The 230,686-nt window shown below is 58.3% G+C and carries 212 protein-coding genes, 7 tRNA genes, 3 rRNA genes, 3 pseudogenes and 1 riboswitch (1 of these 226 only partly in view); of the genes and pseudogenes, 98 read left to right on the top strand and 127 right to left on the bottom strand.

Annotation, left to right across the window (positions count from 1 at the left end; all coding sequences use genetic code 11):
• Positions 1–19 precede the first annotated feature (19 nt).
• Positions 20–1,261 carry a TIGR03862 family flavoprotein gene (locus BLL42_RS17425; RefSeq protein WP_174553334.1) on the top strand — a complete coding sequence of 414 codons (1,242 nt, stop codon included), beginning with the start codon at positions 20–22 and terminating at the stop codon, positions 1,259–1,261.
• A gap of 41 nt (positions 1,262–1,302) precedes the next feature.
• Here the strand turns inward: BLL42_RS17425 and rhlE1 are convergent, their stop codons facing one another.
• From rhlE1 to BLL42_RS17400, 5 genes are all read right to left on the bottom strand, one after another.
• Complete coding sequence (gene rhlE1, locus BLL42_RS17420; protein ID WP_071553188.1) at positions 1,303–2,637, bottom strand: RNA helicase RhlE1; 1,335 nt, start codon at positions 2,635–2,637, stop codon at positions 1,303–1,305.
• A gap of 52 nt (positions 2,638–2,689) precedes the next feature.
• Positions 2,690–3,616, bottom strand: a complete 927-nt coding sequence (yedA, locus tag BLL42_RS17415) for a drug/metabolite exporter YedA (protein WP_071553187.1) — start codon at positions 3,614–3,616, stop codon at positions 2,690–2,692.
• A 216-nt stretch (positions 3,617–3,832) separates the two neighbouring features.
• Positions 3,833–4,444, bottom strand: coding sequence for a 3'-5' exonuclease (locus tag BLL42_RS17410; protein ID WP_071553186.1), 612 nt, complete (start codon positions 4,442–4,444; stop codon positions 3,833–3,835).
• A 22-nt stretch (positions 4,445–4,466) separates the two neighbouring features.
• Positions 4,467–4,946 (bottom strand): LabA-like NYN domain-containing protein, encoded by a 480-nt coding sequence (locus BLL42_RS17405; protein WP_071553185.1) that lies wholly within the window; start codon positions 4,944–4,946, stop codon positions 4,467–4,469.
• Between the two features lie 137 nt (positions 4,947–5,083).
• Positions 5,084–5,878, bottom strand: a complete 795-nt coding sequence (locus BLL42_RS17400) for a DUF2076 domain-containing protein (protein ID WP_071553184.1) — start codon at positions 5,876–5,878, stop codon at positions 5,084–5,086.
• A 177-nt stretch (positions 5,879–6,055) separates the two neighbouring features.
• Between BLL42_RS17400 and BLL42_RS17395 the strand changes: the two genes are divergently transcribed.
• Complete coding sequence (locus BLL42_RS17395) at positions 6,056–6,730, top strand: YciC family protein (RefSeq protein ID WP_071553183.1); 675 nt, start codon at positions 6,056–6,058, stop codon at positions 6,728–6,730.
• Positions 6,731–6,803: 73 nt separating this feature from the next.
• Positions 6,804–7,883 carry an endonuclease/exonuclease/phosphatase family protein gene (locus BLL42_RS17390; protein WP_071553182.1) on the top strand — a complete coding sequence of 360 codons (1,080 nt, stop codon included), beginning with the start codon at positions 6,804–6,806 and terminating at the stop codon, positions 7,881–7,883.
• 91 nt (positions 7,884–7,974) lie between these two features.
• Here BLL42_RS17390 and hrpB read toward each other — a convergent pair whose 3' ends face one another.
• A complete protein-coding gene (gene hrpB, locus BLL42_RS17385) occupies positions 7,975–10,509 on the bottom strand; it encodes an ATP-dependent helicase HrpB (RefSeq protein ID WP_071553181.1) in 2,535 nt (844 codons plus the stop codon).
• Positions 10,510–10,618: 109 nt separating this feature from the next.
• Between hrpB and pmcY the strand changes: the two genes are divergently transcribed.
• Complete coding sequence (gene pmcY / locus BLL42_RS17380) at positions 10,619–11,038, top strand: periplasmic Zn2+ metallochaperone PmcY (protein ID WP_071553180.1); 420 nt, start codon at positions 10,619–10,621, stop codon at positions 11,036–11,038.
• Positions 11,039–11,054: 16 nt separating this feature from the next.
• Positions 11,055–11,951, top strand: a complete 897-nt coding sequence (locus BLL42_RS17375; RefSeq protein WP_071553179.1) for a cation diffusion facilitator family transporter — start codon at positions 11,055–11,057, stop codon at positions 11,949–11,951.
• Here the strand turns inward: BLL42_RS17375 and BLL42_RS17370 are convergent.
• Complete coding sequence (locus BLL42_RS17370; RefSeq protein ID WP_071553178.1) at positions 11,945–13,039, bottom strand: DUF6515 family protein; 1,095 nt, start codon at positions 13,037–13,039, stop codon at positions 11,945–11,947. The genes BLL42_RS17375 and BLL42_RS17370 overlap by 7 nt on opposite strands.
• Before the next feature lie 436 nt (positions 13,040–13,475).
• Between BLL42_RS17370 and BLL42_RS17360 the strand changes: the two genes are divergently transcribed.
• Together BLL42_RS17360 and trxA are read left to right on the top strand one after the other, a co-directional pair.
• Positions 13,476–13,955 carry an Lrp/AsnC family transcriptional regulator gene (locus BLL42_RS17360; RefSeq protein ID WP_007894448.1) on the top strand — a complete coding sequence of 160 codons (480 nt, stop codon included), beginning with the start codon at positions 13,476–13,478 and terminating at the stop codon, positions 13,953–13,955.
• Positions 13,956–14,055: 100 nt separating this feature from the next.
• On the top strand, positions 14,056–14,928 hold the full coding sequence (trxA, locus tag BLL42_RS17355) for a thioredoxin (RefSeq protein ID WP_071553176.1): 873 nt from the start codon (positions 14,056–14,058) through the stop codon (positions 14,926–14,928).
• A 109-nt stretch (positions 14,929–15,037) separates the two neighbouring features.
• On the opposite strand, the gene BLL42_RS17350 is transcribed toward trxA, so the two are convergent.
• On the bottom strand, positions 15,038–15,391 hold the full coding sequence (locus BLL42_RS17350; RefSeq protein WP_071553175.1) for a hypothetical protein: 354 nt from the start codon (positions 15,389–15,391) through the stop codon (positions 15,038–15,040).
• Positions 15,392–15,524: 133 nt separating this feature from the next.
• Here BLL42_RS17350 and BLL42_RS17345 point away from each other — a divergent pair, with 133 nt between their 5' ends.
• The 5 genes from BLL42_RS17345 (at position 15,525) to BLL42_RS17325 (ending at position 19,667) form a co-directional block, all read left to right on the top strand.
• Complete coding sequence (locus tag BLL42_RS17345; protein WP_071553174.1) at positions 15,525–16,136, top strand: DUF2796 domain-containing protein; 612 nt, start codon at positions 15,525–15,527, stop codon at positions 16,134–16,136.
• A gap of 120 nt (positions 16,137–16,256) precedes the next feature.
• Positions 16,257–16,967: an ABC transporter ATP-binding protein gene (locus tag BLL42_RS17340; RefSeq protein ID WP_071553173.1), complete on the top strand. Its 711-nt coding sequence runs from the start codon at positions 16,257–16,259 to the stop codon at positions 16,965–16,967.
• A gap of 1 nt (position 16,968) precedes the next feature.
• The gene (locus BLL42_RS17335; protein ID WP_071553172.1) at positions 16,969–18,234 is read left to right on the top strand and encodes an ABC transporter permease; all 1,266 of its coding nucleotides are present in this window, start codon (positions 16,969–16,971) and stop codon (positions 18,232–18,234) included.
• 11 nt (positions 18,235–18,245) lie between these two features.
• The gene (locus BLL42_RS17330; protein WP_071553171.1) at positions 18,246–18,764 is read left to right on the top strand and encodes a DUF3299 domain-containing protein; all 519 of its coding nucleotides are present in this window, start codon (positions 18,246–18,248) and stop codon (positions 18,762–18,764) included.
• Between the two features lie 204 nt (positions 18,765–18,968).
• Positions 18,969–19,667 carry an OmpW/AlkL family protein gene (locus tag BLL42_RS17325; RefSeq protein ID WP_071553170.1) on the top strand — a complete coding sequence of 233 codons (699 nt, stop codon included), beginning with the start codon at positions 18,969–18,971 and terminating at the stop codon, positions 19,665–19,667.
• 59 nt (positions 19,668–19,726) lie between these two features.
• Here BLL42_RS17325 and pgnE read toward each other — a convergent pair whose 3' ends face one another.
• On the bottom strand, positions 19,727–20,656 hold the full coding sequence (pgnE, locus tag BLL42_RS17320; protein ID WP_071553169.1) for a UDP-N-acetylglucosamine epimerase PgnE: 930 nt from the start codon (positions 20,654–20,656) through the stop codon (positions 19,727–19,729).
• Positions 20,649–21,533 (bottom strand): sugar nucleotide-binding protein, encoded by an 885-nt coding sequence (locus BLL42_RS17315; protein ID WP_071553168.1) that lies wholly within the window; start codon positions 21,531–21,533, stop codon positions 20,649–20,651. Before BLL42_RS17315 ends, pgnE begins: the two co-directional genes overlap by 8 nt.
• A 203-nt stretch (positions 21,534–21,736) precedes the next feature.
• Between BLL42_RS17315 and BLL42_RS17310 the strand changes: the two genes are divergently transcribed.
• A complete protein-coding gene (locus BLL42_RS17310) occupies positions 21,737–26,065 on the top strand; it encodes a DEAD/DEAH box helicase (protein ID WP_071553167.1) in 4,329 nt (1,442 codons plus the stop codon).
• A gap of 86 nt (positions 26,066–26,151) precedes the next feature.
• Here BLL42_RS17310 and BLL42_RS17305 read toward each other — a convergent pair whose 3' ends face one another.
• On the bottom strand, positions 26,152–27,144 hold the full coding sequence (locus BLL42_RS17305; protein ID WP_071553166.1) for a GlxA family transcriptional regulator: 993 nt from the start codon (positions 27,142–27,144) through the stop codon (positions 26,152–26,154).
• Between the two features lie 98 nt (positions 27,145–27,242).
• On the opposite strand from BLL42_RS17305, the gene BLL42_RS17300 reads away from it, so the two are divergent.
• The 9 genes and pseudogenes from BLL42_RS17300 (at position 27,243) to BLL42_RS17260 (ending at position 33,294) form a co-directional block, all read left to right on the top strand.
• Entirely contained in the window at positions 27,243–27,797 is a 555-nt protein-coding gene (locus BLL42_RS17300; protein ID WP_071553165.1) for a cysteine hydrolase family protein, read from the top strand.
• Between the two features lie 165 nt (positions 27,798–27,962).
• A complete protein-coding gene (locus BLL42_RS17295; RefSeq protein WP_071553164.1) occupies positions 27,963–28,640 on the top strand; it encodes a YjfI family protein in 678 nt (225 codons plus the stop codon).
• 18 nt (positions 28,641–28,658) lie between these two features.
• Positions 28,659–29,360, top strand: coding sequence for a PspA/IM30 family protein (locus BLL42_RS17290; protein WP_071553163.1), 702 nt, complete (start codon positions 28,659–28,661; stop codon positions 29,358–29,360).
• 69 nt (positions 29,361–29,429) lie between these two features.
• Positions 29,430–29,993 (top strand): rhomboid family intramembrane serine protease, encoded by a 564-nt coding sequence (locus BLL42_RS17285; protein ID WP_071553162.1) that lies wholly within the window; start codon positions 29,430–29,432, stop codon positions 29,991–29,993.
• 166 nt (positions 29,994–30,159) lie between these two features.
• Positions 30,160–30,297 (top strand): annotated as a pseudogene (locus BLL42_RS29715) (potassium channel protein); the annotation flags it as partial.
• Entirely contained in the window at positions 30,284–30,934 is a 651-nt protein-coding gene (locus tag BLL42_RS17275) for a DUF2491 family protein (protein WP_071553160.1), read from the top strand. The pseudogene BLL42_RS29715 and the gene BLL42_RS17275, both read left to right, overlap by 14 nt.
• A gap of 13 nt (positions 30,935–30,947) precedes the next feature.
• Positions 30,948–31,376, top strand: a complete 429-nt coding sequence (locus BLL42_RS17270) for a DUF350 domain-containing protein (protein WP_071553159.1) — start codon at positions 30,948–30,950, stop codon at positions 31,374–31,376.
• 19 nt (positions 31,377–31,395) lie between these two features.
• Complete coding sequence (locus BLL42_RS17265) at positions 31,396–32,124, top strand: DUF1190 domain-containing protein (protein ID WP_071553158.1); 729 nt, start codon at positions 31,396–31,398, stop codon at positions 32,122–32,124.
• Positions 32,125–32,136: 12 nt separating this feature from the next.
• Positions 32,137–33,294 (top strand): glutathionylspermidine synthase family protein, encoded by a 1,158-nt coding sequence (locus BLL42_RS17260; protein WP_071553157.1) that lies wholly within the window; start codon positions 32,137–32,139, stop codon positions 33,292–33,294.
• Positions 33,295–33,384: 90 nt separating this feature from the next.
• Here the strand turns inward: BLL42_RS17260 and BLL42_RS17255 are convergent, their stop codons facing one another.
• Positions 33,385–33,903, bottom strand: coding sequence for a single-stranded DNA-binding protein (locus tag BLL42_RS17255; RefSeq protein WP_071553156.1), 519 nt, complete (start codon positions 33,901–33,903; stop codon positions 33,385–33,387).
• Positions 33,904–33,912: 9 nt separating this feature from the next.
• Positions 33,913–35,310, bottom strand: a complete 1,398-nt coding sequence (locus BLL42_RS17250) for an MFS transporter (RefSeq protein ID WP_071553155.1) — start codon at positions 35,308–35,310, stop codon at positions 33,913–33,915.
• 191 nt (positions 35,311–35,501) lie between these two features.
• Here BLL42_RS17250 and uvrA point away from each other — a divergent pair, with 191 nt between their 5' ends.
• Positions 35,502–38,336 (top strand): excinuclease ABC subunit UvrA, encoded by a 2,835-nt coding sequence (uvrA, locus tag BLL42_RS17245; RefSeq protein WP_071553154.1) that lies wholly within the window; start codon positions 35,502–35,504, stop codon positions 38,334–38,336.
• A gap of 146 nt (positions 38,337–38,482) precedes the next feature.
• Here the strand turns inward: uvrA and bfr are convergent, their stop codons facing one another.
• The 56 genes from bfr to tyrS form a co-directional block, all read right to left on the bottom strand.
• Positions 38,483–38,947 carry a bacterioferritin gene (gene bfr / locus BLL42_RS17240; RefSeq protein WP_071553153.1) on the bottom strand — a complete coding sequence of 155 codons (465 nt, stop codon included), beginning with the start codon at positions 38,945–38,947 and terminating at the stop codon, positions 38,483–38,485.
• A 155-nt stretch (positions 38,948–39,102) separates the two neighbouring features.
• A complete protein-coding gene (locus tag BLL42_RS17235) occupies positions 39,103–40,551 on the bottom strand; it encodes a catalase (RefSeq protein WP_071553152.1) in 1,449 nt (482 codons plus the stop codon).
• A gap of 240 nt (positions 40,552–40,791) precedes the next feature.
• Entirely contained in the window at positions 40,792–41,178 is a 387-nt protein-coding gene (rplQ, locus tag BLL42_RS17230; protein WP_007896790.1) for a 50S ribosomal protein L17, read from the bottom strand.
• A gap of 42 nt (positions 41,179–41,220) precedes the next feature.
• Positions 41,221–42,222, bottom strand: coding sequence for a DNA-directed RNA polymerase subunit alpha (locus tag BLL42_RS17225; RefSeq protein ID WP_007924176.1), 1,002 nt, complete (start codon positions 42,220–42,222; stop codon positions 41,221–41,223).
• Between the two features lie 22 nt (positions 42,223–42,244).
• Positions 42,245–42,865: a 30S ribosomal protein S4 gene (rpsD, locus tag BLL42_RS17220; protein WP_003210056.1), complete on the bottom strand. Its 621-nt coding sequence runs from the start codon at positions 42,863–42,865 to the stop codon at positions 42,245–42,247.
• Positions 42,866–42,883: 18 nt separating this feature from the next.
• The gene (gene rpsK, locus BLL42_RS17215) at positions 42,884–43,273 is read right to left on the bottom strand and encodes a 30S ribosomal protein S11 (protein ID WP_002555466.1); all 390 of its coding nucleotides are present in this window, start codon (positions 43,271–43,273) and stop codon (positions 42,884–42,886) included.
• A 30-nt stretch (positions 43,274–43,303) separates the two neighbouring features.
• On the bottom strand, positions 43,304–43,660 hold the full coding sequence (gene rpsM / locus BLL42_RS17210) for a 30S ribosomal protein S13 (protein WP_003186020.1): 357 nt from the start codon (positions 43,658–43,660) through the stop codon (positions 43,304–43,306).
• Between the two features lie 130 nt (positions 43,661–43,790).
• Complete coding sequence (rpmJ, locus tag BLL42_RS17205) at positions 43,791–43,907, bottom strand: 50S ribosomal protein L36 (protein WP_002555468.1); 117 nt, start codon at positions 43,905–43,907, stop codon at positions 43,791–43,793.
• A 24-nt stretch (positions 43,908–43,931) separates the two neighbouring features.
• Complete coding sequence (gene secY / locus BLL42_RS17200) at positions 43,932–45,260, bottom strand: preprotein translocase subunit SecY (RefSeq protein WP_003228718.1); 1,329 nt, start codon at positions 45,258–45,260, stop codon at positions 43,932–43,934.
• On the bottom strand, positions 45,261–45,698 hold the full coding sequence (gene rplO / locus BLL42_RS17195) for a 50S ribosomal protein L15 (RefSeq protein ID WP_007896782.1): 438 nt from the start codon (positions 45,696–45,698) through the stop codon (positions 45,261–45,263).
• Positions 45,699–45,701: 3 nt separating this feature from the next.
• Complete coding sequence (gene rpmD, locus BLL42_RS17190; RefSeq protein WP_003186033.1) at positions 45,702–45,878, bottom strand: 50S ribosomal protein L30; 177 nt, start codon at positions 45,876–45,878, stop codon at positions 45,702–45,704.
• A 2-nt stretch (positions 45,879–45,880) separates the two neighbouring features.
• A complete protein-coding gene (gene rpsE, locus BLL42_RS17185; protein ID WP_003186035.1) occupies positions 45,881–46,381 on the bottom strand; it encodes a 30S ribosomal protein S5 in 501 nt (166 codons plus the stop codon).
• 3 nt (positions 46,382–46,384) lie between these two features.
• The gene (rplR, locus tag BLL42_RS17180; RefSeq protein ID WP_003186037.1) at positions 46,385–46,735 is read right to left on the bottom strand and encodes a 50S ribosomal protein L18; all 351 of its coding nucleotides are present in this window, start codon (positions 46,733–46,735) and stop codon (positions 46,385–46,387) included.
• Positions 46,736–46,745: 10 nt separating this feature from the next.
• A complete protein-coding gene (gene rplF / locus BLL42_RS17175; RefSeq protein WP_003176412.1) occupies positions 46,746–47,279 on the bottom strand; it encodes a 50S ribosomal protein L6 in 534 nt (177 codons plus the stop codon).
• Positions 47,280–47,291: 12 nt separating this feature from the next.
• Entirely contained in the window at positions 47,292–47,684 is a 393-nt protein-coding gene (gene rpsH, locus BLL42_RS17170) for a 30S ribosomal protein S8 (RefSeq protein ID WP_003186040.1), read from the bottom strand.
• A 208-nt stretch (positions 47,685–47,892) separates the two neighbouring features.
• Complete coding sequence (gene rpsN / locus BLL42_RS17165) at positions 47,893–48,198, bottom strand: 30S ribosomal protein S14 (protein ID WP_003176414.1); 306 nt, start codon at positions 48,196–48,198, stop codon at positions 47,893–47,895.
• 13 nt (positions 48,199–48,211) lie between these two features.
• Positions 48,212–48,751 (bottom strand): 50S ribosomal protein L5, encoded by a 540-nt coding sequence (gene rplE / locus BLL42_RS17160; RefSeq protein WP_003210069.1) that lies wholly within the window; start codon positions 48,749–48,751, stop codon positions 48,212–48,214.
• Positions 48,752–48,771: 20 nt separating this feature from the next.
• Positions 48,772–49,086 carry a 50S ribosomal protein L24 gene (gene rplX, locus BLL42_RS17155; protein WP_071553151.1) on the bottom strand — a complete coding sequence of 105 codons (315 nt, stop codon included), beginning with the start codon at positions 49,084–49,086 and terminating at the stop codon, positions 48,772–48,774.
• Positions 49,087–49,097: 11 nt separating this feature from the next.
• The gene (gene rplN, locus BLL42_RS17150) at positions 49,098–49,466 is read right to left on the bottom strand and encodes a 50S ribosomal protein L14 (protein ID WP_002555479.1); all 369 of its coding nucleotides are present in this window, start codon (positions 49,464–49,466) and stop codon (positions 49,098–49,100) included.
• A 23-nt stretch (positions 49,467–49,489) separates the two neighbouring features.
• Entirely contained in the window at positions 49,490–49,756 is a 267-nt protein-coding gene (rpsQ, locus tag BLL42_RS17145; RefSeq protein WP_003176419.1) for a 30S ribosomal protein S17, read from the bottom strand.
• A gap of 2 nt (positions 49,757–49,758) precedes the next feature.
• Positions 49,759–49,950, bottom strand: a complete 192-nt coding sequence (rpmC, locus tag BLL42_RS17140; RefSeq protein ID WP_008030901.1) for a 50S ribosomal protein L29 — start codon at positions 49,948–49,950, stop codon at positions 49,759–49,761.
• Positions 49,950–50,363 (bottom strand): 50S ribosomal protein L16, encoded by a 414-nt coding sequence (rplP, locus tag BLL42_RS17135; RefSeq protein ID WP_003186052.1) that lies wholly within the window; start codon positions 50,361–50,363, stop codon positions 49,950–49,952. Before rplP ends, rpmC begins: the two co-directional genes overlap by 1 nt.
• Before the next feature lie 12 nt (positions 50,364–50,375).
• Positions 50,376–51,062, bottom strand: a complete 687-nt coding sequence (rpsC, locus tag BLL42_RS17130) for a 30S ribosomal protein S3 (RefSeq protein ID WP_003176422.1) — start codon at positions 51,060–51,062, stop codon at positions 50,376–50,378.
• Positions 51,063–51,075: 13 nt separating this feature from the next.
• Positions 51,076–51,408 carry a 50S ribosomal protein L22 gene (rplV, locus tag BLL42_RS17125; protein WP_003103908.1) on the bottom strand — a complete coding sequence of 111 codons (333 nt, stop codon included), beginning with the start codon at positions 51,406–51,408 and terminating at the stop codon, positions 51,076–51,078.
• An 11-nt stretch (positions 51,409–51,419) separates the two neighbouring features.
• A complete protein-coding gene (rpsS, locus tag BLL42_RS17120; protein ID WP_002555486.1) occupies positions 51,420–51,695 on the bottom strand; it encodes a 30S ribosomal protein S19 in 276 nt (91 codons plus the stop codon).
• 16 nt (positions 51,696–51,711) lie between these two features.
• Positions 51,712–52,536, bottom strand: a complete 825-nt coding sequence (rplB, locus tag BLL42_RS17115) for a 50S ribosomal protein L2 (RefSeq protein WP_003210080.1) — start codon at positions 52,534–52,536, stop codon at positions 51,712–51,714.
• A gap of 14 nt (positions 52,537–52,550) precedes the next feature.
• Positions 52,551–52,850 carry a 50S ribosomal protein L23 gene (gene rplW / locus BLL42_RS17110; protein ID WP_002555488.1) on the bottom strand — a complete coding sequence of 100 codons (300 nt, stop codon included), beginning with the start codon at positions 52,848–52,850 and terminating at the stop codon, positions 52,551–52,553.
• The gene (gene rplD / locus BLL42_RS17105; protein WP_071553150.1) at positions 52,847–53,449 is read right to left on the bottom strand and encodes a 50S ribosomal protein L4; all 603 of its coding nucleotides are present in this window, start codon (positions 53,447–53,449) and stop codon (positions 52,847–52,849) included. Before rplD ends, rplW begins: the two co-directional genes overlap by 4 nt.
• Before the next feature lie 12 nt (positions 53,450–53,461).
• Positions 53,462–54,097: a 50S ribosomal protein L3 gene (gene rplC, locus BLL42_RS17100; protein ID WP_003186059.1), complete on the bottom strand. Its 636-nt coding sequence runs from the start codon at positions 54,095–54,097 to the stop codon at positions 53,462–53,464.
• Positions 54,098–54,177: 80 nt separating this feature from the next.
• Positions 54,178–54,489, bottom strand: a complete 312-nt coding sequence (gene rpsJ / locus BLL42_RS17095) for a 30S ribosomal protein S10 (protein ID WP_003186070.1) — start codon at positions 54,487–54,489, stop codon at positions 54,178–54,180.
• A gap of 139 nt (positions 54,490–54,628) precedes the next feature.
• The gene (tuf, locus tag BLL42_RS17090; protein ID WP_071553149.1) at positions 54,629–55,822 is read right to left on the bottom strand and encodes an elongation factor Tu; all 1,194 of its coding nucleotides are present in this window, start codon (positions 55,820–55,822) and stop codon (positions 54,629–54,631) included.
• A gap of 30 nt (positions 55,823–55,852) precedes the next feature.
• Positions 55,853–57,958 carry an elongation factor G gene (gene fusA, locus BLL42_RS17085; RefSeq protein ID WP_071553148.1) on the bottom strand — a complete coding sequence of 702 codons (2,106 nt, stop codon included), beginning with the start codon at positions 57,956–57,958 and terminating at the stop codon, positions 55,853–55,855.
• Positions 57,959–57,988: 30 nt separating this feature from the next.
• Positions 57,989–58,459, bottom strand: coding sequence for a 30S ribosomal protein S7 (gene rpsG, locus BLL42_RS17080; protein WP_002555493.1), 471 nt, complete (start codon positions 58,457–58,459; stop codon positions 57,989–57,991).
• A 119-nt stretch (positions 58,460–58,578) separates the two neighbouring features.
• Entirely contained in the window at positions 58,579–58,950 is a 372-nt protein-coding gene (gene rpsL / locus BLL42_RS17075) for a 30S ribosomal protein S12 (RefSeq protein WP_002555494.1), read from the bottom strand.
• A gap of 216 nt (positions 58,951–59,166) precedes the next feature.
• Positions 59,167–63,366, bottom strand: coding sequence for a DNA-directed RNA polymerase subunit beta' (gene rpoC, locus BLL42_RS17070; RefSeq protein WP_071553147.1), 4,200 nt, complete (start codon positions 63,364–63,366; stop codon positions 59,167–59,169).
• A gap of 63 nt (positions 63,367–63,429) precedes the next feature.
• On the bottom strand, positions 63,430–67,503 hold the full coding sequence (gene rpoB, locus BLL42_RS17065) for a DNA-directed RNA polymerase subunit beta (protein WP_071553146.1): 4,074 nt from the start codon (positions 67,501–67,503) through the stop codon (positions 63,430–63,432).
• Between the two features lie 220 nt (positions 67,504–67,723).
• Complete coding sequence (gene rplL, locus BLL42_RS17060; RefSeq protein ID WP_071553145.1) at positions 67,724–68,089, bottom strand: 50S ribosomal protein L7/L12; 366 nt, start codon at positions 68,087–68,089, stop codon at positions 67,724–67,726.
• Positions 68,090–68,166: 77 nt separating this feature from the next.
• Positions 68,167–68,667: a 50S ribosomal protein L10 gene (rplJ, locus tag BLL42_RS17055; RefSeq protein ID WP_071553144.1), complete on the bottom strand. Its 501-nt coding sequence runs from the start codon at positions 68,665–68,667 to the stop codon at positions 68,167–68,169.
• 198 nt (positions 68,668–68,865) lie between these two features.
• On the bottom strand, positions 68,866–69,561 hold the full coding sequence (gene rplA, locus BLL42_RS17050) for a 50S ribosomal protein L1 (protein WP_019693883.1): 696 nt from the start codon (positions 69,559–69,561) through the stop codon (positions 68,866–68,868).
• Entirely contained in the window at positions 69,561–69,992 is a 432-nt protein-coding gene (gene rplK, locus BLL42_RS17045; RefSeq protein ID WP_008008888.1) for a 50S ribosomal protein L11, read from the bottom strand. Before rplK ends, rplA begins: the two co-directional genes overlap by 1 nt.
• 117 nt (positions 69,993–70,109) lie before the next feature.
• Positions 70,110–70,643 carry a transcription termination/antitermination protein NusG gene (gene nusG / locus BLL42_RS17040; protein WP_003186097.1) on the bottom strand — a complete coding sequence of 178 codons (534 nt, stop codon included), beginning with the start codon at positions 70,641–70,643 and terminating at the stop codon, positions 70,110–70,112.
• A gap of 9 nt (positions 70,644–70,652) precedes the next feature.
• The gene (secE, locus tag BLL42_RS17035; RefSeq protein WP_019693884.1) at positions 70,653–71,021 is read right to left on the bottom strand and encodes a preprotein translocase subunit SecE; all 369 of its coding nucleotides are present in this window, start codon (positions 71,019–71,021) and stop codon (positions 70,653–70,655) included.
• Between the two features lie 45 nt (positions 71,022–71,066).
• Positions 71,067–71,142, bottom strand: a tRNA-Trp gene (locus tag BLL42_RS17030).
• 53 nt (positions 71,143–71,195) lie between these two features.
• Positions 71,196–72,389 (bottom strand): elongation factor Tu, encoded by a 1,194-nt coding sequence (gene tuf, locus BLL42_RS17025; protein ID WP_019693885.1) that lies wholly within the window; start codon positions 72,387–72,389, stop codon positions 71,196–71,198.
• An 84-nt stretch (positions 72,390–72,473) separates the two neighbouring features.
• Positions 72,474–72,549: transfer RNA gene (locus tag BLL42_RS17020), tRNA-Thr, on the bottom strand.
• Between the two features lie 26 nt (positions 72,550–72,575).
• Positions 72,576–72,649 (bottom strand) — tRNA-Gly (locus BLL42_RS17015).
• Positions 72,650–72,674: 25 nt separating this feature from the next.
• Positions 72,675–72,759: transfer RNA gene (locus tag BLL42_RS17010), tRNA-Tyr, on the bottom strand.
• 142 nt (positions 72,760–72,901) lie between these two features.
• Complete coding sequence (locus tag BLL42_RS17005; protein WP_071553143.1) at positions 72,902–73,348, bottom strand: hypothetical protein; 447 nt, start codon at positions 73,346–73,348, stop codon at positions 72,902–72,904.
• 7 nt (positions 73,349–73,355) lie between these two features.
• Complete coding sequence (locus BLL42_RS17000; RefSeq protein ID WP_071553142.1) at positions 73,356–74,105, bottom strand: pantothenate kinase; 750 nt, start codon at positions 74,103–74,105, stop codon at positions 73,356–73,358.
• On the bottom strand, positions 74,095–75,054 hold the full coding sequence (gene birA / locus BLL42_RS16995; RefSeq protein ID WP_071553141.1) for a bifunctional biotin--[acetyl-CoA-carboxylase] ligase/biotin operon repressor BirA: 960 nt from the start codon (positions 75,052–75,054) through the stop codon (positions 74,095–74,097). Before birA ends, BLL42_RS17000 begins: the two co-directional genes overlap by 11 nt.
• 135 nt (positions 75,055–75,189) lie before the next feature.
• Positions 75,190–75,305, bottom strand: a 5S ribosomal RNA gene (gene rrf, locus BLL42_RS16990).
• 152 nt (positions 75,306–75,457) lie between these two features.
• Positions 75,458–78,349: ribosomal RNA gene (locus BLL42_RS16985) — 23S ribosomal RNA — on the bottom strand.
• A gap of 230 nt (positions 78,350–78,579) precedes the next feature.
• Positions 78,580–78,655 (bottom strand) — tRNA-Ala (locus BLL42_RS16980).
• 5 nt (positions 78,656–78,660) lie between these two features.
• Positions 78,661–78,737, bottom strand: a tRNA-Ile gene (locus BLL42_RS16975).
• Between the two features lie 84 nt (positions 78,738–78,821).
• Positions 78,822–80,360 (bottom strand): 16S ribosomal RNA (locus BLL42_RS16970).
• Together the 16S, 23S and 5S rRNA genes with 2 tRNA genes alongside form the textbook arrangement of a ribosomal RNA operon.
• Positions 80,361–80,912: 552 nt before the next feature.
• Positions 80,913–82,112: a tyrosine--tRNA ligase gene (tyrS, locus tag BLL42_RS16960; RefSeq protein ID WP_071553140.1), complete on the bottom strand. Its 1,200-nt coding sequence runs from the start codon at positions 82,110–82,112 to the stop codon at positions 80,913–80,915.
• A gap of 209 nt (positions 82,113–82,321) precedes the next feature.
• Between tyrS and BLL42_RS16955 the strand changes: the two genes are divergently transcribed.
• Complete coding sequence (locus BLL42_RS16955; protein WP_071553139.1) at positions 82,322–83,740, top strand: peptidoglycan DD-metalloendopeptidase family protein; 1,419 nt, start codon at positions 82,322–82,324, stop codon at positions 83,738–83,740.
• A 3-nt stretch (positions 83,741–83,743) separates the two neighbouring features.
• A complete protein-coding gene (locus BLL42_RS16950) occupies positions 83,744–84,835 on the top strand; it encodes an anhydro-N-acetylmuramic acid kinase (protein WP_071553138.1) in 1,092 nt (363 codons plus the stop codon).
• A 67-nt stretch (positions 84,836–84,902) separates the two neighbouring features.
• Here the strand turns inward: BLL42_RS16950 and erpA are convergent, their stop codons facing one another.
• Entirely contained in the window at positions 84,903–85,253 is a 351-nt protein-coding gene (erpA, locus tag BLL42_RS16945; RefSeq protein ID WP_007906865.1) for an iron-sulfur cluster insertion protein ErpA, read from the bottom strand.
• 168 nt (positions 85,254–85,421) lie between these two features.
• Positions 85,422–86,456 (bottom strand): N-acetyl-gamma-glutamyl-phosphate reductase, encoded by a 1,035-nt coding sequence (gene argC, locus BLL42_RS16940; RefSeq protein WP_071553137.1) that lies wholly within the window; start codon positions 86,454–86,456, stop codon positions 85,422–85,424.
• Between the two features lie 135 nt (positions 86,457–86,591).
• On the opposite strand from argC, the gene hemJ reads away from it, so the two are divergent.
• The 6 genes from hemJ (at position 86,592) to coq7 (ending at position 91,142) form a co-directional block, all read left to right on the top strand.
• A complete protein-coding gene (gene hemJ / locus BLL42_RS16935) occupies positions 86,592–87,023 on the top strand; it encodes a protoporphyrinogen oxidase HemJ (RefSeq protein WP_071553136.1) in 432 nt (143 codons plus the stop codon).
• A 35-nt stretch (positions 87,024–87,058) separates the two neighbouring features.
• Positions 87,059–88,027 carry an NAD(P)H-dependent flavin oxidoreductase gene (locus BLL42_RS16930; RefSeq protein WP_071553135.1) on the top strand — a complete coding sequence of 323 codons (969 nt, stop codon included), beginning with the start codon at positions 87,059–87,061 and terminating at the stop codon, positions 88,025–88,027.
• 81 nt (positions 88,028–88,108) lie between these two features.
• Complete coding sequence (locus BLL42_RS16925; RefSeq protein ID WP_071553134.1) at positions 88,109–89,029, top strand: DUF805 domain-containing protein; 921 nt, start codon at positions 88,109–88,111, stop codon at positions 89,027–89,029.
• Positions 89,030–89,091: 62 nt separating this feature from the next.
• Positions 89,092–89,880, top strand: a complete 789-nt coding sequence (locus BLL42_RS16920) for an SDR family NAD(P)-dependent oxidoreductase (RefSeq protein ID WP_071553133.1) — start codon at positions 89,092–89,094, stop codon at positions 89,878–89,880.
• Between the two features lie 87 nt (positions 89,881–89,967).
• Entirely contained in the window at positions 89,968–90,306 is a 339-nt protein-coding gene (locus BLL42_RS16915) for a histidine triad nucleotide-binding protein (RefSeq protein ID WP_071553132.1), read from the top strand.
• A 188-nt stretch (positions 90,307–90,494) separates the two neighbouring features.
• Positions 90,495–91,142, top strand: coding sequence for a 2-polyprenyl-3-methyl-6-methoxy-1,4-benzoquinone monooxygenase (coq7, locus tag BLL42_RS16910; RefSeq protein WP_071553131.1), 648 nt, complete (start codon positions 90,495–90,497; stop codon positions 91,140–91,142).
• Positions 91,143–91,217: 75 nt separating this feature from the next.
• Here the strand turns inward: coq7 and speD are convergent, their stop codons facing one another.
• Both speD and BLL42_RS16900 read right to left on the bottom strand, forming a co-directional pair.
• Positions 91,218–92,012 carry an adenosylmethionine decarboxylase gene (gene speD / locus BLL42_RS16905; protein ID WP_071553130.1) on the bottom strand — a complete coding sequence of 265 codons (795 nt, stop codon included), beginning with the start codon at positions 92,010–92,012 and terminating at the stop codon, positions 91,218–91,220.
• 238 nt (positions 92,013–92,250) lie between these two features.
• Positions 92,251–92,673, bottom strand: a complete 423-nt coding sequence (locus BLL42_RS16900) for an OsmC family protein (protein WP_017138086.1) — start codon at positions 92,671–92,673, stop codon at positions 92,251–92,253.
• Positions 92,674–92,909: 236 nt separating this feature from the next.
• On the opposite strand from BLL42_RS16900, the gene crp reads away from it, so the two are divergent.
• Positions 92,910–93,554: a cAMP-activated global transcriptional regulator CRP gene (crp, locus tag BLL42_RS16895; RefSeq protein ID WP_071553129.1), complete on the top strand. Its 645-nt coding sequence runs from the start codon at positions 92,910–92,912 to the stop codon at positions 93,552–93,554.
• Here the strand turns inward: crp and BLL42_RS16890 are convergent.
• From BLL42_RS16890 to BLL42_RS16875, 4 genes are all read right to left on the bottom strand, one after another.
• On the bottom strand, positions 93,551–94,252 hold the full coding sequence (locus BLL42_RS16890) for a lipoate--protein ligase family protein (protein ID WP_071555780.1): 702 nt from the start codon (positions 94,250–94,252) through the stop codon (positions 93,551–93,553). The two genes, crp and BLL42_RS16890, sit on opposite strands and share 4 nt — an antisense overlap.
• A gap of 67 nt (positions 94,253–94,319) precedes the next feature.
• Positions 94,320–95,156, bottom strand: coding sequence for an indole-3-glycerol phosphate synthase TrpC (gene trpC / locus BLL42_RS16885; protein WP_071553128.1), 837 nt, complete (start codon positions 95,154–95,156; stop codon positions 94,320–94,322).
• The gene (gene trpD, locus BLL42_RS16880) at positions 95,153–96,202 is read right to left on the bottom strand and encodes an anthranilate phosphoribosyltransferase (protein ID WP_071553127.1); all 1,050 of its coding nucleotides are present in this window, start codon (positions 96,200–96,202) and stop codon (positions 95,153–95,155) included. Before trpD ends, trpC begins: the two co-directional genes overlap by 4 nt.
• A gap of 9 nt (positions 96,203–96,211) precedes the next feature.
• Complete coding sequence (locus BLL42_RS16875) at positions 96,212–96,805, bottom strand: aminodeoxychorismate/anthranilate synthase component II (protein WP_019693903.1); 594 nt, start codon at positions 96,803–96,805, stop codon at positions 96,212–96,214.
• A gap of 400 nt (positions 96,806–97,205) precedes the next feature.
• Here BLL42_RS16875 and estP point away from each other — a divergent pair, with 400 nt between their 5' ends.
• Positions 97,206–99,116, top strand: a complete 1,911-nt coding sequence (estP, locus tag BLL42_RS16870) for an esterase EstP (protein WP_071553126.1) — start codon at positions 97,206–97,208, stop codon at positions 99,114–99,116.
• Positions 99,117–99,225: 109 nt separating this feature from the next.
• On the opposite strand, the gene trpE is transcribed toward estP, so the two are convergent.
• The 10 genes from trpE to BLL42_RS16820 all read right to left on the bottom strand — a co-directional run bounded on the left by trpE (position 99,226) and on the right by BLL42_RS16820 (position 111,277).
• The gene (gene trpE, locus BLL42_RS16865; protein WP_071553125.1) at positions 99,226–100,707 is read right to left on the bottom strand and encodes an anthranilate synthase component I; all 1,482 of its coding nucleotides are present in this window, start codon (positions 100,705–100,707) and stop codon (positions 99,226–99,228) included.
• Positions 100,708–100,777: 70 nt separating this feature from the next.
• Complete coding sequence (locus BLL42_RS16860) at positions 100,778–101,596, bottom strand: phosphoglycolate phosphatase (RefSeq protein WP_071553124.1); 819 nt, start codon at positions 101,594–101,596, stop codon at positions 100,778–100,780.
• Positions 101,593–102,267 carry a ribulose-phosphate 3-epimerase gene (rpe, locus tag BLL42_RS16855; RefSeq protein ID WP_071553123.1) on the bottom strand — a complete coding sequence of 225 codons (675 nt, stop codon included), beginning with the start codon at positions 102,265–102,267 and terminating at the stop codon, positions 101,593–101,595. Before rpe ends, BLL42_RS16860 begins: the two co-directional genes overlap by 4 nt.
• Positions 102,268–102,359: 92 nt before the next feature.
• Positions 102,360–103,508: an iron-containing alcohol dehydrogenase gene (locus tag BLL42_RS16850; protein WP_071553122.1), complete on the bottom strand. Its 1,149-nt coding sequence runs from the start codon at positions 103,506–103,508 to the stop codon at positions 102,360–102,362.
• A gap of 193 nt (positions 103,509–103,701) precedes the next feature.
• Entirely contained in the window at positions 103,702–104,526 is an 825-nt protein-coding gene (locus BLL42_RS16845) for an ABC transporter permease (RefSeq protein WP_071553121.1), read from the bottom strand.
• 13 nt (positions 104,527–104,539) lie between these two features.
• Positions 104,540–105,787 (bottom strand): ABC transporter permease, encoded by a 1,248-nt coding sequence (locus tag BLL42_RS16840; RefSeq protein ID WP_071553120.1) that lies wholly within the window; start codon positions 105,785–105,787, stop codon positions 104,540–104,542.
• 179 nt (positions 105,788–105,966) lie between these two features.
• Complete coding sequence (locus BLL42_RS16835) at positions 105,967–107,010, bottom strand: ABC transporter substrate-binding protein (protein WP_071553119.1); 1,044 nt, start codon at positions 107,008–107,010, stop codon at positions 105,967–105,969.
• A gap of 48 nt (positions 107,011–107,058) precedes the next feature.
• Positions 107,059–108,183 (bottom strand): ABC transporter ATP-binding protein, encoded by a 1,125-nt coding sequence (locus BLL42_RS16830; RefSeq protein WP_071553118.1) that lies wholly within the window; start codon positions 108,181–108,183, stop codon positions 107,059–107,061.
• Between the two features lie 343 nt (positions 108,184–108,526).
• A complete protein-coding gene (locus BLL42_RS16825; RefSeq protein WP_071553117.1) occupies positions 108,527–109,156 on the bottom strand; it encodes a response regulator in 630 nt (209 codons plus the stop codon).
• A gap of 105 nt (positions 109,157–109,261) precedes the next feature.
• On the bottom strand, positions 109,262–111,277 hold the full coding sequence (locus tag BLL42_RS16820; protein ID WP_071555779.1) for a PAS domain-containing sensor histidine kinase: 2,016 nt from the start codon (positions 111,275–111,277) through the stop codon (positions 109,262–109,264).
• A 77-nt stretch (positions 111,278–111,354) separates the two neighbouring features.
• Here BLL42_RS16820 and BLL42_RS16815 point away from each other — a divergent pair, with 77 nt between their 5' ends.
• Positions 111,355–112,344 carry an alpha/beta hydrolase family protein gene (locus tag BLL42_RS16815; RefSeq protein WP_071553116.1) on the top strand — a complete coding sequence of 330 codons (990 nt, stop codon included), beginning with the start codon at positions 111,355–111,357 and terminating at the stop codon, positions 112,342–112,344.
• A 91-nt stretch (positions 112,345–112,435) separates the two neighbouring features.
• On the opposite strand, the gene BLL42_RS16810 is transcribed toward BLL42_RS16815, so the two are convergent.
• From BLL42_RS16810 to BLL42_RS16800, 3 genes are read right to left on the bottom strand one after another with little or no spacing between them, the layout of a single operon-like run.
• Entirely contained in the window at positions 112,436–113,203 is a 768-nt protein-coding gene (locus BLL42_RS16810) for a TerB family tellurite resistance protein (protein ID WP_071553115.1), read from the bottom strand.
• 1 nt (position 113,204) lies between these two features.
• On the bottom strand, positions 113,205–113,876 hold the full coding sequence (gene murU, locus BLL42_RS16805; protein WP_071553114.1) for an N-acetylmuramate alpha-1-phosphate uridylyltransferase MurU: 672 nt from the start codon (positions 113,874–113,876) through the stop codon (positions 113,205–113,207).
• Entirely contained in the window at positions 113,873–114,898 is a 1,026-nt protein-coding gene (locus BLL42_RS16800; protein WP_071553113.1) for an aminoglycoside phosphotransferase family protein, read from the bottom strand. The genes murU and BLL42_RS16800 overlap by 4 nt, the downstream gene beginning before the upstream one ends.
• Before the next feature lie 130 nt (positions 114,899–115,028).
• Here BLL42_RS16800 and BLL42_RS16795 point away from each other — a divergent pair, with 130 nt between their 5' ends.
• From BLL42_RS16795 to BLL42_RS16745, 11 genes are all read left to right on the top strand, one after another.
• The gene (locus BLL42_RS16795) at positions 115,029–117,833 is read left to right on the top strand and encodes an LPS-assembly protein LptD (RefSeq protein WP_071553112.1); all 2,805 of its coding nucleotides are present in this window, start codon (positions 115,029–115,031) and stop codon (positions 117,831–117,833) included.
• Positions 117,814–119,130, top strand: a complete 1,317-nt coding sequence (gene surA, locus BLL42_RS16790) for a peptidylprolyl isomerase SurA (RefSeq protein ID WP_150128046.1) — start codon at positions 117,814–117,816, stop codon at positions 119,128–119,130. The genes BLL42_RS16795 and surA overlap by 20 nt, the downstream gene beginning before the upstream one ends.
• Positions 119,127–120,116 (top strand): 4-hydroxythreonine-4-phosphate dehydrogenase PdxA, encoded by a 990-nt coding sequence (pdxA, locus tag BLL42_RS16785; RefSeq protein ID WP_071553111.1) that lies wholly within the window; start codon positions 119,127–119,129, stop codon positions 120,114–120,116. Before surA ends, pdxA begins: the two co-directional genes overlap by 4 nt.
• On the top strand, positions 120,113–120,931 hold the full coding sequence (rsmA, locus tag BLL42_RS16780; RefSeq protein ID WP_071553110.1) for a 16S rRNA (adenine(1518)-N(6)/adenine(1519)-N(6))-dimethyltransferase RsmA: 819 nt from the start codon (positions 120,113–120,115) through the stop codon (positions 120,929–120,931). Before pdxA ends, rsmA begins: the two co-directional genes overlap by 4 nt.
• 123 nt (positions 120,932–121,054) lie before the next feature.
• Positions 121,055–121,435, top strand: coding sequence for a Co2+/Mg2+ efflux facilitator ApaG/CorD (gene apaG, locus BLL42_RS16775; RefSeq protein ID WP_071553109.1), 381 nt, complete (start codon positions 121,055–121,057; stop codon positions 121,433–121,435).
• Positions 121,435–122,319 (top strand): symmetrical bis(5'-nucleosyl)-tetraphosphatase, encoded by an 885-nt coding sequence (locus BLL42_RS16770; RefSeq protein ID WP_071553108.1) that lies wholly within the window; start codon positions 121,435–121,437, stop codon positions 122,317–122,319. The genes apaG and BLL42_RS16770 overlap by 1 nt, the downstream gene beginning before the upstream one ends.
• Before the next feature lie 33 nt (positions 122,320–122,352).
• Positions 122,353–122,682 (top strand): thiosulfate sulfurtransferase GlpE, encoded by a 330-nt coding sequence (gene glpE, locus BLL42_RS16765; RefSeq protein WP_071553107.1) that lies wholly within the window; start codon positions 122,353–122,355, stop codon positions 122,680–122,682.
• Between the two features lie 284 nt (positions 122,683–122,966).
• A complete protein-coding gene (locus BLL42_RS16760) occupies positions 122,967–124,889 on the top strand; it encodes a PrkA family serine protein kinase (RefSeq protein WP_071553106.1) in 1,923 nt (640 codons plus the stop codon).
• Between the two features lie 208 nt (positions 124,890–125,097).
• Positions 125,098–126,369 carry a YeaH/YhbH family protein gene (locus BLL42_RS16755; RefSeq protein ID WP_071553105.1) on the top strand — a complete coding sequence of 424 codons (1,272 nt, stop codon included), beginning with the start codon at positions 125,098–125,100 and terminating at the stop codon, positions 126,367–126,369.
• A complete protein-coding gene (locus tag BLL42_RS16750) occupies positions 126,366–127,928 on the top strand; it encodes a SpoVR family protein (protein ID WP_071553104.1) in 1,563 nt (520 codons plus the stop codon). The genes BLL42_RS16755 and BLL42_RS16750 overlap by 4 nt, the downstream gene beginning before the upstream one ends.
• A gap of 63 nt (positions 127,929–127,991) precedes the next feature.
• A complete protein-coding gene (locus BLL42_RS16745; RefSeq protein WP_071553103.1) occupies positions 127,992–129,215 on the top strand; it encodes a multifunctional CCA addition/repair protein in 1,224 nt (407 codons plus the stop codon).
• Positions 129,216–129,326: 111 nt separating this feature from the next.
• On the opposite strand, the gene folK is transcribed toward BLL42_RS16745, so the two are convergent.
• Both folK and folB read right to left on the bottom strand, forming a co-directional pair.
• A complete protein-coding gene (gene folK, locus BLL42_RS16740) occupies positions 129,327–129,845 on the bottom strand; it encodes a 2-amino-4-hydroxy-6-hydroxymethyldihydropteridine diphosphokinase (RefSeq protein WP_071553102.1) in 519 nt (172 codons plus the stop codon).
• Positions 129,836–130,189 carry a dihydroneopterin aldolase gene (gene folB / locus BLL42_RS16735; protein WP_071553101.1) on the bottom strand — a complete coding sequence of 118 codons (354 nt, stop codon included), beginning with the start codon at positions 130,187–130,189 and terminating at the stop codon, positions 129,836–129,838. Before folB ends, folK begins: the two co-directional genes overlap by 10 nt.
• A gap of 74 nt (positions 130,190–130,263) precedes the next feature.
• Here folB and plsY point away from each other — a divergent pair, with 74 nt between their 5' ends.
• Positions 130,264–130,833 carry a glycerol-3-phosphate 1-O-acyltransferase PlsY gene (gene plsY / locus BLL42_RS16730; RefSeq protein ID WP_071553100.1) on the top strand — a complete coding sequence of 190 codons (570 nt, stop codon included), beginning with the start codon at positions 130,264–130,266 and terminating at the stop codon, positions 130,831–130,833.
• 36 nt (positions 130,834–130,869) lie between these two features.
• Here the strand turns inward: plsY and tsaD are convergent, their stop codons facing one another.
• Positions 130,870–131,895, bottom strand: coding sequence for a tRNA (adenosine(37)-N6)-threonylcarbamoyltransferase complex transferase subunit TsaD (gene tsaD / locus BLL42_RS16725; protein ID WP_071553099.1), 1,026 nt, complete (start codon positions 131,893–131,895; stop codon positions 130,870–130,872).
• Between the two features lie 199 nt (positions 131,896–132,094).
• Here tsaD and rpsU point away from each other — a divergent pair, with 199 nt between their 5' ends.
• The 16 genes from rpsU to BLL42_RS16645 all read left to right on the top strand — a co-directional run bounded on the left by rpsU (position 132,095) and on the right by BLL42_RS16645 (position 152,841).
• Positions 132,095–132,310, top strand: a complete 216-nt coding sequence (gene rpsU / locus BLL42_RS16720; protein WP_002551877.1) for a 30S ribosomal protein S21 — start codon at positions 132,095–132,097, stop codon at positions 132,308–132,310.
• Between the two features lie 488 nt (positions 132,311–132,798).
• Positions 132,799–134,760 (top strand): DNA primase, encoded by a 1,962-nt coding sequence (dnaG, locus tag BLL42_RS16715; RefSeq protein ID WP_071553098.1) that lies wholly within the window; start codon positions 132,799–132,801, stop codon positions 134,758–134,760.
• Positions 134,761–134,827: 67 nt separating this feature from the next.
• The gene (gene rpoD / locus BLL42_RS16710) at positions 134,828–136,675 is read left to right on the top strand and encodes an RNA polymerase sigma factor RpoD (protein ID WP_071553097.1); all 1,848 of its coding nucleotides are present in this window, start codon (positions 134,828–134,830) and stop codon (positions 136,673–136,675) included.
• Between the two features lie 122 nt (positions 136,676–136,797).
• Positions 136,798–140,541 (top strand): bifunctional diguanylate cyclase/phosphodiesterase, encoded by a 3,744-nt coding sequence (locus BLL42_RS16705; RefSeq protein ID WP_071553096.1) that lies wholly within the window; start codon positions 136,798–136,800, stop codon positions 140,539–140,541.
• Between the two features lie 15 nt (positions 140,542–140,556).
• Positions 140,557–140,633: transfer RNA gene (locus BLL42_RS16700), tRNA-Ile, on the top strand.
• Between the two features lie 405 nt (positions 140,634–141,038).
• Positions 141,039–141,833, top strand: a complete 795-nt coding sequence (locus BLL42_RS16695) for a WaaZ-like lipopolysaccharide core biosynthesis protein (protein WP_071555777.1) — start codon at positions 141,039–141,041, stop codon at positions 141,831–141,833.
• Between the two features lie 109 nt (positions 141,834–141,942).
• Complete coding sequence (locus BLL42_RS16690; RefSeq protein WP_008067391.1) at positions 141,943–142,404, top strand: Lrp/AsnC family transcriptional regulator; 462 nt, start codon at positions 141,943–141,945, stop codon at positions 142,402–142,404.
• A 140-nt stretch (positions 142,405–142,544) separates the two neighbouring features.
• Positions 142,545–144,227 carry a flavin monoamine oxidase family protein gene (locus BLL42_RS16685; protein WP_071553095.1) on the top strand — a complete coding sequence of 561 codons (1,683 nt, stop codon included), beginning with the start codon at positions 142,545–142,547 and terminating at the stop codon, positions 144,225–144,227.
• A gap of 12 nt (positions 144,228–144,239) precedes the next feature.
• Positions 144,240–145,034: a carbon-nitrogen hydrolase family protein gene (locus tag BLL42_RS16680; RefSeq protein WP_071553094.1), complete on the top strand. Its 795-nt coding sequence runs from the start codon at positions 144,240–144,242 to the stop codon at positions 145,032–145,034.
• Positions 145,035–145,141: 107 nt separating this feature from the next.
• A complete protein-coding gene (gene pqqF / locus BLL42_RS16675) occupies positions 145,142–147,625 on the top strand; it encodes a pyrroloquinoline quinone biosynthesis protein PqqF (RefSeq protein ID WP_071553093.1) in 2,484 nt (827 codons plus the stop codon).
• Between the two features lie 138 nt (positions 147,626–147,763).
• A complete protein-coding gene (gene pqqA, locus BLL42_RS16670; protein WP_003194766.1) occupies positions 147,764–147,838 on the top strand; it encodes a pyrroloquinoline quinone precursor peptide PqqA in 75 nt (24 codons plus the stop codon).
• 85 nt (positions 147,839–147,923) lie between these two features.
• Positions 147,924–148,835 (top strand): pyrroloquinoline quinone biosynthesis protein PqqB, encoded by a 912-nt coding sequence (gene pqqB, locus BLL42_RS16665; RefSeq protein ID WP_071553092.1) that lies wholly within the window; start codon positions 147,924–147,926, stop codon positions 148,833–148,835.
• A gap of 36 nt (positions 148,836–148,871) precedes the next feature.
• Positions 148,872–149,624, top strand: coding sequence for a pyrroloquinoline-quinone synthase PqqC (gene pqqC / locus BLL42_RS16660; protein WP_071553091.1), 753 nt, complete (start codon positions 148,872–148,874; stop codon positions 149,622–149,624).
• Positions 149,621–149,896 carry a pyrroloquinoline quinone biosynthesis peptide chaperone PqqD gene (gene pqqD / locus BLL42_RS16655; protein WP_071553090.1) on the top strand — a complete coding sequence of 92 codons (276 nt, stop codon included), beginning with the start codon at positions 149,621–149,623 and terminating at the stop codon, positions 149,894–149,896. Before pqqC ends, pqqD begins: the two co-directional genes overlap by 4 nt.
• The gene (gene pqqE, locus BLL42_RS16650; RefSeq protein WP_071553089.1) at positions 149,868–151,043 is read left to right on the top strand and encodes a pyrroloquinoline quinone biosynthesis protein PqqE; all 1,176 of its coding nucleotides are present in this window, start codon (positions 149,868–149,870) and stop codon (positions 151,041–151,043) included. The genes pqqD and pqqE overlap by 29 nt, the downstream gene beginning before the upstream one ends.
• The gene (locus BLL42_RS16645; RefSeq protein WP_071553088.1) at positions 151,009–152,841 is read left to right on the top strand and encodes an alpha/beta hydrolase family protein; all 1,833 of its coding nucleotides are present in this window, start codon (positions 151,009–151,011) and stop codon (positions 152,839–152,841) included. Before pqqE ends, BLL42_RS16645 begins: the two co-directional genes overlap by 35 nt.
• A 92-nt stretch (positions 152,842–152,933) precedes the next feature.
• Here BLL42_RS16645 and BLL42_RS16640 read toward each other — a convergent pair whose 3' ends face one another.
• Both BLL42_RS16640 and BLL42_RS16635 read right to left on the bottom strand, forming a co-directional pair.
• Positions 152,934–154,211 (bottom strand): aspartate aminotransferase family protein, encoded by a 1,278-nt coding sequence (locus BLL42_RS16640; RefSeq protein ID WP_071553087.1) that lies wholly within the window; start codon positions 154,209–154,211, stop codon positions 152,934–152,936.
• A complete protein-coding gene (locus BLL42_RS16635) occupies positions 154,208–154,906 on the bottom strand; it encodes an MOSC domain-containing protein (protein ID WP_071553086.1) in 699 nt (232 codons plus the stop codon). The genes BLL42_RS16640 and BLL42_RS16635 overlap by 4 nt, the downstream gene beginning before the upstream one ends.
• Before the next feature lie 101 nt (positions 154,907–155,007).
• Here BLL42_RS16635 and BLL42_RS16630 point away from each other — a divergent pair, with 101 nt between their 5' ends.
• Positions 155,008–155,937: a LysR family transcriptional regulator gene (locus BLL42_RS16630; protein ID WP_071553085.1), complete on the top strand. Its 930-nt coding sequence runs from the start codon at positions 155,008–155,010 to the stop codon at positions 155,935–155,937.
• Positions 155,938–156,172: 235 nt separating this feature from the next.
• On the opposite strand, the gene BLL42_RS16625 is transcribed toward BLL42_RS16630, so the two are convergent.
• From BLL42_RS16625 to bioB, 9 genes and pseudogenes are all read right to left on the bottom strand, one after another.
• The gene (locus BLL42_RS16625; RefSeq protein WP_071553084.1) at positions 156,173–157,951 is read right to left on the bottom strand and encodes an acyl-CoA dehydrogenase C-terminal domain-containing protein; all 1,779 of its coding nucleotides are present in this window, start codon (positions 157,949–157,951) and stop codon (positions 156,173–156,175) included.
• A 316-nt stretch (positions 157,952–158,267) separates the two neighbouring features.
• Complete coding sequence (locus BLL42_RS16620) at positions 158,268–159,557, bottom strand: GGDEF domain-containing protein (RefSeq protein ID WP_071553083.1); 1,290 nt, start codon at positions 159,555–159,557, stop codon at positions 158,268–158,270.
• 221 nt (positions 159,558–159,778) lie between these two features.
• Positions 159,779–161,584 carry a phenylacyl-CoA dehydrogenase gene (locus BLL42_RS16615; RefSeq protein WP_071553082.1) on the bottom strand — a complete coding sequence of 602 codons (1,806 nt, stop codon included), beginning with the start codon at positions 161,582–161,584 and terminating at the stop codon, positions 159,779–159,781.
• 276 nt (positions 161,585–161,860) lie between these two features.
• Complete coding sequence (locus tag BLL42_RS16610; RefSeq protein WP_071553081.1) at positions 161,861–162,157, bottom strand: pyrroloquinoline quinone biosynthesis protein PqqE; 297 nt, start codon at positions 162,155–162,157, stop codon at positions 161,861–161,863.
• A gap of 107 nt (positions 162,158–162,264) precedes the next feature.
• Positions 162,265–162,945: a dethiobiotin synthase gene (bioD, locus tag BLL42_RS16605; protein WP_071553080.1), complete on the bottom strand. Its 681-nt coding sequence runs from the start codon at positions 162,943–162,945 to the stop codon at positions 162,265–162,267.
• Positions 162,942–163,754 carry a malonyl-ACP O-methyltransferase BioC gene (gene bioC / locus BLL42_RS16600; protein ID WP_071553079.1) on the bottom strand — a complete coding sequence of 271 codons (813 nt, stop codon included), beginning with the start codon at positions 163,752–163,754 and terminating at the stop codon, positions 162,942–162,944. Before bioC ends, bioD begins: the two co-directional genes overlap by 4 nt.
• A pseudogene (locus tag BLL42_RS16595) lies at positions 163,747–164,477 on the bottom strand (alpha/beta fold hydrolase). The gene bioC and the pseudogene BLL42_RS16595 overlap by 8 nt, the downstream one beginning before the upstream one ends.
• Positions 164,470–165,648: an 8-amino-7-oxononanoate synthase gene (gene bioF / locus BLL42_RS16590; RefSeq protein ID WP_071553078.1), complete on the bottom strand. Its 1,179-nt coding sequence runs from the start codon at positions 165,646–165,648 to the stop codon at positions 164,470–164,472. The pseudogene BLL42_RS16595 and the gene bioF overlap by 8 nt, the downstream one beginning before the upstream one ends.
• An 82-nt stretch (positions 165,649–165,730) precedes the next feature.
• The gene (gene bioB / locus BLL42_RS16585; protein ID WP_071553077.1) at positions 165,731–166,786 is read right to left on the bottom strand and encodes a biotin synthase BioB; all 1,056 of its coding nucleotides are present in this window, start codon (positions 166,784–166,786) and stop codon (positions 165,731–165,733) included.
• Positions 166,787–166,876: 90 nt separating this feature from the next.
• Between bioB and BLL42_RS16580 the strand changes: the two genes are divergently transcribed.
• The 5 genes from BLL42_RS16580 (at position 166,877) to rarD (ending at position 172,782) form a co-directional block, all read left to right on the top strand.
• The gene (locus tag BLL42_RS16580) at positions 166,877–167,617 is read left to right on the top strand and encodes a ComFC family protein (protein WP_071553076.1); all 741 of its coding nucleotides are present in this window, start codon (positions 166,877–166,879) and stop codon (positions 167,615–167,617) included.
• Between the two features lie 60 nt (positions 167,618–167,677).
• Positions 167,678–168,442, top strand: coding sequence for a TOBE domain-containing protein (locus tag BLL42_RS16575; protein WP_071553075.1), 765 nt, complete (start codon positions 167,678–167,680; stop codon positions 168,440–168,442).
• Positions 168,443–168,682: 240 nt separating this feature from the next.
• Positions 168,683–170,584: a PhoX family protein gene (locus tag BLL42_RS16570; RefSeq protein ID WP_071553074.1), complete on the top strand. Its 1,902-nt coding sequence runs from the start codon at positions 168,683–168,685 to the stop codon at positions 170,582–170,584.
• A 181-nt stretch (positions 170,585–170,765) separates the two neighbouring features.
• Positions 170,766–171,740: a serine/threonine protein kinase gene (locus BLL42_RS16565; protein WP_071553073.1), complete on the top strand. Its 975-nt coding sequence runs from the start codon at positions 170,766–170,768 to the stop codon at positions 171,738–171,740.
• A gap of 154 nt (positions 171,741–171,894) precedes the next feature.
• A complete protein-coding gene (rarD, locus tag BLL42_RS16560; protein ID WP_071553072.1) occupies positions 171,895–172,782 on the top strand; it encodes an EamA family transporter RarD in 888 nt (295 codons plus the stop codon).
• 218 nt (positions 172,783–173,000) lie between these two features.
• Here the strand turns inward: rarD and BLL42_RS16555 are convergent, their stop codons facing one another.
• Complete coding sequence (locus tag BLL42_RS16555; protein WP_071553071.1) at positions 173,001–173,519, bottom strand: glycine cleavage system transcriptional repressor; 519 nt, start codon at positions 173,517–173,519, stop codon at positions 173,001–173,003.
• 475 nt (positions 173,520–173,994) lie between these two features.
• On the opposite strand from BLL42_RS16555, the gene BLL42_RS16550 reads away from it, so the two are divergent.
• Positions 173,995–176,187 (top strand): malate synthase G, encoded by a 2,193-nt coding sequence (locus BLL42_RS16550; RefSeq protein WP_071553070.1) that lies wholly within the window; start codon positions 173,995–173,997, stop codon positions 176,185–176,187.
• A gap of 242 nt (positions 176,188–176,429) precedes the next feature.
• Positions 176,430–177,254 carry an aspartyl/asparaginyl beta-hydroxylase domain-containing protein gene (locus BLL42_RS16545; RefSeq protein ID WP_071553069.1) on the top strand — a complete coding sequence of 275 codons (825 nt, stop codon included), beginning with the start codon at positions 176,430–176,432 and terminating at the stop codon, positions 177,252–177,254.
• A gap of 99 nt (positions 177,255–177,353) precedes the next feature.
• Here BLL42_RS16545 and fba read toward each other — a convergent pair whose 3' ends face one another.
• From fba to tkt, 6 genes are all read right to left on the bottom strand, one after another.
• Complete coding sequence (fba, locus tag BLL42_RS16540; protein ID WP_007981624.1) at positions 177,354–178,418, bottom strand: class II fructose-bisphosphate aldolase; 1,065 nt, start codon at positions 178,416–178,418, stop codon at positions 177,354–177,356.
• A gap of 129 nt (positions 178,419–178,547) precedes the next feature.
• Positions 178,548–178,880, bottom strand: coding sequence for an MliC family protein (locus BLL42_RS16535; RefSeq protein ID WP_071553068.1), 333 nt, complete (start codon positions 178,878–178,880; stop codon positions 178,548–178,550).
• Between the two features lie 59 nt (positions 178,881–178,939).
• Entirely contained in the window at positions 178,940–179,161 is a 222-nt protein-coding gene (locus tag BLL42_RS16530; protein WP_071553067.1) for a hypothetical protein, read from the bottom strand.
• A 34-nt stretch (positions 179,162–179,195) separates the two neighbouring features.
• Positions 179,196–180,359, bottom strand: coding sequence for a phosphoglycerate kinase (locus BLL42_RS16525; protein ID WP_071553066.1), 1,164 nt, complete (start codon positions 180,357–180,359; stop codon positions 179,196–179,198).
• Positions 180,360–180,384: 25 nt separating this feature from the next.
• Positions 180,385–181,440 (bottom strand): erythrose-4-phosphate dehydrogenase, encoded by a 1,056-nt coding sequence (gene epd / locus BLL42_RS16520; protein WP_071553065.1) that lies wholly within the window; start codon positions 181,438–181,440, stop codon positions 180,385–180,387.
• Positions 181,441–181,610: 170 nt separating this feature from the next.
• Positions 181,611–183,608 (bottom strand): transketolase, encoded by a 1,998-nt coding sequence (gene tkt / locus BLL42_RS16515; protein WP_071553064.1) that lies wholly within the window; start codon positions 183,606–183,608, stop codon positions 181,611–181,613.
• Positions 183,609–183,881: 273 nt separating this feature from the next.
• Here tkt and BLL42_RS16510 point away from each other — a divergent pair, with 273 nt between their 5' ends.
• From BLL42_RS16510 to BLL42_RS16495, 4 genes are all read left to right on the top strand, one after another.
• Complete coding sequence (locus tag BLL42_RS16510; protein WP_071553063.1) at positions 183,882–184,877, top strand: ArsR/SmtB family transcription factor; 996 nt, start codon at positions 183,882–183,884, stop codon at positions 184,875–184,877.
• An 18-nt stretch (positions 184,878–184,895) separates the two neighbouring features.
• The gene (gene metK / locus BLL42_RS16505) at positions 184,896–186,086 is read left to right on the top strand and encodes a methionine adenosyltransferase (protein WP_019694042.1); all 1,191 of its coding nucleotides are present in this window, start codon (positions 184,896–184,898) and stop codon (positions 186,084–186,086) included.
• A 236-nt stretch (positions 186,087–186,322) separates the two neighbouring features.
• Positions 186,323–188,005, top strand: a complete 1,683-nt coding sequence (ligB, locus tag BLL42_RS16500; protein ID WP_071553062.1) for an NAD-dependent DNA ligase LigB — start codon at positions 186,323–186,325, stop codon at positions 188,003–188,005.
• 96 nt (positions 188,006–188,101) lie between these two features.
• The gene (locus BLL42_RS16495) at positions 188,102–188,497 is read left to right on the top strand and encodes a DUF1090 domain-containing protein (protein WP_071553061.1); all 396 of its coding nucleotides are present in this window, start codon (positions 188,102–188,104) and stop codon (positions 188,495–188,497) included.
• Positions 188,498–188,595: 98 nt separating this feature from the next.
• Here BLL42_RS16495 and BLL42_RS16490 read toward each other — a convergent pair whose 3' ends face one another.
• Entirely contained in the window at positions 188,596–189,045 is a 450-nt protein-coding gene (locus BLL42_RS16490) for a c-type cytochrome (RefSeq protein ID WP_071553060.1), read from the bottom strand.
• A gap of 128 nt (positions 189,046–189,173) precedes the next feature.
• Between BLL42_RS16490 and mltA the strand changes: the two genes are divergently transcribed.
• Positions 189,174–190,346, top strand: coding sequence for a murein transglycosylase A (gene mltA, locus BLL42_RS16485; RefSeq protein WP_071553059.1), 1,173 nt, complete (start codon positions 189,174–189,176; stop codon positions 190,344–190,346).
• 84 nt (positions 190,347–190,430) lie between these two features.
• Here mltA and BLL42_RS16480 read toward each other — a convergent pair whose 3' ends face one another.
• From BLL42_RS16480 to BLL42_RS16470, 3 genes are all read right to left on the bottom strand, one after another.
• On the bottom strand, positions 190,431–190,814 hold the full coding sequence (locus BLL42_RS16480) for an MAPEG family protein (protein ID WP_071553058.1): 384 nt from the start codon (positions 190,812–190,814) through the stop codon (positions 190,431–190,433).
• 35 nt (positions 190,815–190,849) lie between these two features.
• Positions 190,850–191,683, bottom strand: a complete 834-nt coding sequence (locus BLL42_RS16475) for an EamA family transporter (RefSeq protein WP_071553057.1) — start codon at positions 191,681–191,683, stop codon at positions 190,850–190,852.
• A 120-nt stretch (positions 191,684–191,803) separates the two neighbouring features.
• A complete protein-coding gene (locus BLL42_RS16470; RefSeq protein WP_071553056.1) occupies positions 191,804–192,208 on the bottom strand; it encodes an acyl-CoA thioesterase in 405 nt (134 codons plus the stop codon).
• A gap of 198 nt (positions 192,209–192,406) precedes the next feature.
• Positions 192,407–192,509: riboswitch (S-adenosyl-L-homocysteine riboswitch) on the top strand.
• A gap of 22 nt (positions 192,510–192,531) precedes the next feature.
• On the opposite strand from BLL42_RS16470, the gene ahcY reads away from it, so the two are divergent.
• The 5 genes from ahcY to rhlE2 all read left to right on the top strand — a co-directional run bounded on the left by ahcY (position 192,532) and on the right by rhlE2 (position 199,159).
• Positions 192,532–193,941, top strand: coding sequence for an adenosylhomocysteinase (gene ahcY / locus BLL42_RS16465; RefSeq protein ID WP_071553055.1), 1,410 nt, complete (start codon positions 192,532–192,534; stop codon positions 193,939–193,941).
• 193 nt (positions 193,942–194,134) lie between these two features.
• Positions 194,135–194,980, top strand: coding sequence for a methylenetetrahydrofolate reductase [NAD(P)H] (gene metF / locus BLL42_RS16460; RefSeq protein WP_071553054.1), 846 nt, complete (start codon positions 194,135–194,137; stop codon positions 194,978–194,980).
• A gap of 86 nt (positions 194,981–195,066) precedes the next feature.
• The gene (locus BLL42_RS16455) at positions 195,067–196,149 is read left to right on the top strand and encodes a hypothetical protein (RefSeq protein WP_071553053.1); all 1,083 of its coding nucleotides are present in this window, start codon (positions 195,067–195,069) and stop codon (positions 196,147–196,149) included.
• Positions 196,150–196,260: 111 nt separating this feature from the next.
• A complete protein-coding gene (locus BLL42_RS16450) occupies positions 196,261–197,076 on the top strand; it encodes a substrate-binding periplasmic protein (RefSeq protein ID WP_071553052.1) in 816 nt (271 codons plus the stop codon).
• 226 nt (positions 197,077–197,302) lie between these two features.
• Entirely contained in the window at positions 197,303–199,159 is a 1,857-nt protein-coding gene (rhlE2, locus tag BLL42_RS16445; RefSeq protein WP_071553051.1) for an RNA helicase RhlE2, read from the top strand.
• A 66-nt stretch (positions 199,160–199,225) separates the two neighbouring features.
• On the opposite strand, the gene BLL42_RS16440 is transcribed toward rhlE2, so the two are convergent.
• Together BLL42_RS16440 and BLL42_RS16435 are read right to left on the bottom strand one after the other, a co-directional pair.
• A complete protein-coding gene (locus tag BLL42_RS16440) occupies positions 199,226–199,804 on the bottom strand; it encodes a YceI family protein (RefSeq protein ID WP_071553050.1) in 579 nt (192 codons plus the stop codon).
• Between the two features lie 32 nt (positions 199,805–199,836).
• Entirely contained in the window at positions 199,837–200,388 is a 552-nt protein-coding gene (locus BLL42_RS16435) for a cytochrome b (RefSeq protein ID WP_071553049.1), read from the bottom strand.
• 323 nt (positions 200,389–200,711) lie between these two features.
• Between BLL42_RS16435 and BLL42_RS16430 the strand changes: the two genes are divergently transcribed.
• Both BLL42_RS16430 and BLL42_RS16425 read left to right on the top strand, forming a co-directional pair.
• Entirely contained in the window at positions 200,712–202,118 is a 1,407-nt protein-coding gene (locus BLL42_RS16430) for an adenosylmethionine--8-amino-7-oxononanoate transaminase (RefSeq protein WP_071553048.1), read from the top strand.
• A gap of 55 nt (positions 202,119–202,173) precedes the next feature.
• Positions 202,174–202,893 (top strand): 16S rRNA (uracil(1498)-N(3))-methyltransferase, encoded by a 720-nt coding sequence (locus BLL42_RS16425; RefSeq protein WP_071553047.1) that lies wholly within the window; start codon positions 202,174–202,176, stop codon positions 202,891–202,893.
• Positions 202,894–202,899: 6 nt separating this feature from the next.
• Here the strand turns inward: BLL42_RS16425 and BLL42_RS16420 are convergent, their stop codons facing one another.
• Positions 202,900–203,346 (bottom strand): response regulator, encoded by a 447-nt coding sequence (locus BLL42_RS16420; RefSeq protein ID WP_071553046.1) that lies wholly within the window; start codon positions 203,344–203,346, stop codon positions 202,900–202,902.
• 245 nt (positions 203,347–203,591) lie between these two features.
• Here BLL42_RS16420 and BLL42_RS16415 point away from each other — a divergent pair, with 245 nt between their 5' ends.
• The 4 genes from BLL42_RS16415 to BLL42_RS29275 all read left to right on the top strand — a co-directional run bounded on the left by BLL42_RS16415 (position 203,592) and on the right by BLL42_RS29275 (position 208,171).
• Complete coding sequence (locus BLL42_RS16415; RefSeq protein ID WP_071555776.1) at positions 203,592–205,532, top strand: putative nucleotidyltransferase substrate binding domain-containing protein; 1,941 nt, start codon at positions 203,592–203,594, stop codon at positions 205,530–205,532.
• Positions 205,529–206,236: a 3'-5' exonuclease gene (locus tag BLL42_RS16410; protein ID WP_071553045.1), complete on the top strand. Its 708-nt coding sequence runs from the start codon at positions 205,529–205,531 to the stop codon at positions 206,234–206,236. The genes BLL42_RS16415 and BLL42_RS16410 overlap by 4 nt, the downstream gene beginning before the upstream one ends.
• A gap of 114 nt (positions 206,237–206,350) precedes the next feature.
• Entirely contained in the window at positions 206,351–206,980 is a 630-nt protein-coding gene (locus BLL42_RS16405; RefSeq protein WP_071553044.1) for a glutathione S-transferase, read from the top strand.
• A gap of 99 nt (positions 206,981–207,079) precedes the next feature.
• Positions 207,080–208,171, top strand: coding sequence for an RHS repeat-associated core domain-containing protein (locus tag BLL42_RS29275; RefSeq protein ID WP_081427312.1), 1,092 nt, complete (start codon positions 207,080–207,082; stop codon positions 208,169–208,171).
• 37 nt (positions 208,172–208,208) lie between these two features.
• Here BLL42_RS29275 and rloA2 read toward each other — a convergent pair whose 3' ends face one another.
• On the bottom strand, positions 208,209–208,712 hold the full coding sequence (gene rloA2 / locus BLL42_RS16395) for a retropepsin-like aspartic peptidase RloA2 (RefSeq protein ID WP_071553043.1): 504 nt from the start codon (positions 208,710–208,712) through the stop codon (positions 208,209–208,211).
• 278 nt (positions 208,713–208,990) lie between these two features.
• On the opposite strand from rloA2, the gene yihG reads away from it, so the two are divergent.
• Positions 208,991–209,920 carry a 1-acylglycerol-3-phosphate O-acyltransferase, YihG family gene (gene yihG, locus BLL42_RS16390; RefSeq protein ID WP_071553042.1) on the top strand — a complete coding sequence of 310 codons (930 nt, stop codon included), beginning with the start codon at positions 208,991–208,993 and terminating at the stop codon, positions 209,918–209,920.
• Here the strand turns inward: yihG and BLL42_RS16385 are convergent.
• Positions 209,879–210,442: a DUF2780 domain-containing protein gene (locus BLL42_RS16385; RefSeq protein ID WP_071553041.1), complete on the bottom strand. Its 564-nt coding sequence runs from the start codon at positions 210,440–210,442 to the stop codon at positions 209,879–209,881. The two genes, yihG and BLL42_RS16385, sit on opposite strands and share 42 nt — an antisense overlap.
• A gap of 224 nt (positions 210,443–210,666) precedes the next feature.
• Here BLL42_RS16385 and BLL42_RS16380 point away from each other — a divergent pair, with 224 nt between their 5' ends.
• The 5 genes and pseudogenes from BLL42_RS16380 to BLL42_RS30505 all read left to right on the top strand — a co-directional run.
• Positions 210,667–211,260: a fasciclin domain-containing protein gene (locus tag BLL42_RS16380; RefSeq protein WP_081427311.1), complete on the top strand. Its 594-nt coding sequence runs from the start codon at positions 210,667–210,669 to the stop codon at positions 211,258–211,260.
• 54 nt (positions 211,261–211,314) lie between these two features.
• On the top strand, positions 211,315–211,959 hold the full coding sequence (locus BLL42_RS16375; RefSeq protein ID WP_071553040.1) for a sigma-70 family RNA polymerase sigma factor: 645 nt from the start codon (positions 211,315–211,317) through the stop codon (positions 211,957–211,959).
• Positions 211,956–212,630, top strand: coding sequence for an anti-sigma factor (locus tag BLL42_RS16370; RefSeq protein ID WP_071553039.1), 675 nt, complete (start codon positions 211,956–211,958; stop codon positions 212,628–212,630). The genes BLL42_RS16375 and BLL42_RS16370 overlap by 4 nt, the downstream gene beginning before the upstream one ends.
• A gap of 387 nt (positions 212,631–213,017) precedes the next feature.
• Positions 213,018–213,200 carry a hypothetical protein gene (locus BLL42_RS16365; RefSeq protein ID WP_071553038.1) on the top strand — a complete coding sequence of 61 codons (183 nt, stop codon included), beginning with the start codon at positions 213,018–213,020 and terminating at the stop codon, positions 213,198–213,200.
• 162 nt (positions 213,201–213,362) lie between these two features.
• Positions 213,363–213,901: pseudogene (locus BLL42_RS30505) on the top strand (RHS repeat-associated core domain-containing protein); the annotation flags it as partial.
• A gap of 615 nt (positions 213,902–214,516) precedes the next feature.
• Here BLL42_RS30505 and fdhA read toward each other — a convergent pair.
• The 7 genes from fdhA to glyA all read right to left on the bottom strand — a co-directional run bounded on the left by fdhA (position 214,517) and on the right by glyA (position 223,494).
• Entirely contained in the window at positions 214,517–215,716 is a 1,200-nt protein-coding gene (gene fdhA / locus BLL42_RS16355) for a formaldehyde dehydrogenase, glutathione-independent (RefSeq protein ID WP_019693988.1), read from the bottom strand.
• Between the two features lie 157 nt (positions 215,717–215,873).
• The gene (purU, locus tag BLL42_RS16350) at positions 215,874–216,731 is read right to left on the bottom strand and encodes a formyltetrahydrofolate deformylase (RefSeq protein WP_071553037.1); all 858 of its coding nucleotides are present in this window, start codon (positions 216,729–216,731) and stop codon (positions 215,874–215,876) included.
• 191 nt (positions 216,732–216,922) lie between these two features.
• The gene (locus tag BLL42_RS16345) at positions 216,923–217,555 is read right to left on the bottom strand and encodes a sarcosine oxidase subunit gamma (protein ID WP_071553036.1); all 633 of its coding nucleotides are present in this window, start codon (positions 217,553–217,555) and stop codon (positions 216,923–216,925) included.
• 52 nt (positions 217,556–217,607) lie between these two features.
• On the bottom strand, positions 217,608–220,625 hold the full coding sequence (locus tag BLL42_RS16340) for a sarcosine oxidase subunit alpha (protein ID WP_071553035.1): 3,018 nt from the start codon (positions 220,623–220,625) through the stop codon (positions 217,608–217,610).
• Positions 220,622–220,951 (bottom strand): sarcosine oxidase subunit delta, encoded by a 330-nt coding sequence (locus BLL42_RS16335; protein ID WP_071553034.1) that lies wholly within the window; start codon positions 220,949–220,951, stop codon positions 220,622–220,624. Before BLL42_RS16335 ends, BLL42_RS16340 begins: the two co-directional genes overlap by 4 nt.
• Positions 220,952–220,966: 15 nt before the next feature.
• Entirely contained in the window at positions 220,967–222,217 is a 1,251-nt protein-coding gene (locus BLL42_RS16330; RefSeq protein ID WP_071553033.1) for a sarcosine oxidase subunit beta, read from the bottom strand.
• 23 nt (positions 222,218–222,240) lie between these two features.
• The gene (gene glyA / locus BLL42_RS16325) at positions 222,241–223,494 is read right to left on the bottom strand and encodes a serine hydroxymethyltransferase (RefSeq protein ID WP_071553032.1); all 1,254 of its coding nucleotides are present in this window, start codon (positions 223,492–223,494) and stop codon (positions 222,241–222,243) included.
• 415 nt (positions 223,495–223,909) lie between these two features.
• Here glyA and BLL42_RS16320 point away from each other — a divergent pair, with 415 nt between their 5' ends.
• From BLL42_RS16320 to BLL42_RS16295, 6 genes are all read left to right on the top strand, one after another.
• Positions 223,910–224,950 (top strand): threonine aldolase family protein, encoded by a 1,041-nt coding sequence (locus BLL42_RS16320; RefSeq protein ID WP_071553031.1) that lies wholly within the window; start codon positions 223,910–223,912, stop codon positions 224,948–224,950.
• Between the two features lie 161 nt (positions 224,951–225,111).
• Positions 225,112–225,936, top strand: coding sequence for an SDR family oxidoreductase (locus tag BLL42_RS16315; protein ID WP_071553030.1), 825 nt, complete (start codon positions 225,112–225,114; stop codon positions 225,934–225,936).
• A gap of 128 nt (positions 225,937–226,064) precedes the next feature.
• Positions 226,065–228,212: a phosphocholine-specific phospholipase C gene (locus BLL42_RS16310; protein WP_071553029.1), complete on the top strand. Its 2,148-nt coding sequence runs from the start codon at positions 226,065–226,067 to the stop codon at positions 228,210–228,212.
• Between the two features lie 195 nt (positions 228,213–228,407).
• Positions 228,408–228,893 carry an Hcp family type VI secretion system effector gene (locus BLL42_RS16305; protein ID WP_071553028.1) on the top strand — a complete coding sequence of 162 codons (486 nt, stop codon included), beginning with the start codon at positions 228,408–228,410 and terminating at the stop codon, positions 228,891–228,893.
• On the top strand, positions 228,890–230,365 hold the full coding sequence (locus BLL42_RS16300) for a hypothetical protein (RefSeq protein ID WP_071553027.1): 1,476 nt from the start codon (positions 228,890–228,892) through the stop codon (positions 230,363–230,365). Before BLL42_RS16305 ends, BLL42_RS16300 begins: the two co-directional genes overlap by 4 nt.
• Positions 230,362–230,686 carry the 5' portion of a hypothetical protein gene (locus BLL42_RS16295; protein ID WP_071553026.1) on the top strand. 62 nt of this gene lie beyond the right edge of the window, so 325 of the gene's 387 nt are visible here — the first part of the coding sequence; it begins with the start codon at positions 230,362–230,364; its stop codon lies beyond the right edge, outside the window. The genes BLL42_RS16300 and BLL42_RS16295 overlap by 4 nt, the downstream gene beginning before the upstream one ends.

Below are 230,686 nucleotides of genomic sequence, written 5' to 3'. Positions count from 1 at the left end.
CCGAACCGCAGCTCACGCCATGACCCAGTCCCCCGCCAGCCTCCCTCATCACGTCGCCATCATCGGCGGCGGCCCCGCCGGCCTGATGGCCGCCGAGGTGCTGAGCCAGGCCGGGGTCAAGGTCGATCTGTACGATGGCATGCCCTCGGTGGGCCGCAAGTTCCTGCTGGCCGGTGTCGGCGGCATGAACATCACCCATTCCGAAGCCTACCCGGCGTTTCTGTCGCGCTATGCCGAACGCGCCGCGCACATAGCTCCGTTGCTGCGCGAATTCGGCGCTGAAGCCTTGTGCCAATGGATTCATGGCTTGGGTATCGAGACCTTTATCGGCAGCTCTGGTCGCGTGTTTCCGACCGACATGAAGGCCGCCCCGCTACTGCGCGCCTGGCTCAAACGCCTGCGCGATGCCGGCGTCGTTATCCACACCCGCCACCGCTGGTTGGGCTGGAACGCTGATGGCAGCCTGCGTATCGATAGCCCCGAGGGTGAGAAGGCAATCAGCGCCGATGCGCTGTTACTGGCGCTGGGTGGCGGCAGCTGGTCCCGATTGGGCTCGGATGGCGCCTGGATGCGGCCACTTGCACAATACGGAGTTGCCCTGGCGCCGCTGCAACCGAGCAATTGTGGTTTCGAGGTGAAGGCCTGGAGCGAGCTGATGGTCAGCAAATTCGCCGGGGCCCCGCTGAAAAATATCGCCATTGGCCTCAACGATGATGTGCCGCGACTCGGCGAATGCGTGATCACTGCCACCGGCATCGAAGGCAGTTTGATTTACGCGTTGTCGGCACCGATCCGCGAGGCCATCAATCAAACCGGCTCGGCAACGGTTCACCTCGACCTGCTGCCCGGCAGGCCTGTGGATAAAATCCAGGTGGCGCTCAGCAAACCCCGCGGCTCACGCTCCGTGGCCAAACACTTGCACAGCCAACTCGGCCTTGACGGGGTCAAAGCTGCACTGTTGCGCGAGCTGACACCCGCCGAATGCTTCGCTGACCCGTTGTTACTGGCCAGCGCAATCAAGGCCTTGCCCCTGACGCTGGTCAATACCCGCCCATTGGACGAAGCCATCAGCAGCGCCGGCGGCGTGACGTTCGAGGCAATGACTGAAAACCTGATGCTCAAGCAGCTACCCGGCGTGTTCTGCGCAGGGGAAATGCTCGATTGGGAAGCGCCGACAGGTGGCTATCTACTGACTGCGTGTTTCGCCAGTGGGCGAACGGCGGGGTTGGGGATGGTGGAGTGGCTGAACCACCGACACTGATCGCTCCCACGCGGGAGCATGGGAACGATCATCGTCGGAGCTTAAGGCTTACGCTTACGCGGCCCGGTATTAAACACCGGCACTTTGCGCACAGGTTTGACCGAAGGCTCCGGCGCCGAAGCATCACCGCTTTCCACCCACTTGCCGAGGTTGCGTTTGCCGCCACCGGAGACTTTTGGCTTCTTCGGCTTTTTCGGTTTCTTGACCACTTGGCCGCTGGCATCGGTGTCCGGCACGCGGTGTTCAGGCTCGAAGTCCTGCTCCATATGGCGGGTCAAGGTCTGACGCGTCAGCATCTCGATGGCCGACAGCTGATTCACTTCATCGGCACACACCAGCGAAATCGCCTCACCAGTCGCGCCCGCACGGCCGGTCCGACCGATACGGTGGATGTAGTCCTCGGCAACGATCGGCAGGTCGAAGTTCACCACCAGTGGCAAGTCTTCGATATCCAGACCTCGGGCCGCAACGTCGGTGGCCACCAGAATCTGCACTTCGCTGGCCTTGAAACGGTCCAGTGCGCGTTGGCGAGTGGCTTGTGGTTTGTCGCCGTGGATACCGTCAGCATTCACGCCCAGGCCCTGAAGCTTCTCCACCAGCGCATCCACGCCGTTCCGGGTCTTGGCAAACACCAGCACCTGTTTCCAGCGGTTTTTGCGCAACAAGTGAATGAACAACTCGGCCTTGCGTTTCTTGTCGACCGTGACCACCCATTGCTTGACGGTGTTGGCAGCCACGTTACGCGGGCTGACTTCGATGCTCAGTGGATCATTGAGCATTTGTCCGGCCAACTCGCGAATCGCGTCGGAGAAGGTCGCGGAGAACAGCAGCGTCTGACGCTTTTTCGGCAGTGCCTTGTAAATGTTCGCCAGCTCTTCAGAGAAACCCAGATCGAGCATGCGGTCGGCTTCGTCCAGCACCAGGGTTTGCAGTTGGTTGAACTTCAGCGCGTTCTGCCGAAACAGATCCAGCAGACGACCGGGTGTGGCCACCAGCAAGTCGACACCTTTGCGCAGCTTCATCATTTGCGGGTTGATGCTGACGCCGCCGTACACCGCGTAAGTGCTCAGCGGCAGGTTTTCAGCGTACTGACGCACGCTTTCATGAACCTGCTCGGCCAGCTCGCGGGTGGGCACCAGGATCAGCGCACGTACCGAGTTACTGGTGACTTTCGGTCCTTCCATGGCCAGCAACTGCAGCAACGGCACGGCGAAGCCGGCGGTCTTGCCGGTGCCGGTCTGGGCCGCAGCCATCAGGTCACGACCGGCCAGCACCGCCGGAATGGCTTGCGTCTGCACCGGGGTCGGAGTCTGGTAACCGAGCGTCTCAAGGGCGCGCAGCAAGGGTTCGATCAGGCCAAGAGTGGCGAAAGTCATGGGAATACCGTAGGAAAAATCAGCGCGAGTGTGCAATGGCGCGCAGTTTACCCTAATTCACACGGGATTCTGTCGGCACCAAGACACCAGGCCGCTCAGGAGCACGGCGCCACTGCGGCAGACCGATCAACACCACGGCACTGATGATCACCGCCATCGCCAAAGCCTCTGCGATACCGATGCGTTCACCGGCAAAAACGATCCCCAACAACACCGCCACTGCCGGGTTGACATAGGCATAACTGGTGGCCGCCGCCGGGCGGACGTTTTTCAGCAAGTACATGTAGGCGTTAAAGGCAACGATCGAGCCGAACACCACCAGGTACATCATCGCGAGCCAACCCTCGAGCGGCGGCAGACTTTCCAAGTGTTCGCCAGTCAGCGCGCTGCCGATCAACAGCACCACGCCGCCGACAAGCATTTGCGCCGCACTGGACATCGCGCCCTGAGGCAGTGGCAAATGTTTGCTCCAAACCGAACCAAACGCCCAGGCTGCTGCCGCACCAATCAGCAATACAGCTCCCAAAGGGCTCGATTGCAGATTGGAGCCCAGATTGAGCATGGCGATACCGATCAGCCCCAGCACAATCCCCGCCCATTCCAGACGGGTATTTCGCGCCCCCCAGAAATACCCGCAGAGCAAGGTAAACAACGGCACCGTCGCCACCGCCAATGCCGCAACGCCAGAGGCCACACCCGTGTGCTCAGCCATGCTGACCGCGCCGTTGCCAAAACTGAGCAACAAAATCCCGATTATCCCCGCAGCCTTCCACTGCGGCCAGGTCGGCGCTGGCACCCCGCGCCAGCGCAGGAAGGCGTACATCAGCGTCCCGCCGACAATAAAACGAATGCCACCAAGCATCAGTGGCGGCCAGTACTGCACACCGATGCGAATCACCAGGTAGGTCGATCCCCAGATCACGTACAGCGCAAAAAAGGCACCCACCAGCGGTAATGGGAAACGGCGTAGACCTGGCATGGGACGCTCTAAGGCAGGACAGATGAGCGTTATTTTAGAAAGCCGACAGACGGAACTTAAGTTACAAATCCTGTTTATAAGGCCGGTACACTTTTCAAAGCACCACTGCGTCAGCAGTTGGGCCAGTTGGTGACGTTAAAAGATCGCAGCCTGCGGCAGCTCCTACATGGGAATGCGTTTGGCGTAGGAGCTGCCGCAGGCTGCGATCTTTTGATTTCAAAAACCGCGATGGCGCTTGAGGTGTTCGTTGATCTTCGCCGCTGGCACCTTCTGCAAGCTGCACAGCAGATCGTGGGACAACTCGCGCAAGCCGTGTTTTTGCAGCAGTTCCTGCTCCAGGTGCGCGGTAAGATTCGCCGCCATTTCGGCATCGGCCATGGCCCGGTGAGCCTGACCGGTGTGGGGCAATTGGGCGAAGGTGGTGAGGGTGCCGAGTTTGTGGTTCGGCGCGGCCGGCATCAGGCGGCGGGCGAGTAACAGCGAACAGGCAAAGTTCTGCAAGCGTGTGCGTTTGATCCGTCCCATCTCGTAATCCCAGAACTTCTGGTCGAAGGCTGCGTTGTGGGCCAGCAGAGGCGTGATACCAACGAATTCGTTGACCTCATTCATCACCTGCTCGGCGGTCGGCGCGGTACGCAGCATGGCGTTACTGATGCCCGTCAGTTGTTCGATGAAGGCCGGCACTCGCACGCCGGCGTTCATCAGGCTTTGGTAACGGTCGACAATGCGCCCCTGTTCAAGTATCACCACGGCAATTTCCGTGGCCCGGCAGCTGCTGCTCGGGGATATCCCGGTGGTTTCAAAGTCGATGACGGCTATGCGTTCCAAACCTGTTCCTTGCGTTCAATAATCAGTTTTTAAGCAGCAATGCGCCTTCGATCGGCACGTAACGGCTGGCAGCGCGAATCAGCGAGTTGGCGGTGAGCCCCGGCACGCCATAGGCGACCGCTTCGACACCGTGCTTGGCGATGATCCGCTCCAGCAACATGTCGAAATCACCGTCACCCGAGGCCAGCACCACTTCGTCGACGTGATCGGCGGCGTCCATGATGTCGAGGGTGATGCCCACGTCCCAGTCGCCCTTGGCCGAGCCGTCGCTGCGCTGGATGTAGGGCTTGAGCTTCACGATGAAGCCCAGGTTGCGCAGGATCTGCTGGAATTGCTGCTGCTTGCTGTCGCCGCGATCGATGGCGTAGGCATAGGCCTCGACGATCTGCCCGCGCTGACTGATGTCAGCCCACAGGGCGGCGTAGTTGAAATGACAACCGTAGGCCTGGCGCACGGTGTAATAGAGATTTTGGACATCGGCGAACACTGCGATCTTCTTCACCGCACATCCTCATGGCGCACACAAGCGCAGGCGATTGATCAGACCCAAGGTCCGAAAGTCGCCCAGTATGCCAGTCAGAAGGATTTTTCCGCGAATAATCAGTCCGGGGCGCTACCAGGCCCCGGACGAATGGCGTATCAGACGAAGGAGTCGTCGTCATCACCGCCGAAGAATGAGCTGTCGTCGCTGTCGCTGAGGCCGCCCTGGTCGTTATTGCTCCAGGAATCGTTGTTGGCCAGACGCTGGTCGTCATTGCCCCAGCCGCTGTTGTCATTCACTTGAGCCGGCTCTTCCTTGATGACTTCAACGATTTCCTGCGGCTGCTGATTGCTGTGGAACAGGCTGCTGATGCCCTGTGCCAGCATCACGCCACCCGCCACGCCCGCTGCGGTTTTCAAGGCACCACCGAGGAAACTGCTGCCGGCTGCCGGCGCCTGCTGCGGGGCGGCGTAGTTCTGTTGGGGTGCACCAAAGTTTTGTTGCGGGGCACCAAAGCCCTGCTGTGGCGCGCCATAGTTTTGTGGCGGTGGCGCAGAAGGTCGCGCCGGTTCACGCCAGCCGCCGCTCGACGCTGGCGCGCTCTGGGCCGGTGCAGGCTGTGGATCACGGGAGCCGCCGCCGAAGATGCTCGACAGGAAACCACCGCCGCTGTTGCTCGGCGCCGGTGCCGCGCCCTGGGCCTTGGCTTGTTGCAGTTCGGCTTGCAGTTGCTGAATTTGCTGGGTGAGCTGTTTGTTTTGCTCGTCGAGGCTCTTGATCGCCGCCTCTTGCACCAGAATCGCCTGAGTCATGAAATAGCCCGCTGCTGGCTGGCGGCTCAGGTGTTCCTTGATCCTCGCCTCGGCCAGAGCATCGCGCGGGGCTGAATCCGTCTCGGCCTGTTGCAGCCGGGAAAACAGTCCATCGATCAGGGTTTGTTCTTCGCTGTTCATGGCGACCTCATAGATTGCCGGAAAATCATGGCCCTTTTCCCTTATGGAGAAGGTGCTCACTAGTTATGGGGGTGTTACTGGTTGTTTCAATGGCCTTTACCGAACGTTTACGTTTGCTCGACTGCCGGTCGCATCGGTTACAGTGTCGACATACTTTGCAACCTGCGATAGCGACCGATGAATCCGTTAGACGTACTCCGCGACTCTTTGTACTTTTTCCAGCGCAACCTGGGCCGCATCGTGCCGCTATGTCTGCCTTTGGTGGTGCTCGAAGCCCTGCTTCAGCAACTGGTCGACCATTCTCAGGGGCCAGATGCCTTTCCCGGCTATAGCGTGATTGTCGGGTTGCTGGTGTATCCGCTGTACACCGCCGCGCTGATCCTGTTTCTCGATGCCCGCAGCCGTGGCGAATCGCCGCGCACCCTGGACCTGTTGTCGGCGTCAGTCAGCCTGTGGCCGCGCTTCGCTCTGCTGACGGCGGTCAACACCCTGCTGATTCTGGTGGGGTTGTCGCTGTATTTCCTGCCGGGCATATGGCTGATGGTGATGCTCGCCTTTGCCGAGTACCTGCTGGTGCTGCGCAATATGCAGCCGCTACAGGCCATCAGGGAAAGCATGCGTCTGGCCCGTGGCAATTTCCTGCGCATCCTGCTGTGCATTCTCTGCGTGATGGGCCCGCTGTGGATGCTGAAAGGCGCGAGCATGGCCATCTATCCGGAGCCGCAGAACCCGGCGCTGTCGCTGATCATCGAAAGTGCCCACAGCTTTCTGCAACTGTTCACCAGCGTGGTGCTGTTTCGGCTGTTCATGTTGATCAGCGACGCACCTGACAAAACCGAAGGAAGCGCCTGACCGCTCTACCCTTGGGGTCCGGGCCCGCCTCGGTTATGCTCGGGCTCAACTTTGTAACGCCATAAGCCGAGCCATGACCCGTCTACTGCGCTACACCCTGCTGGGCCTGCTGATTCTCATCGGCTTGCTGCTTTCAATGCTCTACAGCCTGACCTGGCGCCCCGATGCCAAGGAAACGCTACCCGTCAGTTGCGGCACCAGCGCCCCCACGCTGGTGCCGGGGCAGGCGCTAAAGGTGATGACCTGGAACGTCCAGTACCTGGCGGGTAAACGCTATGTGTTCTGGAATGACCAGGCCCAAGGCCCCGACGAAAGTCCGACCCCGGATGACATGGCCTTCAGTCTCGACGAAGTGGCACGGGTGATCCGCGATGAGCAGCCAGACCTGGTCCTGCTGCAGGAACTGGATGACGGCGCCAAGGCCAGCGACTACCAAAACCAGCTCAAGCTGCTGCAGGAACGCCTGGCCGACCTCTACCCTTGCAGCACTCACGCCTTCGACTGGAAGGCCGACTTCATTCCAGAGCCGCACATTTTCGGCAGCGTTGGCCGGCAATTGGCGACCTTGAGCCGCTACCAGATCGAACATGCCGAACGCCTGCAACTGCCCGAGGCACCGCTCAACTTCGTCAGCCAGCAGTTTCAACCCAAAAATGCCCTGCTGGTGAGTTACTTGCCGCTGCGCGATGGCGGGCAAATGGCGGTGCTCAACACTCATCTCGATCGGGCGATCCAGCCTGATGAGACGCAGCAAACCAAAGTGGCGGCAGTCGCCAAGGTACTCGACAAGTACGAAGGTCACGGCACGCCATGGCTGATCGGTGGCGACTTCAATCTATTGCCGCTGGGCCAGTATCAACGCCTCGCACCCGAGCAACGCAGACCCTACTCCGCCGACAGCGCGCTGCATGTGCTATGGGACAAGTACCCGATGATCCCAACCAACAACGAGGCCAGCGGTGTCGATCGGGACCAGTGGTTGACCCACTACCCTAACGACCCCGGCCTCAACGGCCCGGATCGCACCGTCGACTATTTGTTCTACAGCCCGCGGATCAAACGGCTGGAAGCCGCGGTGCGACAGGACGACACGTTGCGCATCTCCGATCACTTGCCGGTGATTGCGCGGTTTCTGCTCCCGCCCGCCCCGTAGATCTGCGGTGTTTGGAAAAAGATCGCAGCCTTCGGCAGCTCCGAATGTTCGTGATCCCAAGGAGCTGCCGCAGCCTGCGATCTTTTGATCTTCAGCTTTTACGCGGTTTGGCCCGCGCTGTGGCCTCGGCCACCAATGGGTCATCCGGCCAGTAATGTTTCGGGTAGCGTCCCTTGAGGTCCTTCTTCACCTCGGCATACGTACTGCGCCAGAAGTTCGCCAGATCCTGGGTGACCTGCACCGGTCGGCGTGCCGGTGATAACAAATGCAGTTTGACCACCTGCCGGCCGCCGGCAATGCGCGGGGTTTCGGCCAAGCCGAACAACTCCTGCAAACGCACCGCGAGAATCGGCGGCTGTTCGCTGTAATCGAGACGAATCGACGAACCGGAAGGCACGCTCAGATGATGGGGGGCTTGCTCATCGAGGCGTTGCGGCAATGGCCACCGCAGCAGGTTATGCACAAAGCTCGACACGTCCAGACTGGCGAAATGGCTGAGCCGCGAAACCCGACCCAAATACGGCATCAACCAATGTTCCAGGCTGGCCAGCAACGCCGCGTCGCTGACGTCCGGCCACTCACTCTCGTCCTGCTTGCTCAGATCCAGCTGGCGCAGCAATGCCACTCGCGCCTGCCACTGACGCAGCTCCGGCGTCCACGGCAACAGCTCCAGCCCTTTGCGGCGCACCAGATTGACCAACGCCTGGCTGCGCGCGGTTTCATCGAGGCCGGTCAGCGGCTCGCGGCTGAGCACCAGTTCGCCTACCTTGCGCTGTCGCTCGGCCCGCAGCACGCCTTCGCGTTCGTCCCAATCGAGCTGGTCGACGCAGCGCACCTGCTCCGCCAACACCGAATCGAACAGCGCCGGATCAAAATCCGCCGCCAGATAAATCCGTTCTTCGCGTTGCCCCTGACGACTGCCCAGATCGGCGATCACCAGCCAGGGTTGTTTCATCAGGCTGTCGGCCTCGGCGAACAACGCCGCACGACCGTTGGCCAGACGATACTCCGCACCACCGGCGCGGCGCTGCTGGGCAACCCGATCAGGATAGGCCAGCGCCAGCAACGCGCCGAGCCAGCGCGGATGCTCCGGATCGTTGACCGGTTCTTCGGCTTTGCCACGCAGATAACCGCGGTATTGCCGGGCCAATTGCCGCGCCCGCTGCACGCCACCTTGAGCACCCCGCGCCGCCCGTTCTTCGCCGGACAACAGCACCAGACGACTGTGCAAGTCCGCACCGGCGCCGCGCAAAATATCCCGTTCACCGAGCAACGCGGCGACATCGCAGGCCATATTCGCCAGCCCCAACGCCTGGCCACGCAGTAACAAATGCGCGATACGCGGATGGGCCGGCAGCTCGGCCATGGCCTGGCCGTGACGAGTGAGTTTCCAGTCTTCAGCGGACGAACCCTGCACAGCACCAAGGCGTTCGAGCAAGTCCTGCGCCTGTGCATAAGCCGCCGCCGGGGGTACATCGAGCCAGACCAACTGCCCAGGCAGAACACCCCAACGCCCGAGCTGCAAGGCCAGCCCGGCAAGGTCTGCCGAGAGAATTTCCGGGCTGGCATAGGCCGCCAGTTGTTCGTGCTGATCCTGCGACCACAGCCGATAACACACACCCGGTTCCAACCGTCCTGCGCGGCCGGCACGCTGGGTGGCGCTGGCGCGGGAGATGCGCTGGGTGTCGAGACGGGTCATGCCGCTGCCGGGGTCAAAACGCGGCACTCGCGCCAGCCCGGCATCGATGACCACCCGCACGCCATTGATGGTCAAACTGGTCTCGGCGATGTTAGTGGCCAGCACCACTTTGCGTTGGCCGGGTGGCGCCGGGTCAATAGCCGCGCGTTGCGCCGCCAGATCGAGCTCGCCATGCAACGGGCAGAGCAGCACCTCAGAGCGCTCGCCCAGGGCGTCGGCCAACTGCTGATGCACACGACGGATTTCGGCCTGCCCGGGAAGGAACACCAACAGGCTGCCCGCTTCATCATTCAAGGCGTCGAGAATGGTCTGCAGCAGTCGCGGCTCGATGAATTCACCCGGCTGAAACGGTCGCCCCCAACGCATCGTCACCGGGTACATGCGACCTTCGCTGCGCAGGATCGGCGCGTCATTCAGCAGACCGGCCAAGCGCTCGCCTTCAAGCGTCGCCGACATCAACAGAATCTTCAGCGGCTGCTCATCACGAAACAACTCACGCCCATTCAGGCTCAGGGCCAGCGCGAGGTCAGCATCGAGGCTACGCTCGTGGTATTCGTCAAAAATCAGCAGACCTACGCCATCCAGCGCCGGGTCCTCCTGCAAGCGACGAGTGAGGATGCCTTCGGTGACCACTTCGATGCGCGTGTTCGGTCCAACCTTACTGTCCAGACGAATCCGGTATCCGACTGTTTCACCGACTTTCTCGCCGAGCTCGCTGGCCAACCGTTCGGCCGCCGCCCGCGCTGCCAGCCGACGCGGCTCAAGCATGAGAATGGTTTGCCCGGCCAGCCATGGCTCATTCAACATCGCCAACGGCACGCGGGTGGTTTTGCCGGCGCCGGGTGGTGCTTCGAGCACGGCTTCGTGGCGTGTCGCCAAGGCTTCACGCAGCGCGGGTAAAACTTCATCAATTGGCAAAGAAATCATGCTGGCTCCAAAGCAGAGCCGCGAGTATAACGGCGAACTGCTTGAGGTTAATCACGGTCCTAATTCAGACCGACGACGTTTCGTTTCATGTTTGCTCAGGAGATTTACCATGCGTACTCCATTTCGCCTGATTGGCGGTGTATTGGTTGCGACCCTGCTGACCCAAGTGACCGCTTGCGGTTCGATTTTCTACCCGGATCGCCGTGGCCAGATCGACGGCAAGATCGACCCGGCGATTGCCGCGCTCGATGCCGTGGGCCTGCTGTTCTATATCATTCCCGGGCTGATCGCACTCGCCGTAGACTTCACCACCGGCGCGATTTATTTCGAACCGGGTAAAACCGCACAAGTGGCACCCGAGAAACTCCGGCAAGCCATCGATGCCGACGGCAAGGTCGATAACCACAAGCTGCAGGCCATTCTCGAAAGCGAACTGGGCCGCAGCGTCCCGCTGGATGACCCGCGCCTGATCCAGCACAAGGGCAGCGTTCAGCAACTGGCCATGCTCGGCCTGCAACCCGCCGCTTGAAGGAAACGCTCCACCTATGACCAGCAGCCCGGAACACGCTCGCCTGTTACGCCTCGCCACCCGCGCCTCCGTGGCGGTGGCGAGCATACTCATTGTCGCCAAGGCCATTGCCTGGTGGCTGAGCGGATCGGTGAGCATGCTTGCCGGGCTGACGGACTCGGCACTCGACGGCGTGACATCGCTGCTCAATCTGTTGGCGGTGCATTACGCGTTGCGCCCGGCCGATGACGATCACCGCTACGGGCACGGCAAGGCGGAATCCTTGTCGGGCATGGCCCAGGCACTGTTCATCGGAGGCAGCGCGGTATTGATCGCGTATCAGGCATTCGAGCGCCTGAAACACCCGGAACCGGTAGGCGCGCCGTGGATCAGCATCGGCGTGATTATTTTTTCCCTCGCCCTGACCCTGGCGCTGCTGATGCTGCAACACCGGGTAATCCGTGAAACCGGCTCCAACGCGGTGCGCGCCGACTCGCTGCATTACCGTTCCGACATGATGCTCAACGGCAGCATTCTGGTGGCGTTGGTACTGGCCGGTTTTGGCTGGCATCAAGTCGATGCCTGGTTCGGCTTGGGGATCGCCGCCTACATTCTGTGGAGTGCGATACAAATCGCCCGGGAAAGCTTTGCGGTGTTGATGGATGAAGAACTGCCGCCAGACGTCAGCCAGCACATGCTTGAACTCGCGTGCGGCGTGCCCGGTGTACTCGGCGCCCACGACTTGCGCACGCGGATCTCCGGCAGCCACTGGTTCGTGCAGTTGCATCTGGAGTTGCCGGGAGAGCTGACGCTGTCAGTCGCGCACGGCATCAGCGATCAAGCGGCGGATGCCATTCACACTGCTTACCCGCGGGCCGAAGTGCTGGTGCACGCCGACCCGCAGGAAGTGGTGAAGGCTGCCCGGGATCAGTAACTGACCTGATAACCGCGTGAGCTCAGGCAGTTGCCCTCGGCCTGGCGGTAAGTCTGTACCACTTGGGGTGCCGGCTGATAGGTCACGGTTCGTGGATCAAAGCCGCTCTGCTGGACCGCCCAGCGATAGCAATCGTAACCATCCTGAGCGACCTGCTCGGGCGACTGACCGTTGGCCGGGTACGCCGTCACGTCATAACCACTGCTGGTCGGTTGTGGTTGCGGCTGCGGCTGCGGGTTGCCTACCGGAGGCTCAATCACGACGTAATCCTGAGTGTTCTCCTCATAGGTGTAGTACGCACCTGCCGCCAGAAACATCAGCGCGCCACCGATCCAGACCTCCTGAGCGTACTCAGGCAGATACCTCACACGGATCCCGCGAGGCGGTTGAACCACCACATAACGCGGCCCCTGTGGGCGATACCAATAGCCATCGGAGTAGAAATAATCCTGCCCACGGTAGGGCACACGGTCGTGGCGTTCAGGGAAGCGGTCGATCATATAACCCGGCCGATATCGCGGACCATCGCCCCAGCCATTGCCATGTCCTTCCGGACGTCCTGGCCAGCGACGGTCATCCCGATGGTCATCATGACCACCGCCCTGCCAATGCGGGTTGTTATCGTTGCGTCGTGGAACGTCCTGATAGTAGCCACGCTGTGGCTCCTGGGTTTGGCGAACAGTGTCCGGGCGCCCCTGGATCGGCAGGTTGTTCGCCGGCGCAGGTCGGCCCTGATTCTGCCCGTTGTGTTCAAACTGCCGACTGTTGTCGCCGTGAATGACTTCATTCTGCGGACGTGGCTGATTGTTTTGGGGACGTGGCGGGTTGTACTCGACGCGAGGTTGATTGTTTTGCGGGTGCTGCTGGTTGCTTTCCACGCGAGGCGGATTGTTTTCGGGGCGCGGTTGATTGTTCCCCTGATGACCTTCGCCGCCACGCTCGTGCTGACCACCATCATTTTTGTGTTGCTGTTGCTGTTGCTCTCTATGAAGGAGCTCCTCTCCTCCCTGACCTTCTGCCAGCAATGGCGCGCTGACACTCACACACAACACTCCAACACCTGCCATACGCCAGATGCGCGACTTCATGCTATTCCTCACTGCGGGTCATGACCTGTACATAAGACTGGAAAAGCACAGGCCGGTTCAGCAACAGGTTATCAGTCACGAAACTTATTTTGCAGGCCAAAAAAAGCGTTTCGCAGGCAATAAAAAAAGGAGACCCGTCGGCCTCCCTTTGAGAACTTCGTCCGTGCTCGACGCTTTTGACGTCGGCTCACCTCACTCCGTCTTCTGGACGGTGTGTAGCCCGGGGGCCAACTCAGCTCCTGTGGGAGTGGTGGCCGCGGCGGGCCTGATTCGGCGGGCCGCTGTGGACTGTTTGTCCGGGCAGTGATTCTGGTGATAAGAATAGGCTTGGGGCGGCGACAGAGGATTGCGAAGATTGCTCAAATAAACATGACTTGCGCAATTTTTCACCCTGGATAGATAATCCACCGCAATAGTTATGATAAAGGCCTGATTCATGAGCAAACTCGACCGATACGACTTGAGCATTTTGGCGGAATTGCAGCGCGACGCGCGCATCTCCAATCAGGAGCTCGCCGAGCGCATCGGCCTGTCGCCATCGCCGTGTTCGCGGCGGGTCAAACAGCTTGAAGACGACGGCTACATCACCCGCCAGGTGGCCCTGCTCGACCGCAAGATGCTCGGCCTGAGCCTGACCGCTTATGTGTTGATCGGTATGGACCGGCACACACCCGAGCGCTTCGAAAACTTCGAAGCCGCCATCCGCACCTTGCCGCAAGTGCTCGAATGCAGCCTGGTGACCGGGATGGACGCCGACTATCAACTCAAGGTGGTGGTGCCGGACATGGACCATTACCAAAAACTGCTGCTCGGCCATCTGACCCGCATCGAAGGTGTGACCAGCGTTCGCTCAAGCTTTGTGCTGAACCAGGTACTCAACAGCACCGAGTTGCCGTTGACCCATCTGCGCAGCTGACGGATCGCTGCCGCTCTCACTTGGCAAGGAGCTGCCGAAGGCTGCGATCTTTTGCGCCAAGCCTTATAGTTGCCCCATTCACGCTTCCAAGAGATGCCCAATGAGTCAGGACACGCCGTATATCTTCGACGCCACTACTGCCGATTTCGACCAGTCGGTGATCGAGAACTCGTTCCACAAGCCGGTGCTGGTGGATTTCTGGGCTGAATGGTGCGCGCCGTGCAAGGCGCTGATGCCAATGCTGCAAACCATCGCCGAGAGCTATCAGGGCGAGTTGCTGCTGGCCAAGGTCAACTGCGACGTCGAGCCCGATATCGTTTCGCGTTTCGGCATTCGCAGCCTGCCGACGGTGGTGCTGTTCAAGGACGGTCAGCCGGTGGACGGTTTTGCCGGCGCGCAGCCCGAATCCGCCGTCCGCGCACTGCTTGAACCGCACGTACAAATGCCACCGCCGGCCGCTGCCGACCCGTTCGAACAGGCTCAGGCGCTGTTCGACGAAGGCCGTTTCGCTGATGCCGAGGCCACGCTGAAAGTGCTGCTGGGTGAGGACAACACCAACGCCCGCGCGTTGATTCTCTACGCGCGCTGCCTGACCGAACGCGGCGAGTTGGGCGAGGCCCAGGTCGTGCTCGATGCGGTGAAAAGCGATGAACACAAAGCCGCACTGGCGGGTGCCAAGGCGCAGATCAAGTTTCTCGGTCAGGCCGCTGACTTGCCGGATGTCGCTGACCTGAAATCCCGTCTGGCGCAAAACCCGCAGGATGATGAAGCCGTCTACCAACTGGCGATCCAGCAACTGGCCCGCCAACAGTACGAGCCAGCGCTGGACTCGCTGCTCAAGCTGTTCATCCGCAATCGCAATTACAGCGAAGGGTTGCCGCACAAGACCTTGCTGCAAGTGTTCGAACTGCTGGGCAACGATCACACGCTGGTGACCGTTTATCGCCGCAAGTTGTTTGCTGCGTTGTATTGAAAGATCAAAAGATCGTCCGAACGCGGCCCGAACCTTCGGCAGCTCCTTGGGAGTACGCCGAGCCGTTGAGCTGGCGCAGCCTGCGATCTTTTGATTTTGATGTTTGCGCCTATTCGATCCAGCGGTAGAGCGGCGTATCCCCGCCGCTCACTACCTTGACCTCGGCGCTATGGCGCAAGCGCACCAGCAAGCGTTTGCCGGCGACGGTGTTGCCGGTCAAACCCTCCAGCCGCTCCAGCAGATCCGGTCCCGTCAGTTGCCCGGACTGGCGCAGCAGATCCTTGGCGAGCTGCCACAGCACCTCATCCTGATTGACCGGTTTGACCACCGGATCAGCCACCGGCGCAGTTTTTTCTGGCGTGCTTACCTGCAACTGCGCGCCAAGCCGCGCCCAATCCCCATCGTCCAATTCCAGGGTCAAATCCACCGGCCAATCGCCGATGCTTCCACGAATGCGCAACATTGGGGTTTCCTCAGGTTTATGACGAACATGCTCCCACGCGTCTTGCGCAACGCCAAGCGGACAGTCAAACTCTCGCCACTCTTGTTATAAGATTACATAACAAAGTTTTCATCTTCCTTCCCGGAGACATTCCATGCGCCGTCTGCTACTCGCTTTGCCGTTTGCCCTGTTGCCGCTGGCTATCGCTCAGGCCGCTGAAGTTCATGATCACGAGCATGAACACGGCAGCCTGGGCGCCCACGAACACGGCGTCGGACGTTTGAACGCGGCGCTGGACGGTCAGACGCTGGAACTGGAGCTCGAAAGCCCGGCGATGAACCTGGTGGGCTTTGAACACGTTGCCAGCAGCGATGCAGACAAGGCTAAAGTTGCCGCCGCTCGTGCACAGTTGGAGAAACCGCTGGTGCTGTTCAGCCTGCCAAAAGCGGCCAACTGCGTCGTCAGTCAGCAAGAACTGAACAGCCCGCTGTTCGGTGACAAACCAGACACCGATGATCACGACGACGATGACGACCATGCGACCGACGGTAAAGGCTCAGCCGCCGAAGAGCATCACCACGATCACAGCGAAATCCACGCGCACTACCAATTCACCTGCGCCGCCCCTGGCGCGCTGAAGACCCTGGACCTGTCGCAAGTATTCAAGACCTTCCCTGCGACGCAGAAAATTCAGGTACAACTGATCAGCCCAAGCGGCCAGCAAGGGGTTGAAGTCACCTCGAAGGCTGCGGCACTGAATTTCTGATCCACCCCGATCCCGTAGGAGCTGCCGAAGGCTGCGATCTGTTGATCTTGATCTTCTAAAGTCAACAGATCGCAGCCTTCGGCAGCTTTACGGGACTTCAATCTCCATGAAATTGGCGCTATGACCCAAGCACTCATCGAACTGTCAGACCTGGGCTTCAACTGGCCCGGTCATCCGCCTTTACTGGATATCCCGGCGTTTCGTCTGGAGCCCGGTGAAACGCTGTTTCTCAAAGGCCCCAGCGGCAGTGGCAAAACCACCCTGCTCGGCCTGCTCGGTGGCGTGCAGAAACCCAATCGCGGGAGCATTCGCCTGCTCGGCCAAGAGCTGACCGAGCTTTCGGCCGGCGCCCGCGATCATTTTCGGGTGGACCACACGGGCTACATCTTCCAGCAGTTCAACCTGCTGCCGTTTCTCTCGGTGCGTGAGAACGTCGAACTGCCATGCCACTTCTCTAAACTGCGTGCCAGCCGCGCGATTCAGCGCCACGGCAGCATTGATCAGGCGGCTGCGACCTTACTCGCGCACTTGGGGCTCAAGGATGAAAACATGCTCGGCCGCCGTGCCGACTCACTGTCCATCGGCCAACAACAGCGGGTCGCCGCTGCCCGTGCGCTGATCGGCCAGCCGGAACTGGTGATCGCCGACGAACCAACCTCGGCGCTTGATTACGACGCCCGTGAGGCATTTATCCGTTTGCTGTTCGCCGAGTGCCGCGAAGCCGGCTCCAGCCTGCTGTTCGTCAGCCACGACCAGAGCCTGGCGCCACTGTTCGATCGTCACCTGTCGCTGGCCGAACTCAATCGCGCCGCCACGCCGCCCGAGGTCTGAAATGTACTTGTTTCGTCTAGCCATGGCCAGCCTGGCTAACCGCCGCTTCACCGCGATCCTTACCGCGTTCGCCATCGCCTTGTCGGTCTGCCTGCTGTTGGCGGTGGAACGGGTACGCACCGAAGCCAAGAGCAGTTTCGCCAGCACCATCAGCGGCACCGACCTGATTGTCGGCGCGCGCTCAGGTTCGGTGAACTTGCTGCTGTACTCGGTGTTTCGCATTGGCAACGCCACCAACAACATCCGTTGGGACAGCTTTGAGCACTTCGCCAACAACCCGAAAGTGAAATGGGCGATCCCGATTTCCCTCGGTGACTCACATCGCGGTTATCGAGTGATGGGCACCACCGATGCCTACTTCCAGCATTACCAGTACGGCCATCAGCAAAACCTGCAACTGGCCAGCGGCCGGGCGTTTGCCACGGATCCGTTCGAAGTGGTGCTGGGTGCCGAAGTGGCCGATGCGCTGCATTACAAACTCGGCGACAAACTGGTGCTGGCTCACGGTGTGGCGGTGATCAGCCTGGTCAAGCACGACGACAAGCCGTTCACCGTGGTCGGCATCCTGAAACGCACCGGCACCCCGGTTGACCGCACGTTGCACATCAGCCTCGGCGGTATGGAGGCGATTCACATCGATTGGCACAACGGCGTGCCGGCTCAGGGCAGCGGTCGTATCAGCGCCGATCAGGCGCGCAACATGGACCTCACGCCGCAAGCCATCACCGCGTTCATGCTCGGCCTCAAAAACAAGATTTCGACCTTCGCCGTGCAACGCGAGATCAATGAATTCCGTGGCGAGCCGATGCTGGCGATTCTGCCGGGCGTAGCCTTGCAGGAGCTCTGGAGCCTGATGGGCACCGCTGAAAAAGCGCTGTTCGTGGTGTCGCTGTTCGTCGTACTGACCGGGTTGATCGGCATGCTCACGGCGATTCTCACCAGCCTCAACGAACGTCGCCGCGAGATGGCGATTCTGCGTTCGGTCGGAGCCCGGCCGTGGCACATCGCAACGTTGTTGGTGCTGGAAGCCTTTGCGTTGGCGCTGTCCGGGGTGGTTTCGGGCCTGGCGTTGCTGTATGTCTGCATAGCCGCCGCACAGGACTACGTGCAATCGACCTACGGGTTATACCTGCCGCTGGCCTGGCCAAGCGAGTATGAATGGACGCTGCTCGGTGGCATCCTGATCGCCGCGCTGCTGATGGGCAGCGTGCCAGCCTGGCGCGCCTACCGCCAATCGTTGGCCGATGGTCTGTCGATCCGTTTATGAGGACATTGAAGATGCTCCGCGCTCTGCCTGCGCTGTTGATGCTGGTCGCCCTGCCCCTGTGGGCGGCCGCGCCAAAAGACCTGACCTGGTCGGAAATGATCCCGCCGGACGCTCCGGCGGAAGTGCCGAACATGAAGCCGCTGCACGACCTGTCGCAGATGAGCAGCGCGCTGTCCGCCGAGTCTGCTCCGGCGGCCAAGCAAGACATGCCCAATGCACCGGTAGTGAAAAGCCTCAACGGCCAGAACATCCGCTTGCCGGGTTACATCGTGCCGCTGGAAGTCAGCGAGGAGGGTCGCACCACCGATTTTCTGCTGGTGCCGTATTTCGGCGCATGCATCCATGTGCCACCTCCGCCCTCGAACCAGATCGTCCACGTCAAAAGCCAGGTTGGGGTGAAGCTCGACGAGCTCTATCAGCCGTACTGGATTGAAGGTGCATTGCAGGTCAAAGCGTCGACCAGCGAGTTGGCGGATGCCGGTTACCAGATGGATGCGGACAAAATCTACGTGTATGAATTGCCGGAGTGAAACCGACGGTTATTCGTATCGTTGGTACTGCCAAGATCGCAGCCTCCGGCAGCTCCTACAGATGTACACATTCCACTGTAGGAGCTGCCGGAGGCTGCGATCTTTCAGGGGCCATCACTGTTTCATTGAGCTGAGTCAAAATTGCTGTTCCTGACGCTTCGTACCATTGGACATAGAGAATTTGAATCGTCCTTTGGAGCTCCCATGCACAAGTCATTGCTTAGCGCTTCCCTCATTGCATTCGCGCTTGCAACCCCGTTCGCCCAAGCCCATGAAGCCGGTGACATCATCGTTCGGGCCGGTGCAATCACTGTTAACCCAACAGCCAGCAGTTCCAGCGTCAAGGTTGATCGCGGCCCCTTGACGGGTGCCGACCTGGGCGGCAAGGCAACCATGAACAGCAACACTCAGCTGGGCCTGAACTTCGCGTACATGCTCACCAACAATGTCGGCATCGAGCTGCTCGCCGCCTCGCCGTTCGAGCATGACGTGAACCTCAAAGGCACCTCCCTGGGCGCGGCCAACGGTAAGCTCGGCACCCTCAAACACCTGCCGCCGACCCTGAGCGTGGTTTACTACCCGCTCGACAATAAGTCTGCATTCCAGCCGTACGTGGGCGCCGGTATCAACTACACCTGGATCTACGACGAAAAGCTCAGTAACGAAGCGCAAGCCAACGGCTTCAGCAACTTCAAGACGACCAACTCCTGGGGCCTGGCCTGGCAGGTCGGGGCTGACTACATGTTGACCGACAACATCATGCTCAACGCCCAGGCACGCTACATCGACATCAACACCCGTGCGACCGTGGAAAACGACGCCGTGGCGCCGGGCACTCGGGCCAGGGTCAACGTGGATGTGGACCCGTTCGTGTACATGGTTGGCCTGGGTTACAAGTTCTAAACCACACACGCACAAAAAAAGGCGCCTCGAAAGGCGCCTTTTTCATGGCTGCGAAAAACTCAGCGCCCCAACAACCGCGCCAGCCCGACGCTCATCGGCGTCTGCTCGGGGAAGGTGAAGCGCTGCAACAGACGCTGGTTGTTCGCCCGCGAATGGCGGATGTCGCCGGAACGCGCCGGGGCGTAGGTGATCGGTGGCAACCCACCCACCACCTCGCCCAAAGCCTGGAGCATTTGCTTGAGAGTCGTCGCCTGATTCCAGCCGACATTGACCGCTCCCACTTCAAGCGCAGGCGCTTCAATGGCCTGCACCAGCAGGTCAACCAGGTCTTCGACATAAACAAAATCACGGGTCTGTTCGCCGTCACCGAACACGGTGATCGGCAGGCCTTTCTGCGCGCGCTCGCTGAAAATGCTAATCACCCCGGAGTACGGCGATGAGGGATCCTGGCGCGGTCCAAAGATATTGAAGAAACGGAAAATCGCCGGTTCCAGACCGTGCTGACGACGGTAGAAGTCGAGGTAGAACTCGCCTGCCAGCTTGTCCGAAGCATATGGCGTAAGCGGTGCCTTGGTCGTCTCTTCGTCGATCGACTCGCCTTCACCGTTATTGCCGTAGACCGCTGCGCTTGAAGCGAACAGCACTCGTTTGACCCCGGCCTGACGCATCGCTTCGCAGACATTCAAGGTGCCGATGAAATTGCTCTGGTGAGTGCGTACCGGATCATCCACCGACGCCTGAACCGACGCCACGGCGGCCAAATGCGCCACAGCGCTGCAACCGAGCATCACCTGCGCCACCCGCTTGGCATCGGCCACGTCACCTTCGATCAATTCGACCCGTGGATTATCCAGCGGCAGGTTGCTGCGCTTACCGGTGGACAGGTCGTCGAGGATGCGGACCGAATGGCCCTTGGCGAGCAACGCGTCAGCAAGGTGCGAACCAATGAAGCCCGCACCGCCAGTGATCAAAACAGGGCCATCAGCCATGACGATAAAACCTATCCAGTAAGCCCGGGAGCGCCGCGCGCCAAGCGCGTGGCTTGATCCCGAAGGTGTGCAGAATTTTCTTGCAGGCCAGTACCGCGTGTTGCGGTTCTTCGGCGGCATCCGGACGCGCGGCGTGCGCCTGCGCGGTCGGTGCTTCGACGGCCAGCGGGTGCAGATTGCGGGCCTCCGTGAGGATCGCTTGCCCCAGCGCCAGCGGCGTGGTCGCCTCATGCCCGGCGTAGTGGTAAGTGCCCCACAGTGGCGCTGCGCAATCGAGTTGCTTGAGCACTGAAATAATCACCCGCGCAGCATCGTCCACCGGTGTCGGGTTGCCACGCCGGTCGTCGGCCATCAGCAACTCTTCAGGCAGTTCGGCCCGCGCGAGGAAACGTCCGAGGGTGCCATCGACGCTATCATCGAGCAGCCAGCCAAAGCGCAGCATCACGTGTTGCGGGCAGGTCGCGCGCACACTTTGCTCGATACGCCACAGGGCCTGGCCACGCAGGCCCAGCGGCACAGGCTCATCTTTTTCGCTGTAGGCCGTCGCCCGCGAGCCATCGAATACTCGATAGCTGGAAGGCTGCAGCAGGACAATGTTGTGATGCTGGCACAGTTCGGCCAGCCGCTCGACCGCTCGTTCCTGCCCGGCCAGGCGCGCCTCGGCCACACTCTCCGCCTGAAACCAGTCGAAGTAATAGGCGAGATTGATCAGCGCATCGGGGCGCGTATCGTCGAGCAGTTGTGTCAGGCTCGCGGCGTCCCAGCCGTCTTGCGGTGGACGGGGGGCGAGGAAGCCGATGTCTTCCTCCGCACCGAGGCGAATCAGCGCCTGCCCAAGGGCATTTCCGCCACCCAGTAACATAAGGCGCATTCGCATAGAGTCAGCAGGCCCAGTCTGTTTGGAACGATGATTTTATCGACAGCGCCCGCAGGCGTTGCCGTTGAGAGTTGTCGGAATCGTTGCATTTTGCGGGTTAAAAGCGCAAACGTCACCCGTAAAGTGTAGAACCACCTGTTTGGCGCGGACCACTGCGATGAGGGAGCTTGCATCTTGCGCCCCCCAGCCGCATAAATTACCGCATGAATCTCCCCGAATCCGCCGACAGCGCCCTGAGCGGCTTTCACCCTGCCGTCAGCGCCTGGTTCAACAACACCTTCCCAGCGGTCACCGCCGCTCAAGCCGGCGCGTGGCCGTTGATCCGCCAGCGCCGCTCGACACTGGTCGCCGCACCTACTGGCTCCGGCAAAACCCTCACGGCGTTTCTTGCAGTCATCGATGACCTGGTCCAGCAAGGCCTGGCCCTGGGTGGCGCGCTGCCCGACGAAACCCTGGTGGTTTACGTCTCGCCTCTCAAAGCGCTGTCCAACGACATTCAGATCAACCTGCAAAACCCGCTGGCCGGTATCACCGAACAACTGCAGCGATTGGGCTTCCCCGAATTACCGATCAACACCGCCGTACGCACGGGCGATACCCCGCAAAAGGACCGTTCAGCGATGCGCAAAAGCGCGCCGCACATTCTGGTGACCACCCCTGAATCGCTGTACGTGCTGCTCGGTTCCGACTCTGGCCGGCGCATGCTCGCCAGCACCCGCACAGTGATTGTCGACGAAATCCACGCCATCGCCGGCAGCAAACGCGGCAGCCATTTGGCCCTGAGCCTCGAGCGCTTGCAGGCCTTATGTCGCGAGCCGCTGATGCGCATCGGCCTGTCCGCCACGCAAAAACCCATCGAAGCGGTTTCGCGTTTTCTGGTGGGCACCGACCGCCCCTGCGAGATCGTCGATATCGGCCACGCCCGCCCACGGGATCTGGGCATCGAAGTGCCGCCGGTGCCGTTGTCGGCGGTGATGGCCAACGATGTCTGGGAGCTGGTCTACGACCGTATCGCCACGCTGGCGCGCGAACACCGGACCACCCTGATTTTCGTCAACACCCGACGTTTGGCCGAGCGTTTGAGCCGTCATCTCAGTGAGCGTCTGGGCAAAGACGCGGTCGCCTCTCACCATGGCAGCCTGGCCAAGGAGTTTCGCCTCGATGCCGAACAGCGGCTCAAGCGTGGCGATTTGCAAGTGCTGATCGCCACCGCGTCGCTGGAACTGGGCATCGACATCGGCGACGTCGATCTGGTCTGCCAGATTGCCTCGCCGCGTTCGATAGCCGGGTTTCTGCAACGGGTCGGACGCTCCGGACACCAGGTCGGCGGCACACCCAAGGGCCGTCTGTTCGCCACCACCCGCGACGACCTGATCGAATGCGCCGCCCTGCTCGACTGCGTGCGCCGGGGCGAACTCGATACCTTGCTGATTCCTGTCGCGCCGCTGGACGTATTGGCGCAGCAGATCATCGCCGAGGTCAGTTGCCAGGAATGGCAGGAACAGGCACTGCTCGAAACACTGCGTCGCGCATCGCCCTACGCCGAACTCGACGACACGCACTATCAAGCGCTGCTACAGATGCTCGCCGAAGGCTATAACGGTCGCCAGGGGATCCGCAGCGCCTACCTGCACCGCGACGCGGTCACTCGCACATTGCGCGGGCGACGCGGCGCCAAGCTGACGGCGGTGACCAGCGGCGGGACGATTCCGGACAATGCCGATTACAGCGTTTTGCTGGAACCACAAGGGCTGAACATCGGCAGCGTCAACGAAGACTTCGCGGTGGAAAGCATTGCCGGCGATGTCTTTCAGTTGGGTAACACTTCGTACCGGATCCAGCGGGTCGAAACCGGCAAGATTCGCGTCGAAGATGCCCAAGGCCAGCCGCCGACCATCCCCTTCTGGCTCGGCGAAGCACCGGGGCGCAGTGCCGAACTGTCGTTCGCCGTGGCGCGCCTGCACGCACAACTCGATGCGCTACTGAGTGCTACACCCGGCGATACGCAGCCAAGCCTCGACTGGCTGACCGAGACCCTTGGCCTGAACCTCGCCAGCGCCGAACAATTGGTGGAATACCTCGCCCGCGCCCGGCTGACGCTCGGCGCCCTGCCATCTCAGGACACGCTGCTGATGGAGCGGTTTTTCGACGAGTCCGGCGGCACCCAACTGATCATTCACACGCCGTTCGGTAGCCGCATCAACCGCGCCTGGGGCCTGGCCCTGCGCAAGCGCTTTTGCCGCACCTTCAACTTCGAATTGCAGGCGGCCGCCAGCGAAGACGCGATCGTGCTGTCGCTGTCCACCAGCCACAGTTTCGAGTTGGACGAGGTCTGGCGTTATTTGCACAGCAACAGCGCCGAACAGATCCTGACTCAGGCCGTACTCGACGCCCCGCTGTTCGGTGTGCGCTGGCGCTGGAACGCCGGTGTTGCCCTGGCGTTGCCGCGTTACAGCGGCGGACGCAAAGTGCCGCCGCAGATCCAGCGGATGAAAAGCGAAGACCTGATCGCCAGCGTGTTTCCCGACCAGATCGCCTGCCTGGAAAACCTCGCCGGCGAGCGCGAAATTCCCGATCACCCGCTGGTCGAACAAACCCTCGACGATTGTCTGCACGAAGCGATGGACTGCGATGGCTGGCTGGCCCTGTTGCAGCGAATGGAACGCGGTGAGGTGCGGTTGATCAGCCGCGACTTGCCGGCGCCCTCGCCGCTGGCAGCGGAAATCCTCAGCGCTCGGCCCTACACCTTTCTCGACGATGCGCCGCTGGAAGAACGCCGCACACAGGCGGTGCTCAACCGGCGCTGGAGCGACCCGCAAACGACCGATGACCTCGGCGCGCTGGATGCCGAGGCCATTCAATCGGTGCGCGAAGAGGCTTGGCCACTGCCGACCAACGCCGATGAAATGCATGAAGCGCTGATGAGCCTGGCCGCCATCAGCGACACCGAAGCGCAGGCCAATCCGCAGTGGCTGCACTGGCTGCAAACCCTGGCTGATGGGGGGCGCGCCAGCCGTTTGCAGATCAATACAGAGCAAACGCTATGGCTGGCGCTGGAGCGCCTGACCTGCCTGCAAGCGATCTATCCACAGGCCGCGTTGCAGCCGCCGTTGCAGGCCTTGCCGGGTTTCGACGAACCCTGGGACGTCGATGAGGCGCTGGTCGAGCTGATCCGCGCGCGTCTCAGTGCATTTGGTCCGCTGCCGATTCATATGATCGCTCAACCGCTGGGACTTTCGACGGCTCACGTCACTCAAGCCCTGGCGCAACTGGAGCGCGAAGGCTACGTGTTACGCGGGCGTTTCAGTCCAGCAGCCACACAGGAAGAATGGTGCGAGCGGCATTTGCTGGCGCGCATTCATCGCTACACGGTCAAACGCCTGCGGCGGGAAATCGAGCCCGTGGCGTTGCAGGATTTCATGCGTTTTCTGTTTGACTGGCAGCATCTGTCACCGGTAACGCAAGGCCAGGGCAGCGCGATGTTGCCGGCGATTGTCAGTCAGTTCGAAGGCTACCCGGCGGCCGCGTCTGCCTGGGACAGCGATATTCTGCCGGCGCGATTCAAGGGCTATTCGTCGACGTGGCTGGATGAGTTGTGCCGCAGCGGCAAGCTGGTCTGGACCCGGCTGACCACCCGCAACAAGGCCAGTAGCGTGGCGCTGCGCAGTACGCCGATCGTGTTGTTGCCACGGGCGCAACTGGTGCTCTGGAGCAGCCTGACCGAGCCACCAGAAGTCAGTGAACTGTCGCCAAAAACCCGGAAAGTTCATCAAGCGTTGAGCCAACAGGGCGCGCTGTTTTTCGATGAGCTGCTGCACGAAACCCATCTGCTGCGCAGTGAACTGGAGATCGCCTTGCAGGAACTGGTCGGCGCCGGACGGGTCAACGCCGACAGCTTCGCCGGCCTGCGCGCATTGATTACGCCCGCCAGCAAACGCCAGGCGCGCAGCAGCCGACGTGGACGCGGTGCGTTTGTCGGCGGAATGGACGATGCCGGACGTTGGGCCTTGTTGCGACGTCAAACGCCACCAGCGGTTGTGGGTAACCGTGGCACCTCGAGCGAAACCCTCGAACACATCGCCCTGACCTTGCTCAGGCGCTATGGTGTGGTGTTCTGGCGTTTGCTGGAACGCGAGGCCGACTGGCTGCCGAGTTGGCGCGAACTGCTGCGCACCTTTCATCGACTGGAGGCACGCGGAGAGATTCGCGGCGGACGCTTTGTCAGTGGTCTGGCGGGCGAGCAATTCGCCTTGCCCGAAGCGATTCCGCTGCTGCGCGAAGTGCGCCGCCGCCCGCATGACGGCAGCCTGATTGGCGTCTGCGGTGTCGACCCGCTGAACCTCGCCGGCACCCTGCTGCCGGGCCACAAAGTCCCCGCCCTCGCCAGCAACCGGTTGGTGTACCGCGATGGCCTGCCGGCCGCTGCCGAAATCGCCGGTACGCAGCATTACTGGCTGGAACTGGACCAACAAGCCAGCGCCGATCTGCACAAGAAATTGACCCAGTACCGCCTCACTCCAGCGACCGTGTAGGAGCTGGCGGAGCCTGCGATCTTTTGATCTTGAACGACTCCCGCCGGCGTCCTGCATACCGTCAAGATCGCAGCCTTCGGCAGCTACTACAAAGTCCGCGCGGGTGCCGTCACCCCAAACCGCGCACGATAATCGCTCGGCGTCAGGCCGGTGATTTTCTTGAATGTAACGCGAAACGCACTCGGGTCCGAGTAGCCGACACTCCAGGCAATATGGTCGATGGTGCCGTTGGTAAACTCGAGCATCTCCCGGGCCTTGCCGACCCGCAGATGCTGGCAGTACTCGGTCGGTTTCAAACCGGTCGCGGCTCGAAAGCGCCGCAGGAATGTCCGCTCCTCCAGCCCCGCCTGCTGAGACATCACGCTCAGTGACACCTCCACCGCCCCGTTGGCTTGCAGCCAATGCTGAACCTTGAGGATTGCTGCATCGCCATGACCCAGAATCGGTGCGAAGTTGCTGCCGCATTCGCTCGCACTGTCGCTGTGCTCGATCACCAGAAAACGTGCGGTACTGGTGGCGATGCTCGGACCCAGCAAACGGTCGACCAGGCGCAAACCCAGCTCCGACCAGGCCATCAACCCCGCAGTGGTGATCAGGTCGCCATCGTCGACGATGGGCTTGTCGGCGTTGAGCGTGATCTTCGGGTAACGCTCGGCGAATTTTTTCGCCGAGGTCCAGTGAGTGGTGGCGCTGCGACCGTCGAGCAAACCACTTTCGGCCAACAGAATCGAGCCCACGCACACCCCACCGAGGGTCGCGCCGGCCGCATGTTGCTGGCGAATCCAGCGAATCAGCGCAGGCGGTGCCTGGCCTTCGGAAAAACCGCCAATCGATGGCGGGATCAACAGCGCTATCAGTGCGCCGTCGGGAGCAGGATGACTGTCGTAAATGCGTTTGGGCGCATGCTCGGCATCAGCCTGCCAGTGGCTGACCCGCAACAATGGCAGCTGCGCGCTCTGGTGCTCGGCGGCGATGCGATTCGCGACACCGAACAGATCCGTCAAACCATGCACCGCCGCCATCTGCGCGCCGGGATAGATCAGCACGCCCAATTCGGCGACTGCGCGTTCTATGCCCATTGTCAGTTTTCCCCCTTCTATTGTCGGTGTGGCCAATCCTCGAACGGCCGGCGAAACCCAATACTTCGTTCCACACCAACCCACCCGAGGCAACACCCATGGCCAAGCAAGCACTTATCGTAGTCGATATCCAGAATGACTACTTCCCCCAGGGCAAATGGCCGCTGGTCGGCGCCGACGCGGCGGCCGACAACGCCGCGCGGATGATCCAGGCCTTCCGTGATGCCGGCGACCAGGTGGTGCATATCCGCCACGAATTCACCTCTGACGCCGCGCCGTTTTTCACGCCGGGCTCGGAGGGCGCGCAACTGCACCCCAAAGTCGTCAACCGCAGTCATGAGCCGGTGCTGCTCAAACACTTCGTCAACGCCTTCCGCGAAACCGAACTACAGTCGATCCTCGACCACCATGGCATCAAAAATCTGGTGATCGTCGGCAGCATGAGCCACATGTGCATCGACGGCGTCACTCGAGCCGCAGCCGACTTTGGCTACAGCGTCACGGTGATCCACGACGCCTGCGCCACTCATGACCTGGAGTTCAACGGCCTTGTGGTTCCGGCCGCCCAGGTACATGCCGCCTTCATGTCGGCCCTGGGTTTTGCCTACGCTACGGTGGTGTCCACCGACGATTTCCTGGCGGCCAGTCACTGAATCTGACCCCATCAAAACCCAAAGGCCTGCAGCGCTGATACGCCGCGGGCCTTTTTTTGTGATGAAAATCAGTACGATAAAAATCTCACGCGTGAGTTGTTGAGGGCGCCTGAATTTATCTGTAGTGTTCTCACGCGTGATGCAAAAAAAAGCGGAGTCACTGCTATGAAACGTCGCTCTCCATCAGCGTCAGACACCGAATCCGCGAGCAGCCAGGGAGAGCGCTCGAAACCCTCCACAAAAAAACCATCGAGCTTCTACATGAAGCAGATGCGTGGAGGCCTTAGCGCCGCCGGCTATGTGAAACATGAAACTTGGGTGCTTCCCGAAAACCGGAGCCTGCTCAAGCAAATGGAGAAACAGCTACGCCAGCCGATCCTGGCTGGTTCATTCATGTTGGAGGATTACATGAGCGCAGGTAACAACTGGAATATCGATCGCCTCTTCAGCGCCCTGCAGGCCCTCGATGAGGTGGCATCAAAGGAAATCACCCCGACGCTGATTCAAGGCTCCGAGCAAAGCATCAAGCTTGAAATGAACGAATTTGGCGGGCTGCCGATTTACATCGCCGTCGTCGGCGAGCAAATCATCGTCGACACCGTGCTGGTCGATCTTGAATCCATCAAGGATGTGCAGCGCTTCAACGATGCCGTGCTGCGCAGCCGGGAAATGTTCCCCCTGTCGTCGATCGGCATCGAAACCATGCCCAACGGGCAGACCGTCTACAACATGTTCGGCGCACTCAGCTCCGAGTCCAGCCTGACCAACGTCGTGACCGAAATCAAAACCCTGGTCGACAACGTTCAGCGCGCCAGCGAAGCCTTCGAAAGCTTCTTCAACTAATTTTCGGGAGTACGACGCATGCAAAACCAATCGATCTGGAGCAAGTTGTTCACCGCACTGCGCGGCGGCGCCAGCGAAGTCGGCGAAGCCATCGCCGACCAACAGGCCCTGCGCATCCTCGATCAGGAAATCCGCGACGCCGACAACGCCCTGGCAAACGCCAAGCGCGAACTGGTCACCATCATGGCCAAGCACAAACTCTCGGTCGAGCGCGTGGCTCAGTACAACGCCAAGATCAAGGATCTGGAGTCCAAGGCCATGGCCGCAATCCAGGCCAACCGTGAAGACCTGGCACTGGAAGTGGCCGAAGCCATTTCGACCCTGACCAACGAACTCGATGGCGAACAGAAGCAATCCGCCGAGTTCGGCGCCTACGCCGACAAAATGCGCAAGGACATCACCAAGGCCGAAGCCCGCATCAAGAGCCTGCGCCAGCAAGTGGACATGGCCAAGGCCCGTGAAAGCGTACAGAAAGCACAGGTCAGCGCTTCCATCGCCAGCGGCGGCGCCAACGGCAAGCTGGAAACCGCGGTCAGCACCTTGAATCGCCTGCAAGCCAAGCAGGAGCAACGGGCCGCCGAGCTGGAAGCGAGTGACGAACTGGCAGACGCGTCCACCGGTAACGACCTGGAGCGCAAGCTGCGCGAAGCCGGCATCACCCCGGACCAGGGCAGCGCAAACGCGATTCTGGACCGTCTGAAAAAGCAATCGGCCGAGTAAGCGACTTACGCAAGCACTCAAAAGCAAGGGCACCGACGTGCCCTTCTTTTTGTCGACTAGAGGACAAGGATGGACAGGGTAACCGGCTTCAAGATCATCGCAGGTCTGACTCTGTTGATGGTCGCGATCCACCTGCTGAACATGCTGACAGGCTACAGCCTGACGATGTTCGGCCTGGCACCCCGAACCGCCCACGGCCTCGTCGGGATTGTGGTTTCACCGTTTCTGCACGTATCCACAGCCCACCTGATCGCCAACCTGGTGCCGTTCCTGGTGCTGGGAACCCTGGTGATCGCCGAGGGTTTCAAACGCTTTGCGGTGGTCAGCGCAATCATCATTCTGCTCGGCGGCTCGCTGGTCTGGCTGTTCGGTTTCAATGGCGTTCATGTGGGCGCCAGCGCCTGGGTCTTTGGTCTCTGGGCGTACCTTCTGGGACGCGCCTGGTTCCACCGCAGCTGGAGCAACGTGCTGATCGCCGGGACTGTCGCCCTCCTCTACGGAGGTCTGATTTTCGGCTTTATTCCGCGCCCGGGCGTTTCAGTTGAAGGGCACATTGGCGGCGCATTCGCCGGATTTATTGCAGCCGGGCTACTTCTCTCTGCGCCACGCAGCAGGTCTAATGCAGCCCGATAAACACGCTGCACCAGAAAGGTCGGCGGCGTGTTACTTCGTTAAGGACGCGTCAGCCCCAGGGAGCCAGGGACGAATGTCGATTTTCCTCTTGTTACGCGTGTACGCAGCGTCGCTCTTCCACACGCCTGGATGGGCCCGCCTTGCCATCGCCCGCCTGGGCGAGCTGGCGCGCCTCATCGGCTACCGCGCCAAGGGCTCACAACAGCCTTCAATCAACCCGCCCGGCGCCATCTGCGCCCAGGGCGGCGAACGCGTCTATATCGCCTCCACCCGCCTGAAGGAAATCACCAATGGGATGGTTTAAACAGTTGATGGGCCTTGAGGCTCCGACACCCACTGACCGTGCGCCGGTTGCCGGACCTCTCGGGCTCGGCCAGGGAAAAGCGTTGATATTCGACACCACCCTTAAACTGTTGCTCGACGAAAAAACCAGCGTCGTCATTCCCGGCACCCAGCAGATCTGGAGCGTCGGCACTGTTGACCTCGGCCAGTCGACCTGGCTTTCGCGCTACTACATGGACGACGAAGACTTCTGGCTGCAGGTTCACACCACCGGCGCCATCGCCGGCCAGGTCGAGTCGGTGATCCTGTTCAACTACCAAAGCTACGTCACCCTCAACAGCGAAGCCGAGTTGCGCAGGCTCGCGGGGCCGGACAGCCTGATCGGCCTGCCGACCTACACCCATGACGGCGTCGAATACACCCGCGAATGGGGCACCGAGGCCGGGCAGACCGAACTGGTGACTTTCACTGAGCAGGTCAGCAATCCGGATCAGTCCTACGTCGTGGAACATCGTTCGATGCTCTACGCCCGCGAGACCGGCCTGACCGACCGCCGCGAATTTCTGCTGTTCTCGGTGGAAGAAGACGCCGAAGGCAGCATCAGCTTGAGCACCTCACTGGGCATCTCGCTGTACACCACCGACCTCAATACTCTTTAAAAAGGAACAGCCAATGCTAGAAGCACTTTCCGTCTCGCTGAACAAAGCCGCCGTCCTGGGATTTGTTTCGTACATCATCGGTGCCGCCCTGCTGTTCGCGATTTTCCAGTTCATCTACACCCGCATCACGCCGCACAGAGAGTTCGAACTGATTCGCTCCGGCAACACCGCGGCCGCCATCGCCCTGTCCGGCGCCATCATCGGCTTCGCGATCCCGGCGAGCAATGTGATTGCCTACTCGGTCAACCTGCTGGACTTCGCGGTGTGGGCGCTGATTGCCGCAGCGGTGCAACTGCTGGCGTTCCTGATGACCAACCTGGTGCTCAAAGGTACCTCCGAACGCATCCGTAACGGCGAAATCGCTGCAGCCATCTACGTCGCCGCCGTCGCCATCAGCGTTGGCCTGCTCAATGCCGCGTGCATGACCCCCTCACAGAACTGATCGCGCCACGGAGGCAATGATGAAACGAAGCAAGTACGTTCAACTGTCCCTGGCAGCATCGGTCGCCATCGCAATATCAGGTTGCGGGCCGACTGAAAAAACCTACGCAGTGAATCAAAAATTCAACTTTCAATCCGTGCAGCAGTGCGTGGATCAAAAGTTTCCGGTGAATGTCTGCTCCGATGCCTACATGAGCGCCATCGCCGAACACCGTCGTCTCGCACCGCTGTACGACAGCCAGGCCGATTGCGACGCCGACTTTGTCGCCGACTGGTGCCAACAGGACTCCACCGGCAAGTTCATTCCAAAGCTCGGCGGCTTCGAGTTGGCAGCCAACGGCCAGATCACGCAGACCCAACTGGACACCGCCAGAGCACAACTGCCGGCCTCCGAAGTGAGCTCAGGCGGTTCAGGGGGAGTCGTAAACGGTCTTCTCGCCGGCATGCTCATCAGCAACATGCTGAGCAGCAACCGCGGCAGCTACAACTCCGAACCGGTTTACCGCTACCGTGATTCACGCGGTGACTTCTCATCGTCGACGCTCAGCCAGCGCATCGCCACGGGCTCGAGCTTCACCAAATCGGACCAGGCGAAATATGGCAAGGGCTACAACAGCTCTACGTTCAAGTCGAGCAGCACCAAGCCAATCTCGGTAGCGTCGTCCACTTCCCGAGGCGGCTTTGGTAGCCAGGCCAGCGCACGCAGCGGCTGGGGCGGATCGAGCAGTTTCGGTGGATCGAGCAGTTAAGGAGCCAGCGCCATGAAGAAAATCCTCTGCCAGGAACGTCACGACTGGAAGCAGACCGCCGAAAACCTCGGCTTTATGTTTCACACCATCGACGACGAACCCTACTGGGACGAGAGCGCGTATTACCAATTCACGCTCAAGCAGATCGAGAATGATCTCGAAGATCCCACCACCGAGATCCATGAAATGTGCATGGATCTGGTCGACCGGGTGGTACAGAGCGAAGAACTGCTGGAACGCCTGAGCATTCCGCCCCCCTTCTTCGACATGATTCGCACTTCATGGCGCGAAGGCCATCCGCACCTGTACGGTCGCCTGGACTTCTCCTACAACGGCAACGGCCCCGCCAAATTGCTGGAACTCAACTACGACACGCCCACCAGCCTGTACGAGGCGTCGGCGTTTCAGTGGGGCTGGCTGGAACAATGCATCGAGCGCGGCTTACTGCCCAGCCATGCCGACCAGTTCAACAGCATCGACACCAAGCTGCACCAGGCCTTTGCGCAATTGCAGATCAAACAACCTTTCTACTTCGCCTCGATGAAAGCCTCCGTCGAAGACAAGGGCACCACCGACTACTTGCGCCTTATCGCGGAAAAAGTCGGGATCGAGTCACGCCATATCGATATCGAAGACATCGGCCTCAACAGTGAAGGACGCTTCGTCGATCTCGAAGAACGCTGGATTCCTCACCTGTTCAAACTGCACGCCTGGGAATTCATTTTCCACGAGCCGTTTGGTGAAGCCATCGCCCAGAGTGACACGCAGTTTTTCGAGCCTGCCTGGAAATCGATCATCTCGAACAAAGGCATCCTCCCCCTGTTGTGGGAGCTCAACAAAGGGCACCCGAACCTGCTCGCCACCCACCTCGACACCGAGCCCACCAGAACGGTGCCTAAAGGCTGGGTGCGCAAACCGTTCTTCTCCCGCGAAGGCGCCAACATCGAACTGCACACCCCGGATGGTCTGGTCGTGAAGGAAGACGGGCCGTACACCGACGCGCCGTTCATCCTTCAGGAGTTCGCCCCTCTGCCGCAATTCGGCGACAGCTATACGCTGATCGGCTCCTGGGTAATCGGCGACCAGGCTGCCGGAATCGGCGTGCGCGAGGACAACAGCTTGATCACCAAAGACTCAAGTCGCTTCCTGCCGCACCTGATACTCGACTGAACAACTTCCCACCCCCCGGAAAGCGCCCAAAGAAAAAGGCCCGCAGCGTTAGCTACGGGCCTTTTTTCTACATCCGACAGATCTGATGATCTAGAACGGAATATCGTCATCAAAGCTGTCGAAATCCGGAGCCGGTTGCGGAGCGGCCTGCTGTTGTGGCGCTGGACGCGACTCACGCTGCGGCTGCTGCGATGGCTGTGGACGGGACTGCTGCGGACGCGGCGCCGAGTTGGACATGCCGCCCTGGCCTTGTTGGTCGCCCTGTGGACGGCCGCCCAGCAACTGCATGGTGCCTTGCATGTCGACCACGATTTCAGTGGTGTAACGCTTGATACCGTCTTTTTCCCACTCGCGGGTTTGCAGCTTGCCTTCGATGTAGACCTGCGAACCTTTACGCAGGTATTCGCCGGCGATTTCCGCAACCTTGCCGAACATCGATACACGGTGCCATTCGGTCTTTTCGACTTTCTGGCCGGTTTGCTTGTCGGTCCATTGTTCGCTGGTCGCCAGACTCAGGTTGGTCACGGCGTTACCGTTAGGCAAGTAGCGAACTTCGGGATCCTGGCCGCAAGTGCCGACCAATATGACTTTGTTAACCCCACGGGCCATAACGTTCTCCTAGGCTTCGCACGCTGTCGGGGCCGGGTTGTTGACCAGGCTCTCGAGGGTCGTGCGATCCAATAGTTCGGTGTCCAATTTGATGTAAATGGCCGCTTCATCAGCAACCACCACTGCATCTGTTACCCCAACGACGGCCAGCAGGCGCTCGACCAGACCAGCTTCGCGGATCGCTTCAGGCGATAACGGCAAGCGCAGGCTCGTCACATAGGGAGGTTCACGCATGGTAACAGCAAAGGCCAACCAGAGGGCAGCCAGTCCTGCGCACCCAAGGAACACAACCGACAGACCGCCATGCTGGAACAGCCAGCCACCCATGATCCCGCCCAGTGCCGAACCGAGGAACTGGCTGGTGGAATAAACCCCCATCGCCGTGCCCTTGCCGCCTGCCGGTGAAACCTTGCTGATCAGCGACGGCAACGAAGCTTCCAGCAGATTGAACGCGGTGAAGAACACCACTGTACCAATCACCAAAGCCCGCAAGCTGTCGCCGAACTGCCAGAAGAATAGCTCAGTGAGCATCAGCGTACTGACTGCACCGAGTAAAACTCGTTTCATTTTGCGTTTCTTCTCGCCGTAGATAATGAACGGGATCATGGCAAAGAACGAAATCAGCAGCGCGGTCAGGTACACCCACCAGTGCTGCTCCTTGGGCAGCCCGGCTTTCTCGACCAGCGCCAGCGGCAACGCAACGAAGCTCGACATCAACATCGCGTGTAACACAAAAATACCCAGGTCCAGACGGAGCAGATCCGGATGCTTGAGCGTCGGGATCAGCGCCTGACGGGCAACGCCGGATTCGCGGTGCTGCAACGGACCGGTGGCGTGCGGCACCATGAACATCACGATCACGATGCCAAACAGCGCCATGCCGCCAGTGGCGAGGAACAACCCGGACAGACCGAAGGCACGGGTCAGCAATGGCCCGACCACCATGGCGACAGCAAACGACAGACCGATGGTCATGCCGATCATGGCCATGGCCTTGGTCCGATGCTGTTCGCGGGTCAGGTCCGACAGCAAGGCCATGACCGCGGCGGAAATCGCCCCGGCGCCTTGCAGGATTCGTCCGGCGATCACGCCCCAGATCGAATCGGCATTGGCGGCCAAAACGCTGCCGAGGGCGAAGACGATCAGCCCCAGGTAGATCACCGGACGACGACCGATACGGTCGGAAATGATCCCGAACGGAATCTGAAAAATCGCCTGAGTCAGACCGTAAGCGCCAATCGCCAGACCGATCAGAGCCGGGGTCGCTCCTGCGAGATCCATTCCATAGGTCGCCAACACCGGCAACACCATAAACATGCCAAGCATACGGAAAGCGAACACCAGGGCCAGACCGCTTGCTGCGCGGGTCTCGCCACCACTCATGCGTTCGCTGTGGGGATCGTGCATGGAATAACCTCATGTGAACCGGCGGCGATTCTACCAGTCCCATCGGTTGACGGGGTATAGGGCGACGCTTTGACGCGCACGGCTGACACAGTCTTCATGTAAGGCGACGAGACCACGATTTGATAGTGTGCATCCATCCAGTGTTTGGCCGTATACTCCTACGTTTTCGACGCCCGCCAAGCGAGGCCACCTTGGACAAGATCCTGATTCGTGGGGCTCGAACCCACAACCTGAAGAACATCGACCTGACCCTGCCACGGGACAAACTGATCGTCATCACCGGTTTGTCCGGGTCCGGCAAGTCTTCCCTGGCATTCGACACGCTGTACGCCGAGGGCCAGCGACGCTATGTCGAGTCGCTGTCGGCCTACGCCCGGCAGTTCCTGTCGATGATGGAAAAACCTGACGTCGACACCATCGAAGGCCTGTCGCCAGCCATCTCCATCGAACAGAAATCGACCTCGCACAACCCGCGCTCGACAGTCGGCACCATCACCGAAATCTACGACTACCTGCGCTTGCTCTACGCTCGCGTGGGTATTCCGCGCTGTCCGGATCACGATATTCCGCTGGAAGCGCAGACCGTCAGCCAGATGGTCGACCTGGTGCTCGCCGAACCCGAAGGCAGCAAGTTGATGCTGCTGGCGCCGGTGATCCGCGAGCGCAAGGGCGAACACCTTTCGGTCTTCGAAGAACTGCGCGCCCAGGGCTTTGTCCGGGCTCGGGTCAACGGCAAGCTCTTCGAACTGGACGAGTTGCCGAAGCTGGATAAACAGAAAAAGCACTCGATCGATGTCGTGGTCGACCGCTTCAAGGTCCGCGCCGATCTGCAACAAAGGCTGGCCGAGTCGTTCGAGACCGCGCTGAAGCTGGCAGACGGGATAGCCCTGGTCGCGCCGATGGACGACGAGCCGGGGGAAGAAATGATCTTCTCCGCACGCTTCGCCTGCCCGATCTGCGGCCATGCGATCAGCGAACTGGAACCCAAGCTGTTCTCCTTCAACAACCCGGCCGGCGCCTGTCCGACCTGCGACGGCTTGGGGGTTAAACAGTTCTTCGACATCAAGCGCCTGGTCAATGGCGAACTGACCCTGGCCGAGGGCGCGATTCGCGGCTGGGACAGACGCAACGTCTATTACTTCCAGATGCTCGGCTCACTGGCCTCGCATTACGGTTTCAGCCTGGAAGTGCCGTTCAATCAACTGCCGGCCGATCAGCAAAAGGTCATCCTGCATGGCAGCGGCACGCAGAACGTCGACTTCAAGTACCTGAACGACCGTGGTGACATCGTCAAACGCTCGCACCCTTTCGAAGGCATCGTGCCGAACCTGGACCGTCGCTACCGCGAAACCGAGTCCGCTTCGGTACGAGAAGAGCTGGCCAAGTTCCTCAGCACCCAGCCTTGTCCGGATTGCCGTGGCACTCGCCTACGTCGTGAAGCGCGGCATGTGTGGGTCGGCGAGAAGACACTGCCGGCAGTGACCAACCTGCCGATTGGCGATGCGTCCGATTACTTCGGCACACTGAAACTGACCGGTCGACGCGGCGAAATTGCCGACAAGATTCTCAAGGAAATCCGCGAGCGCTTGCAGTTCCTGGTCAACGTCGGCCTCGATTACCTGTCGCTGGACCGCAGTGCCGACACGCTGTCTGGCGGTGAAGCACAACGTATTCGTCTGGCCAGCCAGATCGGCGCCGGCCTGGTGGGCGTGTTGTACATTCTCGATGAGCCGTCGATTGGCTTGCACCAGCGCGATAACGATCGACTGCTTGGGACGCTCAAGCATCTGCGCGATATCGGCAACACGGTGATCGTGGTCGAGCACGACGAAGATGCGATTCGTCTGGCCGACTATGTCGTGGACATCGGCCCGGGTGCTGGCGTACACGGCGGTCACATTGTCGCCGAAGGCACCCCGGCAGAAGTGATGGCGCACCCTGACTCGCTGACCGGCAAATATCTGTCGGGCCGGGTGAAGATCGAAGTTCCGGCCAAACGCACGCCGCGCAACAAGAAGCTCTCGCTATCGCTCAAGGGCGCTCGGGGCAACAACTTGCGGAATGTCGATCTGGACATTCCGATTGGCTTGCTGACCTGCGTGACCGGCGTGTCCGGTTCGGGCAAGTCAACGCTGATCAACAATACCCTGTTCCCGCTCAGCGCCACAGCACTGAATGGCGCGACGACCCTGGAAGCCGCAGCCCACGACAGCATCAAGGGTCTTGAGCATCTGGACAAAGTCGTCGACATCGACCAAAGCCCGATCGGCCGTACGCCACGCTCCAACCCGGCGACCTACACCGGGCTGTTCACACCGATTCGTGAATTATTTGCCGGTGTGCCGGAATCCCGTTCGCGTGGCTACGGTCCCGGGCGCTTCTCCTTCAACGTGAAGGGCGGACGCTGCGAGGCCTGTCAGGGCGATGGCCTGATCAAGGTGGAAATGCACTTCCTGCCGGACATCTACGTTCCGTGCGACGCCTGCAAGAGCAAGCGCTACAACCGCGAAACCCTGGAGATCAAGTACAAGGGCAAGAGCATCCACGAAACGCTGGAAATGACCATCGAAGAAGCCCGAGTGTTCTTCGATGCCGTTCCGGCGCTGGCGCGCAAGCTTCAAACGTTGATGGATGTAGGCCTGTCGTACATCAAGCTGGGGCAATCAGCGACCACCCTGTCGGGCGGTGAGGCGCAACGGGTCAAGCTGTCCCGCGAGCTTTCCAAGCGCGATACCGGCAAAACCCTGTACATCCTCGATGAGCCGACCACCGGCCTGCACTTCGCGGATATCCAGCAACTGCTTGATGTACTCCACCGTCTGCGCGATCACGGCAACACTGTCGTGGTGATCGAACACAACCTGGACGTGATCAAGACCGCTGACTGGCTGGTGGACCTTGGGCCGGAAGGCGGCTCCAAAGGCGGGCAGATCATTGCCGTGGGTACACCGGAGGAAGTGGCCGAGATGAAGCAGTCTCATACAGGCTACTACCTCAAGCCGCTGCTGGAGCGCGATCGGGCTTAACATCGGCGCACGAAAAAGCCCCTGTCACTTCATCAGTGACCGGGGCTTTTTCCTGTGTTGACCGTAAAAGATCACAGCCTTCGGCAGCTCCTACAGGTGTATGCATGTAGGAGCTGCCGAAGGCTGCGATCTTGGCGGTCTAAAGATCAGAACTGCGATTGCAGGTAGTTTTCCAGGCCGACCAGCTTGATCAGACCCAGCTGCTTCTCCAGCCAGTACGTGTGATCTTCTTCGGTGTCAGCCAATTGAACTCGCAGGATCTCGCGACTGACGTAATCCTTGTGCAGCTCGCAGAGCTCGATGCCCTTGCAGAGCGCGGCACGGACTTTATATTCCAGGCGCAAGTCGGCAGCGAACATCTCAGGCACTGTGGTGCCGACGTCCAGATCGTCTGGACGCATACGGGGCGTGCCTTCAAGCATCAGGATCCGACGCATCAATGCATCGGCGTGCTGGGTCTCTTCTTCCATTTCGTGATTGATGCGCTCGTAGAGCTCGGTAAAACCCCAGTCCTCATACATCCGCGAATGGACGAAGTATTGATCACGTGCTGCCAGTTCGCCCGTGAGCAACGTGTTGAGGTAATCGATTACGTCCGGGTGACCTTGCATTGCCCTACATCTCCCTGCTTGAAAGGCTGTAGTTTGAACCAAGCCGACCGATTGGTCACTCGAATAGCGCGATAAAAGCGAAGATACTCTGAGAAAAGCGGCTTAAATAACGCAAAAACCGCCCAAATGAGGGCGGTTCTGCTTATCGTTTAGACTTAGTTAAGCTGTACACCCAAGGCCTTTGCGATACCTTCTCCGTAAGCGGTATCCGCTTTGTAGAAGTGCTGCAGTTGACGCTGAACCACATCGCTGGAAACGCCCGACATTGCACCGGCAATGTTGTTGATCAGCAGGGTTTTCTGCTCATCGCTCATCAAACGGAACAAGGCACCGGCGTGGCTGTAGTAATCAGTGTCTTCACGGTGATCGTAACGATCGGCCGCGCCGCTCAGAGCCAGCGCTGGCTCTGCGTATTGTGGAGCCTGTTTCGGCGCATCGGCGTAGCTGTTTGGCTCGTAGTTCGGCGAACCGCCACCGTTGCTGCCAAACGCCATGGAGCCGTCACGCTGATAGCTGTTGACCGGGCTGCGCGGCGCATTCACCGGCAATTGCTGGTGATTGGTACCAACACGGTAGCGGTGAGCATCGGCGTAAGCAAACACCCGACCTTGCAGCATACGATCCGGTGACAGGCCCACACCTGGCACCATGTTGCTTGGACCAAACGCCGCCTGCTCGACTTCAGCGAAGTAGTTCTGCGGGTTGCGATTGAGCTCAAGCTCACCGACTTCGATCAACGGGAACTCTTTCTGCGACCAGGTTTTGGTCACATCGAACGGATTCTCGTAATGCCCCGCGGCCTGGGCCTCGGTCATGATCTGAATGCACACACGCCATTTCGGGAAGTCACCGCGCTCGATCGCACCGAACAGGTCGCGCTGAGCGTAATCGGGATCAGTACCAGCCAGGCGTGCGGCCTCGGCCGGCGCCAGGTTCTTGATGCCCTGCCTGGTTTTGTAGTGCCATTTCACCCAGTGACGCTCGCCTTTGGCGTTGATCAGGCTATAGGTATGGCTGCCAAAGCCGTGCATGTGACGGTAGCCGTCAGGGATGCCGCGATCTGAGAACAGAATGGTGACCTGGTGCAGCGCCTCAGGCGAATGCGACCAGAAGTCCCACATCATCTGCGCGCTTTTCAGGTTGCTTTGCGGCAAACGTTTTTGGGTGTGGATAAAGTCCGGAAATTTCAACGGATCACGGATGAAGAACACAGGCGTGTTGTTGCCAACAATGTCCCAGTTACCTTCCTCGGTGTAGAACTTCAGCGCAAATCCACGCGGGTCGCGTTCGGTATCTGCTGAACCGCGCTCTCCACCCACGGTGGAGAAACGCAGGAACGTCGGGGTTTGCTTGCCAACCGACTCAAACAGCTTGGCACTGGTGTATTGGGTAATGTCGCGGGTAACGGTGAACGTACCGTAAGCACCCGAGCCTTTGGCGTGTACGCGGCGCTCCGGGATGTTTTCACGGTTGAAGTGGGCAAGCTTCTCGATCAGGTGAAAGTCGTCGAGCAGCAGTGGGCCACGAGGGCCGGCGGAACGGGAATTCTGGTTGTCGGCGACAGGAGCGCCACTGGCGGTCGTAAGCGTTTTGTTTTGGCTCATGCGATCTTCTTCCTCTGTCAGTTTTGGAACTGCCGGCTAATCGGCTTGGGAGGGAGTATTGACCATCGGTCATGACATCTTCAAATTCATTAATTTGTAGATATCAATAGAAAAATACTACCAATAATCCCGTTCGCATAATGACGGCATGAACCACAGGGAAGCTTGTATAAACAGCGCGTTTCCTACAGGCACAAAAAACCGGGCACTAGGCCCGGTTTTTCGTTTCAGACTGACGTCTTACTCAGCGGATACAGCTTCACCGCCAACTGGACGATCAACCAACTCAACGTACGCCATAGGCGCGTTGTCACCAGTGCGGAAACCGCACTTGAGGATGCGCAGGTAGCCACCCTCACGGGTAGCATAACGCTTGCCCAGGTCGTTGAAGAGCTTACCAACGATAGCTTTCGAACGAGTACGGTCGAAAGCCAGACGGCGGTTAGCCAGGCTGTCTGTCTTGGCCAAAGTGATCAGCGGCTCAGCAACGCGACGCAGTTCTTTAGCTTTTGGCAGTGTAGTTTTGATCAGCTCGTGCTCGAACAGCGACACCGCCATGTTTTGAAACATGGCCTTGCGGTGCGAGCTGGTGCGGCTCAGGTGACGACCACTTTTACGATGACGCATGGTTCATTCCTTACCAAACACAACGTTCGGTGATTACGACGATCAGGCAGTCGCCTTGTCGTCCTTCTTAAGACTTGCAGGCGGCCAGTTGTCGAGGCGCATGCCGAGGGACAGACCGCGGGAGGCCAGAACGTCCTTGATTTCAGTCAAGGATTTCTTGCCCAGGTTCGGAGTCTTCAACAGTTCTACTTCGGTACGCTGAATCAGGTCGCCGATGTAGTAAATGTTTTCCGCCTTAAGGCAGTTAGCCGAACGTACAGTCAGTTCCAGATCGTCAACCGGGCGAAGCAGGATCGGATCGATCTCGTCTTCTTGCTCGATTACCACTGGCTCGCTGTCACCTTTGAGATCGACGAACGCAGCCAACTGCTGTTGCAGAATGGTTGCAGCGCGGCGAATAGCCTCTTCAGGATCCAGAGTACCGTTGGTTTCCAGATCAATAACCAGCTTGTCCAGGTTAGTACGCTGTTCGACACGGGCGTTTTCCACCACGTATGCGATACGGCGAACCGGGCTGAACGAAGAGTCAAGCTGCAAGCGACCAATGCTGCGGCTTTCGTCTTCATCGCTCTGACGCGAGTCGGCCGGTTCATAACCACGACCACGAGCTACTACTAGCTTCATGTTCAGGGCGCCGTTAGACGCCAGGTTAGCGATTACGTGATCGGGATTAACGATCTCGACATCATGATCCAGCTGAATATCGGCAGCGGTAACCACCCCCGAACCCTTCTTCGACAAGGTCAGCGTAACTTCGTCACGGCCGTGCAGCTTGATAGCCAGACCTTTAAGGTTCAACAGGATTTCAATTACGTCTTCCTGTACACCTTCGATGGCGCTGTACTCGTGGAGCACACCGTCAATCTCGGCCTCGACTACTGCACAGCCGGGCATTGAGGACAACAGGATGCGGCGCAGCGCGTTGCCCAGGGTGTGGCCAAAACCACGCTCGAGAGGCTCGAGAGTGATCTTGGCGCGGGTTGGACTGACAACCTGCACATCAATATGGCGGGGTGTCAGGAACTCATTTACCGAAATCTGCATGGATGCACCTATTTTCTAGCCCTTACTTGGAGTAGAGCTCGACAATCAGGCTTTCGTTGATGTCGGCGGACAGATCACTGCGAGCTGGAACGTTCTTGAAAACGCCCGACTTCTTCTCAGTGTCTACTTCTACCCATTCTACGCGGCCACGTTGGGCACACAGATCGAGAGCTTGGACAATGCGAAGTTGGTTCTTTGCTTTCTCGCGAATCGCGACCACGTCACCAGCACGAACCTGGTAGGACGGAACGTTTACGGTCTGACCGTTAACGCTGACGGATTTGTGCGATACCAGCTGACGGGATTCGGCACGAGTCGAACCAAAGCCCATACGGTATACAACGTTGTCCAGACGGCATTCGAGCAGCTGCAACAGGTTTTCGCCAGTTGCGCCTTTCTTGCCAGCTGCTTCTTTGTAGTAGCCGCTGAATTGACGCTCGAGAACGCCGTAGATACGACGGACCTTCTGCTTTTCACGCAGTTGGGTGCCGTAATCGGACTGGCGACCGCGGCGTTGGCCGTGGATACCAGGTGCTGCTTCAATGTTGCACTTCGATTCGATCGCGCGCACGCCGCTCTTCAGGAAGAGATCGGTGCCTTCGCGACGAGCGAGTTTGCATTTTGGACCAATGTAACGAGCCATTCTTTACAATCTCCTGGATTACACGCGGCGCTTCTTCGGCGGACGGCACCCGTTGTGCGGGATTGGCGTCACGTCGGTGATGCTGGCGATCTTATAGCCACAGCCGTTCAAAGCACGGACAGCGGACTCACGACCTGGACCTGGACCTTTGACGTTAACGTCGAGGTTTTTCAGGCCATATTCCAGCGCAGCTTGACCAGCACGTTCAGCAGCTACTTGAGCAGCAAACGGGGTGGACTTGCGGGAACCGCGGAAACCCGAACCACCGGAGGTAGCCCAGGAAAGAGCGTTACCTTGACGGTCGGTGATGGTCACGATTGTGTTGTTAAAAGACGCGTGGATGTGGGCGATGCCATCAACCACTGTCTTTTTGACTTTTTTACGAGGACGAGCAGCAGGTTTTGCCATGATTAAATTCCTGTCGATTCGCTGGGGCGATTACTTGCGGATCGGCTTACGCGGACCTTTACGGGTACGCGCGTTGGTCTTGGTACGCTGACCGCGTACTGGCAGACCACGACGATGACGCAGACCGCGATAGCAACCGAGGTCCATCAAGCGCTTGATTTTCATGTTGATTTCGCGACGCAGGTCACCTTCAGTGGTGAACTTCGCCACTTCGCCACGCAGCTGTTCAATCTGCTCGTCGCTCAGATCCTTGATCTTTGCGGCTGGGTTTACCCCAGTCACTGCACAGATCTTCTGTGCAGTTGTGCGACCAACACCATAGATGTAGGTCAGCGAGATAACAGTATGCTTGTTATCTGGAATGTTGACGCCTGCAATACGGGCCATTCAGTGGGACTCCAATTGACAGCTACCTACGCCCCGGAAGCCAAGAAATAGGGCGCGAGATAATATCGCTGTAATAACAAATAATCAACCCAGCAGCGCACTAGCTGCTGGGCTTGAAGCACAATCACACTCAGCCTTGGCGCTGTTTGTGACGCGGTTCCGCGCTGCAAATTACTCGAACAACACCTTCGCGGCGAATAATCTTGCAGTTACGGCACAGCTTTTTCACCGATGCACGAACTTTCATCACCAACTCCTCGAACCTTATGGGTCAGCGCAGCATTCCGCTGCCGTAACCCTTCAGGTTGGCTTTCTTCATCAGGGATTCGTACTGGTGCGAAACGAGGTGCGATTGTACTTGGGACATGAAGTCCATCACAACCACGACCACGATCAGCAACGAGGTCCCGCCAAGGTAGAACGGAACGTTTGCTGCAACCACCAGGAACTGGGGCAGCAAGCACACGGCCGTCATATAAAGAGCACCGAACATGGTCAAGCGAGTCAGAACGCCATCAATATAGCGCGCAGACTGCTCACCTGGACGGATACCCGGAATAAAGGCACCGGACTTCTTCAGGTTTTCCGCTACGTCTTTCGGATTGAACATCAACGCCGTATAGAAGAAGCAGAAGAAAATAATCCCTGCACTAAACAGCAGAATATTCAACGGCTGACCAGGAGCGATCGACTGCGAGATGTCCTGCAACCAGCCCATACCTTCAGACTGGCCGAACCAGGCACCCAACGAAGCCGGGAACAGCAAAATGCTGCTCGCGAAAATAGCCGGAATAACACCGGCCATGTTCACTTTCAGCGGCAAGTGGCTAGTCTGCGCAGCAAATACCTTGCGGCCCTGCTGACGCTTGGCGTAGTGAACAGCAATACGACGCTGACCACGCTCAATGAACACCACGAAACCGATAATCGCTACTGCCAGCAAACCGATGGCAACCAAGGCGAAGATGTTGATATCACCCTGACGTGCAGACTCGAAAGACTGCCCGATTGCTCTCGGAAGACCGGCGACGATACCCGAAAAAATCAACATCGAGATACCGTTGCCAACACCACGCTCAGTAATCTGCTCACCCAGCCACATCATGAACATCGCACCAGCCACAAAAGTGGATACCGCAACGAAATGGAAGCCAAAGTCACCAGTGAACGCAACGCCCTGCCCCGCCAGACCAATGGACATGCCAATAGCCTGAACGAGAGCGAGGACGACAGTGCCGTAGCGGGTGTACTGGCTGATCTTGCGACGGCCAGCTTCACCTTCCTTCTTCAACTGCTCCAGCTGCGGGCTGACGGCTGTCATCAATTGCATGATGATCGATGCCGAAATGTACGGCATGATCCCCAGTGCAAAGATGCTCATCCGCTCCAGCGCGCCGCCGGAAAACATGTTGAACAAGCTAAGAATGGTCCCCTCATTCTGTCGAAACAGGTCCGCGAGTCGGTCCGGGTTGATACCTGGAACCGGGATGTGTGCGCCTATTCGGTAGACGATAATCGCCAGGAACAGAAAACGCAGACGAGCCCAGAGTTCAGACATACCGCCTTTGCCGAGCGCAGAGAGAGCACCTTGCTTAGCCATTTATTCCTCGAACTTGCCGCCAGCTGCTTCGATAGCCGCACGCGCACCTTTGGTGGCGCCGATTCCCTTTCCGATGGTGACAGCGCGAGTAACTTCGCCGGACAGCATGATTTTCACACGCTGTACGTTGACGTTGATCACGTTGGCATCTTTCAGGGACTGCACGGTGACGATGTCGCCTTCCACTTTAGCCAACTCGGACAGACGCACTTCTGCGCGGTCCATGGCCTTCAGGGAAACGAAACCGAACTTCGGCAGACGACGATGCAGCGGCTGTTGACCGCCTTCAAAGCCTGGAGCAATGGTGCCACCGGAGCGGGAGGACTGACCTTTGTGACCACGGCCACCAGTCTTACCCAAACCACTACCGATACCACGGCCCGGACGATGCTTTTCGCGACGGGAACCCGGCGCTGGACTCAGATCATTGAGTTTCATCGATTAACCCTCGACACGCAGCATGTAGTAAGCCTTGTTGATCATCCCGCGATTCTCGGGAGTATCCAGGACTTCTACAGTGTGACCGATGCGACGCAGACCCAGACCCTTAACGCACAGTTTGTGGTTAGGGATGCGGCCGGTCATGCTTTTGATCAGCGTTACTTTAACGGTAGCCATGATCAGAAGATCTCCTTGACGCTTTTGCCACGCTTGGCGGCAATGGATTCAGGAGACTGCATTGCTTTCAAACCTTTGAAAGTGGCGTGAACCACGTTTACCGGGTTAGTCGAGCCGTAGCACTTGGCCAGAACGTTCTGAACGCCAGCAACTTCGAGGACAGCACGCATAGCGCCGCCAGCGATGATACCGGTACCTTCAGAAGCAGGCTGCATGTACACCTTCGAAGCGCCATGGGCGGACTTCATTGCGTACTGCAGAGTGGTGCCGTTCAGATCAACTTGGATCATGTTGCGACGAGCAGCTTCCATTGCCTTCTGGATCGCAGCAGGCACTTCACGCGACTTGCCACGGCCGAAGCCAACACGACCTTTACCATCACCAACCACGGTCAACGCAGTGAAAGTGAAGATACGGCCGCCTTTAACGGTTTTGGCTACGCGGTTAACTTGAACCAGCTTCTCGATGTAGCCTTCGTCGCGCTTTTGGTCGTTATTTGACATAACTTAGAACTCCAGCCCAGCTTCACGAGCAGCATCAGCCAGCGCCTTGACGCGGCCATGGTACTTGAAGCCAGAGCGGTCGAAAGCCACCTGCGAGACGCCAGCGGCTTTAGCACGCGTAGCGACCAGCTGGCCAACCTTAGTGGCCGCGTCGATGTTGCCAGTGGCGCCATCACGCAGTTCTTTATCCAAAGTCGAGGCACTTGCCAGGACTTTGTTGCCGTCGGCCGAAATGACCTGGGCGTAGATGTGCTGCGACGAGCGGAACACGCAGAGACGCACGACTTCGAGTTCGTGCATTTTCAGGCGTGCTTTGCGAGCGCGACGCAGTCGAGTAACTTTTTTGTCGGTCATTTGCTATGCCCTACTTCTTCTTGGCTTCTTTACGACGGACGACTTCGTCCGCGTAGCGCACACCTTTGCCTTTGTACGGCTCTGGTGGACGGAAGTCGCGGATCTCGGCGGCCACTTGACCTACCAGCTGCTTATCGATGCCCTTGATCAGGATATCGGTCTGGCTAGGAGTCTCAGCGGTGATGCCTTCCGGCAGTTCATAATCCACTGGGTGCGAGAAGCCAAGAGCCAGGTTCAGCACTGTGCCTTTTGCTTGCGCTTTGTAACCAACACCGACCAGCTGGAGCTTACGCTCGAAGCCTTGGCTTACGCCTTGGACCATGTTGTTTACCAACGCACGAGTGGTACCAGCCATTGCGCGAGTTTGTTGATCGCCATTGCGAGCAGCGAAACGCAGCTCACCAGCTTCTTCAACGATCTCAACGGACGAATGGATGTTCAGTTCGAGAGTGCCCTTGGCACCCTTCACCGAAAGCTGTTGGCCTGCGAATTTGACTTCGACACCGGCTGGCAGCTTAACGGGGTTCTTAGCGACGCGTGACATGCTTATCCCCCCTTAGAACACAGTGCAAAGAACTTCGCCGCCGACACCGGCAGCGCGCGCAGCACGATCCGTCATCACACCTTTGTTGGTGGAGACGATAGACACACCGAGACCGCCACGAACTTTTGGCAGATCATCGACGGACTTGTACTGACGCAGGCCTGGACGGCTAACGCGCTTCACTTCCTCGATGACCGGACGGCCTTCGAAGTACTTCAGCTCGATGGACAGCAGTGGTTTGATTTCGCTGCTGATCTGATAACCCGCAATGTAACCTTCGTCCTTCAGGACTTTGGCAACAGCTACCTTCAAAGTAGAAGATGGCATGCTTACGACGGACTTTTCAGCCATCTGGGCATTACGGATTCGAGTTAGCATGTCCGCTAACGGGTCCTGCATACTCATGGGCTAGACGCTCCTAATACAAAAAAATAAGCCTTGCGGCTACTACCTTCGCCGAGAAACTCCGCACGAAAAAAGTACGGGCTCAGGCGAGCCGGGTATTCTAGACACACCCCACAAATGAATCAAGCCCCAAAAGGGGCCTGATTCAAGTTCAAGGTCACCGATGGTCAGGATCTTACGATCCCGAGCACCGAGACTTTGACAGTGCTTACCAGCTGGCTTTAACCAGACCAGGTACGTCACCACGCATTGCCGCTTCACGCAGTTTGTTACGACCAAGGCCGAACTTGCGGTAAACGCCGTGTGGACGACCGGTCAGGCGGCAGCGGTTACGCATGCGCGAAGCGCTTGCGTCACGTGGCTGCTTCTGCAGAGCTACTGTAGCTTCCCAACGCGCTTCTGGACTTGCGTTCAGATCAACGATGATAGCTTTCAGTGCTGCACGCTTTTTGGCGTACTTGGCAACCGTGAGCTGACGCTTCAGCTCGCGGTTTTTCATGCTCATCTTGGCCATTTTCCTACTCCAATCAGTTGCGGAACGGGAATTTGAAAGCACGCAACAGGGCGCGACCTTCATCATCGTTCTTGGCAGTGGTGGTCAGGGTAATGTCCAGACCGCGGAGAGCATCGATCTTGTCGTAGTCGATTTCCGGGAAGATGATCTGCTCTTTTACGCCCATGCTGTAGTTACCACGACCATCGAAGGACTTGGCATTCAGGCCGCGGAAGTCGCGAACCCGAGGCAGGGAGATCGACAGCAGACGATCCAGGAACTCGTACATACGCTCACGGCGCAGGGTCACTTTGACGCCGATCGGCCAACCTTCACGGACTTTAAAGCCAGCGATGGATTTCCGAGCGTAGGTCACAACGACTTTCTGGCCGGTGATCTTTTCCAGGTCAGCAACAGCGTGCTCGATGACTTTTTTGTCGCCGATCGCTTCGCCCAGACCCATGTTCAGGGTGATTTTGGTAACGCGCGGAACTTCCATCACGTTCGAAAGCTTAAGTTCTTCCTTAAGTTTCGGTGCGATTTCCTTCCGGTAAATCTCTTTTAGTCGTGCCATGGTCTTCTACCTAGCAGTGTTCAAGCATCAACCGCTTTTTGGGTCGACTTGAAGACACGAATTTTCTTGCCGTCTTCTACTTTGAAACCAACGCGGTCAGCCTTGTTGGTTTCGCCGTTGAAAATGGCGACGTTGGAAGCGTGCAGTGGCGCTTCTTTTTCGACGATACCGCCTTGTACGCCCGACATCGGGTTAGGCTTGGTATGACGCTTAACCAGGTTCAGACCACCAATGACCAGACGGTCGTCAGCGAGAACCTTAAGCACCTTACCGCGCTTACCTTTGTCTTTGCCGGCGATCACGATGATCTCGTCGTCACGACGAATCTTTTGCATGTCGGATCTCCTTACAGCACTTCTGGGGCGAGCGAGACGATCTTCATGAACTTCTCAGTACGAAGTTCACGGGTCACTGGCCCAAAGATACGGGTGCCGATCGGCTCTTGCTTGTTGTTCAGAAGAACAGCAGCGTTGCCATCAAAGCGGATAATGGAGCCATCAGCACGACGAACGCCGTGACGAGTGCGGACTACAACAGCAGTCATCACTTGGCCTTTTTTCACCTTACCGCGAGGAATTGCTTCCTTGACGGTAACTTTGATGATGTCACCGATACCAGCGTAACGACGATGGGAGCCACCCAGCACCTTGATGCACATAACACGGCGAGCGCCGCTGTTATCGGCCACATCGAGCATGGATTGAGTCTGAATCATATAATTTCTCCGACCCCTAGTCCTTAGACTTCCACAGCGCGTTCGAGAACATCAACCAGCGCCCAAGACTTGGTCTTGGCCAAAGGACGAGTTTCACGAATAGTGACTTTGTCGCCGATGTGGCACTGATTGGTTTCGTCGTGCGCGTGCAGCTTAGTCGAACGCTTAACGTATTTACCGTAGATCGGGTGCTTTACGCGACGCTCGATCAGAACGGTGATGGTCTTGTCCATTTTGTCGCTGACAACACGGCCAGTCAGCGTACGGACGGTTTTTTCGGCTTCAGCCATGATTACTTACCTGCCTGCTGTTTGAGCACAGTCTTCACGCGAGCGATGTCACGCTTAACTTGCCGGAGCAGGTGAGACTGCCCCAACTGGCCAGTTGCTTTCTGCATACGCAGATTGAACTGGTCGCGCAACAGGCCGAGCAGTTGCTCGTTTAGCTGCGGCGCGTCTTTTTCACGAAGTTCATTCGCTTTCATCACATCACCGTCCGTTTAACAAAGGAGGTGGCGAGCGGCAGCTTTGCAGCAGCCAGGGCGAAAGCCTCACGCGCCAGCTCTTCAGAAACGCCCTCGATTTCATACAGGACTTTGCCTGGCTGAATCTGGGCAACCCAGTACTCCACGTTACCCTTACCTTTACCCATCCGAACTTCGAGTGGCTTTTTGGTGACAGGCTTGTCCGGGAATACACGGATCCAGATCTTGCCGCCACGTTTTACGTGACGGGTCAGAGCACGACGCGCTGACTCGATCTGACGAGCGGTGAGACGACCACGAGCAACAGACTTCAGCGCGAACTCGCCGAAGCTGACTTTGCTACCGCGCAATGCCAGACCACGGTTGTGGCCAGTCATCTGCTTGCGGAACTTCGTACGCTTTGGTTGCAACATTTGGCGTACCCCTTACTTAGCAGCTTTTTTACGAGGCGCTGGTGCTTGTGGTTTCAGCTCTTCTTGGCGACCACCAATTACTTCGCCTTTGAAGATCCAAACCTTTACACCGATCACACCGTAGGTGGTGTGAGCTTCGTAGTTGGCATAGTCGATGTCGGCACGCAGGGTGTGCAGTGGCACACGACCTTCGCGATACCATTCAGTACGTGCGATTTCAGCACCGCCGAGACGACCGCTCACTTGGATTTTGATGCCTTTGGCACCAATGCGCATGGCGTTCTGAACAGCGCGCTTCATAGCGCGACGGAACATTACACGACGCTCCAGCTGCTGAGCTACGCTCTGCGCAACCAGCATACCGTCGAGTTCCGGCTTGCGGATCTCTTCGATATTGATGTGCACAGGCACACCCATTTGCTTGGTCAGGTCCTGACGCAGTTTCTCAACATCTTCACCTTTCTTCCCGATAACGATACCTGGACGAGCGGTGTGGATGGTGATACGTGCAGTTTGGGCCGGACGATGGATATCGATACGGCTTACGGACGCGCTTTTTAGTTTGTCTTGGAGATACTCACGCACCTTCAGATCAGCGAACAAATAGTCCGCATAAGTCCGACCGTCTGCGTACCAGACGGAGGTGTGCTCCTTGACGATTCCCAGGCGAATGCCAATGGGATGTACTTTCTGACCCATCTCTTCGACTCCGTTACTTGTCAGCAACCTTGACAGTGATATGGCAAGACCGCTTGACGATGCGATCAGCACGGCCTTTGGCACGTGGCATGATGCGCTTCAGCGAACGCCCTTCGTTGACGAAAACGGTGCTGACTTTAAGGTCATCAACGTCTGCGCCTTCGTTATGCTCGGCGTTGGCTACGGCCGACTCCAGCACTTTCTTCATGATCTCGGCGGCTTTCTTACTGCTGAAAGCCAACAGGTTGAGCGCTTCGCCCACCTTCTTCCCGCGGATCTGGTCGGCGACCAAGCGGGCTTTCTGGGCGGAGATTCGAGCGCCCGACAACTTAGCGGCTACTTCCATTTCCTAACCCCTTAACGCTTGGCTTTCTTGTCAGCCACGTGCCCACGATATGTGCGGGTACCGGCGAACTCGCCCAGTTTGTGGCCGACCATGTCTTCGTTAACGAGAACTGGGACGTGTTGACGACCGTTGTGTACTGCGATGGTCAGACCGACCATTTGTGGCAGGATCATGGAACGGCGCGACCAGGTTTTAACTGGTTTGCGATCGTTCTTTTCCGCCGCCACTTCGATCTTCTTCAGTAGGTGAAGATCGATAAAAGGACCTTTTTTCAGAGAACGTGGCACTGTCGTATCCCTCTATTTACTTGCGACGACGGACGATCATTTTGTCGGTACGCTTATTACCACGAGTCTTCGCGCCCTTAGTCGGGAAGCCCCATGGCGATACCGGATGACGACCACCAGAGGTACGACCTTCACCACCACCATGTGGGTGGTCAACCGGGTTCATGGCAACACCACGAACGGTTGGGCGAACGCCACGCCAGCGTTTGGCACCAGCTTTACCCAGCGAACGCAGGCTGTGCTCGGAGTTCGAGACTTCGCCCAGGGTCGCGCGGCACTCAGCCAGCACTTTACGCATCTCACCAGAACGCAGACGCAGGGTCACGTAGACACCTTCACGAGCGATCAGCTGAGCCGAAGCACCAGCGGAACGAGCGATTTGCGCGCCTTTACCTGGCTTCAATTCGATGCCGTGTACGGTGCTACCAACTGGAATGTTACGCAGTTGCAGAGCGTTGCCCGGCTTGATCGGCGCCAGAGCACCTGCGATCAGCTGGTCGCCAGCACTCACGCCTTTAGGGGCAATGATGTAGCGACGCTCGCCATCTGCGTACAGCAGCAGAGCGATGTGAGCAGTACGGTTTGGATCGTATTCGATACGCTCGACAGTGGCAGCGATGCCATCTTTGTCGTTACGACGGAAGTCGACCAGACGATAATGCTGCTTATGACCACCACCGATGTGACGAGTGGTAATACGGCCATTGTTGTTACGACCACCAGTCTTCGATTTTTTCTCGAGCAGCGGTGCGTGAGGAGCGCCTTTATGCAGCTCCTGGTTGACCACCTTGACCACAAAACGGCGGCCAGGGGAAGTCGGTTTGCATTTAACGATTGCCATGATGCACCCCTTCCTTACTCAGCACTGCTGCTGAAATCGAGATCTTGGCCTGGCTGAAGGGAGATAACTGCCTTCTTCCAGTCATTACGCTTGCCCAGACCGCGAGCAGTGCGCTTGCTCTTACCCAGAACATTCAGGGTAGTAACACGCTCTACTTTCACGCTGAACAGGCTTTCGACGGCCTTCTTGATTTCCAGCTTGGTTGCGTCAGTTGCAACCTTGAAAACGAACTGGCCTTTCTTGTCAGCCAGAACCGTAGCCTTCTCGGAAACGTGCGGGCCAAGCAGAACTTTAAATACGCGTTCCTGGTTCATCCCAGCAGCTCCTCGAATTTCTTCACGGCCGACACGGTGATCAACACCTTGTCGTATGCGATCAGACTAACTGGATCGGAACCTTGCACGTCACGTACATCAACGTGTGGCAGGTTGCGAGCAGCCAGGTACAGGTTCTGATCAACCACTTCAGACACGATCAAGACGTCAGTCAGGCCCATGCCAGTCAGTTTGTTCAGCAGATCTTTGGTCTTCGGTGCATCAACAGCGAAGTCCTGAACCACAACCAGACGATCAGTACGCACCAGCTCAGCAAGGATGGAACGCATTGCTGCGCGATACATCTTCTTGTTCAGCTTTTGGGAGTGATCCTGTGGACGAGCTGCGAAAGTGGTACCGCCGCCACGCCAGATTGGGCTACGGATAGTACCAGCACGAGCACGGCCGGTACCTTTCTGACGCCATGGGCGCTTACCGCCACCACGAACGTCGGAACGGGTCTTTTGCTGCTTGCTACCTTGACGGCCGCCGGCCATGTAGGCCACGACTGCTTGGTGAACCAGCGTCTCGTTGAACTCGCCGCCAAATGTCAGTTCGGAAACTTCGATCGCTTGAGCGTCATTTACATTTAATTGCATGTCAGCTTCCCCTTAACCGCGAGCCTTGGCTGCTGGACGTACAACCAGGTTGCCGCCAGTAGCGCCAGGAACAGCGCCCTTGACCAACAACAGATTGCGTTCAGCGTCCACGCGCACTACTTCCAGGGACTGCACGGTCACGCGCTCAGCGCCCATATGACCGGACATTTTTTTGCCCTTGAATACACGACCAGGAGTCTGGCACTGGCCGATAGAGCCTGGGACGCGGTGGGATACGGAGTTACCGTGGGTGTTATCTTGCCCGCGGAAATTCCAACGCTTGATCGTACCCTGGAAGCCTTTACCTTTGGACTGACCGGTTACATCAACCAGTTGACCTGCAGCGAAGATTTCAGCGTTGATCAGATCGCCGGCCTGGTACTCGCCTTCTTCAAGGCGGAATTCCATTACGGTACGACCAGCGGCAACGTTCGCTTTAGCGAAGTGGCCAGCTTGAGCAGCTGTAACACGCGAAGCACGACGCTCGCCGACAGTGACTTGCACTGCACGATAGCCATCGGTCTCTTCAGTTTTGAACTGGGTGACGCGATTCGGTTCGATCTCAATGACCGTGACCGGAATGGAGACACCTTCTTCGGTGAAAATACGGGTCATACCGCATTTACGACCGACTACACCAATAGTCATGTTGTAAACCTCATGAGTGTACGGGGCTTTCACCCGCTATGGCCGCCCATTTCAGAGCGTTACACGACTAAGACCGAGTCTTAGCCGAGGCTGATCTGCACTTCCACACCGGCCGCAAGATCAAGCTTCATAAGTGCATCAACGGTTTTATCCGTTGGCTGGACGATGTCCAGAACGCGCTTATGAGTACGGATCTCGTACTGGTCACGCGCGTCTTTGTTGACGTGCGGGGAGACCAGAACGGTGAACCGCTCTTTACGGGTAGGCAGTGGAATTGGACCACGCACTTGAGCACCAGTACGTTTCGCGGTTTCCACGATTTCCTGGGTGGATTGGTCGATCAGGCGATGGTCAAAAGCCTTCAACCTGATACGGATTTGCTGATTTTGCATTGGATTTCAGACTCCGGCTGCTATTCCCACCGGGCGCACTGCGCCCGTTAAAAGGAGGCGCAATTCTATAGACGGGCCAACATAGTGTCAACCCAATAAAAAAGCCCCCGCAAGCGGAGGCTTTTTCATCAATCAACGCTTAGGCGATGATTTTGGCTACGACGCCAGCGCCGACGGTACGACCGCCTTCACGAATAGCGAAACGCAGACCATCTTCCATTGCGATGGTTTTGATCAGGGTGACAACCATTTTGATGTTGTCGCCTGGCATTACCATTTCAACGCCTTCCGGCAGTTCGCAGTTACCGGTCACGTCAGTGGTCCGGAAGTAGAACTGTGGACGGTAGCCTTTGAAGAACGGAGTGTGACGACCGCCTTCTTCTTTGCTCAACACGTACACTTCAGCTTCGAAGGTAGTGTGCGGCTTAACCGAACCTGGCTTGACCAGAACCTGGCCACGCTCAACGTCGTCACGCTTGGTGCCGCGCAGCAGCACGCCGCAGTTCTCGCCAGCACGACCTTCGTCGAGCAGCTTACGGAACATTTCAACACCGGTGCAGGTGGTGACGGTGGTGTCACGCAGACCAACGATTTCCAGTGGATCCTGAACCTTGACGATACCGCGCTCGATACGACCAGTCACAACAGTACCGCGACCCGAGATCGAGAATACGTCTTCGATTGGCATCAGGAACGGCTTGTCGATAACACGAACTGGCTCTGGAATGTAGCTGTCCAGAGTTTCTACCAGACGCTTAACAGCGGTGGTACCCATTTCGTTGTCGTCTTGGCCGTTCAGAGCCATCAGAGCCGAACCGATGATGATCGGAGTGTCGTCACCTGGGAAGTCGTAAGTGCTCAGCAGGTCGCGCACTTCCATCTCAACCAGTTCCAGCAGCTCAGCGTCGTCAACCATGTCAGCCTTGTTCAGGAAGACAACGATGTACGGAACGCCTACCTGACGGGACAGCAGGATGTGCTCACGGGTTTGTGGCATCGGACCATCAGCGGCCGAGCAAACCAGGATAGCGCCGTCCATCTGGGCAGCACCAGTGATCATGTTCTTCACATAGTCAGCGTGACCCGGGCAGTCAACGTGAGCGTAGTGACGAATCGAAGAGTTGTACTCAACGTGCGCGGTGTTGATGGTGATACCACGAGCCTTTTCTTCCGGAGCGCTGTCGATTTTATCGAAAGCAACAACGGCCGAACCGAAAACTTCGGAGCAGACGCGAGTCAGAGCAGCAGTCAGAGTGGTTTTACCGTGGTCAACGTGACCGATGGTGCCAACGTTGACGTGCGGTAGGGAACGATCAAATTTTTCTTTAGCCACGACAATTAACTCCTTGCCTAAAGGGCTGAATCAGCCTTGCTTTTTGGTAACAGTTTCGACGATATGCGACGGAGCTGTATTGTATTTTTTGAATTCCATAGAGTAGCTTGCGCGACCCTGGGACATGGAACGAACGTCGGTCGCATAACCGAACATCTCGCCCAGCGGAACTTCGGCGCGAATTACCTTGCCGGAGACCGTGTCTTCCATACCCAAGATCATGCCGCGACGACGGTTAAGGTCGCCCATCACGTCACCCATATAGTCTTCAGGCGTAACAACCTCTACCGCCATGATCGGCTCAAGCAACTCACCACCGCCCTTCTGGGCCAGTTGCTTGGTCGCCATGGAAGCAGCCACCTTAAACGCCATCTCGTTGGAGTCGACGTCGTGGTAAGAACCATCAAACACGGTAGCCTTGAGGCCGATCAGCGGATAGCCGGCCACAACGCCGTTCTTCATCTGCTCTTCGATACCCTTCTGGATAGCCGGGATGTATTCCTTAGGAACCACACCACCTACAACTTCGTTCAGGAATTGCAGACCTTCCTGACCTTCGTCAGCAGGAGCAAAACGGATCCAGCAGTGACCGAACTGACCACGACCACCGGACTGACGAACGAACTTGCCTTCGATCTCACAGCTCTTCGTGATGCGCTCACGATAGGAAACCTGAGGCTTGCCGATGTTGGCTTCGACGTTGAACTCACGGCGCATCCGGTCAACCAGGATGTCCAGGTGCAATTCGCCCATGCCAGAGATGATCGTCTGACCAGTCTCTTCATCGGTTTTAACGCGGAAAGAAGGGTCTTCCTGAGCAAGCTTGCCCAGAGCGATACCCATTTTTTCCTGGTCATCCTTGGTCTTAGGCTCAACAGCAACCGAGATAACCGGCTCCGGGAAGTCCATGCGAACCAGGATGATTGGCTTGTCAGCGCTGCACAAGGTTTCACCGGTGGTGACGTCCTTCATGCCGATCAAGGCCGCGATGTCACCAGCGCGCACTTCCTTGATTTCTTCACGGGCGTTTGCGTGCATTTGCACCATACGACCCACGCGCTCTTTCTTGCCCTTAACCGAGTTGATCACACCGTCGCCGGAGGCCAACACGCCCGAGTAAACGCGGACGAAGGTCAAGGTACCCACGAATGGGTCAGTAGCGATCTTGAACGCCAGAGCCGAGAACGGCTCGTCGTCGTTCGCATGACGCTCCATCTGCTTTTCCTCGTCATCCGGGTCAGTACCCTTGATGGCAGGAATGTCGGTTGGAGCAGGCAGGTAATCGATAACGGCGTCGAGAACCAGGGGAACACCCTTGTTCTTGAAGGAAGAACCGCAAACAGCCAGAACGATCTCACCAGCGATAGTACGCTGACGCAGAGCGGCCTTGATTTCCGCGTTGGTGAGTTCTTCACCTTCGAGGTACTTGTTCATCAGCTCTTCGCTGGCTTCGGCCGCAGCCTCAACCATGTTACCGCGCCACTCGTCAGCCAGCTCCTGCAGTTCAGCAGGAATAGGCTCGCGACGAGGAACCATGCCTTTGTCAGCGTCATTCCAGTAAACAGCTTCCATGGCCATCAGATCGATCTGACCCTGGAAGTTGTCTTCGGAACCGATAGCCAACTGGATTGGCACCGGAGTGTGACCCAGACGCTGCTTGATCTGACCGATCACGCGCAGGAAGTTTGCACCAGCACGGTCCATCTTGTTGACGTAAACAAGACGTGGAACGCCGTACTTGTTGGCTTGACGCCATACGGTTTCCGACTGAGGCTCAACGCCCGAGGTACCGCAGAACACAACGACCGCGCCGTCGAGAACACGCAGGGAACGCTCAACTTCAATAGTGAAGTCAACGTGGCCCGGGGTATCGATGACGTTGAAGCGGTACTGATCTTTGTGCTGCTTCTCAGAACCCTGCCAGAAGGCGGTAATAGCAGCAGAAGTAATGGTAATACCACGCTCCTGCTCCTGCACCATCCAGTCGGTGGTCGCGGCGCCGTCATGCACCTCGCCCATCTTGTGACTTTTGCCAGTGTAAAAAAGGACGCGCTCGGTGGTGGTGGTTTTACCAGCATCCACGTGAGCGACGATACCGATGTTACGGTAGCGGCTAATCGGAGTAGTACGAGCCATAAAGCCCTCGCAAAATTAGTGAAGCTAAAATTAGAAGCGGTAGTGCGAGAAAGCCTTGTTGGCTTCAGCCATGCGGTGCACGTCTTCACGCTTCTTAACAGCAGCACCTTTACCTTCAGCAGCGTCCAACAGTTCGCCAGCCAAACGCAGAGCCATAGACTTCTCGCCGCGCTTACGGGCGAAGTCTACCAACCAGCGCATTGCCAGGGCGTTACGACGGGACGGGCGAACTTCAACCGGAACCTGGTAAGTAGCACCACCTACACGGCGCGACTTCACTTCGACCAGCGGAGCGATGGCGTCGAGAGCTTTCTCGAAGATTTCCAGGGGGTCGCTGTTCTTGCGTTCTTTAACCTTTTCCAGCGCGCCATAAACGATACGCTCGGCAACGGCTTTCTTGCCGCTTTCCATCACGTGGTTCATGAACTTGGCCAGGATTTGGCTTCCGTATTTTGGATCGTCAAGCACTTCGCGCTTGGCTGCTACGCGTCTTCTTGGCATGGATAAGCCCTCAAACGGTCTTCAGGTTCGCTCGGAATCGGTGCCCTTTCGGGACGCCTCCGACCTTACTCTTATCGACTCAGAAAAATAGATAATTCAGTGTTTACAAAAAGCCGCTACTACTTAGGCTTCTTGGTACCGTACTTCGAACGACCCTGGTTACGACCTTTAACGCCGGAAGTATCCAAAGAACCGCGTACGGTGTGGTAACGAACACCTGGCAAGTCTTTTACACGACCGCCGCGGATCAGTACCACGCTGTGCTCTTGCAGGTTGTGGCCTTCACCGCCGATGTACGAGGAAACCTCGAAACCGTTGGTCAGACGCACACGGCATACTTTACGCAGTGCCGAGTTAGGTTTTTTCGGCGTGGTGGTATACACACGGGTGCATACGCCACGACGTTGCGGGCAGTTCTGCAGCGCAGGCACGTCGGATTTCTCGACGATACGCTTACGCGGCTGACGTACCAGCTGGTTGATAGTTGCCATCTACTAGCTCCACTGTTGTCTTGCGACGCTATTGTCTTGCAAGAAAAGCAAAATGGCAGGAACGAATTCCCGCCAAATTTAGGGGTACAAGAGTCTAAAGAGGATCTTGTCCCCAGTCAAGGCAAGGCCCCGACTCCCCCGCTCATCCAACCTCGACAAATTGTCTCGATTCGATGAGCGGGGCCGCCAGGGCCCCACACTTATTTATCGCAGAACTCAGTTACCGCTCGAGTTCAGCGCTTCGGTCAGTGCAGCTTCCACTTCACTGGCGCTCACGCGCAACGGCTTGTCAGCCTCACGGCGGCGCTTGCGCTCGCTGTGATAAGCCAGACCGGTACCTGCCGGGATCAAACGACCCACGACCACGTTTTCTTTCAGGCCGCGCAGGTAATCGCGCTTGCCGGTTACCGCCGCTTCGGTCAGTACGCGAGTGGTCTCTTGGAAAGAGGCCGCCGAGATGAACGATTCGGTGGACAACGACGCCTTGGTGATACCCAGCAGAACGCGAGTGAACTTGGAAACGAACTTGTCGTCGCCAGCCAAACGCTCGTTCTCTACCAGTACGTGAGTCAATTCCATCTGGTCGCCCTTGATGAAAGTGGAATCGCCGGATTCAGCGATTTCAACTTTACGCAGCATCTGACGCAGGATGGTCTCGATGTGCTTGTCGTTGATCTTCACGCCTTGCAGACGGTAAACGTCCTGAATTTCGTTAACGATGTACTTGGCCAGCGCACTCACACCCAGCAGACGCAGGATGTCGTGTGGATCGCTCGGGCCGTCGGAGATAACTTCGCCGCGGTTTACCTGTTCGCCTTCGAACACGTTCAGGTGACGCCACTTCGGAATCAGCTCTTCATACGGATCGCTACCGTCGTTCGGGGTAATAACCAGACGGCGCTTGCCTTTGGTCTCTTTACCGAACGCGATGGTGCCGCTGACTTCAGCCAGAATCGAGGCTTCTTTCGGACGACGAGCTTCGAACAAGTCGGCAACACGCGGCAGACCACCGGTGATGTCACGAGTTTTCGAAGTCTCTTGCGGAATACGAGCGATAACATCACCGATCGCGATTTTCGCACCGTCCGCCACACCGACCAGGGCGTTGGCAGGCAGGAAGTACTGAGCAATTACGTCAGTACCCGGCAGCAAGAGATCCTTGCCATTGTCATCAACCATCTTCACAGCAGGACGGATATCTTTACCGGCAGCTGGACGGTCTTTGGCGTCGAGTACTTCAATGTTGGTCATACCGGTCAATTCGTCAGTCTGACGCTTGATCGTGATGCCTTCTTCCATGCCCACGTAGGTCACGGTACCTTTCATTTCGGTAACGATTGGGTGAGTGTGCGGATCCCACTTGGCCACGATTGCGCCAGCGTCGACCTTGTCACCCTCTTTAACCGAAATCACAGCACCGTACGGCAGCTTGTAGCGCTCGCGCTCGCGACCGTAGTCGTCAGCGATTGCCAGCTCACCGGAACGGGACACAGCAACCAGGCAACCATCCACTCGCTCAACGTGCTTCAGGTTGTGCAGACGGACGGTACCGCCATTCTTCACCTGAACGCTGTCGGCTGCGGAGGTCCGGCTTGCCGCACCACCGATGTGGAACGTACGCATCGTCAGCTGGGTACCCGGCTCACCGATCGACTGGGCAGCGATAACGCCGACAGCTTCACCGATGTTCACCTGGTGACCACGAGCCAAGTCACGGCCGTAGCACTTGGCGCAAATGCCGTAGCGAGTTTCGCAGCTGATCGGCGAACGCACGATCACTTCGTCGATGCTGTTCAGCTCGATGAATTCAACCCACTTCTCGTCTACCAGAGTGCCGGCAGGAACGATGATTTCCTCGGTACCTGGCTTGAATACGTCACGGGCGATAACACGACCCAATACGCGCTCACCCAACGGCTCTACAACGTCACCGCCTTCAATGTGCGGAGTCATCAGCAGACCATGTTCGGTGCCGCAATCGATCTCGGTTACAACCAGATCCTGCGCAACGTCTACCAGACGACGAGTCAGGTAACCGGAGTTCGCAGTTTTCAACGCGGTATCCGCCAGACCTTTACGAGCACCGTGAGTGGAGATGAAGTACTGAAGTACGCTCAAACCTTCACGGAAGTTCGCAGTAATTGGCGTTTCGATGATGGAACCGTCCGGCTTGGCCATCAGACCACGCATACCGGCGAGCTGACGGATCTGCGCAGCAGAACCCCGTGCGCCCGAGTCGGCCATCATGTACATCGAGTTGAAGGACTCTTGTTCGACTTCGACGCCATGACGGTCGATGACCTTCTCTTTCGAGAGGTTGGCCATCATCGCCTTGGATACTTCGTCGTTCGCCTTGGACCAAAGGTCGATCACTTTGTTGTACTTCTCGCCCTGGGTTACCAGGCCGGAGGCGTACTGACTTTCGATCTCCTTCACTTCATCGGTGGCAGCACTGATGATGCGGGCTTTTTCATCCGGGATAACGAAGTCGTTAACACCGATGGAAACGCCGGAAATGGTCGAATAGGCAAAACCGGTGTACATCAACTGGTCAGCGAAGATCACGGTCTCTTTCAAACCAACCACGCGGTAGCACTGGTTGATCAGCTTGGAGATCGCCTTTTTCTTCATCGGCAGGTTGACGACGTCGTACGACAGACCTTTTGGCACAACCTGGAACAACAGCGCACGGCCGACAGTGGTGTCGACGATACGGGTGTTGCTCACGCTGCCGCCATCACGGTCGTTGACGGTTTCGTTGATCCGCACTTTAACCTTGGCGTGCAGTGCGGCTTCGCCGGCACGGAACACACGGTCAACTTCTTGCAGATCCGCGAACACACGACCTTCGCCTTTGGCGTTGATCGCTTCACGAGTCATGTAGTACAGACCCAATACAACGTCCTGCGACGGAACGATGATTGGCTCACCGTTGGCTGGCGACAGAATGTTGTTGGTCGACATCATCAACGCACGCGCTTCCAACTGGGCTTCCAGTGTCAGCGGTACGTGCACGGCCATTTGGTCGCCGTCGAAGTCGGCGTTGTACGCGGCGCAGACCAGCGGGTGCAGCTGGATAGCCTTACCTTCGATCAGAACCGGTTCAAATGCCTGGATACCCAGACGGTGAAGGGTCGGTGCACGGTTGAGAAGCACTGGGTGTTCGCGGATAACTTCAGCGAGAACGTCCCAAACTTCCGGCAGCTCGCGCTCAACCATCTTCTTGGCAGCTTTGATGGTGGTAGCGAGACCACGCATTTCCAGCTTGCCGAAAATGAACGGTTTGAACAGCTCGAGAGCCATTTTCTTCGGCAGACCGCACTGGTGCAGACGCAGGGTCGGACCTACGGTAATTACCGAACGACCGGAGTAGTCAACACGCTTACCGAGCAAGTTCTGACGGAAACGACCTTGTTTACCCTTGATCATGTCAGCCAGGGATTTTAGAGGACGCTTGTTGGAACCGGTGATAGCGCGGCCACGACGACCGTTGTCGAGCAAGGCATCGACAGCTTCCTGCAACATACGCTTTTCGTTGCGCACGATGATGTCCGGAGCGGACAGATCAAGCAGGCGCTTCAAGCGGTTGTTACGGTTGATCACTCGACGATACAGATCGTTGAGGTCGGAAGTCGCAAAACGACCGCCATCCAGTGGGACCAGTGGACGCAGATCTGGCGGCAGAACCGGCAGAACGGTCAGCACCATCCACTCTGGCAAGTTGCCGGAACCCTGGAAGGCTTCCATCAACTTCAGACGCTTGGACAGCTTCTTGATTTTGGTTTCGGAGTTGGTTTGCGGAATCTCTTCACGCAGACGGCCAATCTCGTGCTCCAGATCGATAGCGTGCAGCAGTTCACGGACAGCTTCGGCACCCATGCGGGCATCGAAATCGTCGCCGAACTCTTCCAGCGCTTCGAAGTACTGCTCGTCGTTGAGCAGCTGACCTTTTTCAAGGGTGGTCATGCCTGGATCGATAACGACATAGCTCTCGAAGTAGAGAACGCGTTCGATATCACGCAGGGTCATGTCCATCAGCAAGCCGATACGGGACGGCAGCGATTTCAGGAACCAGATGTGGGCAACTGGCGAGGCCAGTTCGATGTGCGCCATGCGCTCACGACGAACTTTTGCCAGCGCGACTTCAACGCCGCACTTCTCGCAGATCACACCACGGTGCTTCAAGCGCTTGTACTTACCGCACAGGCACTCGTAATCCTTTACCGGGCCAAAGATCTTGGCGCAGAACAGGCCGTCACGCTCAGGTTTGAACGTACGGTAGTTGATGGTTTCCGGCTTTTTAACTTCACCGAACGACCACGAACGGATCATCTCAGGCGATGCCAATCCGATACGGATGGCGTCGAACTCTTCGACTTGACCCTGGTTTTTCAGCAAATTCAGTAGGTCTTTCAAGGCCTTTCCTCCTGGCGGAGCAGAGAGCGGGCAATCCTGCCCCGCTCTCATTCGCGTCACGTGTTATTCGGTTTCCAGATCGATATCGATGCCGAGGGAACGAATTTCCTTGATCAACACGTTGAAGGACTCGGGCATGCCCGGCTCCATACGGTGATCGCCGTCCACGATGTTTTTGTACATCTTGGTCCGACCGTTCACATCGTCCGACTTCACTGTGAGCATTTCTTGCAGAGTGTATGCAGCACCGTATGCTTCCAGTGCCCAGACCTCCATCTCCCCGAAACGCTGACCACCGAACTGCGCCTTACCACCCAGCGGCTGCTGGGTAACCAGGCTGTACGAACCGGTAGAACGAGCGTGCATCTTGTCGTCTACCAAGTGGTTCAGCTTCAGCATGTACATGTAGCCAACGGTAACCGGGCGCTCAAACTTGTTGCCAGTACGGCCGTCAGTCAGCTGCATCTGGCCGCTTTCTGGCAGGTCTGCCAGTTTCAGCATGGCCTTGATTTCGCTTTCCTTGGCACCGTCGAACACCGGAGTGGCCATCGGTACGCCGCCGCGCAGGTTCTTCGCCAGATCCAGGATTTCCTGGTCGGAGAAGGTATCCAGCGCTTCGTTGCGACCACCGATCTCGTTGTAGATCTCGTGCAGGAACTTGCGAAGGTCAGCAACCTTGCGCTGCTCTTCGATCATACGGTTGATCTTCTCACCCAAACCTTTGGCCGCGAGGCCCAGGTGGGTTTCAAGGATCTGACCAACGTTCATACGCGAAGGTACGCCCAACGGGTTAAGGACGACGTCGACCGGGGTGCCATTGGCATCGTGCGGCATGTCTTCAACCGGCATGATCACGGAGACCACACCCTTGTTACCGTGACGACCGGCCATCTTGTCGCCCGGCTGGATGCGGCGACGGATTGCCAGGTAAACCTTGACGATTTTCAGCACGCCTGGAGCCAGGTCATCGCCCTGCTGCAGTTTGCGCTTCTTGTCTTCGAACTTGTCGTCCAGCAGACGGCGGCGATCAACGATGTAGGCCTGAGCCTTCTCGAGCTGCTCGTTCAGAGCATCTTCAGCCATGCGCAGTTTGAACCACTGGCCGTGCTCAAGACCGTCGAGAACTTCGTCGGTGATTTCCTGACCTTTCTTCAGACCGGCGCCGCCTTCGGCTTTGTGGCCGACCAGAGCGGAACGCAGACGTTCGAAGGTCGCGCCTTCAACGATACGGAACTCTTCGTTCAGGTCCTTGCGGATCTCGTCGAGTTGAGTCTTCTCGATCGACAGAGCACGAGCATCACGCTCAACGCCGTCACGGGTGAAGACCTGTACGTCGATGACAGTACCCTTGGTACCGGTAGGTACGCGCAGGGAGGTGTCTTTAACGTCGCTGGCTTTTTCACCGAAGATCGCACGCAACAGCTTCTCTTCCGGCGTCAGTTGGGTCTCGCCTTTCGGAGTGACCTTACCGACCAGAATGTCGCCTGCGCCAACTTCAGCACCTACGTATACGATACCGGCTTCGTCCAGCTTGTTCAGTGCAGCTTCACCCACGTTCGGGATGTCTGCAGTGATTTCCTCTGGCCCAAGCTTGGTGTCACGTGCCACACAGGTCAGTTCCTGAATGTGGATCGTGGTGAAACGGTCTTCCTGAACCACACGCTCGGACAGGCAGATGGAGTCTTCGAAGTTGAAGCCGTTCCATGCCATGAACGCGATACGCATGTTCTGACCCAGAGCCAGCTCACCCATGTCGGTGGACGGACCGTCGGCCATGATGTCGCTACGCTGAACCCGATCACCCTTGCTCACCAGCGGACGCTGGTTGATGCAGGTGTTCTGGTTGGAGCGGGTGTATTTGGTCAGGTTGTAGATGTCGACACCAGCTTCGCCGGTTTCAACTTCGTCATCGGCAACACGAACCACGATACGGCTGGCATCAACGGAATCGATCACGCCGCCACGACGAGCCACGACGCAAACGCCGGAGTCGCGAGCCACGTTACGTTCCATGCCGGTACCTACCAGCGGCTTGTCAGCACGCAGGGTGGGTACAGCTTGACGCTGCATGTTCGAACCCATCAACGCACGGTTGGCGTCGTCGTGCTCGAGGAACGGGATCAGCGACGCAGCAACCGAAACTACCTGCTTCGGTGAAACGTCCATCAAGGTGACGTCTTCCGGCGCCTTGACGGTGAACTCGTTCAAGTGACGAACAGCTACCAGCTCGTCGATCAGGACTTTCTTGTCGTTCATCGTGGCCGAAGCCTGAGCGATCACGTGATCAGCTTCTTCGATGGCGGACAGGAACACGATCTCGTCGGTGACCAAAGCGTCTTTCACCACGCGGTACGGGCTCTCGAGGAAGCCGTACTGGTTGGTGCGCGCATAGGCGGCCAGGGAGTTGATCAGACCGATGTTCGGACCTTCCGGTGTTTCAATCGGGCATACACGACCGTAGTGAGTCGGGTGTACGTCACGAACTTCAAAGCCGGCACGCTCGCGCGTCAGACCGCCAGGGCCGAGAGCAGAAACACGACGCTTGTGGGTGATCTCGGACAGCGGGTTGTTCTGGTCCATGAACTGGGACAGCTGGCTGGAACCGAAGAACTCTTTCACCGCCGCAGCCACTGGCTTGGCGTTGATCAGGTCTTGCGGCATCAGGCCTTCGCTTTCAGCCATCGACAGACGCTCTTTGACCGCACGCTCAACGCGCACCAGGCCAACGCGGAACTGGTTCTCGGCCATTTCGCCTACGCAGCGAACACGACGGTTACCCAGGTGGTCGATGTCATCGACGATGCCTTTACCGTTACGGATGTCGACCAGAGTCTTCAATACCGCGACGATGTCTTCTTTGCACAACACGCCCGAACCTTCGATCTCGGTGCGACCGATACGACGGTTGAACTTCATCCGGCCGACCGCAGACAGGTCATAGCGCTCAGGGCTGAAGAACAGGTTGTTGAACAGTGTCTCGGCAGCGTCTTTGGTTGGCGGCTCGCCAGGACGCATCATGCGATAGATCTCGACCAGCGCTTCCAGTTGGTTGCTGGTGGAGTCGATCTTCAGAGTGTCGGAGACGAACGGACCGCAGTCGATATCGTTGGTGTACAGAGTTTCGATGCGAACAACCTGAGACTTGGCGATTTTTGCCAGGATCTCGGTGTTCAGCTCGGTGTTGCACTCTGCCAGGATTTCGCCGGTTGCCGGATGCACGATGACCTTGGCGGTAGTGCGACCCAGGACGTAGTCCAGAGGCACTTGCAGCTCTTTGATCCCGGCTTTTTCCAGCTGGTTGATGTGGCGAGCGGTGATGCGACGACCTTGCTCGACAATAACCTTGCCTTTGTCATCCAGGATATCCAGGACAGCAATTTCACCGCGCAGGCGCTGAGGCACCAGTTCCAGGCTCAGGTTTTCACCTTGCACGTGGAAGACGTTGGTGGTGTAGAACGCGTCCAGCACTTCTTCAGTGGTATAGCCGAGCGCGCGCAGCAGTACCGATGCAGGCAGCTTGCGACGACGGTCGATACGCACGAATACGCAGTCTTTCGGGTCGAACTCGAAGTCCAGCCACGAACCGCGGTAAGGAATGATCCGCGCCGAGTACAGCAGTTTGCCGGAGCTGTGCGTCTTGCCACGGTCGTGGTCGAAGAACACGCCCGGGGAACGGTGCAGCTGGGAAACGATTACACGCTCGGTACCGTTGATTACGAAGGTACCGTTCTCAGTCATCAAGGGGATTTCACCCATGTAGACTTCTTGCTCTTTGATGTCCTTGATCGCTTTGTTCGACGATTCTTTGTCGAAAATGATCAGGCGCACTTTTACCCGCAAAGGTACGGCGTAAGTCACACCGCGCAATACGCATTCTTTGACATCAAATGCCGGTTCGCCCAGGCGATAACCGACGTACTCCAGCGCAGCATTGCCGGAGTAGCTGATGATCGGGAAAACGGATTTGAAGGCCGCATGCAGGCCCACGTCGCGGAACTGATCTTTAGTCGCTCCCGCTTGCAAGAATTCACGATACGAATCCAGCTGGATGGCCAGGAGGTACGGCACATCCATGACGTCCGGCAACTTGCTAAAGTCCTTGCGGATACGTTTTTTCTCAGTATATGAGTAAGCCATCAGCGTTCCCCAGCTTGGTCACCTGCTTGTTTGGCCCCTCCCGACGGGAGCAGCCAGAAAATCGTGCAAACCCCATGGTTTGCGCCACCGCATCGGGTGGTTACAGCTCGTTATCAGCCCCGACCCAGTCGGCTGCCAATAACGGAAAAAGGCCGGTGGCAAGAGCCACCAGCCATCAGCCTTTCGCTTAACGCTCGGGCTGGAGACGCAAAGTCGATGCTTACTTCAGCTCGACTTTAGCGCCTGCTTCTTCCAGAACTGCTTTGGCTTTGTCAGCTGCGTCTTTGGCAACAGCTTCCAGAACCATGGCAGGAGCGCCGTCAACTACAGCCTTGGCTTCTTTCAGGCCCAGACCGGTCAGTTCACGTACAGCCTTGATCACGTTAACTTTCTTCTCGCCAGCTTCGGTCAGCATAACGTTGAATTCGGTTTGCTCTTCAACAACAGCGGCAGCAGCAGCTGGGCCAGCCGATGCAGCAGCAGCGGTAACGCCGAATTTTTCTTCGAAAGCTTTGATCAGCTCAACAACCTGCAGAACGGACATTTCAGCTACGGCGTTGAGGATATCGTCTTGAGAGATAGACATGACTCTAATTCCTGATTTGGGGACGGCCTACGCGACCATCGAAATAAACAAAAAAGCGCGAAAGGAAGTGCTCAGCCTTAGGCTGCAACAGCTTCTTTTTGGTCGCGAATAGCCGCCAGAGTACGAGCCAATTTGCTGGTAGCGCCTTGAATCACGCTCATCAGCTGGGAAATTGCTTCGTCACGGGTCGGCAGAGTTGCCAGTACGTCGATCTGGTTAGCTGCGAGGAACTTGCCCTCGAACGCAGCTGCCTTGATCTCGAACTTATCCTGACCTTTGGCGAATTCCTTGAACAAACGGGCAGCAGCGCCAGGATGTTCGTTGGAGAACGCGATCAAGGTCGGGCCGGTGAACACGTCGTTGAGAACACTGTATTCAGTGTCAGCAACAGCGCGCTTGAGCAGAGTGTTACGTACAACACGTACGTAAACGCCAGCTTCACGAGCCTCTTTACGGAGTCCGGTCATCGCGCCTACTGTTACGCCACGGGCATCAGCCACGACAGCGGACAGAGCGACTTTGGCAGCCTCGTTGACTTCAGCGACGATGGCCTTCTTGTCTTCGAGTTTAATTGCCACGGGTTTAACTCCTGCTTGTTACCGTTTCATCCAGCCGAAGCCGGATGTCGTTTTGGTGTCTGATTCGGTAAGGAACCGGGAGCACCATCTGCGTAGGCTTGAGGTTTAAGACTTGCGTCGCCTACGGTCTTGGATAGCCCCCGCCAGGCAGGGACCCCAATATTTCAATTGACACAATTACTTGCGCCAATCTGTGTCTTACGCGTCGAGCGAACCCTGGTCGATGACCAGACCTGGGCCCATAGTAGTGCTCAGGGTAACGCGCTTGACGTAAATACCTTTCGAGGAAGCCGGCTTGATACGCTTCAGATCAGCGATCAGGGCCTCAACGTTTTCCTTCAGCTTGACGGCATCGAAGCCGACTTTGCCAACGGAGGTGTGAATAATGCCATTTTTGTCGGTGCGATAACGAACCTGACCAGCTTTTGCGTTTTTAACCGCGGTAGCTACGTCTGGCGTTACGGTGCCGACTTTAGGGTTAGGCATCAGGCCACGTGGGCCGAGGATCTGACCCAACTGACCTACAACGCGCATTGCATCCGGGGAAGCAATAACTACGTCATAGTTCAGGTCGCCGCCTTTCATTTCGGCAGCCAGGTCGTCCATACCTACGCGATCAGCGCCGGCAGCCAGAGCAGCTTCAGCTGCCGGGCCTTGGGTGAACACAGCAACGCGAACGGTCTTGCCAGTGCCGTGTGGCAGCACAGTAGCGCTACGTACGACCTGGTCAGATTTACGCGGGTCAACACCCAGGTTCACAGCAACGTCGAACGACTCGCTGAACTTGACAGTCGACAGCTCAGCCAGCAGAGCAGCGGCGTCTACAAAGTTGTAGGCCTTGCCCGCTTCGATTTTGCCAGCGATAGCCTTTTGGCGCTTGGTCAGCTTAGCCATTACACACCCTCCACGTTAAGGCCCATGCTACGAGCAGAACCGGCGATAGTACGCACGGCTGCTTCCATATCAGCTGCAGTCAGATCCGCGTTTTTGGTTTTCGCGATTTCTTCCAGCTGAGCACGAGTGACAGTGCCAACCTTAACGGTGTTTGGACGAGCGGAACCGCTAGTCAAACCAGCAGCCTTCTTCAGCAGAACCGAAGCCGGGGTGCTTTTAGTTTCGAAAGTGAAGCTACGGTCGCTGTAGACAGTGATGATCACTGGAGTCGGCAGACCTGGCTCAATACCCTGAGTACGGGCGTTGAAAGCCTTGCAGAATTCCATGATGTTCACGCCGTGTTGACCCAGAGCAGGACCAACAGGTGGGCTTGGGTTAGCCTGAGCGGCCTTCACTTGCAGCTTGATGTAAGCGGTAATCTTCTTGGCCATGAGGCACTCCAATTACGGGTTCGAACGCCTCGAGAGGCTCCCCGGTTACTTGCGCGTTTATCCCAGTGACGACAAAACCCCACAGCCTAGGGCTGCGGGGTTGGGATGCTTGTCCGGCTAGACCTTTTCGACCTGGCTGAACTCTAACTCTACCGGAGTAGAGCGACCGAAAATGAGCACAGCGACTTGGATCCGGCTCTTTTCGTAGTTAACTTCTTCGACCGTGCCATTAAAATCAGCAAACGGGCCGTCGGTAACACGAACCACTTCACCCGGCTCAAACAGAGTCTTAGGCTTCGGCTTGTCGCTACCATCAGCAACACGACGCAGAATTGCTTCCGCCTCTTTGTCAGTGATTGGTGCCGGCTTATCAGCGGTACCGCCGATGAAGCCCATCACCCGAGGAGTATCCTTGACCAAGTGCCAAGTACCCTCGTTCATATCCATCTGGACCAGCACATAACCAGGGAAGAATTTACGCTCGCTTTTGCGCTTCTGGCCATTACGCATTTCAACCACTTCTTCAGTGGGAACCAGAATTTCGCCGAAGCCATCTTCCATGCCAGCCAGCTTTACACGCTCTACCAACGAGCGCATGACATGCTTCTCGTAACCCGAGTAAGCATGCACAACGTACCAACGCTTAGCCACGGGACACCCTTAGCCAACAATCAAGGAAACAAGCCAGCCGAGCAGGGAATCAAGCCCCCACAACAGCAACGCCATAACCAGAACAACAGCCACCACAATCAGCGTGGTCTGCGTGGTTTCTTGGCGAGTTGGCCACACGACTTTACGAATTTCGGTGCGAGCTTCCTTAACCAGTACAAAGAAAGACTTGCCCTTGACCGTCTGCAGGCCTACAAAGGCAGCTACAGCGGCAATAACAAGCAAAGCGAGTACACGGTACAGGATCGGCGCAGCATGGTAATACTGATTGCCGACAACGCCAACAACCACCAAAGCGACTACTACAAGCCACTTGAGCAGATCGAAGCGAGAGCCTTGAGCTTCAGCTTTAGGAGTCATCTATGAAGATCCTGTGAAAAGAAAGCCAGATACACCGAGTGAATCTGGCAGGTCAGGAGGGAATCGAACCCCCAACCTACGGTTTTGGAGACCGTCGCTCTGCCAATTGAGCTACTGACCTAAAACAAAATTAGGCCGACCATTATGCCGGCCTAAAAAAGACATTACAACAACTTACTCGATGACCTTGGCTACGACACCAGCGCCGACGGTACGACCGCCTTCACGGATAGCGAAACGAAGACCATCTTCCATCGCGATGGTTTTGATCAGAGTGACAGTCATCTGAACGTTGTCACCTGGCATTACCATTTCAACGCCTTCTGGCAGCTCGCAGTTACCAGTCACATCAGTCGTACGGAAGTAGAACTGTGGACGGTAGCCCTTGAAGAACGGAGTATGACGACCGCCTTCTTCCTTGCTCAGAACGTAAACTTCCGCAGTGAACTTGGTGTGTGGCTTAACGGTGCCTGGCTTAACCAGAACCTGACCACGCTCGACGTCGTCACGCTTGGTGCCACGCAACAGCACGCCGCAGTTCTCACCAGCACGACCCTCATCGAGCAGCTTGCGGAACATCTCAACACCAGTGCAAGTAGTTTTGACAGTGTCACGAAGACCAACAATCTCAACTTCTTCCTGAATGCGGACAATGCCACGCTCAACACGACCAGTCACAACAGTACCGCGACCCGAGATCGAAAATACATCTTCGATCGGCATCAGGAACGGCTTGTCGATAGCACGCTCCGGCTGCGGAATGTAGCTATCCAGCGTCTCAACCAACTTCTTGACGGCAGTAGTGCCCATCTCGTTGTCGTCTTGACCATTCAAAGCCATCAGAGCCGAACCAATGATGATTGGAGTATCATCACCTGGGAAATCGTAGGCGCTCAGCAGATCGCGCACTTCCATCTCAACCAGCTCCAGCAGCTCAGCGTCGTCAACCATGTCAGCCTTGTTCAGGAAGACAACGATGTACGGAACGCCTACCTGACGGGACAGCAGGATGTGCTCACGGGTTTGCGGCATCGGACCATCAGCGGCCGAGCAAACCAGGATCGCACCATCCATCTGAGCGGCACCGGTAATCATGTTTTTTACGTAGTCGGCGTGACCCGGGCAATCAACGTGCGCATAGTGACGCACAGCCGAATCATACTCAACATGAGCGGTGTTAATGGTAATACCACGAGCTTTTTCTTCTGGGGCGCTATCGATCTTGTCGAAGTCAACCTTGGCCGAACCGAAAACTTCGGAGCAGACGCGAGTCAGAGCGGCAGTCAGAGTAGTCTTACCGTGGTCGACGTGACCAATGGTGCCTACGTTGACGTGCGGCTTATTACGTTCGAACTTTTCCTTAGCCATCGAAATCACCCCTAGGAGAAGAATTAAGCAAGTCACACTAGCCATTAAAACAAAGGCAGATATTTTCATATCTGCCTTGTTATATGGAGCTCTTGAGCGGATTTGAACCGCTGACCTCACCCTTACCAAGGGTGTGCTCTACCAACTGAGCTACAAGAGCAAAACACTTTGCACAACCTGCAAACTTGGAGCGGGTAGCGGGAATCGAACCCGCATCATCAGCTTGGAAGGCTGAGGTTCTACCACTAAACTATACCCGCGTAAGCTTGCAGCTCACGCTAAAAATGGTGGAGGGGGAAGGATTCGAACCTTCGAAGTCGTAGACGTCAGATTTACAGTCTGATCCCTTTGGCCGCTCGGGAACCCCTCCTAAGCGAGCCGGCATTCTACATCATGCCAGCCTTCTGTCAAGCATTTTCTCATTAAAAACCTGAGGTTAGCTGCGTTGACCTCGCTTCGCGCCGTTGACTGTTAAAGGTCTTCACTGCGAAGCGGGCGCCATTCTATGCAACCTATTCAGCAGTTGCAACCCCCTCGCAGGGCATTATTTTATGTTTTAACTCATTGAATTCTTTAGCAAGGTTCTGCAACACGGAATCATCAGCCAAACGCCGGCTTTCCGGAGCCACGCGCATCCAATATCCAACAGAATCAGGAAGAGAAACCGATAGCTGCTGAACCTTGATATCGAGAGCAGTCAATCGCTGCTCGAGTGTCCTGGCCGTTTCCTGACGAGCAAAGCCGCCCAGATAAAGACAGCTGTTATCCGCCTGCGCAGATTTACCCTTGTCACGCGCAGCTGCTGCATCAGGCGTTTCACTCAACAGACGAATGTCCTGCTGCGAACCTTTGTACAAACTCAACGGAGTGACATCTTTCGCACGCAAGGGCGCCTCCTGCTGGTGCCAGACGTAATAAAACACATTGAGGACCAGCAACAGCAGAAACAACCAACGCATAAAAACCTCAGGACAATGGGCACGCCATGGCCAAACCTACGAATACGAGATCCGGTACCACCCGCGCCTCAGGCACGATTCCAGAAACCAGGCCTGCATCACCACCAGTGAGGAACACCGAGAACTCCTGCCCCCAATAGCTGCGCGCAAGCTCCAATTGCGTCAGGACAAATCCTCTCAACATCAATGAACAGCCACGCTCGACGGCCTCCACCGTATTACGCCCTGGCTCAAAGCTCTCGAGCGCTCTCGATGCAGCGAGATCGTCGTAACGAATCCGCCGTGTATGGGTGCGCAGCTGGTTACGCATCAAGGGCATTCCGGGACAAATAAACCCTCCCAGGTGCTCGCCATCCGCAGCAATAAAGTCTGCGGTAAGCGCAGTGCCAAAATCGAGGACCAGACAAGCTCCCGAGGCAAGATGAAACGCCCCAAGCATCGCAAGCCAGCGGTCAAGGCCCAGCCGCTGATAATCTTCGTAACCATTGTGGACCCCGGACATTTCACGGGCCGGTGCCGCGCAGGACACCGTTACGCCAAATGCATCAACCAGCAAGGAAACAAGCGCAGCGGTCTCTTCATTGGTTCTTACGCTTACCAGGCGACAGTACTTGAGATTCAGCCCATCACAGCCGTGCAAACTTTCCAACAAGACCAGATCCGAGTCGACAACTCCCTCGGCAACCAAGCGTGCCGCATCTGCGTGCAGCACACGCCATTTAATAAAGCTGTTCCCGCAGTCGAGCTCAAGAATCATCGCGCAACCTCAGACTTAGCTCACCACCACTAAACACTTTTTCTACGCCACCCACTTTCAAACGCAACGCGCCTTGGCCATCAATCCCTATCACCTCGCCATCAATCCGGTTCACCCCAGCAATCAGTGAAACCGCGCGCCCCTGCCATAGGTGTCCTTGCTCCCACTCTGCCTGAAGCACTGAAAATCCTGCCGACTGGTGGCGACTCAGGTGTTCCCGGAGAACAATCCCCAAACGCGCCACAAGAAGATTACGATCAAACGCCTTACCCGCCTCGAGACGCATAGAGGTCCATTGCTGATCAACCTCATCAGCCATCTGCATATTTACATTGATTCCCACACCCAGAACGACATGGCACACATCAGCGGGATCCCCGACCAACTCCAACAATACCCCGGCGATTTTCTTCTCACCTACCAGGACATCGTTAGGCCACTTCAAACCAGCTCCGGCAATACCCAGATCACGCAGCGTTTGCATCACAGCAAGGCCGACAACCAGGCTAAGCCCTTCAAGCTGCCGCATGCCACCATCGATTCTCAGCACGAGGCTATAGTAGATATTTTCGGCAAACGGACTCACCCACTTGCGGCCGCGCCGACCGCGACCAGCAGTTTGTCGCTCTGCAAGCACAAGAAACGGCGCAGCCATTCCGCGCCCTATAGAGCGCAAAGCTTCAGCGTTGGTGGAATCAATCGAATCAAAGACTAGTACGGGCCAGCCGCAAGCAGGTGAATGCTCATCGATCTCCACGGAATTGAGCAGAGCCAACGGCGCACTCAACTGATAACCACGACCACGCACCTTGTGGATAGAAAGGCCCCATTCAGCCTCGAGGTGCTGGAGCTGTTTCCATACAGCGCTACGACTAATACCTAGAGCAGCGCCCAGCGCTTGGCCGGAATGGAAACGACCGTCCTTCAGGAGCTTTAACAACGTCAGCATGCAAGTATCGCCTCACAATGAGGTCCGCATGATAGCCATGCCCCGAGCCGTTGCATAGAAATCGTAAGTACGAACTTTCTCGCAGGCAAAACAAAACCCCTACCTGCATACGCAGATAGGGGTTTCGGAATTTAATCTTGACGATGACCTACTCTCACATGGGGAAACCCCACACTACCATCGGCGATGCATCGTTTCACTGCTGAGTTCGGGATGGGATCAGGTGGTTCCAATGCTCTATGGTCGTCAAGAAATTCGGTAGCCAGGTCGTCACTCGCGCAACGCTCCAGCAAATGGGTATGTGATAGCTCGGTGCTTTGTGAATCGCAAACTTTCGGTTTACTTCGTCTTCACACACCGCAATCTGGCGCCCTTTCGAGTCACTAAATTGCTTGGGTGTTATATGGTCAAGCCTCACGGGCAATTAGTATTGGTTAGCTCAACGCCTCACAGCGCTTACACACCCAACCTATCAACGTCGTAGTCTTCGACGGCCCTTCAGGGAACTCAAGGTTCCAGTGAGATCTCATCTTGAGGCTAGTTTCCCGCTTAGATGCTTTCAGCGGTTATCTATTCCGAACATAGCTACCCGGCAATGCCACTGGCGTGACAACCGGAACACCAGAGGTTCGTCCACTCCGGTCCTCTCGTACTAGGAGCAGCCCCTCTCAAATCTCAAACGTCCACGGCAGATAGGGACCGAACTGTCTCACGACGTTCTAAACCCAGCTCGCGTACCACTTTAAATGGCGAACAGCCATACCCTTGGGACCGGCTTCAGCCCCAGGATGTGATGAGCCGACATCGAGGTGCCAAACACCGCCGTCGATATGAACTCTTGGGCGGTATCAGCCTGTTATCCCCGGAGTACCTTTTATCCGTTGAGCGATGGCCCTTCCATACAGAACCACCGGATCACTAAGACCTACTTTCGTACCTGCTCGACGTGTCTGTCTCGCAGTCAAGCGCGCTTTTGCCTTTATACTCTACGACCGATTTCCGACCGGTCTGAGCGCACCTTCGTACTCCTCCGTTACTCTTTAGGAGGAGACCGCCCCAGTCAAACTACCCACCATACACTGTCCTCGATCCGGATAACGGACCTGAGTTAGAACCTCAAAGTTGCCAGGGTGGTATTTCAAGGTTGGCTCCACGCGAACTGGCGTCCACGCTTCAAAGCCTCCCACCTATCCTACACAAGCAAATTCAAAGTCCAGTGCAAAGCTATAGTAAAGGTTCACGGGGTCTTTCCGTCTAGCCGCGGATACACTGCATCTTCACAGCGATTTCAATTTCACTGAGTCTCGGGTGGAGACAGCGCCGCCATCGTTACGCCATTCGTGCAGGTCGGAACTTACCCGACAAGGAATTTCGCTACCTTAGGACCGTTATAGTTACGGCCGCCGTTTACCGGGGCTTCGATCAAGAGCTTCGCGTTAGCTAACCCCATCAATTAACCTTCCGGCACCGGGCAGGCGTCACACCCTATACGTCCACTTTCGTGTTTGCAGAGTGCTGTGTTTTTAATAAACAGTCGCAGCGGCCTGGTATCTTCGACCGGCATGGGCTTACGGAGCAAGTCCTTCACCCTCACCGGCGCACCTTCTCCCGAAGTTACGGTGCCATTTTGCCTAGTTCCTTCACCCGAGTTCTCTCAAGCGCCTTGGTATTCTCTACCCAACCACCTGTGTCGGTTTGGGGTACGGTTCCTGGTTACCTGAAGCTTAGAAGCTTTTCTTGGAAGCATGGCATCAACCACTTCGTGTTCTAAAAGAACACTCGTCATCAGCTCTCGGCCTTAGACCCCCGGATTTACCTAAGAGTCCAGCCTACCACCTTAAACTTGGACAACCAACGCCAAGCTGGCCTAGCCTTCTCCGTCCCTCCATCGCAATAACCAGAAGTACAGGAATATTAACCTGTTTTCCATCGACTACGCTTTTCAGCCTCGCCTTAGGGACCGACTAACCCTGCGTCGATTAACGTTGCGCAGGAAACCTTGGTCTTTCGGCGTGGGTGTTTTTCACACCCATTGTCGTTACTCATGTCAGCATTCGCACTTCTGATACCTCCAGCAAGCTTCTCAACTCACCTTCACAGGCTTACAGAACGCTCCTCTACCGCATCACCTAAGTGATACCCGTAGCTTCGGTGTATGGTTTGAGCCCCGTTACATCTTCCGCGCAGGCCGACTCGACTAGTGAGCTATTACGCTTTCTTTAAAGGGTGGCTGCTTCTAAGCCAACCTCCTAGCTGTCTAAGCCTTCCCACATCGTTTCCCACTTAACCATAACTTTGGGACCTTAGCTGACGGTCTGGGTTGTTTCCCTTTTCACGACGGACGTTAGCACCCGCCGTGTGTCTCCCATGCTCGGCACTTGTAGGTATTCGGAGTTTGCATCGGTTTGGTAAGTCGGGATGACCCCCTAGCCGAAACAGTGCTCTACCCCCTACAGTGATACATGAGGCGCTACCTAAATAGCTTTCGAGGAGAACCAGCTATCTCCGAGCTTGATTAGCCTTTCACTCCGATCCACAGGTCATCCGCTAACTTTTCAACGGTAGTCGGTTCGGTCCTCCAGTTAGTGTTACCCAACCTTCAACCTGCCCATGGATAGATCGCCCGGTTTCGGGTCTATTCCCAGCGACTAGACGCCCTATTAAGACTCGCTTTCGCTACGCCTCCCCTATTCGGTTAAGCTCGCCACTGAAAATAAGTCGCTGACCCATTATACAAAAGGTACGCAGTCACCCAACAACGTGGGCTCCCACTGCTTGTACGCATACGGTTTCAGGATCTATTTCACTCCCCTCTCCGGGGTTCTTTTCGCCTTTCCCTCACGGTACTAGTTCACTATCGGTCAGTCAGTAGTATTTAGCCTTGGAGGATGGTCCCCCCATATTCAGACAAAGTTTCTCGTGCTCCGTCCTACTCGATTTCATGACCAAGAGATTTTCGCGTACAGGGCTATCACCCACTATGGCCGCACTTTCCAGAGCGTTCCGCTAATCTCAAAGCCACTTAAGGGCTAGTCCCCGTTCGCTCGCCACTACTAAGGGAATCTCGGTTGATTTCTTTTCCTCAGGGTACTTAGATGTTTCAGTTCCCCTGGTTCGCTTCTTAAGCCTATGTATTCAGCTTAAGATACCTAACTTATGTTAGGTGGGTTCCCCCATTCAGACATCTCCGGATCACAGTCTGTTTGCCGACTCCCCGAAGCTTTTCGCAGGCTACCACGTCTTTCATCGCCTCTGACTGCCAAGGCATCCACCGTATGCGCTTCTTCACTTGACCATATAACCCCAAGCAATCTGGTTATACTGTGAAGACGACATTCGCCGAAAATTCGCAATTACTCACAAATTTTACCTTAGCCTGATCCGTTACCAGTGAAAGTAACGTTCAGTCTATCTTTCTATCACATACCCAAATTTTTAAAGAACGATTCTGATAAAGATCAGAAATCAATATTCATTCGAATATTCATTTCTGTACTCTACAATAAGCCAGCTACAAACAGTAAATGGTGGAGCCAAACGGGATCGAACCGTTGACCTCCTGCGTGCAAGGCAGGCGCTCTCCCAGCTGAGCTATGGCCCCGTAATTGGTGGGTCTGGGCAGATTCGAACTGCCGACCTCACCCTTATCAGGGGTGCGCTCTAACCAACTGAGCTACAGACCCAATCAAGGGATGCTGACCTTATCGTCTTCTTCAATGAATCAAGCAATTCGTGTGGGAGCTTATGCAGCAGCTGATGTCGTCGATTAAGGAGGTGATCCAGCCGCAGGTTCCCCTACGGCTACCTTGTTACGACTTCACCCCAGTCATGAATCACACCGTGGTAACCGTCCTCCCGAAGGTTAGACTAGCTACTTCTGGTGCAACCCACTCCCATGGTGTGACGGGCGGTGTGTACAAGGCCCGGGAACGTATTCACCGCGACATTCTGATTCGCGATTACTAGCGATTCCGACTTCACGCAGTCGAGTTGCAGACTGCGATCCGGACTACGATCGGTTTTGTGGGATTAGCTCCACCTCGCGGCTTGGCAACCCTCTGTACCGACCATTGTAGCACGTGTGTAGCCCAGGCCGTAAGGGCCATGATGACTTGACGTCATCCCCACCTTCCTCCGGTTTGTCACCGGCAGTCTCCTTAGAGTGCCCACCATTACGTGCTGGTAACTAAGGACAAGGGTTGCGCTCGTTACGGGACTTAACCCAACATCTCACGACACGAGCTGACGACAGCCATGCAGCACCTGTCTCAATGTTCCCGAAGGCACCAATCCATCTCTGGAAAGTTCATTGGATGTCAAGGCCTGGTAAGGTTCTTCGCGTTGCTTCGAATTAAACCACATGCTCCACCGCTTGTGCGGGCCCCCGTCAATTCATTTGAGTTTTAACCTTGCGGCCGTACTCCCCAGGCGGTCAACTTAATGCGTTAGCTGCGCCACTAAGAGCTCAAGGCTCCCAACGGCTAGTTGACATCGTTTACGGCGTGGACTACCAGGGTATCTAATCCTGTTTGCTCCCCACGCTTTCGCACCTCAGTGTCAGTATCAGTCCAGGTGGTCGCCTTCGCCACTGGTGTTCCTTCCTATATCTACGCATTTCACCGCTACACAGGAAATTCCACCACCCTCTACCATACTCTAGCTCGACAGTTTTGAATGCAGTTCCCAGGTTGAGCCCGGGGATTTCACATCCAACTTAACGAACCACCTACGCGCGCTTTACGCCCAGTAATTCCGATTAACGCTTGCACCCTCTGTATTACCGCGGCTGCTGGCACAGAGTTAGCCGGTGCTTATTCTGTCGGTAACGTCAAAACAATCACGTATTAGGTAACTGCCCTTCCTCCCAACTTAAAGTGCTTTACAATCCGAAGACCTTCTTCACACACGCGGCATGGCTGGATCAGGCTTTCGCCCATTGTCCAATATTCCCCACTGCTGCCTCCCGTAGGAGTCTGGACCGTGTCTCAGTTCCAGTGTGACTGATCATCCTCTCAGACCAGTTACGGATCGTCGCCTTGGTGAGCCATTACCTCACCAACTAGCTAATCCGACCTAGGCTCATCTGATAGCGCAAGGCCCGAAGGTCCCCTGCTTTCTCCCGTAGGACGTATGCGGTATTAGCGTCCGTTTCCGAGCGTTATCCCCCACTACCAGGCAGATTCCTAGGCATTACTCACCCGTCCGCCGCTCGCCACCAGGTACAAGTACCCGTGCTGCCGCTCGACTTGCATGTGTTAGGCCTGCCGCCAGCGTTCAATCTGAGCCATGATCAAACTCTTCAGTTCAAACATCTTTGGGTTTTGAGAAAACCCTAAACTTGGCTCAGCAATCGTTGGTTACATCTTTGATTTCTCGCGGAGTAACTTGTGATGCTGATAATCTTGTTGACTATCAGTCTGACTGCACAAGCACCCACACGAATTGCTTGATTCAGTTGTTAAAGAGCGGTTGGTTAAGATCTTTCGTCTCAACCGAGGCGCGCATTCTACAGCAGCCTCTGTTGCTGTCAAGCGGTTATTTTCAGAAGCTTTCCAGGTTTCCCTTGCAACTTCAACCACTTGCGCTTCCGATCTCTCGTTAGCGGGAGGCGAATTCTACAGCATTACTCGCTGCTGTCAACACCTCTTTTTCTCCGCTTTCGACCGAGAAGATCGAACCGCCAAAAGAGCTAAACAACACTACTCTTTCAACTCCTTCAGGCTTCGATGAACTGAAGCGTAACCGCTGTCGAAAACTGCGTAACTCTTTGTTTACCAAGAAGTTTTACGTTTCGACTGCGCCGGAAGTGGGGCGAATTATAGACAGATATAATTCGCCGTCAACCCCTAATTCCAGCTTTACTCGGACTTAAGCGTAATACGCGCAAATGCCTTCTTTCCGGCCTGGCAAACATGGCTCGCGCCCAGCGCGTATATAAAGGTGCGATCAACCACTTCACCATCTATACGCACACCACCCGAACCGAGCAGATCACGCGCGACCGCCGAGTTCTTCACTAACCCTGCTTTATTAAGCACAGCTGCAATTGGCATATCCTCTGCTGCCGTCAGCTCGATCTCTGGCAGATCGTCCGGCAGCTCGCCTTCCTTCATACGGTTACCCGCTGCACGGTGAGCGCTCGCCGCAGCCTCTTCACCATGGAAGCGCGCAACAATCTCTTCAGCCAGCTTGATCTTGATATCCCGCGGATTAGCGCCGGCCTCGACATCTGCACGCAATGCATTGATCTCATCCATGGAGCGGAAGCTGAGCAGCTCGAAGTAACGCCACATCAGCACATCCGGAATCGAAACCAGCTTGCCATACATAACGCCCGGCGCTTCCTGGATACCGACGTAGTTGCCCAGCGATTTGGACATCTTCTTCACGCCATCCAGCCCTTCGAGCAACGGCATAGTCAGAATGCACTGAGCCTCCTGACCATAACTGCGCTGCAGCTCACGCCCCATCAGCAGATTGAACTTCTGATCGGTACCACCCAGCTCGATATCCGCGCGCAATGCAACCGAGTCATACCCCTGAACCAGCGGATACAGGAACTCATGGATAGCGATTGGCTGATTGGTCGAATAGCGCTTGTCGAAGTCGTCGCGCTCAAGCATCCGCGCCACGGTGTATTGCGAGGTCAGACGAATAAAGTCCGCAGGCCCCATCTGATCCATCCAGGTGGAGTTGAAAGCCACCTCGGTTTTCGCCGGATCAAGAATCTTGAACACCTGAGTCTTATAGGTCTCGGCATTCTCCAGAACCTGCTCACGCGTCAACGGCGGACGGGTAGCACTCTTGCCGCTCGGATCACCGATAATCCCGGTGAAGTCACCTATAAGGAAGATCACCTGGTGACCCAGATCCTGGAACTGGCGCAGCTTATTAATAAGCACCGTGTGACCCAGGTGCAAATCCGGCGCCGTCGGATCGAAGCCAGCCTTAATACGCAGCGGCTGGCCGCGCTTGAGCTTCTCGATCAGCTCGGACTCGACCAACAGTTCTTCCGCACCACGTTTGATCAGCGCTAGCTGCTCTTCAACCGACTTCATAACAGACCCGCAAGGCTCAGATTCAAAGGGAACCAACCATACAAGATCGCGCACCAAATACAAGTTTTGCCCGGCGCACGGACGCCAATCCGCGAACAGAGCATTCGCGACTTGCTTAAGAGATGATTTGGTTATATTTTATACAGTTATTTCATCTTCATCATGTCATTCATCTTTTCCAATTCATCTTTTCCAAAGTCAAATTACCTATGACCACAGAACCGTCTAAAGCGCCGCCGCTTTATCCGAAGACCCACCTGCTCGCGGCAAGTGGCATTGCCGCCCTCCTCAGCCTGGCGCTCCTGGTATTCCCTTCCAGTGACGTTGAAGCCAAAAAGACAACCCTGAGTCTTGAACTGGAACGCCCTGCAGAACAACTGACACAAGATCAAGACGCTGCTGACGCCGCTCAAGCCACAAACGAGCCGGTCGAATCTCCATTCGCCCAGATCGAAAGCAGTTCCGACGATACCAAGGAAACGGCTAAAGCAGCACCGGCACCGGTCGTTGAGGAGAAGAAAGCTCCAGGCCACCGGGAAGTGATCGTTGCCAAAGGCGACACCCTCTCCACATTGTTCGAGAAAGTCGGGCTTCCGGCCGCCTCGGTGCACGACGTATTGGCCAGCGACAAACAAGCCAAGCAGTTCACCCAGCTTAAACACGGCCAGAAACTCGAGTTCGAACTGGGCCACGACGGCCAGTTGACCAATCTGCACAGCAAGATCAACGATGTTGAAAGCATCAGCCTGAGCAAAAACGCCAAGGGCTATACCTTCAACCGCATTACAACCAAGCCAACCGTGCGCTCTGCCTATGTTCACGGCGTGATCAACAGCTCGCTCTCGCAATCCGCAGCGCGTGCCGGCCTGTCCCACAGTCTCACCATGGACATGGCCAGTGTGTTTGGCTATGACGTCGACTTCGCCCAGGATATTCGTCAGGGTGACGAGTTCGATGTGATCTACGAACAGAAAGTCGTCAACGGCAAAGCTGTCGGCAATGGCCCCATCCTTTCCGCCCGCTTCACCAACCGTGGCAAGACGTACACTGCCGTGCGTTACACCAACAAGCAAGGCAACAGCAGCTACTACACTGCCGACGGCAACAGCATGCGCAAGGCATTCATTCGTACGCCGGTGGACTTCGCCCGTATTAGCTCGCGCTTCTCCATGGGCCGCAAGCATCCTATTCTGAACAAAATTCGCGCACACAAAGGCGTTGACTATGCAGCGCCTCGCGGCACGCCGATCAAGGCTGCCGGTGACGGTAAAGTACTGCTGGCCGGTCGCCGCGGCGGTTACGGGAACACCGTTATCATTCAGCACGGCAACACCTACCGTACGCTGTACGGACACATGCAGGGCTTCGCCAAGGGCATCAAGACTGGCGGCAATGTCAAGCAGGGCCAAGTGATCGGTTATATCGGCACTACCGGCCTCTCTACGGGTCCGCACTTGCACTACGAGTTCCAGGTCAACGGCGTTCACGTCGACCCGCTGGGTCAGAAACTGCCAATGGCCGATCCGATCGCCAAGTCTGAGCGCGCGCGCTTCCTGCAACAAAGCCAGCCGCTGATGGCGCGCATGGAGCAAGAGAAAGCCACCCTGCTAGCTTCGAGCAAACGCTAAGCCATGGCGCTCTATATAGGTGTGATGTCCGGTACCAGTCTTGATGGCCTGGACATTGCGCTGATTGAGCAAGCACCGGCGATCAAACTGATCGCCACGCACTACATTCCCATGCCCGACTCCCTGCGCTCCGAGCTGCTTGGCTTGTGCACCAGCGGACCTGACGAGATAGCCCGCAGCGCCATTGCCCAGCAAAACTGGGTAAAACTGGCCGCCCAGGGCATCAATACCCTGCTTGCAGATCAACACCTGAAACCTGACGACATCCGAGCGATTGGCAGCCACGGCCAGACCATTCGTCATGAGCCTGCACGCGGCTTCACCGTGCAGATCGGCAACCCTGCCCTGCTGACCGAACTGACCGGAATCACCGTCGTCAGTGACTTTCGTAGCCGCGACGTGGCTGCAGGCGGGCAAGGCGCGCCGCTGGTTCCAGCCTTTCATGAAGCCTTGTTTGAAGAGCGCAGAGGCAACCGTGCGATCTTGAATGTCGGCGGTTTCAGCAATCTCAGCCTGATAGAGACTGGCAAACCCGTCTCGGGCTTTGACTGCGGTCCAGGCAATGTCCTGTTGGACGCCTGGATTCACCTGCTGCGCGGTGAGACCTTCGACCGTGACGGCCAGTGGGCTGCAAGCGGCAGCGTAGAGCCCGTGCTGCTAAAGGCCCTGCTCAGCGATCCATTCTTCCTGACCAAGGGCCCCAAAAGCACGGGCCGCGAAGTGTTCAACCTGCAATGGCTGACACAACACCTGGCCCACCTGCCCGCATTTGCCGCACAAGACGTGCAAGCAACGTTGCTTGAGCTGACAGCGTTGACCATCGTCGAATCGCTACAAACCGCACAAGCCGATACACAAGAGCTGCTGGTCTGTGGCGGTGGCGCCCATAACGCAACGTTGATGGCACGGTTCGCCAGCCTGCTGCCAGACGCCAAGGTCAGCAGCACTGCTGCTTACGGCATAGACCCGGACTGGGTCGAAGCCATGGCCTTCGCCTGGCTGGCCCATTGCTGCCTCGAAAGCATCCCGGCCAATCGTCCAAGTGTCACCGGGGCTCGCGGATTACGTGTCCTCGGCGCCGTCTATCCCGCCTGAACGCCAGACAGCAAAACGCCGCAAAGCCCTGAGGCCATGCGGCGTTTTGTGATGCAGTGAGGTGCGATCAGATCGAGAATGAAGAGCCGCAACCACAGGTCGTGGTGGCATTCGGGTTCTTGATCACGAAACGCGAACCTTCCAGACCTTCCTGATAATCCACCTCGGCACCTGCCAGGTACTGGAAGCTCATCGGATCGACGACCAGACTCACACCTTCGCGCTCGACGATGGTGTCGTCATCGGCCACTTCTTCATCGAACGTGAAGCCGTACTGAAACCCTGAACAACCGCCGCCCGTAACGAATACGCGCAGCTTCAAGCGATCATTACCCTCTTCATCGACCAGGCTCTTCACCTTGTGCGCGGCACCGTGGGTGAATTGCAAAGCCGTGGGGGTGAAGGATTCGACGCTCATGCTGACTATCTCCCGGCGTTACGCCGCCATAATGCGTGATGACGCGCATTATCCGCTTCTCCCAGAAAATCGGTCAACTATTGTTACGGTATATCAATCAACACAATTGTCAGCCCGGAATACAGAAAGGCCCGCTAAACGGGCCTTTCTGCTGAGCGGGATCAAGCCTTACGGCAGCATGCCCGCATGGGACAGGCCCAGTCGCTCGTCCAGACCAAACAGGATGTTCAGGTTCTGCACCGCCTGACCCGACGCGCCTTTGACCAGGTTGTCGATTACCGACAACACCACCACCAGATCGCCGTCCTGTGGACGATGAACCGCGATACGGCAAACATTGGCGCCACGCACGCTACGGGTTTCCGGATGGCTGCCAGCCGGCATGACATCGACGAACGGTTCGTTGGCGTAGCGCTTTTCAAACAGCGCCTGCAAGTCCACGGAGCGGTCGACCACAGTTGCATAGAGTGTGGAGTGAATACCGCGAATCATCGGCGTCAGGTGCGGCACGAAAGTCAGGCCGACGTCCTTGCCTGCTGCGCGACGCAGCCCCTGGCGAATCTCAGGCAAGTGACGATGCCCTTTAACGGCATAGGCTTTCATGCTCTCGGAGGTTTCGGAATACAGCGAACCAACGCTTGCACCACGACCCGCACCGCTGACACCCGACTTGCAGTCAGCGATCAGGCGCGAGGTATCGGCAAGACCTGCTTCAAGCAACGGCAGGAAGCCCAGCTGCGTGGCGGTTGGGTAGCAACCCGGAACCGCGATCAGACGTGCTTGCTTGATCTGCTCGCGATTGACTTCCGGCAAGCCGTAGACCGCTTCCTTCAGCAGTTCTGGAGCACCGTGCGGCTGGTTGTACCACTTGGCCCATTCGTCCGCGTCCTGCAGACGGAAATCTGCCGACAGGTCGATGACCTTGGTCCCGGTCGCCAGCAATTCACCAGCCAGTGCATGCGCTACGCCGTGCGGAGTGGCGAAGAACACCACGTCGCAGGCACCGAGGGTTTTGATGTCCGGAACGCTGAACGCCAGGCCGTCGTAGTGGCCTCGCAGGTTCGGGTACATGTCGGCAACAGCCAGGCCTGCCTCGGATCGGGAAGTGATCACTACCACTTCAGCTTGCGGATGCTGTGCCAACAGACGCAGCAATTCGACACCGGTGTAACCCGTGCCGCCGACGATACCGACCTTGACCATAAACCTGCCCTCAACGAACTCACTGGAAAGCCGTCGATAATAGGGCGCGCACTGCCCTGCGACAACCGCCAAGGTGACGTACGGAGGCTCAAGCCTCTACTATTCAGGCTACCGTGAATTGGGGAATAACCAAAAATGCTTTATCTGTGGCTCAAAGCGCTTCACATCGTCAGCATGGTCTGCTGGTTTGCCGGCCTGTTTTACCTGCCGCGTCTGTTCGTCTACCACGCGCAAAGTGAAGACAGCATCAGCAAGGAACGCTTCAGCATCATGGAGCGCAAGTTGTACCGCGGGATCATGGGCCCGGCGATGATCGCCACGCTGGCCTTCGGGATCTGGCTGATCAGCCTCAACCCCAGCGCCTACTTCGGTCAAGGCGGCTGGATGCATGCCAAGTTGACGCTGGTGGTGATCCTGATCGGCTACCACCACATGTGCGGCGCGCAGGTAAAACGCTTTGCCCGTGGCGAAAACACCCGCAGCCATGTCTTTTATCGCTGGTTCAATGAAGTGCCAGTTCTGATATTGCTGGCTATTGTAATTTTGGTCGTCGTACGGCCGTTTTAACGCCTAATCAGTCGCAACTTATCGGGGTACATCCCATGTCGCTGCCCGCTTTGCTCGAACAACGTCTGCGTCTGCCGGTCGTGGCGGCGCCGATGTTCCTGATTTCCAATCCGCAGTTGGTGCTCGCCTGCTGCCGTAATGGCGTGGTCGGCAGCTTTCCAGCGCTGAACCAGCGTGAAAGCAGCGGCTTCAAAGCCTGGCTGGAGGAGATCGAAGCGGGCCTGGCGCTACTGGAAAACCCGGCACCGTATGCAGTGAACCTGATCGTTCACAACAGCAATCCACGCCTGCAAGCGGATCTGGCGATCTGCATCGAGCACAAAGTACCGATCGTGATCACCAGCCTTGGCGCGGTGAAAGAGCTGGTCGATGCGGTGCACAGCTATGGCGGCCTGGTATTCCACGACGTGACGACCCGTCGTCATGCGGAAAAAGCCGCAGAGGCCGGGGTCGATGGCTTGATCGCTGTAGCAGCAGGCGCCGGTGGCCACGCCGGGACCTGGAGTCCATTTTCGCTGATAGCCGAGATTCGTCAGTTTTTCGACAAAACACTGCTGCTGGCCGGCTGTCTGAACCATGGCCACGAGATTCTCGCTGCGCAACTGCTCGGTGCGGATCTGGCGTATTTCGGCACACGCTTTATTGGCACCACCGAAAGCCATGCACCTGAAGCCTATAAAGAGATGCTGTTGACTTCCAGCGCCGCCGACATTGTCCATACGCCAGCGGTGTCTGGAGTGCCGGCAAGCTTCATGCGCCAAAGCCTGATAAACGCCGGTTTTGACGTAGACGCGTTGCAAGGCAAGGGTGAAGTCGACTTCGGCTCCAAACTCAAACCCTTGAGCGATGAAGCCAAAGCCTGGAAAACCGTCTGGTCCGCCGGCCAGGGTGTGGGCGAAATCGATGACTTACCGAGTGTCGATCAACTGGTTGCACGGCTGGAGGCCGAATACCGCAAGGCACAGGAGCTCGCAACCCAACTGCCCAAGCGCTGGCCGCGCTAACGCACAAGGTTTGGCCAGCCGATTCTGGCTGGCTTAAACTGCAGAGCACAGCCCCCAGACTCGCGACAAGGATGCCCCGGCATGAGCGAACAGCGTTTCAAGATCGTCTTCGACGGAGCCCTGCTTCCGGGCGTCGACATCACCACCGCGAAACTCAATCTCGCCCAGCTGTTCAAAAGCGACATCGCGGCCATCGAACGCCTGTTCAGCGGAAAGCCTGTCGCGCTTAAGCACGACCTGTCCCACACAGACGCACAAACCTATCTGAATGCCCTGTCGAAAACCGGCATTGATGCACGCATCGAAGCCGAACCGTCGATTGAACTCAATCTCACCGACGTTCACGAATCATCGCCGGGCACTTACACGCACCCCGCACTCGGTGACAACGAATCCCCCTACAGCCCTCCGCGCGCGCCCGTTGGCGAAGCGCTGCCAGAGTATTCCGAACTCAGGGTATTGGGTGTGCAGGGGCGTATCGGTCGCCTGCGCTATCTCGCATGGTCATTGGCGGCGCTACTGATCATTGGTGCTATCGCCGGTATTTTTGGATTCAGCCTGTTGGCCGGCAATCAAATGGTACTTGGCATAATTGTTTGTGTCGTTGCGTTCGTGGCCTACCTCTACATAAACATCACCATCAGCGTGCAACGTCTGCACGATCTTGGCTGGTCCGGTTGGTTGTGGTTTCTGAATTTGGTGCCCTTTATCGGCAGCCTGTTTCCGATCGCACTCGCAGTGCTGCCAGGCAACGTCGGGGCGAATCGCTATGGTGCGCCGCAGCCACCTAACAGCACGGCCGTCAAAGTCCTGTGTGGATTGTGGCTGGTGGTGATTGCGGTGGTTTTTGTCGGTGCGCTTGCCGGTGGCCTCAGCACTATCACCGAAGAATACGAAAGCACCTCGGCCAGCAGCTACGAAAGCAGTGAGTCGGCTGACGCGGTTGAAGCAGACGATGCGGCGAAAGCAGCTCAGCCCCCTGTAGACTATGAGAAAGAATAAACGCGCTCGGTTCCTGTGACATCTCTGTCCACAGGACGCGAGCCGTTACGATGGAGAATTGCATGACCCGTTACGCTCTGATCACTGGCGCTTCCAGCGGCATCGGCCTGGCCATGGCCGAAGCGCTGGCGCGACGTGGCCGCAGCCTGATCCTGGTGGCCCGTCAACGTGATCAGTTGGAAAGTATTGCCATCGAACTGACCCAGCGCTTTGGCGTCGAGGTGCTGTTCCGCGCCTGCGATCTGGGTGAACCGCTGCGCCTGTCCGGTTTTCTGCTGGAACTCGAAGAGGGTGACCGACAGATCGACTTGTTGGTCAATTGCGCCGGAATCGGCACCTGCGGCCCTTTTCTGGCTCAGGACTGGATGACCGAACAAGACTTGATCGAAGTGAACATCCTGGCCCTGACTCGCCTGTGTCACGCCATTGGCAACAGCATGGCCTTGCAGGGCGGCGGACAGATTTTGAACGTCGCCTCCCTGGCAGCCTTTAATCCGGGCCCATGGATGAGCACCTACTACGCCAGCAAAGCGTATGTACTGCACTTTTCCGAAGGCTTGCGGGTAGAACTTAAAAAGTGCGCGGTCAAGGTCTCGGTCCTGTGTCCTGGCCCGACGCGCACGGCGTTTTTCCGCACCGCGCAACTGGACACCGACAAACTCGCCAACAGCAAAATGCTGATGAGCCCCGAGGAAGTGGCCCTCTACACAGTACGTGCACTGGAGAAAAACCGCGCGATCATCATTCCCGGACGCCGCAATCGCTGGTTCGCGCTTTTGCCACGTTTCGGTTCGCGCTGGCTGACCCGAACCGTCGTCGGTATGGTCAACAAGGCGTACTGCCCGCGCTGAGCGTTACTAAAAGCAAAAGTATCAGGCTGGGCTCGGGCATCCCCTGTGAGTACACTCAGCCCGGACCAACACAATGGAGAAACAGCTGTGGATACTCTGTTCACCAAAATCATCAACAGAGAAATACCTGCCAGGATCATTTACGAGGATGACCAGGTCGTGGCCTTCCACGACATCTCCCCGCAGGCACCGGTGCATTTTCTGGTAGTCCCGAAGAAACCGGTTCGCACCCTCAACGACCTCACCGAGGACGACAAGGCACTGGCCGGACACATTCTGTTCACCGCCCAACGCCTGGCACTGGAATTGGGCTGTGAAGAAGGCTTTCGCGTGGTCATGAACTGCAATGAATTGGGAGGGCAGACCGTCTACCACATTCATATGCATGTGCTGGGTCAGCGCCAGATGCACTGGCCGCCGGGCTGATTGCCAAACAGCCAAAAGATCGCAGCCTGCGGCAGCTCCTACACTATCAGTCTGTAGGAGCTGCCGCAGGTTCGGGCCTCGTTCGGACGATCTTTTGCTTTAGGTACAAACAGCCATCATGACCCAGCACAAACCTTACCCGGCCGATTGCGGTAAACTGGCCGCCGAGATTCTTCCCGGAGGTCAGCATGACTACCCAACGTCACTACTCGCCGATTGACCGTCTTCTGTTGCAAGCCGACACCGCCATGCGCACTTTGCTGCCCTTCAGTGGCCAGCCTTATCGCCCGTCGCCGGCCATCGTGCAGCCAGAGGCGAAAATGAGCGACGAAGACACCCGGCACGTCGCCGGCCTGATGCGCATCAACCATACCGGTGAAGTCTGTGCCCAGGCGCTGTACCAGGGCCAAGCCCTGACTGCCAAGCTGCCGCAAGTGCGGGAGGCAATGGAACACGCAGCCGAAGAAGAAATCGATCATCTGGTCTGGTGCGAACAACGCATCCGCCAACTGGGCAGCCACACCAGCATCCTCAATCCGTTGTTCTACGGCATGTCGTTCGGTATCGGCGCCGTCGCCGGGCTGATCAGCGACAAAGTCAGCCTGGGTTTCGTCGCTGCGACTGAAGATCAGGTGTGCAAACACTTGAACGAACACCTTGAGCAACTGCCCATCGAGGACGAGAAGTCCCGGGCCATTCTTGAGCAGATGCGCATCGATGAAGAGCAGCACGCCGAAAGCGCACTGGACGCTGGAGGCTTCCGCTTCCCGGCACCGGTGAAATTCGGCATGAGCCTGATGGCCAAGGTCATGACCAAAAGTACCTACCGAATCTGATCCACACAATCTTCGGGCACAAAAAAGGGCGCTTTCTCAGCGCCCTTTCTTTTGCTTCGTTCTTTATTTCAAAGATCAACTCGACATGTTGCGTGCGTAGAAAATCTCGAGCATTTCGTGTTTCACCCGTTCAGTCACCTGAGCACGCTGCTCTGAGGACAGGTTGCTGGTGGCATCGCCGAACAGGTAATTATCCAGTTCGAAGTCCTTCAGCAGCATTTTGGTGTGGAACAGGTTTTCCTGGTACACGTTCACGTCGGTCATCTGGTACGCGTCGCGGGTGTCCTCGGAGAGATAATTCTGAATCGAGTTGATCTCGTGATCGATGAAGTGCTTCTTGCCTTCGATGTCACGGGTGAAGCCGCGCACGCGGTAATCCACGGTCACGATATCCGAATCAAACTGATGAATCAGAAAGTTGAGCGCCTTAAGCGGTGAAATGACGCCACAGGTCGACACATCAATATCCACACGGAAAGTTGCAATACCGTCCACCGGATGGATTTCCGGGTAGGTGTGCACCGTGATGTGGCTCTTGTCCAGGTGGGCCAGGATGATTTCGGGCAACGGGCCCGGTGACTCTTCAATCTGACTGTCGGTCGGGGTCACCGGCTCTTCAGAGATCAGTATCGTGACGCTGGCGCCCTGGGGTTCATAGTCCTGACTGGCGATGTTCAGGATGTTGGCACCAATGATATCGACAACTTCTGTGAGGATCTGCGTCAGGCGCTTGGCGTTGTACTCTTTATTGATGTACTCAACGTAAGCCTGCTGGTCTTGCGGAGTTTCCGCATAGCAGATGTCATAGATGTTGAAGCTCAAGGTCTTTGTAAGGTTATTGAACCCATGGAGCTTGAGTTTGCTTTTCACCGTTTAAAAACTCTCTATGTATGCGGCCCGGCCGCGTGATCAAGCATGCCCGTCAGATGCGAACGACGCACCAGCGTAGGACGGTTAACACCTCTTCGCGATGGCGATTTTGGTTGTCTGTTCGGGTGGGTGATCTGTCGATTGACCGATCACTGCCCTGAAAAAAGTGGCGCATTATGCAGACCTGCGCCAGTGATCGCCAGAGTCTGCACTGCATTTATGATAGTTGAATGTCGAATCAACCGAGTTCGATGATTTCGTAGTCGTGGGTGATGGCTACACCGGCCGCACCGAGCATGATCGACGCAGAGCAATACTTCTCGGCCGACAGCTCGATGGCACGTTTGACCTGGGCCTCTTTCAGCGCCCGCCCCTTGACCACGAAGTGCATGTGAATCTTGGTGAAAACCTTGGGATCTTCAGTCGCGCGCTCGGCTTCGAGGAAGGCTTCGCAGCTCTCCACGGCCTGGCGGGACTTCTTCAGGATGCTGACCACGTCGAAATTGCTGCAACCGCCCACACCGAGCAGGAGCATTTCCATCGGACGTACACCCAGATTCCGACCGCCGGCATCAGGCGGACCGTCCATGACCACCACGTGACCGCTGCCGGACTCACCGAGGAACATGGCTTCGCCAGCCCATTGGATGCGTGCCTTCATCGCCAAGACTCCACTGTTAAAAAAGGGTCGCCAGCTTAGCACAGGGCCTTCGATTGACAGCGACTGGCATCAGCGCGAGCAACACACTTACAGTATTGATAAATTATCGAATAACGGCGGAATGCGTCTGTTAAGCTGGCGCCAATTTCATGGCGCTTAGCCAGCTGTTTTTCGGCCGTCATCAACGATTCATAAAAAAACCACATCACACCGTGCAGTCTTTTCGGGATACAACCATGGTTGCTATTACCCCAACACCCAAAATCAAGAACCTCGACAAGTTGTTGATGCATTGCCTGCGCCGTCGCTATCAGGCCAAGAGCAATATCATTTGCGCTGGCGATCGTTCAGACACGCTGTTTTTCATCATCAAGGGCTCGGTCACCATCCTCATCGAGGACGACGATGGCCGGGAAATGATCATCGCCTACCTGAACGCCGGGGACTTCTTCGGCGAGCTCGGCCTGTTCGAACAAGCCGGGCAGGAACAGGAGCGCAGCGCCTGGGTTCGCGCCAAGGTCGAATGCGAAGTGGCCGAGATCAGCTACTGCAAGTTCCGCGAGCTGTCCCAGCAAGACCCGGACATTCTCTATGTGCTCAGTGGCCAGATTGCCCAGCGCCTACGCAATACCACGCGCAAGGTCGGCGATCTGGCGTTCTTCGACGTCACTGGCCGGGTTGCACGCTGCTTACTGGAGCTGTGCAAACAGCCCGACGCCATGACGCACCCGGACGGCATGCAGATCAAAGTTACCCGCCAGGAAATCGGCCGGATCGTCGGTTGCTCGCGGGAAATGGTCGGGCGCGTGCTCAAGGACCTGGAGGAACGCAACCTGGTCAACGTCAAAGGCAAGACCATGGTGGTATTCGGCACCCGCTAAGCCGACATCACCTCGGCGAGCATTTGCCGATACAAGGTGTCCAGCCGCGCAATGACATCCGGGGCGGCGAATTGTTCATGCAGTGCGATATGGCTTTGCGCGCGAACCCGCTGCTCCAGGCTGCAAGCCTCGTTAAATCGATTTACCGCCTCAACCATCGACTCCCGCTCGTCGTCCAGCAACAGCGCACCGTGCACCAGCCCTACCGGGCGCTGACCACCCTTGCTCTGGCGCCAGCGCTGAGCGGTGCCGACCATTTTGCGGCCGTCGAGATTGACGTTGAAACGCCCGTCACAGAACGCGCCATCGACTTCACCCAATGAAGGCTTGCCGCCGAGCTCCGTCAGCAGCGCGCAAATCGGATCGCACAGACGCCGATAAGCGGTTTCGATCCGACCGTGATCACCTTCACTACGCGGTGGTGCATATACCAACGCGATATTGATCGTCGCTGCTGACTGCGGCACCGGCTCACCGCCGGTTTCACGCAACAACACCGGCCAACCATTCGCCGCCGACGCCTGGCAAGCGGCCTCGAACCCCGGCAAACGGCTCAACCGCCGGGGCATGACCAGCGCGCGATCGCTCGGCTGCCAGAACAACAGGCCAAACTCCTGGTCGCCGGCACACACCGTCGCCAACAAATCCTGTTCGACACGCAGACCGGCTTCGACGGTCAAGGCAATGGGGTGAGTCATGGCAGTGCGAATCCTTTGCGGTGGATACAAAAAAGCCGGCAACGCCGGCTTCTTCATTGAATCAGGTTCAGTCGAGTGTAGAACCGCTGACCACTACGCCACGCTCCGGAAAGAACAAGCGTTGCAGTTCAGCACCCGGACTCTCGGCGCGCATGAACGCTTCGCCGACCAGGAACGAATACACCTCGCTGATTTCCATCAGCTCGACGTCGGCGCGATTAAGGATGCCACTTTCAGTAATGACCAAGCGATCGCGGGGGATGCGCGGCAGCAGATCGAGAGTGGTTTCCAGACTGACGTCGAAGGTGTGCAGATTGCGATTATTCACGCCGACCAGCGGAGTATCGAGAACTTTCAAGGCCCGCTCCAGCTCATCACCGTCGTGGACTTCGACCAGCACGTCGAGGCCAACACCTTTGGCGACGGCGGCCAGCTCAGCCATTTTCACATCATCCAGCGCGGACACGATCAACAACACGCAATCGGCACCCAACGCACGGGCTTCGACGATCTGATAAGGATCAATCATGAAGTCCTTGCGGATCACCGGCAACTTGCAGGCGGCACGCGCTTGCTGCAGATAGATGTCGGCGCCCTGGAAGTAATCGATATCGGTCAGCACCGAGAGGCACGTCGCCCCACCCTTCTCGTAGCTTTTGGCGATTTCGGCCGGCACGAAGTTCTCGCGAATCACGCCTTTGCTCGGCGAAGCCTTCTTGATTTCAGCAATCACCGCCGGATGCTTGAGCTTGGCCTGGGCGATCAGCGCCTTGGCAAAACCACGCGGGGCGTCGGCCACCTTGGCCAGTGCTTCCAGCTCGGCAAGCGTCACGCGCGCGCTGCGCTCGGCCACTTCCTCGACTTTGCGGGCGAGAATCTTTTCCAGCACCGTCGGTACACTCATGCCTCATTCTCCACTCTGAATACCGCGGTAAACGCACCCAATTCTTCAAGCTTCTCCCGCGCAAGGCCGGTGTGCAACGCATCATGGGCCAAGGCAACGCCCTCTTTCAGGCTGATCGCATGATCAGCGGCGTACAACGCAGCACCGGCATTGAGCACAATCATTTCTGCGGCTTTCTGACCGTTCTCGGTTTTGCGGCGCCCCAAGGCATCACGAATCAGCTCAAGAGATTGATCCGGGCTCTCAACCACCAGGCCAAACAGGCTCTGGCTTTTAATCCCGAGGTCTTCAGGCTGAACCCAATACTCGGTGATCTGATCGTCCTTCAGCTCGGCCACAAATGTCGGTGCCGCAAGACTGAACTCATCCAGACCATCCTGGGAGTGCACCACCAGCACGTGCTTGCTGCCCATACGCTGCAAGACTTCAGCCAATGGGCGGCAGAGTGCCTGGGTGAACACGCCAACAACCTGATGCTTCACGCCGGCCGGATTCGTAAGCGGGCCGAGCATGTTGAACAGCGTGCGCAAGCCGAGATCACGACGCGGACCGGCGGCGTATTTCATCGCACCATGATGGGACTGGGCGAACATGAAGCCGATGCCGACGTTGTCGATACAACGCGCCACTTGAACCGGCGTCAGGTTCAGGTAGATCCCGGCCGCTTCCAGCAAGTCGGCGCTGCCGCTTTTGCCCGATACCGCACGGTTACCGTGCTTGGCCACGGTGCAACCCGCCGCAGCCACCACAAACGAAGCAGCCGTCGAGACGTTGAAGATGTTTGCACCATCACCGCCGGTGCCGACCACATCGACGACGCCATCGAGGGTTTTCAACTCGACCTTATCCGCCAGTTCTCGCATGACCGAGACGGCGCCGACGATCTCGTCGATGCTCTCGCTTTTCATGCGCATGGCCATCATGAACGCGCCGATCTGCGCGTCAGTACATTGCCCGGTCATGATTTCGCGCATCACATCGCGCATTTCATCAGTGCTCAGGTCCAGGTGGCCGACGATACGGCTCAGGGCAGTCTTGATATCCATGGAAAGTCCTTAGCGCGTGCCGCCGGTTTGTTTGAGGAAGTTGGCGAACAGCTCGTGGCCCTGCTCGGTCAGGATCGACTCGGGGTGAAATTGCACCCCTTCGATGTTCAGTGTCTTGTGGCGCAGGCCCATGATTTCATCGACCGAGCCGTCTTCCAACTGGGTCCAGGCGGTCAGCTCCAGGCAATCGGGCAAGGTTTCGCGCTTCACAATCAGCGAGTGATAGCGAGTGACTGTCAGTGGACGATTGAGACCTTCGAACACGCCCTTGTCCTCGTGGAATACCGGGCTAGTCTTACCATGCATAACCTGGCGGGCTCGCACTACATCACCACCGAACGCCTGGCCGATAGATTGATGACCCAGGCAGACGCCGAGAATCGGCAGTTTGCCGGCGAAATACTTGATGGCTTCGATGGACACGCCAGCTTCGGTCGGGGTGCATGGGCCCGGGGATACGACGATACGCTCGGGTTTGAGCGCTTCGATTTCGGCGATGGTCAACTCATCGTTGCGCACAACCTTGACCTCGGAGCCTAGCTCACCAAGGTACTGCACAACGTTGTAGGTAAAAGAGTCGTAGTTATCGATCATCAGCAACATGGTTTGAAACCTCTTGAATTCACTGACTTTTGAGACGGCCTTCGAATGATTTACCCGCAGTCTTGCAGCGCTCGGTCAGTTGCTGGAATCGAACCGGCAAAAGCGGCATTTCAGACGGGTAAAGAAGGCAAACAGGTACAGGTCCGGCCGGGCCGGCAGAGAAAGTTCAGGCGCGCCAACGCCAACGGGCGTGGGCCTTGACGACTTGATCCAAGAGTTTGCTGACGATCAACACGGGGCAGGTCTCATTCATACGTTCCCGCACAGTAACTTAGCTGAGCAGAGGGTGCAATATGGTGCAGCGCAAGCAATCGATGCGGCCTTTAGCCATAGCTAAAGCGCAAAAGTTTTTGGTACTGTCGTTTCGTTCACTACAACAATAAAATAAATGGACTTGCTCATGATCAAACAGACGATGTTTGTACCGCTCGCCGGTTGTCTTCTTGCAATCGCCTGCGCCCAGGCCATCGCGGCACCCGCCCCCTATTCGAAATTCATTGTCTTTGGCGACAGCCTGAACGACGCCGGGCAGTTTTCCGATCCGGGCGGCCCCCCCGGCTCAACGTTGCGCTTCACCAATCGTGTCGGCCCGACTTACATGGATGGCAGCGGCGAAGTAAAAGCCGCCAACTCGACACAATTGCTGGGAGGGAAACTGGGGTTTTCGCCTGATCAAACAGCCGCATCGACCTCGGCAACCCGAGCCAGCCAAGGCCTGCCAGATGGTAACAACTGGGCCACGGGGGGCTACCGTACCGATCAGATCCTCGACTCGATCACCACCACCTCGGACACCGGTGAGCGCAGTCGACCCGGCTATCTGCCGAGCAACAATTTCCGCGCCGACCCGAACGCGCTCTACTACCTTTCCGGTGGCGGCAACGACTTCCTCCAGGGCCGGGTAACGAGCCTCGATCAGGCCAGCGCCGCAGCCGATCGCCTGGTCGGCAGTGTGCAAACGCTGCAACAGGCCGGCGCCAAGTACATCATGGTCTGGCTATTACCTGACATCGGTCTGACACCGGCGATCAATGGCAGCCCATTCCAGGCCTTTACCTCCCAACTCAGCGCCCAGTTCAACACCGAACTGGTCAGCCAGTTGCAGCATGTCGACGCCGAAGTCATCCCGCTCAATATTCCGGTGCTGCTCAAAGAGACCTTCGCCAATCCGGCGCAATTTGGTCTGGCCGCCGACCAGAACCTCACCGCGACCTGCTTCAGCGGTGACAGCTGTACCGAAAACGCCAAGTACGGGATCAACAGCGCTACGCCAGACCCGACCAAGCTGATCTACAACGACTCGGTACACCCGACCGAAACCGGGCAACGCCTGATCGCCGATTACGCGTTTTCCATACTGGCAGCCCCTTGGGAGCTGACGCTGTTGCCAGAAATGGCCCACGCCACCCTGCGCGCGCACCAGGATGAACTGCGTAATCAATGGCAATCCGATTGGGAAAACTGGCAAAACGTCGGTCAGTGGCGCGCGATTGTCGCCGGGGGCGGTCAACACCTGGATTTCGACGATCAGCGAAGTGCAGCCAGTGCTGACGGCAATGGTTACAACCTGAACATCGGTGGCAGCTACCGTCTCAACGAGGCCTGGCGTGTTGGCGTTGCCGCCGGTTTTTATCGTCAGAAACTGGAAGCGGGCAACGACGACTCGGAGTACAAACTCAGCACGTACATGGGTACAGCCTTCGCCCAATATCAGCAAAATCGCTGGTGGGCTGACGCGGCAATGACTGCCGGGCATCTGGACTACGACAATCTCAAACGTAAATTCGACCTGGGCGTGAACGAGCGCAGTGAGAAAGGTGATACCAGCGGTACGGTGTTAGCCATCACCGGCCGCCTGGGTTACGACATCGCGCAACAGGCAAGCAGCCCTTGGCACTTGTCGCCATTCATCAGCGCCGACTACGCCAAGGTGCAAGTCGATGGTTACTCGGAGAACGGCAACGACGCCACGGCATTGACCTTCGATGACCAGAAGCGCACGTCGAAACGCCTCGGTGTCGGTTTGCAGGGCAAGTACCAGATCACCCCACAAACTCAGGTGTTCGCCGAATACGCCCACGAACGCGAGTATGAAAACGACACGCAGGACCTGACCATGAACCTCAACAGCCTGCCCAACAACAGCTTCACCCTGCAAGGCTACACCCCGCAAACCAACCTGAACCGCCTGAACCTGGGCGTCAGCCAGAAGTTGACCGCCGACTTGGCGCTACGGGCCAGCTACAACATTCGCAAGGATGACGACTTCACCCAACAAGGCATCAACTTAGGTGTCAGCCTGAACTTCTAAGCCTTCGATAGGGAGACCGCTCAACGTAGGAGCTGGCGCAGCCTGCGATCTTTTAAAAGCAAAATCAAAAGATCGCAGCCTTCGGCAGCTCCTACGGAGGGTGCCGCGATCAGTTTTGCGGCGTTTGCTCGGCCAGGGCCACGGCGCGGAACATCGCGCGGCGTTTGTTCAGGGTTTCTTCCCATTCCAGCGCGGGCACCGAGTCCGCCACAATGCCGCCACCGGCCTGCACATGCAGTTCGCCGTTCTTGATCACCGCCGTGCGGATCGCAATTGCGGTATCCATGTTGCCGTTCCAGGCAAAATAACCGACCGCCCCGCCGTAGACGCCACGTTTGACCGGCTCCAGTTCGTCAATGATTTCCATTGCGCGAATCTTCGGCGCGCCCGACAGCGTGCCCGCCGGCAAAATCGCCCGCAGCGCGTCCATCGCCGTCAGGCCGGCTTTCAACTGGCCGGTGACGTTCGAAACGATGTGCATCACGTTGGAATAGCGCTCGATGACCATTTTCTCAGTGAGTTTCACCGAGCCGATTTCCGACACGCGACCGGTGTCGTTGCGGCCGAGGTCGATCAGCATCAGGTGCTCGGCGATCTCCTTGTCGTCCGACAGCAGGTCTTCTTCAAGCAGCCGGTCAGCTTCCTCGTTAGCGCCGCGTGGGCGAGTGCCGGCGATCGGGCGTACGGTGATCAGGTTGTCTTCGACCCGCACCAGCACTTCCGGCGAACTGCCAACGACATGGAAGTCGCCGAAGTTGAAGAAGTACATATAGGGCGTCGGGTTAAAGCAACGCAGTGCGCGGTACAAATCGATCGGCGCGGCCTTGAAGTCGATGGACATCCGTTGCGACGGCACCACCTGCATGCAGTCACCGGCAAGGATGTACTCCTTGATGGTGTCCACCGCCCGCTCGTAATCATCCTGGGTGAAACTGGAACGGAACACCGGATCAGCCGCTTGTTGTTTGCTGAAGTCCAGACCGCGGCGCGGGGTGATTGGCTGACGGAGTTTTTCCAGTAGTTCTTCGAGACGCGCCAGGCCTTGCTCAAAGGCATCTTCCTGCGACGGGTCGGCCAGCACGATGGCGTGCATCTTGCCGGCCAGGTTGTCGAACACCACTACGGCATCGGAAACCATCAGCAGAATGTCCGGCACGCCAAGCGGATCCGGGTTCGGGCACTTGCCCAGACGCTTCTCCACGTAACGCACGCAGTCATAACCGAAGTAACCCACCAGACCACCGTTGAAGCGTGGCAGACCGGCGATGGTCGGCACGTTGTAGCGCGCCTTGAACGCTTCGACGAAAGCCAGCGGGTCTTCGACATCGTGGCATTCAACCTCGGCACCATCGACGGTCACGCTGACGTGGTGATCATGCACCCGCAGCACCGTGCGGCACGGCAGCCCGATGATCGAGTAACGACCCCATTTCTCGCCGCCCTGCACCGACTCCAGCAGATAGGAGTTGGGCTCGTCGGCCAGTTTCAGATAGATCGACAACGGCGTGTCGAAGTCGGCAAGGGTTTCACAGGCAAGCGGGATGCGGTTGTAGCCGGCAGCGGCCAAACGCAGGAATTCTTCGCGGATCATGAGGTGCCTCGTGGCGTGAGGGTCTAACAGTCAGGTGTGCAAACGCGCCGGATAGCCGGCCAGGATCGAGTCAGGCGCGCCAACGCCAGCGGGCCAGGGCCTTGATGACTTTCATCCAGAGTTTGCGAGTGACCACCACGATGGAATTTCCAGGAGGGGATTGAACAGCGTCGGGCAACGTTATCTCAGCGGCTGGATCCAGGCAACCGGGAATTAGCTTGCGCAGATCGTCGATTACCAGCGTCGGGCACTCTTCGGCAATCGGCCGGCCATGGTTATAGCCGTAGCTCAGGGCTACGCACTTCACACCCGCAGCCTTGGCCGCCTGCACGTCGCTGCGCGAGTCACCGACAAACAACGATTGCGAGGCCGGTATGTTGGCCATTTTCATCACGAAAAACAGCGCCGCCGGGTCAGGCTTCTTCTGCGGCAGGGTGTCGCCGCCGATGATCCAACGGAAGTAGCGGCCAATTTTCAACTGATCCAGCAAGGGTGCGACGAAGCGCTCCGGCTTGTTGGTAATCAGCGCCATTTCGACGCCCTGCTTATGCAGCCACTTCAGGGTATCGCGTACGCCTGGGTAGACCACCGTCAGTTCATGACCGTCCGCGTAGGCTTCCATGAAGATCTCCAGCGCGTGCTCAGCCTCGACATCATCGACACTCGCGTGATCGATATTGCCCGCCAGCGCACGACGGACCAGCACCGGCGCACCGTTGCCAACCCATTCGCGCACCGCGTCGAGACCTGCCGGTGCACGCCCGAGTTTGAGCAGCATGTTATCCACAGCCACTGCGAGGTCCGGGACCGAATCGATCAACGTGCCATCCAGATCGAACATCACCAGCCGCGGCAGATGCCCCGGGAACAACTGCTCAAAACCACTCATGGGCGAGCCAGCGCCAGTTCGGAACGCATCTTTTCAATCACTTCCTGGTAGTTCGGGGCGTTGAAGATGGCGGAACCGGCAACGAAGGTGTCAGCGCCAGCGGCAGCGATTTCGCGGATGTTGTTCACGTTTACGCCACCGTCGATTTCCAGACGAATGTCACGGCCCGACGCATCGATCATCGCGCGCACTTCACGCAGCTTGTCGAGGGTGCCGGGAATGAACTTCTGTCCACCGAAGCCGGGGTTGACGCTCATCAGCAGGATCATGTCGACCTTGTCCATCACGTACTTGAGCACGTCCAGTGGGGTCGCCGGGTTGAACACCAGGCCCGCCTTGCAACCCCCTTCGCGGATCATTTGCAGGGAGCGGTCGACATGCAGCGTGGCTTCCGGGTGGAAGGTGATGTAGGTCGCGCCGGCGTCGATGAAGTCGCCAATGATGCGGTCTACCGGGCTGACCATCAGGTGCGCGTCGATGGGCGCGGTGATGCCGTACTTGCGCAATGCCGAGCAGACCATCGGCCCGATAGTCAGGTTGGGCACGTAATGGTTGTCCATGACATCGAAGTGAACGATGTCGGCACCAGCGGCCAGAACGTTGTCTACTTCCTCGCCCAGACGGGCGAAATCAGCGGAGAGAATCGACGGAGCAATAGCGAAGGGCTGCATGACGCACCTTTTTTGAGCAGAATCACGATGGCGCGCATTGTATACCTCATGCTTTGACGCGCGCACCGTGACCGCGATGATTGGACCTGGCCCTAGTAGGCCGCTCGATAGATCTTCTCGATATCGATGGCGCTCAATTTGCGCGGGTTGTTGCGCATCAATCGCTCTATTCCCGCGGCCTCCACAGCCATCGCCGGGATTGCATCTTCTGGTATGCCAAGGCTGCGCAGGCCCTGGGGGATTTCCACTGCGGCACAGAGTCGCGCCATGGCCTCGACAGCTTTATCCGCCGCCTCGTCAGCGCTCAACTGCGCCGTTTTCACCCCAAGAGCCTCGGCGATATCCTGCATGCGCTCGATGCACGCCAGCTTGTTCCAGGCCATGACATACGGCAGCAGCAAGGCGTTGCTGACACCGTGCGTAATGTTGAAACGTCCGCCCAGCGGATAAGCCAAGGCATGCACCGCGCCGACTCCGGCGTTGCCGAATGCCATGCCGGCCATCAGGCTGGCGGTGGCCATGTCTTCACGGGCCTGCAGGTTCGAGGGATTAGCGTAGGCCTTGGGCAATGCCGTGACGATCAGTTTGATAGCGCCGATGGCCAGTGCGTCGGTGATCGGCGAGGCGTTGAGCGACAGATAGGATTCGACAGCGTGCACCAGCGCATCGACGCCACTGGCGGCCGTCACACTGCGCGGGCACGTCAGGGTCATTTGCGGACTGACCAGCGCCACATCCGGCAGCAGGTAATCACTGATGATGCCTTTTTTCAGCTGCGCGACCTTGTCGGAAAGTATCGCCACGTTGGTGACTTCCGAACCGGTGCCGGCGGTGGTCGGAATCGCAATCAGCGGCGGGCCTTTGCGCGGCACCTGATCGATACCGAACAAATCCTCGAGCGCGCCGTGGTAACCCGCATAGGCAGCAACACTTTTGGCGATGTCGATGGCGCTGCCGCCACCGAGGCCGATCAGGCCGTCATGCCCGCCGTCGCGGTAGACGCGCATGCAGTCTTCAACGATGGCGATATCCGGGTCGGGCAACACCCGATCGAAAATCTCGTAAGTACGTCCACCCAGTTGCGCCAGCGCCAGTTCCACCGTGCCGGACTTGATCAACGCCGCATCGGTGACAATCAGCGGGTTGTCGACATCCAGACGGGTCAGCTCAGCGGCCAGTTGCTCGATAGCACTGGTGCCAGTGAGCAATTTGTGAGCGATTTTGAAAGAGGAAAGACTCATGTGCGCAGCCTCTTATAAAGTGGGGAGCTGGACACAATAGTAGCTGGGAAATACATGTGCGTAGGAGCTGCCGCAGGCTGCGATCTTTTTCTCGGCCTCACTTGAGTTTCAAGCGAAAGATCAAAAGATCGCAGCCTTCGGCAGCTCCTACAGAAAGCCGGTTTTGCCGATCGTTAACGATCATTACCGACGGTCAGACTTGCGCGGTACGCAGTTTCTCGCTGCGGCCACGCAGCCATTCCAGGGTCAGCAGCAGGAACACCGAGAAGGCGATCAGCAGCGTGGCGGCAGCAGCGATGGTCGGGCTGAGGTTTTCGCGGATACCGCTGAACATCTGCCGTGGCAACGTTGCCTGTTGAGGGCCGGCAAGGAACAACGTGACCACCACCTCATCGAACGACGTCGCGAAGGCAAACAGCGCCCCTGAAATCACCCCCGGTGCGATCAACGGCAAGGTCACACGACGGAACGCAGTCAGTGGTGAAGCGCCCAGGCTGGCGGCAGCACGCACCAGGTTCTGGTTAAAACCTTGCAACGTCGCCGACACGGTAATGATCACAAACGGCACGCCCAACACCGCATGCACGACGATCAGCGAGATAAAGCTGTTGCCAAATCCCAGCGGAGCGAAGGCCAGGTAACTGGCCACACCGATAATCACCACCGGCACCACCATCGGCGAGATCACCAGCGCCATCACCAGCGCCTTGCCGGGGAAGTCACCACGGGTCAGGCCAATCGCCGCCAGCGTACCGAACACCATCGCCAGCACCGTCGCCGCCGGGGCGACAATCATGCTGTTCTTCAGCGAGCGCATCCATTCAGCCGACGCGAAGAAGTCCTGGTACCAGTGCAACGAGAAACCTTGCAGCGGGTAGACCAGAAAACTCCCCGAGTTGAACGACAGCGGGATGATGACCAGCACCGGCAGAATCAGGAACAGCAGGATCAGCCCGCAGAGAGTGCGCAAGCTGTAGAACCACACCCGCTCGATGGGCGACTTATAAGGACTCAGCATTTCGATTCTCCCCTTAGCTCAAACGCAGGCGGCTCGCGCCGACCAGCCAGCTGTAAATCAGATAGAGCACAATAGTCGCCAACAGCAGCAGCCCACCCAACGCGGTCGCCATGCCCCAGTTAATGCTGGTGTTGGTGTAAAAGGCGACGAAGTAGCTGACCATCTGATCGTTCGGGCTGCCGAGCAGCGCCGGGGTGATGTAGTAACCAATCGCCAGGATGAACACCAACAGGCAACCGGCACCGACACCGGCATAGGTCTGCGGAAAATACACCCGCCAGAAGCTGGCGAACGGATGGCAGCCCAGCGAGATCGCCGCACGCATGTAGGTCGGCGAGATGCCTTTCATCACGCTGTAGATCGGCAGAATCATGAACGGCAGCAGGATGTGCACCATCGAGATGTAAACCCCGGTGCGGTTGAACACCAGTTCCAGCGGCTTATCGATAATGCCCATGGCCATCATCGCGCTGTTGATCAGCCCGCCCGATTGCAGCAAGACGATCCACGCCGCCACCCGCACCAGAATAGAGGTCCAGAACGGCAGCAGCACCAAAATCATCAGCAGGTTGCTTTGACGCGACGGCAGGTTGGCCAGCAGATACGCCAACGGATACGCCAGCACCAGGCAGATCGCGGTAATGACCAAGCCCATCCAGAAGGTCCGGGCAAAGATCTCGAGGTAGATCGCCTGATCAGGGGTCGCCGGGGCGATTTCGCCAAGGTCGTCGATCCGATGATCGACCGCCGCCAACAGGTAATACGGCGTCAGGCTGCTGGTGTTACGGCGCACCGCTTGCCAATAGGCCGGGTCGCCCCAACGCTCATCCAGCGCTTCAAGTGCGTCTTTATAAGAGGCCGGTTCAGTCTGGAACGGCAGCGCTCGCGCGGTTTTGGTCAGCAGACTGCGATAGCCGGCCAACTCCATGTTCAGGCGCTTGGACAGATCGCCCAGGCTTTGATTCTTGCGGGCATCGGCGAGGTCTTCGCTGGCAGCCTTGAAGACCGGATCCGCCGGCAGGCCTCGGCCATCCCAGGCGGCAATGGCAGCCACGGTGCGCGGCATCCCGCCGACCACTTCCGGGTTACCGACACTTTTGTAGAGCAGCGCCACGATCGGCACCAGAAACACCAGCAACAGAAACAGCACCAATGGCGCGATCAGGGCCTGGGCCTTCCAGCGGTTGACCCGCTCGGCACGCGCAAGGCGCTGCTTCAAGGTGCGATGGGTGCCCTCGTTCAGGGGAACGGCGATGGCCATGGCGAACTCCGAAATTCTTTGATCATTTCAGAGGGCGACTTCCCATAGCCGGAAGGCCGCCTCTGTTCATTGTGAAAACACGCACTCCGTAGGAGCTGGCGCAGCCTGCGATCTTTTGCCTTTGACGCGGCGAAACAACTACAAAAACAAGATCAAAAGATCGCAGCCTTCGGCAGCCCCTACTTCGCAGCCCACGAGTTGAAACGCTGCTCCAGTTGCTCACCGTTGTCAGCCCAGAAGCTGACGTCGATCTGCACCTGGTTGGCGATGTTTTCCGGGGTGGTCGGCATGTCTTTCAGAATGTCTTTGGACAACAGCGGTACGGCTTGGGTATTGGCCGGGCCGTAGGCGATGTTTTCCGAGTAGGTTTTCTGCTGTTGCGGCATGACCGAGTAGGCGATGAATTTCTTCGCGGCGGCGGCGCGGGCTTTATCCAGGCCTTTTGGAATCGCCCAGGCATCGAAGTCGTAGATGCCGCCGTTCCACACCACTTTCAGGTTGCTTTCTTTTTGCACGGCAGCGATCCGGCCGTTGTAGGCCGAGCTCATGACGACATCGCCGGAAGCCAGGTACTGCGGCGGTTGAGCGCCCGCTTCCCACCATTGAATGCTTGGCTTGAGCTCATCGAGCTTCTTGAATGCGCGGTCCTGACCATCCTTGCTGGCCAGTACTTTGTAGACGTCTTTCGGCGCAACGCCGTCGGCCATCAACGCGAATTCCAGGGTGTATTTGGCGCCTTTACGCAGGCCACGTTTGCCCGGGAATTTCTTGGTATCCCAGAAATCCACCCAACTGGTCGGTGCGCTTGCCAGCTTGTCGGCGTTGTAGGCCAACACGGTCGACCACACGAAGAAGCCCACGCCACATGGCTGGATGGCACCCTTCACGTAGTCTTCGGACTTGCCGAACAACGCAGGGTCGAGCGGCTCGAACATGTCTTCGTCGCAACCACGGGACAGTTCTGGTGATTCAACCTCCACCAGATCCCAAGACACACTCTTGGTGTCGACCATGGCTTTGACCTTGGCCATTTCACCGTTGTACTCACCGGCGACGATCTTGCCGTTTCCCGCCGCTTCCCACGGTGCGTAGAAGGCCTTGACCTGCGCCGCCTTGTTCGCGCCGCCAAACGACACCACGGTCAGGTCCGGGCCCGCCGCCATCGCGTGTGCCGCACCCATCATGCCCATAACGAGGGCGGTGAATTTCAGGGATCTCAACATTTATTATTCTCTCCACGTGCAGGGTTGGTGTTGGTGAAGCCGGGGCGATCAGTTCACCTCTAGAAGTGGGTCGAGCGCGCGAACGTGTTCGACCTGCCAGCCAAGCGGTACCACGTCTCCGACCGCCAGCGCCGGATCGAGCTCGGCGATCGGCTGTTTCACGAAGAAATCGGTCTTGCCGCAGACTTCCAGGCGAACACGGACGTGGTCGCCCAGATAGATGAATTCCGCCACTCTTCCCGAGAAGCGGTTGACGCAGGACTCGCTTGAACCGTTGAGGCTCACGCGCTCCGGACGAATGGACAGCGTCACTGGCTCGCCGGTCTTGCCGACATTCACCGCCAGCGCTTCGACCTTTTCACCACGCCCCAGCTCAACCACGCAGCGGTCGCCGGTGTGGCTGTGCAAACGGCCATTGAGACGGTTGTTCTCGCCGATAAAGTTGGCGACGAAGGTATTTTTCGGTTTTTCGTAGAGCTCGCGCGGTGGGGCGATCTGCTGTATTTCGCCTTGATGGAATACCGCTACACGATCGGACATGGTCAGGGCTTCACCCTGGTCGTGGGTCACGTAGACCACGGTGACGCCGAGGCGCTGGTGCAGGTGTTTGATCTCCATCTGCATGTGTTCACGCAACTGTTTATCGAGTGCGCCCAACGGTTCGTCCATCAGCACCAGTTGCGGTTCGAACACCAGCGCCCGGGCCAGTGCCACACGCTGTTGCTGACCGCCGGAAAGCTGCGCCGGATAACGCTGAGCGAACGCGTCGAGCTGAACCATGCTCAGCACGCGCTTGACCCGGTCACTGACGTCGCTTTTATTCAGACCACGAACGGTCAGCGGGAACGCCAGGTTCTCGGCCACCGTCATGTGCGGGAACAACGCGTAGTTCTGGAACACCATGCCGATGTCACGCTTGTGCGGCGGCACGTTGTTGATCGCACGTCCGGCCAGCAGGATTTCACCGGCGGTTGGCGTTTCGAAACCGGCAAGCATCATCAGACTGGTAGTCTTGCCGGAGCCGGACGGCCCGAGCAAGGTGAGGAATTCGCCTTTGCGAATCTCCAGGTTGAGGTCTTTGACGATCAGGTTCTCGCCGTCGTAGCTCTTTTGCACGCCACGAAAGCTGACCAGTACATCACTCGCCCCAGCGCTTGAATCGACCTCGCTCATACCCGCACCTTTGTCTTCTTTGTATGTAGGACTGCTGAGGACTAAGCCTAGTGGAGCCTTGGGACCACGCAAATCGGGGCACAGGAGAGAATCGCCTCAGCCGGATGGAAGGTTGGGGGTAGGGATTGCCCTACAGGCATGGCGCGTTTGAGTATGTCGCGAGGGAGCCGCTGCAAGCATCGAGCTGCAAGCCACAAAAGCCGGTGGGGCCGGGCTTTCCGTCATGTCGCAAATGGACATGCATATGCCCCCCGTAGGAGCTGCCGCAGGCTGCGATCTTTTGATCTTGCTGTGGCCGGGGACAAGATCGCAGCCTGCGGCAGCTCCTGCGAGGTCGGGGAATTCAGAGGAGCTTGTGCTCCATCGCGTACTTCACCAATTCGGCGAGGGAGGTGATGTTGAGTTTCTGCATCAGCCGCGCCTTGTGCGTGCTGATGGTTTTGCTGCTCAACGCCAGTTGCAGGGCAATGTCGTTGACGTTGGCACCTTGGGCCAGGCGCTCGAACACCGAGAATTCGCGCTCAGAGAGCAACGAATGCAGCGGTCGCGAATCCGTCAGGCCGACTTCGAAGACCATTCGGTCAGCCAGCTCCGGATCAATGTAACGCCCGCCCGCCGCGACTTTGCGAATCGCCGTCAGCAGCAGCGCCGGATCGCTGTCTTTGGTAGCATAACCGGCGGCGCCGACCTTCAACGCACGAGCAGCCATTTGCGCCTCGTCATGCATTGACAACACCAGAATCGCCGGCGGATTGTTCAGTGCGCGAATCCGTGGAATCGCCTCCAACCCGTTAACCCCGGGCATGGAGATATCCAGCAACACCACCTCGCAAGGAATGTGGCGCAAAGCCTCGAGCAGTTGCTCGCCATTGCTCGCCTCCCCCACCACCTGCAAATCCTTGGCGAGGCCGATCAACTGTTTGATCCCTTCACGGACAATGGTGTGGTCTTCGGCTACCAGTACACGGATCACGCCTTTCTCCTCGTTGATGGGTTGAGCGCCCTAAAAGATCGCAGCCTGCGGCAGCTCCTACAAGGGTACGCGTTCGGCGTAGGAGCTGCCGCAGGCTGCGATCTTTTATCGGTCCAGCGGCACGCGTACGCTCAGGGTCGTGCCCTCGCCCGGCTCACTGTCCAGCGACAACTGGCCGCCCATGATCAGCACCCGCTCACGCATGCCGACCACACCAAAGGATGTCGGCCTGCCCGCGGGGGCGACAAAGCCTAGGCCATCATCGCTAACCGTCAGGCACAACTCGTTGCCTTCCAGCACCAGTGTCAGTTCAACAGTATGCGCCTGCGCATGGCGCATGACATTGGTCAGCGCCTCCTGAAGAATCCGGAACAGGCCGATGGCCTTGGCGTCGCTGAGGGTCGGCAGGTTATCCGGCACTTGCACCAGACACGGGATCTGCGTGCGCGCTTCGAAACGCCGGGCCTGCCACTCGATGGCCGACGCGATCCCGGCGTCGAGAATCGGTGGGCGCAAGGCCGTGGCCACGTCGCGCACCAGTTGGAACAGTTGGGCGATCAGGCGCTTCATGCTGTTGAGGCGGTCACTCAAACCCGGATCGAGTTCGGCATAGGCCAATTCGCACATCGAGGTTTCGAGCTTGAGCACCGTCAGCATCTGGCCCAATTCGTCGTGAACTTCCCGGGCAATTCGAGCCTTTTCCTCTTCCCGCACGCTTTCCAGGTGCGCAGACAATTCACGCAATTGCTCGGTAAGTCCTTGCAAGCGCGCCTCGCTTTCCTGCAAGGCGGCCAGCGCTCGACGGCGTTCGGTGACATCGTTGAGGTAAACCACCAGGTATTCACCGTCGCGAAACCGCAGGAAACTCAACGACACGTCGGCCGGGAGAATACTGCCATCGGCGCGCACGCAGTTGGTTTCAAAGCTTTGCGGCCCGTCCTCGCTGGCTCGGGCGCGCTTCCACAGGCTCAACCAACGGTCCATGTGCAAACCGGGCTCGAAGTCGATCAGTGGCCGATCAATGACACCACCCGGTGCATAACCGAGCATGTCCTCGGCCGCACGGTTGGCGTAACGCACATGGCTGTCCCAATTGACCCAGAGGATCCCGACCGTGCTTTGATCAATCGAAAACTGCGTCAGGCGCAACGCTTCTTCGCTGGCCTCGCGCAAGGCGATGTCTTCGCGGGCCGCCAGCAAGCTCTGCTCAAGCGTATGTTGCTGACGGCGCTGCCACAGCACGATAGCCATGCTGCTGAGGAACAACACGGCCAACAATAGGCAAAGGTTTTGCCAGAACCCCGGCGACTCGGCCAGACGCGGGTACTTGGGTTGCAGCCAGCGCGCGTGCAACTGCTCAAGATCCTTGGCGGGAATCGCATGCAAGGCGCTTTCGACGATGCTGGCCAACTCCGGCCAATCGCGGCGAGTCGCCACCCGTAACAACTGCGGCAGGCCAATATCCCCTACCACCGTTAACCCGGAGAATTCGGGTTCAGTCGACAAACGACTGAGCTGGGCTTCATCGACCACTGCGTAGCGGGCCTGTTGAGTCAGCAGCAGTTGCAAGGCCTCACGCTCCATTGGCACGCCCTGCAAGTTGAGATTGCCGTAGTTGTTGCGCAGATAATCGGCAATCACGCTGGGCATGCGCACGGCAACCCGCGACTGGCTATCGAGTTTTTCCAGCTCGACGACACCCGCGCCCTTCTGATCGCCGACTACCAGTTGCGGTACGCGCATGTAGGGGTCAGTGAATTGCCACAGACGCAGGCCGGCGGGGGTTTGGGTCATGCCAGGAGCGAGGTCGACTTCACCTTCGCGCAGCGCTTCTTCCAGTTGCGCCACATCGGGAAAGTTGCGCCACGTCAACTCGATATTCAGCGAACCGGCCAGCCACTGCATCAATTCGATGTTGGCCCCGGACAACCGCTGCAAGCGCCGGTCGTACTGTGCGAAAGGCGCTTGCAGCACCACACCCACGCGCAGCTCGTTGTGTTGTGCGAGCCACTGACGCTGCTCGGCGTTCAACGGCGCGCCATGCGCAGGCGACGCGGGCGCCGTCCATGCCATCAAGGGAAGCCAACAACAGCCGATAACCAACAGGCAGCGAAAACGCATCATCCGAAGTCTCACACACTGACAAATACTGACCAACCTATTAGGCTGCCGGGATTACTTCTGGCCTGGAATATCCGATGCCCCCTGTCTACCGCTTGGCACTGCCAGCATTGTGCCTGTCGCTGATCCTGCCTTGTGCCTTTTCAGCTCAGGCCGCCGCCCCGGCATCCGCTACAGCAGAAAAATCCGCCGAAGCAAAACCGGTCGAACGCCAGCCACTGCCAGAGCGTAGTCAGGAAGAAGCCACCGCTCTTGAACGCACTGTCCCCGCGCTAGAGCAACAGCAGTTGCAGGCCGGCAGTGACAGTTTTCTCGCGCTCTGGAAACCGGCCAACACCAACACCCCCAAGGGTGCGGTGATTATTATCCCCGGCGCTGGAGAAACCGCTGACTGGCCTCAAGCGATCAGTCCTTTGCGGCAAAAACTGCCCGATGCCGACTGGAGCAGCCTGAGTCTTACCCTGCCAGACCTGCAAAGCAATGCCCCGCAAGCGCGTGTCGTCGACGTCGCACCTGCGCCGGCCAAAACCGAGACCGGCAGCAAAGACGCCAGCACCGCGCCCCCCATCGAGCAAGTGGCCGGTGGTGAGGGGGATATCACCGATCGCGCGGTTGCCAAGACCAGCGAAGAGCAAGCCAAGGCTGACGCTGAGCGGATCTACGCACGGATCGACGCAGCCATTGCTTTCGCCCAACAACAAAGTGCTCGCAGTATCGTCTTGCTTGGTCACGGTACAGGGGCTTACTGGGCCGCTCGCTACCTGAGTGAAAAACAGCCATCGCATATCGAGAAGTTCGTGATGGTTGCCGCACAGACACCCGTGACCGCGACGCCCGGACTGGCCGAACTGACCACCACCTTGAAGCTGGCCACCTTCGACATCTACTACAAGGACAAGGCGCTGGTACAGAGCGCAGCCCTGGAGCGCTTGCAAGCCAGCAAACGCTTGAAGGCCTCGACATTCAGCCAGCTTGCACTCAAGACGTTGCCCGGCAACAGCGCTGCCGAACAGGAGCAATTGTTCCGCCGTGTGCGCGGTTGGTTGAACCCGCAGAAAGCGGACTAAGCAAAAGCAAAAAATCGCAGCCTGCAGCAGGTGTATGCATAACCTGGTGTAGGAGCTGCCGTAGGCTGCGATCTTTTGACCTTCCAGGCCGCTATCGAAAATCCCGCCTTTCGCGAATCAACGTATAGGCATTGTGCAACTCGCGGGTTTTGTCGGTCGCTTCGCGCACCTGGGAAAGAGTCGCCCCAGTACCGGCAATTTTGTCCGGGTGATGGCGACTGAGCAGGCGTCGATAGGCGCGCTTGATGTGCGACGGCTCACTGGTGGCAGACACGCCAAGCACCCGCAGCGCCTCCTGATAAGCCGCTGCACTGTTTGCCAGTGCTTTTTTATGGGGTTCGTAATCACTGGCCAAGGCCTGCACCTGCTCCGGCGTCCAGCCCAGCCACTTGCCCCACTGCGAAATCAACTCGCGTTCGGTGCTTCCGGCACGCCCGTCAGCCCAGACCATCCGCCAACAGGCGCGCAAGACGCCTTCAGCAGCATGCGGTTGCGCACTTAAACGGCGCAAGTAACCCCGCAAGCGATCATGACCCGACTTGCCGCGATTGAACGCCGCGATCGCTCGCTTCTGCGCCGGCTCGCTCATTTCCAGCGAACGCATTTCCTGGCGCGCCTGGTAGATATGACCGTCCACCACCCGACCATCGCTCTTGGCCAGACGCCCTAGCAATACAAACAACAATTCGTCGTTACGCAACATCGGCCGACCGCCGAGTCGCTCACGCAAATGCCCAAGGCTTTGTAGCTGCAAGCGCCGGTCCAGCGCCTGCCCTAACAATGCGCCGAGCATGGCCCCCGGAATGCTGGCTATGGCAAAGCCCGCTCCGGCTCCGATCAGAGTCCCTGGCCACAACATGTCAGTAGCTCGCTTCTATCAATTGTTCAACTTCGGCCAGACGTTCGTGAGTGCCGACATCGACCCATTGCCCGTGCAGGCGCTCGCCGCTCACCCGCCCTTGCGCCATGGCGTCGCGCAACAGCGGGGCCAGTTTGAAGGCGCCGTCCGCGCACACCGCAAAGAGTTTCGGATGCAACACGGCGATGCCACTGTAGGTGAGGGTCTGTGCACCAGGCTGACCGTCGCGCACCTGGCCGTCGAGCAGGCTGAAATCACCGGTCGGGTGGTGCGCCGGGTTGTCAGCAAGCACCAGGTGGGCCAAGCCCGCTATCGGTTGACGCAGAGAGGTGAAGTCGTAATCGGTCCAGATATCACCGTTGACCACCAAAAACGCGTCATCACCCAAGAGCGGCAGCGCGCGGAATATCCCGCCGCCCGTTTCCAGCGGCTCTCCTTCCGGCGAGTACTGAATGCTCAGGCCATAGCGCGAACCGTCACCCAGGTAATCTTCGATCTGTTGCCCCAGCCAGGCGTGATTGATCACCACCTCGGTGAAACCTGCCGCCGCCAGCGCCCGCAGGTGGTAGTCGATCAGCGGCACCCCGCCAACGCGCACCAGCGGCTTGGGAGTGGTCAGGGTCAGTGGGCGCATGCGCTCACCTTTACCTGCTGCCAGAATCATTGCCTTCATGCAGAGACTCCGACCGACTGGCGCAGACTGGCCAGCAACACATCCAACTCCACCAGCTCAGGGCGACGAGCGACCACTGCCTCTATATAAGCAAAGAAGCGCGGCACATCGCCGAGGTAACGCGGCTTACCGTCGCGATGGCAGATGCGAGCGAAAATGCCGATCACTTTCAAGTGACGCTGCACACCCATCAGGTCGCTGGCACGCAGGAAGTCTTCGAAATCGGGTTGAACCGGAATGCCGAGAGCGCCGGCTTGCTGCCAGTAGTCCGCCAGCCAACCGCGCACGCGCTCCTCAGGCCAACTGAGGAAGGCGTCCTTGAACAGGCAGGTCACGTCATACGTCACCGGCCCGTACACCGCGTCCTGGAAATCCAGCACGCCGGGGTTCGGCTCGCTGAGCATCAGGTTGCGCGGCATGTAATCGCGATGCACCAGCACTTTCGGTTGGGCCAGAGCGCTGTCGATCAATCTGTCGCTGACTTGCTGCCAGAGCATTTGTTGCGCCGAATCGAACTCGATGCCCAGCTCGCGCTTCACGTACCACTCGGGGAACAGTTCCAGCTCACGGCGCAACAGTGCCACGTCATAGCTGGGCAGTGGAGCAACCATCGGCAACTGCTGAAAAGCCAGCAACGCTTGCAGGGCATCCTTGAACAAATCGTCAGCATTTTCGCTGTCGATCACGTCCAGGTAGGTTTTGTTGCCCAGGTCATTGAGCAAAAGAAAACCGCGTTCCAGATCTTCTGCGTAGATTTTCGGCACGTTAATTCCGGATTTCGCCAGTAAAAAGGCGACATCCACGAAAGGTTTACAGTTTTCCTGGGGCGGCGGAGCGTCCATCACAACGAAACTTCTGCCTTCGCCTTCCCAACGGAAGTAACGACGGAAACTCGCGTCGCTGCTAGCCGCGGTCAACGTGGCCGGGGGTAAGGCACCCCATCCTTGCGCGGCAAACAGCATTGCCAATTGCTCATCAAGCCAAACTTTCAGGTGTTGCAAGCGTACATCTTGGTCAGGCATTACAAGGGTCTCCGACGGCGCTAGCCGTCAAGCGGGTCATGCTTTATTATCCAGCATCTTTTTCAGACCATCGAGAGGCGTGCGGCCCACACCGCGGGCAGATGGCACGCAGGAAGCCCGGACTAATAAGATGGCATTGAAATCCCCCGCGTTTCGTAAAAAATTTCCGTTGTTGGTAACCGGCAGTTTGCTGGCCCTGCAACCTCTAGCCACTTCGTTCGTGGTCGCCGCGGAACAGTATGACTGCTCAGTCTCTGCTTCGGGAGCCTGGGACTGCGCGCCGAAAGCCAACGCAGCTCAACTGCCACCACGCCCTGTACATGATGCCGGCGCGGTCAGTTCGAGCAACGAGTCGGCTGCCGAGAGCAGCACTGCCGGTGGCGAAGCCGCCGACAAGCCTGTGCTGGTCACCGAAGCCAAGGGCCGCGGCCTGAAGTCGCGCAGTGCCGACTACAGTCACCTCGACTGGGTCCCGCGTGAGAAGCTCACCGCTGCCCAATTGGCTGAAACAGGTCCTTATTGCTCTGGTTCCTATATCGAACCCATTCGTCCTGGCATGAATGACAAGACGAATAAAAGTGATGCCCCGACCTTTGTTGGTGCCAAAGCCTCCCGCTATCAGCAGGAAGAACAGGTGGCGACCCTCGCTGGTGACGTGGTCATGCGCCAAGGTAGCATGCAGGTCGAAGCCGATGAGGCCAACCTGTATCAAGCCGAAAACCGTGGCGAGCTGACCGGTAACGTTCGTGTGCGCGACAACGGCGCACTGATCGTCGGCGACCATGCTGAGGTCCAGCTCGACACCGGCGAAGCCCAAGTCGACAACGCCGAATACGTGATGCACCAATCCCGTGTTCGCGGTAGCGCGCTGTACGCCAAACGCGCTGAAAACGCGATCATCCGCCTCAAGGATGGTACGTACACTACGTGCGAACCGAACAGCAACGCCTGGCAACTCAAGGGCAACAACATCACCTTGAACCCGGCGACCGGCTTCGGCACCGCGACCAACGTGACACTGCGGGTCAAAGACATTCCGGTGCTCTACACACCGTATATCTACTTCCCGATCGATGACCGTCGTCAATCCGGTTTCCTGCCGCCAAGCTTCAGCAGCAGCGGCAACAAGACCGGTTTCATGCTGGTCACACCGTACTACTTCAACCTGGCACCGAACTATGATGCCACGTTGTATCCGCGCTACATGAGCAAGCGCGGCATGATGATGGAAGGCGAATTCCGCTACCTGACCAAGTCCAGCGAAGGTCAGTTTGGTGCCGCGTACCTCAACGATGACGACACCGAACGCAAGTTGCAGTCCGACTACGAAAAAACCCGTTACATGTACAACTGGCAGCACAAGGGCGGGCTGGATTCGCGAGTATTCACCGAGGTCGACTACACCAAGATCAGCGATCCGTATTACTTCCAGGATCTGCAAACCGATCAGTTGGGCGTCAAAAGCGTTTCCACTTACGTGAACCAGCAAGGCGCCGTTACCTACCGTGGTGATACCTATGCCGCGCGCCTTAACGTACAGGCTTACCAACTGGCGTCGGTTTCCAACATCACGCCTTATGATCGCCTGCCGCAGATCACCTTCAATGGTGCCCTGCCCGAGAAACCGGGTGGCCTGAACTTCGCTTATGAAACCGAACTTGTACGGTTTGAGCGCAGCCTGCAAACAGGCACCTATTTCGACGAGAATGGCTCCCCGGCCAATCGACTCGACACCAACATTACAGGTCTGGCGCGGGCCAACGGCGACCGTCTCAACGTTGCCCCAAATGTCAGTCTGCCGCTGAACTGGACCTATGGCTTCCTGAAGCCAACACTCAAGTATCAGTACACCCAGTATGATCTGGATCTCGACAGTACCGGCAAAGACCAAGTCGCGACGCAAAGCGCGGAAACAAATCGCCTGAACGGCACCTACAGCCGCAATCAGAACCGTGGCGTTCCCATCGCAAGCATCGACAGCGGCTTGTACTTCGACCGCAACACCCAATGGTTCGGCAAGAACTACCGCCAGACCCTGGAACCTCGCCTGTACTACCTCTATGTTCCCGAGAAGGATCAGAGCGACATTCCAGTATTTGATAGTGGCGAATACACGTTCAACTACGCTTCGTTGTTCCGCGACAACCGTTTCTCGGGTTCCGACCGTGTCGGTGACGAGAACAAACTGTCGTTGGGTATAACCAACCGCTGGATCGAAGACAACGGCTTTGAGCGTCAACGCATCAGCGTCGGCCAGGCGGCTTACTTCAAGAATCGCGAAGTCCAGTTGCCGGGCATCGACCCAAAAACCCGTGCGGATGCGCATTCCAACGTCTCGCCGTATGCACTGGATTACGAGTACCGCTGGAACCGCGATTGGCGCACCACCGCCGACTACAACTGGGACCCGGACAGCCGCAAGCCTCGCTCGGGTAGCGCGATGTTCCACTACCAGCCGGAAGACAACCCGAACAAGGTCATCAACGCCGGTTATCGCTATCGCAACGACCAGGTGATTTACAACCAGAACACCGGTAAATGGCAGTTTGGTGGTGACTACGGCACTCCTGGTACGCCTGGTTTCGTGAAGGATTACTACAAGATCGAACAGCACGATTTCTCGGTCATCTGGCCAGTCGTGCCTCAGTGGAATGCTATCAGCCGCTGGCAGTACGACTACAACCGCAACCGTACCCTGGAAGCCTTTGGTGGTTTCGAGTACGACAACTGCTGCTGGAAAATGCGCCTGATCAACCGTTACTGGGTTTCGTATGACGAGTTCAGTCAAGACGCCCCGCAAAACGAAAAAGGCGACCACGGCATCTTCCTCCAATTTGTTCTGAAGGGACTCGGTGGTGTCATGGGCACCAAGGTAGAGAGCTTCCTCGACAAAGGCATTCAAGGTTATCGTCAACGTGAAGACCAAGCTTTCTGATTGTCTGCGCCCGCTGATGTTGGGCGCGCTGTTCCTGGGTACCGCGGCTAGCGCCGCGGTACAGTCCATCGACAAAGTGGTGGCCATCGTCGACAACGACGTGGTCATGCAGAGCCAGTTGGACCAGCGGGTTCATGAAGTTCAGCAAACCATCGCCAAGCGCGGCGGCGGCACACCGCCAACCGGCGTACTGGAACAACAGGTGCTCGAACGCCTGATCGTCGAAAACCTGCAGCTGCAGATCGGCGAACGCTCCGGCATCCGCATTACCGATGAAGAACTGAACCAGGCCGTCGGCACCATTGCCCAGCGCAACAACATGACGGTGGATCAGTTCCGTGCGGCACTGACTCACGACGGCCTGTCTTACGACGATGCTCGTGACCAGATCCGTCGCGAGATGATCATCAGCCGTGTTCGCCAGCGTCGTGTGGCCGAACGGATTCAGGTGTCCGAGCAGGAAGTGAAAAACTTCCTCGCCTCCGACCTGGGCAAAGTGCAGCTCTCTGAAGAACTGCACCTGGCCAACATCCTGATCGGGACACCGGAGAGCGCCAATTCGGAAGCGATCCAGAATGCCGCGCGTCAGGCCATGGAGATCTATCAGCAACTCAAGCAGGGTGCTGACTTCTCTCAACTGGCCATCGCCAAATCCGCGAGCGACAACGCACTGGAAGGCGGCGACATGGGCTGGCGTAAAGCCGCTCAACTGCCCCCTCCGTTCGACCGTGAGCTGAGCGCGATGTCAGTGGGTGAGATCACCCAACCGGCACGTACACCGGGTGGTTTCATCATCCTCAAAGTGCTGGAGAAACGCGGTGGCGGCAATCAGGTGCGTGACGAAGTACACGTTCGCCACATCCTGATCAAACCAAGCGAAATCCGTAGCGAAGAAGAAACCAAGCGTCTGGCGCAGAAACTCTACGAGCGCATTTCTGCGGGCGAAGACTTTGCTGAACTGGCGAAAAGCTATTCCGAAGACCCGGGCTCTGCCCTTAACGGCGGCGACCTAAACTGGATCGACCCGAACGCGCTGGTGCCGGAATTCCGCGAAGTAATGGCCAAGACCCAACAAGGTCAGCTGTCCAAGCCGTTCAAGACTCAATATGGCTGGCACGTTCTGGAAGTCCTTGGCCGCCGTGCCACCGACAGCACCGCCCAGGCTCGTGAACAGCAGGCAATGACCGTACTGCGTAACCGCAAATACGACGAAGAGCTGCAAACCTGGTTGCGTCAGATCCGTGACGAAGCCTACGTTGAAATCAAGCTCCCTGGCGTCGACCAGGCGGCGAAGTGAGCCCCAAGCGTTTTGTGCTGACACCCGGCGAGCCGGCCGGCATAGGTCCCGACCTGTGCCTGCTACTCGCCTCGCAAGCCCAGCCACACCCCCTGATTGCCATTACCAGCCGCGACCTGCTCCTTGAGCGGGCCGCGCAACTGGGAGTGGTCGTTGATCTGCTGGCCGTGACACCGGACCATTGGCCGGACGTTCCGGCGCCCGCCAATAGCCTGTACGTCTGGGATACGCCGCTCAACGCCAAGGTCACGGCCGGTCAACTGGACAAGGCCAATGCCGCCTTTGTCCTGGAAACCCTGACCCGCGCAGGCCAAGGATGTCTGGACGGGCACTTCTCCGGAATGATCACCGCCCCCGTGCATAAAGGCGTGATCAATGAGTCAGGCATTGCCTTCTCCGGCCACACCGAGTTCCTCGCAGACCTGACTCACACCCCGCAAGTGGTGATGATGCTCGCCACACGCGGCTTGCGGGTCGCGTTGGTCACCACGCACCTGCCGTTGCGGGAGATTGCCGATGCGATCACCCCTGAGCGCCTGGAGCGGGTTACGCGGATTCTGCACACCGACCTGCAACAAAAGTTCGGCATCGCCCAGCCACGCATCCTCGTTTGCGGACTCAACCCGCATGCCGGCGAAGGCGGACACCTGGGCCACGAAGAAATCGACATCATTGAACCAACCCTGGAGCGTCTGCGCGCTGAAGGCATGGACCTGCGTGGTCCCCTGCCCGCTGACACTCTGTTTACCCCCAAATATCTGGAGCACTGCGACGCGGTGCTGGCGATGTACCACGACCAGGGCCTGCCTGTGCTGAAATACAAAGGCTTCGGCGCGGCAGTCAACGTGACCCTCGGCTTGCCGATCATCCGCACCTCAGTCGACCACGGCACTGCCCTGGACTTGGCTGGCAGCGGAAAAATCGACACCGGCAGCCTGCAAGTCGCCCTGGAAACCGCCTACCAGATGGCCGAGACCCGTTTATGACCGAGCATTACCAACACCGGGCGCGCAAGCGTTTCGGCCAGAATTTCCTGCACGATGCCGGCGTTATCGACCGCATCCTGCGCTCCATTCACGCCAAAGCAGAAGACCGCCTGCTGGAAATCGGCCCGGGCCAGGGCGCGCTCACCGAAGGCCTGCTCAACAGCGGCGCGCAACTGGACGTGGTTGAACTGGACAAGGACCTGATCCCGATCCTCAACCAGCAATTCGCCGGCAAGAGCAATTTCAACCTGCACCAGGGCGATGCATTGAAGTTCGACTTCAACAGCCTGAATGCCGCACCCAACAGCCTGCGCGTGGTCGGCAACCTGCCGTACAACATCTCCACGCCGCTGATCTTCCACCTGCTGAACAACGCAGGGCTCATCCGCGACATGCACTTCATGCTGCAAAAGGAAGTGGTCGAGCGTCTGGCGGCGGGTCCTGGTGGTGGCGATTGGGGCCGTCTGTCGATCATGGTTCAGTACCACTGCCGGGTCGAACACCTGTTCAACGTCGGCCCTGGCGCGTTCAACCCGCCACCCAAAGTCGACTCGGCGATCGTCCGCCTGGTGCCGCATGCCGTGCTGCCGCACCCGGCCAAAGACCATCGCTTGCTGGAGCGCGTCGTTCGCGAAGCCTTCAACCAGCGCCGCAAGACCCTGCGCAACACCCTCAAAGCCCTGCTGAGCAATGCTGAAATCGAAGCCGCCGGCGTCGATGGCAGCCTGCGTCCAGAACAGCTCGATCTGGCGGCCTTCGTCCGTCTGGCTGACAAGCTCAGCGAACAAGTCACCGAGCAACCTGCCGACATCTGACAGCCCAGAAGCGCTATCGGGTAGGACACAAGAGCTCGTCTCTGGTTTACTACCCGATACTTGGCCTAGACTGACCTCAATCAGTTACGCCCCGCGCCCTGCTTTGCTTTTAAGGCCTCTTGCATGTCCGATCCTCGTTATCAGGTCAATGTCAGCGTCGTCACCCGCTATCTGGCAGAACAATCGCAACCCGAGCAGAACCGCTTTGCCTTCGCCTACACCATTACCGTAGAGAACAACGGCCTGCTACCGGCCAAGTTGCTCTCGCGGCACTGGGTGATTACCGATGGAGACGGGCATGTCGAAGAGGTTCGCGGTGCCGGCGTGGTGGGTCAGCAACCGCTGATCGGCGTCGGCCAGAGCCACACCTACAGCAGCGGCACCGTGATGACTACCCGCGTTGGCAACATGCAGGGGACTTATCAAATGCTCGCCGAAGACGGTCAACACTTCGACGCCATCATCGCGCCGTTCCGCCTGGCGGTGCCCGGAGCCCTGCACTGATGGCGACGTACGCCGTCGGCGACCTGCAAGGCTGCCTCGAACCCCTGCAATGCCTGCTCAAGCGGGTTGCCTTCGACCCTGCAAAGGATCATTTGTGGCTGGTCGGCGATCTGGTCAACCGTGGCCCGCAGTCGCTGGAAACCCTGCGCTTCCTCTACAGCATCCGTGAATCGCTGGTGTGCGTACTAGGCAACCATGACCTGCACCTGCTGGCTGCCGGTTACAACATCGAGCGCCTGAGGAAAGCCGACACCCTGCGTGAAATCCTCGAAGCGCCGGATCGCAAGGAGCTGCTTGAGTGGCTGCGCCAGCAAAAGCTCATGCACTACGACGAACAGCGCGGTATTGCGCTGGTCCATGCCGGCATACCGCCGCAGTGGTCCCTGCGCAAAGCCTTGAAGTGCGCCGGGGAAGTCGAAGAAGCATTGCGTGACGACAACCGCATCGCGCTCTACCTCGATGGCATGTACGGTAACGATCCGGTGAAATGGGACAGCGACCTCAAAGGTGTAACCCGCCTGCGGGTGATCACCAACTACTTCACCCGCATGCGCTTCTGCACCAGCGACGGCAAGCTTGATCTCAAGAGCAAGGAAGGCCTCGACACCGCGCAACCGGGCTACGCACCATGGTTTACACACAACGAACGCAAGACCCGCGGCCTGAAAATCATATTCGGCCATTGGGCAGCGCTCGAAGGTAAATGTAACGAACCCGGCATCTTCGCCCTCGACACCGGTTGCGTCTGGGGCGGCTCGATGACCTTGATGAACGTCGACACCGGCGAGCGCCTGCGTTGCGAATGCGATGCTCAGGGCCACACCAGGCCGCACGTCACCTCAACAACTACCCCCGAACTATTGTCGGCCAGCGCCAAGCGCTAGGCTGCGCTTTCAGCCAGGTCACAGGAGCCCGCCATGAGCGAATTCAAACGCATCCCCCCAGACCAGGCCCAGGCCTTGCGCGAACAAGGCGCCGTGGTGGTCGACGTCCGCGATCCGGCAACCTTTGCCGCGCTGCACATTCGCGGCTCGAAGCATCTGGACAATCATTCCCTGCACGCTTTCATCGCCGCCGCTGACCTCGATGCACCGACCGTGGTGGTCTGCTATCACGGCAATTCCAGCCAGGGTGCCGCGGCGTATCTGGTCAGCCAGGGCTTTTCCGACGTCTACAGCATGGACGGTGGATTCGAGCTATGGCGTACAACTTATCCTTCGGAAACGGCGCAAGGCACTTCCGAATAATTTTTTACCCGCTCTAGCCCACGCCCGCCGTGGGCTGACGAACGGTCAGTCATAACAAATTACGCATTGCCCCTTTACCTTGCGGATTCCGAACTATCCTTAGCCTCAGGCCATCCAAAACAGGGGAGAGCCGGTACACCGGCGCGCGGATCATCGGGAGTAGCTTTCAGGGTTGATAGCTTTGAAGGTGTTCAGGGGGGTAAAAGGCAGCTGCACTTTCAGTTGCTTGCCAGCATCCACTGACTGATCCGACGTCGGCTCCACGTATCGAGCGAGGTGACGTCATGAGTATCTTTAGCCACTTCCAACAACGCTTCGAGTCCACACGGCAGGAAGAGCTCTCTCTGCAGGAGTATCTCGAACTGTGCAAAAAGGACCGCAGCGCTTACGCATCCGCAGCCGAGCGTCTACTGCTGGCAATCGGCGAACCCGAACTGCTGGACACCTCGACCAACTCGAGACTGTCACGCATCTTTTCCAACAAGGTGATCCGTCGGTATCCGGCCTTTGAAGACTTCCACGGTATGGAAGAATGCATCGACCAGATCGTCTCCTACTTCCGCCATGCAGCTCAGGGCCTGGAAGAGAAGAAACAGATCCTCTACCTGCTCGGCCCCGTCGGCGGCGGTAAATCGTCCCTGGCCGAGAAGCTCAAACAGCTGATCGAAAAAGTGCCCTTCTATGCCATCAAGGGCTCTCCGGTGTTCGAGTCTCCGCTGGGGCTGTTCAACGCCACCGAGGATGGTGCGATCCTCGAAGAGGATTTCGGCATTCCGCGGCGCTACCTGAACACCATCATGTCGCCCTGGGCAACCAAACGTCTGGCCGAATTCGGTGGCGATATCAGCCAGTTCCGGGTGGTCAAACTCTACCCGTCGATCCTCAACCAGATCGCCGTAGCCAAGACCGAACCAGGCGATGAAAACAACCAGGACATCTCGGCGCTGGTGGGCAAGGTCGATATTCGCAAACTGGAAGAATTCCCGCAGAACGACGCTGACGCCTACAGTTACTCGGGCGCACTCTGCCGCTCCAACCAGGGCCTGATGGAATTCGTCGAAATGTTCAAGGCACCGATCAAGGTGCTGCACCCATTGCTGACCGCCACCCAGGAAGGCAACTACAACAGTACCGAAGGCCTGGGCGCGATTCCGTTTACCGGGATCCTGCTGGCGCACTCCAACGAATCGGAGTGGCACACCTTCCGCAACAACAAGAACAACGAAGCCTTCATCGACCGGATCTACATTGTCAAAGTGCCGTACTGCCTGCGGGTCAGCGACGAAGTGAAGATCTACGACAAGCTGCTGTTCAACAGCTCCCTGGCCAAGGCTCACTGTGCACCCGATACCCTCAAGATGCTCGCTCAGTTCACCGTGCTCTCGCGCCTCAAAGAGCCGGAAAACTCGAACATCTACTCGAAAATGCGGGTGTATGACGGCGAGAACCTCAAGGACACCGATCCGAAGGCCAAGTCGATCCAGGAATACCGCGACACCGCGGGCGTCGACGAAGGCATGAACGGTCTTTCGACCCGGTTTGCCTTCAAGATCCTGTCGAAAGTCTTCAACTTCGACCCGCATGAAATCGCCGCCAACCCTGTGCATCTGCTCTATGTGCTGGAACAACAGATCGAACAGGAACAGTTCCAGGCGGAAACCCGCGAGCGCTATCTGCGCTTCCTGAAAGAGTACCTGGCGCCGCGCTATATCGAGTTCATCGGCAAGGAAATCCAGACCGCCTACCTGGAGTCCTACAGCGAGTACGGGCAAAACATCTTCGACCGCTATGTGCTCTACGCGGACTTCTGGATTCAGGATCAGGAATACCGCGATCCGGAAACCGGCGAGATCCTCAACCGTGTAGCCCTCAACGAAGAGCTGGAAAAAATCGAGAAACCGGCGGGCATCAGCAATCCGAAGGATTTCCGCAACGAAATCGTCAACTTCGTCCTGCGTGCCCGGGCCAACAACAACGGCAAGAATCCGACCTGGCTCAGCTACGAGAAGCTGCGGGTGGTCATCGAGAAGAAAATGTTCTCGAACACCGAGGATCTGCTGCCGGTCATCAGCTTCAACGCCAAGGCCAGCAAAGAGGACCAACAGAAACACAACGACTTCGTTACACGGATGGTCGAGCGCGGCTACACCGACAAACAGGTACGACTGCTCTCCGAGTGGTACCTGCGGGTCAGGAAATCGCAGTAACCCGCTGCCGGTCAGACCGGTTGTCGTTAGCCCGGAGCCTGCATGACAAATTTCTGTTACACAGGTTTCAGGAAGGTGTTTGGAAATCGACAGCGAAGCCCAGGCAACGCGCAGGTGGTACAGGAGGCGCAAGATCGCGCCTCCTCCCCCGTGCCCAATACAGCCAGACTTGCTCGCGATTTCTCAAGGCAGCTTCTAAGGAGCAGTCATGAGCTATGTGATCGACCGACGTCTCAATGGCAAGAACAAGAGCACGGTAAACCGTCAGCGGTTTCTTCGGCGTTACCGTGATCACATCAAGAAGGCCGTCGAAGAGGCGGTCAGCCGGCGCTCCATTACCGATATGGAACACGGCGAGCAGATCAGCATTCCCGGCCGCGATATCGACGAACCGGTGCTTCACCATGGCCGTGGTGGCAAACAGACCATCGTGCATCCCGGCAACAAGGAGTTCACCAGCGGTGAGCATATTGCTCGTCCGCCGGGAGGTGGCGGCGGCAGAGGTCCAGGCAAGGCCGGCAACTCCGGCGAGGGCATGGACGAGTTTGTCTTCCAGATCACTCAGGAGGAATTTCTCGAATTCATGTTCGAGGACCTGGAGTTGCCGAACCTGGTCAAGCGCAACCTGAGCGGCACCGACACCTTCAAAACCGTGCGCGCCGGCATCAGCAACGAAGGCAACCCTTCGCGGATCAATATCATCCGCACCCTGCGCTCGGCCCATGCACGGCGCATCGCGCTATCAGGCAGCAGCCGGGAGAAACTGCGGGTAGCGAAAGAGGAACTGGCACGACTTAAACAGGAAGAACCAGACAACTTCGGCGATATTCAGGAAATCGAGGCAGAAATCGAGCGTTTGAGTGCGCGCATCAACCGGATTCCATTTCTTGACACCTTCGACCTCAAGTACAACCTGCTGATCAAGCAGCCCAACCCCAGCTCCAAGGCGGTAATGTTCTGCCTGATGGACGTTTCCGGCTCCATGACCCAGGCCACCAAGGACATCGCCAAACGGTTCTTCATCCTGCTGTACCTGTTCCTCAAGCGTAACTACGAGAAAATCGATGTGGTGTTCATCCGCCACCACACCAGCGCCCGGGAAGTCGATGAGGAAGAGTTCTTCTACTCTCGCGAAACCGGCGGCACCATCGTTTCCAGCGCCCTCAAACTGATGCAGGAGATCATGGCCGAGCGTTATCCGAGCAACGACTGGAACATTTACGCCGCGCAGGCTTCCGACGGCGATAACTGGAACGATGACTCGCCGATCTGCCGTGACATTCTGATCAACCAGATCATGCCGTTCGTGCAGTACTACACTTATGTGGAGATTACCCCTCGCGAACACCAGGCCCTGTGGTACGAATACGAGCGTATCAGCGAAGCCTTTTCCGATACGTTCGCCCAGCAGCAGCTGGTTTCGGCCGGGGATATTTATCCGGTCTTCCGTGAACTCTTCCAGCGCAGGTTAGTGACATGACCGCCAAAGAGCAGAAGCGCCAACCTATATCCACCGGCTCGGAATGGACGTTCGAGCTGATCCAGGCCTACGACCGGGAAATCAGCCGTATTGCGGCCCGCTACGCGCTGGATACCTACCCCAACCAGATTGAGGTGATTACCGCCGAGCAGATGATGGACGCCTACGCCTCCGTCGGCATGCCACTGGGTTATCACCACTGGTCCTATGGCAAACACTTCCTCAGTACCGAGAAGTCCTACAGTCGCGGCCAGATGGGGCTGGCCTACGAGATCGTGATCAACTCGGACCCGTGCATCGCCTACCTGATGGAAGAAAACACCATCTGCATGCAGGCATTGGTGGTGGCCCACGCCTGCTACGGCCACAACAGCTTTTTCAAGGGCAACTACCTGTTCCGCACCTGGACCGACGCCAGCTCGATCATCGATTACCTGGTGTTCGCCAAGCAGTACATCATGCAATGCGAGGAGCGCCATGGCATCGATGCCGTGGAAGACCTGCTGGACTCCTGTCATGCCCTGATGAACTACGGTGTCGACCGCTACAAACGCCCTTACCCGATTTCCGCGGAAGAAGAGCGGCGTCGGCAAAAGGATCGTGAAGAACACCTGCAAAAGCAGATCAACGACCTGTGGCGCACCATTCCAAAAGGCGCAGACAAGTACAACGAGAAGGACAACGCACGCTTTCCGGCAGAACCGCAGGAGAACATCCTCTACTTCATCGAAAAGCACGCCCCGCTGCTGGAGCCATGGCAACGGGAAATCGTACGGATCGTGCGCAAGATCGCGCAGTACTTTTATCCACAGCGTCAGACTCAGGTCATGAACGAGGGCTGGGCGACGTTCTGGCACTACACCCTGATGAACGACCTGTACGACGAGGGTCTGGTGACCGACGGCTTCATGATGGAGTTTCTGACGTCACACACCAGCGTGGTCTTCCAGCCAGGCTTCGACAGCCCGTACTACAGCGGCATCAACCCCTACACCCTGGGCTTTGCCATGTACCGTGACATTCGACGCATGTGCGAAACGCCCACTGAAGAGGATTACCGCTGGTTCCCTGACATCGCCGGGACCGACTGGCTGTCGAGCATCAAGTTCGCCATGAGCAGCTTCAAGGACGAAAGCTTCATTCTGCAGTACCTGTCACCCAAAGTGATTCGTGACCTGAAACTGTTCAGCATTCTCGATGACGACCAGAAGGACGACCTGTTGGTGCCAGCCATTCATGACGAAGAAGGATATCGAACCATTCGTGAAACCCTGGCAGCGCAGTACAACCTGGGTAACCGCGAACCGAACATACAGATCTACAGCATCGACCGTCGCGGCGATCGCTCGCTGACACTGCGCCATCAGCAACATGATCGCAAACCACTCGCGGACTCCACCGAGGAAGTGCTCAAGCACCTGCACCGCCTCTGGGGCTTCGATATTCACCTGGAAACCCTGCAAGGCGACCAGATCATGAAAACCCATCATGTCCCGCCCAGAGGCGAGCATAGCGAGGGCGAATACGCTCGGATGGACCTCGCCGTCATTCATCTTTGATGTCACCCGGACCTCCGAAAGTTCGACGCAAGGGTTATCCTGTCGGGCTAACGGAGGTTTTTTATGCAGATTTATAAAGTCGGCGGCGCGGTCCGTGATCGCCTGCTCGGCAAGCCTGTTACCGACATCGACTGGGTGGTGGTGGGCGCCAGCACCGAAGAAATGCTCGCCAAGGGCTATCGCCCGGTAGGCGCCGATTTCCCGGTATTCCTTCACCCCAAAAGCGGTGAGGAATACGCGCTTGCCCGCACCGAACGCAAAAGCGGACGCGGCTACGGCGGTTTCACCTTCCATGCCAGCCCGGAAGTCACCCTGGAAGAAGACCTGATTCGTCGCGATCTGACGATCAACGCCATGGCCGAAGACGATCACGGTCAATTGACCGATCCGTATCACGGCCAGCACGATCTTGAAGCACGCCTGCTTCGTCACGTATCCCCCGCGTTCGCCGAAGATCCTCTGCGTGTTCTGCGCGTTGCCCGTTTCGCCGCGCGCTATGCCGGTCTCGGGTTCACGGTAGCCCCCGAGACCCTGGAGCTGATGCGCCAGCTCAGCGAATCAGGTGAGCTTGAAGCCCTGACCGCAGAACGCAGCTGGAAAGAAATATCCCGCGCCCTGATGGAGGATCAGCCGCAAGTATTTATCCAGGTTTTGCGTGACTGTGGCGCCCTGAAAATCCTGATTCCCGAGATTGACGCGCTGTTCGGCGTACCGCAGCCCGAAGCCCATCACCCGGAAATCGACAGCGGCGTGCACACCCTGAGCGTTCTCGAGCAGGCCGCCCTGCACAAACAACCGCTAACCGTGCGCTGGGCCTGCCTGCTGCATGATCTGGGCAAAGGCCTGACACCTGAGAGCCAGTGGCCCAGACACATCGCTCACGAGCACAAGGGCCTGAAGCTGATCAAAGCGGTCAACGAACGCTTCAAGGCCCCGCGCGACTGCCAGGAACTGGCATTGCTGGTGGGCGAATACCACACCCATGGTCATCGCGCGCTGGAGCTGAAGCCGTCGACATTGCTGGAGTTACTGCAAAGCTTCGACGTTTACCGACGGCCGCAGCGCTTTGAAGAGTTCATCAAAGCCTGCGAAATGGACGCTCGGGGCCGCAAAGGCCTTGAGCAGAGAAGTTATCCACAAGCAGATTATTTGCGAGGCGCGGCGACCGCCGCACGCACCGTGGCGGTTCAACCATTGCTGGAGCAGGGATTCAAAGGCCCGGAACTGGGTGAGGCGCTCAAGCGCGAACGGCTTAAGGCGCTGAAGGCCTACAAGGAACGCGCGTAAGCAAGTTCAAAAGATCGCAGCCTGCGGCAGCTCCTACGCCGAACCTGGCTCACCCGTGTTATTGCGGGTGCTCCCCCCTGTAGGAGCTGGCGTAGCCTGCGATCTTTTGATTTACAGAAGATTGGCAGGGGTCAACTGCTCACCACGCCACGCGAAAGCCACCGGCGCCAGAACCTGATCAATCTGCGCCTCACTCCACAGCGTAGCAAAGCATTTACCCTCGCCAGGATGCACCCTGTCCGGCGCTATCAGCGACAACGGCCACAGCACAAAGGCATTTTTCAGGATTTCCGCTCGGGGCAGGATCAATCCGTCGAAATTACCCACCAGATCGCCATACAGCAGCACGTCGATATCCAACGGCAAGCCCTTGCGATCGGGAGCATAACGACCGTTGTCGGCCTCGATAAACTTCAACCGACGATCCAGCTCCATCAACGGCAGATCGGTATACGCCGACACCACGAAATTGAAAAACGGCCCGCTCTTGATCCCCACCGGCTGGCTTTCGAACACCGCCGAGCAGCGCATATCCACCAGAAAACCGGCAAGCGCTTCCAGCCCCGCCTGCAAATGAGCTTCGCGCTCGACATTGCTGCCGAGCCCAAGAAATACCTGAGTTAGCGACATCCGCGCTCGATCTCCACGCCCACGCCCGTTGCCGCCGGGATAGCCCCCGGCTTGGTCAGCTTGAGGCGCAGCCAGGTAATCTTGAATTCACTCATCAAGACTTCGGCCAGATGCTCGGCAAAGGTTTCAACCAGCTGGTACTGCGCCTGCTCGGCGAACACCTGAATACGTGCCGTCACGCTGGCGTAGTCGAGCGCCAGTGTCAGGTCATCACCCGCCGCTGCCGGGCGATTGTCCCAGGCGAAACTCAGATCAAGACGCAGGCACTGACGGATGCCTCGCTCCCAGTCGTAGGCACCGATCACCGTGTCGACTTCCAGGCCCTCGATAAACACTCTGTCCAAGCACTCTTCTCCGCAGCACGACAAGGGCGCAATGCGCCGTTAGAATCAGGGCGTCCTCGCCCGGAATAGTTAGCATGTTTTGGTTACTGGCGATCCTCGCCTACCTGCTTGGCTCTCTGTCCTTTGCCATTTTGCTCAGCCGCCTGACCGGTAACCCCGATCCGCGAATGAGTGGCTCGGGCAATGCCGGCGCCACCAACATGTTACGCCTTGCCGGCAAAAAACTCGCCGTCCTGACCTTGCTCGGCGACCTCTGCAAAGGCCTGCTGCCCGTGTTGGCCGCAGGGCTTGCAGGCCTCTCTGTGCAGCAACAGGCCTGGGTCGGCGTCTATGCCGTCATCGGCCATCTGTTTCCGCTGTACTTCCGCTTTCGCGGCGGTAAAGGTGTTGCAACGGCGGCCGGCATGCTGCTGGGGCTTTATCCACCGGCAGCGCTTCTGGCTATCGGCGCCTGGCTGTTGACCTTCTACCTCACCCGCACCAGCTCGCTGGCCGCCCTGATCGCCACGCCCCTGACCCTGCCACTGCTGGCCTGGCAGGAGCCGGGGGCATTGCTGCCCATGAGCGCGCTGACAGCACTGATCGTCTGGCGCCATCGCGGCAATCTACGCGACCTGTTTGCCGGGCGCGAACGGCATTTTTAAATACTGTTGCCGAGTACGACCCACGCTCGTCCGTCTTTACAAAGGCGACAACTGCTCCATCGGCCAGCGCGCCTGCACGCTGATCGCCAGACTTTCCTGCTGACCAGCCTGTAACCGCTGACACCCTGCAAAAGCGATCATTGCGCCGTTATCGGTGCAGAACTCCGGACGTGCGTAGTAAACGTCGCCCTTCATGTCGCCAAGCATTTTTTCCAGGGAAACGCGCAAAGCCTTGTTGGCGCTGACGCCACCAGCGATCACCAGACGCTTGAGACCCGCCTGCTTCAGGGCACGCTTGCACTTGATGGTCAAAGTCTCCACCACGGCTTGCTGGAAGGCCAGCGAGATGTCGCTGCGGGTTTGCTCGCCGTCGTCCCCAGCGCTGACGCACTGCTGCCAGGTGTTCAAGGCAAAGGTTTTCAGGCCGCTGAAGCTGAAATCCAGGCCTGGCCGATCACACATCGGGCGCGGGAACACGAAACGTCCGACAACGCCTTGCGCGGCCAGTCGTGCGATTTCCGGACCACCGGGATAATTCATCCCCATCATCTTCGCGGTCTTGTCGAACGCCTCACCTGCTGCGTCGTCGAGGGTCTCGCCCAACAGCTCGTATTGGCCGATACCATCGACCCGAACCAGTTGCGTATGACCACCAGACACCAACAAAGCGACGAACGGAAATTCAGGTGGTTGCGGCTCCAGCATCGGCGCCAGCAAATGGCCTTCCATATGGTGCACGCCCAAGGCCGGAATGCCCCAGGCAAACGCCAGCGCCTGAGCGCAGGAAGCACCCACCAGCAAGGCACCGACCAGGCCAGGACCCGCGGTGTAGGCGATGGCATCGATCTCGGTCGGCACGCAGTCGGCTTCAGCCAACACCTGACGAATCAAGGGCAGCATACGCTTGACGTGGTCACGCGACGCCAGTTCCGGCACCACGCCACCATAGGCGCGATGCAGGTCGATCTGGCTGAACAGTGCATCGGCCAGCAGGCCTTTTTCACTGTCGTAAAGTGCGACGCCGGTTTCGTCGCAGGAGGTTTCTAATCCCAGTACTAGCATGGGTTTGCGCCTTGTTTAGGCTAAATTCGAAGGCGCGCATAATAGTCGCCACGTGATGCCCCGACCAGCGGTTTTCGATCAGAGGCTTTGCATTCCGAGCGATGAGGGGTTAACATCCGCAACCCTTAAAAACCGACGTCTTCAAGTGCATTTTTGCCGCGAGGATGTTGACCCCGGTAATGAATGAAGGTAGCTCTGGATGCCAGCCGTCAAAGTTAAAGAGAACGAACCCTTCGACGTAGCTCTGCGTCGTTTCAAGCGCTCCTGCGAAAAAGCCGGTGTTCTGGCTGAAGTTCGTAGCCGCGAATTTTACGAGAAGCCGACTTCTGAGCGTAAGCGTAAAGCAGCAGCCGCTGTTAAGCGTCACGCCAAGAAAGTTCAGCGCGAACAGCGCCGCGCCGTTCGTCTGTACTAATACGCAGACGTTCGTAGCAAGCTTCTGCCAAGCCCGGCCCTCAGCCGGGCTTATGGCATTTGCGGATATCGCTTGATGCTTCACTGTCAAAGCCGCAGACGCGACCGAGACACATCTGCTTCACACGTCAGACCTGGCTCTTTTGCCAGCGGTGCACGTCTCTTCTGACGAGCCTTCCAAGGCTACTGACGAGCACACCTTTTACTGATTCCTCTCACGACGATCAGCCCAAGGCACGATTTCGCGTGCCCACTTATGAGCTATCCGAGGCCTCCCATTGGCCATTGCGGACTCAGCGCAACACTTTCAAACAGTCGAATACCGATGAGCACTAACGTCAGCGGATTTTCGGCAGATACACTTCCCGACAGCGAATACGCAGACGATACCTGGTCGAGCCGCACATCTGCCGCGCCTCAAAATAATGACCAGCATCAGGCCGCCTTTCGCCCGGGTTAGATTTTCAGCGCAGTGATGACGAGAACGCCATGGCCGGGCTAATTCCCCAGAGCTTTATTGACGACCTTCTGAACCGCACCGACATCGTCGATGTGGTCAGCTCGCGCCTGCAAATGAAAAAAGCCGGCAAGAACTACACCGCCTGCTGCCCGTTCCACAAAGAAAAAACCCCCTCTTTCAGCGTCAGCCCGGACAAACAGTTCTATTACTGCTTTGGCTGCGGCGCTGGCGGCAATGCCCTCGGCTTCATCATGGACCACGACAACCTGGACTTCCCCCAGGCCGTCGAAGAACTGGCCAAAGCCGCCGGGATGGAAATACCCCGCGAGGAAAGCGGTCGCCCGCATAAACCGCGACAACCGACCGACTCGCCGCTCTACCCACTGTTGACCGCTGCTGCTGACTTCTACCGCCAAGCACTGAAAAGCCATCCCGCGCGAAAAGCGGCTGTCGATTATTTGAAGGGTCGCGGCCTGACCGGCGAGATCGCCCGCGATTTCGGCCTCGGCTTCGCACCTCCAGGCTGGGACAACCTGTTCAAACATCTGAGCAGCGACACCCTGCAACAAAAAGCCATGATCGACGCTGGCCTGCTGATCGAGAACGCCGAAACCGGCAAACGCTACGATCGCTTTCGCGACCGCGTGATGTTCCCGATTCGCGACAGCCGAGGGCGCATCATCGCGTTTGGCGGCCGGGTACTGGGCGACGACAAACCGAAATACCTGAACTCACCGGAAACCCCGGTATTTCATAAAGGCCAGGAACTCTACGGCCTGTATGAAGCACGCAAGAACAACCGCAATCTCGACGAGATCATCGTCGTCGAAGGCTACATGGACGTCATCGCCCTGGCCCAGCAAGGCTTGCGCAATGCCGTCGCCACGCTCGGCACCGCCACCAGCGAAGAACACTTGAAGCGGCTGTTTCGCGTAGTGCCCAACGTGCTGTTCTGCTTCGACGGCGACCAGGCCGGCCGCAATGCCGCGTGGCGCGCCCTGGAGTCAACGCTTTCAAGCCTGCAAGACGGACGGCGTGCGCGCTTCCTGTTCCTGCCCGAAGGCGAAGACCCGGACACGCTGATCCGCTCCGAAGGCACCGACGCCTTTCGCGCACGGATCAATCAGCACGCCCAGCCATTGGCAGACTATTTCTTTCAGCAACTGACCGAGGAATCCGATCCGCGCTCGCTCGAAGGCAAGGCCCACATGGCCACCCTCGCCGCGCCACTGATCGACAAAGTCCCGGGAGCCAACCTGCGCACCCTGATGCGCCAGCGCCTGAGCGAAATTACCGGCCTGAACAGTGAAGCCGTCAGTCAGCTGGTGCACAGCGCGCCGCAGGATGCGCCGCCTGCCTACGATCCAGGCATCGATTACGACGCCATGCCGGACTATTCCGACTACCACCAACCGCAAGAGGCCTATATACCTCAGCAGGAGTGGACGCCGAAAAAACCCGGCAGCGGCGGCAAGAAGTGGGATAACAAACCCTGGGACAAGAAAGGCAAACGTGGCGGTGATCGCGATCAACCTCGCGCCCCACGCATCCCGGCCGCGGTCGAGCCGCCAACACTGGCGGCCCTGCGCACCTTGCTGCACCACCCGCAACTGGCCGAAAAAGTTGAAGACGCCGGGCACTTCGCTGCCGAGGACCACTCCAACACACAATTGCTGGTGGCACTGCTCGAAGCCGTACAGAAGAATCCCAAGCTAAACTCATTTCAACTGATTGCTCGATGGCACGGCACCGAACAAGGACGACTGCTCAAGGCATTGGCAGAAAAGGAATGGCTGATTGAAGGAGATAACCTTGAACAACAGTTTTTCGACACCATTACTAGCTTGTCAGCCCGCCAACGCGAGCGAAATCTGGAACAACTTCTGAGAAAAGCACGTCAAAGCGAGCTGAGTACCGAAGAGAAAAATCAACTGCGCGACCTTTTAAGTCGCAATGTTTCCGCATCAAACCCGACCTCAAGTGGCGCGTGAGGTCATAGCTAAGGTATAATCCTCGGCTTGTTTTTTGCCCGCCAAGACCTTCAGTGGATAGGGTGTTATGTCCGGAAAAGCGCAACAGCAGTCTCGTATCAAAGAGTTGATCACCCTTGGTCGTGAGCAGGGTTACCTGACTTACGCGGAGGTCAACGACCACCTGCCGGAGGATATTTCAGATCCGGAACAGGTGGAAGACATCATCCGCATGATCAATGACATGGGGATCAACGTATTCGAGGTTGCGCCAGATAAGGATTCCCTTATGCTGGCCGACGCCGATACCGACGAAGCGGCCGCAGAAGAAGCGGCGGCAGCGTTGGCAGCGGTTGAGACCGACATTGGTCGCACTACCGACCCGGTGCGCATGTACATGCGCGAAATGGGTACCGTAGAACTCCTCACACGTGAAGGCGAAATCGAAATCGCCAAACGTATTGAAGAGGGCATCCGTGAAGTGATGGGCGCAATTGCGCACTTCCCTGGCACGGTTGACCACATTCTCTCCGAGTACACTCGCGTCACCACCGAAGGTGGTCGCCTGTCCGACGTCCTGAGCGGTTATATCGACCCGGACGACGGCATTGCGCCGCCTGCTGCAGAAGTGCCGCCGCCTGTCGATCCGAAAGCCGTGAAAGCGGACGACGACGCCGAAGACGACGATGCTGAAGCCAGTGACGACGAAGAAGAAGCCGAAAGCGGTCCCGATCCGGTCATCGCAGCACAGCGTTTTGGCGCTGTGGCCGACCAGATGGAAATCACCCGCAAGGCGCTGAAAAAGCACGGCCGTGAAAACAAGCAGGCCATTGCCGAGATGTTGGCGCTGGCTGAGCTGTTCATGCCGATCAAACTGGTTCCGAAGCAATTCGAAGGCCTGGTTGAACGTGTGCGTAGCGCCTTGGATCGCCTGCGTCAGCAAGAGCGCGCGATCATGCAGCTCTGCGTTCGTGATGCACGCATGCCGCGTGCCGACTTCCTGCGCCAATTCCCGGGCAACGAAGTTGACGAAAGCTGGACCGAAGCTCTGGCCAAAGGCAAAAGCAAATACGCTGAAGCCATTGGTCGCCTGCAGGCCGACATCGTTCGTTGCCAGCAGAAGCTGACCGCTCTCGAAGCCGAAACCGGCTTGAAGATCTCCGAGATCAAGGACATCAACCGTCGCATGTCGATCGGTGAGGCCAAAGCCCGCCGCGCGAAGAAAGAGATGGTCGAAGCCAACTTGCGTCTGGTGATCTCCATCGCCAAGAAGTACACCAACCGTGGCCTGCAGTTCCTCGATCTGATCCAGGAAGGCAACATTGGTTTGATGAAAGCGGTAGACAAGTTCGAATACCGCCGCGGCTACAAATTCTCGACTTATGCCACCTGGTGGATCCGTCAGGCGATCACTCGCTCGATCGCCGACCAGGCCCGCACCATCCGTATTCCGGTGCACATGATCGAGACGATCAACAAGCTCAACCGTATTTCCCGCCAGATGTTGCAGGAAATGGGTCGCGAACCGACCCCGGAAGAGCTGGGCGAACGCATGGAAATGCCTGAGGACAAGATCCGCAAGGTATTGAAGATCGCTAAAGAGCCGATCTCCATGGAAACCCCGATCGGTGATGACGAAGACTCCCATCTGGGTGACTTCATCGAAGACTCGACCATGCAGTCGCCAATCGATGTTGCTACCGTTGAGAGCCTTAAAGAAGCGACTCGCGAAGTTCTCTCCGGCCTCACTGCCCGTGAAGCCAAGGTTCTGCGCATGCGCTTCGGTATCGACATGAATACCGACCACACCCTCGAGGAGGTTGGTAAGCAGTTCGACGTTACCCGTGAGCGGATTCGTCAGATCGAAGCCAAGGCGCTGCGCAAGCTGCGCCACCCGACGAGAAGCGAGCATTTGCGCTCCTTCCTCGACGAGTGATCACAAAACCCCCGGCCCTGCCGGGGGTTTTGCTTTCTGTAGATTAAATCCCCTTCGCTTCGCTCCCGCCGCATAGCCCGTCTACACTCGAAACATTCCCCCCAAGCCATAACGAGACCGTTATGCCCAGACTGCCGGCCATGCTTTTGCTATTGCTGATGACCTGGACCGCAACGGCTGGCGCGCTGACTCTGACCGACGAAGAACGTGGCTGGCTTGCAGCCCACCCAGAACTGCGCCTGGGGGTCGACGCTTCCTGGCCGCCGTTTGAGTTTCGTGATGAGCAAGGCCGCTACCAAGGCCTCGCAGCCGACTACATCAACATCGTGCGTGATCGCCTGGGGATCAAGGTCACGCCCATTGAGCCTGCCAGCTGGACCGAAGTCCTGGAACAGACCAAGCAGGGCAAGCTGGACCTCTTGCCCGGTGTCATGTCGACGCCCGAGCGGCAGAGTTACCTCTCGTTCACGCGGCCCTACCTGGACTTTCCGATCGTCATCCTGGCCCATGTGAAGGGCGCACAACCGCACAAGCTGGACGACCTTTACGGCCTGAAAGTCGCCGTCGTGGAAAACTACGCGCCCCATGAACTGCTGCGCACCCACCATCCCGACCTCAATCTGGTCCCCATGCCCAATGTCAGCTCGACCTTGCAGGCACTGGCCACCGACGAGGTGGACGCGGTAGTCGGCGATCTGGCCTCAAGCGTCTGGAGCCTTCGCCAGCTCAAGCTCGATGGCCTCTACGTCAGCGGCGAAACGCCGTATCGCTACCAATTGGCGATGGGCGTACCACGAGACGACAAAATTCTGGTCGGCATTCTGGATAAAGTACTGGCGGACATGAGCCCGGGCGAAATCAGCGCCATCCAGCAGCATTGGGTCGGAAACGTCCTCGACCACCGCACCTTCTGGTCCGACCTGCTGATGTACGGCCTGCCCGGCGTACTGCTGCTGGTCACCGTGCTGGCCGTGGTGATCCGCATCAATCGCCGCCTGAGCTCGGAAATTTCCCGCCGGGTTGCACTGGAACAAGAGCTGCGCACCAGCGAATACCACTACCGCGGCCTGGTGGAAAGCCTTTCGGCGATAGCCTGGGAAGCGCGAATCAGTGATTTTACGTACAGCTACGTGTCCCCCCATGCCGAAGGCCTGCTCGGCTACCCTCTGTCCCATTGGCTGATTCCGGGCTTCTGGCGCAACATCATCCACCCCGCCGACCTCACACGGGCCCAGGTATTTTGCGATCACGAAGTGCTCGCCGGACGCGATCACAGCCTCGACTACCGAGTGATCACTGCCGACGGGCGCTGCCTCTGGGTACGCGACATCGTCAGCCTGATAGAGCACGGCCACGAGCCGATACTGCGCGGGCTGATGATCGACATCAGCGAAACCAAAAGAACCGAAGAAGCCTTGCGCCTCTCCGAGCAGAAATTTGCCTCGGTGTTCCAGCAATGCCCGGACATTCTGGTCATTGCACGCCTTTGCGACGGTTGCCTGCTGGAGGTCAACGAGGCGTTTGAAGAGCAAATCGGTCTGACTGCCGAAGAAGTGGTCGGACAGACCGCCACCGAACTGAACATCTGGGGCATCGCCGGTGTCGGCCCCGGGCTCTTGCAGCGCTTGCAAGCCGGCAGTATTCGCAACCTGGAGATGCCCTTTCGTCGCAGCAACGGCCAGGTGTTCACCGGCCTGATCTCCGCCGAACCCTTCGAGCTCGACACCACCCCGGCGCTGGTCGTGGTAGTGCGTGACATCAGCCAGCTCAAGGAAACCCAACAACAACTGCAAACCTCTGAAGAGAAATTTGCCAAAGCTTTCCATGCGTCCCCTGACGGCTTATTGCTGTCACGCGTGAGCGACGGCCTGCTGATCGAGGTCAACGAAGGCTTCAGCCGCATCACCGGCTTCAACAGCGCAATGTCGCTGGACCGCTCGACCTTCGACCTCGGCATCTGGGTCAACCTGAATGAACGCAGGCAGATGCTCGACCTGTTGAAACGCGACGGCTTCGTGCGTGACTTCAGTTGCCATATACGCCGCAACGATGGACAGGTCCGCCTCTGCGAGATGTCCAGCCGGCCGCTGCCGATTGGCGATGACGATTGCATGCTGACCATCGCCCGGGACATCACCGAGCGGCATCTGATGCAGGAAAAACTGCAACAGGCCGCCACAGTATTCGAGAGCACCGCAGAAGGTGTATTGATCACTGACATTCAACAGCACATCAGTGCCGTCAACCGCGCGTTTACCGAGATCACCGGCTACAGCGAAACCGAAGCCCTGGGCCACACTCCAAGGCTGCTCGCCTCAGGCTTGCATGACAGCGCCTTCTACGCTGCGATGTGGCATCAACTGACCGCCGAAGGGCATTGGCAAGGCGAGATTTCCAACCGGCGCAAGAATGGCGAGCTGTACCCCAGCTGGCTGACCATCAGCGCCGTGCGCAATAAAGACCAGTTCATCACCCACTTCGTTGCGGTATTTGCCGATATCTCCAGCCTCAAGCACGCCCAGGCCAAACTCGACTATCAGGCCCACCACGACCCATTGACAGGGCTGCCGAACCGGACGCTGTTCGAAAGCCGGCTGCTGACCGCACTCAACAGTCAGCAAGAAAACGGCGGTCAGGGCGCAGTACTGTTTCTGGACCTCGATCGCTTCAAGCACATCAACGACAGCCTGGGTCATCCAGTCGGCGACCTGCTGCTCAAAGGCATCGCGGTGCGGCTCAAAGAGCAACTTCGGGACATCGACACCGTGGCGCGGCTGGGTGGTGACGAATTCATCATCCTGCTGCCGGGCCTGCAGCAAGCCAGCGACGCCGACCATATTGCCAACAAGCTGCTGAACTGCTTCACCGCGCCCTTCCAGGCTGGCGAGCACGAGTTCTTCATCAGTGCCAGCATCGGCACCAGCCTCTACCCCAAGGACGGCAGCGACGTCGCCACGCTGATCAAAAACGCCGATGCCGCGATGTACCGCTCCAAAGCCAAAGGTCGCAACAGGGTAGAAAGCTATACCCTCGACCTGACCGCACAGGCCAGCGAACGCGTGGCACTGGAGCATGAACTGCGCCGCGCTATCGAGCGCAATGAGCTGACACTGTTCTATCAACCCAAAGTCAGCCTCAACCATCCGCGCCTGGTCGGCGCCGAAGCCCTGATCCGCTGGCGGCATCCAGCCTTCGGCGACGTGCCGCCCGAGCACTTCATCCCGCTGGCCGAAGAAAACGGCATGATCCTGCAAATCGGTGACTGGGTATTGGAGCAGGCCTGCCTGCAGATGCACGAGTGGAACCAGCGTTATGAAGGTTTCGGCCCGCTGTCAGTCAACCTGGCCGGAGCGCAATTACGCCAGCCGAACCTGCTGGTCCGCATCGAACAACTGCTCAAGGACAACCGCCTGAAACCGGGCTTCCTGCAACTGGAAATCACCGAAAACTTCATCATGAGCCAGGCCGAAGAGGCACTTGAAGTCCTGCATCAGCTCAAACGCCTGGGCGTGCAGTTGGCCATCGACGACTTTGGCACCGGTTATTCCTCGTTGAGCTACCTCAAACGCTTGCCGCTGGACTTCCTGAAAATTGACCAGTCCTTTGTCCGCGGACTGCCGGACGACCCACACGATGACGCCATCGTCCGCGCAATCATTGCCCTGGGCCGCAGCATGCAATTCACGATCATTGCCGAAGGCGTTGAAACCCATGCGCAGCAGCAATTCCTGGCTGCCGAAGGCTGCGAACAGATCCAGGGCTACATCGTCAGCCTGCCTCTGCCCGCCGACGAATTCGCCGCAACCTTTCTTCGTATCGCAGTTTCAGACTTTTCGGATAGCACAGCTGAGAAACCATCGCTATAATCCGCGGCCTACTGAGGGCCTATAGCTCAGTTGGTTAGAGCAGAGGACTCATAATCCTTTGGTCCACGGTTCAAGTCCGTGTGGGCCCACCAAACTCAAAAGCCGCGCATTGCGCGGCTTTTTTTTGCTTGCAAGAAGTACGGTGCACCAGCCCCATGGCATTTACGCCATGCATTTGGCGAAAAAAACGTCTACAGTTCATGCTTGCATGAGCCCATGCATACCCAACGCAATGTCTTGTGCATTTTTGAGTTCTCGCGCCTTGGCGCAAGCGGCAGGTTATCGGACAGCTCGATAGAAAACCCACGTCGCACGAGCGTGTCGAGCATAGTATTCGAGACCCTTTACTGAACCCCATTCGATATCGAGCACTCATCAGGCCACATCGACGCCCCATGACGAATGACGCACTATCAGATATCTTGAAATTCAGTATCGACTCCAACCGCCGACAAGAATAAACAAGCGATGCCATTGGCATGACCAACGGACACCTGATGAATGCAAGTGAAAAATATTTCATGATCGATAACACAATTAGTCATGTTAACGGGTTCAATGAGTGTCACAACATCGAAACAGGAACTGTTTTCATTATCGCCTCTGGCAGTTCCGCCAAAGACTTTCCCATTGAGGAATTCGCTCATGTTCCGATGATCACAATGAACGGGGCGGTCGCACTTTTCGAGGGCACCGCGATCCAGCCGTTTTTCTACGTGTGTACGGACATGAGTTTCCCTACTCAGCAGCCCGAGTTATTTTCGCACGCGATGCTGATTAGCCAGCGAGTCGCGTTGTGGGAGGAGTACATCCGGCGAAACAGCGTTCGACCTCACGGCAAGCTATTCGCGCTAAAGCCGGCCGCTAAACAATCCTGGATCGATTCGATCTTCAAACAGAACAACGATCTTGTCCGCAGTCGTTCTATTTTTGGCCACCGAAGAAGGAGCATCGGTTTTAGCAAAAATCTCAGTGATGGCTTTTTCGATTCCCGCACCGTGGCTTATCTTGCTTTACAACTTGCCTACCATGCCGGTTTCACCAAAGTAATCCTGGTCGGAGTTGACTTACAACAATCCAGCGGTCGGTTCTATGAAACGGCTGATAGCCGTATATCCCCGTGTGAACTCGATCAACATTTCCACACCAGAATTCTTCCGTCATTGAAGTTGATGTCGAAAAAGGTCATGAATAAGAATTTCTCGGTTTATAACCTCTCTGGCAACTCTAGAATCCCCGACAGCGTGATACCCACTATAAAAATTCAAGAGGTCAGGGCCCTGCTCAAATAACCCACATCATGCAGGCGTTTCGCGTGTAAACCGATCCATTGCACAGCCCCCTTACCGCTCACTAATCGGTAACATGCCCGCCCACCGAAACGTGCCGCCGGAGATGACCTTGCCTGATACCCGCCCTCCCGTCCTCGATGAAATCGACCGCCAACTGATCGCTGCCTTGCAGATAAATGCCCGCGAAAGCGTGGCCATGCTCGCTCGGCAATTGGGGATTGCACGCACCACGGTGACGTCACGCCTGGCGCGGCTGGAAAAGGCTCGGGTAATTACCGGCTATGGCGTGCGGCTCGGGCAGCGGGTGGTCGATGGCGGTTTGCAGGCTTATGTCGGGATCACCGTGCAACCACGCTCTGGCAAGGAAGTGCTGCGTCGGCTCAGCGCCATGGCGCAGGTCCAGCAGTTGTGTGCGGTCAGTGGCGAATTCGATTACGTCGCCTGGCTGCGTACGGATTCACCAGAACAGCTCGACCAGTTGCTCGACCAGATCGGTAGCGTCGACGGCGTAGAGAAAACCACCACCTCGATCATCCTCAGCAGCAAGATTGACCGCGGCCAGCCAGTTTGATCGATCTGTTCGTCATACTGCATCAACAATAGGCAGAACGACGACACATTGCGTCTTATTAACGTGCTCTACGCTCCCTAGAATGGCGACAGTCTTTTCCTATACTCAGCACCGAGTACAAGTCATCAGCAAGGTCAGCCATGAACAAGAACAATCGCCATCCTGCAGACGGTAAAAAACCAATCACCATTTTCGGCCCGGACTTTCCATTCGCCTTTGACGACTGGATCGAGCACCCGGCCGGTTTAGGCAGTATCCCTGCGCACAACCACGGCGCGGAAGTGGCGATTGTCGGCGCGGGTATCGCAGGCCTGGTGGCGGCGTACGAGTTGATGAAGCTGGGCCTCAAACCGGTTGTCTACGAAGCCTCGAAAATGGGCGGCCGCTTGCGCTCCCAGGCCTTCGAAGGCGCTGAAGGGATCATCGCCGAGTTGGGCGGCATGCGCTTCCCGGTGTCGTCCACTGCGTTCTATCACTACGTCGACAAGCTCGGTCTCGAGACCAAGCCCTTCCCCAACCCGCTGACCCCTGCTTCCGGCAGCACCGTCATCGATCTGGAAGGCCAGACTCATTACGCACAGAAACTCGCCGACCTTCCTGCACTGTTCCAGGAAGTGGCCGACGCCTGGGCGGATGCACTGGAAGACGGTTCGCGCTTTGGCGAGATCCAGCAAGCAATCCGCGATCGCGATGTACCGCGCCTCAAAGAGCTGTGGAACACCCTCGTCCCGCTGTGGGATGACCGGACGTTCTACGACTTCGTCGCCACCTCCAAAGCCTTCGCCAAGCTATCGTTCCATCACCGCGAAGTGTTTGGCCAGGTCGGCTTCGGCACCGGTGGCTGGGACTCGGACTTCCCGAACTCGATGCTTGAAATCTTCCGCGTGGTAATGACCAACTGCGACGATCACCAACACCTGGTGGTTGGCGGTGTGGAGCAGGTGCCGCTGGGCATCTGGCGCCATGTGCCGGAGCGTTGCGCTCACTGGCCGGAAGGCACCAGCCTGAGCTCGCTGCACAACGGTGCGCCACGCACTGGGGTCAAACGTATCGCGCGCGCCGCCGACGGCCGCTTCAGCGTGACCGACAACTGGGGGGACACCCGCGAGTACGCCGCTGTGCTGACCACCTGCCAGAGCTGGCTGCTGACCACTCAGATCGAGTGCGAAGAGTCGCTGTTCTCGCAAAAAATGTGGATGGCCCTGGATCGCACCCGCTATATGCAATCGTCAAAAACCTTCGTAATGGTCGACCGACCGTTCTGGAAAGACAAAGACCCGGAGACCGGTCGTGACCTGATGAGCATGACGCTCACCGATCGCCTGACTCGTGGCACCTACCTGTTCGACAATGGCGACGACAAGCCGGGAGTGATTTGCCTGTCGTATTCGTGGATGAGCGACGCGCTGAAAATGCTTCCGCAACCGATCGAAAAACGCGTAAAGCTGGCGCTGGATGCACTGAAGAAAATCTATCCAAAAGTCGATATCGCCGCGCGCATCATCGGCGACCCGATTACGGTGTCCTGGGAAGCCGACCCGCATTTCCTCGGTGCATTCAAAGGTGCCCTGCCGGGCCACTATCGCTACAACCAGCGGATGTATGCGCACTTCATGCAACAAGATATGCCCGCCGAACAGCGGGGGATTTTTATCGCCGGCGACGACGTTTCGTGGACGCCGGCGTGGGTCGAAGGCGCGGTACAGACTTCGCTCAACGCGGTATGGGGCATCATGAATCACTTTGGTGGCAGCACGCATGCGCAAAACCCGGGCCCGGGCGATGTGTTCCATGAAATCGGTCCGATTGCCCTGCCCGAGTAAGAGGAGTCCGAAATGCGCGTAGCTCTCTACCAATGCCCGCCGCTGCCGCTCGACGTTGTTGGCAATCTGCAACGTCTGCAAAAGATCGCGACAGAGGCCAAAGGCGCCGATCTGCTGGTGTTCCCGGAGATGTTCCTGACCGGCTACAACATCGGCGCCGAAGCAGTGGGGGCATTGGCCGAGGCGCAAGACGGCGCTTCAGCGCAGTACGTCGCGAGCATCGCCAAGGCCTCCGGTATCGCCATTGTGTATGGCTACCCGGAGCGCGCCGAGGACGGGCAGATCTACAACGCCGTGCAGTTGATCGACAGCCGAGGCCAGCGTCTGGCCAACTACCGCAAGACTCATCTGTTCGGCGAACTCGATCATTCGATGTTCAGCGCTGGGCCGAATGAGTTTCCGCTGGTGGAACTAAACGGTTGGAAGCTTGGCTTTTTGATCTGCTACGACCTGGAGTTTCCGGAAAATGCCCGACGCTTGGCGCTGGCCGGTGCCGAGCTGATTCTGGTGCCGACGGCGAACATGATTCCCTACGACTTCATCGCCGATGTCACCGTGCGCTCGCGGGCCTTCGAGAACCAGTGTTATGTGGCTTACGCCAACTACTGCGGGCACGAGGGCGAGATCCACTACTGCGGCCAAAGCAGCATCGCCGCGCCGGACGGCAACCGCATCGCCCACACTGGCCTGGATGAAGCGCTGATCGTTGGCGCGCTGGATCGGCAGTTGATGCTCAACTCTCGCGCCGCCAATCGCTACTTTCTCGATCGTCGGCCAGAGCTCTACAGCGAGCTGAACAAGCGCTGATCCTGGGGGCATTCTCAATTTGTTTCCCCGCCGCGGTGTGGAAACTAATTGAGAACGCCCCCTGGGTTTTCGCTAGCATGAGCGCTTCTTAAGTAGCGGAAGTGCTCATGCCTGCGCCGACCCACCTTCTTCCTCACACCGAAACCCTGGCCAACGGCCTGCGGGTTTCACTTCGTCATGCACCGGGTTTGAAACGCTGTGCCGCAGTTTTACGGGTTGCCGCCGGCAGCCACGATGCGCCGCTGGCCTGGCCCGGGCTGGCGCATTTTCTTGAGCATGTGTTGTTTCTCGGCACCGAACGCTTTCCGGCAAACGATGGGTTGATGGCCTACGTGCAACGTCATGGCGGGCAACTGAACGCTAGCACCCGTGAGCGCGCCACCGACTTCTTCTTCGAATTACCGCCTCAAGCCTTCACCGAAGGGCTTGAGCGCTTGTGCGACATGCTCGCCCACCCGCGTCTGAGTCCGGACGATCAGTTGCGCGAACGGGAAGTACTGGAAGCGGAATTCATCGCCTGGTCTCAGGATGCGGAGGCGCAGCGACACCTCGCACTGTTCAACGGGCTCTCACCTGATCACCCTTTGCGCGGCTTCCATGCCGGCAATCGCGACAGCCTGGCAGTGCAACAGCCTGAGTTCCAGCAGGCGCTGAACACTTTCTATCAACGCTTCTATCAGACTGGCCAAATGACCTTGAGCCTTGCCGGGCCACAGCCTGTGGATGAATTGCGCAGCATGGCGCAGGGCTTGTGCAGCGACTTCGCCGTCGGTGAGCCGCAACCACAAAACGCACCGCCCACGTTGATGGCAACCACAAACCGTAGTTATCAACAGGTTGACGAACGCCAACTCAACCTGCTGTTTGCATTCGAAGCCTTGCCGAACGCATCCCGCGAAGCACTGGATTTTCTCTGCACCTGGCTGAACGCGTCGAAACCGGGAGGCCTGTTTGCCGAGTTACGCCATCGCCAACTGATCGACAACCTCAAGGCAGCGCCGCTGTACCAATTCGCCGGGCAAGCGGTGCTGCAGGTCGAGTTCATCCTGACGGCCAGTGCCGCAACGCAAACCGGGACAATCAGCGAGCTGTTTGGCGATTGGTTGAGTTTCTTCGCCCACTCTGTCGACTGGTCTGAACTGCGCGAAGAATATGCCCTGCTGCAACAGCGCAAGCGTAAAACCAACAACGCCTTGGCACTTGCCCGACTGGATAGCGAGAAGTGGGAAGCAGAACTGTCGGAGTCGGGTGTCATTGCCCTTAAGGCCATATTGCAGCAGATGAACCCCACACCTGTGGATAACCTGGCTGTCGCCTGGCAACTGCCGCCGTCCAATCCGCTCCTGCGTTCGGTCGAAGCGCCAGCACCGGCCGGTTTGATCCGTGGACAAACCAGCGCCCATCGCGGCTTGCGGACATTTGCCCAAGATCGCACGCGCAGTCGCCGCGAACGTTCGCCCATGCAGTTCAGCCCGGCACTGGCGGACGACAGCGGCGAAGCGGCGATTTGCCTTCGTTGGTGCCTCGACTCGATACCGTCAGCCAATCTTCAGCCGACACTGGCCCGCAGTCTGCAAGGCTTGTGCGACGACGCCCGTCAGGCAGGCGTCGATCTGTCCTTCAACGAAACGGGCAATCAATGGTTGCTGAAAATGAGCGGACTGCATGAGCCAATGCCGGCAATTCTCGAACAGACGCTGCTGTGTCTGACGAGCCCCGCCGTCGATGCCTGGCAAAACAGCAACTCGCCTGTGCCGATGATTGCGATTCGGCAATTGCTCAAAGCACTTCCTGAGCATTGCCAGGAACAGAGTTTGCGTTCGGCGTTACAGCCAGCCAGTCCTCACGATCTGCAACAACAGTGGGCCACTGCGCGCTGGGATGGACTGGCCGCAGGTCTGCCAGCAGCCGTTCAAACGGCAATCATCCGCGCATTGAGCCGAGTGCCTGGCATTCCCGACAGCGAGATGACAGCGCCGGTCTCTATTGCCAGTCAACGTCTCTGGTCTGAGCTGTCCAACGACACCCACGAAAATGCGCTGCTGCTGTTTTGCCCTACGCCCACTCAGGCACTGGCCGACGAAGCCGCGTGGCGCCTGCTGGCCCAACTCTGCCAAACGCCTTTCTATCAGCGCCTGCGGGTCGAACTGCAATTGGGCTACGCGGTGTTCAGCGGTGTCCGCCAGATCAACGGGCAGACCGGGCTGCTGTTCGGCGTGCAATCGCCGAACGCATCGGTGAAAAAGATCCTCGAACACATCGAGCATTTCCTGCAGCAATTGCCGGAACTCATCTCGACGTTCGATGATGCGTCCTTGATCAATCATCGCCAGACCCTGGCCGAACAACTCGACGGCAACGTCTTGCCCGTCGCACTGGCCTTTGAACTGCTGTGGCAGGGCAAACTGGGCGGCCACTCGTCGGATTACCTGTTTCAGTTGCAACAGGCCGTACTGCTACTGGACCACACAGCGTTGCTCGACGCGGCAAGACGCTTGATTCACGCAGACGGTGGCCGCAGATGCCTTGCCAGCGGTGCTTGCCCGGATGGCACTTGGCAACCGGCTGCCCGATCATTACCGGGGCTGTAATGGGCTTTCTTCGATAGAAGTCTCCAATTAGCGGAAACGTTTCAGTAACATAGCCCGGCAAGCAGCTGAACATCTCCCGCGGGAGGTGGACTCTATGTATAGAGTGAATTTTTCTCACCCGCCTGAAGGAACGTTTTTATGACCTGGTCCAAACCTGCTTACACCGACCTGCGTATCGGCTTTGAAGTCACCATGTACTTCGCCAGCCGTTGATTCTGCCTTTGGGTAGAACATGCGGTACAACGCCTCGGCCCGTCCGGGGCGTTTTTATTTTTAGCGTTGAAGTGATGGAGCAACCATGTTTGTCCAGATTCTAGGTTCCGCCGCTGGCGGTGGTTTTCCGCAGTGGAACTGCAACTGCGTGAACTGCGCTGGCTTTCGCGACGGTAGCCTGCGGGCCGAGGCGCGTACCCAATCGTCTATCGCGATTTCCGATGACGGCGTGAACTGGGTCCTGTGCAACGCCTCGCCGGACATTCGCGCGCAGCTCCAGAACTTCACCCCGATGCAACCGGGTCGCGCCCTGCGTGACACCGGCATCAGCGCGATCATCCTGATGGACAGCCAGATCGACCACACCACCGGCCTGCTGAGCTTGCGCGAAGGTTGCCCGCATCAGGTCTGGTGCACTGACATGGTCCATGAAGACCTGAGCACAGGCTTCCCGCTGTTCACCATGCTTACCCACTGGAACGGCGGGTTGAACTGGAACCGCATCGAGCTCGACCAGAGCTTCACCGTTGCGGCCTGCCCGAACCTGCGCTTTACCCCATTGCCACTGCGTAGCGCCGCACCGCCCTACTCGCCGCACCGCTTCGACCCACACCCGGGCGATAACATCGGGCTGATCGTTGAAGACCTGCAAACGGGCGGCAAGTTGTTCTACGCGCCGGGGCTGGGCAAGGTCGATGCACCGTTGCTGGAGATCATGGCGGGCAGCGATTGCCTGCTGGTGGACGGCACGCTGTGGGACGACGATGAGATGCAGCGTCGTGGCGTTGGCACCCGCACTGGTCGGGAGATGGGCCATCTGGCACAGCACGGCCCCGGAGGCATGCTCGAAGTGCTGGAGCAACTGCCCAAGCAGCGCAAAGTGCTTATCCACATCAACAACACCAATCCGATCCTCGATGAGGACTCAGCGGAGCGCGCCGAGCTGGTTCGGCGCAATGTTGAAGTGGCGTATGACGGCATGAGCATCGAGCTGTAAGAGCAGACCGTTCCCACAGCTCCCCGGAGAACCGAAATGACTGACACACCACTGCCCCCCGCCGGGTTCGAACACGCTCTTCGGGCGAAGGGTGCCTACTACCACATCCATCACCCGTATCACGTGGCGATGTACGAAGGCCGGGCGACCCGCGAGCAGATCCAGGGCTGGGTCGCCAACCGTTTCTACTATCAGGTGAACATCCCGCTCAAGGACGCTGCGATTCTGGCCAACTGCCCGGACCGTGAAGTCCGTCGCGAGTGGATTCAGCGTCTGCTCGACCACGACGGTGCGCCCGGTGAAGACGGCGGCATCGAAGCCTGGTTGCGTCTTGGCCAAGCCGTGGGCCTGGACCCGGATCAACTGCGTTCCCAGGAACTGGTGTTGCCCGGCGTACGTTTCGCGGTGGATGCCTACGTCAACTTCGCCCGCCGGGCCAGTTGGCAGGAAGCTGCCAGCAGCTCGCTGACCGAACTGTTCGCGCCGCAGATCCACCAGTCACGTCTGGACAGCTGGCCGCAGCATTACCCGTGGATCGATCCGGCCGGTTATGAGTATTTCCGCACCCGGTTGGGCCAGGCCCGGCGCGATGTCGAGCACGGCCTGGCGATCACCTTGCAGCACTACACCACCTATGAAGGCCAGCAGCGCATGCTGGAAATTCTCCAGTTCAAACTGGACATCCTTTGGAGCATGCTCGACGCCATGAGCATGGCTTATGAACTGAACCGCCCGCCTTATCACAGCGTGACTGAGCAACGGGTCTGGCATAAAGGGATCGCTCTATGAGTTTCGACCGCAGCAAGACTCCGAGCTGGCGTCCCGGCTACCGCTTTCAGTACGAGCCGGCGCAAAAAGGCCATGTGCTGCTGTACCCGGAAGGCATGATCAAACTCAACGAAAGCGCCGCGCTGATCGGCGGCCTGATCGACGGTGAACGTGACGTCGCGGCGATCATTGCCGAACTGGATAGCCAGTTTCCCGGCGTGCCCGAGCTTGGTGACGACATCGAGCAATTCATGGAGGTCGCCCGTGCAGAGCACTGGATCGAGCTTGCCTGAATCAGCGGCCCAGCCATTGCCGCACAAACCCGAGATCGGCCTGCCGCTGTGGCTGCTCGCCGAGCTGACTTACCGCTGCCCGCTGCAATGCCCCTATTGCTCGAATCCGCTGGACTTTGCCGAACAAGGCAAAGAGCTCAGCACCGAGCAGTGGCTCAAGGTGTTTCGCGAGGCACGGGAAATGGGCGCGGCGCAGCTGGGCTTCTCTGGTGGCGAGCCGCTGGTGCGTCAGGACCTCGCCGAGCTGATCGCCGAGGCCCGAAAACTGGGCTTCTACACCAATCTGATCACTTCAGGGATTGGCCTCACCGAGCAGAAAATCAGCGACTTCAAGAAAGCCGGACTCGATCACATCCAGATCAGCTTCCAGGCCAGCGACGAGCAGGTGAACAACCTCCTGGCCGGTTCGAAAAAAGCCTTCGCCCAGAAGCTCGAAATGGCCCGTGCGGTGAAAGCCCACGGCTACCCGATGGTGCTGAACTTCGTCACCCATCGGCACAATATCGACAAGATCGACCGCATCATTGAGCTGTGTATCGCCCTGGAAGCCGACTTCGTCGAGCTCGCCACCTGCCAGTTCTACGGCTGGGCTCAGCTCAACCGCGTCGGTTTGCTGCCAACCAAGGAACAATTGGTGCGCGCGGAGCGCGTCACCAACGATTACCGCGCCAGGCTCGAAGCCGAAGGTCATCCGTGCAAGCTGATCTTCGTCACCCCGGACTACTACGAAGAACGCCCCAAAGCCTGCATGAACGGCTGGGGCAGCATCTTCCTGACCGTGACCCCGGACGGCACCGCCCTGCCGTGCCACGGCGCACGACAGATGCCGGTGCAATTCCCGAACGTGCGCGATCACAGCATGCAGCACATCTGGTATGACTCATTCGGCTTCAACCGCTTTCGCGGTTACGACTGGATGCCCGAGCCGTGCCGCTCCTGCGACGAGAAAGAAAAGGACTTTGGCGGCTGCCGTTGCCAGGCGTTCATGCTCACGGGTGACGCGAGCAACGCCGACCCGGTGTGCAGCAAGTCGGAACATCACGGCGTGATCCTCAAGGCCCGCGAAGAAGCCGAGCACGCTACCCAGACCATCGAACAGTTGGCCTTTCGCAATGAACGAAACTCACGCCTCATCGTTAAATGCTGAACCCTTGAGCGCCATCAAAGCGGTAGCGGCCGGTGTCGATTTCACTGACTTGCGCGTCGGCGCTCATGGCGTGTTCTGGAATGAGTACCGCCCCGAAGATCCCGCCTGCCGAATCTGGCACTGGCACGACAACACCGCCCATTGCCTGACTCCGCCGGGGTTCAGTGCGCGCAGTCGGGTCTATGAATACGGTGGCGGGTCTTTTTGCCTGAGCGATGACGGCGTGGTCTTCGTCAACGAGACGGACCAACAGTTGTATCGGCAATCGTTGGCAGGTGAAATACCGCAGGCGCTGACCGTTGGTGAATGCCGTTACGGCGATCTGCAATTTGCCGATGGGCAGGTGCTCGCCGTCGAAGAGCAAGGCCATCAGCATCGCCTGGTTGCCATCGATCCGGCAGACGGCAAACGTCAGCTGTTGGCCGAAGGTGCAGACTTTTACTCGGCGCCAACCTTGAGTCCAGATGCCGGGCGATTGGCCTGGATCGAATGGAGCCGGCCGCATCAACCCTGGACCGCGACACGCTTGATGGTCGCCGAACGCGACACCAACGGCACTTTCGGCGAGCCGCATTGTGTGGCCGGTGACGCCTCTGAGGAATCCTTGCAACAGCCTCGCTTCGATGAAGCCGGCCGTTTGTATTGCCTGACCGATCGCGCCGGCTTCTGGCAGCCGTGGGTCGAAACCGGATCAGGTTTACAGCCGGTGCCCAGCAGCGACGCCGATCATGCGCCAGCGCCGTGGCAGCTTGGCGGTTGCACCTGGTTGCCGCTTGGCGAAAAAAATTACTGGGCGAGCTGGACCGTGGAAGGTTTCGGACGCTTGGGGATGTGCTCTGGCGATTCCAGCGAGGATTTCACCGGCGACTACAGTCGCTTCCGCAATCTGGCGCTGGATCAAGAATTTGTTTACTGCATCGCGGCTTCGCCGGTCAGCCCTTCTGCGGTGATTGCCATCAAGCGCAAAAGCCATCAAGTCCAGGTGTTGGCTGGCGGGGTGGCACTGCTGCCCGCCGAACACATCAGCCAGCCGCAGACACTGCGCTACCCAAGCGGTGCCGGCGAAGCCCATGGTTTCTTTTATCCGGCCATGACCGATGTCGCCAAACCACCGTTGTTGGTGTTTATTCATGGCGGGCCAACATCGGCGTGCTACCCGATACTCGATCCGCGTATCCAGTACTGGGCGCAACGCGGCTTCGCGGTCGCCGACCTTAACTATCGCGGCAGCAGCGGTTACGGGCGCGCCTATCGGCAGGCGCTATACCTGAGCTGGGGAAAAGTGGATGTTGAAGACGCCTGCGCCGTGGTCGCCTACCTCGCGGGGCAAGGTTTGATCGACGGTAGTCACGCGTTCATTCGCGGTGGCAGTGCCGGCGGTTACACCACACTCTGCGCGCTGGCATTTCGGGACGTCTTCAGCGCGGGCGCCAGTTTGTACGGCGTCAGCGACCCGGCTGCCCTGGGCCGCACCACCCATAAATTCGAAGGTGACTATCTGGACTGGCTGATCGGCAATCCGCAGCAGGATGCCGAACGCTACGCCGCCCGCACGCCGATGCTGCACGCGAGCGAAATCCATGTGCCGGTGATTTTCTTTCAGGGCGAACTCGACGCTGTGGTGGTGCCGCAACAAACCCGCGACATGCTCAAGGCTCTGCAAGACAGCGGCATCCCTGCACAGGCCCATTACTACCCGGACGAACGCCACGGCTTTCGCAAGGCCAGCAATCAGGCCCATGCGCTGGAGCAGGAATGGTTGTTTTATCGCGGGGTGATGGATCAGAAGAACGTGTGAGACAAAAAAAACGCCCCATGCCAAAAGGATCAGGCATGGGGCGCTGCGTAATACCGCAAGACGGTTAGGGAATAGGATAAGTGGCGGTCTGTTCAGACCGCGATGCCTCTGCGGCATTGAAGTTGGGCCGTGCGCACCCGGGAGAAAGCTCGGGCCAGGCGCAGCAGCATTTCGTCGATATTGGCCTTGCTGACCGTCAGCGCGGGCGTGAACCGTAGGCAATCGGGTTTCGGGGCGCTCAACAGCAAACCTTCGTACAGCGCCGCTTTCACCACTGCGTCAGCCGAATCGTCACTCAGGGCCAGGCCCCAGAGCAGCCCTTGGCCACGCAGTTCACCGTGCCCGTAACGGTTGGCCAATCGGCTCAAGCCGTCGTGCAGGTGTTGAGCGCTTTCCCGAACATGCTCGAGGAAACCGTGATCCAGCACGCTGTCCAGAACCGCCAGCGCCGCCGAGGCCATCAATGCGTTGCCATGATGAGTGCCATCCAGTTCGCCCAACTCAAAGCAGCAGGCTTTGCCGCGAGCCAGCAACGCCGCCACTGGCACCCCGCCGCCCAGCCCTTTGCCCAGGACAACAATGTCGGCACGCACGCCGTAAAACTGTTCGGCGAGCAGACTGCCGCAACGGCCAATCCCGGTTTGCACTTCGTCGAAGATCAGCAAAATCCCCAACTCACGACACAGGCGCTCGACACCTTTGAGGTAATGCTCGGTCGCCGGAACCACCCCGGCGGCGCTTTGGATCGGCTCGAGCATGATGGCGACGGTCTGTGCATCCACCGCCGCATGTAACGCTGGCAAATCATTGAACGGAACGTGGCTGAAACCCGGAAGCTGCGGCTCAAAGCGATTGTTCTGACAGTCCGACGCGGACATGGCCGCAAAGCCGTGACCATGGCAGCTACCGCTGGCCGTAATGATCCGCGAAGCGCCACCGCGATGCAGTTGCCCCCATTTACGCGCCAGCTTGATCGCCGCTTCGCAAGCTTCACTGCCACTGTTGAGCAAGTAAGCCTGGTCGCTGCCGGTACTGATGCACAGCCGCTCGGCCAGATTGAGTTGGTCACGGTTCAGCAGACTCGAACCCGGATTGATCAGCGTTTGCGCCTGAGCGGCGATGGCGTTGACCAGCACCGACGGGCTGTGGCCGAGGCTGTTGGTCGCGCCGCCTTGGGTAAAATCCAGATACGCACGGTCGTCACTGTCCCAGAGCCAGGAACCCTGGCCGCGAACAAAAATTTGCTGGGGTCGCTCGACACTGGGCATCAGGCACTCGCTGGAATGGTTGTCACGCCTTGAAGGCTGAAAGTGCTCCACCACCAGATCATTCAGGCTCGGCTGATGGCGACGCAGGTTGAACAGATTCATGCGCGCAATCCCTCAAGCGGCAAACCCAGCAGACGTGACGACCAATCCTCGACGCGCCCGGTGCGCAAGCGTTTGAGTGCAATATCACGCCAGCGCGAAGAAAGCGCCGGGCAGTCGACGAGTTTTTTCAAACCGGCATGCTCAAGCGGCTCCCTATAAAAACAGCGCAGGGCCCAAGCCACGGTCAGGCCTGGATAGCTACGCTGGATCAGCTCGAACGGCTGATCGGCACTGACAAAACCGGGTTTGAGAACGCGGTAGAACCAGCCGCAGCGTCCCGTATCCTGGGCCAGTTGCGGCAAGGTCGGCACGCCCCAGCGATGGCTCAACCGATAACACGGCGAGCGCGGCTGGCTGACCTGCAACAACGCACTGCCCCAGCGAAACATATCGCCGAGGCACGCCTGCTCTTCGGTCAGGCCACGGGTTGAAAGGTTTTCACCAAATGCCGGCGAGCTCCAGCCGATCTGTGGATAACGTTCACGCCAGTAGTCGTAATGCTCGGCCGGGTAATGATGCAGGGCGCGTTCGGGGCCGGTGTGAAAACGCGGATCGCCGTGCTCATCGCTGCCCAAGCCTTGCGGCCACAACCAGAGTCGATTGGCAATCCGCTGTTTGTCGGTATCACTGAGCAAACCCTGCCCGAGGTTTTTTGCCTTGCCTATGTAAACACCATCAACGTAAACGGTATTCATCGCGCTCTCCGGCCCTGTAAGCCTTGTGAATGCGGTTAGACTAGGCTTCTGTCAGGCGCTGAGCCATTTCGATTTTCCAGCTTTTTCGATAAGAATTACTTATGGATTTTAAGCAACTGCGTTATTTCGTCGCGGTGTATGAAGAAGGCCATGTCGGACGGGCTGCCGAACGCCTGTCGATCTCCCAGCCGGCGCTGTCGCAACAGATCCGCCAACTGGAACAAAACCTCGACGTGAGCCTGTTCGAGCGCAGCAGTAAACGCCTGCTACCCACCCTGGCCGCGCATACCTTGTACAACCACGCCCTGCCGTTGCTTGACGGTCTTCAGCGCGCGCGCGAGGCCTTGGGCAATTTCAAGGGCCAGGCGCTGCGCACCTTGGCCATCGGTGTGCTGCAAACCGTTCACACCAGCCTGGTACCCAAAATGCTGGAGCGTGTGCGCACGGCGCAACCGCACCTGGTGGTACAGATCTACGAGCTCACAGGGCTGGAAATCGAACGTCGACTGCTCAATGGCTCACTCGATATCGGCATCAGCTATCTGCCGCCGCGCCAACCCGGACTGCACGGCGTTTTGCTGTATGAAGATGAACTGACCCTGGTCATCCCTGCCGATCATCCGTTGCGTGAATTCAAGAAAGTCTCCATGAGTCAGGCAGCCGAATTGCCGATGCTGCTGCTGGGGGAAGAGTTTCAGGTCCGGCAGATTTGGCAGGGACAGTTGGCCAATCTCGGACGCCGTCCGCACGTGCAGGCGGAACTGAACAACATGGCGGGGATCCTCGACAGTTTGCCCCACACCAGACTGGCCACTGTCCTGCCCGGCCGCTCGCAGCAGGAACACGGAAACAAGGCACTCTTGTGGAAACCCTTGAGTGAGCCGCGGGTCCCCCTGAAAGTAGGATTGGTCTGTCGCGATGTGCAACGTCAGCAAGCAACGCTGGAGTTGCTGCGCAACTTGCTGGAAGACGTGATGAACAGCCCGGCCGGATGGATGGCGAGCCCGACGGTACTGGATGTTCAGGGCTGAATGACAAAACATAAATCGCAGGCAAAAGAAAACCCCGCCGAAGCGGGGCTTTGCAGACTGTTTCCCTGACATCCATTTCACTCCGCCATCCTGGCAGAATCCTACGTGTCCGTGTTGTTGCTTTGCGCTTCCTGCGCGACGTCCATGTGAAGTAGATTAGCTCTGGATCCAATCCTGGAACAGGGGAAAACAGCAGCACGTCACGTAAGTAAATGCTTACATGACGTTACACGCCTCAGAACTGCGCCGCATCCAACAGGAACAAAGACTCGCTACCGGCCTTGACCGAAGCGCTCAGCGAATGAATTCGCGGTAGCAGGCGAGCGAAGTAGAAACGCGCAGTGCCCAGTTTGCTGGCGTAGAAGTCGTCCTGCGCCTCTTTACCGAAGGCCGCTTTGGCCATCAGTGCCCACATGTAGGCGTAGGACATATAGCCGAACGCTTGCAGATACTCGACCGAGGCCGCGCCGATTTCGTTCGGGTTATTTTTCACACGGTCCAACAGCCAGGCAGTCAGCTCGTCCAGCGTGTCGACCGCGTCGTTCAACGGCTTGGTGAACTCAGCCAGATCACCGCTCGCGGTGGCGGTGAAATGACGAATCTCGTCGGCGAACAGCTTGTAGTACACACCGCCGCTGCCGACGATTTTGCGCCCGACCAGGTCAAGCGCCTGAATGCCGTTGGTGCCTTCGTAGATCTGGGTGATCCGCACGTCACGAACCAGTTGCTCCTGGCCCCACTCGCGGATGTAGCCGTGGCCGCCAAACACCTGCTGACCGTGAACAGTGGTTTCCAGGCCCAGATCGGTGAGGAACGCCTTGGCAACCGGGGTCAGCAAAGCCACCAGGTCTTCAGCGCGTTTGCGGGTAGCCGGGTCTTCGCTGAACTTGGCAGTGTCCAGCTGCATGGCCACGTAGGTGGAGAACGCACGACCGCCTTCGTTCGAGGCTTTCATGGTCAGCAGCATGCGCCGCACGTCCGGGTGAACGATGATCGGGTCGGCGACCTTGTCTTTGTTCTGTGCGCCTGTCGGCGAACGGCTTTGCAGGCGATCGCGGGCATACTCAACCGCGTTCTGGTAAGAGCGCTCGCCAGTGGCCAGACCCTGGATACCGACACCCAGACGCTCGTAGTTCATCATGGTGAACATGGCTGCCAGGCCTTTATTTGGCTCACCAACGAGGTAACCCACGGCTTCGTCGAAGTTCATCACGCAGGTAGCAGATGCCTGGATACCCATTTTGTGTTCGATCGAACCGCAGCTCAAAGGGTTGCGCGCGCCAAGGCTACCGTCGGCGTTGACCATGAACTTCGGTACCAGGAACAGTGAAATACCTTTCGGGCCCGCCGGTGCGTCCGGCAGTTTGGCCAGTACCAGGTGAATGATGTTTTCGGTCAGGTCGTGCTCACCGCCGGTGATGAAGATCTTGGTGCCGCTAACCTTGTAGGAACCGTCCGCTCGCGGTTCGGCCTTGGTGCGGATGATCCCCAAGTCAGTCCCCGCATGGGGTTCGGTCAGGCACATGGAGCCTGCCCAGACACCGGCGTACATGTTTGGCAGGTAGGCGGCTTTCAGTTCTTCGCTGGCGTGAGCGTTGATCGACAGACAAGCCCCTGCGGTAAGCATCGGATACAGACCGAACGACAGGCTGGCGGAGTTCACCATTTCTTCGACCTGAGCCGAAACCGCTTTCGGCATGCCCATACCGCCGTAGGCCGGATCACCACCGACGCCGACCCAACCGCCTTCAGCATAAGTCTGATAAGCCTGTGGGAAACCTGCTGGTGTGGTCACGGCGCCGTCGCTCCAGTGGCAGCCTTCTTCGTCGGCGGCACGGCTCAGCGGCGCGATGCTTTTGCTGGTGACTTTGCCGGCTTCCTCAAGGATTGCCTCAACGGTCTCGGCATCGACGGTGTCGGCCAGGGCGGGCAGTTCAGCCCACAGTTTGGCGACCTCGAAAACTTCATTGAGGACGAAGCGCATATCGCGCAGGGGCGCTTTGTAGTCAGCCATGGCAAACCTCGTGAGAACTTGAAAAGTGATTCGTAGGATCGGGTTTCAGCAAGGTCTTGAGTGTACCCGAACAACTTTTACGACACATAGGGTCAGCTAGTGACCTATTTGTAATTTTTAGTCACCAACAAAAAGATCGCAGCCTGCGGCAACTCCTACAGGCTCACCTGAATTGTAGGAGCTACCACAGACTGCGATCTTTCAGAGGCAGCGCTGATGTCAGAGTGCAAAAAATTCCATCAGCAGATCATCCAGACCTACTGCCGTGTACCGCCCCGAACAAACACAGTCCAGACGCTGAATACGCGATCATCACTCAACCTGCAGCGCCATCCATACGCACCGCGCCACGGCGGTTTTGCCCGAATGCCATCACGCAGTTTCGTCCCGCGCCCTTGGCGCTGTAGAGCGCCTGATCTGCGGATTTCAGGACTTCTTCCGGGGTCCGCTGCTCCAGTCGCTCGGCGACACCGATACTCACCGTGACCGTAACGCTTGAGGCGCCAGAGCCCGCGCGGCGTTGCCGACCTTGCTGATCGTCTTGCGGACGGTTGTCCTGATTGCGCAGCTGAATGTTGTACGTGGCAATCGACTCACGGATGACTTCCAGGTGCGGCATGCACTCTTCGAGAGTTTTAGCGGCGAACACCAAGGCGAACTCCTCGCCCCCGTAACGATACGCCCGGCCACCGCCGCCGATCTTCGACAGCTTGCTGGCCACCAGTCGCAACACCTGGTCGCCGACATCGTGCCCGTGGGTGTCGTTGAATTTCTTGAAGTGGTCGACGTCGCCCATCGCCAACACATAGTTGCGGCCCAGACGCTGCATGCGTTCGTTCAGGGCGCGACGCCCCGGCAGGCCGGTCAGCTCATCACGAAAAGCCATTTGATAGGCTTCGTGGGAGACTGCCGCCGCAATCATCAACATCACCTGGCTGCACATGATGTTCAGGGTGAATGGCAGAATGAAGGTCTTCGGCAACATCCAGAACAACCCGAGCAGGCCCACCAGTTGCGCTGCATGGAGCGGCCGTGGGTTGCGCCAGTATTGATACGCCAACAGCAGAAAGGACGCGAAGAACACCGGATAAGACAACTGGATCAAACTCATCCAGGCACCATGCAACGCCGGCCAGCGTATTTCCGACAGCCACATCAACAACGCCTGTGGGTAACTTTGCTCAAGTCCCAGTGCAACACTGCCGAATGCCAGCAATACAGCGAAACGCGCGACCATGTCCTGAAACAGGTGGGTACGTTCCTGCCAGGCGGCAAACAGCCCGTACAGCAAAGGCAGCAGCAAACAGCAGAGATGGAAAACCACCGCCGCGTCGTCACGCACCTTGCCGTAATCACGGTAGTAATCGGTTTGGGTGTCGAGCAGGAAGTAGGCGATGTACACCGTGACCATCAGAAACAGTTCACGTTGGCGTCGGTAAACCGCGCAGTACGAGCCGCCGAGCAACAGCACCAGGGTTGGCAGCACGTTGAACAGGGAGGTGAAAAAGACGTTGAGATCCTTGACGTAGGCAGCCGCAAGCCCCGCAAGCAACAACAGTAATGAGGGTAAAAAGTGACTGAGACGTACAACGGAAGAACGCGGCAAGGGTAGAGCTCCGGCCCGGCAAATCAATAGATGGCATTGTGCCTGCATTCCTGGCAATTAAGCACATGCAATGTGACGCAGATCACACCGCACACTCTTTAACGGCAGCAAAAGCGTTCTACTTAGCGTTTTAGTCGGGAATATTTGCAATCGTTTGCGCCGGGTACAAAAAAGCCGCTGCTCCCGAAGAAGCAGCGGCTGTTTGAAGAGCTGCGCGGGACTTAGTAGCCCAGTGCGAAGTTTTCTTCTTTCATGTCCATCAGGTTGTTAGCGCCCGACAGCATGGTTGCAACGTGAGTGCGGGTACGCGGCAGGATGCGCTGGAAGTAGAAGCGCGCTGTCTGCAGCTTGGCGGTGTAGAAGGCCTCTTCGGTGGTGCCGGCAGCCAGTTTCTCGGCAGCCAGGCGCGCCATGTCAGCCCAGAAATAGGCAAGGCAGGCGTAACCGGAGTACATCAGGTAGTCCACCGACGCAGCGCCGACTTCTTCGCGATCTTTCATCGCAGCCATGCCGACCTTCATGGTCAGCTCGCCCCATTCTTTGTTCAGTGCAGCCAACGGCTCGACGAACTCTTTGACAGCGTCGTTGCCTTCGTTGGTCTGGCAGAACTTGTGGACGATCTTGGTGAAGCCTTTCAGAGCCTCGCCTTGAGTCATCAACACTTTACGGCCCAGCAAATCGAGAGCCTGGATACCGGTGGTGCCTTCGTACAGCATGGAAATCCGGCTGTCGCGAACGTTCTGCTCCATGCCCCACTCGGCGATGAAGCCGTGGCCGCCGTAGATCTGCACACCGTGGTTGGCGGACTCAAAACCGACTTCAGTCATGAAGGCTTTGGCGATCGGCGTCATGAACGCCAGCAGTGCGTCAGCTTTCTTCTTCTCTTCTTCATCCACGCCGTACTTGACGATGTCGACCTGCTTGGCAGTGAAGTAAACCATTGCACGGTTGCCTTCGGCGAACGCCTTCATGGTCAACAGCATGCGACGTACATCAGGGTGAACGATGATCGGGTCGGCGGCTTTGTCCGGCGCTTTCGGGCCCGTCAGGGAACGCATTTGCAGACGATCACGAGCGTATTTCAGACCGCCCTGGAAGCCGACTTCGGCGTGAGCCAGACCTTGCAGAGCCGTACCCAGACGCGCGGTGTTCATAAAGGTGAACATGCAGTTCAGGCCTTTGTTCGCCGGGCCGATCAGGAAACCGGTGGCCGCATCGAAGTTCATCACGCAGGTGGCGTTACCGTGGATGCCCATTTTGTGTTCCAGGGAACCACAGGTCACGGCGTTGCGTGCACCGATGCTGCCGTCAGCATTCGGCATGAACTTTGGAACGATGAACAACGAAATGCCTTTGGTGCCAGCAGGCGCATCCGGCAGGCGAGCCAACACGATGTGGACGATGTTGTCGGCCATGTCGTGTTCACCGGCCGAAATGAAGATCTTGGTGCCGGAAACTTTGTAGGAACCATCAGCCTGCGGCTCAGCCTTGGTGCGCAGCATGCCGAGGTCGGTGCCACAGTGCGGTTCGGTCAGGCACATGGTGCCGGTCCATTCGCCGGACACCAGTTTGGTCAGGTAAGCCTCTTGCTGCTCAGGCGTACCGTGCTCGGAAATGGTGTTCATCGCGCCATGAGACAGACCTGGGTACATGCCCCACGACCAGTTGGCTTCGCCGACCATCTCGCTCACAGCCAGACCCAGAGACTCCGGCAGGCCTTGACCACCGTGCTCTACGTCGTGAGCCAGGCTTGGCCAGCCGCCTTCGACGAATTGTTTGTAGGCTTCTTTGAAGCCAGTCGGGGTCTTAACGCCGGACTCGCTCCAGGTGCAGCCTTCGGTGTCACCCACGCGGTTCAGCGGAGCCAGCACCTGCTCACAAAACTTGGCGCCTTCCTCGAGAATGGCGTCAACCATGTCCGGGGTAGCGTCCTGGCAAGCCGGAAGGCTCTGATAGTGCGCTTCGTAGCCGAGCAGTTCGTCACGAACGAAGCGAATATCACGCAAGGGGGCCTTGTAGTCAGGCATAGCGATAAACCTCTGCTGATGTAACCGGGAATGAGCGACCGCAATGATTTGTTGTGACGGTCAAACAGTTGTTTGAAACATACGTTTACGCTGAAATCTTGTCAAGCGTCGATCTTTTGCCGTTCGTCATGACCCACGTGAATAGCGCGCACGCAAAAGTCCGCAGCCGGTGCGCAAGGCAACAAACTGTGTAGGAAAGATTAGTTGAACGAGAAGGACATGCCCGACAGAACACCGCGCCAAAGGCGGCGTTCAGGTAAAAGGTTCAGCGAGGGATCAAGCGAAAGTATTGATCAACGTACCGAGCATTTCGTCAGAAGCCTTGGCGACTTTGACACCCAGTTCTGCCTGGATCTTGCCTTGGGACATATCGACCATATTACTGGCCAGGTCTGTTTGCTGGCTGCGATCAACCGAGCGCAGTCGGTCGACTTGAGCCTCGGAAGACTGACTGGTGGCGGAGCGTTCGACAGTGGTGTTGGCGATCTGGCTGGCTGCCTGATCAACACGGTTCTGCCCGGACTGAATAGTGCTCAGACCGGCATAAAAAGCGCTGCTTCCCGAGATTTCCATGGGACAACTCCACCCTGCAAAGGATAAACAGCGCTCATTGAACCAGAGACACCGACAAAAGGCCCGACAAAAACACTAATGGCACAATGCCTTGTCATAGGCAAAATCTAGTCGAGCAAATCCAGTTGAAGATGCTCCGCCACCGTTTCTGCCGTAACCAGTTTGAGTTTCGGCACGCGACCCAGACACGGTGCCGGCAGCCGTTCTGCCAGCGTGGCGAGGTTCTCTTCCAGCCGCGACGTCTTTGGCTCAATGATGTTGGCGACCCAACCCGCCAGTTGCAAACCATCCCGGGCAATCGCCTCGGCTGTCAGCAACGCGTGATTGATACATCCCAGACGCACGCCAACCACCAGAATCACCGGCAAATCCAGTGCCATTGCCAGATCCGAGAGATTGTCCTGATCCGCCAGCGGGACCCGCCAGCCACCCGCGCCTTCGATCAGGGTGAAGTCGGCCTGCTTGTCCAGTATGTGCCGCATCGGCGTCAGCAACGACTGGACCGTCAGCGCGATACCCGCCTCACGTGCGGCCAAATGTGGCGCAATGGCCGGCTCGAAGGCCACTGGATTGACCTCGGCATAGGTCAGTGGCAACGAGCATTGCGCCAACAGCGCCAACGCGTCGGCATTGCGCAAACCTTTGGGCGTCACCTCGCAGCCAGACGCCACGGGTTTACCGGCCGCCGTGCTCAACCCCGCCAGCCGCGCGGCGTGTAACAGGCCCGCGGCGATGGTGGTCTTGCCGACGTCGGTATCGGTACCCGTAATGAAATAGGCTGCACTCATAGTGGTTTCTCCAACACGGCGTAGACCACCTGATAAGTCGCGGGCAGTCCTTGCGCCTGACGAAACGGCTCATAGGCGTCGATCAAACCCATGATCCGCGCCCGGCCTGTCAGCCCGCCCGGCCGACCAGGATTGAGATTATGCGCGCCTAGGGCCTTGAGTTCGTGAGTCAGACTGCGCACATCCGGATAATGCAGCACGTGCGGACAACTTTGCAGACTGATCACGTTCAAGCCACTGGCCGCACACAGTTGTTGATACGTGCTGAACTCGCGGAAGCGGTTGACGTGCACCAGACCATCGACCTGACGCCAACTGTCGCGCAATTCATACAGCGTCCCCACGCAGAGACTGGCAAACGCCAACACACCGCCAGGTGTGAGAACCCGATAGGCCTCGCTGAGCACCGCCCTGAAATCGGCGCACCACTGCACTGCAAGGCTGGAAAACACCAGGTCGCAGCTCGCGTCCTGTAACGGCAAGCGCTCGGCATCGCCAGCAATGAAATGTGTCGCGCCGCCCAAGGGCCGTGCGTGATTGAGCATGCCTTGCGCGATATCCAGTGCCAGCCCTTCGCTGGCGTTGAATCGCTCACCCAGCGCACGACTGAAATACCCCGTGCCACAGCCCAGATCCAGCCAGCGAACGGGCGACCTATCCGTCGGCAAACGCCCCAGCAATTCACTGCCGACGGCCCGCTGCAATTCGGCAACGCTGTCATAGCTGGCCGCTGCACGGGAAAAGGATGCCGCGACCTGACGCTTGTCGGGCAAGCCACCGGGCAGGTTGGGAAGGGATAAATCAGTCATCACCGGACTCATGCAAAAAGGCCTGGATGGCCCCCGCCACACCGTGGGGGTCTTCCAGAAGAAACGCGTGACTGGCCTGTTCAATCAGACCAATTTCGACATCGGGGAGTAACGCCAGCAGCTCACCGGCAGCTTCGGCCGGAACCAACCCGTCAAGCCCGGCGAACAGATGCAACTGCGGACCTCGAAAGGCCTGCAAGACTTTCCGGTTGTCCAGTTGTGCGAGCACTTCCAACCCACTCATCAACTGCGCTTGCGGGGTATTCGGCGCACCTGCAAGTAGCAGGCGCGACAACCCGCGCGGGTCTTCGGCACCTTGGGCGCAGAGCAGACTAAAGCGCTTGAGGGTCATGCGCGGGTCCGCGCTGCACCCGGCCAGAAACGCATCGAAGGTCTCGCCCGGCATGGCGCTCGACCACTCGGCATGCGCCACAAAAGAAGGGTTGCTCGCCAGCGTCAGCAAACCGCAGCAGCGCTCGCCACGTCGAGCCGCGAGCGCTGAGGCGAGCATCCCGCCGAGCGACCAACCGCCGAGCCAGGCATCTTTTGGCAGGGTCGAGTCCAGCTCATCGAGCCATTCATCGAGGTCGCTCGACTCCAGTTCCGGCAGCGGTTCGATCTCGACGCGCAGGTGTTCGTCCAATCCCTGCAACGCCGCCGCGAGCGGTTCCAGCGGTGAAATACCAAGCCCCAACCGGGCAACAGAATCAGACGATCACGCATGGTTCGGCTCCGCTCCCATCTGCTGAAAACAATCGGCCAGACCGTCTAACAATAGCTGTACCTGCGCCTCGCTGTGCGCCGCCGTCAGCGTTACGCGCAAACGTGCACTGCCGGCCGGCACGGTCGGTGGACGGATCGCGGTCACCATCAGCCCGCGCTCACGCAGCATCTGCGAAAAACGCACAGCGCGCCCGGCATCACCCACCATGATCGGCTGGATCGGCGTAGCGCTATCCATCAACGCCAAACCAATCTGCTCGGCGCCTTTTCGGAATTGGCGGATCAGCACGTTCAAGTGCTCGCGTCGCCAATGTTCACTGCGCAGCAATTCAAGACTTTTCAGGGTCGCGCATGCCAGGGCCGGTGGTTGGCTGGTGGTGTAAATGTACGGTCGAGCGAACTGGATCAGGCTTTCGATCAGGTCATCACTGCCCGCAACAAACGCACCCGCAGTGCCAAACGCCTTGCCCAGAGTGCCGACCAACACCGGCACATCTTCCAGACTCAAACCGAAGTGTTCGACGATCCCGCCGCCATTGGCGCCCAAGGGACCAAAGCCATGGGCATCATCGACCATCAGCCACGCACCTTTGGCCTTGGTTTCACGAGCCAGCGCCGGCAGGTCGGCAATATCGCCGTCCATGCTGAACACCCCATCGGTCACCACCAGCGTATTGCCCGTGGCCTTCTCCAGGCGTTTGGCCAGGCTGACCGCGTCGTTGTGCAAATAGCGATTGAAACGCGCCCCCGACAAAAGCCCCGCATCCAGCAACGACGCATGATTGAGCCGGTCTTCGAGCACTGTGTCGCCCTGCCCGACCAACGCCGTGACGGCGCCGAGGTTAGCCATGTATCCGGTGGTAAACAGCAGCGCACGCGGGCGCCCCGTCAGATCGGCCAAGGCTTCTTCGAGCGCGTGATGCGGGCTGCTATGACCGATCACCAGGTGCGAAGCACCGCCACCGACACCCCAGCGGGCGGCACCGGCACGCCAGGCTTCGATCACTTGCGGATGATTGGCCAGGCCCAGGTAATCGTTATTGCAGAACGCCAGCAAGGGCTGACCATCGACCACCACTTGCGGGCCTTGTGGGGTCTCCAGCAATGGACGCTGGCGATAGAGGTTTTCGGCACGACGGGCAGCAAGACGCGCGCTGAGATCGAAAGACATGCAGACCTCGCGATTGAGAAATGAACATCGAACCCCCGTAGGAGCTGCCGCAGGCTGCGGCAGCTCCTACGAGGAGGCACGGTCAAACAGCGGCGTTGTAGAACTGCTCGCTGCTTTTCTGTTCGACCAGTGCCTGCTCGATAGCCGCCTGATGCACTTCATCGGCATGCTCTTCGCGGGCTTCTGGCAGGATCCCTAAGCGTCCGAACAGTTGCATGTCCTTGTCAGCCTGCGGGTTGGCAGTGGTCAGCAGTTTCTCACCGTAGAAAATCGAGTTGGCACCGGCGAAGAACGCCAGGGCCTGCATTTGCTCGTTCATCGCTTCGCGGCCGGCGGACAGGCGCACGTGGGATTGCGGCATCAGGATACGTGCGACGGCGAGCATGCGGATGAAGTCGAACGGGTCGATGTCGTCGGCATTTTCCAGCGGTGTACCGGCGACTTTCACCAGCATGTTGATCGGCACCGACTCCGGATGCTCCGGCAGGTTGGCCAGCTGGATCAGCAGGTTGGCACGATCGTCGAGGGACTCGCCCATGCCGAGAATGCCGCCCGAGCAGATCTTCATCCCCGAATCACGCACGTACGCCAGCGTTTGCAGGCGCTCGCTGTAAGTACGGGTGGTGATGATGCTGCCGTAGAACTCAGGCGACGTATCAAGGTTGTGATTGTAGTAATCGAGGCCGGCCTGAGCCAGGGCTACGGTCTGGTCCTGATCGAGACGGCCGAGGGTCATGCAGGTTTCCAGGCCCATGGCCTTCACGCCTTTGACCATCTCCAGCACGTACGGCATGTCTTTGGCCGACGGATGCTTCCAGGCGGCGCCCATGCAGAAACGGGTCGAACCGATGGCCTTGGCGCGGGCAGCCTCTTCGAGGACCTTCTGCACTTCCATCAGTTTTTCTTTTTCCAGGCCGGTGTTGTAGTGACCGGACTGCGGACAATATTTGCAATCTTCCGGGCAAGCGCCGGTTTTGATCGACAGCAGGGTCGACACCTGGACGCGATTGGCGTCGAAGTGCGCGCGGTGCACCGTCTGCGCCTGGAACAACAGGTCGTTGAATGGCTGAACGAAGAGTGCTTTGACTTCGGCCAAAGACCAGTCATGACGCAGGGTTGCAGTGGTGCTGGCGCTCATGGGCGTTTCCTTGTTTATGCTTGGCAAGCGGCTGTGGAACGTAATATCCACAGACGCGACACGGATGTTCGGCATATTTAAGGAAGAGCCATGCGCTGTCAACCACGATACAAAGGACAGGTTTACATCTGGTTAAAAAACAAACAGCACTGTTTGCTCTGCAACGAGCCGTCTGACACCTCTCAATCGATTTGCACACCCTGTGAAACCGAGTTGCCCTGGCTCGGCGATCATTGCCAGGCCTGCGCCCTGCCCTTGCCCGAAGCCGGTCTCACCTGCGGCCAGTGTTTGAGGGACCCACCGGCCTTCGAGCAGGTCATCGCGCCCTGGACCTACAGCTTCCCAATCGACAGTCTGATCACTCGTTTCAAGCACGCGGCAAAGTGGCCGTATGGTCGCTTGCTTGCCGAACTTCTTGCTCAATCCCTGCAACATCACTTCGATGAAGGCCTCAAGCCCCCCGACGCATTGGTGCCGGTGCCCCTGGCCCGCAAACGGCTGCGCGAACGGGGTTACAACCAGGCGGCGATGCTCGCCCGCTGGCTCAGCGACAGCCTGGAGATCAGTTGCGATGAAAACCTGTTATTACGAACTCAGGACACCACCGCGCAACAGGATCTGGACGCCAAGGCGCGCAAACAGAATTTGCTCAGGGCCTTCGCACTGACGCCGAATGCGCAGATCAAGGGACGCCACCTGGCGCTGGTCGACGACGTGCTGACCACCGGCGCCACCGCACAAAGCCTGGCTCGCTTGCTGATCGGGGCTGGCGCAGCGCGGGTCGACGTTTACTGCCTGGCGCGCACACCAAAACCCGGGGAGCTGACTTGACTCTCGCGTCCCAAGCCGCCAACGTCCAAATTCCTCACTACCCGTTTGCAGCCTCTTACCATGTCCTTACCCACTCTGTTATCCCAGCACATTGTCCGCCGTCCGCAGCGCATTGCCTTGTTGCAACACATCGCCGAACAAGGCTCGATCACCCGCGCCGCGAAAAGCGCCGGGCTGAGCTACAAAGCGACGTGGGACGCAATCGACGAGTTGAACAATCTGGCGCAGAAACCGCTGGTGGAACGCAGCGTCGGCGGCAAGGGCGGTGGTGGCGCAAAACTGTCCAGCGAAGGTGAACGGGTGCTGCGGCTCTATCAGCGCTTGCAAGCCTTGCAGGCACAGGTGCTGGAAGCCGCCGAGGACGCCAGTGACCTCGACTTGCTCGGGCGTCTGATGCTCAGGACCAGCGCGCGCAATCAGCTGCATGGCAAGGTTGCAAGCATCGACACTCAAGGCCGCAACGATCTGATCAGCCTGGAACTGGCCGCCGGGTTGACCATTCAGGCACAGATCACCCACGACAGCACTCTGCGACTGGAACTGGAAACGGGCACTGAAGTGGTGGCGCTGATCAAGGCTGGCTGGCTCGATTTGCTCGGTGCCGAGCAACCCGCAATACCTGGACACAATTGTTTGAAGGGCACAATCGAGGAGATTCTCGACGCCGAAGATGGCCCCAGTGAAGTCCGAATTGCCCTGCCCAATGGTCAGACGCTATGCGCCCTGGCCGAGCCGCTGCACCTCAGAACCCTGGGTTTGAGCGCCGAAAAAGCCGTACAGGTGCAGTTCTCGCCCTCCAATGTTTTGCTCGGCACCCCGCTCTGACTCAAGCCTGCCGCACTTTTCGTAGCAGCTGGCGCAGCCTGCGTTCGGCCGCGCAGCGGTCGTAAAACCTGACACCGCGATTCTGACTCTTTGTTTGAGTTGAGCGGATGGCGACCGCTTCGCGCTCGAACGCAGGCTGCGCCAGCTGCTACAGGTCTGTGCTCTCCCCCGATCAAAACTGCAACATTTGTGTCATCGACGCTCCTTAAGGTGGCTGCAAAAACCAGCAGGGAGCCTGATTTGAACCTATTAGAAGAAAACCAAGCCACCGACCTTGAAACAATCGTCGGCCTCAGTCGTCGTGGTTTTATCAGCGCTGGCGCCCTTTGCGGTGCGGCGATGTTCCTCGGTGGCAACCTGCTGAGCCGCAGTGTGCTGGCCGCCAGTGTCAATGCTGCTTCGAGCAAATTACTGGGCTTCGACAGCATTGCGGCTGCCACCAGCGACACCATCACCCTGCCGCCGGGTTACACATCCTCGGTGCTGATCAGCTGGGGCCAGCCGCTGCACAAGAACGGCCCGGCCTTTGACCCGAGTGGCAATGGCAGCGCCCAGGCTCAGGAAGTCCAGTTCGGTGACAACAACGACGGCATGAGCCTGTTCGCTTTCCCCGGCGACGACAATCGCGCGTTGATGGCGATCAACAACGAGTACACCAACTATCGCTACCTCTACGCCCATGGCGGCATGCCGCAGTCGGCCGAAGAAGTGCGCAAGGCGCTGGCCTGCGAAGGCGTGTCGGTGATCGAAGTGCAGCGTAAAAACGGTCAATGGCAATTCGTTCAGGGCTCGCCCTACAACCGCCGAATCCACGGCAACGCGCCGTTGCACTTGAGTGGCCCGGCTGCCGGCCATGAACTGATGAAAACCGGCGCCGACAAGGCCGGCAAGAACGTGCTCGGAACCTTCCAGAACTGTGCCAATGGCAAGACGCCGTGGGGCACTTATCTGACCTGTGAAGAGAACTTCACTGACTGCTTCGGCAGCAGCAATCCCGAACATAAATTCGACGCCACGCAAAAGCGCTATGGCGCATCGGTCGCCAGCAAAGAAATCAACTGGCATCAACACGACCCGCGTTTTGACCTGGCGAAAAACCCCAACGAGCTCAACCGACACGGCTGGGTGGTGGAAATCGACCCGTTCGACCCGCAATCGACCCCGATCAAACGCACCGCCCTTGGCCGTTTCAAACACGAAAACGCGGCCCTTGCGGAGACTCACGACGGTCGCGCAGTGGTGTACATGGGCGACGATGAGCGCGGCGAGTTCATCTACAAATTCGTCAGCCGCGACAAGATCAATCACACCCACCCCAAGGCCAACCACGAGCTGCTGGACCACGGCACGTTGTACGTCGCACGCTTCGATGCCGGTGACAGCAACCCTGACCATCCAAAAGGTCAGGGCCAGTGGATCGAGCTGACTCACGGCAAGAACGGTATCGACGCCAGCAGCGGTTTTGCCGATCAGGCCGAGGTGCTGATTCACGTGCGTCTGGCTGCCAGCATCGTCGGCGCCACGCGTATGGACCGTCCCGAGTGGATCGTCGTCAGCCCGCAAGACGGTCAGGTCTATTGCACCCTGACCAACAACGCCAAGCGTGGCGAAGACGGGCAACCGGTGGACGGGCCAAACCCTCGGGAGAAAAATGTCTACGGGCAAATTCTGCGCTGGCACACCGATCGTGACGACCACGCGTCGCTGACGTTCGCCTGGGATCTGTTCGTGGTCGCGGGCAACCCGAGCGTACACGCCGGGACAGCAAAAGCAGGCTCGTCGAACATCACACCACACAACATGTTCAACAGCCCGGATGGCTTGGGCTTCGACAAGGCTGGCCGACTCTGGATCCTCAGTGACGGGGACTACAGCAACGCCGGGGATTTCGCCGGCATGGGCAACAACCAAATGCTCTGCGCCGATCCTGCGTCCGGTGAAATTCGTCGTTTCATGGTCGGCCCGGTGGGCTGCGAAGTGACCGGCATCAGTTTTTCGCCGGACCAGAAGACTTTGTTTGTCGGTATCCAGCATCCGGGTGAAAACGGTGGTTCGACCTTCCCCGAGCATTTGCCCAACGGCAAGCCGCGTTCCTCGGTGATAGCCATTTCGCGAGAAGACGGCGGGATCGCAGGCGCATAAAGATCGCTCATCCCCTGACGATCGTTCCCACGCTCTGCGTGGGGAGAGAATGCAGCCAGGGACGCAGAGCGTCCGGTGAGGCATTCCCTCGCAGAGCGTGAGGAACGATCCCACTAAAGTCGCCCCGTCTGCGCTACCATGTTTGGCCGGACGCGGCAGCCTGCTGCGCGCAGGAGTCAGCATGTCTCACCCGTTTGAAACACTTACCCCCGATCTGGTGCTCGATGCCGTAGAAAGCATCGGCTTTCTCAGCGACGCCCGCGTCCTTGCGCTCAACAGCTATGAAAACCGTGTCTATCAGGTCGGCATCGAAGATGGCGAGCCGCTGATTGCCAAGTTCTACCGTCCGCAACGCTGGACCAACGCCGCCATCCTCGAAGAGCACCGCTTCACCTTCGAACTCGCGGAGTGCGAGGTGCCGGTCGTTGCGCCGATGATCCACAACGGTGAAAGCCTGCACGAACACGCCGGTTTCCGCTTCACCCTGTTCCCGCGCCGTGGCGGCCGTGCGCCGGAACCAGGTAATCTTGACCAGCTCTACCGTCTGGGCCAATTGCTTGGCCGCTTGCACGCGGTTGGCGCCACCCGGCCCTTCGATCACCGCGAAGCGCTGGGCGTCAAAAACTTCGGCCATGATTCGCTGACCACCCTGCTCGAAGGCAATTTCATACCGCGCAGCTTGCTGCCAGCCTACGAGTCGGTCGCCCGCGACCTGCTCAAGCGTGTGGAAGAGGTCTACAAAGACACGCCGCACCAAAACATCCGCATGCACGGCGACTGTCACCCCGGCAACATGATGTGCCGTGACGAGATGTTCCATATTGTCGACCTCGACGACTGTCGCATGGGGCCGGCGGTGCAGGATCTGTGGATGATGCTTGCCGGCGATCGTCAGGAATGTCTCGGTCAGTTGTCGGAACTGATGGACGGCTACAGCGAGTTCCACGACTTCGACCCGCGCGAACTGGCGCTGATCGAACCACTGCGCGCCTTGCGCCTGATGCACTACAGCGCCTGGCTGGCCCGTCGGTGGGATGACCCGGCGTTCCCCCGCAGTTTCCCTTGGTTTGGCACCGAACGTTACTGGGGCGATCAGGTACTGGCGTTGCGCGAGCAACTGGCGGCGCTCAATGAAGAACCGCTGAAGCTTTTTTAATTTAAAGATCAAAAGATCGCAGCCTGCGGCAGCTCCTACAGATTATCCGCGTAGGAGCTGCGGCACGCTGCGATCTTTGTTTTTGAATGCGGGACACATCTGGACAAATCTCCTTACAATCCCCCTTTGTTAGCTGCCTAAGCAAGGATTCTGCATGCAAGCCGCCAACCCCCGTCACGGGTACATCCTGGGCCTGAGCGCCTACATCATCTGGGGATTGTTCCCGCTCTACTTCAAAGCTATCGCCGACGTACCTGCCGTGGAAATCATCATCCATCGGGTACTCTGGTCTGCGCTGTTCGGCGCCTTGCTGCTGATAGTCTGGAAGCATCCGGGCTGGTGGCGTGAACTGCGCGAGAACCCACGACGGCTGGCAGTCCTCGCGCTGAGCGGTACATTGATCGCGGCCAACTGGCTGACCTACGTCTGGTCGGTGAACAACGGACGCATGCTCGAGGCCAGCCTCGGTTACTACATCAACCCGCTGGTGAACGTGCTGCTGGGCATGCTGATCCTTGGCGAACGGCTGCGACGCCTGCAGTGGTTCGCCGTCGGGTTGGCCACCGTTGGCGTCGCGCAGCAGGTCTGGCAAGTCGGCAGCCTGCCGTGGGTGTCGCTGGTGCTGGCGCTGACCTTCGGTTTCTACGGATTGATCCGCAAACAGGCCCCGGTCAAAGCATTGCCCGGGCTGGTGGTGGAAACCTGGATGCTGGTGCCGATTGCCCTTGCCTGGTTGCTCTTCAATCCAGCCGCTACCAGCGCACAAGCGGCATTCTGGACTACGTCCGAAGCCTGGTGGCTGGTCGCCGCCGGTCCGGTAACGCTGGTGCCGTTGGTCTGCTTCAACGCCGCTACTCGGCATTTGCCCTACACCACCATCGGCTTCCTGCAATACCTGGCGCCGACGCTGGTGCTGCTGCAAGCCGTACTGCTGTTCGGCGAGCACCTGTCGTCCAGCACACTGGTGGCCTTCATGTTTATCTGGGCAGGTCTGGCGGTTTACAGCGTCGACGCCTGGATGAGTGTGCGCCGTCGCCGCTGATCAAAAAACGCACAAACCCTTGCAGACCACGGCCGACGTGGTCTGCAAGCATCCTTCCCAAGGTTATCCACAGTGTGATCCCCGCCGTTTGTGCACAAGCCCTTGAAACTGCTGGTTTTTTGAACAACGCTTGAAAAGCCCCGGCCGGCGTGGGCTGGCGACGTGTCTCTACAGGTTATCCACAGGCGGATGCACGCTTTACTTGGATAACCTTTCTCCTAGGGCTCGCTGCGCAGCACCAATTCCACCATCAAATCATCGGCCAGGGTTTCCAGCCGTGACTGCAACACGTCCAGGGAAAGGGTCAACGGCACCGCAAGAATCGCTTCGGCGTGGAACAGCGGCTCACTGCTCATCGGCGCCGGACGCACGTCGGTCACCAAGCGCTCCAAGTTGACCCCCTGCTCACTCAGTAAGCGAGTGATGTCACGGACAATCCCCGGTCGGTCGTTACCGACCAGCTCCATGGCGATCGGCTTCCAGGTGCAGGATTGCTCGATACCACTTTCGGCAATCAATACCCGAATCCCTTGAGCGGACAACGCTTGAAGTGCATCGACCAGTTCGTCATAGCCCTCGGCCGGCACGCCAACCCGAAGGATCCCGGCAAACTGTCCGGCCATCCGTGACATGCGGCTCTCTAGCCAATTACCACCATGCTCGGCAATGCATTGGGCGATGCGCTCGACCTGGCCGGGCTTGTCCGGGGCAAATACGGTGAGTACGAGGTGGTCCATGGCGCAGCCCTCTAGTGATGACTTTTGTTATAGAAAGGCAAGTATAGGCAAGGGGCCCAATTCAGCGCGGCTCCCAACAAAGCGAAGCCCCATAGCAGTGAATTCAATATTATGTGTACAAGTTTTTAGATTTATCTGGAACAATCCATTGGTTTTTTGAGAACATCCTATTCCCCGGCGTGACCGAACAGCCTGGCCGGGTCGCTAAACGACGTAATTAGTCTAATTTTCACAACCGCAACTCATCATGTAGTATGCCGCAGCACGCACTACATAACGTTGGATCGATGTCTGCCAAGGTACCATCGCAACCTCTCAAAACCCCGTCAGCAAGGCGCTACGCCGTTGATTGGAACCACCCAGCCGCCCGCAATGGCATGTACTGGTAGAGGGGTTTGTGGTTTAAATGGCCAGAGGCTTCATTGTCAAATTGAAGAGCTGAAAAGCGAAATAGCTGAGCAGAGTGAGGCAAGCAATGACTGAACACGTTCAAGTCGGTGGCCTGCAGGTCGCCAAAGTCCTGTTCGACTTCGTGAACAACGAAGCCATTCCCGGTACCGGCCTCACCGCCGATAAGTTCTGGGCCGGTGCCGACAAGGTCATTCACGACCTGGCGCCGAAGAACAAAGCCCTACTCGCCAAACGCGACGACCTCCAGGCACGTATCGATGCCTGGCACCAGTCCCGTGCAGGTCAAGTGCACGACGCTGTGGCCTACAAAGCCTTCCTGCAAGACATCGGTTATCTGCTGCCAGAAGCGGCCGATTTCCAGGCAACGACGCAAAACGTCGACGACGAAATCGCCCGTATGGCCGGCCCACAACTGGTGGTCCCGGTCATGAACGCCCGTTTCGCCCTCAACGCCTCGAACGCCCGCTGGGGTTCGTTGTACGACGCGCTGTACGGCACTGATGCCATCAGCGAGGCCGACGGCGCGGAAAAAGGCAAAGGCTACAACAAGGTTCGCGGCGACAAGGTCATCGCGTTCGCCCGCGCCTTCCTCGACGAAGCCGCGCCATTGGCTGCCGGTTCTCACGTCGATTCCACGGCCTACACGATTGTGGATCGCAAGCTTGTTGTCAGCCTCAAAGGTGGCAGCAGCTCGGATGTGAAGAGCTCTGGCCTGCGCAACGACGCACAGCTGATCGGCTTCCACGGCGACGCTGCGGCACCGACCGCGATCCTGCTGAAAAACAACGGTCTGCATTTCGAAATCCAGATCGACGCCACGACCCCGGTCGGCCAGACCGACGCAGCCGGCGTCAAAGACCTGCTGATGGAAGCGGCGCTGACCACCATCATGGACTGCGAAGACTCCGTTGCCGCCGTCGATGCCGATGACAAAGTGGTGATCTACCGCAACTGGCTTGGCCTGATGAAAGGCAATCTGTCGGAAGAGGTCGTCAAGGGTGGCAAGACCTTTACCCGCACCATGAACGCCGACCGCACCTATACCGCCCCAGACGGTAGCGAACTGAGCCTGCACGGCCGCTCGCTGTTGTTCGTGCGTAACGTTGGCCACTTGATGACCATCGACGCGATCCTCGACAAAGACGGCAACGAAGTGCCGGAAGGTATCCTCGACGGCCTGGTCACCAACCTCGCGGCGCTGCACAGCCTCAACGGCAACACCACACGCAAGAACAGCCGTACCGGTTCGGTCTACATCGTCAAACCTAAAATGCACGGTCCGGAAGAAGCGGCGTTCACCAACGAGTTGTTCGGGCGCATCGAAGACGTGCTGGAGTTGCCACGCAACACCCTCAAAGTTGGCATCATGGACGAAGAGCGGCGCACCACGATCAACCTCAAGGCCTGCATCAAGGCTGCGAGCGAGCGCGTGGTATTCATCAACACCGGCTTCCTCGACCGTACCGGCGATGAAATCCACACGTCCATGGAAGCGGGCGCGATGGTGCGCAAGGCCGACATGAAGGCTGAGAAGTGGATCGGCGCCTACGAAAACTGGAACGTCGACATCGGCTTGAGCACCGGCCTGCAAGGTCGCGCGCAAATCGGTAAAGGCATGTGGGCCATGCCCGACCTGATGGCCGCCATGCTCGAGCAGAAAATCGCTCACCCGCTGGCCGGTGCCAACACCGCCTGGGTGCCTTCGCCGACCGCCGCTGCGTTGCACGCGCTGCATTACCACAAGGTTGACGTGTTCGCCCGCCAGGCCGAACTGGCCAAGCGTGCACGTGCTTCGGTGGACGACATCCTGACCATCCCGCTGGCAAGCAACCCCGACTGGACAGCGGAACAGGTCCAGAACGAACTGGACAACAACGCTCAGGGCATCCTCGGTTATGTGGTGCGCTGGATCGACCAGGGCGTAGGTTGCTCGAAAGTGCCGGACATCAACGACGTCGGCCTGATGGAGGACCGTGCGACGCTGCGTATTTCCAGCCAGCACATCGCCAACTGGCTGCGCCATGGCATCGTCAGCGAAGCCCAGGTGCTGGAAACCCTCAAGCGCATGGCGCCGGTAGTTGACCGCCAGAATGCCAACGACCCGTTGTACCGTCCGCTAGCACCGAACTTCGACAGCAACATCGCCTTCCAGGCGGCGGTCGAACTGGTGATCGAAGGCACCCAACAACCGAACGGCTACACCGAGCCGGTCCTGCACCGTCGCCGTCGCGAGTTCAAGGCTGCCAACGGCCTGTGAATAAACGTTAGCGGTTAAAAGAAAGGCCCTGATTGTGAAATCAGGGCCTTTTTCATGGAAGGTCCCTTTTTCACTTCGCCTCGCCGCGCCTTTTTTTACGGCCGCCGAAGGAAAAATCCACCTCGCCACACCTGAGAATTATTTACAAATGAGAAATATTTATTACACTTCATTGCAGGAATAATTCTTATAATGGCGAATACCACATCTATACCCGCACCGCCCCAGGGGAACTGAGTTCCATGAACACTCGAGTCATCCGCAAAAAAGCAGTTTCGGCAATCACCATTCTCGGCATTGCTGCCATCATTTATTGCTTTCCCATAGCCACGCTGTGGTTTTTGATCCTGCTGGTTGTGTGCGGAGCGTACGATTTTCTGCGCAATGGGATTTTCGATAAAAACATCATCAAAAAGTACTTTCTAGGTGGCGGCCGCAACACTTGGCTTTTGGCACCGTTGAACTCTTTTTTTGATGTGCTGTGCAAGCCAAATCGCTTCACTTATAAGTTGAACGATTTACCGGATGCTTATCAACACGATATCAACTACGTGATTGATAGCGCCATGGCGCACAAAGAAGAGATCATTCAATTCCTCGACGCACGCATGGCTCAGAAGAAAAGAGGCATGTTGTTCTTCCAGTGGTATGGCCGCACGATCGACACTGAACTCAACATTCCAGCGCTTCAGAAAAAACTGCCTTACATCAAAACAGTCGGTGTATCGGTCTTCAATGAAAACCAGTCAACCTCTTTTCACTTCGGGCCGCTACGCCTGATGCTTCGAGTGCTGTACAACATAATGCCAGCCGCTCACCATGACGGTGTCTACATCCAGGTGAGAAAGGAAAAACACTACTGGCATGACGACCCGCTGTTCATTTTCGATGACACACTGCTGCATGCGTCATTTAACAAGAATGACGCCAAACGTTACTGCCTGTTCATCGACATCATGCGCCCCTCTTACGCTTCTTTTATTCTAAACGGGATAATCTCTGCATTTGCGGGAGCCGCCTTTACACTCCGCCGTTTCTTTTACAAGAACTGGAAGCTTATTCAATAAGAGCGACACACAGGAAAACCTGTTTTCCCCATTACGCTCACCCCACAAAAAACCCGCCTTTCGGCGGGTTTTTTGTTAGTGCTATTTAACACTCAGGTCTTAGTTAACCTTAGCGTTCAACTCACCCTTCAAATACCGCTGATACATCCCTTCCAGCGAAATAGCCTTGATCTTCGAAGCATTACCCGCAGTACCAAACGCTTCATAACGTGCGATACACACATCACGCATCGCAGTCACAGTCGCGCCGAAGAATTTACGTGGATCAAACTCACTCGGGTTGGTGGCCATCAGGCGACGCATCGCACCGGTGGAGGCCAGGCGCAGGTCGGTGTCGATGTTGACCTTGCGCACGCCGTGCTTGATGCCTTCGACGATTTCTTCAACCGGTACGCCGTAGGTTTCTTTGATGTCGCCGCCGTACTGGTTGATGATCGCCAGCCACTCTTGCGGAACCGAAGAAGAGCCGTGCATCACCAGGTGGGTGTTCGGGATGCGCTTGTGGATTTCTTTGATGCGGTCGATGGCCAGCACGTCGCCGGTAGGCGGCTTGGTGAACTTGTACGCGCCGTGGCTGGTGCCGATGGCGATGGCCAGGGCGTCGACCTGAGTACGTTTGACAAAATCAGCGGCTTCTTCCGGGTCGGTCAGCATTTGGCTGTGATCGAGCACGCCTTCGGCGCCGATACCGTCTTCTTCACCGGCCATGCCGGTTTCCAGCGAACCCAGGCAGCCCAGCTCGCCTTCTACCGATACGCCGCAGGCGTGAGCCATGGCCACGGTTTGCTGGGTCACACGGACGTTGTAGTCGTAGTCGGTCGGGGTCTTGCCGTCTTCGCCGAGGGAGCCGTCCATCATCACCGAGCTGAAGCCCAGTTGGATCGAGCGCTGGCAGACGTCAGGGCTGGTGCCGTGGTCCTGGTGCATGCACACCGGGATGTGCGGGAATTCTTCGATCGCCGCCAGAATCAGGTGACGCAGGAATGGCGCGCCAGCGTATTTACGGGCGCCGGCCGAAGCCTGGACGATCACCGGGGAGTCAGTCTTGTCAGCGGCTTCCATGATGGCGCGCATCTGCTCAAGGTTGTTGACGTTGAAGGCTGGAACGCCGTAGCCGAACTCGGCTGCGTGGTCCAGCATCTGGCGCATGCTGATAAGTGCCATTGTGTGTGTCTCTCCCGGTTGAGGGTCGTTAATCGTGCAAGCCTGCCGTAGCGGCGGCTGCTATTCAAGTTATTGCAGATCGGGGGTAAGGCCGGCCTGCGAATTCGGTGTTGCTTCAATTGCGTGTGCTTACTGCGCCTTGCAACCGCGGCCGATCAAATCGTTGGTGGCGACCCAGTACACCAGGCCTTCCTCACCTTTTACGTGAAACGCCAGTTTGTCATCGCTGTACAACGAACCCGAGCCTGCCGGCTCCAGCTTCAAACGGTGCACCTGATCGTCGCTCAGCCGTACATCAACGGTGTTGCGCGTGGTGTCGGTGTAGCGCCAGTGCACTTGCGCCTGGCTGTCACAGACCCAGTTCGTCCAGTTATCGGACGCGGCGGGCGACGACGCGAACGGGTTCATATTGGCGCAACCGGCAAGCACTGCCAGGGACGCCACGGCTATCAAGCCTTTCATCCATTTTCCTCGGCAGTCGGCACACGCCCACTGCGCTGGGTATTAGTGAGTCAGGCCGGTCAAGGGCAACCATGTTCCTTGGCCGGGGTCTGTGTCTCGTATTTATCCAGGCCATCCGGCCCGGAGCGTTTGTTGAGCACCGGGTTGGTCTCCGCTTGCCAGTCGGCCTGGTAACAGCCCTTGTCTGGCGCGCCGGTTCCCTGTTCCGGCGCGGCTTTCGGGGTACTCCCGCAGCCTGCCAGCACACCCGCCGCGATCAATGTCGCTAACGTCTTGACCACGTGAACACTCCTTTGCCTGGCCAATGGATGGCCCTTAGGCCTTTGCCCGGCTTTCCAGGACTTCAACGGCTGGCAGCACTTTGCCTTCGACGAACTCGAGGAACGCGCCGCCACCGGTAGAAATGTAGGAGATCTTCTCGGCAACGCCATACTTATCGATGGCGGCCAAGGTGTCGCCGCCGCCTGCGATGGAGAACGCCGAGCTGTCTGCGATGGCCTGAGCCAGGACTTTGGTACCGTTACCGAACTGGTCGAATTCGAATACACCGACCGGGCCGTTCCACAGAATGGTTTTCGACGACTTCAGCAGCTCAGCGAAGTGCGCTGCAGTCTGCGGGCCGATGTCCAGGATCATGTCGTCTGCCGCCACGTCGGCGATCAGCTTGACGGTCGCGGTAGCGCTTTCAGCGAACTCCTTGGCAACCACCACGTCGACCGGCAATGGCACGCTGACTTTGGCAGCGATGGCGCGGGCGGTGTCCAGCAGGTCTGGCTCGTACAGCGATTTGCCGACCGGGTGACCGGCAGCGGCCAGGAAAGTGTTGGCGATGCCGCCACCGACGATCAACTGGTCGCAGATCTGGCTCAGGCTGTTCAGTACATCGAGTTTGGTCGAGACCTTGGAGCCGGCAACGATAGCTGCCATTGGCTGGGCCGGGGCACCCAGGGCCTTGCCCAGTGCGTCCAGCTCGGCAGCCAGCAGCGGGCCAGCAGCGGCGACTTTGGCGAACTTGGCCACGCCGTGGGTCGAACCCTCGGCACGGTGAGCGGTGCCAAAGGCGTCCATCACGAACACGTCGCACAGCGCGGCGTATTGCTGGGCCAGTTCGTCAGCGTTCTTTTTCTCGCCTTTGTTGAAGCGCACGTTCTCGAACAGCACGATGTCGCCCGCCTTGACGTCAACGCCGCCCAGGTAGTCGGACACCAGCGGCACTTCACGACCCAGAGCCTTGCTCAAATAGTCCGCGACTGGCTTGAGGCTGTTCTCGGCCGAGAACTCACCTTCGGTCGGACGGCCCAGGTGCGAGCAGACCATCACGGCCGCGCCTTTTTCCAGGGCCAGCTTGATGGTCGGCAGCGAGGCCAGGATTCGCGCATCGCTGGTGACAACACCGTCCTTGACTGGGACGTTGAGGTCTTCGCGGATCAATACGCGCTTACCTTGCAGATCGAGGTCGGACATCTTCAACACGGTCATGGGTCGCATTTCCTGGATAGCTGTTTTAGAGAGCAGGTTTGTTAGTCGCTGTTTGCAGATAGTGTTCTGCAACATCCAACATTCGGTTGGCAAAACCCCATTCATTGTCGAACCAGGCCAGCACGTTCACCAGCCTTGGGCCGGAAACGCGGGTCTGACTGGCATCGACGATCGCCGAATGTGGGTCATGGTTGAAATCACAACTGGCGTGAGGCAATTCGGTGTACGCCAACAGCCCCTTGAGCGGGCCGCTGGTGGCGGCCTCGCGCAGGATCCGGTTGACCTCGGCGGCGTCGGTGTCGGTGACGGTTTGCATCGTGATGTCGAGGCAAGACACGTTGACCGTCGGCACGCGTACAGCTTTGGCCTGAATTCGCCCGGCAAGTTCCGGCAGCAGGCGCTCGATACCACGCGCCAGACCGGTAGACACCGGGATCACCGACTGGAACGCCGAACGGGTGCGGCGCAGGTCTTCGTGGTGGTAGGCGTCGATCACCGGCTGGTCGTTCATCGCCGAGTGAATCGTGGTGATCGACACGAAGTCCAGGCCAAAGGCCTGATCCAGCAGACGCAACAACGGCACGCCGCAGTTGGTGGTGCAGGACGCGTTGGACACCAGCAGTTCATCGCCGGTCAGGCAATCCTGATTGACGCCGTAGACGATGGTGGCGTCGACATCCGCTTCGCTGGCCATCGGCTGGGAAAACAGCACACGCGGCGCGCCGGCGTCTAGGAAACGCTGGCCGTCTGCGCGAGTGTGGTAAGCGCCGGAGCACTCAAGCACCAGATCGACGCCCAACGACGCCCAATCGATGCCTTCGGGGGTGGCACTGCGCAGGACCTTCACGCAGTTGCCATTAATATGCAGACAATCGCCGTCGACCTTCACCTCACCGGGAAAACGCCCGTGGGTGGAGTCAAAGCGTGTCAGGTATTCGATGCTGGCCATATCAGCCAGATCGTTGATTGCCACAATTTCAAACCCGGCAGCCGCCCCTCGCTCGAACAAAGCACGCAAGACGCAACGACCAATCCGGCCGTAGCCGTTGAGTGCAACTTTGTAAGGACGCGGTTGAGGCATGGGGTTCTCGATAGACGCAGGCAGACGAATTCTCGCTAACAACACAATCCCCAGTAGGAGCTGCCGCAGGCTGCGATCTTTTGATCTTAACAACCGAAGATCAAAAGATCGCAGCCTGCGGCAGCTCCTACACAGGAACCGCGGCGGCTACAGAACCGCCGCGTCGTATTTTAGTCTTCCAGCAACTCTTCAGCCTGACCCAGGATGTTTTCCAGGGTGAAGCCGAACTCTTCGAACAAGGCAGGCGCAGGCGCCGACTCGCCGTAGGTGGTCATGCCGATAACACGACCTTCCAGGCCCACGTACTTGTACCAGTAGTCCGCGTGAGCGGCCTCGATGGCAATACGGGCGCTGACCTGCAACGGCAGAACCGCTTGCTTGTAGCCGGCGTCCTGAGCATCGAACACGCTGGTGCATGGCATGGAAACCACGCGCACCTTGCGGCCCTGTTCAGTCAGTTTGTCGTAGGCCTGAACGGCCAGACCGACTTCCGAACCGGTGGAGATCAGGATCAGCTCAGGCTCGCCTGCGCAATCCTTGAGCACGTAACCACCACGGTTGATCAGTTCGATCTGCACCGCGTCACGGGTTTGGTGCTGCAGGTTCTGACGCGAGAAGATCAGTGCCGAAGGACCATCTTTACGCTCCAGAGCGTTCTTCCAGGCCACTGCCGATTCAACGGCATCGGCTGGACGCCAGGTGTCGAGGTTCGGCGTGCAGCGCAGGCTGGCCAGTTGCTCGATTGGCTGGTGAGTCGGACCGTCTTCGCCCAGACCGATGGAGTCGTGGGTGTAAACATGAATCACGCGCTGCTTCATCAGGGCGGACATGCGCACGGCGTTGCGGGCGTATTCCATGAACATCAGGAAGGTTGCGCCGTAAGGCACCAGACCGCCGTGCAGGGCAACGCCGTTCATGATGGCAGTCATGCCGAACTCGCGAACGCCGTAGTACATGTAGTTGCCGCTGGCGTCTTCAGCGCTGACACCTTTGCAACCTTTCCACAGGGTCAGGTTGGAGCCGGCCAGGTCAGCCGAACCACCAAGCATTTCCGGCAGCAGCGGGCCGAACGCGTTCAGGGCGTTCTGGCTGGCTTTACGGCTGGCGATAGTTTCGCCTTTGGCCGCCACTTCAGCGATGTAGGCCGAAGCTTTTTCAGAGAAGTCAGCTGGCAGATCACCGCTCAGACGACGCACCAACTCATTGGCCAGCTCAGGGAATTCGGCGGAGTAGGCAGCGAAACGCTGGTCCCATTCGGCTTCAACGGCGCGACCGGCTTCCTTGGCATCCCATTCGGCGTAGATGTCGGCCGGGATTTCGAACGGGCCGTGGTTCCACTTCAGCGCGGCACGGGTCAAAGCGATTTCCGCGTCACCCAGTGGGGCGCCGTGGCAGTCTTCCTTGCCTTGTTTGTTCGGCGAACCGAAGCCGATGGTGGTTTTGCAGCAGATCAGCGTCGGTTTGTCGCTTTTGCGTGCAGTCTCGATCGCGGTCTTGATCTCTTCCGGGTCGTGACCGTCAACGTTGCGGATCACTTGCCAGTTGTAGGCTTCGAAACGCTTCGGGGTGTCATCGGTGAACCAGCCTTCGACTTCGCCGTCGATGGAGATGCCGTTGTCATCATAGAAGGCGATCAGTTTGCCCAGGCCCAGCGTACCGGCCAGGGAGCCGACTTCATGGGAAATGCCTTCCATCATGCAGCCATCGCCCAGGAACACGTAGGTGTGATGGTCGACAACGTTGTGACCTGGACGGTTGAACTGCGCCGCCAGGACTTTTTCTGCCAGGGCAAAACCCACGGCGTTGGCCAGGCCCTGACCCAACGGGCCAGTGGTGGTTTCAACACCCGGGGTGTAGCCGAGTTCCGGGTGGCCCGGGGTGCGACTGTGCAGTTGGCGGAAGTTTTTCAGGTCATCGATCGACAGGTCGTAGCCGGTCAGGTGCAGCAGCGAGTAGATCAACATCGAGCCGTGACCGTTGGACAGGATGAACCGGTCGCGGTCGGCAAACGATGGATTGCTCGGGTTGTGCTTGAGGTAGTCACGCCAAAGCACTTCGGCGATATCCGCCATACCCATAGGGGCACCGGGATGGCCGCTGTTGGCTTTTTGCACGGCATCCATGCTGAGGGCACGAATGGCGTTGGCACGCTCACGACGGCTGGGCATCGCTGTTCTCCTGCGGATTCTGAATCGAGAGTGAATAAAATGAAACGGAAAAAAGGCGAGCATTTTCCCTCACCCGGACGCCTCGGGGCAATGACAGATAGTCGATCCGAGGCGTTTTTCCTGTGGATAAATGCGGATTCGTCGGGTGAAACCTTTCCGCGCTTCGTTTGTAGAGTGAAGCGCAGCCCGGGAAGTGCCATCTATCGAGCAATATCAAAACTTTTTGATATTGGCCTTGCGGGGATATCGGCGCATCACTAGACTGCTGGCCTTATGAATTTACGCGTGCCTTCCATTCGCCATGACGACTGCGATGAGCTGGCGGCCTTGTGCAAGGCCGGCGGCGATCCGTTGCGGCTGAACGTTTTGCGCGCGCTGGCCAACGATTCGTTCGGCGTGCTGGAGCTGGCGCAAATCTTCGCCACCGGCCAATCGGGCATGAGCCACCACTTGAAGGTGCTGGCCCAGGCCGACCTGGTGGCGACCCGCCGCGAAGGCAATGCGATTTTTTACCGTCGCGCCCTGCCCCACACCGAACTGCTGGGGGGCAAGCTGCACGCGGCATTGCTCGAAGAAGTGGACAATCTGACCTTGCCAAGCGATGTACAGGCAAGAATCAGTCAGGTCCACGGACAACGAGCCGCTGCCAGCCAGGACTTTTTCTCACGGGTTGCGGAAAAGTTTCGCGCCCAGCAAGACTTGATCGCCGGCTTGGCGCAGTACCGCGAAAGCGTATTGGCGATGCTCGACAAGTTGAGTTTCAGCGAAGGTGCCACAGCGATTGAAGTCGGCCCCGGCGATGGCAGCTTTCTGCCGGAACTGGCGCGCCGCTTCAGTCAGGTGACGGCGCTCGACAATAGCCCGGCGATGCTCGAACTGGCGCGTCAGGTCTGCGAACGTGAGCAGCTGGCTAACGTCAGCCTGCAATTGGCCGATGCATTGAATGGCGTAAGCCTTGAGGCCGACTGCGTTGTACTGAACATGGTCTTGCACCATTTCGCCGCGCCAGCCGATGCGCTCAAGCACATGGCCGGTTTGCTGCAACCAGGCGGTAGCCTGTTAGTGACAGAGTTATGTAGCCACAACCAAAGTTGGGCCAGGGAGGCCTGCGGTGATCTTTGGTTGGGGTTTGAACAGGACGATTTGGCCCGCTGGGCCACCGCTGCGGGACTCGTTCCCGGGGAAAGCCTCTATGTAGGCTTACGTAATGGTTTCCAGATCCAGGTCCGCCACTTTCAGCGACCGGCTGGCGACACTCACCATCGGTAAATTCAGGAAAACATCGAGATGAGCGAATACTCCCTTTTCACCTCCGAGTCCGTGTCTGAAGGGCATCCGGACAAAATCGCCGACCAGATTTCTGATGCGGTGCTGGACGCCATCATTGCTGAAGACAAGTTCGCCCGTGTGGCGTGCGAGACTCTGGTGAAAACGGGCGTGGCGATCATCGCCGGCGAAGTCACCACCTCGGCCTGGGTCGATCTGGAAGACATCGTCCGTAACGTGATCCTCGACATCGGCTACAACAGCTCGAATGTCGGCTTCGACGGCGCGACCTGCGGCGTGATGAACATCATCGGCAAGCAGTCGGTAGACATCGCCCAGGGCGTTGACCGCAGCAAGCCAGAAGATCAGGGCGCCGGCGACCAGGGCCTGATGTTCGGCTACGCCAGCAACGAAACCGACGTGCTGATGCCTGCACCGATCACCTTCTCGCACCAGCTGGTTCAGCGTCAGGCTGAAGCCCGCAAATCCGGCCTGCTGCCATGGCTGCGTCCGGACGCCAAGTCGCAAGTCACTTGCCGCTATGAAAACGGCAAGGTTGTCGGTATCGACGCGATCGTTCTGTCGACTCAGCACAACCCGGAAGTGTCTTACAAAGACCTGCGCGAAGGCGTGATGGAGCTGATCGTCAAGCACGTGCTGCCAGCTGAACTGCTGCACAAGGACACCCAGTTCCACATCAACCCGACCGGCAACTTCATCATCGGTGGCCCGGTGGGCGACTGCGGCCTGACCGGTCGCAAGATCATCGTTGACACCTACGGCGGCATGGCCCGTCACGGTGGCGGCGCGTTCTCCGGTAAAGATCCATCGAAGGTTGACCGTTCCGCGGCCTACGCCGGTCGTTATGTCGCCAAGAACATCGTGGCTGCCGGCCTGGCCGAGCGTTGCGAGATTCAGGTTTCCTACGCCATCGGCGTCGCCCAGCCGACTTCGATCTCGTTGAACACCTTCGGCACCGGCAAGATCAGCGATGACAAGATCATCAAACTGGTCCGCGAAGTGTTCGACCTGCGTCCATACGCAATCACCACCATGCTCGACCTGCTGCACCCGATGTACCAGGAAACCGCAGCCTACGGCCACTTCGGCCGTACGCCGGAAACCAAGACGGTGGGTGACGATACCTTCACCACCTTCACCTGGGAAAAAACCGACCGCGCCGACGCCTTGCGCGCTGCTGCTGGTCTGTAAGACTTTCCTGGCAACACAAAAAGCCCCGCACGGTTCGCCGTGCGGGGCTTTTTCATACGTATTGGAAAGATCAAAAGATCGCAGCCTGCGGCAGCGCCTACAGAAGTACGCAGATCCACTGTAGGAGCTGCCGCAGGCTGCGATCTTGTTTCGAAACACACTGCAAAACACTCTCGCTGGCGTGCTTCACAACTGATCTAGCCTTCAGGCATCCCACTCGAGCAAGGATGCTCATGATGCTGCCCACGCTACGCTTGTTGATCGGTTTCTGGATGCTCGTTGCTTGTCTGAACGCTAATGCCACTACCTGCCCCGACTGGCTCCCCACCCGGGCTCAAACTGAAATAGCCGCATTGCAACAGCAAATCGGTCATTGGGACGACAGCTATCACCGACAGGGACGCTCGCTGGTCGCCGACGAACTCTATGACCAATCCCGCGCCCGCCTCAAAGCTTGGCGAGAATGCTTTGACCCGACCACAACACCTGAAAATCCACTGCGTGCCACCCGTGGCACGGTTACCCATCCGATTCCCCACACAGGCCTCGAAAAACTCATCGACGGTCGGGCCGTCGAAGCCTGGCTCACGTCACGCGCCGATATCTGGGCGCAGCCCAAAGTCGATGGCGTTGCGGTCACGCTGATTTACCGTGCGGGCCAGTTTCAGCAGGCGATCAGTCGCGGGGACGGTATCAACGGCCAGGACTGGACAGCCTCGGCGCGCAAGATCGCCGCGATCCCCCAGCAACTGCCGCAGCCGTTGGACCTGCTGTTGCAAGGCGAACTCTATTGGCGCTTGGCGGATCATGTGCAAGCCAAAAGTGGCAGCCTGAATGCCCGTAGTGCCGTGGCCGGATTGATGGCCCGTAAAGCGCTAAGCCCGGAGGATGCCAACGGGATCGGGCTGTTCGTCTGGGACTGGCCGCAAGGTCCGGCCAGCTTGCCAGAGCGTCTGGCCGCCCTGAAAGCGTTGGGTTTCTCTGACAGTGAGTTCTACAGCCACCCCGTCAGCGCATTTGCCGACGCCGAGCGTTGGCGCGATCACTGGTATCGCACGCCCCTGCCGTTTGCCAGCGACGGTATTGTCTTGCGCCAGAGTCACCGTCCGGCGGCAGAGCGCTGGGAGGCGAAAACACCGTTCTGGAGTGTGGCCTGGAAGTACCCTTTCGCCCAGGTGTTGGCTGAAGTGCGCAAGGTCAACTTCAAGATCGGGCGCACCGGGCGCATCACCCCGGTGTTAGAGCTTGCTCCGGTCATGCTGGATGACCGGCAGATCAAACAGGTGAGCGTCGGTTCGTTGCAGCGCTGGCAGGCCATGGATATCCGTCCCGGTGATCAGGTCGCCATCAGCCTTGCAGGGCTGACCATCCCGCGACTCGACAGTGTCGTGTTACGCAGCACTGAACGGTCAGGGGTGAGCGCACCGCGTGCAGAAGACTTTCATCACCTCAGCTGTTGGCAACCGACGCCAGGTTGCGAAAACCAGTTTCTCGCGCGGCTGACCTGGCTCAGTGGCAAGCAAGGCCTGGCGCTGCGCCATATAGGCCCCGGCACCTGGGGAAAACTGATCAGCGCCGGACGCCTCAAGGGGTTGCTCGATTGGTTGACCCTCGATGCCCAAGAGCTTGCTAACATTGACGGCATCGGCGAGCGCAGCAGTGCCCGCTTGCTGAACAGCCTGCAAAGCGCCCGGCAACAGCCCTTTTCACGCTGGCTGAAGGCTTTGGGCTTGCCGCCCACGGGTGAGGCAAAACTTGCAGACTCATGGCAATTACTGGCGCAACGAGACACTGAGCAATGGCAGACCGAAGCCGGAATCGGCCCGGGGCGCGCAGCGCAATTGAGCGCATTTTTCCGCGACCCGCAGGTGCTGGCCTTGAGCGAACAATTACACGCTGCCGGGATAGACGGTTTCTAGATATACAAAGAGCCGGCAGTTTTGAACCCAACGGGTATCGATGCGCTCCAACAGCCCATCCGCTGCCGATCTGATGATTTTTTAAACGGAGCCTTTATGAAATTTCTTTCACCGCTCGCCGTGCTGACCCTTTGTAGCGTCATGGCGGCACCGCTGATGGCTGCCGAAGAAACCCCGGAACTCACTGGCTGCGCCGCCAAGCGCCAATCCATCAGCAGCCAGATCGAACAGGCCCGGCCCCATGGCAATGCCGAGCAGCTGGCTGGCCTGGAGAAAGCCCTGAGCGAAGTCACCGACCACTGCAACGACGCCTCCTTGAAGAAAGAGCGCGAGAACAAGGTGCTCGACGCCAAGCACGAAGTCAGCCGCCGTCAGGCCGAACTCGACAAGGCCATGAAAAAGGGCGATGCCGAGAAGATCAACAAACGCAAAGACAAACTCGCCGAGTCCCGCAAGGAATTGCAGCAGGCGCTGGATGAGCTGGATAAGTAAGAAATCGTTATGGACTCAAAAGATCGCAGCCTGCGGCAGCTCCTACAGGTGTTCACATAACCTTGTAGGAGCTGCCGCAGGCTGCGATCTTTTATAAATCAATGATCACGAAACTGTTTATGGCACGCACTACAGGCGTCTTCGACTTTCTGCACCGCCGGGCCCAGGTTACTGGCCTTGTACGGCTGAGCCTGGCTGGCAATCACCAATTCACCGGTGGCGGCTTCAAGTGTGCGGGCCATGTCCTGGAAACGCGCCTGCTGTTGCCAGACATCGTCTTTGGCGCTGGTTTTGCCGTCCTCGCGAACCTGTGGGAAATGCTTCCACGGCTCATGGGACAAGGCGTCGAGTTTGACCGCACCCTCAGTAAAGCGCGGGCCGTCAAACGGGATGCGTCCACGCAACATGCCGCCCAGGTCTTCGCCGGTCTTGAGCATTTGCTTGAAGATCGCCTTGCGCTGACCCAGCGGCGAGTTCGGATCAACACCGCCACAAGCGGACAGCGTCAGGCAGGCCAGCAATACAACAGAAAGTCTTTTAAGAGTCATGGTGGCTTCAGGTCACGGGAAACGGCGGCCAGTATCCTCGCGTCGTCGGCAAAGACCAATAGCCCTATTAACAACAAGGGTTGCTTGAACGCTGGAAGCGCTCGGGCAACCTGCAAAGGAAATACCGCATGAACAGCCGTTTCAAGGCCTGGCGCAACACTCTGCTCTGGACCGCTCCGATGGTCGCCCTGCTCGCCGGTTGCAACAGTGGCGACACCGCAAAACCACAAACCCACGCCATCGCCACCTACTCCAGCGCGACCTGGGAAGCCTTGCCGGCGGTGTCCGATAACGACTTGCTGGCCGGCTTCGGTTCCTGGCGCAGCGCCTGTACTCGCCTGAAGGCCGACCCGGTCTGGGGCGCGACCTGCTCGGCGGCCACCAACGTACCGCAAGCCGCCGACGCCATTCGTGGATTTCTCAAGGAGCATCTGGAGGTCTACGGCCTGCGTTCTTCCGGCGGCAATGCCAATGGTTTGATCACCGGCTATTACGAGCCGGTCTATCCGGGCAGCCTGATGCAGAACCCGGTGGCCAATGTGCCGGTTTATGGTGTGCCGGACGACATGATCATCGTCTCCCTGGAGAGCATTTACCCCGAACTCAAAGGCAAGCGTCTGCGCGGTCGTCTTGAAGGCCGGGTGCTCAAGCCTTACGACGATGCCGCCGCCATTGAAACCAAAGGGGTCAAGGCGCCTGTGCTGGCGTGGCTGACCGACCCGATGGACCTGCAGTTCCTGCAAATCCAGGGCTCGGGCCGCATTCAACTGGAAGATGGCCGCCAACTGCGTATCGGTTATGCCGACCAGAACGGTCACCCGTACCGACCTATCGGCCGCTGGCTGGTGGATCAGGGCGAGTTGAAGAAAGAAGAAGTGACCATGGGCGCTATCAGCGCCTGGGCCAAGGCCCATCCGACGCGCATCCCTGAACTGCTTGGCAGCAACCCGAGCTACGTGTTCTTCAACCGCAACCCAGACAGCAACGAAGGCCCGCGCGGCTCGCTGAACGTGCCGCTGACCTCGGGTTACAGCGTGGCGGTGGATCGCAAGGTGATTCCGCTGGGCAGTCTGCTGTGGTTATCCACCACTCGCCCTGATGGCAGCGCACTGGTACGCCCTGTCGCCGCGCAGGACACCGGCGGCGCGATCACCGGTGAAGTGCGTGCCGACCTGTTCTGGGGCACGGGCGAAGCCGCCGGGCAACTGGCCGGCGACATGAAACAACAAGGGCAAATCTGGATGCTCTGGCCAAAAGGCGCGGCGCTGCCGCAGCTCCCGCAGGTGGCTGATAAACCTTAAAAGCAAAAGATCACAGCCTGCGGCAGCTCCTACAGAAATCAGCGTAGGAGCTGGCGAAGCCTGCGATCTCTTGATCTTGCTTCGTCAGATCGATACAAAAAAGAAACTGGCAATCAGCCCCATGCCGACAAACCACACCAGCGAACGCAGGGTCGCCCAGTCTGCCAGGTAGCAGATGATGTAAAGCAGGCGACTGGTGATGAACAGTACCGACAGCACGTTGATCGTCACCAGCTCGGCATTGCCGGCCAGATGCGCGACGATGACCGCAGCGGCAAACGCCGGGGTTACTTCAAAACTGTTCAACTGGGCCCAGTGGGCACGCCTGGCAAACCCGTCGAGGCTTTCAAGAAAATCTCGCGGATCATGATTATCCCGAAGCCCGAACCTACCGCCAATCTTGGCGATGACAGTGCACAGGTACGGCAAGAAAATCGCGATCAATACACACCACAGGGCAACCGTCATTGCGGATTCCTTTTCAGAGATTTGTGAACGTTCATTCAGAACTTCATGACGAGCATACCGACCAGCACCAGCCCGCAGGCCAAGAGTCTGGGCCTGCCGAAAGGCTCTTTGAGGTAACGCATGCCGAACAGCACCACCAGAATCACACTGATCTCGCGCAACGCTGCCGCTTCGGCAATCGACCCCAATTGCATGGCCCAGAGCACCAAAGCGTAGCTGAACAACACGCAGAACCCGACGCTCAAACCCAGTCGCCACTGTCCACGCCAGAACAGCATAAAGGCCGGACGCTTGCGCACCAGTGCCAACAGCGGAAACGGCCAGGCGCTGAGCAACGTGACCCAGACCAGGTAATCGAGCGGGTGCGACCAACGCCGTATTGCCTGCCCGTCGATGAAGGTGTAGCAGCCGATACACAAGCCGATCAGCACCACCACCGGCAACATCGACCACGGCAAACGCTCCCCGCCACCACCCTGCCAGAGCAGGCACAACATGCCGAACGGAATCAATAAGATGCCGAGGATCTGCTGGGTCGTCAGCACTTCACCGGCAAAGATCAGTGTCAGCGCCAAGACCACCAACGGCGACAAACCGCGCATCAGTGGATAGACCAGCCCAAGATCGCCAACCCGATAGGCCTGGATCAGCAGATACCGATAGAGCAACTCGAAGGCCGCCGAAGCGAGTATCCATGGCCAGATGTCCATCGGTGGCAGTGCGACGAAGCCCAGCATCAGCGCGACAAACAGCATCGCTATGCTGTCCATGCAGGCCACGACCAATAACCGTTCGGCACTGAATTTGATCAGGGTATTCCAGGCCGCGTGCAACAACGCCGCCACCAACACCAACGCCGTCGCAAGCACTACACACTCCTTACTGTGCCCCCCCGTAGGAGCTGCCGAAGGCTGCGATCTTTCGACTTTCAAGATCAAAGGATCGTCCGAACGCGGCCCGAACCTTCGGCAGCGCCTACGAGGCTCGCATCATTCGACCGAGGCGTCATCCTGGAACTGGTCTTTGACATACTTGATCTCGGTCCTGCCATGGGCCGCGGGCAAGCCGTCTTCGCCCAGGTTGACGAAGACCATCTTCTCGACCGTGAGGATGCTTTTGCGGGTGATCTTGTTGCGCACTTCGCAAGTCAGGGTGATCGAGGTACGACCGAATTCGGTGGCCGTGATACCCAGCTCGATGATGTCGCCCTGGCGCGAGGCGCTGACGAAGTTGATTTCGGAAATGTACTTGGTGACCACGCGCTGGTTGCCCAACTGGACGATCGCGTAAATGGCCGCCTCTTCGTCTATCCAGCGCAGCAGGCTGCCACCGAACAGCGTGCCGTTGGGGTTGAGGTCTTCGGGTTTTACCCATTTGCGGGTGTGGAAATTCATGCTCACTCCTGACCGTCTTGCCAATTGATGCCGGCCATCATGGCAGACCGGGCAGTCATGCTCCATGAGGCTTCTACTATGGTCGCCATTAATGACTTTCATTTGGCCGACAGAAACCCTTTGGAAGTATTGCGCACACGGCTATAATCGCCACCGTTTCAAAACGGTCATCTTCACTTGGTACCGTTTTCCCGCCACCTGTCCGAGGGGCGCTGCAGCAGGTTCGACCTGTCAGGCTCGGATGGGGCGTTGCCTGGCCATGATCGGCTGGACACTAAACGCACAACGGCGCCCATTCGCATACTTACGAATGGAGGCTCTTCATGAGCGCTGTAAACACGCCTGCAGATTTTAACGACTACAAAGTTGCCGACATGTCCCTGGCTGCCTGGGGCCGTCGCGAAACCATCATCGCCGAATCGGAAATGCCGGCCCTGATGGGTCTGCGTCGCAAGTACTCCGCCGAGCAACCGCTCAAGGGCGCGAAGATCCTCGGCTGCATCCACATGACCATTCAGACTGCCGTGCTGATCGAGACCCTGGTTGCCCTGGGTGCCGAAGTACGCTGGTCGTCCTGCAACATTTTCTCGACTCAGGACCAGGCCGCTGCCGCTATCGCCGCTGCCGGCATCCCGGTTTTCGCCTGGAAAGGCGAAACCGAAGAAGAGTACGAGTGGTGCCTTGAGCAAACCATCCTCAAGGATGGCGCGCCTTGGGATGCCAACATGATCCTCGACGACGGCGGCGACCTGACCGAGCTGCTGCACAAGAAGTACCCCGCCATCCTGGACCGCGTCCACGGCGTGACCGAAGAAACCACCACCGGCGTTCACCGCTTGCTGGACATGCTGGCCAAGGGCGAACTGAAAATCCCGGCCATCAACGTCAACGACTCGGTGACCAAGAGCAAGAACGACAACAAGTACGGCTGCCGTCACAGCCTGAACGACGCGATCAAGCGCGGCACCGACCACCTGCTGTCCGGCAAGCAAGCGCTGGTCATCGGTTACGGTGACGTGGGCAAGGGTTCGGCCCAGTCCCTGCGTCAGGAAGGCATGATCGTTAAAGTCTCCGAAGTTGACCCGATCTGCGCCATGCAAGCCTGCATGGACGGCTTTGAACTGGTTTCGCCGTTCATCGACGGTATCAACAACGGCACCGACGCCAGTATCGACAAAGCCCTGCTGGGCAAGATCGACCTGATCGTGACCACGACCGGTAACGTGAATGTTTGCGACGCAAACATGCTCAAAGCCCTGAAGAAGCGCGCCGTTGTCTGCAACATCGGTCACTTCGACAACGAAATCGACACTGCTTTCATGCGTAAAAACTGGGCATGGGAAGAAGTGAAGCCACAGGTTCACAAAGTTCACCGTACCGGCCCTGGCGATTTCGACGCACAGAACGACGACTACCTGATCCTGCTGGCCGAAGGCCGTCTGGTTAACCTGGGCAACGCCACTGGCCACCCAAGCCGCATCATGGACGGCTCGTTCGCCAACCAGGTTCTGGCGCAGATCTTCCTGTTCGGCCAGAAGTACGCCGACCTGTCGCCAGCCCAGAAAGCCGAGCGCCTGACCGTTGAAGTACTGCCGAAGAAACTCGACGAAGAAGTGGCCCTGGAAATGGTCCGCGGTTTCGGTGGCGTGGTCACACAACTGACCAAGCAACAGGCTGAATACATCGGCGTGACCGTCGAAGGCCCGTTCAAGCCGCACGCTTACCGCTACTGATAGGCACAGACTGTCCGCTCCCTCTGTGGGAGCGGGCTTATGTAGGATCCCTGTTTACGGCAGTAGCAAAGCTTGCTAGTGATAGCATCACCACGGTGTTCCTGAAACACCGCGGCGCTTGCATCGCGAGCAAGCTTTGCTCCTACAGTAAGCGCGGCGCCTACAAGGCTTACGCGTTTGCAAGGGTATTCCAATGTCCCAAGACCGCCGCTACAGCTTCGAATTCTTCCCTACGAAGACCGACGCCGGGCATGAAAAGCTCATCGCCACTGCCCGTCAGTTGGCCACGTACAACCCCGATTTCTTCTCCTGCACCTATGGCGCTGGTGGTTCGACCCGTGATCGCACCCTCAACACCGTGTTGCAGCTCGAAAGCGAAGTCAAAGTCCCTGCCGCTCCGCATTTGTCTTGCGTGGGCGACAGCAAGGCTGACTTGCGCGGCCTGCTGGCTCAATACAAGGCAGCCGGCATCAAGCGGATCGTTGCTTTGCGCGGTGACCTGCCTTCAGGCATGGGCATGGCCAGCGGCGAAATGCGCCACGCCAATGACCTGGTGAGCTTCATTCGTGAAGAGACCGGCGATCACTTCCACATCGAAGTCGCCGCTTACCCGGAAATGCACCCGCAAGCACGCAACTTCGAAGACGATCTCACCAACTTCGTGCGCAAGGCCAACGCCGGTGCCAACAGTGCGATCACCCAGTACTTTTTCAACGCCGACAGTTACTTCTACTTCGTCGAGCGTGTGCGGGCGATGGGCGTGAACATCCCGATTGTTCCGGGCATCATGCCGATCACCAACTACAGCAAGCTGGCACGGTTCTCCGACGCCTGCGGTGCGGAAATCCCGCGCTGGATCCGCAAGCAACTGGAAGCCTACGGTGACGACACCCAGAGCATTCAGGGTTTCGGCGAGCAGGTGATCACCGAAATGTGTGAACGCTTGTTGCAAGGCGGTGCACCAGGGCTGCATTTCTATACCCTGAACCAGGCTGAGCCTAGCCTGGCGGTATGGAGTAACCTGAAGCTGCCGCGCTGATATACGCTTAGCATCAGAATGAGGCTCTGGCGAAATCCAGAGCCTTTTTTTTCACTCTCCCAATTCGCCAGGGATGATCGCAGCAGATGTCTACAACTCGCCCAGTCACAAACCCACAGCTGATTTATCTGGTTTACGGTGCCAACACCTATCACCAGGAAGCCGTGTTCAGTATCGCCAGTGCCTTGGCAGGCCTGCGCGAAACTCCAGACGAAGGGTTGGACATTCAAGTCTTCACCGACAACCCTGCGCCTTACCGCGACTTGCCGGTTCGGGTTCGAGAGCTGGATGAAAGCACCCGTCAGGCGTGGATTTCGCCTCATGGTTATCACTTCCGCGCCAAGCACGTAGTGATGCAGCAGGTGCTGCGCGAATCCGAGCGAGCGCTGCTGATCGACACCGACACGTTCTTCCACTGCTCACCGCTGGAACTGTTCCGTCGCGTCGAACCCGGCACCCTGCTGTGCAATGCCTTTGGATTGCAATACGGCACCAATAAAGAGGCGGGGCTGTATCAGACGCTGGCTGGCGTGCTGCAGCAAAGACACCTGGCAGATGACCAGATGCCGCTGCTGAACTCCGGAGTCATCGGCCTTGATCGCGCGGATGCCGGCGTTCTGGATCATTCGATCGCCTTGATGGATGAGCTGTACCCTCTGGCGCAAGGCGCCTATACCCTTGAAGAGTTCTGCCTGTCGGTAGCGGCCTACCGCACAACGCAGGTGCGCGAGTGTCCGGACCTGATCCATCACTACTGGAGCCGTAAGCAGCTGTTTCGCGCCAAGATCAAAGCATGGCTCGACAAGCATGGCGCCGACCCGGTCAGCACCTTCGCGCTGGATGAAACCCGCCTGGTGACCGCGACATTGCCGCGACCACCGACACTCCAACGTCTGGCCTATAAAATCGTAACCCTGGCCCTGCCCAGACATCAGCGCCAGTTCATGCGTGAAATCCTCTACGGCTGCTACCAGCACACCAATCCGTTCGATCAGGCATGCACGCCGGTCTGGTGGGAAAAGGCTCGTGATAACGTCGAGCGTCGCCTCGACAGGCCCCTTGAAAACCATCAGCTCGAACACTGGTTCAACCACCCGATGATTCGTCTGGTGCTGGGCGAGCGCCGCAAGGCCATCTATCTGCATCTGGTGCAGACAAAAGGCGACTAACCCTCGGGCCAGAGGGCGCTCTCTATTAGTTTCCACACCGGGAAAACTAATAGAGAACGCCCCCTAGACCGCCTCTAGCTATTTTACCGGCTCTCGTCGTAATCTCCAGCGATGCCCGTCATTGCCCAATTGCTGACAGCCGTGCTTTTCGCTTGCCTGAGCTTTACCGCTCGGGGCGAGAAGCTGCGCCTTGTCACCGAGCCCTGGGCGCCCTACGTATATGAGGAAAACGGCCAGGCCCTTGGGTTGGATTACGAAACTACGGCGATCGTCTTCCAGCGTTTGGGTATTGAGGTGGAGTGGCAGTTCCTGCCCTGGAAACGCTGCCTGGCCATGCTTGATCAAGGGCTGGCCGACGGCGCGCTGGATATCTTCTACAGCAGCGAACGCGACGCCACCCTGCTCTATCCCGGCGAACCGCTGTCGGAAGTCGAGTTCGTGATGTTCTATGCCAATGATCGCCCTCACCCCTTCCGCACCCTTGAAGACCTGCGCGGCCTGACCATCGGCACCTCGCCCGGCTACCTGTACAGCCAGGAATTCAGGGACTCGATCCTGTTCACCCGCGAGCCTGCGCCGACCCATGAAGCCAACTTCGGCAAGCTTGCACGTGGCCGCATCGACCTGCTGATCACCGACCGCCGGGTGGGGCAAACCCTGCTCGACACCTTGAAACTACGCGACCAGATCAGCGAAAGCCCCTCAGTCATCAGTCACCAAAGCCAGTTTCTGGCCCTGCGTCGCAATGCCGGCATGGACCTGCTGGTGCAGCGTTTCGGCGCCGAGCTCAAGCGCTTCAAGCGCGAGCCGGCCTACGCTGAGCTCAGTGCACGCTATGGCGCCGGCCCGGTACCTGACGCCCCGCTGATCACGCCGCAAGCCAGCAACGGGAAAACCGTTGAGCAGCAGGAAAGCAGCGCTCCGTGATTGCTCTGTTATACTCCGGCCTTCCCGCCAGGCTTACGCCCGGACGCTCGGTCTTGTTTAAGGCATCTCGACACCGCTACAGCGCAGCTTTTCAGCCCGCGCGAGCACTCGAAGATAAGCCTTCAAGCCCCCGCAGGACCGGACGCGATTGCGCTTCTCTCAAACGCCATTCGCGCCAGGCAAGACTATCCCATTGGGCCAAGCCCTAACTAAAACAGGATTACTCATGTCCTTTGCTTCCCTCGGTCTCTCCGAGGCTTTAGTCGGCGCCATTGAAGCTGCCGGCTACACCCAGCCTACTCCGGTGCAACAGCGGGCCATTCCCGCCGTGTTGCAAGGTCGCGACTTGATGGTTGCGGCACAGACAGGTACTGGCAAGACCGGCGGCTTCGCCCTGCCGATTCTGGAGCGCTTGTTCCCCAACGGTCACCCGGACAAATCCCAGCGTCACGGCCCGCGCCAGCCGCGCGTCCTGGTCCTGACCCCAACCCGCGAACTGGCCGCCCAGGTGCACGAGAGCTTCAAGGTCTACGCCCGTGACCTGAAGTTCGTCAGTGCCTGCATCTTCGGCGGCGTTGGCATGAACCCACAGGTTCAGGCCATGTCCCGTGGTGTTGACGTGCTGGTGGCCTGCCCGGGTCGCCTGCTCGACCTTGCCGGCCAAGGCAGCGTCGACCTGTCCCACGTGGAAATCCTGGTACTCGACGAAGCGGACCGGATGCTCGACATGGGCTTCGTCCATGACGTGAAAAAGGTCCTCGCTCGCTTGCCGGCCAAACGTCAGAACCTGCTGTTCTCGGCAACCTTCTCCAAGGACATCACCGACCTTGCCGGCAAGTTGCTGCACAACCCGGAACGCATCGAAGTCACGCCGCCGAACACCACGGTCGAGCGCATCGAGCAACGCGTGTTCCGTCTGGCCGCCAGCCACAAGCGCTCGCTGCTGGCGCACCTGATTACTGCCGGCGCCTGGGAACAGGTTCTGGTCTTCACCCGCACCAAGCACGGCGCCAACCGTCTGGCCGAGTACCTGGACAAACACGGCCTGAGCGCCGTCGCAATCCACGGTAACAAGAGCCAGAACGCTCGCACCAAAGCCCTGGCCGACTTCAAGGCCGGTGAAGTGCGCATCCTGGTGGCCACCGATATCGCCGCTCGCGGCCTGGATATCGATCAACTGCCACACGTGGTCAACTTCGAGCTGCCAAACGTCGACGAAGACTATGTGCACCGTATCGGCCGTACTGGTCGTGCCGGTCGTTCGGGCGAAGCGATCTCGCTGGTTGCCCCGGACGAAGAAAAACTGCTGAAAAGCATCGAGCGCATGACCAAGCAGAAAATCGCCGATGGCGACCTGATGGGCTTTGATTCCAGCGCTGTAGAAGCCGAGAAACCAGAAGTTCGCGAGCGTCCGGATGTGCGTAACCCGCGCAACCCACGTGGCCCACGCGGCGACGGTCCAAACGGCAGCGGCGGTGGCGGCGGTCGTAAAGACAAAGGCAAGGACAAGGGCGGCAAGGAAAAACCGGCTGCCAGCCGTGGCGAACGCCCGGCCCAAAAACCTCGCGAGGGCACTCCGGCCCGTGAACAGCAGCGTCCGGCACCCCGCGCCGCCGCTGACCGTGCACCGGACGAGTTCCTCGACGACGATGTCGATAACTTCGGCAACCGCGTCGACTACGTTCCGCAGCAAAAGGCTCCTCAGGGTCGTGGCCGCCGTCCAGGTGCTCCGGCACAAGGCGCTGCCGCAGGTGCTCCACGCACCGGCCAACCACAAGGTCGCCAGAACGGTCCACGTAACAGCAGCGGCGCCAGCACTGGCACCCCGCCTGCCAAACGCAACGGTCCACGCAGCGGTGCTCCACGTGACGGCCAGGCCCGTCGTGAAGAGTCGCGCAACCGTCGCCCGGCCCGTGACGACGAGCCCCGTCAGGAACCCGCAGTGCAAAACCCACGCGGTACCCAGCCGAAGATCATGCACAAGGAGTCCAAAGCTGATCGCTTCCCGACGCCTGAGCAGCTCGATCAATTGCCAAGCCGCCCACGCGGCGAAAAACCAGCGTTGCTGACTCGCAACCGCTGATTTTTCCCGCTAACAAAAACGCCCCCGATCGCAAGATCGGGGGCGTTTTTGTGTCAGCAACGAAAATTATTTCGCTTGAACACCTTCAAACGAGATGTCCAGGTCCAGGGTCTGGGAAGTAGGACCTGGGCCTTTGATGCCGAACTCGCTCAGCTGCAGGGTAGTCGTGCCGTTGAAGCCGGCACGGTAGCCGCCCCATGGATCCTTGCCTTCGCCGTTGAAGGTTGCCTTGAACACGACTGGCTTGGTCACACCGTGCAGGGTCAGGTCGCCGGTCACGTCAGCGGTTTTTTCGCCAGTGGATTTAACACTGGTGGACACGAACTTGGCTTCAGGGAATTTCGCTGCGTCCAGGAAGTCCGGGGTACGGATGTGCTTGTCACGTTCAGCGTGGTTGGTATCAACGCTGGCAGTTTTCAGGACAACATCGATTTTGCTGGCTTCTGGAGCCTTGGCGTCGAAGCTGAACTTACCGTCCCAATCCTTGAAAGTTCCGTGGATGAAGCTGTAACCCAGGTGGCTGATCTTGAAGTCGACGAAAGCGTGATTGCCTTCCTTGTCGATCTTGTATTCTGCGGCCATCGCTTGCCCTGCCGACAACAGAGCAGTACCGATTGCCAGAGCGGCGAGAGTCTTTTTCAACATGCTTTCTATTCCTTGGGAGTCTAGGTTGAACATCAGGCTTTGCGTCCCAGCATTCGCGCCAGGGTCGCATCACGGTCGATAAAGTGGTGTTTCAGTGCTGCCAGCGCATGGAGACCGGAAAGAATTACCAGCGCCCAGGCCAGATACAGATGAATCGCACCGGCTATGTCTGCCTGGTCCGGTAGACCGGAAATCAGCGCAGGAATCTCAAACAGACCAAACACCGGAATCCCGACACCGTCTGCGGTGGAAATCAGGTAACCGGCTATCATCACAGCGAACAGACTGAGATAGAGAAAGGAATGACCGAGCTTGGCGCCGAGGCGCGTCATGCGGTTATAGCTTTGCAGCGGCGGCGGTGTTGGGCTGATAAAGCGCCACAACACCCGCAGCAGCATGATCGCGAACAGCGTCAGGCCGATGCTTTTATGCAAGTCCGGCGCTTCTTTGCGCCAGCTGCTGTAGTAGTCGAGACCGACCATCCACAAGCCCAGAGCAAACAGACCGAAGACTGCCAGCGCTACGCCCCAGTGCAGAAAGATGCTGACCCAGCCGTAGCGGGAGGAAGAGTTACGTAGCTGCATTGCCCAAATCCTGTAAGAACTGCGACCAAGACTATCGAGTTATCTATCGAATTAAAGCCGAAAATTTCGCTTTGAAATATCGAGAAATACGATCAAGAGTCTGAAAGAGGTGGGTTAAGGAAAGATTAACCCCCCAACGTGCGACACAATCACCAGAAGCTCTAGCGTGCCCTGTCAGGGGATGCGCACGTCAATACAACCACGTAGCGCACCACTGTTTCCATGTGTAAACGCCACAATAGGTTGTCCGCTCGCCTGGCATTGCATAGGCTTGCGCGATTGTATGTCCGCGCATGTCACGGACCGCCTCGAGGAGAGTGAAAATGGGCCTGAATAATCAGTGGATGCAGCGCGATCTCGCGGTTCTGTGGCATCCCTGCACCCAGATGAAAGACCACGAACAGCTGCCGCTGATCCCGATCAAACGCGGCGAAGGCGTCTGGCTCGAAGACTTCGAAGGCAAACGCTACCTCGACGCGGTCAGTTCCTGGTGGGTCAATGTGTTCGGCCACGCCAACCCGCGAATCAATCAGCGGATCAAGGACCAGGTCGATCAACTGGAACACGTGATCCTCGCTGGCTTCAGCCATCAGCCGGTGATCGAGTTGTCCGAACGCCTGGTAAAGATGACGCCGGAAGGCCTGACGCGGTGCTTCTACGCCGATAACGGTTCGTCCTGCATCGAAGTTGCGCTGAAAATGAGCTTTCACTACTGGCTCAACCGCGGCCAGTCGAACAAGAAGCGCTTCGTCACGCTGACCAACAGCTACCACGGCGAAACCATGGCCGCGATGTCGGTCGGCGACGTGCCGCTGTTCACCGAAACCTATAAAGCGCTGCTGCTGGACACCATCAAGGTGCCAAGCCCGGACTGCTACTTGCGTCCCGAAGGCATGAGCTGGGAACAACACTCGCGCACTATGTTCGCCGCAATGGAACAGACCCTCGCCGAAAATCACGAAACCGTTGCCGCGGTGATCGTCGAGCCACTGATCCAGGGCGCTGGCGGGATGCGTATGTATCACCCGGTGTACCTGAAATTGCTACGCGAAGCCTGTGACCGTTACGGCGTGCACCTGATCCACGATGAAATCGCCGTCGGCTTCGGCCGCACCGGGACGATGTTCGCCTGCGAACAGGCCGGCATCCGCCCGGATTTCCTGTGCCTGTCCAAAGCCTTGACTGGCGGTTATCTGCCGCTGGCAGCATGCGTCACCACGGATGAGGTCTACAGCGCTTTCTACGACGACTATCCAACCCTGCGCGCCTTCCTGCATTCCCACAGCTACACGGGCAACCCGCTGGCCTGTGCGGCGGCGTTGGCGACACTGGATATCTTCGAAGAAGACAACGTCATCGAAAACAACAAGGCCCTCGCCCAGCGCATGGCCAGCTCGACCGCGCACCTGGTTGACCACCCCCATGTTTCGGAAGTACGCCAGACTGGCATGGTGCTGGCCATCGAGATGGTTCAGGACAAGGCGAGCAAAACCGCTTATCCCTGGCAGGAACGCCGTGGGCTGAAGGTGTTCCAGCACGCGCTGGAACGTGGCGCGCTGTTGCGGCCGTTGGGCAGCGTGGTGTATTTCCTGCCGCCGTACGTGATTACCCCCGAGCAGATCGACTTCCTTGCCATCGTTGCCAGCGAAGGGATCGATATCGCCACCAGCAACAAGGTCAGCGTAGCGGTGCCGAAAGACTTCCATCCGGGCTTCCGTGATCCGGGCTAACAGCCACTGAGCAACCCTGCGCCGAGCTACATCCGACTTTTTACAGAGAACCCGAATGAGACTGTCCCGCTTCTTTATCGACGCCCCCTTGAGCCTCGGCGAGCATGAATTGCCAGAGGCCCAGGCGCACTACATCAGTCGCGTGCTGCGCATGGCCGAGGGCGATGCGCTGCAAGTGTTCGACGGTTCAGGCCAGGAATTTCGCGGCACGCTGGCGGAAGTCGGCAAGAAACGCGTGCGCGTGGCGTTAACGGAAAGCTTCGTCGGGCAAGTCGAGTCGCCGTTGCAGATTCATCTGGGCCAGGGCTTGTCCCGGGGCGAGCGGATGGACTGGGCGATTCAAAAAGCCACCGAGTTGGGCGTGACTGAAATCACCCCGATTTTCAGTGAACGCTGCGAAGTCCGGCTCAAGGACGAACGCGCTGACAAACGCCTGCAACACTGGCGTCAGGTCGCTATCAGCGCGTGCGAACAATGCGGTCGTTCGCGAGTACCGGTGATCCACCCCCCCCTGTTGCTGGCCGACTGGCTCAAACAATCCGAGGCCGACCTGAAACTGGTGCTGCACCCGGTGGCTGAGCCACTGGTCAGCCATGCAAAACCTTCGACACTGGCGTTCCTGATCGGCCCGGAAGGCGGGTTGTCGGACGTGGAAGTCGATCAGGCCCAAAGCGCCGGTTTCCATTCCGCCCGTCTCGGCCCGCGAGTGCTGCGCACCGAAACCGCGCCCGTGGTGGCGTTGGCCGTGGCTCAGCAGTTGTGGGGCGATTTCTAAAAAACCCTAAGGCGCCATCCCCAACTGATGCTTGACCAGTGCCAATAGCTCTTTGCTATCGATGGGCTTGAGCAGAAAATCCACCACGCTCAAGTGCATGGCATCGATGACATCGCGGGCTTTGGCGTCACCGGAAACGATGATGATCGGCAATGCCGCCCGTTCCGACTCACGCACTTCACGGACCAGTTCCAGACCATTGATGTGACGCATCCGCAGATCCGTGATGAGCAAACCGATCGACTTGTTCGAGTCCAACAGTTTGAGTGCGATTTCGCCACTGGCTGCCGTCATGCTGCGGATGCCATCAAGCGCAAGAATTTCCGAAAGCAGCTCACGCGCGTCCTTGTCGTCATCGACGATCAGCACACGTTGTGCCGGCAAATCCGGTTCGTGCATGACTGCATTCAACGCTTCACGCTCGGCATCGCTCAAAATATCGTGGTCAGACATAAATCTCTCTACATGTTCAGATCAATCCCCTAGCACCATGGTCGGACATCGCTAAGCAGAACTTAAATGTGCGCTGCGCCGGATTGTTTTCCAAGTGGGCCAACCAGCGGTTTGCGCACCTATAGCGTAGGGCATTTCCGAAACCTCGCTTTGTGTACCTAGACTTACGTCCAATGGGCACTCTTCGCGCAGGGGCCGACCATGGCAGTGACTCCGACAACAACACATCGAAAAAGACTGCGGTCATGGTTATGAGTAAAGCGGATGCCTTCACCCAGGCAGGGAAAACCGCGGTGTTGCAGAACATCCAGGGCACCTTGCAGTTCCTTCAGCGTTTCCCGCCGTTCAATCAGATGGAACACGCGCACCTGGCCTACTTGGTCGAACAATGCCAACTGCGCTTCTACGGCCCCGGCGACAGCATCATCAAGCCCGCGGACGGACCGGTTGAGCACTTTTACATCGTCAAACAAGGCCGGGTGGTCGGCGAACGTCCGCACACAGCCAAGGGCGGCACCGAAACCACCTTCGAAATCACCACCGGCGAGTGTTTCCCCCTCGCCGCACTGCTGGGTGAGCGCGCGACCCGCACCGAACACCTGGCCGCCGAAGACACCTTTTGCCTACAGCTGAACAAGCTGGCCTTCATCAAGTTGTTCGCTCTTTCCAGCACGTTTCGCGACTTTGCCCTGCGTGGCGTCAGCAGCCTGCTCGATCAGGTCAATCAGCAAGTCCAGCAAAAAGCCGTGGAAACCCTCGGCACCCAGTACTCGCTCAATACCCGCCTCGGCGAATTGGCAATGCGTCATCCCGTGACCTGTAGCCCGATGACCCCACTGCGCGAAGCCGTGACCCTGATGCACGAGCAACAGGTCGGCAGCATCGTGGTGGTCGATGAGCAAAAAGCCCCACTGGGGATTTTCACTTTGCGCGACTTGCGTCAGGTGGTTGCCGACGGCACCTGCGACTTCAACCAGTCCATCGAGCGGCACATGATCCAGGCGCCGTTTTCCCTAACGCCGGACCACAGCGCATTCGATGCGGCTATCGCCATGACCGAGCGGCATATCGCCCACGTCTGCCTGGTGAAAGACCAACGGTTGTGCGGCGTGGTCTCGGAACGCGATCTGTTTTCCCTGCAACGCGTCGATCTGGTGCACCTGGCACGCGCCATTCGTAGCGCGCCGCGGGTGGAAAACCTGGTGGCGATGCGCGGTGAAATTGGCCAACTGGTCGAACGCATGCTCGCCCACGGCGCGTCCTCGACCCAAATCACCCACATCATCACCTTGCTCAACGATCACACCGTGTGCCGGGTCATCGAGCTGACACTGGCAGATAAAGGCGATCCCGGCGTACCGTTCAGCTGGCTGTGCTTCGGCAGCGAAGGCCGCCGCGAGCAGACGCTGCACACCGATCAGGACAACGGCATTCTCTTCGAAGCGCGTGATGCGGTGCAGGCGGCCGAGATTCGCAGCAAGCTGTTGCCGATCGCCCAGCAAATCAACCAGTGCCTGGCGCTCTGCGGCTTTACCCTGTGCAAGGGCAATATCATGGCCGGCAACCCGGAGCTGTGTTTGTCCCGTGCCGAATGGGCGCGCCGGTTTGCGGCGTTTATCCGCGAAGCAACGCCCGAAAATTTGCTCGGGTCGAGCATCTACTTCGACCTGCGGGTGGTCTGGGGCGATGAGCAAGGCTGCGAGCAGTTGCGCCGCGCGATTCTTGATCAAGTGGCGGACAATCGGCTGTTCCAGCGCATGCTGGCCGAAAATGCCCTGCGCCAACGGCCGCCCGTGGGGCGTTTCCGCGAGTTTGTACTGGCGAAAAAGAACGGCGAAAAAGCCACCCTCGATCTGAAAGTCCAAGGGCTGACCCCTTTTGTCGACGGTGCCCGGCTATTGGCGCTGGCCCATGACATCGGGGCCAACAATACCTTGGAGCGCTTTCGCCAACTGGTGGCCAAAAAAGTCATCGAGCCGCTCGACGGTGCGGCCTATGAGGAGGCCTATCACTTCATCCAGCAAACCCGCATGCAGCAGCATCAGCGACAGACCCGTGAGAATTTGCCCTATTCCAACCGGGTCGATCCGGACAGCTTGAATCATCTGGACCGGCGAATCCTGCGTGAGTCCCTGCGTCAGGCCCAACGCCTGCAAAGCAGCCTGGCCCTGCGGTATCAGCTATGAAGCTGTTTTCCTGGCTGCGCCCTGCCGGCCCGACGTTAACGGCTGAGCAGCAACAGCGCCTGGAACAACTGCCGAGTGCCCAGACGCTGGGCGAATGCAGCCTTCGCGAACAACGCTGGGTGGTGGTCGATCTGGAAACCACCGGGTTGAACCTGAACAAGGACGTAGTGCTGTCGATCGGTGCCGTGGTGATCGAAGACGGCGCGATCGATTTCAGTCAGCAGTTCGAGCGAACCTTGCAGCGCAGTGACCATAAACCGGGGCCTAGTGTGTTGCTTCACGGCCTGGGCCCGAGCGCGATTGCCGCTGGCACTGATCCGCGGGACGCTTTGCTGGATTTCATGGCGTTCGTCGGTGACAGTCCATTGCTGGCGTTTCATGCGCCGTTCGACCAGCACATGCTCGGTCGCGCCTTGAAGGACAGCCTGGGTTATCGCTTGCAGCATCCGTTTATCGACGTTGCCGACATGGCCCCGCTGCTGTGCCCACAGGCGAACATCCGCGAAGCCGGGCTGGACGACTGGATCAACTGGTTCAAGCTGCAAGTTTTCGAGCGCCATAACGCCAGCGCCGATGCCATGGCGACGGCTGAGTTAGCGTTGATCCTGTTCAACCGCGCACGAGCGCAGCAGATTCACAGTCCATTGAATTTGCAACAGCGGTTGAGCCAGTGGAAACGCCGACAGCAAAGCCATTCGTTTTAGGTGTTCAGCGTCTGATTTGGTCTCATCGCACCCTCAAACCCCTCGCCAGTCGCACCGGAACTTACTAGGCTAGACCTCTTGCCCTTGTTCCCTGAATACCGCCGAGGAATGTCCATGTCCGCCCCCAGCATGACCTTGTTCCACAACCCTGCTTCGCCTTACGTGCGCAAAGTGATGGTGCTGCTGCATGAAACCGCTCAACTGGACCGCGTGGCGCTGCAACACAGCCAACTGAGCCCGGTCAGCCCCGATGCCGCGCTGAACCAGGACAACCCGCTGGGCAAGATCCCGGCGCTGCGCCTGGCCGACGGTAACGTGTTGTACGACAGCCGGGTGATCCTCGACTACCTCGACCAGCAACATGTCGGTAACCCGTTGATCCCTCGGGAAGGCCCGGCACGCTGGCGGCGCCTGACCCTGGCCGCGCTGGCCGACGGGATCATGGACGCTTCGGTGATGATCCGTTACGAAGTCGCCCTGCGCGCCCCGGAGAAACACTGGGACCAATGGCTCGACGCCCAGCGCGACAAGATTCGCCGTGCCTTGACGGTGCTGGAAGCCGAGGCCATCGCCGAGCTGACCAGCCATTTCGACGTCGCGGCGATCAGCGTGGCGTGTGCGTTGGGGTATCTGGATCTGCGCCATTCGGATCTGGATTGGCGTGAGGCGAATCCGCAGTTGGCGGCGTGGTATTTCGAGGTGAGTCAACGGGCTTCGATGTTGGCGACGATGCCGAAGGTTTGAATCGGGGGTGAAAGACTAGCAGTTCTGATAGTAGGCAAAAGCTGAAAAAACTCCGATGCTCAAGGCCCGACTTTATGGACCTTTTTCGGAGTTCAGCCAATGTCTGCCTCACCTCGCGAAACCATACTGTGTCGCTACCATTACGATCCGCTGGACCGCTTGGTGGAGTGTGCGCCATCCGCTGAAGCTGATACCCAGCGCTTTTATTGCAAGAGCCGATTGGCAACTGAAATCCAAGGCCTGATGCAGACCAGTGTTTTCCAGCATGAAGATCAGTTGTTGGGACAACAGCAGTCTCAGAGTGGTAGGCGCGATACCACCCTGCTGGCGACTGATCAACAGCGTTCGGTGTTGAACACCCTCAACACGACTCAGCCCCATCCCCTCGCCTACACGCCCTACGGCCATCGCCCAGCGGAAAACGGCTTGCTCAGTTTGCTGGGCTTCAACGGCGAACGGCCGGATCCGGTGACCGGGCATTATCATTTGGGGAACGGCTATCGGCAGTTCAATCCAGTGATGATGCGGTTTAACAGTGCGGATAGTTCGAGTCCGTTTGGGAAAGGTGGCGTGAATCCGTATACGTATTGCCAGGGCAATCCGGTGAATCAAAGAGATCCAACAGGCCGTTGGGTAGTTCCAGTTATCGTTGGACTGGCAACCGTAGCCGCGACCGTTGGGGGCATGGTAATGATAATCAAGTCTGAAAAGGATCCCGCAATGGTAGTTAGCGGCCTTACACTCTTTATTTTAGGCGCAGGGGTAGGAGGATCAACTGCCTTAAGCTTGTTGAAGCGAAGCGCAATCCAAAGAAGAACAGCGCTACAAAACTCATTGCATCACGGATTATCCCCACGGAACGCGATGCAACCCACTCAAACCCGGCCTCAAAGGCACGCAAGATCGATGTCTTCCGCATCAACAAACTCTTTCGATGGAAGTTACTCCTCACGCTCGCAACAGGCCGCAAGTACGCTGAACCATTCAACCCACACGAGAAGGGGCATGGCTTTACCGGATTACGAGTCCCCGCCACCTTACGAACTAATTCAATCACCGCCAACAAGTTTACCGCGTAACGGACCTCCACCACCCTATGCACAAAATCAATCATCTTTAGCAGAATTTCCACCGATTAACAGACATCCACCGTCATATGAACAGGCAATAACTGATATTCGCCAACCGTAGGTGAAACCACTTCATTGGTCGCAGTGCTGCCATGCACTCAGCAGTCAGGCTTATCCGCGACGAAGCGTCTGGCCGGGTTCACCGCCGCGCCAAACTCACGTAATGCCTTGGCACCGATCAGCAGCGGGTAATTGAAACTGCTGCGGTCGGTCAGGTTGACCTCCACCGTGCGCTTGATGCTGCCCAGGCACAGCTCCAGCTCGACAACTGGACGCTTGGCGACGTCGGCCACGTCCTTTTCATCGTCCTCGTCGGCGCGGCTTTTGATTTTGCTGATCCGCAAGACTTTGTGTTCGAAGACCTTGCTGCTTGCATCCTTGGTGCCCAGACGGAAGCGCACCCAGTCTTCGCCATCGCGGGTGAAGGTTTCGATGTCCTTGGCCGACAGGGAAGCCGTCAGCGCGCCTGTGTCCATCTTGGCCTTGAGGACCTGACCACCGATTTCCGGCAGCTTGATGTACTCGTAACGGCCATACAGGGTCGGCTCGGCGGCCATGACCGGCAGGGCCAGAAGGGACAACAAGGCGAGGACAGATTTCACGTAATGGTTTTCCTTCGGAAGAGGGACAGCGGGATTTTAGACCGCTGCCTTTGAATTCGTTCGGCATCGTTGAAGATCAAAAGATCGCAGCCTGCGGCAGCTCCTACGCCGCGATCTCCTGTAGGAGCTGCCGCAGGCTGCGATCTTTTGCGGGTTAACAAAATCTTAAGGGAACCAACATACCCCCAGACAAGTGAAACATTCGTCAGCCACCCGGATTTGGCCTCTGGGCCAAAGCTGCTTATCATTGCGCGCCCAAACGCTTCCAAGAGTTATTTATGCGCCGCCTGCTCACCGGCTGTTTCGTCACCTTACTGCTGTTACTCAACACCCTGGTCCTGTTCGGTCCGCTGATGGTGTTTGCCCTGCTTAAACTGCTCCTGCCAGGGCGTTTTCGTGATGATGCCAGCGCGGCGGTGATGTGGATTGCCGAAACCTGGGCCGAAATCGACAAGCTGATTTTCGCCCTGTGCATCCCCACACAATGGGACATTCGCGGCGGCGAAGGCCTGCGGGTCGACACCTCTTATCTGGTGATCAGCAATCACCTGTCCTGGGTCGACATCCCGGCGCTGATCCAGACGCTCAACCGGCGCACGCCGTTTTTCAAGTTCTTCCTGAAGAAAGAGCTGATCTGGGTGCCGTTTCTGGGCCTGGCCTGGTGGGCGCTGGATTACCCGTTCATGAAGCGCTACAGCAAAGCCTTTCTGGCCCGGCATCCGGAGTTACACGGCAAGGATCTGGACATCACCAAAGCTGCCTGCGAGCTGTTCAAGCGCCAGCCGGTGAGCGTGGTCAATTACCTGGAAGGCACTCGTTTCACCCCGCTCAAACGCACCGAACAGCAATCGCCCTTCAAACACTTACTCAAGCCCAAGGCAGGCGGCGTCGCGTTTGTCCTGGCGGCGTTGGGTGAACAGCTGGATGCAGTGCTCGATGTGACCGTGGTTTATCCACAGGCAAAGATTCCGGGTTTCTGGGACTTGATCAGCGGTGCGGTGCCGCGGGTGATCATCGACATCAAGACCCGTGAGCTGGAACCTGCGTTGTGGCAGGGGGATTACGAAAACGATCCGGCGTTTCGCCAGAGCGTCCAGAACTGGGTCAACCAGCTCTGGACCGAGAAGGACTCACGCATCGACGCTTTGCGCGCCGAGCGGGCTGAATCAGCCGCCGGCGCCCCAGATCCCGCCGAGACTATTGAGTAACGAACCGCCAACGCCCTGCTGACCGAGGTATTGCAGAAGGATCGGGGCAAACTGGCCGACCATCCCGCTGTCCATACCCAGCGCGGTGAAGGCGTTGTTCAGGTCACTGGTGTTCTTGACATTGCCCAGCGCGCTGTCCAGGCCTGCCGACTTACCCGGCGAACCACCGAGCAGGCCGCTCAAGCCACCCAGGCTGCCCAATGCATTGCTGCCCGACAGCTGATCCAGGCCAGGCACTTTATTAGTCAACTGCGAATAATCGGCCGAACCCAGCTGATTCTTTGCCAACCCCAACATGGCGCCGGTGCCGCCAATCGCCTGCTCTGGCGTCACGTTCAGCGAACTCAGCGCACTCAACAGACCGGCTGCTTGCGGGGTCGGTGCTGCGGCAGCCGTCTTGTCGCCGCCCTGCATGCCGGACACGGCACCGGCCACATCGTTCAGGCTGAAGCCTGCGGCGAAGACCGGGCTGGTCGCCAGGGTCATGAGCGAAGCCAAAGCAAAACCGCGTGAAATCTTCATCGAGACGAACTCCTTAACCCTGAAAACCACCTGCAATCAGGTGGTGGAAACCAGCTGTTTGACTGGCCGCGACACTCATTGTTCCCGTCCATTGTGCGCCGCACCGGCCCGTCTGAAATCTAGTTAAAAAATATTATTCATGCGCTGCATCCACTGTTCGCCTGACTGCGTATATCAAACACGGACAGACATTCCTGGCCGATTCCTCACCAAGGACAATCACCATGAAGCGCACTTCGATTAAAGCCCCATTGATCGCCAGCCTGCTGAGCCTGGCCGTGACCTGCGGTTTGACCCTCAACAGCGTGCAAGCGGCAGACATGAGCCACGACACTGTGATGGTCGGCGGCCAGGCCATGATGCCGAGCAAAGACATCATCGATAACGCGGTGAACTCGGCAGATCACACCACCCTGGTCGCTGCGGTGAAAGCCGCTGGCCTAGTCGACACCCTCAAAGGTAAAGGTCCGTTCACCGTGTTCGCACCCGTCAACTCGGCGTTCGCCGCCCTGCCCGCCGGCACCGTCGATTCCCTGCTCAAACCCGCCAACAAAGCCACGCTGGCTCACATCCTCACCTACCACGTGGTCGCCGGCAAACTCGACATGGCGACGTTGGCCCAGCAGATCAAGGCCGGCGGCGGTAAAGCCGAACTCACCACCGTCAGCGGCGGCAAGCTGTGGGTGACGATGAACGGCCCGCACAACATCACCCTCAAGGACGAAACAGGCGCCACCGCCGACATCACCACCTACGACGTGTACCAATCCAACGGCGTGATTCAAGTCATCGACAAAGTGCTGATGCCGAAAAGCTAAGCGTTGACGCCGGCCCTGTGCATCGGGGCCGGCGTTGCCTTGAGGTCTGTCGCCGTGAATGGAACAACAACGCGCCGTGAACTAACCTCAGCCTGCAACCCTGCCTGCAACCGACAGCGCATGCCCACTGAGATTACCTGGAGAACGCTCATTTCCACCGCCGACGCCGAACCGCTCAGACAGCTACTCGCCCAATGCTCACTGGGCGACCGCCGTGCGTTCGAGACGCTCTACCACAGCGTTGCACCGCGCCTGCATGGCGTGGCGCTGCGCTTTATGGGGCGCAGCGACCTGGCCGAAGAAGTGCTGCAGGAAAGCTTCGTGCGCATCTGGAACAACGCCTCGCGTTACCAGGCGCATTTATCAGCGCCGATGACCTGGATGATCAACATCACCCGCAACCAGGCCATCGACCAGTTACGCAAACACCGCGACCGCCGCCTCAGCGAATGGGAAGAACAGGCGCTGGTCGACGAAGCGCCCTCGGCCCAGGAGTTACTCAGCAGCGACCGTGAAGCCAGCGCACTGATCCGCTGCCTGGACACCCTTGAGGGCATGCAGCGTCAATCGATCACTGTGGCCTACTTTCAGGGTTTGTCCTGCTCTGAACTGGCCGATCATTTGGCCGCGCCACTGGGCTCGGTCAAGTCGTGGATTCGCCGCGGTATGGAGCGCCTGCGCAGGTGCCTTGAATCATGAACTATCAAACCAGACGCCTGCGCCGTGCCCTCGCCGCCGACTACGCCATTGGCCTGATGCCCACCGCCGCTCGCCGACGCTTCGAACAGCTGTTGCTGGACGACGCCGAACTGCGCGTTGAACTGGCCAAGTGGCAAGAGAGCCTGACCCGCCTCAACGAACCCTTGAGGGAAGTGCCCGTGCCCGACTGGGTGTGGACCGCCATCAACGCGCGGATTGAGCCACAAGCACTGCATGTGCCGGCCAAACGTCCATTCTGGAACTGGTTGCGCGCGACGGTGGCAGTCTGCTCGCTGCTGGTGGCAGTGACGCTGGGCATTCTCTACCACCGCGACAGCACCCAATACAGCGCCACGTTGCTCAGCGCCAGCGCGCAGCCTGCGTTGCGGATCAAGGCTCACGACGATTATCTGCAAGTCGAACCGTTGACCTTGGCCGCCGTCGCGCCCGGACACAGCCTCGAATTGTGGGCGATTCCAGCGGATGGCAAGCCGGTCTCGCTGGGTGTGATCCCGGCTGGCGGTAAAGGCCGGGTCGCATTGAGCGACGAACAGCATGTGCTGCTGGGTAAACCGATAGCACTGGCAGTCAGCCTGGAACCTGAAGGCGGTTCGCCGACCGGACAACCGACGGGGCCGGTGTTGTATCAGGGGGCGTTGGCGGGGTTGTGAACGCAAAAGATCTTTTGATGTAAAAACGGCGACCCGAAGGTCGCCGTTTTTTTGCGTGAAGCCTTACACCGCACTAAACAACTTATGCGGATCAATCACAAACTTCTTCGGCAATCTTTATGCGGCCCTACATGATCGCCAGCATCAGTTGATGGTAGCCGATGGCTGAGAGTCAGCTAATAAATCGGTCTTTCTTAGTGATGCCCTACTCATTCCCCAACACGTGTATCGGCCAGCCAACCGCCCATCCGAAACACCTGACTCGACAACGCAACCTGTAATTTCTGACAGTAGACGAAACCTCCTCCGAGACTTAAAACTTTATCAACAGCCCCAACAAACGGGTACGTTGCACACCATTGCCTCATCAGCAAAAGGAACTCAACCATGACGACATACATCTACATCGCCCGTGCTGTTAAAGGTACTCCCAGCAACCAGTACGGTTCTGTAGATGCAAACACGCCAAAGGAAGCCCAAAAGAAAGTCAAAGATAAATACACCTATCCGGTGAAGGTCGAAATTGTGCGGGTCCCGGAAACGGGTATCCTGAAAAAAACGTATTTGTAGTACTTACATCAACACTCGATATAACCCAGTGGCGGATCGTCAAAGCTGATGATGCTCGACCTCTCACCGGCATCCGACCCTAGCAGTTCTGATAGTAGGCAACGACTGAAAAAGCAACGATGCTAAAGGAACGGCTTTTGGATTTTGTACGGAGCGCTATCAATGCCTGCCTCTCCTCGCACAACGTTATTGTGTCGCTACCACCACGACCCGCTGGATCGACTGGCTGGCTACACCCCCGCGGCGCAACCCACCACCCAGCGCTTCTACCAGAAAGATCGCCTGACCACCGAGATTCAGGGCGCGGTGCAGCGTTCGATCATGCAGCACGAGGATCAGCTGCTGGCGCAGCAACAGCACCAGACCGGCGCCGTGGAAACACGATTGCTCGCCACGGATCAACAGCGTTCGGTGTTGAACGTGCTCGACGCGACCCGACCCAATCCCCTCGCCTACGCACCCTACGGCCATCGCCCAGTGGGGAACGGCTTGCTCAGCCAGCTCGGCTTCAACGGCGAACGACCGGATCCGGTGACGGGATGTTATTTGTTGGGCAATGGCTATCGGGCGTTTAACCCGGTGTTGATGCGTTTTAACAGTCCGGACAGCGCTCGTTTTAGTCCGTTTGGAAAGGGGGGGGGAATGCGTATGCGTATTGTGGGGGGGATCCGGTGAATCGGGCTGACTCTACCGGGCATATTTCTTTTTCTGTTATAGCGAAGGTTGTACAAGCCGCTCAAAAATTTAAATCACTAACAGCAAGTACAAGGTTGACCTCGAAAACTTTATCGCCTGTAAGCAAAGCGAGCAAACCGTCACTATTAGAATTAAGCGCGCAGAAATTTTCAGAAAAACAGCTCTTGGCTATCGCAGCGCGCGACAACTCATACACGAGACTACTTCACAGCATGGAGAGTAAATTCGGAGATGGAAATTTAAAGAGTTTTTTAAGTAAGACCAATGGTCCCTGGAGCGAGAGACTTGAGGTAGCGAGTTCCGGAAATGCTCCCGGATTTTTCACGCGGAGGGTTAAACCTGTATCCGATCACGTCTCAAAATCCGAGCACCCATTAGGTATAATTTCGAACTTGACGCCTACGTACCTAGACCCTCACGGGATCCCTCTCCAACAACGAAACATACGCATGGAAATACAAATAGCTAAAAACAAGTACGACGCTTACATCTTGGAAATGATAGATGACATTTAAATCGACAAAAATAACACATCACAAACAAAGCTTTATACACTCACCATTGCACGTCTAGAACACTAAAAAGGGCGACTTAAGTCGCCCTCATCACTCTTAAAAATTTTACGCCGCACTAAACAACTTATGCGGATCAATCACAAATTTCTTCGGCACGCCCGCATCAAATTCGCCATACCCACGTGGCGCGTCATCCAGGCTGATGACTTCAACACCGACGATGTCGGCAATCTTGATGCGGTCCCACATGATCGCCTGCATCAGCTGGCGGTTGTACTTCATGACGGGGGTCTGGCCGGTGTGGAAGCTGTGGGATTTGGCCCAGCCGAGACCGAAGCGGATGCTCAGGCTGCCCATTTTCGCGGCCGCATCGACTGCGCCCGGATCTTCGGTGACGTAGAGGCCGGGGATACCGATTTTGCCAGCCACGCGAACCACGCCCATCAGCGAGTTGAGCACGGTGGCCGGTGCTTCGTGTTTCACCCCGGCATGGCCGTGACCACGGGCTTCGAAACCCACGGCGTCGACGGCGCAATCCACTTCCGGTTCGCCCAGCAGTGCAGCGATCTGTTCGTGCAGCGGGGTGTCTGTCGACAGGTCGGCGATTTCAAAACCCTGGGCCTTGGCGTGAGCCAGGCGGATCGGGTTGACGTCACCGATGATCACCACTGCCGCGCCCAGCAGGCGAGCGGAAGCGGCAGCCGCCAGACCGACCGGACCCGCGCCGGCGATGTAAACGGTACTGCCTGGGCCAACACCCGCCGTGACAGCGCCGTGGTAACCGGTCGGCAGGATGTCGGAGAGGCAGGTCAGGTCACGGATTTTTTCCATGGCCCGGTCGCGATCCGGCAGTTTCAGCAGGTTGAAGTCGGCATACGGCACCATCGCGTATTCGGCCTGACCACCGGTCCAGTCACCCATGTCGACATAACCATAGGCACCGCCCGGACGCGCCGGGTTAACGCTGAGGCAGACACCGGTGTGCATCTCTTTGCAGGAACGGCAACGGCCGCACGCCACGTTGAACGGCACCGACACCAGATCGCCAATTTTCAGGTTTTCGACATCGCTGCCCTTCTCGATCACTTCACCGGTGATCTCGTGGCCCAGCACCAGACCGGTCTGGGCTGTGGTGCGACCCCGCACCATGTGCTGGTCCGAACCACAGATATTGGTGGAGACCACACGCAGGATGACACCGTGTTCGATCTTCCTGCCGCGCGGGTCCTGCATTTTGGGATAGTCGATTTTCTGTACTTCGACCTTGCCGTTGCCGAGATACACCACACCACGATTACCAGACATGCTTTCACCTCGCTGTTATTTTTATGTAGCGGTCGCGTCGCCAGGAATCAGCGGCGCGTTGATTGCTCGGTAAATCAAGAGATCGCAGCCTTCGGCAGCTCCTACGCTGACCGCGTATCCCTGTAGGAGCCGCCGAAGGCTGCGATCTTTTAGCGGTCTACAAAACGACGGTGCGATTGGCGTTCAGAAACACCCGTCGTTCAATGTGATACCCCACCGCTCGGGCCAACGTCTGGCCTTCGATATCCCGGCCCTTGGCAATCAGGTCTTCGGGGTAATGGCTGTGATCCACCACCTCCACGCCCTGGGCGATAATCGGGCCTTCATCGAGGTCGTTGTTGATGTAGTGCGCCGTGGCGCCCACCAGTTTCACGCCCTTGTTGTAGGCCTGGTGATACGGCTTGGCGCCTTTGAAACCGGGCAGCAATGAGTGATGGATATTGATCGCTTTACCGTCGAGCTTGCGGCACAGCTCCGGTGACAGCACTTGCATGTAACGCGCAAGCACCACCAGCTCGGCGCCGGACTCTTCGATCACCTGCCAGACCTGCCGCTCTTGCGCGGGCTTGTCGTTTGGGTCGAGCGGGAAGTGGTAATAGGGAATCTCGTGCCAGTCGGCCAGCGGCTTGAGGTCCGGGTGGTTGGACACCACCGCCACCACTTCCATCGACAATTGGCCGATGCGTTGACGATAAAGCAAGTCGTTGAGGCAGTGATCGGCCTTGGAGACCATGATCACCACTTTGGGCCGGTGGTGCGGCGGCGTCAGTTCGAACACCATGCCGAACGCGTCGGTCCGTTCGGCCAGACCTGCGCGGAACACCTGTTCGTCGAAGGCGTCGGGCTGACGGAATTCCACACGAATGAAGAAGCGGCCGGAAAGCCGATCATCGAACGAGTGGTGCTCGGTGACGTAGCAACCCTGTTCGAACAGAAAGCGGGTCACCGCATCCACCGTGCCCAATACGCTTGGGCAATCAGCGGTCAAAATCCATGTGTCTGGGGCGCGGCTCATAGTGCGGTGACTCCTGTTCGTGAACGACGCAGCTCTCGTAGCAGCTGCCGCCAGGCTGCGTTCGGCGGCGTAGCCGGCGCAATTCGGGCACCCCCGACTTCAATTCAGAATCGGGGACTCAGGTTTTACGACGGCTTCGCCGCCGGACGTAGCCTTCGGCAACTGCTACGGGACACGTGTAGCCTCAAAAATTACGCTTGAACGCTAAGGCCATATTCCGCGGCCGCATCCTGCAACCACAGCCACCAGTAATCCGAGAAGCTGCGACGGATCAGCAGTTCCCAGGTGTCTTCAGCGGTGTGGCGGATCACCAGTTGCGACTTGGCGAACACCGTGCCCACCGCTTTGCCCACCGGAAAGTTGTTGGGGTGCACGTCGTAGCTGGTGGACTTCATCAGCACTTCGCGGACTTTCGGGCCGCTCAGTTCAAGAATCTGCTGGCCGCCGCTGACGTTGACGATGGAAATGTGCAGATCGCCCAGCGCTTCACGCAGTTTTTTCTCGGCGGCGAATTCTTCACCGCTCGGCACGATCAGCAGCCATTCGTCCGGGCCCATCCATTGCAGGCTGGTTTCGCCTTTGGCGACCACGGTCAGGGCGACCGGCAGTTCCAGGCCCAAGGCCTTGTGCACGCCCTCGGCGAATGCCGGGTTGTGGCCATCGCCACGAATAGTCAGGTGGCCCAGGAGTTTTTTCTCACGCACGGTAACACCGGCGTTTTTACGGCCCTTGCCCACCAGGCTTTGCAGGCCTGCGTGATGCAGCGACGACTCGGCCTTTGCCCCAGTGGTTGGGCGCTGTTGGTAAACGTTGGCTGTGGTCATAAAGCACCTGTCTTGAATTCGTACGTCGCCCCCGAGGGGGCGAGCGTGGGTATCACACGTTCTGGCGATCGCCTTTCGGATCGAAGAACACCGAAGAAACGATTTCCGCTTCGATCACGCTGCCGTCGGCCAACGGCGCGAACACGCGCTCGCCGAGGCGCTTCAAGCCGCCTTTGACCACCCCCATGGCAAACGAATAGCCGAGGGAGTTGTGGGCGTAGCTGGAGGTCACGTGACCGACCATGCTCATCGGGATCGCTTGCTTGGTGTTGAACACCAGTTGCGCGCCTTCCGGCAGCCATTGGGTCGGGTCGATCGGCTTGAGGCCGACCAACTGTTTGCGCTGATCACGCACGCAGTCTTCACGGTTCATGCCACGCCAGCCGATCCACGAGAACGGTTTGGTGCGACCGACGCACCAGCCCATGTTCAGGTCGTCCGGGGTCATCGAGCTGTCAGTGTCCTGGCCGACGATGATGAAACCCTTCTCGGCCCGCAGGACGTGCATGGTTTCAGTGCCGTACGGCGTCAGGTTGTACTTCTTGCCGGCTTCGACGATTTTTTCCAGGACGCCCATGGCGTAGTCGGCCTGTACGTTGACTTCGTACGACAGCTCACCGGTAAACGAGATCCGGAACACCCGCGCCGGCACGCCGCCCACCAGACCTTCTTTCCAGGTCATGAACGGGAAACCGTCCCTGTCCAGATCGATGTCGGTGACTTCGCTGAGCAGCTTGCGGCTGTTCGGCCCGGACAGGGTCATGGTCGCCCAGTGGTCGGTAACCGAAGTGAAGTACACCTTCAGGTCTGGCCATTCGGTCTGGTGATAGATTTCCAGCCATTGCAGCACGCGTGCAGCGCCGCCGGTGGTAGTGGTCATCACGAAGTGGTTGTCGGCGAGGCAAGCGGTGACGCCGTCGTCGAAAACCATGCCGTCTTCTTTGCACATCAGGCCGTAACGCGCCTTGCCCACGTCGAGCTTGGTCCAGGCGTTGGTGTAGACGCGGTTGAGGAACTCTCGCGCATCCGGGCCTTGAATATCGATCTTGCCGAGCGTCGAGGCATCCAGCAGGCCGACGCTTTCGCGCACGGCCAGGCATTCGCGTTTCACCGCGGCATGCAGGTCTTCAGCGTTTTTCGGGAAGTACCAAGGACGTTTCCACTGACCGACGTCTTCGAACTCGGCGCCGTTCTTCACGTGCCAGGCGTGCAGCGCGGTGTAACGCACCGGCTCGAAGATGTGCCCACAGTGACGACCGGCTACCGCGCCGAAAGTCACCGGCGTGTAGTTCGGGCGGAACATGGTGGTGCCCATCTGCGGGATGGTCACGTTCAGTGAACGGGCAGCAATGGCCAGACCGTTGACGTTGCCAAGCTTGCCCTGATCGGTGCCGAAGCCCAGTGCGGTGTAACGTTTGACGTGCTCGACCGATTCGAAGCCCTCGCGGGTCGCCAGTTCGATGGCGGCTGCGGTGACGTCGTTCTGCAGGTCGACGAATTGCTTCGGCGCACGTGCGGTGTTCTTTTCGTGCGGCACCTGGAACAGCGCCAGAGTCGGTTCTTCCACACGGCTCAGGGCTTTTGGCAGGACGCCTTCGACCGCGTTGAAACCGGCTTCGCTGGCGGCGCGCACGCCGCCTTCAAAACCGTCGGCCAGAGAATCGCCGAGGTTGTAGACCCCATTGATGCCGCCAACGCACACGCGTTTTTGCGGTGCTTCGCCCGGGATGAAACCGAGGATGTCTTCACGCCAGATCGGTTTGCCGCCCAGGTGCGACGCCAGGTGAACCACCGGGCTGTAGCCGCCGGAGCTGGCAAGCAGATCGCATTCAAGCCATTCGCCCGGGCTGGTGACGGTGTGCGCCTTGACGTCGATCGCGGCAACACGAGCGGCGGTTACACGCTTGCTGCCGCGGGCTTCGATCACCGCGCTGCCGGTCAGGATACGGATGCCTTTGGCCCGTGCTTCTTCTACCAGCGCACCGCGAGGATTGCTCCGCGCATCGGCGATGGCCACCACTTTCAGGCCGGCGTCGAGCCAGTCCAGCGCCACGCGGTAGGCGTGATCGTTGTTGGTCGACAGCACCAGATTCTTGCCCGGCGCGACGCCATAACGACGCACGTAAGTCGAGACTGCACCGGCGAGCATGTTGCCCGGAACGTCGTTGTTGCCGTAGACCAGCGGACGTTCGTGAGCGCCTGTCGCCAGTACCACGCGCTTGGCGCGAACCCGGTGGATACGCTGGCGAACCTGGCCAATCGGTGCGCGGTCGCCGAGGTGATCGGTGAGGCGCTCGTGAATGGTCAGGAAGTTGTGGTCGTGGTAACCGTTAACGGTCGCACGAGGTAACAGCAACACGTCAGGGGTGTCTTTGAGCTCGGCGATGACACTGGCCACCCATTCGGTCGCCGGTTTGCCGTCGAGGCTTTCACGGGAATCGAGCAAACTGCCGCCGAACTCTTCCTGCTCATCGGCCAGAATCACTCGGGCACCGCTGCGCGCAGCCGCCAAGGCCGCCGCCAGGCCCGCCGGGCCAGCGCCGACGATCAGCACGTCGCAGTGCTGGTTCATGTAGTCGTAGGTGTCCGGATCGTTTTCGGTCGGCGAACGACCGAGACCGGCGGCCTTACGGATGTACTTCTCGTAGGTCATCCAGAACGATTGCGGGTACATGAAGGTTTTGTAGTAGAAGCCCGGTGGCATCAGCTTGCCGCCGACTTTGCCGAGAATCCCCATCATGTCGTTGTTCACGCTCGGCCAGCCGTTGGTGCTGGTGGCGACGAGACCCTGGTACAGCGCCTGTTGAGTGGCGCGCACGTTAGGAATTTGCGTGGCTTCGGTCGCACCGATCTGCAGCACCGCGTTCGGCTCTTCGCTGCCGGCGGCGAAGATTCCGCGAGGACGCGAATACTTGAAGCTGCGACCGATGATGTCGACACCGTTGGCCAGCAATGCAGCGGCCAGGGAGTCGCCTTCAAAGCCTTTGTAGATCTGGCCGTTGAAGCTGAAGCTCAGGACTTTGTTGCGGTCGATCCGTCCACCGTTGGACAGGCGATTGATCTGGCTCATACCTTCGCTCCCAGAGCCTGCGCGGCCGCTTTCGGACTTTCAGTCTTGTCGGTGAACTGTGGCTTGGTGCCGATCTTGTAGGTTTCAAGAATCTCGTAGGTCACGGTGTCACGGGTGGCGTTGAAATACTGACGGCAACCGGCGACGTGATCCCACAGTTCGTGGTGCAAGCCGCGAGGGTTGTCACGGAAGAACATGTAGTCACCCCACTCCTCGTCGGTGCAGGTGTTCGGATCCAGCGGGCGCGGGATGTGCGCCTGGCCGGATGCATGGAATTCCTCTTCGGAGCGCAGTTCACCGCAGTGAGGACAGAAGATATGCAACATAGGAAATTTCTCCTGTTAGTGGGCGACGGCCGCAGCGCCATGTTCATCGATCAGCGCACCGTTGTGGAAACGGTCGATGGAGAAGGGTGCAGCCAACGGGTGCATTTCACCCTTGGCGAGGCTGGCGGCAAACACGTTGCCCGAGCCCGGCGTCGCTTTAAAACCACCGGTGCCCCAACCGCAGTTGAAGAACATGTTTGGTACCGGCGTTTTCGAGATGATCGGGCATGCATCCGGCGTGGTGTCGACGATGCCGCCCCACTGACGGTTCATGCGTACGCGGGACAGCACCGGGAACATCTCGACGATGGCCTGAATGGTGTGCTCGATCACCGGGTACGAACCGCGCTGGCCGTAGCCGTTGTAGCCGTCGATACCGGCACCAATCACCAGGTCGCCCTTGTCGGACTGGCTGATGTAACCGTGCACGGCGTTGGACATGATCACGCTGTCGATAATCGGCTTGATCGGCTCGGACACCAGCGCTTGCAGCGGGTGGGATTCGATCGGCAGACGGAAACCGGCGAGTTTGGCCATGTGCCCGGAGTTACCCGCCGTCACCACACCGACGCGCTTGGCGCCGATGAAGCCCTTGTTGGTTTCAACACCGATACACACGCCGTTTTCCTTGCGGAAACCGATCACTTCGGTCTGCTGGATCAGGTCCACGCCCAAGGCATCGGCCGCACGGGCAAAGCCCCAGGCCACGGCATCGTGACGGGCCACGCCGCCGCGACGCTGGACGGTAGCGCCCATCACCGGGTAGCGCGTGTTTTTTGAGCAGTCGAGGTACGGAATCTCGTCAGCCACTTGCTGAGCGGTGAGCAGTTCGCCATCGACGCCATTGAGGCGGTTGGCGCTGACCCGACGCTCGGAGTCACGAATGTCCTGCAGGGTGTGGCACAGGTTGTAAACGCCACGCTGGGAGAACATCACGTTGTAGTTCAGGTCCTGGGACAGACCTTCCCAGAGCTTCATCGCGTGTTCGTACAGGTGCGCCGACTCGTCCCACAGGTAGTTGGAACGCACGATGGTGGTGTTGCGCGCAGTGTTACCGCCGCCCAGCCAGCCTTTCTCGACCACCGCCACGTTGGTGATGCCGTGTTCCTTGGCCAGGTAGTAGGCGGTCGCCAGACCATGCCCGCCGCCGCCGACGATGACCACGTCGTAGACTTTTTTCGGAGTCGGCGTACGCCACATCCGCTGCCAGTTTTCGTGGTGGCTGAGGGAGTGTTTGAAGAGGCCGAAGCCTGAGTAGCGTTGCATAGTCATTTACTCCAAAACCGCGCTCAGCGATAAACCGGGAAGTCCGCGCACAGGGCCGCCACGTGCTTGGCAACGTTGGCCTCGACATCGGCGTCACCGAGGTTGTCGAGGATGTCGCAGATCCAGCCAGCCAGTTCGACGCACTGGGTCACCTTGAAACCGCGCGAGGTGACCGCCGGGGTGCCGATACGCAGGCCCGAGGTGACGAACGGCGATTGTGGATCGTTCGGTACAGCGTTCTTGTTCACGGTGATGTGGGCACGACCCAAAGCGGCGTCGGCTTCTTTACCGGTCAGGCCCTGACGGATCAGGCTCACCAGGAACAGGTGGTTGTCAGTGCCGCCGGACACTACATCGTAGCCACGTTTGATAAAAACACCGGCCATCGCCTTGGCGTTGTCGATCACTTGTTGCTGATAGACCTTGAAGCCCGGCTCCAGCGCTTCCTTGAAGCACACGGCCTTGGCGGCGATCACGTGCATCAGCGGGCCGCCCTGACCACCGGGGAACACGGCAGCGTTGAGTTTCTTTTCCAGCTCTTCGTTGGCCTTGGCCAGGATCAGACCGCCACGTGGACCGCGCAGGGTTTTGTGGGTAGTGGTGGTGACCACGTCGGCGTACGGCAGCGGGTTCGGGTACAGGCCGGCAGCGACCAGACCGGCCACGTGCGCCATGTCGACGAACAGGTAAGCACCGACCTTGTCGGCGATCTGACGGAAGCGTGGGAAATCCAGGGTTTTCGAGTAGGCCGAGAACCCGGCAATGATCATTTTCGGCTTGTGCTCGACCGCCAGGCGCTCGACTTCGTCGTAATCGATCAGCCCGGTGGTGGTGTCGATGCCGTACTGCACCGCGTTATAGAGCTTGCCGGAGAAACTGACTTTGGCGCCGTGGGTCAGGTGACCACCGTGAGCCAGGCTCATGCCGAGCACGGTATCGCCTGCGTTCAGCAGCGCCAGATAGACAGCGGCGTTGGCCTGGCTGCCGGAGTGCGGCTGGACGTTGGCATAATCGGCGCCGAACAGCAGTTTGGCGCGCTCGATGGCCAACGCTTCGACCTTGTCGACGTGCTCGCAGCCGCCGTAGTAGCGCTTGCCCGGGTAGCCTTCGGCGTATTTGTTGGTCAGGCCGCTGCCTTGCGCTTCCATGACACGCTTGCTGGTGTAGTTCTCTGACGCGATCAGCTCGATATGATCTTCCTGGCGCAACTCCTCGGCATTCATCGCCGCCAGCAGTGCATCGTCGTAACCCTTGATCTGGTCTTGCTTGCTGAACATCGCGTCTCTCCCAGCGGCGGCGGTGCGCCTTTCGTCTCGGTGAGGCACGTACCTTTCGGCAGTGCCCTTTGGATGCGATGGTATGACCGGCGCAGACAGGTCAAATGCCTATGGACGCCACGCAAAGGTGCGTTTACGACATACGTTCAAATAGCGACCACTGACTGGCAGCCGCGACACGCTCAACGTAGGAGCTGCCGCAGGCGGCGATCTTTTGGCGATATTGCCGGCGCCATAGAGTCAAGATCAAAAGATCGCAGCCTGCGGCAGCTCCTACAGCAGGTTCAGCACATCGTTGCGTGTAGTCATGTGCATAATTGCCTAACGTCTTTGTATTTTTCTGACAGACACATTGCGTGTGCTCCCCCGTCAATCTTGGGTACAGTGCGCACCATCATCGACCACGGAGCCGGCCATGACCGACAAGAGCCAACAATTCGCCAGCGACAACTATTCCGGCATCTGCCCGGAAGCCTGGGCCGCCATGGAACAGGCCAATCAAGGCCACCAACGTGCCTATGGCGACGATGAGTGGACCGCACGCGCCTCGGACGATTTCCGCAAACTGTTCGAAACCGACTGCGAAGTGTTCTTCGCCTTCAACGGCACCGCGGCCAACTCGCTGGCGCTGTCGTCGCTGTGCCAGAGTTACCACAGCGTGATCTGCTCGGAAACCGCCCACGTCGAAACCGACGAATGCGGTGCGCCGGAGTTCTTCTCCAACGGCTCCAAGCTGCTCATCGCCCGCACCGAAAACGGCAAGATAACCCCGGAATCGATCCGCGAAATCGCCCTCAAGCGCCAGGACATTCACTACCCGAAACCACGCGTCGTGACCCTGACCCAGGCGACCGAAGTCGGCAGCGTCTACACCCCGGAAGAAATCCGCGCCATCAGCGCCACCTGCAAAGAGCTGGGGCTGAACCTGCACATGGACGGCGCACGCTTCTCCAACGCTTGCGCGTTCCTCAATTGCTCGCCCGCCGACCTGACCTGGAAAGCCGGCGTCGACGTGCTGTGTTTTGGCGGGACGAAAAACGGCATGGCGGTGGGTGAGGCGATTCTGTTCTTCAACCAGAAACTCGCTGAAGACTTCGACTACCGCTGCAAACAGGCCGGGCAACTGGCCTCGAAGATGCGTTTTCTCTCGGCGCCGTGGGTCGGTCTGCTGGAAAACGACGCCTGGCTCAAACACGCCCGCCACGCCAACTACTGCGCACAGTTGCTGGCTGAGTTGGTCAGCGACATTCCAGGCGTTGAGCTGATGTTCCCGGTGCAAGCCAACGGCGTATTCCTGCAACTGTCGGAATCAGCCGTCACCGCCCTGACCGCCAAGAGCTGGCGTTTCTACACCTTCATCGGCAAGGGCGGCGCACGCTTCATGTGCTCGTGGGACACCGAGGAAGAGCGGGTACGGGAATTGGCGGCGGATATTCGGGAAGTGATGAGCGCCTGAAGGTAAAAGATCGCAGCCTGCGGCAGCGCCTACAGGGACCGATCAAAAACCGCTCAGAAACCTCTTCACAAACATGCGTGCGCTCGCGCCAGGAGACTTCGTCTACATTGTCTGGCGAGCCGTTTCTATCCGCTCAGATAAAAACAATCAGGAGCGCACGCATGTCATTACAAGGCAAAACCCTGTTCATTACTGGCGCCAGCCGCGGGATCGGCCGCGAAATCGCTTTGCGAGCCGCACAGGACGGGGCCAACATCGTGATTGCAGCCAAAAGCGCTGAGCCACACCCCAAACTTCCCGGAACCATCTTCAGCGTGGCGCAGGAAGTCGAAGCCGCAGGGGGCCAGGCGCTGGCGTTGCAGGTGGATGTGCGCGATGAAGTTGCGGTGCGAGAGGCAATGGCCACAGCCAGCGAGCATTTCGGCGGCATTGATGCGCTGATCAACAACGCCGGGGCGATCAAGTTGACCGGGGTTGCGCACCTCGAACTCAAGCGCTTCGACCTGATGCACCAGATCAACACCCGCGCCGTATTGCTGTGCAGCCAGGCGGCCCTGCCTTATCTGAAAAAGACCGGCGGACACATTCTCAACCTGTCGCCGCCGTTGAATCTGGCAACCAAATGGTTCGCTCAATACAGCCCCTACACCGTGACCAAGTACGGCATGAGCATGCTGACCCTGGGCATGAGCGAGGAATTCAAGGCCTACGGTATCAGCGTCAACTCGTTGTGGCCGCAGACCATGATCGCCACCGCCGCCATCGAGTTCCAGCTAGGGTCACGCGAGTCGTTCAAGCATGCCCGCACGCCCGCGATCATGGCGGATGCCGCCTACGCCATTCTGTGCAGCGCCAACCGCAGCATCACCGGGCGCTTGCTGATCGATGAGGAAATACTTCGCGAACAGGGCGTGACGGCGTTTGAGCACTATCGATTCGCGCCGGACACTAACGACGCACTGATGCCGGACCTGTTCGTTGACTGAGTAAAAACGCGTCCCCAAAAAACGGCCCGAGCATCACCGATTGCATTGAGCTCACCGGGGTGCATCGCGCCGCCTCCTGATCCGCAGAACCCGCTGACCGAGTTTGACTCAAGGAATTGAGAGAACCTATGCCATCCTTATCCCGCAGGAAGTTGTTGAAGGCTGCCGCCATCGGCTCGGCGTTCTCACTGCTGCCCGACTCGATTCGCCAAGCCTTGGCCATACCTGCCAACAACCGCACCGGCACGATCAGCGACGTTGAACACGTGGTGATCCTGATGCAGGAAAACCGCTCGTTCGATCACTATTTCGGGACCTTGCCCGGTGTACGGGGTTTCAGCGATCGTTTCACCCTCCCGCTACCCGGCAACCGACGGGTCTGGGATCAACAAGGTAAAGACCGGCTGATACTGCCCTATTACCTGGACAGTTCCCGTGGCAATGCCCAACGGGTCAAGGGCACGCCTCACTCATGGGCCGATGCTCAGGCAGCCTGGGACAGCGGCCGCATGAGCGCTTGGCCGACACATAAAACACCCACTTCAATGGGCTACTACCGCGAGCAGGAGCTGCCCTTTCAGTTTGCCCTGGCCAATACTTTCACTCTCTGTGACGCCTATCACTGCTCGATCCATACCGGCACCAACCCCAATCGCCTGTTCCATTGGACAGGCACCAACGGTCCTGCCGCCGCCCATGTGGCCAGCGTGGAAAACGAGTGGGACAGCCCCGGGCCCGAGGAGCAGGGCTACACCTGGCAAACCTACCCGGAGCGACTTGAGCGAAGCGCGATCAGCTGGAAGATCTACCAGTATTTGCCGGACAACTTCAGCGATAACCCGCTGGCAGGCTTTCGTCAGTTTCGAGCGGCCAGTGTCCAGGCCGGCAATCCACCAAGGCCGCCAAAGGACTTCACGGATTTTGTACCTTACAGCGATGAACTGAACGCCAGGATCCCGTTGTACAAGGGCAACGGCAACACGCTGCCTGCCACGGGCGGCAGTGACCTTGAAGCCATCGTGGCGGGGTTTCGCAGCGACATACAGCGAGGCCGGTTGCCGCAGGTCAGTTGGATCATCCCACCCGCGGCCTACTCCGAACATCCCGCCCCCTCAAGTCCGGTGCAGGGAGGCTGGTTCACTCAAGAGATCCTCAAGGCACTGACCGACGATCCACAGGTCTGGAGCAAGACCGTGCTAGTGGTCAATTACGATGAAAACGACGGTTTTTTTGACCACATGCCATCGCCCTCTGCGCCGTCGCGACGCAGGGACGGCAGTTTCGCGGGCAAATCCACCGTAGCCTTCGACAGCGAGTTGTTTACCCATTCGCCACCGCCTGGCTCAAGCCAGCAACCGCCTCCCGATGGTCGCGTCTACGGGCCAGGCCCTCGCGTTCCCATGCTGATTGTGTCGCCGTGGAGTCGTGGCGGCTGGGTCAACTCGCAAGTATTCGATCACACCTCCGTACTGCAATTTCTGGAAAAGCGCTTTCAGGTGCATGAGCCCAATATCAGCGCTTGGCGGCGGGCAGTCTGCGGCGACTTGACCTCGGCCCTGAACTTCAGCACCCCTGACACCGAAACCCTGCCCTCTCTGCACACCACCACCCGCCAAGCCGCAGAGGTATTGCGCCAACATCAGGAGCAACTGCCCCAAGTGCCCTTGCCCGCCGTACATCGGCAACAGCTGCCGCAGCAAAAGCGCCTGGCTCGTCCCTCGCGTGCCCTGCCTTATCAACTGCAGGTGGACGCCAAAGCCGACCACCGGGCACGTTCGCTGACGTTGACGCTGCAAAACAGCGGTGAGCAGGGCGCGGTGTTCCACGTATACGATTGCCAGCATCTGAACCGTATTCCTCGCCGCTATACGGTGGAGGCGGGCAAGACACTGAGCGACACCTGGCAGATGAACGACCGCTACGAACTCTGGCTACTGGGCCCCAACGGCTTTCACCGTAGTTTTAATGGCGACGTACAACACCGGCAACCCGAGGTACGGGTGACTTCCAGCGGCACCCAACTGCAATTGACCGTGATTAACCTGGCAAAACACCCCGTGTCCGTGAGCATTGATCGCTGTCCGTATACCCGGCAAGGGCCATGGCATTTTGACCTGGCCAGCGGAGGGGAGATTCAGCAGGTTTTTGCCTGCCAGTCCAGCGGCGGTTGGTACGACCTGACCGTGCATGACGACAGTGGCTGGTTACGCAGAGTCGCCGGACGACTGGAAACCGGCACCCATAGCATCAGTGATCCACTGATGGGCACGCCGTAGTCGCTTGCGATCTGTTCACCTGGGGACCTGGCGGCTGATATTCGGGATGAGTGACAACTCGCCACGTCGATTTGCGGTGCATCGGCGCCGGTTTGCACCGAACTCATCCCGTTACTCTATTTTCGGAATTGACCTACATGAATGCTTGAAATTCTTGTCGTAGACTGCGCGTCCTGACTACAAGGAGTGGTTTCTATGGCTAATCATGGTTACATGACCATCACCGGCAAGGCTCAAGGACTGATTTCAGCAGGTTGTTCAACCCCAGAGTCTATTGGCAATAAGTTTCAATCCGAGCACACGGATGAAATCATGGTGCTGTCTTACAACCACAACATGGCCAATATCGGGAACATCAATAAGTCGACACACAGCCCGATTATCATCACGAAAAGCGTTGATAAATCATCACCACTACTGGCCCAAGCGCTCTCAAACAGGGAAGAAATAAACTGCACACTTAGTTTCTACCGAGTGTCTTCCTTTGGCCGACAGGAAAAGTTTTATTCCATTTCGATCAGGGGTGGGGTCATTGCTGATCTAACACTTGAGGTACCTCATGTTGTTTTGCAAAACGACGCAGAACCTCAAGAACATCTCGCCATCCGTTATCGTGACATCACCTGGACCCACCACACAGCAGGAACCTGCGGTTACAGTTCGTGGGGCGAAGAAGGATGAACCCCAACCGTTATGACCTCTGGGACATCAATAGCGCCGCGGGCAAGCTGATCGGACAAGCCCAGACCGTCAGTGCTCGCCATCTGGCCTTTGGTATTACGCGCGTGCAGTTCAATCAGGAAGTCGCCTATTTCGCCAAGCGAATAGCCGATGATGTCGCACGAGGCCATAAAACCCCGGAGCAAGGCATAAAGGCAATACTGCAAGAACAGCGCGACCTTTTGAACCAATCGCAAGCCTTGGCGCGCAACAGCCAAGGTGCAATAACCGAAGCGGTCAAAAGAATCCCGGCTTCAAGGCTCACCCAACCGGTCATGCAACCCACTCCCGAGCGTTTACTGCGTTTTGTCCACGCTCAAAACCTTATAGCGCTTAACCCGAATACGCCTGGCACAACCAAAGCCGCTCCCCCACCCTCGCCTGTCGATGATTTAAAGTTTTTCCCCCGCGAGCGCTGGCCAGCGGAAGTCCCGCCACAAGAGGAACCCGGGTTCTACGTCGTACCCAGGAGTACAACGGCTGAGAAGGTCCAGGCTCAGCTATTCACCTCACCCAACCCCGCCGTCATTGCCAAATTCAAGAGCCTGAACCCGAACCTGGATCACGTAAAAGCCGGGGCGATGATTGTTCTAAGCGACCCGAACAATCAGCAATGCACCCGTGAAGAAGCCTTGCTGATGGAAGCGGCGAGCACGGTGAACAAGGCGCTGGAGCCACTCAGCCCGGAAGAAGCCGATTTTATGGCGCGGCACTATGACGAAATAGCAACTTTCCTCACTTATGGGTCACTCGGGGCCAGCACTGGTTTGGCCATGTTCGCCAAGAATCTGGACGATGTAAAAATCATTCTGCGTGACATCGAGGCCTTGCACACACGCACCTTCCAGACAGAGGGGCGTCTGAGCTCACCGGCATTTTTTAACGAGCGCAAGCGCCTACTGGCTCGGCTTAATGTCCAACTCACCGCACTGACAAAAAAAGGCATTGGCTTCCCCGATCATCCAGACCTGAAAACCGCGCTTGGAATCGCTACCCCTAACTTGGTACATCGCTGGAGAAAGGCCGGAGCACCTGACCAGATTCCTGGCTATGCCACACACATTGAAGGGGTCACAAAAGCTGCCCAGTACGTCAAATATGGCGGCTGGATCGGCACGGCTGTCGGTGGCGGGGCCTCAGTTATAAAAGTCCAGGGCGTATGTGCAGAAGGTAATGCAGAGGCCTGTGAAAAGGTGAAATTCACTGAAGCGGGAAGCTTTGTTGGCGGAATTGCTGGTGGTGCTGCCGCTGGTTTGATTTTAGGCGGGTCTACTGCTGTCACTATATGCGCCGCTTTAGGAGCACCAACTGCCGGATTAGGTGCACTTGCGTGCAGCCTTGTCGTCGTCGGGTTAGGTTCTTTTGCAGCAGGAGATGGTGGTGGAGAACTTGGCAAGGCGATAGGTGAAAGGATTTACGAGGTTGCCAAGTGAGTCTCGGCACCGTTGACAAAATATTCCTTTGTATCGGCTTAATCGACTTTGGTGGACTGTTTACTGTGCTTGCCATCGCGCTACATCTTGCCTACACCAAGATGGATTTAATGTTGAATCACTTAAAAAACTGTCCTGCGGTGATGATCCGGGCTCCTTTTAAAAACGGAGGCCCTTGGGGAAGATTGTTTTTACTGAGCGGAATAATGGGTGTGGTAACCGCGCCTCGCATCTACCTCCGCGACGGAGGTGCTAGTGCGGAAGATCTGAAGAGTTTTCCTGCTCACTTAAAACGCAAACTGACAATTTTGCAGCGAGCCA

Source organism: Pseudomonas frederiksbergensis (assembly GCF_001874645.1).
GTDB lineage: Bacteria > Pseudomonadota > Gammaproteobacteria > Pseudomonadales > Pseudomonadaceae > Aquipseudomonas > Aquipseudomonas frederiksbergensis_B.
This window is presented reverse-complemented; position numbering and strand designations above follow the sequence as displayed.

What these genes read in the sequence shown, in the direction of transcription:
- BLL42_RS17425 (WP_174553334.1), top strand. Translation starts at nt 20, where the DNA reads ATGACCCAGTCCCCCGCCAGCCTCCCTCATCACGTCGCCATCATCGGC.
- rhlE1 (WP_071553188.1), bottom strand. Translation starts at nt 2,637, where the DNA reads ATGACTTTCGCCACTCTTGGCCTGATCGAACCCTTGCTGCGCGCCCTT.
- yedA (WP_071553187.1), bottom strand. Translation starts at nt 3,616, where the DNA reads ATGCCAGGTCTACGCCGTTTCCCATTACCGCTGGTGGGTGCCTTTTTT.
- BLL42_RS17400 (WP_071553184.1), bottom strand. Translation starts at nt 5,878, where the DNA reads ATGAACAGCGAAGAACAAACCCTGATCGATGGACTGTTTTCCCGGCTG.
- BLL42_RS17395 (WP_071553183.1), top strand. Translation starts at nt 6,056, where the DNA reads ATGAATCCGTTAGACGTACTCCGCGACTCTTTGTACTTTTTCCAGCGC.
- BLL42_RS17390 (WP_071553182.1), top strand. Translation starts at nt 6,804, where the DNA reads ATGACCCGTCTACTGCGCTACACCCTGCTGGGCCTGCTGATTCTCATC.
- hrpB (WP_071553181.1), bottom strand. Translation starts at nt 10,509, where the DNA reads ATGATTTCTTTGCCAATTGATGAAGTTTTACCCGCGCTGCGTGAAGCC.
- pmcY (WP_071553180.1), top strand. Translation starts at nt 10,619, where the DNA reads ATGCGTACTCCATTTCGCCTGATTGGCGGTGTATTGGTTGCGACCCTG.
- BLL42_RS17375 (WP_071553179.1), top strand. Translation starts at nt 11,055, where the DNA reads ATGACCAGCAGCCCGGAACACGCTCGCCTGTTACGCCTCGCCACCCGC.
- BLL42_RS17370 (WP_071553178.1), bottom strand. Translation starts at nt 13,039, where the DNA reads ATGAAGTCGCGCATCTGGCGTATGGCAGGTGTTGGAGTGTTGTGTGTG.
- BLL42_RS17360 (WP_007894448.1), top strand. Translation starts at nt 13,476, where the DNA reads ATGAGCAAACTCGACCGATACGACTTGAGCATTTTGGCGGAATTGCAG.
- trxA (WP_071553176.1), top strand. Translation starts at nt 14,056, where the DNA reads ATGAGTCAGGACACGCCGTATATCTTCGACGCCACTACTGCCGATTTC.
- BLL42_RS17350 (WP_071553175.1), bottom strand. Translation starts at nt 15,391, where the DNA reads ATGTTGCGCATTCGTGGAAGCATCGGCGATTGGCCGGTGGATTTGACC.
- BLL42_RS17345 (WP_071553174.1), top strand. Translation starts at nt 15,525, where the DNA reads ATGCGCCGTCTGCTACTCGCTTTGCCGTTTGCCCTGTTGCCGCTGGCT.
- BLL42_RS17340 (WP_071553173.1), top strand. Translation starts at nt 16,257, where the DNA reads ATGACCCAAGCACTCATCGAACTGTCAGACCTGGGCTTCAACTGGCCC.
- BLL42_RS17335 (WP_071553172.1), top strand. Translation starts at nt 16,969, where the DNA reads ATGTACTTGTTTCGTCTAGCCATGGCCAGCCTGGCTAACCGCCGCTTC.
- BLL42_RS17330 (WP_071553171.1), top strand. Translation starts at nt 18,246, where the DNA reads ATGCTCCGCGCTCTGCCTGCGCTGTTGATGCTGGTCGCCCTGCCCCTG.
- BLL42_RS17325 (WP_071553170.1), top strand. Translation starts at nt 18,969, where the DNA reads ATGCACAAGTCATTGCTTAGCGCTTCCCTCATTGCATTCGCGCTTGCA.
- pgnE (WP_071553169.1), bottom strand. Translation starts at nt 20,656, where the DNA reads ATGGCTGATGGCCCTGTTTTGATCACTGGCGGTGCGGGCTTCATTGGT.
- BLL42_RS17315 (WP_071553168.1), bottom strand. Translation starts at nt 21,533, where the DNA reads ATGCGAATGCGCCTTATGTTACTGGGTGGCGGAAATGCCCTTGGGCAG.
- BLL42_RS17310 (WP_071553167.1), top strand. Translation starts at nt 21,737, where the DNA reads ATGAATCTCCCCGAATCCGCCGACAGCGCCCTGAGCGGCTTTCACCCT.
- BLL42_RS17305 (WP_071553166.1), bottom strand. Translation starts at nt 27,144, where the DNA reads ATGGGCATAGAACGCGCAGTCGCCGAATTGGGCGTGCTGATCTATCCC.
- BLL42_RS17300 (WP_071553165.1), top strand. Translation starts at nt 27,243, where the DNA reads ATGGCCAAGCAAGCACTTATCGTAGTCGATATCCAGAATGACTACTTC.
- BLL42_RS17295 (WP_071553164.1), top strand. Translation starts at nt 27,963, where the DNA reads ATGAAACGTCGCTCTCCATCAGCGTCAGACACCGAATCCGCGAGCAGC.
- BLL42_RS17290 (WP_071553163.1), top strand. Translation starts at nt 28,659, where the DNA reads ATGCAAAACCAATCGATCTGGAGCAAGTTGTTCACCGCACTGCGCGGC.
- BLL42_RS17285 (WP_071553162.1), top strand. Translation starts at nt 29,430, where the DNA reads ATGGACAGGGTAACCGGCTTCAAGATCATCGCAGGTCTGACTCTGTTG.
- BLL42_RS17275 (WP_071553160.1), top strand. Translation starts at nt 30,284, where the DNA reads ATGGGATGGTTTAAACAGTTGATGGGCCTTGAGGCTCCGACACCCACT.
- BLL42_RS17270 (WP_071553159.1), top strand. Translation starts at nt 30,948, where the DNA reads ATGCTAGAAGCACTTTCCGTCTCGCTGAACAAAGCCGCCGTCCTGGGA.
- BLL42_RS17265 (WP_071553158.1), top strand. Translation starts at nt 31,396, where the DNA reads ATGAAACGAAGCAAGTACGTTCAACTGTCCCTGGCAGCATCGGTCGCC.
- BLL42_RS17260 (WP_071553157.1), top strand. Translation starts at nt 32,137, where the DNA reads ATGAAGAAAATCCTCTGCCAGGAACGTCACGACTGGAAGCAGACCGCC.
- BLL42_RS17255 (WP_071553156.1), bottom strand. Translation starts at nt 33,903, where the DNA reads ATGGCCCGTGGGGTTAACAAAGTCATATTGGTCGGCACTTGCGGCCAG.
- BLL42_RS17250 (WP_071553155.1), bottom strand. Translation starts at nt 35,310, where the DNA reads ATGCACGATCCCCACAGCGAACGCATGAGTGGTGGCGAGACCCGCGCA.
- bfr (WP_071553153.1), bottom strand. Translation starts at nt 38,947, where the DNA reads ATGCAAGGTCACCCGGACGTAATCGATTACCTCAACACGTTGCTCACG.
- BLL42_RS17235 (WP_071553152.1), bottom strand. Translation starts at nt 40,551, where the DNA reads ATGAGCCAAAACAAAACGCTTACGACCGCCAGTGGCGCTCCTGTCGCC.
- rplQ (WP_007896790.1), bottom strand. Translation starts at nt 41,178, where the DNA reads ATGCGTCATCGTAAAAGTGGTCGTCACCTGAGCCGCACCAGCTCGCAC.
- BLL42_RS17225 (WP_007924176.1), bottom strand. Translation starts at nt 42,222, where the DNA reads ATGCAGATTTCGGTAAATGAGTTCCTGACACCCCGCCATATTGATGTG.
- rpsD (WP_003210056.1), bottom strand. Translation starts at nt 42,865, where the DNA reads ATGGCTCGTTACATTGGTCCAAAATGCAAACTCGCTCGTCGCGAAGGC.
- rpsK (WP_002555466.1), bottom strand. Translation starts at nt 43,273, where the DNA reads ATGGCAAAACCTGCTGCTCGTCCTCGTAAAAAAGTCAAAAAGACAGTG.
- rpsM (WP_003186020.1), bottom strand. Translation starts at nt 43,660, where the DNA reads ATGGCCCGTATTGCAGGCGTCAACATTCCAGATAACAAGCATACTGTT.
- rpmJ (WP_002555468.1), bottom strand. Translation starts at nt 43,907, where the DNA reads ATGAAAGTTCGTGCATCGGTGAAAAAGCTGTGCCGTAACTGCAAGATT.
- secY (WP_003228718.1), bottom strand. Translation starts at nt 45,260, where the DNA reads ATGGCTAAGCAAGGTGCTCTCTCTGCGCTCGGCAAAGGCGGTATGTCT.
- rplO (WP_007896782.1), bottom strand. Translation starts at nt 45,698, where the DNA reads ATGAAACTCAATGATCTGAGTCCAGCGCCGGGTTCCCGTCGCGAAAAG.
- rpmD (WP_003186033.1), bottom strand. Translation starts at nt 45,878, where the DNA reads ATGGCTACCGTTAAAGTAACGCTGATCAAAAGCATGACCGGCCGCATC.
- rpsE (WP_003186035.1), bottom strand. Translation starts at nt 46,381, where the DNA reads ATGTCAAATAACGACCAAAAGCGCGACGAAGGCTACATCGAGAAGCTG.
- rplR (WP_003186037.1), bottom strand. Translation starts at nt 46,735, where the DNA reads ATGACCGACAAAAAAGTTACTCGACTGCGTCGCGCTCGCAAAGCACGC.
- rplF (WP_003176412.1), bottom strand. Translation starts at nt 47,279, where the DNA reads ATGTCACGCGTCGCTAAGAACCCCGTTAAGCTGCCAGCCGGTGTCGAA.
- rpsH (WP_003186040.1), bottom strand. Translation starts at nt 47,684, where the DNA reads ATGAGTATGCAGGACCCGTTAGCGGACATGCTAACTCGAATCCGTAAT.
- rpsN (WP_003176414.1), bottom strand. Translation starts at nt 48,198, where the DNA reads ATGGCCAAGATGAGCATGAAAAACCGCGAGCTGAAGCGTCAGCTCACG.
- rplE (WP_003210069.1), bottom strand. Translation starts at nt 48,751, where the DNA reads ATGGCACGACTAAAAGAGATTTACCGGAAGGAAATCGCACCGAAACTT.
- rplX (WP_071553151.1), bottom strand. Translation starts at nt 49,086, where the DNA reads ATGCAAAAGATTCGTCGTGACGACGAGATCATCGTGATCGCCGGCAAA.
- rplN (WP_002555479.1), bottom strand. Translation starts at nt 49,466, where the DNA reads ATGATTCAGACTCAATCCATGCTCGATGTGGCCGATAACAGCGGCGCT.
- rpsQ (WP_003176419.1), bottom strand. Translation starts at nt 49,756, where the DNA reads ATGGCTGAAGCCGAAAAAACCGTCCGTACGCTGACTGGCCGTGTTGTC.
- rpmC (WP_008030901.1), bottom strand. Translation starts at nt 49,950, where the DNA reads ATGAAAGCGAATGAACTTCGTGAAAAAGACGCGCCGCAGCTAAACGAG.
- rplP (WP_003186052.1), bottom strand. Translation starts at nt 50,363, where the DNA reads ATGTTGCAACCAAAGCGTACGAAGTTCCGCAAGCAGATGACTGGCCAC.
- rpsC (WP_003176422.1), bottom strand. Translation starts at nt 51,062, where the DNA reads ATGGGTCAGAAAGTACATCCCATTGGCATTCGCCTGGGAATCGTCAAG.
- rplV (WP_003103908.1), bottom strand. Translation starts at nt 51,408, where the DNA reads ATGGAAGTAGCCGCTAAGTTGTCGGGCGCTCGAATCTCCGCCCAGAAA.
- rplB (WP_003210080.1), bottom strand. Translation starts at nt 52,536, where the DNA reads ATGGCAATCGTTAAATGCAAACCGACTTCCCCTGGCCGCCGTTTTGTG.
- rplW (WP_002555488.1), bottom strand. Translation starts at nt 52,850, where the DNA reads ATGAACCAGGAACGCGTATTTAAAGTTCTGCTTGGCCCGCACGTTTCC.
- rplD (WP_071553150.1), bottom strand. Translation starts at nt 53,449, where the DNA reads ATGCAATTAAATGTAAATGACGCTCAAGCGATCGAAGTTTCCGAACTG.
- rplC (WP_003186059.1), bottom strand. Translation starts at nt 54,097, where the DNA reads ATGACTATTGGTGTAGTCGGTCGTAAATGCGGTATGACCCGTATTTTC.
- rpsJ (WP_003186070.1), bottom strand. Translation starts at nt 54,489, where the DNA reads ATGCAAAATCAGCAAATCCGTATCAGGTTGAAGGCTTTTGACCATCGC.
- fusA (WP_071553148.1), bottom strand. Translation starts at nt 57,958, where the DNA reads ATGGCTCGTACTACTCCGATTAGCCGCTACCGTAACATCGGTATCGTC.
- rpsG (WP_002555493.1), bottom strand. Translation starts at nt 58,459, where the DNA reads ATGCCAAGAAGACGCGTAGCAGCCAAGCGCGAAGTGCTTGACGATCCA.
- rpsL (WP_002555494.1), bottom strand. Translation starts at nt 58,950, where the DNA reads ATGGCAACTATCAACCAGCTGGTACGTCAGCCGCGTAAGCGTATCGTC.
- rpoB (WP_071553146.1), bottom strand. Translation starts at nt 67,503, where the DNA reads ATGGCTTACTCATATACTGAGAAAAAACGTATCCGCAAGGACTTTAGC.
- rplL (WP_071553145.1), bottom strand. Translation starts at nt 68,089, where the DNA reads ATGTCTATCTCTCAAGACGATATCCTCAACGCCGTAGCTGAAATGTCC.
- rplA (WP_019693883.1), bottom strand. Translation starts at nt 69,561, where the DNA reads ATGGCTAAGCTGACCAAGCGCCAAAAGGCTATCGCTGGCAAAATCGAA.
- rplK (WP_008008888.1), bottom strand. Translation starts at nt 69,992, where the DNA reads ATGGCCAAGAAGATTACCGCTTACATCAAGCTGCAAGTGAAGGCCGCT.
- secE (WP_019693884.1), bottom strand. Translation starts at nt 71,021, where the DNA reads ATGACTCCTAAAGCTGAAGCTCAAGGCTCTCGCTTCGATCTGCTCAAG.
- tuf (WP_019693885.1), bottom strand. Translation starts at nt 72,389, where the DNA reads ATGGCTAAGGAAAAGTTCGAACGTAATAAGCCGCACGTCAACGTAGGC.
- BLL42_RS17005 (WP_071553143.1), bottom strand. Translation starts at nt 73,348, where the DNA reads ATGCGTTGGTTGTTTCTGCTGTTGCTGGTCCTCAATGTGTTTTATTAC.
- BLL42_RS17000 (WP_071553142.1), bottom strand. Translation starts at nt 74,105, where the DNA reads ATGATTCTTGAGCTCGACTGCGGGAACAGCTTTATTAAATGGCGTGTG.
- birA (WP_071553141.1), bottom strand. Translation starts at nt 75,054, where the DNA reads ATGCTGACGTTGTTAAAGCTCCTGAAGGACGGTCGTTTCCATTCCGGC.
- tyrS (WP_071553140.1), bottom strand. Translation starts at nt 82,112, where the DNA reads ATGAAGTCGGTTGAAGAGCAGCTAGCGCTGATCAAACGTGGTGCGGAA.
- BLL42_RS16955 (WP_071553139.1), top strand. Translation starts at nt 82,322, where the DNA reads ATGACCACAGAACCGTCTAAAGCGCCGCCGCTTTATCCGAAGACCCAC.
- BLL42_RS16950 (WP_071553138.1), top strand. Translation starts at nt 83,744, where the DNA reads ATGGCGCTCTATATAGGTGTGATGTCCGGTACCAGTCTTGATGGCCTG.
- erpA (WP_007906865.1), bottom strand. Translation starts at nt 85,253, where the DNA reads ATGAGCGTCGAATCCTTCACCCCCACGGCTTTGCAATTCACCCACGGT.
- argC (WP_071553137.1), bottom strand. Translation starts at nt 86,456, where the DNA reads ATGGTCAAGGTCGGTATCGTCGGCGGCACGGGTTACACCGGTGTCGAA.
- hemJ (WP_071553136.1), top strand. Translation starts at nt 86,592, where the DNA reads ATGCTTTATCTGTGGCTCAAAGCGCTTCACATCGTCAGCATGGTCTGC.
- BLL42_RS16930 (WP_071553135.1), top strand. Translation starts at nt 87,059, where the DNA reads ATGTCGCTGCCCGCTTTGCTCGAACAACGTCTGCGTCTGCCGGTCGTG.
- BLL42_RS16925 (WP_071553134.1), top strand. Translation starts at nt 88,109, where the DNA reads ATGAGCGAACAGCGTTTCAAGATCGTCTTCGACGGAGCCCTGCTTCCG.
- BLL42_RS16920 (WP_071553133.1), top strand. Translation starts at nt 89,092, where the DNA reads ATGACCCGTTACGCTCTGATCACTGGCGCTTCCAGCGGCATCGGCCTG.
- coq7 (WP_071553131.1), top strand. Translation starts at nt 90,495, where the DNA reads ATGACTACCCAACGTCACTACTCGCCGATTGACCGTCTTCTGTTGCAA.
- BLL42_RS16900 (WP_017138086.1), bottom strand. Translation starts at nt 92,673, where the DNA reads ATGAAGGCACGCATCCAATGGGCTGGCGAAGCCATGTTCCTCGGTGAG.
- crp (WP_071553129.1), top strand. Translation starts at nt 92,910, where the DNA reads ATGGTTGCTATTACCCCAACACCCAAAATCAAGAACCTCGACAAGTTG.
- BLL42_RS16890 (WP_071555780.1), bottom strand. Translation starts at nt 94,252, where the DNA reads ATGACTCACCCCATTGCCTTGACCGTCGAAGCCGGTCTGCGTGTCGAA.
- trpC (WP_071553128.1), bottom strand. Translation starts at nt 95,156, where the DNA reads ATGAGTGTACCGACGGTGCTGGAAAAGATTCTCGCCCGCAAAGTCGAG.
- trpD (WP_071553127.1), bottom strand. Translation starts at nt 96,202, where the DNA reads ATGGATATCAAGACTGCCCTGAGCCGTATCGTCGGCCACCTGGACCTG.
- BLL42_RS16875 (WP_019693903.1), bottom strand. Translation starts at nt 96,805, where the DNA reads ATGTTGCTGATGATCGATAACTACGACTCTTTTACCTACAACGTTGTG.
- estP (WP_071553126.1), top strand. Translation starts at nt 97,206, where the DNA reads ATGATCAAACAGACGATGTTTGTACCGCTCGCCGGTTGTCTTCTTGCA.
- trpE (WP_071553125.1), bottom strand. Translation starts at nt 100,707, where the DNA reads ATGATCCGCGAAGAATTCCTGCGTTTGGCCGCTGCCGGCTACAACCGC.
- BLL42_RS16860 (WP_071553124.1), bottom strand. Translation starts at nt 101,596, where the DNA reads ATGAGTGGTTTTGAGCAGTTGTTCCCGGGGCATCTGCCGCGGCTGGTG.
- rpe (WP_071553123.1), bottom strand. Translation starts at nt 102,267, where the DNA reads ATGCAGCCCTTCGCTATTGCTCCGTCGATTCTCTCCGCTGATTTCGCC.
- BLL42_RS16850 (WP_071553122.1), bottom strand. Translation starts at nt 103,508, where the DNA reads ATGAGTCTTTCCTCTTTCAAAATCGCTCACAAATTGCTCACTGGCACC.
- BLL42_RS16845 (WP_071553121.1), bottom strand. Translation starts at nt 104,526, where the DNA reads ATGCTGAGTCCTTATAAGTCGCCCATCGAGCGGGTGTGGTTCTACAGC.
- BLL42_RS16840 (WP_071553120.1), bottom strand. Translation starts at nt 105,787, where the DNA reads ATGGCCATCGCCGTTCCCCTGAACGAGGGCACCCATCGCACCTTGAAG.
- BLL42_RS16835 (WP_071553119.1), bottom strand. Translation starts at nt 107,010, where the DNA reads ATGTTGAGATCCCTGAAATTCACCGCCCTCGTTATGGGCATGATGGGT.
- BLL42_RS16830 (WP_071553118.1), bottom strand. Translation starts at nt 108,183, where the DNA reads ATGAGCGAGGTCGATTCAAGCGCTGGGGCGAGTGATGTACTGGTCAGC.
- BLL42_RS16820 (WP_071555779.1), bottom strand. Translation starts at nt 111,277, where the DNA reads ATGCGTTTTCGCTGCCTGTTGGTTATCGGCTGTTGTTGGCTTCCCTTG.
- BLL42_RS16815 (WP_071553116.1), top strand. Translation starts at nt 111,355, where the DNA reads ATGCCCCCTGTCTACCGCTTGGCACTGCCAGCATTGTGCCTGTCGCTG.
- BLL42_RS16810 (WP_071553115.1), bottom strand. Translation starts at nt 113,203, where the DNA reads ATGTTGTGGCCAGGGACTCTGATCGGAGCCGGAGCGGGCTTTGCCATA.
- murU (WP_071553114.1), bottom strand. Translation starts at nt 113,876, where the DNA reads ATGAAGGCAATGATTCTGGCAGCAGGTAAAGGTGAGCGCATGCGCCCA.
- BLL42_RS16800 (WP_071553113.1), bottom strand. Translation starts at nt 114,898, where the DNA reads ATGCCTGACCAAGATGTACGCTTGCAACACCTGAAAGTTTGGCTTGAT.
- BLL42_RS16795 (WP_071553112.1), top strand. Translation starts at nt 115,029, where the DNA reads ATGGCATTGAAATCCCCCGCGTTTCGTAAAAAATTTCCGTTGTTGGTA.
- rsmA (WP_071553110.1), top strand. Translation starts at nt 120,113, where the DNA reads ATGACCGAGCATTACCAACACCGGGCGCGCAAGCGTTTCGGCCAGAAT.
- apaG (WP_071553109.1), top strand. Translation starts at nt 121,055, where the DNA reads ATGTCCGATCCTCGTTATCAGGTCAATGTCAGCGTCGTCACCCGCTAT.
- BLL42_RS16770 (WP_071553108.1), top strand. Translation starts at nt 121,435, where the DNA reads ATGGCGACGTACGCCGTCGGCGACCTGCAAGGCTGCCTCGAACCCCTG.
- glpE (WP_071553107.1), top strand. Translation starts at nt 122,353, where the DNA reads ATGAGCGAATTCAAACGCATCCCCCCAGACCAGGCCCAGGCCTTGCGC.
- BLL42_RS16760 (WP_071553106.1), top strand. Translation starts at nt 122,967, where the DNA reads ATGAGTATCTTTAGCCACTTCCAACAACGCTTCGAGTCCACACGGCAG.
- BLL42_RS16755 (WP_071553105.1), top strand. Translation starts at nt 125,098, where the DNA reads ATGAGCTATGTGATCGACCGACGTCTCAATGGCAAGAACAAGAGCACG.
- BLL42_RS16750 (WP_071553104.1), top strand. Translation starts at nt 126,366, where the DNA reads ATGACCGCCAAAGAGCAGAAGCGCCAACCTATATCCACCGGCTCGGAA.
- BLL42_RS16745 (WP_071553103.1), top strand. Translation starts at nt 127,992, where the DNA reads ATGCAGATTTATAAAGTCGGCGGCGCGGTCCGTGATCGCCTGCTCGGC.
- folK (WP_071553102.1), bottom strand. Translation starts at nt 129,845, where the DNA reads ATGTCGCTAACTCAGGTATTTCTTGGGCTCGGCAGCAATGTCGAGCGC.
- plsY (WP_071553100.1), top strand. Translation starts at nt 130,264, where the DNA reads ATGTTTTGGTTACTGGCGATCCTCGCCTACCTGCTTGGCTCTCTGTCC.
- tsaD (WP_071553099.1), bottom strand. Translation starts at nt 131,895, where the DNA reads ATGCTAGTACTGGGATTAGAAACCTCCTGCGACGAAACCGGCGTCGCA.
- rpsU (WP_002551877.1), top strand. Translation starts at nt 132,095, where the DNA reads ATGCCAGCCGTCAAAGTTAAAGAGAACGAACCCTTCGACGTAGCTCTG.
- dnaG (WP_071553098.1), top strand. Translation starts at nt 132,799, where the DNA reads ATGGCCGGGCTAATTCCCCAGAGCTTTATTGACGACCTTCTGAACCGC.
- rpoD (WP_071553097.1), top strand. Translation starts at nt 134,828, where the DNA reads ATGTCCGGAAAAGCGCAACAGCAGTCTCGTATCAAAGAGTTGATCACC.
- BLL42_RS16705 (WP_071553096.1), top strand. Translation starts at nt 136,798, where the DNA reads ATGCCCAGACTGCCGGCCATGCTTTTGCTATTGCTGATGACCTGGACC.
- BLL42_RS16695 (WP_071555777.1), top strand. Translation starts at nt 141,039, where the DNA reads ATGAATGCAAGTGAAAAATATTTCATGATCGATAACACAATTAGTCAT.
- BLL42_RS16685 (WP_071553095.1), top strand. Translation starts at nt 142,545, where the DNA reads ATGAACAAGAACAATCGCCATCCTGCAGACGGTAAAAAACCAATCACC.
- BLL42_RS16680 (WP_071553094.1), top strand. Translation starts at nt 144,240, where the DNA reads ATGCGCGTAGCTCTCTACCAATGCCCGCCGCTGCCGCTCGACGTTGTT.
- pqqF (WP_071553093.1), top strand. Translation starts at nt 145,142, where the DNA reads ATGCCTGCGCCGACCCACCTTCTTCCTCACACCGAAACCCTGGCCAAC.
- pqqB (WP_071553092.1), top strand. Translation starts at nt 147,924, where the DNA reads ATGTTTGTCCAGATTCTAGGTTCCGCCGCTGGCGGTGGTTTTCCGCAG.
- pqqC (WP_071553091.1), top strand. Translation starts at nt 148,872, where the DNA reads ATGACTGACACACCACTGCCCCCCGCCGGGTTCGAACACGCTCTTCGG.
- pqqD (WP_071553090.1), top strand. Translation starts at nt 149,621, where the DNA reads ATGAGTTTCGACCGCAGCAAGACTCCGAGCTGGCGTCCCGGCTACCGC.
- BLL42_RS16645 (WP_071553088.1), top strand. Translation starts at nt 151,009, where the DNA reads ATGAACGAAACTCACGCCTCATCGTTAAATGCTGAACCCTTGAGCGCC.
- BLL42_RS16640 (WP_071553087.1), bottom strand. Translation starts at nt 154,211, where the DNA reads ATGAATCTGTTCAACCTGCGTCGCCATCAGCCGAGCCTGAATGATCTG.
- BLL42_RS16635 (WP_071553086.1), bottom strand. Translation starts at nt 154,906, where the DNA reads ATGAATACCGTTTACGTTGATGGTGTTTACATAGGCAAGGCAAAAAAC.
- BLL42_RS16630 (WP_071553085.1), top strand. Translation starts at nt 155,008, where the DNA reads ATGGATTTTAAGCAACTGCGTTATTTCGTCGCGGTGTATGAAGAAGGC.
- BLL42_RS16625 (WP_071553084.1), bottom strand. Translation starts at nt 157,951, where the DNA reads ATGGCTGACTACAAAGCGCCCCTGCGCGATATGCGCTTCGTCCTCAAT.
- BLL42_RS16615 (WP_071553082.1), bottom strand. Translation starts at nt 161,584, where the DNA reads ATGCCTGACTACAAGGCCCCCTTGCGTGATATTCGCTTCGTTCGTGAC.
- BLL42_RS16610 (WP_071553081.1), bottom strand. Translation starts at nt 162,157, where the DNA reads ATGGAAATCTCGGGAAGCAGCGCTTTTTATGCCGGTCTGAGCACTATT.
- bioD (WP_071553080.1), bottom strand. Translation starts at nt 162,945, where the DNA reads ATGAGTGCAGCCTATTTCATTACGGGTACCGATACCGACGTCGGCAAG.
- bioC (WP_071553079.1), bottom strand. Translation starts at nt 163,754, where the DNA reads ATGACTGATTTATCCCTTCCCAACCTGCCCGGTGGCTTGCCCGACAAG.
- bioF (WP_071553078.1), bottom strand. Translation starts at nt 165,648, where the DNA reads ATGTCTTTCGATCTCAGCGCGCGTCTTGCTGCCCGTCGTGCCGAAAAC.
- bioB (WP_071553077.1), bottom strand. Translation starts at nt 166,786, where the DNA reads ATGAGCGCCAGCACCACTGCAACCCTGCGTCATGACTGGTCTTTGGCC.
- BLL42_RS16580 (WP_071553076.1), top strand. Translation starts at nt 166,877, where the DNA reads ATGCGCTGTCAACCACGATACAAAGGACAGGTTTACATCTGGTTAAAA.
- BLL42_RS16575 (WP_071553075.1), top strand. Translation starts at nt 167,678, where the DNA reads ATGTCCTTACCCACTCTGTTATCCCAGCACATTGTCCGCCGTCCGCAG.
- BLL42_RS16565 (WP_071553073.1), top strand. Translation starts at nt 170,766, where the DNA reads ATGTCTCACCCGTTTGAAACACTTACCCCCGATCTGGTGCTCGATGCC.
- rarD (WP_071553072.1), top strand. Translation starts at nt 171,895, where the DNA reads ATGCAAGCCGCCAACCCCCGTCACGGGTACATCCTGGGCCTGAGCGCC.
- BLL42_RS16555 (WP_071553071.1), bottom strand. Translation starts at nt 173,519, where the DNA reads ATGGACCACCTCGTACTCACCGTATTTGCCCCGGACAAGCCCGGCCAG.
- BLL42_RS16550 (WP_071553070.1), top strand. Translation starts at nt 173,995, where the DNA reads ATGACTGAACACGTTCAAGTCGGTGGCCTGCAGGTCGCCAAAGTCCTG.
- BLL42_RS16545 (WP_071553069.1), top strand. Translation starts at nt 176,430, where the DNA reads ATGAACACTCGAGTCATCCGCAAAAAAGCAGTTTCGGCAATCACCATT.
- fba (WP_007981624.1), bottom strand. Translation starts at nt 178,418, where the DNA reads ATGGCACTTATCAGCATGCGCCAGATGCTGGACCACGCAGCCGAGTTC.
- BLL42_RS16535 (WP_071553068.1), bottom strand. Translation starts at nt 178,880, where the DNA reads ATGAAAGGCTTGATAGCCGTGGCGTCCCTGGCAGTGCTTGCCGGTTGC.
- BLL42_RS16525 (WP_071553066.1), bottom strand. Translation starts at nt 180,359, where the DNA reads ATGACCGTGTTGAAGATGTCCGACCTCGATCTGCAAGGTAAGCGCGTA.
- epd (WP_071553065.1), bottom strand. Translation starts at nt 181,440, where the DNA reads ATGCCTCAACCGCGTCCTTACAAAGTTGCACTCAACGGCTACGGCCGG.
- tkt (WP_071553064.1), bottom strand. Translation starts at nt 183,608, where the DNA reads ATGCCCAGCCGTCGTGAGCGTGCCAACGCCATTCGTGCCCTCAGCATG.
- BLL42_RS16510 (WP_071553063.1), top strand. Translation starts at nt 183,882, where the DNA reads ATGAATTTACGCGTGCCTTCCATTCGCCATGACGACTGCGATGAGCTG.
- metK (WP_019694042.1), top strand. Translation starts at nt 184,896, where the DNA reads ATGAGCGAATACTCCCTTTTCACCTCCGAGTCCGTGTCTGAAGGGCAT.
- ligB (WP_071553062.1), top strand. Translation starts at nt 186,323, where the DNA reads ATGCTGCCCACGCTACGCTTGTTGATCGGTTTCTGGATGCTCGTTGCT.
- BLL42_RS16495 (WP_071553061.1), top strand. Translation starts at nt 188,102, where the DNA reads ATGAAATTTCTTTCACCGCTCGCCGTGCTGACCCTTTGTAGCGTCATG.
- BLL42_RS16490 (WP_071553060.1), bottom strand. Translation starts at nt 189,045, where the DNA reads ATGACTCTTAAAAGACTTTCTGTTGTATTGCTGGCCTGCCTGACGCTG.
- mltA (WP_071553059.1), top strand. Translation starts at nt 189,174, where the DNA reads ATGAACAGCCGTTTCAAGGCCTGGCGCAACACTCTGCTCTGGACCGCT.
- BLL42_RS16480 (WP_071553058.1), bottom strand. Translation starts at nt 190,814, where the DNA reads ATGACGGTTGCCCTGTGGTGTGTATTGATCGCGATTTTCTTGCCGTAC.
- BLL42_RS16470 (WP_071553056.1), bottom strand. Translation starts at nt 192,208, where the DNA reads ATGAATTTCCACACCCGCAAATGGGTAAAACCCGAAGACCTCAACCCC.
- ahcY (WP_071553055.1), top strand. Translation starts at nt 192,532, where the DNA reads ATGAGCGCTGTAAACACGCCTGCAGATTTTAACGACTACAAAGTTGCC.
- metF (WP_071553054.1), top strand. Translation starts at nt 194,135, where the DNA reads ATGTCCCAAGACCGCCGCTACAGCTTCGAATTCTTCCCTACGAAGACC.
- BLL42_RS16455 (WP_071553053.1), top strand. Translation starts at nt 195,067, where the DNA reads ATGTCTACAACTCGCCCAGTCACAAACCCACAGCTGATTTATCTGGTT.
- BLL42_RS16450 (WP_071553052.1), top strand. Translation starts at nt 196,261, where the DNA reads ATGCCCGTCATTGCCCAATTGCTGACAGCCGTGCTTTTCGCTTGCCTG.
- rhlE2 (WP_071553051.1), top strand. Translation starts at nt 197,303, where the DNA reads ATGTCCTTTGCTTCCCTCGGTCTCTCCGAGGCTTTAGTCGGCGCCATT.
- BLL42_RS16440 (WP_071553050.1), bottom strand. Translation starts at nt 199,804, where the DNA reads ATGTTGAAAAAGACTCTCGCCGCTCTGGCAATCGGTACTGCTCTGTTG.
- BLL42_RS16435 (WP_071553049.1), bottom strand. Translation starts at nt 200,388, where the DNA reads ATGCAGCTACGTAACTCTTCCTCCCGCTACGGCTGGGTCAGCATCTTT.
- BLL42_RS16430 (WP_071553048.1), top strand. Translation starts at nt 200,712, where the DNA reads ATGGGCCTGAATAATCAGTGGATGCAGCGCGATCTCGCGGTTCTGTGG.
- BLL42_RS16425 (WP_071553047.1), top strand. Translation starts at nt 202,174, where the DNA reads ATGAGACTGTCCCGCTTCTTTATCGACGCCCCCTTGAGCCTCGGCGAG.
- BLL42_RS16420 (WP_071553046.1), bottom strand. Translation starts at nt 203,346, where the DNA reads ATGTCTGACCACGATATTTTGAGCGATGCCGAGCGTGAAGCGTTGAAT.
- BLL42_RS16415 (WP_071555776.1), top strand. Translation starts at nt 203,592, where the DNA reads ATGGTTATGAGTAAAGCGGATGCCTTCACCCAGGCAGGGAAAACCGCG.
- BLL42_RS16410 (WP_071553045.1), top strand. Translation starts at nt 205,529, where the DNA reads ATGAAGCTGTTTTCCTGGCTGCGCCCTGCCGGCCCGACGTTAACGGCT.
- BLL42_RS16405 (WP_071553044.1), top strand. Translation starts at nt 206,351, where the DNA reads ATGTCCGCCCCCAGCATGACCTTGTTCCACAACCCTGCTTCGCCTTAC.
- BLL42_RS29275 (WP_081427312.1), top strand. Translation starts at nt 207,080, where the DNA reads ATGTCTGCCTCACCTCGCGAAACCATACTGTGTCGCTACCATTACGAT.
- yihG (WP_071553042.1), top strand. Translation starts at nt 208,991, where the DNA reads ATGCGCCGCCTGCTCACCGGCTGTTTCGTCACCTTACTGCTGTTACTC.
- BLL42_RS16385 (WP_071553041.1), bottom strand. Translation starts at nt 210,442, where the DNA reads ATGAAGATTTCACGCGGTTTTGCTTTGGCTTCGCTCATGACCCTGGCG.
- BLL42_RS16380 (WP_081427311.1), top strand. Translation starts at nt 210,667, where the DNA reads ATGAAGCGCACTTCGATTAAAGCCCCATTGATCGCCAGCCTGCTGAGC.
- BLL42_RS16370 (WP_071553039.1), top strand. Translation starts at nt 211,956, where the DNA reads ATGAACTATCAAACCAGACGCCTGCGCCGTGCCCTCGCCGCCGACTAC.
- BLL42_RS16365 (WP_071553038.1), top strand. Translation starts at nt 213,018, where the DNA reads ATGACGACATACATCTACATCGCCCGTGCTGTTAAAGGTACTCCCAGC.
- fdhA (WP_019693988.1), bottom strand. Translation starts at nt 215,716, where the DNA reads ATGTCTGGTAATCGTGGTGTGGTGTATCTCGGCAACGGCAAGGTCGAA.
- purU (WP_071553037.1), bottom strand. Translation starts at nt 216,731, where the DNA reads ATGAGCCGCGCCCCAGACACATGGATTTTGACCGCTGATTGCCCAAGC.
- BLL42_RS16345 (WP_071553036.1), bottom strand. Translation starts at nt 217,555, where the DNA reads ATGACCACAGCCAACGTTTACCAACAGCGCCCAACCACTGGGGCAAAG.
- BLL42_RS16340 (WP_071553035.1), bottom strand. Translation starts at nt 220,625, where the DNA reads ATGAGCCAGATCAATCGCCTGTCCAACGGTGGACGGATCGACCGCAAC.
- BLL42_RS16335 (WP_071553034.1), bottom strand. Translation starts at nt 220,951, where the DNA reads ATGTTGCATATCTTCTGTCCTCACTGCGGTGAACTGCGCTCCGAAGAG.
- BLL42_RS16330 (WP_071553033.1), bottom strand. Translation starts at nt 222,217, where the DNA reads ATGCAACGCTACTCAGGCTTCGGCCTCTTCAAACACTCCCTCAGCCAC.
- glyA (WP_071553032.1), bottom strand. Translation starts at nt 223,494, where the DNA reads ATGTTCAGCAAGCAAGACCAGATCAAGGGTTACGACGATGCACTGCTG.
- BLL42_RS16320 (WP_071553031.1), top strand. Translation starts at nt 223,910, where the DNA reads ATGACCGACAAGAGCCAACAATTCGCCAGCGACAACTATTCCGGCATC.
- BLL42_RS16315 (WP_071553030.1), top strand. Translation starts at nt 225,112, where the DNA reads ATGTCATTACAAGGCAAAACCCTGTTCATTACTGGCGCCAGCCGCGGG.
- BLL42_RS16310 (WP_071553029.1), top strand. Translation starts at nt 226,065, where the DNA reads ATGCCATCCTTATCCCGCAGGAAGTTGTTGAAGGCTGCCGCCATCGGC.
- BLL42_RS16305 (WP_071553028.1), top strand. Translation starts at nt 228,408, where the DNA reads ATGGCTAATCATGGTTACATGACCATCACCGGCAAGGCTCAAGGACTG.
- BLL42_RS16300 (WP_071553027.1), top strand. Translation starts at nt 228,890, where the DNA reads ATGAACCCCAACCGTTATGACCTCTGGGACATCAATAGCGCCGCGGGC.